Here is a 194,240-nt window from a genome sequence, read left to right as displayed (position 1 = left end):
CGATCCTCGAAGCGTTCAAGGCCAAGACCATCATCGTCAACAAGCGCTCGATGGCCAGTGGCTACGCCGGTCTGGACAACGAACTGTTCTACCTGGACAAAACCATGATGGTGTTCGGCGACGCTAAGAAGGTCATCGAAGACATGGTCAAAGCCGTCGACTAACCCTCTGCGGCACACAGAACGCCCCGACTCGTCGGGGCGTTTTTGTTTGCGCAAATCGTCGGACAAACTATCCTTTTGTTACCGATCCGGTAACGGTGTTTTGCTTGAAAGGCCCGGAATAGACGCCTCGATTGCGACCTTGGTAGCGGGACAGAAGCCGGCGTAATTCACTAGACTGCACGTCCTGCTACCTGTTGCCCGAGATAACAATCCATGTACCGTGACCGTATTCGCCTGCCTTCGTTGTTGGACAAAGTGATGAGCGCCGCCGACGCTGCCGCTCTGATTGAGGACGGCATGACCGTCGGCATGAGTGGCTTTACTCGCGCCGGCGAAGCCAAGGCCGTCCCTCAGGCGCTGGCCGAGCGTGCCAAGGTCACGCCGCTGAAGATCAGCCTGATGACCGGCGCAAGCCTGGGCAACGACCTCGACAAGCAGTTGACCGAAGCCGGTGTGCTGTCGCGACGCATGCCGTTTCAGGTCGACAGCACCCTGCGCAAGGCGATCAATGCCGGTGAAGTCATGTTCATCGACCAGCATTTGTCGGAAACCGTGGAGCAATTGCGCAACCAGCAATTGAAGCTGCCGGACATCGCCGTGATTGAAGCCGTAGCGATCACCGAGCAAGGGCATATCGTGCCAACCACCTCGGTCGGCAACTCGGCCAGCTTCGCGATTTTCGCCAAGCACGTGATCGTCGAGATCAACATGGCGCACAACCCGAATCTCGAAGGTCTGCACGACATCTATATTCCGACCTACCGTCCGACCCGTACGCCGATTCCGCTGGTCAAGGTCGACGATCGCATTGGCAGCACCGCCATCCCGATTCCACCCGAAAAAATCGTCGCCATCGTGGTCACCAACCAGGCTGACTCGCCCTCCACGGTGCTGGCGCCGGACGCCGAGACCCAAGCCATTGCCGACCACCTGATCGACTTCTTCAAACAGGAAGTGGCAGCCGGACGCATGACCAACAAGCTCGGCCCGCTACAAGCCGGTATCGGCACCATCGCCAACTCGGTGATGTGTGGCCTGATCGACTCGCCGTTCGAAGACCTGACGATGTATTCCGAGGTGCTGCAGGACTCGACCTTCGACCTGATCGATGCGGGCAAGCTGAGTTTTGCTTCGGGCAGTTCGATCACCCTGTCGAGCCGGCGCAATGCCGACGTGTTCGGCAATCTGGAGCGCTACAAGGACAAACTGGTCCTGCGCCCACAGGAGATCTCCAACCACCCTGAAGTCGTGCGTCGCCTTGGCATCATCGGCATCAACACGGCACTGGAGTTCGACATCTACGGCAACGTCAACTCCACTCACGTCTGCGGCACGCGGATGATGAACGGCATCGGCGGCTCGGGCGACTTCGCGCGCAACGCACACCTGTCCGTGTTCGTGACCAAGTCGATCGCCAAGGGCGGTGCGATCTCCAGCGTGGTGCCGATGGTCAGCCATGTTGACCACACCGAACATGACGTCGACATACTCGTGACTGAAGTGGGCCTGGCAGACTTGCGCGGCCTCGCGCCCCGGGAGCGCGCCCGGATCATCATCGACAAGTGCGTGCACCCGGATTACCGCCAGGCGCTGAATGATTACTTCACCGCCGCGTGCGCCATCGGTGGGCACACCCCGCACATCCTGCGTGACGCCCTGAGCTGGCACATCAACCTGGAAGAAACCGGGCAAATGCTGAAGAAGTAATTGGTACAGATAGCAGCTGGCGCAAACACAGTTTCGTCAGTTTGCTCTTGCCTCTTCGCAATATGAAAAAAACTGTACTGCTGTACTGGTCATTTCTTAGGGAAAACTCCTACTCCACCGAGTCAAAACAGCATTTTTGCACCTTAATGGTGCTGATAGGTACAGTTGCCTCAATTTAGACCAGTACACCCCCTATAAACAGTTAACTGAGCCCTCACAATACAGATGAACTGTATCTACAGAGACTAGGCAAACGAGAGGATCATGGGCACCAGTTAAACCACTACCTAATCCCGCCATAAGCGGAAGGATGTCAACCATGGAACGTACACTCAGTTCCGAACTGTTCTTCGAAGACACTGCTGCAAAAACCCAGGCTTCCCTGCCTCTGCGCGTTATTGCCAACCTGATGCTGTGGCAGCGCCGCATCACCAGCCGCCATCAACTGGCTCGTCTGGATTCGCGTCTGCTGGCTGACGCCGGGATTAGCGAAGCACAACGCTACGAAGAGCTGAGCAAGCCGTTCTGGCGCTAAGTTAGCGTCGCTGGCTCTGACCTTAAGGTCCACCGCCAGCAACCCGAATTGAACAAACAAAGCCCGTCGTGGGAAACCACGACGGGCTTTGTCGTTTTGACCTGTCAAATCCGCTTTTACAGTAGGGAGCTACGAACACCAGTACAGTTTGCAAAAACTGCCAACTGGACGAGTACAATATCGTCGCGGTGTGTCTGTAGCAGATATTCGACCGGTGTCAGCATGGAGCCCTCCACTTATCAGGACAGGGACCGCGCCATGAATTCTTTACAGGATGTTTCCACCCCATCAGTTCGATCAAGACCTTGCTTGCACCGGGTTAGAGCTCTGCTATCAGGACTCTTCGCTAGTCTGGAAAGGGCGAGAACACGACGCTTACTGGCTCAACTCGATGATCGTCAGCTATCGGATCTTGGCATCAGCCACGCTGAGCGCATCAATGAATTAGATAAACCGTTCTGGCGCTGACGGTCAGTTTGCATGACGGGCTGTTCGAACTGACACACTCAGGCCTAATATCAAGCCAGAACGTGGCGAGCGCCAAGCGCTTGGCGTCTGACTTTGCAGATACTGCGCCATTTTTCAATTGGTTTACCCAAAGGAGTTACCCATGTCCCGTCTCCGTCTGCTCAGCGCTGCAGCCCTGTTTACCGTGGCAGCCAATGCCAGCGCAACCAGCTTCATCGTGACCACTGACGCTGTAGTCAACGCGCTCAAAGCCACATCCGATGCGACCACCGATGTCGTCTCGTCGTCGTTCAAAGATGACAAGATCGTCCTCGCGGCCCGTGACGACGCTGCCAGCTTCGTCGCCAGCGAAGGTTCCATCCGCGGCGTGAAGCTGGAAAGCGCCATCGACCACATCCACCGCCAGGCGCCACAGCTGAACGCAACCGACGCACAACTGGCGCAGGCGATCCTGACGATCTAAGCGACTGTATGGACATGGGGCATGCCTAACGTGCCCCGATGTTTCGGCGCTGGCTCTAGACCGGGCCTTGCGCTAGGCTGGGGACTCACATTCAACTGTCGAGTCTCATGCATTTCCCTTCAAGTTTCTTGATCGTTCCAGTCTTTCTTACTCTTGGTTACTGCGGATCGGCCCACGCTTATGACGCCTTCAACCTGTCCACCCAGGGCATCGTCGCCAGTGGTTACGCCACAAGTTTGGTGACCTCCGCCCCCTTCGACCATAAACTGCTGCTCGCTGCCCATGACGACGCCGCGGCATTCATTGCCAGCGACGGCCAACTGAGAGGCGCACGACTGGAGTCGGCCCTGCGGTATCTGCGCCGAACCCAGGCAAAACTTCATGCCAGCGACCTTGAACTGGCACAGGCAATTCTCGTCCAATAGTTAACCCTGTTTTTCTGGAGTCGTTCCATGCGTAACCCGCTGATTGCTGCCACCTTAGGCCTACTGTTGTTGGCCGATGTGGCCCAGGCACATACTCTGGTTGCCACCAGTAATATGCTGATCCGTGCTACCCAGCGCACACTCGATTTCACCTCCGACACCACCACGTCCATTCGCGATTCGAAAATCGTGCGCGAAGCCCAGGACGACGCCGCCAGTTTCGTTGCCAGCAATGGCGACATTCGTGGCGCTCACTTGGAATCCGCCTTCGATTTGCTGCGCACCCGTGTGCCGGAAGCTCGTGACGCCAGTGACCAGGATCTCGCCGAAGCCATCCTCGCACTGTGAAGCGTCCAGGCGCCTGGCTGCTGGCCTGGGCCCTGTTGCTGCTCGGCAACACGGCCCACGCAGGCCTTCAATTACAGCTCAAGACCGAAGGTCTGACTCCCGCGCAACAGCAAGCCAGCCAGGCGTTGCTCAATGAAGCCATGCAGGCACTGCCGCCACGCTTTATCGAGCAACTCGATCGACGCATCGACGTCGGCTGGACCGATGACATGCCGAGAAATGCCTACGGTCAGGCGTCACTGGTGTCCGAACTCGATCTGAACCGCAACCTGCTGGCCGGTCTCACCGATGGCAGCGCCGCGACCAAGAAGACCCATCGCCCCCACGGCACCGTGCGCCGGGAAATGCTGGCCACGGTGTTGCACGAGTTGACTCACATCTACGATCGCTCACGCCTGTGGCCGGATGCCGAACGCAAGCTGATTCAGCGCTGCACCCAGCGCAACAACAGCTCAGGGCTGGTTGGCATTCCCGACCAATGCCGGGGTCAGTCCGATCGGCGTTTTACCCTCAGTGACGATCCGCGTCTGCTCGACCTCGCCGGCTGGCAGCAATACGTAGGCCGTCGCGGTGAGCGCGAACAGCACAATCGCCAGATTGCTCGCAGCCCGGACATCTACGAGACCAGCAGTCCGAAGGAGTTCGTCGCGGTCAACATGGAGTATTTCCTCCTCGACCCGAGCTACGCCTGCCGCCGTCCCGCGCTGTACCGCTACTACAAGGAACATTTCGGCTGGGCGCCTGCAGCCAAAGACACCTGCAGCAAGACCTTCGCGTTCCTCAATGCCGGCAACGACTTCGCCAAGACACCTTTGGGCCAGGTCGATCCGGAGCGGGTCTATGCCGTTGACTATCTGCTGGCCGAGGCCAACCAGAATCTGTTCAGCCGCTGGGGCCACAGCATGTTGCGCCTGGTGATCTGTGCGCCGGGCCGACCACGCGGACCGGATTGCCGATTGGATCTGGACCAGCATCTGGTGCTGTCGTACCGCGCCTTCGTCGGCGACGTACAGCTGTCGAGCTGGGATGGCCTGGTGGGTAAATACCCGTCACGGCTGTTTATCCTGCCGCTGTCCCAGGTCATCGACGAATACACCAAGACCGAACTGCGCAGCCTGGCCTCTGTGCCCCTGAACCTGTCACGCACTGAGATTGAAGACGTGGTCGGACGTGCCGCAGAGATGCACTGGAGCTACGACGGCAACTACTTCTTCCTGTCGAACAACTGCGCGGTGGAAGAGCTGAAATTACTGCGTGGCGGCACCAATAACCCGCAATTGGTGGGGCTCGACAACATCATGCCCAACGGCTTGTTGGAAGTACTGAAGGGCCGCGGACTGGCGGACACCAGTGTGCTGGACGATCAACGAGAAGCCTTGCGCCTGGGTTATCGTTTCGACTCCTTCCGCGAGCGCTATCAGGCGATGTTCGAAATCCTGAAAAAGCACTTGCCGATCAAGCAGGAAACCGTCGAAGACTGGCTCGACTTGAAAGCCGCGGAACGTCGGCAATGGTTCGAGCAGGCTGACTTGCGCACCAGCGCGGCGTTGTTGCTATTGGAACAGGCCAGCTTCCGTCAGCAGTTGCTGCTGGCGCAGGATGAAGTGAAGCAGCGCTATCTGGGCGCCCGAGAGCTGAAGAATGGCGGCATGGACAAGGCCAACGAAACGCTCAAGGACATTCTCGCCAACAGTGGCTTCCTCAGCCGGCCGGCGGAACTGCTGGGCACCAACGGTTATGGCTTGCCGCAACCAAGCGAGTGGGAGCATCTGGAAGCGGAAACCAGTCAGCGCCAGAAGCAGCTCCTGGCGCTGTCCGGGGATCTGGACAAGGAAGTGAGGGCGCTGCTTGAACCGGGCCGCGCCGCCGAAATGGCCGCCAACGAGGCCAACGTGAAGCAGATTGGTGAACACCTGCGCAAACTGCACAAGGCATCGGGCGGGATAGAGTTGCCTTGATACCGCTCCCACAAGGTTGACAGCGTTTAGTCACGCAGCAAAAAGGGCTTCAGAACGCAGTCCTGAAGCCCTTTTTGCTGTTTAGTCTCTGAATCGGAGCTTTACCTTCAGCTGACGCGGGCCTTACGCACGCCTTCGGCCAATGCCGAGCACAGGCTCAGCACGCCATCCACGGCTTGTTCCGGGGAGGTGGCATTGGCGATGTGATCGATCAACGCCGAGCCCACCACTACACCGTCGGCCAGACGCGCGATGGACGCTGCCTGCTCCGGAGTCCGGATACCGAAACCGATGCTGATCGGCAGGTCGGTATGGCGGCGCAGACGGGCGACCGCTTCCTCGACGTGTTCCAGCGTGGCGGCGCCGGCGCCGGTCACACCGGCCACCGAGACGTAGTAGACGAAGCCGGAGCTGCCGTTAAGTACGGTCGGCAAGCGCACATCGTCGGTGGTTGGCGTGGTCAGGCGAATGAAGTCCAGGCCCGCGGCCTGCGCCGGGTCGCACAGCTCGCCGTTATGCTCAGGCGGCAGGTCGACCACGATCAGACCGTCAACGCCGGCCTCCTTGGCTTCGGCGATGAAGCGCGGTACGCCGTACATGTGAATCGGGTTGAAGTAACCCATCAGCACCAGCGGCGTTTCGTTGTTGTCCTGGCGGAACTCGCGAACCATTTGCAGGGTTTTCGCCAGATTCTGCTTGGCACCCAACGCACGGATGTTGGCGAGCTGGATTGCCGGGCCGTCAGCCATCGGGTCGGTGAAGGGCATGCCCAGCTCGATCACATCGGCACCAGCCGCAGGCAAGCCCTTGAGGATTGCCAGAGAGGTGTCATAGCCCGGGTCGCCGGCGGTCACGAAGGTCACCAGGGCGGCGCGGTTCTGTTCCTTGAGTTCGGCAAAACGCGTTTGCAGGCGGCTCATCAGTGTTTCTCCTGCTTTGATTGTTCCATGTGGTGCATCACGGTCTGCATGTCTTTATCGCCACGGCCGGACAGGTTGACCACCATCAGGTGATCTTTTGGCAGGGTCGGTGCGCGCTTGAATACTTCAGCCAGGGCATGGGCGCTTTCCAGGGCAGGGATGATCCCTTCCAGACGGCAGCACTGGTGGAATGCAGCGAGGGCTTCGTCGTCGGTCACCGAGGTGTACTGAACACGGCCGATGTCATGCAACCATGCGTGTTCCGGGCCGATGCCCGGGTAGTCCAGGCCAGCGGAGATCGAGTGGGCGTCGATGATCTGGCCATCGTCGTCCTGTAGCAGGAAGGTGCGGTTGCCGTGCAATACACCGGGTACGCCGCCGTTCAGGCTGGCCGCATGCTTGCCGGTCTCGATGCCGTAACCGGCGGCTTCAACGCCGATGATCTCGACACTCTTGTCGTCGAGGAACGGGTGGAACAGGCCCATGGCGTTGGAACCACCACCGATGCACGCCACCAGGCTGTCTGGCAGGCGACCTTCCTGGGCTTGCAACTGCTCGCGGGTTTCCTTGCCGATCACGGCCTGGAAGTCGCGAACCATCGCCGGATAAGGATGTGGACCGGCCACGGTGCCGATCAGATAGAAGGTGCTGTCGACGTTGGTCACCCAGTCACGCAGGGCTTCGTTCATCGCGTCTTTCAGCGTGCCGGTACCGGCTACCACCGGGATCACTTCGGCGCCCAGCAGCTTCATGCGGAACACGTTGGCCTGCTGACGCTCGATGTCAGTGGTGCCCATGTAAATCACGCAATCCAGACCGAAACGCGCAGCGACGGTGGCAGTGGCCACACCGTGCATGCCAGCGCCGGTCTCGGCGATGATGCGCTTCTTGCCCATACGCCGCGCCAGCAGGATCTGGCCGATGCAGTTGTTGATCTTGTGCGCGCCGGTGTGGTTCAGCTCTTCACGCTTGAGGTAGATCTTCGCGCCGCCGCAGAACTCGGTCAGACGCTCGGCGAAGTACAGTGGGCTTGGACGTCCGACATAGTCACGCTGGAAGTAGGCCAGTTCCTCCTTGAATGCAGGATCTTCCTTGGCCAACTCATATTCACGGGCCAGGTCGAGGATCAACGGCATCAGGGTTTCGGCAACGTAGCGGCCGCCGAACGCGCCAAACAGGCCGTTGGCATCAGGGCCGTTGCGCAGATTAGTCTGGGTCATGGGGCGCTCCAGTTGAATGCGTGAAGTGATGCATAAAGAGATAGTGGGCTTCACTCTACCCCTGACGCCCCGGCCTGAAAACCGATAAGATCGCCACAACCTGTCAGGAAAACTCACAGATCCAATGAGCCATGACCTTCCTCCGCTGAACGCGCTTCGCGCCTTCGAAGCCACTGCCCGCCTGAACAGCGTCAGTCAGGCGGCCGAACAGCTGCACGTCACCCACGGCGCGGTCAGCCGGCAGCTCAAGGTGCTTGAAGAACACCTCGGCGTAAGCCTGTTCATCAAGGACGGTCGCGGCCTGAAACTCACAGATGCCGGGTTGCGCCTGCGTGACGCCAGCAGCGAAGCCTTCGAGCGTCTGCGCAGCGTATGCGCCGAACTCACACAAAGCACAGCCGATGCGCCATTCGTACTCGGTTGCTCGGGAAGCCTGCTGGCGCGCTGGTTTATCCCGCGACTGGGGCGACTCAATGCCGACCTGCCGGACTTGCGCCTGCACCTGTCGGCCGGAGAAGGCGATCTGGATCCGCGAAGACCGGGGCTCGATGCCTTGCTGGTATTTGCCGAGCCACCCTGGCCGGCGGACATGCAGGTTTTTGAACTCGCCAGCGAACGTATCGGCCCGGTCATGAGCCCTAGGTTCGTCGGCTATGAACGGCTCAAGCAAGCGCCGGAAACCGCGCTGCTGAACGAACCCTTGCTGCACACCACCTCACGCCCGCAAGCCTGGCCGAACTGGGCGCAACCACGCGGGCTCGACCCCAGGGCGCTGAAGTACGGTCAGGGATTTGAACATTTGTATTACTTGCTGGAAGCCGCTGTCGCAGGTCTGGGCGTGGCGATTGCCCCCGAACCCTTGGTGACGGAGGACTTGAAGGCCGGCCGCCTGGTTGCGCCTTGGGGCTTCAGTGAAACCCCGGCGCAACTGGCGTTGTGGCTACCCAAGCGCGCCGCGGACGGGCGCGCCCGGCAGCTGGCGCAGTGGCTCAAGAACGAACTGCGTCGAGCGGATTAATCACGCTTGCACAACAGATAAGCGGCCAGCAGGCCCAATGCGCCCACGGCGACACCAGCTGTTGTCCAGGGGTGGTCCTGGGCGTAGTCCCGGGTGGCAATCCCGGTTTCGCGGGTTTTGACCTTGACCTCTTCATAAGCATCGGCAAGCAGATGGCGCGAGTGCTTCAAGGCATTCTCGGCGTTGCTTTTCAGGGTCTTGAGGGTTTTACGCGACTCGTCCGAGGCGTCGTCCTTCAGGCTTTCCAAAGACTTGAGCAGACTCTCGATCTCGGCTTCCATGCTTTGCAATGAGGCTTTGCGTAACGAGGTGTTGGCCATGGTGGCTCTCCTGCATCGGTGATGAGTGGCGTGTGTTGGTTGGGACTTCATGGGTTCGAGAAAGTGCAGAAAATCTGAACTTCACACTCGGAACGGCCAACAGAAGAAATAGGAAAAATCACTGCTAGTCTGTAATTCACACGCCGAGGAGAACGCCATGTCTGACCATCACACCTACAAGAAAGTCGAGCTGATCGGCTCGTCCACCAGCAGTATCGAAGATGCGATCAATAACGCGCTGGCCGAAGCCAGCAAAAGCATCAAGTACATGGAATGGTTTGAAGTGACCGAGACCCGTGGGCACATCAGGGACGGCAAGGCAGCACACTTTCAGGTGACCTTGAAAGTCGGATTCCGGATTGCCAGCAGCTGACTTTGGGCTAGTCTTCTGAACTTGCACGCCGGTCGAATGCCATAGGGAATGGCAAAGCACTCCATGAGTGCGTCCGGCTGACGGCTGGTTACCCCTATGATCCGACCAGGGAATGCAACCGATGAAGAAGTTTATGTTGGCAGTAGCTTTGTTGAGCCTTGCGGGGAGCGCATTGGCGGGCGGCAAACCATGCGAAGAGCTGAAAGCCGAAATTGCAGCGAAACTTGATGCCAAGGGCGTTTCCGGTTATTCGCTGGAGATTGTCGACAAAGGTGCCGCTGCCGGCGGGAAAGTTGTTGGCAAATGCGAAGAGGGCGCCAAAGTGATCGTCTATAAAAAGTAGACAGATACTCGCCCGAATGAAAAAGCCGACGCCGTGGCGCCGGCTTTTTCATGCCTGTCGTTTGAGCATCAGCCCCGCATGACCTGCGCCAGCAGCTCGTAGGAATGCACGCGATCGGCATGTTCGTACAGGTCACAGGTGAAAATCAGCTCGTCGGCCTGGGTCTGTTCGATCAGGACCTCGAGTTTGGCGCGGATTTTCTGCGGGCTGCCGATCATGGCCAATCCAAGGAAATCGTGCACGGCATCTTTCTCATGGGGCAGCCACAGGCCGTCCATGGTCTTCACCGGCGGACGCTGTACCAGGCTTTGGCCACGCATCAGGGCGAGAATCCGCTGGAACACCGAAGTCGCCAGGTAATCGGCCTGCTCGTCAGTATCGGCTGCCACCAATGGCACGCCGAGCATCACGTAGGGCTTGTCCAAAACGGCTGACGGCTTGAAGTGATTGCGGTAGACCCGAATCGCTTCATGCATGTAGCGCGGTGCGAAATGCGAGGCGAAGGCGTAGGGCAGGCCGCGCTCACCGGCCAATTGCGCACTGAACAGGCTCGATCCCAATAACCAAACCGGCACATTAGTCCCGGTTCCCGGCATGGCGATGATGCGTTGGTCCGGGGTACGTGGCCCGAGGTAGCGCACCAGTTCCGCCACATCTTCCGGGAAGTCGTCGGCGCTGCCGGAGCGTTCGCGGCGCAGCGCGCGTGCGGTCATCTGGTCGGAACCGGGGGCACGCCCCAGTCCCAGATCGATCCGGCCCGGATAAAGGCTTTCCAGGGTGCCGAACTGCTCGGCGATCACCAACGGTGCGTGGTTGGGCAACATCACCCCGCCCGAACCGACTCGAATGGTCGACGTACCACCGGCCAGATAACCGAGCAGCACCGAAGTCGCGGAACTGGCGATGCCATCCATGTTGTGGTGCTCAGCCACCCAGAAGCGGTTGTAACCGAACTTCTCGACGTGCTGCGCCAGGTCAAGCGAGTTGCGTAGCGACTGGGCCGCGCTGCCGTTCTCGCGCACTGGCACCAGATCGAGGGTCGAGAACTTGATATCGGACAGTCGTTTCATAAACCTGCTTCTCCAATTGAGGGCGCAGGTTTGTTCTTGCGAAAGCAAACCTGCCGAATCCAAAAGCGTGTTCATGCAATGAGGGCATATACCCGAGTTTCAATAGCCGGGTAAAAAATCCCGTGAAAAAAGCAGACTGATCTGACGAGATGAACTTTGCCCCGCCGTCTATCCTCACAACCCTGGCAAGCGAAAACCACGAAGGCGCAGTTCGAATAACTCAGCAACAAGGCCAAAGAGGGCTGTCCGGTGTCCAAAGTGCTGAATGCGAAGATCAGCCTGGAGGCAACGTTGGTCGGCTAGATTTTCGTTGAGAACAAAAGATCGCAGCCTTGCGCAATCTGCCGGGATCATTCGGTAAAAGGTGCTCAAGACTACGATCTTTTTTGTGTCGCGACAGACTTGCCAGCTAAAACTGTGGTCGAATAAATGACAGCAGCGAAAACCCACGATTGTGCGTGCTGCCTCAAAGGAGCTTCAACCATGAAACGTTTTGCCTTGGCGGTTATCTGTTGCGCACTGGCCACTTCGGCCTTGGCGGCACCGAAACCCTGCGAAGAACTCAAGGCCGAGATCGAAGCCAAGATTCAGGCCAGCGGCGTCACTTCCTACACGCTTGAAATCGTCACCAACGACGAGGTACACGACCAGAACATGGTCGTTGGCTCGTGCGAAAACGGCACCAGGAAAATCATCTACCAGAAGAACGACCGCTGACACCTCACATCAAGCAGTAAGACTCCCGATCTTCTGCAACGATCTCCCGCTTGGCGTTGTATAGCCTGGCTTCAGGAATGAAGGCAATCGAGCGGCCTTCAAGCACATAACGTTGGCCGGCTTCGAAATGATCGAAGTTGATGGTCAAGTAACATATGCGTTCAGAAGGGCCGCCCATCATGTTCAAGCCCCCGCCACCAGGTACTTCGAAGTCGAAGCGGACGATCAGTTCATGGCTGCCGGGCATAACCTCAAAATAACGCCCGTCGGCCAAGCGTTGTTTATCCAGACGCTCGGCCATCAGCAATTTGTCGTTAGGGAAGGGCGTGGAAAAATCGACCCAGGCCATCTTTGGATTAGCCGTCGGCATCGGGCTCTGACAGCCAGCGACAACGCTGGCAGCCAGTAACAGCATCAACCTGCGCATGATGAATGTCCCAAGGGGTTATGCATTCAGCATAACGCCGATCAGGAGTGTTGACAGCCCGCAGGCGTGCCTTGGCCAATCACTTTTCGCTGTTGATCGTAGAGTTTCGCCCAAGGCCGAAAGCCGATGTTCCCCGCCTGCAGCTGATAACGCTCGCCCGCGTTGAAGTCGTTGAATTTCACGCTCAGTTGGCAATCGCGCCACAACGGCTCGGCGTCGGGGCCGATGTTGGTGGGCTGGACCGTGAATTGGTAGCGGACCGTCAGCTCATGGCTACCGGGCTGGACCTGGAAATAGCGTTTATCGTCGGTGGCCTTGTCATCGACCTCCAGTGCCTGCAGCTTCGTATCTTCTTGCTTCGAGTCCAGGTCGATCCAGGCTTGCGCAGGATCAGGGCGGGGTAGTCCGAAAAAAGCACAGCCGGCCAGCATCAGCAGGCCTCCTGTCAGTATCAACATGCGCATAGCGAGCTCCAGTCAGGCGGGATAGTCTTGCGGAAAGACTCTCCAAGGAAGAATTATTGTGATCAGGCCGCTTCCTAGCCCTGGGTTACTTGATCGCGTTTTTCGCGTTTTGTTTCCGAGCCTGTTGTTTTTGTTGCTCAACGGCTGCACCAGCGCCAGCTATTACAGCCAACTGGCCAGCGGCCAACTGCAGTTGCTGCGGGCCAGGGAGCCGGTTTTCAGCGTGATTGCCGACCCGGCGCGCGATCAAAAACTGCGTACACACCTGGAGCAATCGCAAAAGGCCCGAACTTTCGCCAGCCAGCAATTGCACCTGCCGGATAACCAGAGTTACCGCTTGTACGCGGACATTGGGCGGCCCTTCGTCGTCTGGAATGTATTCGCCACGCCGGAATTCTCCCTCAAGCCCGTAAACCACTGCTTCCCCATCGCCGGTTGCGTGGCCTATCGCGGTTACTACAGCCAGAGCGCAGCCCGCGGCGCAGCGGCTTTGCAACGCTTGCAGGGCATGGACGTGTCGATAGGCGGCGTCGAGGCCTATTCGACACTCGGCTGGTTCAACGACCCGATCATCAGTTCGATGATGGGCTGGGGGGATGAGCGACTGGCCACGCTGATCTTTCACGAGCTGGCCCATCAGCGCTTCTATGTGAAGGACGACACGGAGTTCAACGAATCCTTCGCCACCTTCGTCGAGCAGGAAGGTACTCGCCAATGGCGCGCCTACCGCCACCTGCCACCGGATAACAATGCGCAGGCGCGTCAGCGCGACCAGTTCACTGAGTTGGTGCTCAAGACCCGCACCCGACTGGAACAGCTTTACACCTTGCCGCTGCCAACTGAACAAATGCGCCAGCGCAAGGTGGCCGAGTTCGAGCGCTTGCGCAGCGAATACCGACAATTGCGCGACAGCCAGTGGGCCGCCGACAAACGCTACGACGCCTGGATCTATGCCCCGATGAACAATGCCCGGCTATTGCCGTTTGGCTTGTACGACCAATGGGTGCCGGCTTTTGCCGCGCTGTTCCATCAGGAGAATGGCGACTGGCTCCAATTTTACGCCTCTGTGGAAAAGCTCGGCGCCTTGCCGACAGGCGAGCGCAAGGCTGCGCTCAAAGCGTTGGAAGGGGCCGATCAACCAAAGAACCAGTAGCAAACCCCAATCGCACCCAGCACACCGGCAAGCTCGGCCAGCAATGCACAACCGACGGCATGGCGTGCACGCTGGATGCCCACGGCGCCGAAGTACACCGCCAGAACATAGAACGTCGTTTCGGTACTGCCCTGGACCGTTGCCGCCACCAGCGCCGGGAAGCTGTCCACGCCCGAGGTCTTCATGGTTTCAATCAACATCGCCCGGGCGGCGCTACCGGAGAAGGGTTTGACCATTGCCGTAGGCAGCGCATCGACGAAACGCGTGTCCCAACCGGCCCATTCCACCAGATGGCGAATGCCATCCAGACCAAAGTCCAGCGCCCCGGACGCACGCAGTACGCCTACCGCGCAGAGCATCGCCACCAGGTAGGGCAGCAAGTTCTTGGCGACGTCGAAACCCTCTTTGGCACCTTCAACGAAGGCCTCGTAGACCTTCACTTTGCGCAGCGCGCCGATCACTAAGAACAGCATGATCAGGCCAAACAGCGTCAGGTTGCCGAGGATCGATGACAGGCCGGCCAGCGCAGTCGCCGATAGGGTCGCCAGCAACGCCATGAAAGCACCGAGGGCGAGGGCGCCGGGGATCAGGTAGGCCAGCACTACGGGGTCCCAGATGCGCAGGCGCTGCATGAACGCCACCGACAGGAAGCCGACAATGGTAGAGCAACTGGTCGCCAGCAGGATCGGCAGGAACACCAGTGTCGGGTCCGGCGCACCTTGCTGGGCGCGATACATGAAGATCGTCACCGGCAGCAGGGTCAGCGAGGATGCGTTGAGCACCAGGAACAGGATCTGTGCGTTGCTGGCGACGGTAGCGCTGGGATTGAGCTCTTGCAGCGCTTTCATGGCCTTGAGGCCGATCGGCGTGGCGGCGTTGTCCAGGCCCAGGCCATTGGCGGCGAAGTTCAGGGTGATCAGGCCGATGGCCGGATGACCCGGCGGGACTTCCGGCATCAGGCGCAAGAACAGTGGCCCCAGGGCCTTGGCCAGCCATTCGACGATGCCGGCTTTCTCGGCAATGCGCAGAAAACCCAGCCAGAGGGTGAGGGTGCCGAACAGCAGCACCATGACTTCGACCGACAGCTTGGCCATGGCAAAAATGCTTTCCACCATCGCCGCGAATATCCCGGCGTTGCCGCCAATCAGCCACTGGGCCAGCGCCGATACGGCTGCCACGATGAAGAAGCCAAGCCACAGGCCATTGAGCATCAGTCAAATCCCCCCAAAAGATCCGCGAATGATAGCGGGGTGGCCAGAAACGACAAACCCCGGATTTCTCCGGGGTTTGTCTGGTGCGGTAGATGCTCCCACATGGGGTATTGCATCAGCTCTTGGAAATTTCACCCGCCGGCAGTTTTTCCTTGCTGCGCCAGTGCGGCAGGGAGTTCCAGTAGCGCTGGCCCTTGGCGTCGTCGTACATGCCTTCCCAACGAGCGATAACCAGAACAGCCAGGGCGTTGCCGATCACGTTCAGTGCGGTACGGGCCATGTCCATGACGCGGTCGACACCGGCGATGAACGCCAGGCCTTCCAGAGGGATACCGACGCTGCCCAGGGTGGCCAGCAGTACCACGAAGGACACTCCCGGTACGCCGGCGATGCCTTTGGAGGTGACCATCAACGTCAGTACCAGCAGCAGTTGCTGGCTGATCGACAGGTCGATGCCATACAGCTGGGCAATGAAGATCGCCGCGATGCTTTGGTAGAGGGTCGAACCGTCGAGGTTGAACGAGTAACCGGTCGGCACCACGAAGCTGCAAATGGCTTTCGGCGCGCCGTAGGCTTCCATCTTCTCGATCACGCGCGGCAGCACGGTTTCGGAGCTGGCGGTGGAGTAGGCCAGTACCAGTTCATCTTTAAAGATGCGCATCAGCTTGATCACCGAGAAGCCGAACAGGCGAGCGATCAGGCCCAGGATCACGAAAGCGAAGAAGGCGATGGCGAAGTAAACCAGGATCACCAGTTTGGCCAGCGGAATCAGCGACGCGAAGCCGAAGTTGGCCACAGTCACCGCGATCAGTGCGAACACGCCGATCGGAGCGTAGTTCATGATCATGTGAGTGACCTTGAACATGCTTTCCGATACACCCTGGAACATCTTCACCAGCGGCTCGCGCAGGTCCGCCTGCAGGCTCGACAAACCGAGACCGAACAGTACAGAGAAGAAGATGATCGGCAGCATTTCGCCGCGAACCATGGCCGCAAAGATGTTCGACGGGATCAGGTTGAGGATGGTTTCGATGAACGCGTGTTCATGCTGTACCTCGGCCGCCGTGGCCTGGTACTTGGAAATGTCCACAGTGCCCAGGGTGCTCATGTCGATGCCGGCACCCGGATGGAACAGGTTGGCCAACAGCAGACCGACCACGATGGCAATGGTGGTGACGATTTCGAAGTAGATGATGGTCTTGAAGCCGATGCGCCCCAGCTTCTTGGCGTCTCCGACGCCGGCAATGCCGACGATCAAGGAGGAGATGACGATCGGGATCACGATCATCTTGATCAGACGGATAAAGATATCGCCTGCCGGTTGCAGGACGTTGCTGATCCACCAGGCTTTTTCGGCACTGAAATGGTTGAGCAGCGCACCGATTGCAATCCCCAATACCAGACCGATGAGGATCTGCCAGGCGAGGCTAAGCTTTGCCTTCTTCATATCTTTACCCTTACTTGTTGTTTGACTCAGGGAGATGCGCGAACTGGAACGCTTGTGGCGAAAAAGTCCAGTGCATCTTCCCCCCGTATAAGGTGCCCCGGAGCGCGTGTTTGCGGCTCTCTGGCAGGCGAAAAAAGGCGCAACTATTCCGATGCAAGGAAGCGCCGTCTAATGCCGTAAACGCCTACCCTATGCCGAATCGGCATGAGGTTTTTTTAGCGAAACGCGCGTCCCAACCGGTTCGAATACGACATTTCGGCAGGCATAAGTGCCGTGAACCGGCCATCACAGAGCAGATTGAACATTTTTTGAGCAGTGTCCGAGCGTTGATTTTTCAGCAAAATCCCGCAGGACGAAGGGAAAAATCGCGGCCAAAGAATGGTGATTTTTCTCGATATACGGTCGCAGATGAAACACCGGGAAAAGTATTTTCCGACGCAACAAGGATAAGGACGGGATAACAGTGATGAAATCGAGACGAGCGCTCTATTTCAATGTGTTGCTTGATCAAGCCCTTCGCAAGCCCGTCGAGCCTTGTCGGTCCGGCGAACTTGCGCAGTAGCTTTTCCTGACCCGGCCCTTGCGCAGGCACTCCCTGTACCCGTAGGTCACTGCGCCCCTGAAACAGGCAGAACGTCCCGACCCCTTGGTCATGCGCCGGCCTTCCTCAGGTGGCGCAGGTGGAAAGAGGCGCTGTGGCCTCCTTCGTGTACAAATTCTGTTCTATCAACCAGCCCTGCATGGGGGCCTCAGGCATGTAGGGGCAACGCCAGCCCGCATGCCATGGCACTACCGCCCAACAGCAGGGCGGCTGCCAGTGTCTTGAAAAACCCTCTCATATCAGCCTCGACCACGACGGCCAAAGAAGAAGGAGGCAATGAACATCACCAGGAACACGACAAACAGAATCTTGGCGATACCCGTGGCGGTGCCCGCGATACCACCGAAGCCCAGTACAGCGGCGATGATGGCGATGATCAGGAATGTGATTGCCCAGCTCAACATGGTGATTCTCCTTACGCTTCTGTTTAGAGGTGCTGCGTTTTCCCGGCGCATGGGGTGCGGCGGAAGTTTTGCCTAGAACACCCAACGCTCCTGATGATGTATCTCACCCACAGGCCTGGCCTGGTCGACATCCATCATGCGCATCGGGGTGCTATCGGCCTGACCGCTGCTGACAGCACTGAATTGGGTTTGGGTCGGATGCAGAGTCGACAGGCCTGGCGCTTCCGGCTGCCGGCTCTGCTCCCAGCGTAGAAACTGCTGGCCGCCGATCAGGGTGATCAAAAGCGCCAGAACAGCAAACAGTTCTTGCTGGATATGCACAGGCCAGAGGTGCAGGTGGGCGGCACGTTGACGATTCATCCTGGAACTCCTACCTCTGGGGTCGGTATTCGATAGCGGGCGTTTTTTTAATGCCCTGGTTAACCAGACAATTGCAGAGCGCATGCCAGCCTTGATTCGAATTAATTACCTTTAATATCAATATCTTATGAACATAAAAGAAAGCACTACGCGCGCATCCTGCACGATGCTCCTTGTGCCGTCGTGCGTATTGCACGACTGGTTTGAAGGAAGGCGTAAATTTTTTGAATTGAGAGGAGGGTGCGCAGGTCAGAAATTCACGCTGGCCGCTGGCAGAGACCGGGTATCTATCAAAAGACCCGCAAAATCAGGTGGCTAACCGACACATCGGATGAGAGCTACCCTGCCATGACAGGAATGGCTCAGAATCAATCATGCAACTTGCCCGATTTCTCCGAGACTAACTTAAGATCATTCATTAAGGAGCGCAGGAAAATGGAATCCGCCACTGAGCATCAAGGCCGCATTTTGCTGGTGGATGATGAGTCCGCCATCCTGCGTACCTTCCGTTACTGCCTCGAAGACGAAGGCTACAGCGTGGCCACCGCCACCAGTGCCGCGCAGGCAGAAGCCCTGTTGCAGCGGCAGGTCTTCGACCTGTGCTTCCTCGACTTGCGTCTGGGTGAAGACAACGGCCTCGATGTGCTGGCCCAGATGCGTATCCAGGCGCCCTGGATGCGGGTGGTGATCGTCACTGCCCACTCTGCCGTCGACACGGCGGTGGATGCGATTCAGGCCGGCGCCGCCGACTATCTGGTCAAACCGTGCAGCCCCGATCAATTGCGACTGGCAACCGCCAAGCAGCTGGAAGTCCGGCAACTGTCGGCCCGACTGGAAGCCCTGGAAGGCGAGGTGCGCAAGCCCAAGGATGGTCTGGACTCCCACAGCCCGGCCATGAAAGTGGTACTCGAAACCGCCCGCCAGGTTGCCACGACCGATGCCAATATCCTGCTTCTGGGTGAGTCCGGTACCGGCAAGGGCGAACTGTCCCAAGCCATTCACGGCTGGAGCAAACGCGCGAAGAAATCCTGCGTCACGATCAACTGCCCATCGCTGACTGCCGAGCTCATGGAAAGCGAACTCTTCGGCCACAGCCGCGGCGCCTTCACCGGCGCCAGCGAAAGCACCTTGGGCCGAGTCAACCAGGCTGACGGCGGGACGCTGTTTCTCGACGAGATCGGCGACTTTCCCCTGACATTGCAGCCGAAGTTGCTGCGTTTTATTCAGGACAAGGAATATGAGCGCGTCGGTGATCCGGTGACCCGCCGTGCCGATGTGCGCATCCTTGCGGCCACCAACCTCATCCTTGAGGACATGGTGCGCGACGGTCGCTTCCGTGAAGACCTGCTCTATCGCCTGAACGTCATTACCTTGCACCTGCCACCGCTACGCGAACGCCGCGAAGATATTCTTAACCTGGCCGACCGTTTCCTGGCGCGCTTCGTCAAGGAGTACGCCCGTCCCGCGCGCGCCTTCAGCGACGAGGCCCGGGAAGCACTGCTGGGCTATCGCTGGCCGGGCAACATCCGTGAGCTGCGCAACGTGATCGAGCGGGCGAGCATCATCTGTCCGCAGGAGCGGGTCGAGATCAGTCATCTGGGCATGGCCGAAACCCCGGTCAACAATGTACCGCGCATCGGCGCGGCACTGAGCCTGGATGAGCTGGAAAAGGCCCACATCGGCGCGATCCTCGCCACCGCCGACACCCTGGATCAAGCGGCGAAAACCCTGGGCATCGACGCCTCGACGCTGTACCGCAAACGCAAACAGTACAACTTGTGAGCAATAGCCGATGAAACTGGCGCTGAAATTGCGGACCCGGCTTTTCCTGAGCATCTCCGCACTGATCACCGTCGCGTTGCTCGGGCTCTTGCTCGGGCTGGTCAGCGTGATGCAGATGGCCGGCAGCCAGGAAGCACTGATCCGCAGTAACTTCATCACCCTGGACCTGGGGCTCAAGCTGCGTCAGACCCTGGGTGATCAACTGATCATCATGCTCAGCGAGAAGCCTGACTCCGCCGCTTTCGCCGCCTCGAAGCAGCATTACTTCGAACTGCTGGAGGAAGGCATCGCCCAGGAGCCGGCAGAAACCGCAAGCGACTACGGCTTCAGAAAAGCCAAAGCCGACTACGAGAGTTTTATCCAGGCTTATGAAACGTCCCCGGACCCGTCGAATGTGCTTAGTAGCCACGACAACCTGACGGAAAAATTCAACGCGCTACGCAATGGTCTGATCGCCGAGCACAAGCGCGCGCTGGATAACATCAGCGATACCGAGCGCAAGGCCCGGGAACGGGCACTGCTGATTGCCGGGTTACTTGGCCTGGTGGGTCTGGCGGTGCTGATCATCGGCTTCGTGACCGCGCAGGCCATCGCCCGGCGTTTCGGGGAGCCCATCGAGGCGTTGGCCAAGGCGGCGGACAATATCGGCCAGGGCAATTTCGATGTCACCCTGCCAATTTCTTCGGCGGTGGAACTGAACCAGCTGACCCGGCGTTTCGGGATCATGGCCCAGGCGCTGCGTGAACATCAGGCCACCAACGTCGATGAGCTGCTGGCCGGTCAGCAGCGTTTGCAGGCCGTGCTCGACAGCATCGACGACGGACTGCTGATGATCGACCGTCAGGGTCATCTAGAACACCTTAACCCGGTGGCTCAGCGTCAGCTGGGCTGGGAGTCCGATCGCCTGGGTCAGGGGTTGGGCACGGCGCTGGAGCGCTCCGAGCTCGATGAGCAGCTGCAACTGGTACTGCGCGGCGGCACGCTGGAGCGGGCGCCGGAAGACTTGAGTGTTGAAGTCGATGGCGAGTCGCGACTGCTGACCTACAGCCTGACCCCGGTCAGCCATACCCAGGGTCATATTCTGGGTGCGGTAATGGTGCTGCATGACGTTACGGAACAGCGTGCCTTCGAACGGGTACGCAGCGAATTTGTATTGCGCGCCTCCCATGAATTGCGCACACCGGTCACCGGCATGCACATGGCCTTCGGATTGTTCCGTGAGCGTGCGCACTTTGCCCCGGACTCCCGGGAAGCCGACCTGCTCGATACCGTGAATGAAGAGATGCAGCGGCTGATGCAGTTGATCAATGATCTGCTGAATTTCTCCCGCTACCAGAACGGTTTGCAGAAGCTCACCCTGACACCGTGTTCCATCGAGGCGTTGCTGGAACAGGCTCGGTCCCGCTTTGCCACGGCGGCCGAAGAGAAGGAAATCAATCTGCTGGTGGAAGTGCAGGGACCTTTGCCGCGGTTGCAGGCCGACCAGCCACAACTGGAGCGGGTACTCGACAACTTGCTCGACAACGCCTTGCGTCACACCGGCTCTGGCGGGCGAATACGCTTGCAGGCCCGGCGCCACGGCGACCGGGTCATCATCAGTGTCGAGGACAACGGTGAAGGCATTGCCTACGGTCAGCAGGGGCGGATCTTCGAGCCCTTCGTGCAGGTTGGACGCAAGAAGGGCGGGGCCGGACTCGGCCTGGCCTTGTGCAAGGAAATCGTGCAATTGCATGGCGGGCGGATAGGTGTCTATTCACGGCCGGGGCAGGGTACTCAGTTCTATATGACGCTGACCGTTTAGGTCACCCTCACGCTTCATCATCCAGGCGCCGGCCTCCCCGACGCCGCCCCCGGGTAATCAATTCAGTGAACTGCACTGCGCTCAGCGCGCGGGCGAACAGCCAGCCTTGGCCAAACTTCACGCCTTCACTACACAGGAACGCGGCCTGGGCCTCATGTTCGATGCCCTCGGCAATCACCTTCAGGTGCAGCGACTGGGCCATGTGAATGATGTGCGGGGCCACGCCGCTGCTGGCGGCGTCATGGCCAAGCGCATCAATGAACGCCTTGTCGATTTTCAGGCAATCGACCGGCAGGGTTTGCAAATAGGCGAGGCTGCAATAGCCGGTGCCAAAGTCATCGATCAACACCTGGTGCCCGACATCCCGCAGCGCTTGCAGGTTTTCCCGGGCCACCACCACATCGACCAGCCCGCGCTCGGTGACCTCAAAGGCAATTTGCCGCGCAGCGACGTGGTGCAGGGTCAGCAACCGCGCCATCACCTGGCCAATCCGCGGAACCATCACATCACACGCAGCGAGATTGACCGAGATGTACAGCTGCGGGTTGGCACGTAGCAACTGGCCGAGTTGCTCGAGCAGGCGTTGCAGGACGAAGTCCGTCATCTGGCGAATCTGCCCGGTGTTCTCCGCCATCGGAATGAACAGGTCGGGACTGGTCAGGGTGCCGTCCGGCCTGCGCCAGCGCAGCAGCGCTTCAGCCCCGACACAGTTGCGGCTATCGAGGTCGAAGATCGGTTGATACAGCACCTGCAACTCGCCACGGCGAATCGCGCCGGTCAGTTCGGCGTCCAGCGACTGCCGCTGGCGTACCAGCAGAAACACCAGGAACCCAACGCAGATGCCCAGCGCGAGGCTGGCCGGCAGCAACCACCACCAGACCGCCGGGATATGCATGCCGGTGCGTGGGCTGATCAACACCAATTGATACTCCGGGTTGTCGGTGGGCATCCGGTATATCAGGCGTGTCTGGGTGATCTGCAGCGCATCACGGTTTCTCGGTGGCCAGGCCTCGGCCGGCGGCCAGACCTGAGAAGCGCCGAGCACCGGAATTGCGCGCGCGCCATGGTCCAGGACTACCAGCAGACTGCTGCCCGGCGACAGGTCGACCATATCGGTCAAATGCCCGCGAGAGGTCGCCACCCGGAAATTCCCGCGCCCGAGCATCAGCGCGGCGCGGTTTTCATCGGGTTCGGTGGTGGTGTTGAGCCAATAGCTGTAAGTCGGGCCCTTGATGTCTGGCGATCGACTCAGCGACAGCCCTTCCTGGCGAGGGCGATTGGAGCAGATTCGCGAGGAGTCCATGTAGGCGGCTTCGTAGACGAAGCGATAATTGAACGAAACCTGTTGCAAGGTTGCGATCATTTCAGCATCGCAACCGCGCAACGGTTGCGCTTCAAGATCGTCAAGGCTTTCACGCAGTTGCCCGAAAAGCTGTTCCAGACGGGCGAGGAAGCGTTCGCCCTGAGCATTCATTTCTTCGCTTTCGTTTTGCTCGACCTGGTGTATGGCGACGAACAGGCTTCCGGCCATCAATAACGTTGCGCTCAAGACAGCAGACATCAGCCCCAGGAACCAGGGGCGATGGAACCAACTACGGAAGGTCTCTCGAGCAGCGGTCATTGTGAAATATCCGAAGGATTACCAATGAGTTATAGCTGCTGATTGGAAAAAAGCCCTGACCGTCGGGCGGGCGTCATTATTTTGTCTGATTCAACACCAACAGTAGCGCGGCAGTTTGTGCATCCGGAGTGCCATCGAAGCGCGCCGGACGGAAATGCATCTGAAATGCCGCGATCACATGTCGTGTCGCGACATCGAGCTCGCCGGTTTGTGGCGAGGCATAACCCAGGCGAGCCAACTGCGCCTGAAACCAGCTGATGCTCGGCAACTGCTCGGCGAACAGCATTTGCTGGCGCGCCACCGACTGTTCATTCGGCCAGATGCCCAAGCCTTCGGCGGCCAGACGCTTCCAGGGGAACAGTGGCCCCGGATCCAGCTTGCGCAAGGGTGCAATATCGCTATGGCCAATGATGTCGCGAGGCTTTGTGCCGTGACGTTTGCTGATGTCCTTGAGCAACACGATCAACGACTGGACCTGATCTTCAGTGTAGGGATACCACACGCGTCCGGTCGGGGTGTCCTTGAAGCCCGGGTTGACGATTTCGATACCGATGGAACTGGAGTTCAGCCAGGTCCGGCCATTCCACTCGCTCTCCCCGGCGTGCCAGGCCCGCACATTTTCATCCATCAGCTTGTAGATGGTGGCACCCTTGTCGTCGCCGATCAGGTAATGGCTGCTGACTTCACCGTGGGTCAGCAACTGCAACGAACGCTCCAGCGAGGCATTGGTGTAATGCACCACCACAAACTGTACGCGGCTATCGTAATTGGCCGAAGGGTGGCTGGTGTCGAAACGGGGACCGCTGGCACAGCCGGCAAGCACAATCAGCGATACGATCAGAGCAAAATATTTCATGGCGAAAGGCAGTACACGCAAGACAATAATGCAACAGTGTAACGTAATGCCTTGCGGGTGGACGGCAATCCCATCGAATTAAACAAAATGGAACAAATAACCGTCAGCTCGGTTCCACCCGGTTGCGGCCGGCATTTTTTGCGCGATACAGGGCCTGATCGGCTCTTTTAAGCACCTGATCGCTATGTTCACCCGGCCTGAAGGCCGTCATCCCGATAGACACTGTGATGGTCACCGGCTCTCCCTTGAAGTGGAACGGACAGGCCTCAATGGCGGCCCGCAAGCCTTCCAAGAACTTCAACCCTGCCGCCGGCACCGTGGATGGCATCAACAGCACAAACTCCTCACCGCCAAACCGGGCAATGAAATCCGTCCCGCGCAGCCGCTTGCGCAACACGCTGGCGATTATTTTCAGCACTTTGTCACCGGCCAGGTGCCCGTAGTTATCGTTGATACGCTTGAAATGATCGAGGTCGAGCATGGCCAGCAACAGCGTGTTGCCATGTTGCTGCCATTGTGTGACTTCGAGATCCAGCCGCTCGCTCCAGGCCGCGCGGTTGGGCAGCCCGGTCAACGGGTCGACCAATGCCTTCTGCCGTTGCTCTTCAAGGTGCTCGCGGTAACCCTGGGCCTCCTGCTCCATATGGGCGACCCGTTCGGCCAGGCTGTGCAGGCGCGCAGCGACCTCCTGCTCGCGTTCATCGCGCTGCTTCTGGTGCTGGTCCATGGTGCCCAGCAAGCCTTCGAGATGGTTTTCCAGTACGTGCTTGAGATCTTCCAGGTCCGCGGCTTCCTGCATGCTGCTTTGCAGGCCATCGACCTGTTCGCGGATCTGCGTGTCCATCTGCCGCGCGGCCGAACGATTGTCGGCGTGTCCGGCGGTGGCGGCCTGCAAGTTGCTCTGGAAGGACTCGAGGCGCTCGTTCAGCCGTTGCAGATAGACTTCGAACTCATGCTGGCCGCTGTCGGTAATGGCCAGCATCAAGGTGGCGAAATCGTCGAGGATCGGCAGCAACTCGTACCAGTTCAGACCGTTTTTCAGACGATCGCGCATGGATTCGGCTTGCGGGCGATGGCGCTCGGGCAATGTCAGGTCGTCGAGCAGCCCCAGCAGCGTGTCTTCGATGTGGCTGGCCACCGAGCTATAGGAGGGCTCAGGGGAATCCGGGAGTGCATAGAGGATGTCGTGTTCAGCTGACGCCTGATCGACAGCGGCCACGTCCTCCATGGGCATCGGAGGTAATGACAAGCTATCCGGCGATGTTTGCGCGGTCAGCTCGTCGGGGTTTGTTTCCGACTCGGGAGGCGTCGCGATGGTTTCCGGGGTCGGTTGCTCGGCCGGTCCGGTTTCTGTCGCAGCGGCACTGGCCGGTTGAGGCTCCGCAGGCGGAGGGGCAAAAGCCACGACTGCCGGAGCAGGCGCAGCCACGGTTGGCTCGGTCGGCGCAGACTCGCCTTCAACTCGCTCAGCAGGGGGTCTATCGAAAGTTGCCGCAGGGATCTCGGCTACAGAGGACAGAGCAGGAGAAGTAGCCGCTGATGCCACCATCTCCTCCGCCTCACGACCGCCGAACAACCGCTGCAGCAAGCCCGGGCGGCCGTTCTCCGTCGGGGTCTCCAGTTGGCTCAGGGCCTTGCCCTGCAAGCCACTCAGCTCGCTGAGCAGCAAGGGTATCTCACGTGCCTGACTGACCCGCGCATCCAGTTGCTTGGCGAAACTCTTGAGTGGCCGACTCACATCCCGCGGCAGCGGCAATGTTTGCAGTTGAGTGACCAGCGCAGTCAGGGCGGCACTGGTCTGGTTGACCCGGGTTTCACGACGCTGCTCCGAGTCGAGCACGGCTTTTTCCAGGCGTGGAATCAGCGCGGCCAGACCAGCGTCCATGTCATCGGTGCGCACGACCTCGCGCATTTCCTTCATGCATTGGTCAACGGCGCGGTCAGTACCTTCCGCCGCCAGGGTGCTGCGCACCAGCCCGCGACGCAGCAAGTCGAGCCGCGCGTCCCAGCGACGTTCGAGCTTTTCCTGTTGTTCGATGCTTTTGAGGTATTTCTCTTTCCAGCGCTGTGCTTCGTCGCTCATTCAGGGGTTCCGCGAGGGGCAGGACTCAACGCGGGCAATGCATCGGCCGTGAGCGAACCCGGCAAACGAATCTCTACCGCGACCGGCAGGTGATCGGAAATGGGCTGTGCCAGCACCTCGACCTTTTCCAGGGTCAGGCTCGGGCTCAGCAGGATATGGTCCAGGCAGCGCTGTGGGCGCCAGCTGGGAAACGTCGCTTCCAGTTGCGGCGCGAGCAGGCCGAGATCGCGCAACGGGGAATGTAGCAGCAGGTCACTGGCATGGGTGTTCATGTCGCCCATCAGCACCTGGTGCTTGTAGTCGCCAATCAACTCGCGGATGTAGGCCAGTTGCAGGCTGCGGGCCCGGGCGCCCAACGCCAGGTGCATCATGACCACCACCAGCGCTTCCGGACCTTCGCCGAACCGCACCAGAATGGCTCCGCGACCCTTTGGCCCCGGCAGCGGATGATCCTCAATTGCCCATGGGCGCAATCGGCTGAGCACGCCATTGCTGTGCTGGGCCAGGCGACCGAGATTGCGATTGAGTTGTTGATACCAGTAGGGAAAGGCACCGAGTTGGGCCAGGTGTTCGACCTGATTGACGTAGCCTGATCGCAGGCTGCCGCCATCGGCCTCTTGCAAGGCGACCAGATCGAAGTCGCCCAGCAGGTTGCCGATTTTCTGCAGGTTGTCGGCACGCCCGGTGTGCGGCAGCAGGTGCTGCCAGCCCCGGGTCAGGTAATGCCGGTAGCGCTCGGTACTGATACCGACCTGGATATTGAAGCTGAGCAAGCGCAGACGACTGTCTGCGGGCAGGCCCGTGGACTCCAGATGATGTTCGTTGACCCGCGGATCATGCAGGCCAACGATGCGTTCAGTACCCCATCGGCGCATGGCAGTGACTGCCCTTAGTTGGCGGCAGCCTTGTTAGCCGCTCGCTCTTTGTCGATCAGTTTGTCGGCCAGTTGCAGGGCCTGTTCGGCACCGCCGGCAGAACCCACGTCAAAGCGGTACTTACCGTTGACGATCATGGTTGGAACGCCGGAGATTTCATACTTCTTGGCCAGTTCACGAGCCTTGACGATCTGACCCTTGATAGCGAAAGAGTCGAAAGTCGCGAGGAACTTGTCCTTGTCCACGCCCTGGGTAGCGAGGAAGTCGGCCATGTCGTTCTTGTCGGTCAGTTTCTTGTGTTCTTTCTGAATCGCATTGAACACCGCGGCGTGAACGTTGTGCTCGACACCCATGGCTTCAAGGGTCAGGAACATCTGACCGTGAGCGTCCCACGGGCCACCGAACATGGCTGGAATGCGCACGAAGTTCACGTCCGAAGGCAGCTTTTCGACCCACGGATTAATCACTGGCTCGAAAGCGAAGCAATGCGGGCAGCCGTACCAGAACAGCTCTACCACTTCGATCTTGCCAGGCACGGCGACCGGAACCGGGTTGCTCAGTTCGACATAAGGTGCAGCGGGGGCCTCAGCGGCCTGGGCAGTCATGCCGAACAGGCTGGCAGCGGCAAAAACGGCGCTGATGATCAGATTACGCATGCTTCACTCCTGGACAAATTTTTTCGCCTCGCGCGACCTGTTATCAGACAGGTCCTGGCGGGCTTGAGTTCTGTAGTGTAACGGCAGCGGCCAAAAAAAAGGGCGGCCAAAGCCACCCTTTTTATACTCGTTGCAACGGATTAATCGAGCGTTAACGTTGCAGGTGATAAGCACCCCGTTCAACGCCCGATCCGCCAGCCTTAGTGCAGGCCTTGAATGTAGCTGGACACCGCGGCGATGTCTTCGTCGCTCAGCTTCTTGGCAATGGTCTGCATGGGTTTGGTATCGCCGTCGTTGGTACGGCCGCCTTCTTCCCTGCGGAAATCGGTCAGTTGCTTGCCGACGTATTGAGCGTGCTGGCCACCCAGGTGCGGGAAACCGGCAGCCGCGTTACCTGCGCCATTTGGCGAGTGGCAACCGGTGCAGGATGGCAGGCCCTTGGCCAGGTCACCACCACGGAACAGGGCTTCACCGCGAGCGACGATCTTCGGATCGGCAGCACCGACGCTGCCTTTCTGGCTGGCGAAGTAGGCGGCGATGTCCGCCAGGTCCTGATCGCTCAGGTTGGTCAGCAGGCCGGTCATTTCCAGAACGGTGCGCTTGCCCGACTTGATGTCGTGCAATTGCTTGGTCAGGTAGCGTTCGCCCTGACCTGCCAGTTTTGGAAAGTTTGGCGCCATGCTGTTGCCATCCGGGCCGTGGCAGGCGCCACAGACGGCGGCTTTGGCCTGGCCGGCTTTTGCATCACCCGGTTGTACTGCCTCACCTGCAGCATGGGCCATGCCGGAGATGCCCACGGTCAACAGCAGACTCACGATCAATTTCTTCATCAGCTAATCCAACTACGGCTAAGGGTTAAGAGTTATGGACCGGGCTTACTCGCTCATCCAAAGGATGATGGCTTGGTAATCCTCGGCACTGCAGTCCATGCACAAACCACGCGGCGGCATCGCCTTGAAACCCTGGGTCACGTGTTGCACCAGCGTCTCCATACCTTTCGCCAACCTCGGCGTCCAAGCTTCCTGATCGCCTTTTTTCGGCGCCATGGGGAGTTGGCCGGAATGACAGGCACCACAAACACGGTTGTACACAGCTTCCGGATCCTGTGTAGCCTGAGCGCTGTAAAGCGGCATCAATACACCGGCAGCTAGCAGCCATTTCGTCATAAAACGACCTTTTCAGGGTTGAGAGCGAGCTGCGTTCTAGTGCGCAATCAAGGTCTGTCGCTCTCGTGAACTTCATCCTACGCTGGGACAAAGCGCACACAAAATCTGCGGCATTATATACTGGCGTCACTGAAACGGAAGCGACACTGCTTGCCGCACCCATTCCTGGCGCCGCCCACATCGGAAATCCCATGCAACTCAAGAATCCCATCCTCGGTCTGTGCCAACAGTCCACCTTCATGCTCAGCGCCGCCAAAGTCGACCAATGTCCGGATGACGAGGGCTTCGAAGTCGCCTTCGCCGGGCGTTCCAACGCCGGCAAGTCGAGTGCCTTGAACACCCTGACCCACGCCAGCCTGGCGCGCACCTCGAAAACGCCGGGGCGCACGCAACTGTTGAATTTCTTCAAGCTAGACGATGAACGCCGTCTGGTCGACCTGCCGGGCTACGGTTATGCAAAAGTACCGATCCCGCTCAAGCAACACTGGCAACGTCACCTGGAGGCATATCTGGGTGGTCGCGAGAGTTTGAAAGGTCTGATCCTGATGATGGACATCCGCCATCCGATGACCGATTTCGACTTGCTGATGCTCGACTGGGCCGTTGCTGCCGGCATGCCGATGCACATTCTGCTGACCAAAGCAGACAAGCTGACCTATGGCGCAGCCAAGAACACGCTGCTCAAGGTTCAAGCGGAAATCCGCAAGGGCTGGGGCGATCTCGTGACGATTCAGCTGTTCTCGGCCCCAAAACGCATGGGCCTGGAAGATGCTTACACCGTACTGGCTGGCTGGATGGAACTGGCGGACAAGGGTGCCGAAGCAGAAGCTCAGTAAGTGCCGAGAACTGCCTGCGGCGCACGCAGGCAGTTTTCTTTGGGCAAAAAAAACCCCGGGCTTCATATGGGGAGGGAGAAGTTCCGGGGTTCAAGCTCTAGACCGCTAGGGCGGGGTCCAGATATCTGCCAACACTTAACACAACATAGGAGCATCGAAGGGCTTCACCAGCCATTCAGTAACTCTGAGTGGTGGTGTGCAAGATTAGTTCAGATTTTTTTCAAATAGCTTTGAAATAACTCTGATCGCCCTCCGGACTAAGCTGTTTTTTGCGCCCTTCTGCCGCGGCACTCTGCCGCAGCAGAACACGACAATTTTCTGTAGGAGCGAGCCTGCTCGCGATGGAATTTCAGTCGCAATCGATGTGTCTGACACTCCATCGCGAGCAAGCTCGCTCCTACAAGAAGGCTCAGTGAGCCTCATCCCAGTTGTTTCCAACACCCACTTCGACCAGTAACGGCACATCCAGTTTCGCCGCCTCGCTCATGTGCACGCGAATTTCATCGCGAACCAGGTCGACCAGGTCTTCACGTACCTCGAGCACCAGTTCATCGTGCACCTGCAAAATGACTTTGGCGTCGAGGCCCGACGCGGCCAGCCAGTTATCCACCGCGACCATGGCTTTCTTGATGATGTCCGCGGCAGTGCCTTGCATCGGTGCGTTGATCGCCGTGCGTTCGGCGGCGGCGCGCTCTTGCGGCTTGTTGGAGTTGATGTCCGGCAGGTACAGGCGGCGGCCGAAGAACGTCTCGACATAACCTTGCTCGGCGGCCTGGGCACGCGTGCGGTCCATGTACTGGCGAACGCCGGGATACCGGGCGAAGTAGGTATCGATGTAGGCCTTGGCGGTCTTGGTGTCGACGCCGATGTCCTTGCCGAGCTTCTGCGCACCCATGCCGTAGATCAGGCCGAAGTTGATCGCCTTGGCGCTGCGGCGCTGGTTGGAGGTCACGTCGGCCAGTTCGACCTTGAACACTTCGGCGGCGGTCGCGGTGTGTACGTCCAGATTGTGGCGGAAGGCGTTCATCAGTCCTTCATCCCGGGACAGGTGCGCCATGATCCGCAGTTCGATCTGCGAATAGTCCGCCGCCAGCAGCTTGTAGCCGGTCGGGGCCACGAACGCCTGGCGGATGCGACGCCCTTCGGCGGTACGTACCGGGATGTTCTGCAGGTTCGGATCACTGGAGGACAGCCGCCCGGTGGACGCCACCGCCTGGTGATACGAGGTATGGATCCGCCCGGTACGCGGGTTGATCTGCTCCGGCAGACGGTCGGTATAGGTACTTTTCAGCTTGCTCATGGAGCGGTATTCCATGAGCACTTTCGGCAATCGATAGTCGTCTTCTGCCAGTTTGGCCAGCACTTCTTCGGCGGTGGAGGGCTGGCCCTTGGCGGTTTTCTTCAACACCGGCAGGCCGAGCTTCTCGTAAAGGATCACGCCAAGTTGCTTGGGTGAACCGAGGTTGAATTCCTCACCGGCAATCTCGAAGGCTTCACGCTCCAGCGCCACCATCTTGTCGCCCAGTTCGATGCTTTGCACGCCCAGCAAGGCGGCATCGACGAATGCGCCCTGGCGCTCGATACGCGCCAATACCGGTACCAACGGGATCTCGATGTCGGTCAGCACGCTGGCCAGGCTCGGAATGGCCGAGAGTTTTTCGAACAGGGTCTGGTGCAGACGCAGGGTGATATCCGCATCTTCGGCGGCGTAAGGCCCGGCCTGCTCCAGGGCGATCTGATCGAACGTCAGCTGTTTCACGCCCTTGCCGGCGATGTCCTGGAAACTCACCGTGGTGTGGTCCAGATACTTCTGCGCCAGGCTGTCCATGTCATGGCGGGTGGCCGTGGAGTTCAGTACGTAGGACTCAAGCATGGTGTCGAAGGCGATGCCACGCACGGTAATGCCGTTGTCCTGATCGCCGCCGATGGCGCAATTGGCCAGGATGTTCATGTCGAACTTGGCGTGCTGGCCGACCTTGAGCTTGGCCGGGTCTTCCAGAATCGGCTTGAGCGCGCGCAGGACCGTGTCACGATCCAGCTGCTGCGGCACACCAATGTAGGAATGGGTCAACGGGATGTAGGCCGCTTCGTTAGCCTGAACGGCGAACGACAGGCCCACCAGTTGCGCCTGCTGCGCATCGATGCCGGTTGTTTCGGTGTCGAAGGCAAACAGCTTGGCGTTGTTCAGTTTTTCCAGCCAGGCATCGAACCGCGCCTGATCGAGGATGGTTTCATAGGCGGCTTCAGCAGCGGCGGCCGGTGCTTCGGCCTCTGGTTCGCTGAACAGATCGGCGGCCGGTGCAGGCTCGGCGGCAGCGCTCAGTTCCAGGCGTTTGGCGTCGCGATCAAGGTCGTTCAGCCAGCTCTTGAACTCCAGCAGGGTGTACAGCTCGTAGAGTTTGGCCGGATCTTCCGCGCCCATTTGCAAGTCGTCGAGCCCAACGTCCAGCGGTACATCGACCTTGATGGTCGCCAGTTGATAGGAGAGGAAGGCCATTTCCTTGTGCTCTTCGAGCTTGGCCGGCAGGGTCTTGGCGCCGCGAATCGGCAGGGTCGGCACGATGTCGAGCTGCGCATAGAGTTCGGTCAGACCGCCGTTCACACCGACCAGCAGGCCGGAAGCCGTCTTCGGGCCGATGCCTGGAACACCCGGAATGTTGTCGGAAGAATCGCCCATGAGCGCCAGATAATCGATGATCTGCTCCGGAGCGACGCCGAATTTCTCCTTCACGCCCTCCACGTCCATGCTGCTACCGGTCATGGTGTTGACCAAGGTAATGTGACCGTCGACCAGTTGCGCCATGTCCTTGTCACCGGTGGAAATAATCACCGGACGATCCGCAGCCGCGCTGCTGCGGGCCAGGGTGCCGATCACGTCATCGGCCTCGACGCCCTCGACGCACAGCAGCGGAAAGCCCAGGGCGATCACGCTCTGGTGCAGCGGCTCGATCTGCACGCGCATGTCGTCGGGCATGCTCGGACGGTTGGCCTTGTATTCGGCGTACATGTCATCGCGAAAAGTCCCACCCTTGGCGTCGAACACCACGGCGAACGGACTATCCGGATATTGCTTGCGCAGGCTCTTGAGCATGTTCAAGACGCCCTTGACCGCGCCGGTCGGCAGGCCTTTGGACGTGGTCAGCGGCGGCAGCGCGTGAAAGGCGCGGTACAGGTAAGAAGAACCGTCCACCAGGACGAGGGGGGCTTGGCTCATGAGCAGGATCAACCTTTTCGGCGGGTCCGGCGCTAGAATAGCGGGACCGTTGACGACAAAGGGACAAGGTTATCATGCGCACACTAAATCGCCTGTTGCTGGCTGGCTTGTTTGCTATCACACCTTTGGCCGTCATGGCGGCGGATGACGCCCCTTCGGCAGACCCGGATGTCACGATCCGCACGGAAGGGGACAAGCTCATTCAGGAATACCGCCAAAACGGCTTCCTGTATGCGATCAAAGTCACGCCCAAAGGCGGCAAGCCGTATTTTCTCGTGCGCGCCGATGGGTCGGACGGTAACTTCATTCGCTCGGATTACCCGGATATGCTGATTCCGGCGTGGGAAATTTTTAAGTGGTAAGTCGTCCTTAACTTTAATCGGCGCTGGCTCAACAGCGGCGCCCGTACTGGCAGTTTAAACATGTCTGTGTTCACCCCCCTGGCTCGGCCCGAGCTGGAAGCTTTTCTCGCCCCTTATGGCCTCGGCCGCCTGCTTGATTTCCAGGGGATTGCCGCCGGTAGCGAAAACACCAATTTCTTTATCAGCCTGGAGCAGGGCGAATTTGTCCTGACCCTGATCGAGCGCGGCCCGGTTCAGGAAATGCCGTTCTTCATCGAACTGCTCGACGTGCTGCACGGCGCGAACTTGCCGGTGCCTTACGCCTTGCGCACCACCGACGGCGTGGCCCTGCGCGAACTGGCGGGTAAACCTGCGCTGCTGCAACCGCGTCTGGCCGGCAAGCACATCAAGCAAGCCAACGCGCAACATTGTGCGCAGGTCGGTGAGTTGCTCGGCCATCTGCACCTGGCGACCCAGGCCAACATGATCAAGCGCAAAACCGATCGTGGCCTGGACTGGATGCTGGAAGAGGGCACGCAGTTTTTGTCGCACCTCGGTGCCGAACAGAAAGACCTGCTGCAGCGGGCGCTGGAAGAAATCACCCGGCAGAAAGGAAAAATCCTGGCACTGCCACGGGCGAACATTCACGCCGACCTGTTCCGCGACAACGCGATGTTCGAAGGCACGCACCTGACCGGGCTGATCGACTTCTACAACGCCTGCTCCGGGCCGATGCTCTACGACGTGGCGATTGCCTTGAACGACTGGTGCTCGAACGACGATGGCGTGATCGATGGACCGCGAGCGCGGGCCTTGCTGGGCGCTTACGCGGCCTTGCGACCGTTCACCGCGGCCGAAGCCGAGTTGTGGTCGACCATGCTGCGGGTGGCTTGCGTACGGTTCTGGTTGTCACGCCTGATCGCGGCGGAGTCGTTCGCCGGGCAGGATGTGCTGATTCACGATCCGATGGAGTTCCAGTTGCGCCTGGCGCAGCGGCAGACGGTCAATACGCCATTGCCTTTCGCCCTTTAAAGGCTTTGACCTGTGGGAGCGAGCTTGCTCGCTCCCACAGGGTCTGGTGTCGGTTACAACGACTCCAGGCACCCCGCCAGATCATTCCCCAGCTTCTCCAACACCTGCTCATAGCCCTGAGCAGTCGCCGGCGTGTACCCGCCCAGCGCATCCAGTTCAGCCAGCTTCACCGGCAAGCCCGCCACCAGGGTTTCCGCCAGGCGCGGCCGTAGCGGCGGTTCGCTGAACACGCAAGTCTTGCCGACTTCCTGCAACCGCGCGCGCATTGCCGCGACATGCTGGGCACCGGGCTGCACTTCGGCCGCGACGCTGAACACACCCACGTGCTTGAGGCCGTAGGCGTCTTCGAAGTAGTCGAAGGCTTCGTGGAACACGAAGTAGGGCTTGCCCTGAACATCGGCCAGGCGTTTCTTCAGGCGCGCATCCAACGCATCGAGACGCTCGTCAAAGGCTTTCAGATTGCTCTGATAGCGCGCGGCATTGTCAGGATCGGCGGCACTCAGGTCAGCGGCCATTTTCGTGGCGATGACCCGGGCGTTGACCGGCGACAGCCACAGGTGCGCATCGAGGCTGCCCGGACGGTGATCGTGGTCATGTTCGTCGGCTTCTTCGGCGTGGGAGTGGCTATCTTCGGCAAAGCGGCGCAGTTTCATGCCCGGCAAATCCTGCACGGCGACGTTGGGCAACGTACGACCATTGAGCACCCGTGGCAGGAAGCCTTCCATGTCCGGGCCGATCCAGTACAGAAGGTCCACCGATTGCACCTTGCGTACGTCGGAAGGGCGCAACGCATAGTTATGCGGTGAGGCCCCCGGCGGCAGCAAAACCTCGGGGATCGCCACGCCGTCCTGCACCGCCGCGGCGATCAACTGCAGAGGCTTGATGCTGGTAAGGACCTTGACCTCGGCCTGCGCTGAACCGATCAGCAGAAAACTTGCGATAAATGCGACAAAAACAGAAAAAAGTCGGGACACGATGACCACTCGAAGAGGCGAGAACGGGTAACATAATAACGTCTCTCACAAAACTCGTCGCCGCTCATGCTAAAAACACCGATCGCCAGCCGTCCCCACGACCACTCACATTGCGTTCACAGCGCTTTGTCCGAGGCCGATGTCCTGTGCGCACGTCAAGGCCTGCGCCTGACCGCGTTGCGTCGGCGAGTACTGGAACTGGTGTGGCAAAGCCACAAGCCCTTGGGTGCCTACGACATTCTCGCGGTCCTCAGCGAGCAGGACGGTCGCCGTGCCGCGCCGCCGACAGTGTACCGCGCGCTGGATTTCCTGCTGGAAAACGGCCTGGTCCATCGGATTTCTTCGCTCAACGCCTTCATCGGCTGCAATCACCCGGAACATGCTCACCAGGGTCAGTTCCTGATCTGCCGTATGTGCCACGCCGCGATCGAACTTGAGCAAAGATCCATCAGCGACGCGATCATCGCCAGCGCCAGGGATGTCGGGTTTGTGGTCGAAGGCCAGACTGTCGAAGTGGTCGGTCTCTGCTCGGGTTGTCAGGGGGCTTGATGAGCAACGCGCTGATCCGTCTTGAGCAGGTTGCCGTCACGTTCGCCGGGCAATCGGTGCTGGACAACATCGAGCTGAGCGTCGAGCCGGGGCAGATCGTTACCCTGATCGGCCCCAACGGCGCCGGCAAAACCACCCTGGTGCGTGCCGTGCTCGGCCTGTTGAAACCAGACCGCGGCAGCGTCTGGCGCAAGCCGAAACTGCGGGTCGGTTACATGCCGCAAAAACTTCATGTCGATCCAACCCTCCCGCTGTCGGTCCTGCGTTTCTTGCGCCTGGTGCCGGGCGTGGACCGTGCGATGGCCTTGGCGGCACTCAAGGAAGTCGGTGCCGAACAGGTGATCGACAGCCCGGTGCAAAGCGTTTCCGGTGGCGAAATGCAACGTGTGTTGCTGGCCCGAGCCTTGTTGCGCGAACCGGAACTGCTGGTACTCGACGAACCGGTACAGGGTGTCGACGTGGCCGGCCAGGCTGAGCTGTACAGCCTGATCACCCGCCTGCGTGACCGTCACGGTTGCGGCGTGCTGATGGTCTCCCACGATTTGCACCTGGTGATGAGCACCACCGATCAGGTGGTTTGCCTCAATCGTCACGTCTGCTGTTCCGGCCATCCCGAGCAGGTCAGCGGCGATCCGGCATTCGTCGAGCTGTTCGGAAAAAACGCACAAAGCCTGGCGATTTATCACCACCATCACGACCACGCCCACGACTTGCATGGTTCGGTGGTCAAGGCGCCCGCGTCGGGTCAACCCCATGTTCACGGAGATAGCTGCAAGCATGGCTGATTTTCTGCTCTACGCCCTGCTTGCAGGCCTGGCCCTGGCCGTCGTCGCAGGCCCGCTGGGGTCTTTCGTGGTCTGGCGGCGCATGGCCTATTTCGGCGACACCCTGTCCCACGCGGCATTGCTCGGCGTGGCCCTGGGCTTCCTGCTGGATGTCAGCCCGACCGTTGCCGTCACCGTTGGCTGCTTGCTGTTGGCGGTGATGCTGGTGACCTTGCAACAACGCCAGCCACTGGCATCCGACACGCTTTTGGGAATTCTCGCACCCAGCACGCTCTCTCTGGGCCTGGTGGTACTAAGCTTCATGCACGAAGTGCGGATCGACCTTATGGCTTATCTGTTCGGCGACCTGCTGGCGATCAGCCCGACCGATCTGGCCTGGATCCTCGGCGGTAGCGCTGCGGTACTGCTCTTGCTGGTTGCGTTGTGGCGCCCACTGCTGGCGATCACGGTGCATGAAGAACTGGCCAGGGTCGAAGGCCTGCCGGTGGCGGGATTGCGCCTGGCCCTGATGCTGTTGATCGCCGTAGTGATTGCCGTGGCGATGAAAATTGTCGGGGTATTGCTGATCACTTCGTTGCTGATCATCCCGGCGGCTGCGGCACAACGTCACGCCCGCTCGCCAGAACAGATGGCACTGGGCGCGAGCCTGCTGGGCATACTCGCCGTGTGTGGCGGGCTGGCGCTGTCATGGTTCAAGGACACCCCGGCCGGCCCGTCGATTGTGGTGACGGCCGCCGCGCTATTTCTGCTGAGTTTTGTTCTGCCCCGTCGAGGGGTGTAGACTTGCTCGTTTTTTGCGCAAATAGAGAGTCGCAGGAATGAAGTCGTTCGCCTCCCGTTATCTGCTCCTTGTCGCATTTTCTTTGCTGCTGGGCGCCTGCCAAAGCACGCCATCGGAAGCCACCAAGGCCGCCGATGCACGGGCCACGGCCATCGTGCAGCTGGAACAAAACATCGCCAGCGATGAACTGGCCACCGCCGAGGACCAATTGGCAGCCTTGCAGGCCGAATCGCCCAACGATGCGTCCCTTGAGCAATATCAGCGGCAGTTGGCCGAAGCCTATCTGCGTCGCAGCCAGATCGTGCTGCAAAAGGGTGATGTGGATGCCGCCGCGACCGCCTTGAGCCGTGCCCGCGCGCTGATGCCCAAGGCTCCGGCACTGACCGGCGGAGTCAACGGCTCGATTGCCCAGGCACGCAAGGCCGAGCTGGAAAAAGCCGAAGCCGCCCTCAAGGCTGCCGAAGCCAGGCCAAAAGCCAAGGTTATCGACCTGACGGCTGAAAGCACCACGGTCGTGCTGAATATCAACGATATGGGCAAACTGCGTCGCCAACTGGATGCCATCGCCGCCGATGTGGTGAACTTTCAGTGCGACGTGAGCATTCAGGCTCCGCGTACCAACGATTACCCTTGGCTGGCTAACTTGCTGACCAAACGAGTGAAGAAGCTCGATCCCGAGTTTGATCTGAAGCTGGAGCGGCAGATTTTGCGCAGTGTTCCGGCGCAGATGGTTCTTAGCCCTCGGAAACCCTGAAAAGCTTCGCGGGCTTGCCCGCGAAGGCGTCCTATCTGGCAAAAAAACTCTCAGGCCGGAATCACCTTGGCCTTCGCCTCCCTGTCCCAAAACCGATGCTGCCCACCAGGTCGAAATTGCCTTCGGCTTTGGGCGAGCTTCTTCAGCCGTTCCTTTTTCCTGACCTTTGATCGCGTTATTGCCAAATGACAGGACAAATGCGAAATAAATGCTAAGAACCTCTATACGGACAGGCTAAAATGCGCGCCCGGCTAACCGCTGATCCTTTTCTAACGCGCCCCACAAGGTTCGCTACGTGATCGAGTTTCAAAACGTCCATAAAACCTACCGCGTCGCCGGTAAGGAAATCCCCGCCCTGCATCCGACCAGTCTGACGATTGAGAACGGGCAGGTTTACGGCTTGATCGGTCATTCCGGCGCAGGAAAAAGTACCCTGCTGCGTCTGATCAATCGCCTGGAAAATTCCAGCGGCGGCAAGATCATTGTCGACGGTGAAGAAGTCACCGCTCTCGACGCCAACGGCCTGCGCCGCTTCCGTCAGCAGGTCGGGATGATTTTCCAGCACTTCAACCTGCTGGCCTCCAAGACTGTCGCTGACAACGTGGCGCTGCCGCTGACCCTGGCCGGCGAACTGTCGCGCAGCGAGATCGATTCTCGCGTGGCCGAGTTGCTGGCGCGGGTCGGTTTGTCCGACCACGCCAAGAAATACCCGGCGCAATTGTCTGGCGGACAGAAGCAGCGTGTCGGCATTGCCCGTGCGCTGGCGACCAAGCCGAAAATCCTGCTGTGCGATGAAGCCACCAGCGCCCTCGACCCGCAAACCACCGCATCGGTCTTGCAATTGCTGGCCGAGATCAACCGCGAGCTGAAACTGACCATCGTCTTGATCACCCACGAGATGGACGTGATCCGCCGGGTCTGCGACCAGGTAGCCGTGATGGACGCCGGCGTGATCGTCGAGCAAGGCTCGGTGGCCGAAGTGTTCCTGCATCCGAAGCACCCGACCACCAAGCGCTTCGTGCAGGAAGACGAGCAGATCGACGAAAGCGAACAGCGTGACGACTTCGCTCACGTCCCGGGGCGCATCCTGCGTCTGACCTTCCAGGGCGAAGCGACCTACGCGCCTCTGCTGGGCACTGTCGCCCGGGAAACCGGCGTGGACTACAGCATCCTGGCCGGTCGTATCGACCGCATCAAAGACATCCCTTACGGGCAACTGACCCTGGCCGTGACCGGCGGTGACATGGAAGCGGCCTTTGCCCGCTTCACCGCAGCCGACGTCCACATGGAGGTGCTGCGCTAATGGAAGCCCTGACAAGTTTCTTCGCCAATATCGACTGGTTCGAAATCTGGCTGGCCACCGGCGACACCCTGCTGATGCTCGGCGGTTCGCTGTTGTTCACCGTGCTGCTCGGCTTGCCGCTGGGCGTGCTGCTGTTCCTGTGCAGCCCGCGCCAGTTGCTGGAAGCCAAAGGCGTCTACGCGATGTTGTCGCTGATGGTGAACATCCTGCGTTCGCTGCCGTTCATCATCCTGTTGATCGTGATGATTCCGTTCACCGTGTTGATCACCGGTACGTCCCTGGGTGTCGCCGGTGCGATCCCGCCGCTAGTGGTGGGTGCCACGCCGTTCTTCGCCCGCCTGGTGGAAACCGCCCTGCGTGAAGTGGATCGCGGCATCATCGAAGCGACCCAGGCCATGGGCGCGACCACGCGACAGATCATCACCAATGCCTTGCTGCCGGAGGCTCGCCCGGGCATCTTCGCGGCGATTACGGTGACAGCCATTACACTGGTGTCCTACACGGCGATGGCCGGTGTCGTGGGTGCCGGTGGTCTGGGTGACCTGGCGATCCGCTTCGGCTACCAGCGTTTCCAGACCGATGTGATGGTGGTGACCGTGGTGTTGCTGCTGGTACTGGTCCAGGTACTGCAAACCGTTGGCGACAAATTGGTTGTGCATTTCTCCCGTAAATAAAGACATGAGCCGGCCATTCGCTGGCAGGCGCCGGTAACCGGCGCCGCACAAGGAGTTAGCTGAATGAAAAAACTACTCGTGGCCTTCGCGGCCGTTGCCGCGTTCTCTGCTCACGCTGAAACCCTGACCGTTGCGGCCACTCCAGTGCCACACGCCGAGATCCTCGAATTCGTGAAGCCGACCCTGGCCAAAGAAGGCGTGGACCTGAAGGTCAAGGTATTCACCGACTACATCCAGCCGAACGTGCAGGTCGCGGAAAAACGCCTGGATGCCAACTTCTTCCAGCACCAGCCGTACCTGGATGAGTTCAACAAGGCCAAGGGCACCCACCTGGTTTCCGTAACCGGCGTGCACCTGGAGCCCCTGGGCGCTTACTCCAGCAAGTACAAGACCATTGCCGAACTGCCTGGCGGTGCCAACGTGGTGATCCCGAACGACGCCACCAACGGCGGCCGTGCGCTGCTGCTGATGGCCAAGGCCGGCCTGATCAAGTTGAAGGATTCGAACAACATCCTGTCGACCGTCAAGGACATCACCGAGAACACCAAGGACCTGAAAATCCGCGAACTGGAAGCCGCGACCATCCCGCGCGTGCTGACCCAGGTCGACCTGGCGCTGATCAACACCAACTACGCGCTGGAAGCCAAGCTTGATCCGGCCAAGGACGCGCTGTTCATCGAAGGCAGCGACTCGCCTTACGTGAACATTCTGGTGGCTCGCCCGGACGACAAGGACAGCGAAGCGATGAAGAAACTGGTCGCTGCCCTGCACAGCCCGGAAGTGAAGGCCTTCATTCTCGAGAAGTACAAAGGCGCGGTGGTGCCGGCGTTCTGATCGAACTGCTGCAACGAAAAAAGGGCGCATCGAATGCGCCCTTTTTTTGTGCCTGAAACACAGCCCCCACAGGGTTTGGTGGTGCTTTCAGTTGCGCTTGAGCATCACCGGCAACTGCGCCACCAGCTTCGCATTGTTCAACGGCGCCCGAATGAACCCGCGCTGGGTGCCGTCCGGCCCGATCACCGCAAGGTTACCGCTGTGGTCAACGGTGTAGTTCGGCTTGCTGGTGTCCGCCGGAATGAATGGAATGCTCACCGCGTTGGCGATCGTTTGCAGCTCATCGGTCGACGCCGGGGTCAGGCCAACAAACTGCGGATCGAAATAGCCCAGATACTGCTTGAGCTGCTTGGGCGTATCGCGATTGGGGTCGATACTGACCAGCACGATTTGCAATTTATCCACAGCCTCGGGTGGCAACTCGCTCTTGATCTGCCGCAACTGGGCGAGGGTGGTCGGGCAGATGTCCGGGCAGAAGGTGTAGCCGAAGAACAGCAAGCTCCACTTGCCTTTCAATTCATTGATCGCGACCGGCTGGCCATCCTGGTTGGTCATCATCACGTCCGGCAGATTCCGGCTCTGCGGCAACAAGATGATGCCAGCGTCGATCAGCGCCGTCGGATCGCCCTGGTTTTTCCCGGACAGCACCTTGTTGACGGTCAGGCCCAGGATCAGGGCGACCAGGGCGACGAGTATGAAGACGGTTTTCTGGGTTCGAGTCATAGGTTCAACAGTAGGTAGTGGTCTACGAGCAGGGCGATAAACAGCAGGAACAAGTAGTAAATAGAGTACTTGAACGTGTTGATCGCCGCGTGCGGCCGAGTGCCACGGTACAGCACCACGGCCCATTGCAGAAACCGCGCACCCAGTCCGAGCGCGCAGACCAGGTAGAGCGTGCCGCTCATGTGGATCACATAAGGCATCAGGCTGACGGCAAGCAATGCGAAGGTATAAAGCAGGATGTGAATCTTGGTGTAGTGTTCGCCATGGGTGACCGGCAGCATCGGTATGTCGGCCTTGGCGTATTCCTCCTTGCGATGGATCGCCAGCGCCCAGAAGTGCGGCGGGGTCCAGGCGAATATGATCAGCACCAGCAGCAGTGGCTCGGCGCTGACATGACCGGTGGCGGCGGTCCAGCCGAGCAATGGCGGCGCGGCACCGGCCAGACCACCGATGACGATGTTCTGCGGGGTCGCGCGCTTGAGGAATCCGGTGTAGACCACCGCGTAGCCGAGCAACGAGGCGAGGGTCAGCCATGCAGTCAGCGGGTTGGTGAACGCCAGCAGCATGGCTTGTCCGAGGACCGCCAATACCAGTGCGAACGTCAGCGCGGCGGTTGGCGAAACCCGGCCTTCGGCGAGCGGCCGTTTGTGGGTGCGCGCCATCACCGCGTCGATCCGCCGGTCCACCACATGATTGACCGCCGCCGCACCGCCGGCACACAGGGCGATGCCCAGGTTGCCGAAAATCAGCACCGTCCACGGCACCCCGGCACGGGTCGCGAGGAACATCCCCACCAGTGAAGTGATGAGCATCAGCACCACGACTTTGGGTTTGGTCAGTTCCAGGTAATCACGCCAGATCGCCTGACTGGGACGTTCGCCGATCAGAATCGCCATGGCATCTCTCCTTTTATTGTTATGGGCCCGGCTGAGTGTTTACGCGGGCTGAAGTGCCAGCGCGCTTGCTTGACCCGGACCAGGCTGGTTCGGGCGTGGTAATTGACCAGCACCATGGTCAGCAACAGCGCCGCGCCGCCCGCGTTATGCGCGACGGCCACTGGCAGCGGCAGATGGAACAACACGTTGCTGATGCCCAAAGTGATTTGTGCGCCAAGGGCGATCAGCACCAGGCCTGCCAGGCGCGTCATGCCAACTGCCTTCAGTTGCCACGCCAGACCGAGCAATACCAGGGTGACCAGCAACGCGCCGATGCGGTGAGTCAGGTGAATCGCCGTACGGGCGTCGCTGTCCAGTTGCCCGCCGAGGTAGTTCGGACCGATGTGCTGGGTCAGGTGAAAACCATTGGCGAAGTCCGCCGCTGGCAACCACTGGCCGTGGCAGGTCGGGAAGTCGATACAGGCCACCGCGGCATAGTTGGAACTGACCCAGCCGCCGAGAGCGATTTGCCCGATCACCAGCAACAGCCCCGCCGTCGCCCAGTGCTGCAAACGTCGTGGCACGGTCAGCGCCGGCAGTACGCCGGACAGGCGCAAGGTCAGCAGAAACAATAGGCTCAAGGTCGCGAAGCCGCCCAGCAAATGCCCGGTAACCACCTGCGGCCAGAGCTTGAGCGTTACCGTCCACATGCCGAACGCGGCCTGGCCAAATACCACCGCCAACAGAAACAACGGCAGCTTCACCGGCTGTCCGGGATGGCGGCGATGCATCCACGAACGACCGGCCAACACCGCGATCAACAGCCCCAGCGTGCCGGCGAAGTAGCGGTGGACCATCTCGTTCCAGCCCTTGTGGGCCTCGACCGGAGCGTCCGGGAAATGCAATTCGGCATGGGCCAGCTGGGCTTCGCTTTTCGGCACGCTGATGAAGCCGTAGCAACCGGGCCAGTCCGGGCAGCCGAGGCCGGCGTGGGTGAGGCGGGTGTAGGCGCCGAGCAACACCACAATCAGTGCCAGCAAGGTGGCAAACAACGCGAGGCGAAATCCAGGTTTGGCCATGACGATGCCCTTATCCGATGTTCGACAGTTTCAACAGGTGGCGCAGATCGTTGAGCAGGTCCTTGCCCTTCACCGACGGGTCGTAGCGCAGCACAAGATTGCCGTGGGGGTCGATGATCCACAGGTGCGGCGCGTCATTGCTCTGGGCGCCTTTTGTGTAGGCAGGCAAGTCCAGTGAATAGCGTTGCAACTGCGGGTACTCGCGTTGAAGTTTAGTCTCGTAATCGCTGTTCAGCGTCTGCGCGGCGGCCAATGCATGGCTGGCGCGGGATGCATCGCGGCCCAGGCCGATCTGGATTTGCCGCGCCAGATACACCAGTTGCTGACAATCCACCGCGCAATCCTTAGGCGCGGTCACCAGTAACTGCCAGCGATCTTCCTGGGCCTGCACGCCGATGTCCGCGCGGGTCTGACCGTTGCCGATCAGTTCGCCGTGATAACTGCGGCCCTCGGGCACCCAGAAATTCAGCTTGTACATGCCGGTGGCGAGGATCATCGGACCGATCACCCCGAGCAGGATCAGCAGCAGTTGCATACGGCCCTTGCGCCGGTTCACCGACGGTTTCGCCTCAGACATGCTGGGTGGATTCATGGCCGCTCCCATGGTGTTTCTCCTTTGCGTTGTGCCAGCCGAGATAGAGATAAAGACCGAACAGGGCGATCGCCATGGCGAACCACTGCACGGCATAAGCGATGTGTTTTTCAGGACCCATGGCGACTACCGGCCAGTCGGCCTGATAGGTGGCGGGGCCGGTTTCGGCGCGCAGTTCGTAGGCAAAGCCTTCGCGGCTCAGTGCTGTCCAGAGTTTGTCTGGCTCAACGGCCGTAATCAGCTTCGGCCATGTCAACGTTGTGGGGTCTGCGTGCAATTGGAACGTCGCCCCGGGGGAGACGTAGACCCATGCGTCGAGGCTGACTGCTTCGCCAGGTGTCTTGAATTGCGGTGGTGTGCGGCGCTCCGGCCAAGGCAACCAGCCGCGATTGACCAACAGCCAAAGCCCGCTGGCCTGATCGTGAAATGGCTGCAACAGCTCGACGCCGACCCTGCCGTTGCGTTGACTGTTATCCAGCAGCAGGCTGTGTTCGGCATCGAACCGGCCGTACAGGTGAACCCGACGGAAGGCCGGGTCTGTCGTGTGTTGCAGTTCGGTGCTGGCCATCGGCTCAGCGGCCCGGCGCTCGGCGTAGTTTTGCAGCAGCGCGCTTTTCTCCGCGCCCCGGCTCAATTGCCAGAACCCCAGGGACACCAGCAGCGGCAGCAACAGCGCCACCACCAGCGTTGGCACGATACCCGGCCGAAAGCGTTTCATGGCATCGCCAGAAAGTCGGTCATCGCGATAGCTATACTCAAGTGCATCGCTTATCCCCCCGGAGTCTCACCATGCTCAAAGCAGCCATCGTCCTGATGCTGATTGCCACGGTTGTCAGCCTGTTCAGCGGCCTGTTTTTTCTGGTCAAGGACGACAGCCGCTCAAACCGCCTCGTCATTGCCTTGAGTGTGCGTGTCACTCTGGCCGCCATTACCCTGGGTCTGATCACCTGGGGTTTTTTCAGCGGCCAGCTGGTTTCACATGCCCCCTGGTAACTAAAAGTTCACAGCCTCAGAGCACATAGACGAAAACAAACAGCCCGATCCACACCACATCCACGAAGTGCCAGTACCAGCTCGCCGCTTCGAAACCGAACTGGTGCTCGTTGTCGAAGTGCCCGCGCATGATCCGCACCAGCATCACGAACAGGATGATGGTGCCGATGGTGACGTGGGCGCCGTGGAACCCGGTGAGCATGAAGAAGGTCGCGCCGTAGATACCCGAACCCAGGGTCAGGCCCAGTTCATGGTAGGCGTGCATGTACTCTTCGGCCTGGAAGGTGAGGAACGCACAACCGAGCAATACGGTGAGCGCCAGCCAGAGTTTCAGTGCGCCGCGATGGCCCTTTTTCAAGGCATGGTGGGCGATGGTCACGGTCACGCTGGAACTCACCAGCAACACGGTGTTGAGCAGCGGCAGGCCCCAGGGGCTGATGACTTCCTTGGGCGGCGGAAACAGTTTCGAGTCGGGGTTGCTCAGCAGCGGCCAGGTGAACTGGAAGTTCGGCCACAGCATGTGCGCGATGCCTTTGGCGCCTTCACCGCCGAGCGCCGGCCCGGAGATGTGACGGACATAGAACAGCGCACCAAAAAAGGCGATGAAGAACATCACCTCCGAGAAAATGAACCAGCTCATGCCCCAGCGGAACGAACGATCCATCTGTGCGCTGTACAAGCCGCCGCGACTTTCCTTGATCACCGTACCGAACCAGCCGAACAGCATGTAGGCCACCAACAGCCCGCCGACGAAAAAGATCAGCGGCCCATGGGACTCCGGACGCGCCGCTTTCAGATCGTTGAACCAGGTAGCCAGGCCGTACACGGTGGTGACCATGCCGAGCGTGGCGATGATCGGCCATTTGCTCTGGGCGGGAACGTAATAATGTTCATGAGTTGCCATTTATTGTTCTCCTTATCGGGCACGCTCAGCCGCCAGTGTTTACAGCTACCGGTGGATGTCGGGCGGTGATATCGAACAGCGTATAAGACAGCGTCAGGTGCTTCACATCCTTGGGCATGTCACGGTCAACGATGAAACGTACCGGCATCTCGATCCGTTGACCGGGCTGCAGCACTTGCTGGGTAAAGCAGAAGCATTCGGTCTTGTGGAAGTACGCCGCCGCGGTGCTCGGCGCAATGCTCGGCACGGCCTGGGCACTCATCGGCTTATCGGTGGGGTTGTGAGCGATGAAGATCATTTCGTTCACCGCCCCCGGATGGGCCACCAGTTCCTCGCCCTTGGGATAGAAGTCCCAGGGCATGTCAGCGGTGTTGGTCGACAGAAACTGCACGCGCACCTGCCGCGAGGTGTCGACCGTCTGCTCACCCTCGTACTGCCCGCCAGTCTTGCCATTAATGCCGAAGGCCTTGCACATCACGTCGTAGATCGGCACCAGGGCAAAGCCGAAGACAAACATTGCCACCACCACGGTCAGCAGGCGCGTGACCAGTTTCTTCATTGAAATCGAGTCAGCCATGATTCCAATCCTCAACAAGCCCTGCCAGACATGAACACGGACCTGTGGCGAGGGGGCTTGCCCCCGTTCGGCTGCGAAGCAGCCCCAATATCTGCAATCTGGTTACACCAGGTAGACCGCATGGGCTGGTTTTGCGACTGCTGCGCAGCCGAACGGGGGCAAGCCCCCTCGCCACAAAGGTTTGACTTGTGCTCACAGAAGTGATGTTCATTTCACTTCCGGCGGCGTGGTGAAGGTGTGATACGGCGCCGGCGACGGAATGCTCCACTCCAGACCTTCAGCCCCGTCCCACGGTTTGGCTGGTGCTGGCGGGCCGCCGCGAATGGTCTTGATCACGATGAACAGGAAGAAGATCTGCGTGGCGCCGAACATGAATGCGCCGATCGACGACACCATGTTGAAGTCAGCGAACTGCAGGTTGTAGTCCGGAATCCGTCGCGGCATGCCCGCCAGTCCCACGAAGTGCATAGGGAAGAAGGCCAGGTTCATGCCGATGAACGACAGCCAGAAATGCAGCTTGCCGAGGGTTTCGTCGTACATGTGGCCGGTCCATTTCGGCATCCAGTAGTAGGCCGAGGCGAAGATCCCGAAGATCGCCCCCGGCACCAGCACATAGTGGAAGTGCGCGACCACGAAGTAGGTGTCCTGGTACTGGAAGTCTGCCGGGGCGATGGCCAGCATCAACCCGGAGAAACCGCCGATGGAGAACAGGATCACGAACGCCACGGCAAACAGCATCGGCGTCTCGAACGTCAGCGAGCCCTGCCACATGGTGCTGGCCCAGTTGAACACCTTCACACCGGTAGGCACCGCGATCAGCAGCGTGGCGTACATGAAGAACAGCTCGCCCACCAACGGAATGCCGACCACGAACATGTGGTGCGCCCAGACGATGAACGACAGGAACGCGATACTCGCCGTGGCGTAGACCATCGAGGTGTAGCCGAACAACGGCTTGCGCGAAAAGGCCGGAATGATCGAGCTGACGGCGCCGAACGCCGGCAGGATCATGATGTACACCTCGGGGTGACCGAAGAACCAGAACACATGCTGGAACAGCACCGGGTCTCCGCCACCGGCGGCACTGAAGAAACTGGTGCCGAAGTGGATGTCCATCAGCATCATCGTCACGCAACCGGCCAGTACCGGCATCACCGCGATCAGCAGGAACGCGGTGATCAGCCAAGTCCAGACGAACAACGGCATTTTCATCAGCGTCATGCCGGGGGCGCGCAGGTTGAGGATGGTGGCGATCACGTTGATCGCGCCCATGATCGAACTGATCCCCATCAAGTGGATGGCGAAGATGAAGAAGGTCACGCTTTCCGGGGCGTAGGTGGTCGACAGCGGTGCGTAGAACGTCCAGCCGAAGTTCGGCCCGCCACCGGGGGTGAACAGGGTCGACACCAGCAGCAGGAACGCCGCCGGCAACAGCCAGAAGCTGAAGTTGTTCATGCGCGGCAGGGCCATGTCCGGCGCGCCGATCATCAGTGGGATCATCCAGTTGGCGAGGCCGACGAAGGCCGGCATCACCGCACCGAATACCATCACCAGACCGTGCATGGTGGTCATCTGGTTGAAGAATTCCGGCTGGACGATCTGCAGCCCCGGCTGAAACAGCTCGGCGCGAATCACCATCGCGAACGAACCGCCAAGCAGGAACATGCAGAACGCAAACCACAGGTACAGCGTACCGATGTCCTTGTGGTTGGTGGTCAGCACCCAGCGCATCAGGCCTTTGGCGGGGCCGTGGGCGTGGTCGGTGGCGGTATGAACATGTTCATCGATTACAGCAGTCATGTCCTGTCTCCTGCAAACAGATGGGCTGGGCAGGCCAGGGTGTGTAGCCCCGACCGGTTCCTTACGTGCGCAATAGACCGGGTCATTTGCTTTCCGCCTGTTTCAGCTCCAGCACTTCTTTAGGCGTGACCATGTCGCCCTTGTTGTTGCCCCAGGCGTTACGCTCATAGGTCACGACCGCTGCGATATCGACTTCCGAGAGTTGTTTGCCGAACGCGGCCATGGCGGTGCCAGGCTTGCCGTGGAAGACAATGCTCAGGTGAGCCTCTTTGGGCCCGGTGGCGATCTTCGAGCCCTTGAGCGCCGGGAACATCGGCGGCAGGCCCTGGCCTTCGGCCTGGTGACAGGCCACGCAGGTGGTGTGATAGATCTTGTCGCCGCGATCCTTGAGCTCGTCGAGGGTCCATTCCTTGCTGGTCAGCTCTTTGAGCTGCGCGGCCTCGGTCTTGCGATCGGCCAGCCATTTTTCGTAATCGGCCTTTTCCTTGACCTCGACCACGGTCGGCATGAAGCCGTGATCCTTGCCGCACAACTCGGCACACTGGCCACGGTAGATGCCGGGCTTGTCGACGCGGGTCCAGGCTTCATTGACGAACCCGGGAATCGCATCGCGCTTGACCGCGAAAGCCGGCACCCACCAGGAGTGGATCACGTCGGCGGAGGTCACCAGGAAGCGCACTTTGGCACCGACCGGCAGCACCAATGGCTTGTCGACTTCGAGCAGGTAGTGCTCGCCCTTGGTTTCCTTGTTGTGGATCTGATCCTGTGGGGTGGTCAGGTTGCTGAAGAACTCGACGTCCTGGCCCAGGTATTTGTAGTGCCACTTCCACTGGTAGCCGGTGATCTGGATATCGATTTCCGGCTCGCTGGCGTCGTACATCTTGATCAGGGTCGCGGTAGCGGGAACCGCCATGGCCACCAGGATCAGGAAGGGCACGATGGTCCAGAGGATTTCGACGGTGGTGCTTTCATGAAATTTGGCGGCCACCTGCCCGGTCGAGCGGCGGTGGAGAATCATCGACCAGAACATGGCACCAAATACGATGATGCCGATCACCACACAGATCCAGAAAATGATCATGTGCAGGTCGAATACTGCGTGACTGATTTCAGTCGCTCCAGGTGCCATATTCACAGTCCAGGCCGCTTGCGCCTGACTGAAAATCGACCACAACAGGAGGCCCATCCAGACATGTGGATGTCGCATCATTGCGGGTTCCCCTTATCGTTCTTGTTATCCCGCCGGCTTTCACCTGCGGCAAGGGAGCGGCTGCATCAGACTACGAACTTGAGCACCGGGCCTTGCTGCATATGCAGTCGGGCGTCATCAGCTAACTCCATTCCAACCCGAGTATAGACAGCGACTCCGACCTCGCAATGCGAAGGCGTAAATGATCTGAAACAGCATTAACTTGCTTTGCAGGGCACGAATGGAGAAGGATGCAGACGAGTGGTGGCAAACCGATATAACGGGGCCGTCTCAAGGATGAAATAATTATGACAAATGCGTCTTAGCATTTTTCGTAAGCCAGCTAAGTTATGTCTTCCCTATTTCATTGCCTTGTTTCCTGGAGTTTTCATGAACACCGCCGCATTGCGCGAGCAGATCCAAAAAGCCCAACAACACGAAGCCGAGACTGGCCTGCTGACGCGTCAGCTGGAAAGTAAATTGCCTCATCTGCACCCGGCAATCCAATTGCCGGAGGCCGATACCAACGGTGTACTGACGCGATTCGTCGCCGCTTACATCGAAGAAGTGCCCGATCTGCTGGATGCAGCCAATGATGTCGCCAGGGAAGCGGGCATTGAGTCACAGATCAAACCGGTGCTGACAATCGCCGAACAGTACTTCCTCCAGCCGCCAGCCATCATGGCTGGCCATGTCGGGCTCGACAGCCTGCTGGATGAAGCCTATCTGGCACACCGGTTTGTCGAAGAGGTCAACGACCTGTACATCAAGCATTTCGGCCAGCCACTGATCCCCTTGGACATGACTGTCGCCAACCTGATTGCTCACCAATTGATCGGTGAGTCGTTCGCCAACCAACTGGACGAAGTGGTGCATCACGCCATCGACGAGATGCTCAATGACGAAAGCTTCGCACTGGAGTCGGTAGAAGCCTACCGCGAGAAGCTCAACAGCCCGGACACCGGCGCCGCGTGGAAACGCTGGCCGTGCATGTCCCGTCGTTTGGGCGTAGGCCTGGAACTGGATCAGCCAGCGGCTTGATCCACCGGTAATCACAATCCCCTGTAGGAGCGAGATTGCTCACGATGAGGCCATGTCATTCAACATCAAAGTTGACTGATCCGCCGCCATCGCGAGCAAGCTCGCTCCCACATTGGACCTCAACCAGCCGCACCTATACCTGTGTTCGTCCGCACCCGCCCTTCAAGCCTGCGCTTCAACCCCCGCGATTCAATCAACAGCTTCGAGCCCTTGGCCGCATTCGCCCGGCCCCACTCCTCCAGTAGCTCCAGACACGAGTGATCGATGTAGCTCAGGTTGTTGAGCGGCACATGCACCGTCGCGCCGGGTGGAATACTGCCCAGCACCTGGGTCAGCGCCGGCACTTTGAGGAAGGTCGCCGCGCCCACCAGGCGCAATTCCATTTCCCCTTCCTGGGGCAGGTCGATCAGGCTGATTTTCAACCGCGAAGCTCTCAGCGCCAGTTTCACCAGCGTCAGGCCGAAGCCAATCAACACGCCGGTCAGCAGGTCCGTGAAAACAATGGCGAGCGCGGTTGCCGCATAGGTGAACATCGGCGCCCGACCATACCGGCCCAAACCACGGAAGACCTTGAGATCCACCAGCTTGAAACCGGTGTAAACCAGCACGCCCGCCAGGCTCGCCACCGGAATGCTTTGCAGCACGCGGGACAACAACAGTACAAACGCCAACAACCACAGGCCGTGGAAAATGGTCGAAAACCGCGTGGTTGCGCCGGCCTGAACATTCGCCGAACTGCGTACGATAACGCCGGTCATCGGCAACGCCCCAAGCAGGCCACACAACATGTTGCCGATACCTTGCGCCGACAGTTCCCGGTCGAAGTCCGAGCGCTGACCACTGTGCATGCGATCAACCGCGGCGGCTGAGAGCAAGGTTTCGGCGCTCGCGATGAAGGCCACGGCAAACGCCGCGATCAGCAAGTTCGGATCAGCCAGGTTGAGCAGATCCGCTGGCTTCAGCCAGTCGATGGCCTCCGTCAGGTTGGCCGGAACCTCAACCCGTTTGACCTGCAACGCCAGCACAAGGCTGGCAAGCGTGGCCAGACCGACGCCGAGTAGCGCGCCAGGAATGAAGCGCAGGGATTGCGGACGGAGTTTCTCCCACAGCCACATGACGGCGATCGTCGACAAACCGAGCAAACCGGCTTGCCAGCCAAACGTGGGCAACGCCTGAGCCAGCGCCGCCGGGAAGGCCGCCAGGTTATCCAGGCCCGAGGGTTTGGGCACGGCATCCAGCATCACATGCACCTGAGACAGGATGATCAGCACGCCAATCCCGGCCAGCATGCCGTACACCACCGCCGGTGCCGTCACCCGAAACCAGCAACCCAGCTTCAAACGGCCAGCCACCAGTTGCAGCAATCCCGCCAGCAACAAAATTGGCCCAAGCATGGCAATACCGTGCTGGCGGACCAACTCGAACACCAGAACGGCCAGGCCCGCCGCCGGGCCGCTGACTTGCAGTGGCGAACCGGCCAACCAGCCGACCACCAGACCACCGATGATGCCGGTGATCAGACCCTTGGCCGGCGGCAGCCCCGAGGCAATCGCGATGCCCATGCACAGGGGCAGGGCGACCAGAAACACAACCACCGAAGCCAGCAGCTCCCGTGGCAGAACAGCTTTGAGTCGAACAGCACGCATGGTGAATCTCCCGAAGTTTTCTTCAGTCATGGCAAAGCCAGGCTGCCTGAACGGCAGCCTCGGCTGAACCACACAACGATTTAGGAGGATTTAGAAGCGCGCTTTGGGCGTCGCCACGGGAATTGGCAGGCTGCCATTGAGCGGCAGGAAACAGCCTTGATCGGCGTCGTACGCTTTTATTTCGCTGGTTTCGATGTTGTAGACCCAGCCGTGAATAAACAGCTGACCGTTGGCCATGCGCGAGGCCACCGACGGATGGGTGCGCAGATGCTGCAATTGGGCAATCACATTTTCTTCGGTGAGGATGTGCATGCTTTCACTTTCGCTAGAGCAGTTGCAGTTCTCCTGCACCATGGTTTTGGCCACTTCGGCATGACGCAGCCAGGCTTTGACCGTGGGCATTTTTTCCAGACTGTCCGGGTTGAGCACCGCGCGCATGGCACCGCAGTCGGAATGCCCGCAAATGATGATGTGATGCACCCCCAAAGCCAGTACGGCGTACTCGATGGCCGTAGAAACACCGCCGTTCATTTGCCCGTAGGGCGGCACGACGTTGCCCACGTTACGAGTCACGAACAGGTCGCCGGGGGAACTCTGGGTAATTAACTCGGGAACGATGCGCGAGTCGGCGCAGGCGATGAACATCGCTCGTGGCCGCTGGGCCGTGGCGAGTTTCTTGAAGAGCTCTTCCTGCTGAGGAAAGATCTCATGATGAAAATGCAAAAAGCCGTCAACGATATGCTGCAACGCTGCATCGGCGGTTTCGGCCTCGGGTTGGGCTGAAGCCGACGCAGCCAACGGCTGTTTATCCTTGTCACTCATCAATTCATCCTCATTGGCGGGCTCAGGGAGTCATCCCGTGCGGTCCGGTGTGAAGCCAGTGGCTGGTTAAAAAACATCCAGGTCAAGCATCTCGACCCATCAGTCACTCGATGAACAAGGTAGCGGCCGAATCTTAATTGAAACTGAATAAAACGCTCTAGAATGCGTGTTACAGGTCACAAAAAACGTGACCAGCCTAAGGCGTGAGCGCGGTCTTCAGTACTCAACCATAGGCCAATTGCCCTCAAATCAACGACATTTGGCGACCGGGCGGACAAAAGGCATTGCAGTCCAGGTCAAAGCCTTCCCGGTGATTGAGCCCCAGGCGCTTGATGGTTTTGGCAAAGCGCTGTGCCAGCAGGTCGGCGAAAGGGCCTTCACCGCGCATTCGAGCGCCAAAGCGGCTGTCGTAGAGCTCACCGCCACGGCTCTGGCGAATCAGGCTCAGCACATGCGCCGCCCGTTGCGGATAGTGGGCGCCCAGCCATTCTTCGAACAGTGGCGCCACTTCCAGCGGCAGACGCAACATCATGTAAGCAGCACTTTTCGCCCCGGCCGCATGAGCCTCGGTGAGCAGGCTTTCGAGCTCACTGTCGTTGATCATCGGAATCATCGGTGAACACAGCACGCCCACCGGAATGCCCGCCTCGCGCATGACCCTGATCGCCCGCAACCGGGCCTTGGGCGCCGCAGCGCGGGGTTCAAGGATGCGTTTGAGTTCGTCGTCCAGGGTGGTCAGGCTGATCATTACTGCCACCAGTCTTTGGCTGGCAAGCTCGGTCAGCAGGTCCAGGTCGCGAAGAATCAGTGAGCCCTTGGTGACGATAGTCACGGGGTGTCGGTAACGCAGGAGTACTTCGAGGGTTTGCCGGGTGATCCTGTATTCACGCTCGATCGGCTGATAGGGGTCGGTGTTGGAGCCGAGGTTGATCGGCGCACATTGATACCCACGTTTTGAGAGTTGCTCCTCCAGCACCTGCGCGGCGTTGGTCTTGGCGATGAGTCTGGTTTCGAAATCCAGCCCGGGCGACATGTCCCAATAGGCATGGCTGGGCCTCGCGTAGCAATAGATACAGCCATGCTCGCAACCGCGATAGGGATTGATCGATCGGTCGAAGGGCAAGTCCGGTGACGTGTTGCGGGTAATGATGGTTTTCGCCGTTTCAATGCTCACCTCGGTGCCCTGGGTGAGTGGTACTTCCTGGTACCAGCCGTCGTCCTCAACCACCGAATGGCTGGGGGCAAAGCGATTGTGCGGGTTGGTTGCGGTGCCGCGACCACGGGGAGGCAGAGAGCTAACCATCGGCGGACTCCTTGATCTGTATATCCATACAGTATCCGAAGTGCTGCGAATCGACCAGTACCGCTCAGCCATTCATCTGGCGACAGGGTGCCGTGAGCTGACCTGTTCAACAATGATGAGAAAACTGAGGAAACATATAGTCAGTGGTTAGATCCAATACCCACCCGTATATTCAGTCCGACAAGCAACACCCTCAACAGCCATCAAATAAAGGGATTTATTAATGTCTTTCTTTAATCAGCGCGGTATCTTTCTGCAACTTATGCAACCGAGTCCTTCGGAGCCCAACACACTGGTTTCGCTACAACTGGCTCGAAAAGAGTTAAGTTGGGACGCGGAAAACAATGTTCAAATTGAAAGCCTGGTCGACTCGGAGTTTTACACTGCTGTTTCCACAGACCGTGGTAACTCGTTCAGCATCAGGGCCGTTGGCAAGGATGTCGATGGAGACGGAAACATCGGTGCCGACGACAAAGCCAAGTTACAGGCGCTGGCAAAGGCTTATGCCAGTATCGTCAATCCCTGAGCCCTGACTTTCCAATCACTGGAAAGCACAACTGCCGAATGCATGCGGGCTCCCGCATGCATTCCAGACAGCCACGAGGATAAAAAATGTCCCAGCCCATAAAAACCGGTGCTTATCTACAAAAAATAAAAACGCCAGAAGATGTGCAGGTAGTTATCAAGCTAATAAGGGCAGACGAGTATCCAAACAAAACAATGGAGCAGTTCGCTGATGTTCTCGCAAGCGCTCCCTCCGTGACACTCGCTATAAAAAACGATAGCAAGACTTCAAAGTTCGACTTTGATCCATGGTCCGATATCAATGTCACTCCAGACAATAGCATCGACGAAAAGGACATTGCCGCCCTTACACAGCTTGCACTCGCTTTTTATCATCAACAAGTAATTGCTCCAGAGGGCATAGCGTACCTTTATTGTCTTCCCGCTGAGCTTCGAATAGATGTTGAGGTATTTGACATTGATGAAGAGGATCATCAACTGTATAGCCTCGGTGTGTACGAGACCAAATCTGCGGATTCCGGCTCGCCTTTTGAAGGTCGTGAGCGCAACCCTGAAACTGGACAGGTGTTTGACTATGGGGCCGAACTGAACGGCTTGCTCAAGGCATTCATCAAACTGAAACTATAACCTGAGCGCAGGCTTCACGATTCTTTGACAGTCAGCTCACAGGCCTTTGACCGTACATGGCTAATCCTTGCCACCATCTTCCCGTCCCTTTCTGAACGGTCGCCAAGCATGTCTTTTCCACGTTTTTTATCTGCAATATGCCTGTCGCTGGTTGCACTCGTTAACCTGACTCCGGCACTTGCTGACGACAGTGTGATGCAACGTCCGGCAGACTGGGCTCAACCGGTCGAGAAGCAATACAACCTCTTCCAGATGTCGCCGACGCTCTATCGCAGCGCCTTGCCGGACAAGGACGCGGTTCCGCTGCTGGAGAAACTCAAGGTGGGCACGGTGATCAACTTCCTGCCCGAAGCAGACTCCAGTTGGTTGTCCACGCCAGGCATCACGCAAGTACAGCTGCCTTATCGCACCAACCATGTGGATGACGCCGATGTGCTCAAGGCCTTGCGTGCCATCAAGTCTGCCGAAGCCAAAGGCCCGGTGCTGATGCACTGCAAACACGGTTCCGACCGTACCGGTCTGATGGCGGCCATGTATCGGGTTGTCATCCAGGGCTGGAGCAAGGAAGAGGCCCTGAACGAAATGACCCAGGGCGGCTTTGGTGACAGCACCCACTTCAAGGACGGCATCCGCTACATGATGCAGGCCGACGTCGACAAACTGCGCACGGCCCTGGCCAATGGCGATTGCAGCACCAGCCCGTTCGCCGCGTGCTCGATGAAGAGCTGGTTCAAGTCCGCTCATATCGAATAAGAAAAGCCCCCGTTGCATGGCGTAACGGGGGCTTTTTTTCACTCAGTGCTGTTCGTCCGGCTTTTTCTTCAGTTTTGGGTTCGGGAAGAACTGAACCGCCTGAACCTTGGTGTCGGCTGGTTTGAGTGCGCTGGTATTAACCCGCGTACCCAACTCCTTGGGCACCGACAGCCCTTGCTCATTGAGTGTGTCGGAGTAACCGCAGGCCACGCACTCTCGGTGCGGGACCTGATCTTCGTTCCACATCATCAATTTGTCCGGCTCGCTGCATGCCGGGCAGACCGCCCCGGCGATAAAGCGTTTTTTCGTAATCACAGGTCCCTCACTCATGCTGCCGCGTCCTCACTCAGGCCGCTGTGGCGCAAGAGTGCGTCAATTGATGGCTCACGACCACGGAAGTCGACGAACAGCACCATTGGCTCCTGGGAGCCGCCACGAGCCAGGATTGCTTCGCGGAACGCACGACCGGTGTCGGCGTTGAGCACGCCTTCTTCTTCGAACTTCGAAAACGCATCGGCGGACAGCACTTCAGCCCATTTGTAGCTGTAGTAACCCGCGGCGTAACCGCCAGCGAAGATGTGCGCAAAGCTGTTGGGGAAACGGTTGTAGGCCGGTGGACGCATCACCGAAACCTCGTCGCGCACGCCTTCGAGCACTTGCAGCACGCTGCGGCCGTCGCCGTGGGTGGCGTGCAGTTCGAAGTCGAACAGCGAGAACTCCAGTTGGCGGACCATCATCAGGCCGGACTGGAAATTTTTCGCCGCGAGCATTTTTCCGAGCAAGTCCTGAGGCAGCGGTTCACCGGATTCATAGTGACCGGAAATCAGCGCCAGACCTTCCGGCTCCCAGCACCAGTTTTCCATGAACTGACTTGGCAGTTCGACGGCATCCCAGGCCACGCCGTTGATGCCGGACACGCCAGCATGCTCGACGCGGGTCAGCAGGTGATGCAGGCCGTGACCGAACTCGTGGAACAGGGTGGTGACTTCGTCGTGGGTCAGCAGCGCAGGCTTGCCGCTGTCGGCCGGGGTGAAGTTGCACACCAGGTTCGCCACCGGGCTTTGCAATACACCGCCGGCGGTGCGACGACGGTCGCGGGCGCCATCCATCCAGGCACCGCCGCGCTTGTTGGCGCGGGCGTAAAGGTCAAAGAAGAAGCGGCCGACATGCTGGCCGTTTTCCTTGATTTCAAACAGGCGGACATCCGGGTGCCAGGTGTCGAAGCCTTTGAGTTCGGCAATCTCGATGCCGTACAGACGCTGGACGATGGCGAACAGGCCGCCGAGCACCTTGTCGATCGGGAAGTAGGCGCGCAGGGCTTCCTGGGCCACGCTGTAGCGTTGTTCACGGAGTTTTTCGCCGTAGAAACCGCTGTCCCAGCTTTGCAGGTCCGGGCAGCCCTGTTCGGCGGCATAAGCCTTGAGCTGTTCCAGATCCTGGGCAGCGAACGGCTTGCTGCGCTTGGCCAGATCGCGCAGGAAGCTCAGCACCTGATCGCTGGACTCGGCCATTTTGGTCGCCAGGCTCAGTTCGGAGAAACTGCTGAAACCCAAGAGTTTTGCCAGTTCCTGACGCAGGCCGAGGATTTCTTCCATGATCGGGCCATTGTCGTTCTGGCCGGCATTCGGCCCCTGGTCCGACGCACGGGTGCAGTAGGCCGCGTAGACTTCTTCACGCAGTGCGCGGTCCTGGGCGTAGGTCATCACCGCGTAATAGCTCGGGAATTCCAGGGTGATCAGCCAGCCGTCCAGATCCTTGGCCTGAGCCGCAGCGGCCATTTGCGCCTTGGCCGAGTCGGTCAGGCCGACGAGGGCGGCTTCATCGGTGATGTGCTTGGTCCACGCTTGAGTGGCATCGAGCAACTGGTTGGAGAAACGGCTGCCCAATTCGGACAGCTTGCTCTGCACTTCGGCGTAACGTTTCTGTTCGGCTTCCGGCAGGTCGATACCCGACAGACGGAAGTCACGCAGGGAGTGTTCCAGGATAGTTTTCTGCGCCACGTCGAAACCGGCGGCCTCCGGACTGTTGGCCAGGGCTTCGAAAGCCTGGAACAGTTCGCGGTTCTGACCCATTTCGGTGGAATAGGCGCTCAAGGCCGGCAGGCATGACTCGTAGGCTTCACGCAGCTCGGCGCTGTTGCACACGGCATTGAGGTGGCTGACCGGGCTCCAGGCGGCGCCCAGGCGGTCGTTGAGTTCGTCCATCGCCAGCACCAGGCCAGCCCACGTTGGCTGTTTGACCTGGGTCTTGAGGATCTCGACGATGGCGGCACGGTTGTCAGCCAGGATCTGTTCAATGGCAGGTTGCACGTGCTCGGCGCGGATGGCGGAGAACGGCGGCAGGTCATAGGACTGCAAAAGAGGGTTGTTCACGCTCACGGTTGATACCTTGGCTGGAGAAACATGCAGCCATCTTAATTACAATCGACGTTCACCGCAGCTATCAGCAACAGAGAGAAACCCTATCGTGAACCTTCGCAAGTATCAGAACCACACGCCGCTGCTGGGTAAAGGCGCTTTTGTCGACGGCTCGGCGGTGGTGATCGGCGACGTTGAAATTGGCGAAGACAGCTCGGTCTGGCCGCTGACCGTGATCCGTGGCGACATGCACCGCATCCGCATCGGCGCGCGCACCAGCGTGCAGGATGGCTGCGTGTTGCACATCACCCACGCCGGGCCGTTCAACCCGGATGGCTTTCCGCTGCTGATCGGCGATGACGTGACCATCGCCCACAAGGTCATGCTGCATGGTTGTTCGGTAGGCAGTCGGGTATTGATCGGCATGGGCAGCATCGTCATGGACGGCGCGGTCGTCGACAATGATGTGATCATCGGCGCCGGCAGCCTGGTGCCGCCGGGCAAGCATCTGCAAAGCGGCTTCCTGTATGTTGGCAGCCCGGTAAAGCAGATCCGCCCGCTGACTGACAAGGAACGGGCCTTTTTCACCTACAGCGCGGCGAACTACGTGAAGCTCAAGGACCTGCATCTGGCCGAAGGCTACGACCAGCTTTGACCCGGCCCCCTTATTCAGGATTCGACATGCATTACCAAACCGTTTTGTTTGACCTCGATGGCACCCTCACCGATCCGCGCGAGGGCATCACCCGTTCGATCCAGTTCGCCCTGAGCAAACTGGGTATCGATGAGCCGGACCTGGCCAAGCTCGAACACTTCATCGGCCCACCGCTGTTGCAGGCGTTCATGCAGTTCTACGACTTCGATGAAGTCCGGGCCTGGGAGGCAGTGAATTTCTACCGCGAGCGCTTCAAGGTCACCGGTCTCTACGAAAACCGCGTGTTCGATGGTGTCACGCCGCTGCTGGAAACCCTGGTCGGACAAGGCAGGCAACTGTACATCGCCACTTCGAAACCGTGGGTGTTCGCTCGGGAAATCGCCCGGCATTTCGACTTTGCCAAACACTTCAAGGTGATTTACGGCAGCGAACTGGACGGCACCCGGACCAACAAGATCGAACTGATCGCTCACCTGATGGCCGAAGAAAACCTGGACCCTGCCAACACCTTGATGATCGGCGACCGCAAGCACGACCTGATCGGTGCGCGCAGCAATGGCTTGGACGCGGCGGCGGTGGGTTACGGGTTCGGCAGTCATGAAGAGTTGAGCGCCGAAGCGCCGGCGTATCACTTTGAAACGCTGGCTGAACTGCATCAGGCGTTTTTGCAGCGCTGATGCGGCCTCCACAAATCAACTGTGGGAGCTGGCTTGCTCAAGGTCTTGGCGGTGGGGCGAGTTTCTGCCCTTGCTCAACCGCCCAGCTCACCACCTGCGCGGTCAACTGATCGCTCGCCTGACCGAACCCGACCACCACCGCCGGAACCTGCACATCGCTGAGTGGCTGGCGCACTTCAAAGCGGCGGCTGGCGAGGATGCGCTGGTCGTAGCTGCGCACCAGCAATGCATCCAGACGCATGACCGCGCTGGCATTCGTACCTTGGTATTCAGTCTGGAACGCTTGCAGGCTGCCGCCCAATTCAAGATCGGTCTGGAAAATGCTGTCATCGGTGCTCAACAACGGCACCCGTCCGTCATGCTGGAAACCTTCCAGCAGGCGATTGCGCACCAGCACCGGCGTCGGGTCGCTCCAGCGTGACCCCTTGTAGTGGCTGATCACATCGCCCTGGGGAATCACTGCAATGCTCGGACTGTTCAACGCTTCGCTGGACTGGAGTTTGCTCAGTCGCAACGACCAGCGTTGCGGAGTTCCATGGCTGGCCGATGCGCTCTGGGCCGAAGGCAATCGATAGACCTCGAAGGGCTCTGGCTTGGGCAGGATCGAGCACGAGCTAATCAGCGTGAAGCCAGCGAGGAGGGCAATCCGAATCAGCTTCATGGCGTGAATTCCTTGGTCTTTTCACTGCCCAGCAGGTAACCGCTGGGGTTGGCCTCCAGACGTTTGGTAATGACGCGCAACGAGGACAGGGTTTCGCGCATCTCGCGCACGGCCGGGCCCAGGCCATTGAGGCCTTGCATGCCGCTGTTGAGCGAATCCTGATTGGCTGTGATCAGTTTGTTGAGGGTGGCACTGCTCTCCTGAAACGACTTCATCGCCTGCTCGGCGCTGCCCAGCGCCTCCTTGCCATGATCATTGAGCAGCCCGTTGGCATTGCGCATCAGCGCCGTGGTCTGCTCCAGCATGGTGTTGGCCTGCTTGCCGACCGATGCCAGTTGCTGCATGGCCTGACGGATATCGCCGCGCTGCTCGGCAATGGTCCCGGTGGTTTGCTCCAGGTGCTCCAGGGTATTGCTGATGCGCTCGATGTTTTCCGTGGAGAACATCAGGTTGGCGTTATGCATCAGCGTGCTCACCCCGGCCATCAGGTCTTCGCTGTCATTGAGCAGGCGGGCGATGGGCGAGGGCGAGGCGACGATGGTCGGCAGGTTGCCGTCCTTGCCCTTGAGCGTCGGGCTCTGAGGCGTGCCGCCACTGAGCTGGATGATCGAGGTCCCGGTGACCCCGGTCAGGGCCAGCTTGGCATTGGTGTCTTCCTTGACCGGGGTATCGCCGGCCAGGCGAATTCGCGCCAGCACCCGGCGCGGGTCTTTCGGGTCCAGGCGCAGCGAGATCACGTCGCCGACCTTGATCCCGCTGTACTGCACCGAACTGCCCTTGGACAAACCGCTGACCGCCTCGTTGAACACGACTTCGTAGTCCTTGAACTCGGTGTCGACACTGGACTTGGCCAGCCACAGGCCGAACAGCAGCGCGGCCGTCACCACAATCACGGTGAACAGGCCGATCAATACATGATGGGCTCGGGTTTCCATGTCAGACCTCTTTGAGCTGTTGGGCGGCCGTCAATGCCGCGCGGCCGCGAGGGCCATGGAAGTATTCGTGAATCCACGCGTCGTTGGTTTCCGACACCTTGTCGATGGCGTCTGCCACCAGCACTTTTTTCTGCGCCAGCACCGCCACCCGGTCGGTAATGGTGTAGAGCGTGTCGAGGTCGTGGGTCACAAGGAAAACGCTCAGGCCCAAGGCATCGCGCAGGGTCAGGATCAATTGGTCGAACGCGGCGGCGCCAATCGGATCGAGACCGGCGGTGGGCTCGTCGAGAAACAGGATATCCGGGTCCAGAGCCAATGCCCGGGCCAGCGCAGCACGCTTGATCATGCCGCCGGACAGCGATGAGGGGTACTTCTCCGCCGCCGACAGCGGCAACCCGGCCAGGGCCATTTTCACCGCTGCCAGGTGCTCGGCATCGTTGCGGCTCAAGCCGGCGTGTTCGATCAGCGGCAGGGCGACGTTCTCGGTCACCGTCAGCGAAGAGAACAGCGCGCCTTTCTGGAACAGCACACCAAAACGTCGTTCCACCAGCGAGCGCTCGTGTTCGGACAAAGTAGGAAGGTTCTTGCCGAAGACTTTCACCACGCCTTCGCTGGGCTCGCGCAACCCGACAATGCTGCGCAGCAGCACCGATTTACCGCTGCCGGAACCGCCGACCACGGCCAGGATTTCGCCTTTGTACAAATCCAGGTCGAGGTTCTCGTGCACGCTCTGGCGACCAAAGCGATTGCACAAACCACGTACTTCAATCACCGCCTCGGAGGGCGCTCGGGGGATACGACTCACCAGCCCATCTCCATGAAAAACATCGCGGCTATCGCATCCATCACGATCACCACGAAAATCGACTGCACCACGCTCGACGTGGTGTGTGCGCCCACCGACTCAGCACTGCCGCTGACCTTGAAGCCTTCGAGGCAACCAATCGCCGCGATCAGGAAGGCGAAGACCGGTGCTTTGACGATCCCCACCAGAAAGTGCTGAACGCCGATGTCCGATTGCAGCAGTGATATGAACATTGCCGGCGAGATATCCAGCGCCACTGCGCAAACCACGGCACCGCCGATAATCCCCGACAGCATCGCCAGGAAGGTCAGCATCGGCAGGGCGATCAGCAACGCCAGGACCCGCGGCACCACCAGCAACTCCACGGGATCGAGGCCCAAGGTGCGGATGGCGTCGATTTCCTCGTTGGCCTTCATCGAACCGATTTGCGCCGTGAACGCACTGGCGGTGCGCCCGGCCATCAGGATCGCGGTCAGCAACACACCGAACTCGCGCAGAAAGGCAAATCCCACCAGGTCCACGGTGAAGACAGTGGCGCCGAAAGTGGCCAGCACCGTCGACCCGAGAAACGCCACCACGGCGCCCACCAGAAAGGTCAGCAGGGCAACAATTGGGGCGGCATCGAGGCCGGTCTGTTCGATATGGGCGATCATCGGCGTGACGCGCCAGCGTTTGGGCCGGAACAGGCCGCGGGCGATGGTTTCGATGATCAGGCCAACGAAACCCAGCAGTTGCAGGGTGTCCTGCCAGACGATGTCCACCGCGCGACCAATACGGGTCAGCAACTGAATGGTAACGCTGACTTCCGGCTCCTTGATCGGTACGCAGAAATCGGTCAACGAGCAGTAGACGGTTTGCAGCAACGCGCGATCAGCAGCGGAGAGTGTGCAATCAGGATGTTCGGCGGAGCGGCCGAGGCGCTCGGAGCCGAGCAGCTCTACCAACAGCGAGGCGCCCGCGGTGTCGAGGGCGCCCAGTCCATTGAGGTCAACGGGGGTGTTGGCGTCGTACTGGCCGTGGAGTTTTTCGCTCAACAGCTTGAGGTCAGCGTAATGGGCAAGCGTCCAGTCGCCCGTCACTCGCAACCGCGCAGGGGTAATCGACGTGTCTAATCGGGCGTTGCCGGCCATTGTGCTGCTGATCATAGGCTCCGTGCTTGTTCAGTGATTACGCAGCTCTACGTAATAGCACGAACCGCACTACTTTTCTTTGATCGCTGTGCTGTCCGTGACTTTGAAGCGCAGCACGCCGATGACCTGGCCATCTTCGGTCAGCACCCGAACCTGCCATTTGCCGACCGGGTTGCCCGGGAAATTCTCCTTGTGGGTCCAGGCCCGGTAACCTTCCTTGCGCCCGCCGCGAATATCCAGAGGGATGCGGTCGACCTCTTTACCGTTGAACTGCCAGACGTGATAAATCCGCTCGTCCAGGCCACGCGGGGCGTTGATCGCGGTGTACGCGTAGAGCCCGCCATTGCGGATCTGCTCAGCACTGACTTCGTCGAGGCTGGCGCCAGGCGTGCGGTCCTGCATTTGCGTGCTGATGGCCACGTCGGTCATCCACAGCGTCGCCGGCGGCACCCACGAGCGCAGCTCCCAACCGACGACGCCAATGCCCAGGGTGATACTCAAAATCGCCAACGCACTGCGTACGGTACGAATCGGGAAGATCGACGCCAGGCTCGGGAACGACAACAGCACCGAGATACCCAGTGCCCATTTGAAACTTTGCGCGGTGGTCAGGTGCATGATCACCGGCAACGCGGTGAGCAGCGCGGCGAACAGGGTCAGGGTATGCAGGGCCAGAAACGCCCAGCGCCGGGGAGCCAACCATTTGTAGTAGAGCGGGTCGATGATCGAAATCAGCGCCGCGACGCCCAGCAGCCCGGTGAAAACCAACTGGCCGCTGTTCCACGTCGTGGTGATGAAAAAGAACGGCAGGACAAAGAACAGGCTTTCCTGATGGATCATCTGCGTTGCGTAACGCAGCAAGGGTTCCGGGATTTCTCGCTTGAAGATGCGCGTGAACAGCTTGGTCAGGCTGTTTTCCAGCATCAGCCAGATCCAGCTGATCAGCATGATGGTGGTGATCCAGCTCGCCAGGCCTTGCTGGCGATCGACCAGAATGAAACTGCCCACCCCGGAGATGAAACCACAGAGCGCAATGACCCCAGGGTAGCGCTTCATCAATTCGAGGATGCGCTGTACGAAAAGGGTCAGGTTTTGCATTCGGCGGTTTCACAGTCGTCGTAGGAAAAAACCTCGACAGGGTACCGCTGGCGCGGCCTTGTGGCGAGGGGGCTTGCCCCCGTTCGGCTGCGAAGCAGTCGTGAAGCTGATTACTGCAATGCATCTTTAAGATCGGAGTTGCTGATTTTGGGGCCGCTTCGCGACCCAACGGGGGCAAGCCCCCTCGCCACAGTTAGTCGCTCGCCAGTTGGAATGGTTACTTCCTGCGATGCAAACGCCAGCTCAGCAGGATCAAAACAATCAACCCCAATCCCCCGACCACCAGCCACATCAACTGGTCATAACTGAATAACGGCTTCTCGATCCGCAAATACCCCGGTTGCAGGAGCAATTCACGCACGGCCTTGTTCGCCTCTTCCAGGGTCACCCCTTGCAACTCCCGGGTCGGGTTGGAGAAGCGACCGTCCTCGTAGTCGCCAATGGCGCTCCAGTAGTAGTCGGCCAACGCACTATTGCCTTGTACGGCCCAGGCCTGGCGGGCAATTGCAGCCTGCTTGAGGCGGTTGAAGGTGTCGGCATTGAGGCCGTCCTTGAGCAGCCCGGCCTTCAGATCCTCGAGTACTTGTTCGGCATCGGCCACGTCGTCGCGTTCAAGGTCGGCATTGAGGCTCATGAAACCCACGCCGCCGAACACCTCGCGTTCCGCCCACGGACCGTAGGACAAACCGTGAACCAGGCGTAACTGGCGATAGAGCGCCCAATCCAGATAGTCCTTGAGCAAATCGAAGGTTTCATCGTGCCCATCCTCCAGTACCGGCTCCGGCACCAGCCAGTGCAACTTGGCGCCGTTGCCGACCAGTCCGTGGGTCAAGGTGCGCTCATGGGCGGCGCTGGCCTGGATTTGCGGCAGCGGCGGATGCTCGCCAGGCGTAATCGCTTCCAGCACGCCATACGCCCGCTCCAGATAGGCCGGCAGCAACTTGTCGAGGTCACCTACCACGATCAGGGTCATGTTGTTCGGCGCATACCAATCCTTGCGCACCTGCTCCAGTTGTTCACGGCTCAGGCCACCGACTTGCGCGCGCTCCGGGCATTTGAGGCCCAGCTCCACGGCCAGCTGGTTGCTGGCCGTGTGGCCGAGGTCCTGACGATCGAGCCAGCGTTGCAGGTGCGAGTAGTGGCCGCCGTCTTCACGCTCGACCACTTGCTTGGCCGCGTTGATGGCGTTGTCGTCGAATCGGGTCTGGGTCAGCAGCGCCAGCAACAGGTCGAGCACCTTGCGCTGGTTTTTCGCCGGAGCTTCGATGACGAAGGTCGTATCGGCATTGCTGGTGAACGCGTTCCACTCACCACCCAGGGCCTGCATGCGTTCCTCCAGGCCACCTTCGCCACTGGCGTCGATACCGCTGAACAACAGGTGTTCCAGCAGATGCGGCAGCTCCTTTTCTTCGCACTTGAAATCGTCCAGGCCAACGCCGACCACCAGCCGGATCGCCACATGCCCGCGGTCGGTGCCGGGTTTGAGCAGCAATTGCAAACCGTTGCGCAGGGTGTAGCCCTCGACCTGGAAGCGATCCAGGGCGAATGACGGGAATGAACCAAGCAACAGACAGGCGAACAACAGACAACGCATAACAAGCTTCCGTACGACTAGCGCAAGTTCAACAGACTTCAGGCAACTGTGGACGTTCAGGGTGAATGAGTGATGTCGCTCAAATCGTCGACCACCAGCGCACCGGTGTCCGATGTTTCCAGCACCACGTAGGCACTGCTGCAAAACAGCGAATTCAGACGCTTCATGTCGGCGATCAGCTCCAGGTGCAACGAACTGGTTTCGATACTTTGCACGATTTTACGTTGCAAGCGGCTGACATGAGCGTGGGCCAGGCGCCGTTCCTGTGCGCGGAAACGACGTTTTTCACGCACCAGCTGGCGGGCACTTTCCGGGTCGCCACTGAGAAACACCGACATCCCGAGCCGCAGGTTGGAGATCAACTGAGTTTGCAGCCCGGTCAATTCGTCCAGCCCGACTTCGGAAAACGACCGGCGCTGCGAGGTTTTCTGCTGCTGGACCTTGCGCAGCATGCGTTCGATCAAGTCGCTGGCCAGTTTCAGGTTGATCGCCAGTTCGATGATTTCCGCCCAGCGCCGGCTGTCCTGATCGCTGAGATCTTCCCGGGGCATTTGCGCCAGGTACAACTTGATCGCGCTGTAGAGCGCTTCGACATCGTCGGTCAGACGCCTCATTTCCTGGGTGACGGCGGTCTGTTTGCCGCGCAAAACGTCGAGCATGGCTTCGAGCATGTTGTCGATCAGGTCGCCCATGCGCAGGGTTTCCCGGGCCGCGTTGGCCAGCGCCAGACCGGGGGTGACCAACGCCGTGGGATCAAGGTGCCGGGGCTTGGCCGTACCGTTGGCCAGCGGGTGCTCCGGCAGCACCCAGGCACAAAACCTGGCCATCGGCCCAACGCTGGGCAGCAGGATCAGGCAACGCGCGGTGTTGTAGAGCAGGTGAAAGCCGATGACCATTTCTTGAGGGCTGAAATCCAGGCCATCGAGCCAGTGCACCAGCGGATCGAGCACCGGAATGATCAATAAAAGACCAATCATTTTGTACAGCAGGCTGCCCAGCGCCACTTGGCGCCCGGCGGCGTTCTGCATGCTGGTGCTGAGGAAGGCGAGTACGCCGCTGCCGATATTGGCGCCGATCACCAGCCCGATGGCCACCGGCAGGCTGATCACATTGGCGCCCGCCAGGGTCGCGGTGAGCAAAACAGCGGCCAGGCTGGAATAGGAAATCATCGCGAACAGCGCGCCGACCAAGGCGTCGAGCAGGATGTCGCCAGTGAGCGAGGCGAAAATCACCTTCACCCCTTTGGCATGGGTAATCGGGTGCGCGGCTTCGACAATCAGTTGCAACGCCAGAATGATCAACCCCAAACCAATGGCGACACGACCCATCTGCCCGAGTCTGGTCTGCTTGCGCGACAGAAAGAAAATCACCCCGGCAAAAATCAGCAGGGGCGACAACCACGACAGATCGAACGTCAGCACCCGCGCCATCAGGGCCGTACCGACATCGGCACCGAGCATGGTGACCAACGCTGGCGTAAGCGCCATCAGGCCCTGGCCAACAAAGGAAGTGACCAGCATAGCGGTGGCGTTGCTGCTCTGGACCATCGCCGTCACGGCGATCCCGGAGAGGAAAGCCAGCCAGCGGTTGGACATGTTATGGCTGATGACATGGCGCAAGTTGGTGCCGTAGACCCGCAGGATGCCGGTTCGGACGATGTGCGTGCCCCAGATCAGCAGGGCCACGGCAGAAAGCAAATTGAGCAGGGTGAGCATAATGACCCCCTGTGGTGTAGCGCCCCAAAGGAGCAAGTTGACGGTACCGCGCGACGTTCTACGTTCTGTACTTAAGCTGTAGTTGGCTAACGGTCTGCGCGCCAGCATCGCATAGCCAAAGAAGGGATTGAAACAAAACCGTCATGAAAACAGATTCATGTAACCAGCCAGAAACAAAGTGGGAGCGAGCCTGCTCGCGATGAGGCCATCAGGTTCAACATGGGTGTTGACTGACAGACCGCTATCGCGAGCAAGCTCGCTCCCACAGGTTTTGCGTATTTACCGCTACCGGGTTACTGGCCCGGAATGTCCTTGCGCAGCTTTACCGGATCCTGCTGTTTCTTCTTTTTCGCGATGGCAGTGCGCATCCTGATGTTGATCGCTTCCACCGCCAGCGAGAACGCCATGGCGAAGTAGACGTAGCCTTTTGGCACGTGCACGTCCAGGGATTCGGCAATCAGCACCGTACCGACAATCAACAGGAACGACAGCGCCAGCATCTTCAGCGATGGGTGCTTGTCGATGAACTCACTGATGGTGCCAGATGCCCACATCATCACCAGTACCGCCACGATGATCGCCGCGACCATGACCGGTACGTGGGACACCATGCCGACTGCCGTGATCACCGAGTCCAGGGAGAACACGATGTCGATGATCGCGATCTGGACGATGGTGTAGAGGAAGTTGCCGCCCTTGCCTGAAGGTTCGTCGTTGCTTTCATCTTCACCTTCCAGCGCGTGGTACATCTCTTGCGAGCTTTTCCACAGCAGGAACAGACCACCGAAGAACAGGATCAGGTCGCGTCCGGAAATACCCTGGCCGAATACCACGAACAGGTCCGCCGTCAGGCGCATGACCCAGGTGATCGACAGCAGAAGCAGGATTCGCGTGACCATGGCCAGCGCCAGACCGAATATCCGGGTGCGCGCCTGCATGTGTTTAGGCATGCGGCTGACCAGGATCGAAATCATGATGATGTTATCGATACCCAGGACGATTTCCAGGGCGGTCAGGGTGAAGAAGGCAACCCAGATTTCAGGGTTGGTCAGCCATTCCATGTGTATTCCTTTGAGCGATTGTTAAACCACAACGGGCCCGGGCTTCAAACAGCGAAGCCTGGACCCGAAGTGGTGAGTCTTGGGCTTATAGAGTGCTGAACACCGGGAAAGTCCCCAACAGCAGTGCAGCAATCAGTATGCAGATACAAACCAGCACTGCCCACTTCAGGGTGAAGCGCTGGTGGTCACCGAAATCGATGCCGGCCAGGGCCACCAACAGGTAGGTCGATGGAACCAGCGGGCTCAACAGGTGGACGGGCTGACCGACGATCGAGGCACGTGCCATTTCCACCGCGGTTATACCGTAATGGCTGGCAGCTTCGGCAAGAACCGGTAACACGCCGTAATAAAATGCATCGTTCGACATGAAGAAAGTGAACGGCATGCTTACCAGTGCCGTGATCACCGCCAGGTACGGGCCGAGGAAGTCCGGAATCACCGCCAGCAGGCTTTTCGACATGGCGTCGACCATCCCGGTGCCGGTCAGGATACCGGTGAAGATACCGGCCGCAAAGATCAACCCGACTACCGCCAGCACGCTACCGGCGTGGGCCGCGACGCGATCCTTCTGCTGTTGCAGGCAGGGATAGTTGACGATCATGGCAATACTGAACGCCACCATGAACAGCACCGGCAATGGCAGCAGGCCGGCGATCAGGGTGCCCATCAGAGCCAGGGTCAGGGCGCCGTTGAACCAGATCAGGTTCGGACGACGGGCATCCGGGAACTGCGAAACGCTGATTTCGCTGTGGTCGATTTCATCGCCCACCAGGTGCAGTTCACCCAGGCGAGCACGTTCACGCTTGCCGTAGAAGTAAGCGATGACCAGGATCGCCACCACACCGGCCAGCATCGCAGGAATCATCGGTACGAAGATGTCGGACGGGTCCACATGCAACGCACTGGCAGCGCGAGCGGTCGGGCCGCCCCATGGGGTCATGTTCATCACGCCACCGGCGAGGATGATCAGACCGGCCATGATCCGCGGGCTCATGCCGATACGGCTGTAGAGCGGCAGCATCGCGGCCACGCAGATCATGTAAGTGGTCGCGCCGTCACCATCGAAGGAGACAACGAGCGCCAGAACGGCGGTGCCGACCGAAACTTTCAACGGGTCGCCCTTGACCAGTTTGAGGATCTTGCGCACGGCCGGGTCGAACAGGCCGGAGTCGATCATCAGGGCGAAGTACAAGATAGCGAACATCAGCATCACGCCGGTCGGCGCAAGCTTGGTGATGCCTTCGAGCATCATCGGGCCGATCTTCGGCGAAAAACCGCCGAACAGGGCAAAGATGATTGGAATTATGATCAGGGCGATCAGCGCGGACAGGCGCTTGGTCATGATCAGGAACATGAACGTGATGACCATGGCGAAGCCAAGGAAAGTCAGCATGGGAATACTCCAGGCGTAGCGCGGCTAGGGAATGGGCGGATCGGGCGGGATCAGCGCAGAACGGGAAGCACGAGACGTACGGGCGGAGTTGCAGCGAAGCGGCGGATAGAAGAGGACATCAGAATCACCATTGTTGTTGTTAAATGGGCTGTGCGAGCGATAAAACGCTGGCATTGGCCAACCGGTCTTTTGCCGGTAGTGGCGGCGATCCTAATCGGGGAAGCTTTCAGCCAGCTTTCGCCGATGAAAGCGTTGACCGGAAGTACAACCGGTCGTCGGATTGGGTTTCAAGTCCCTGAACACAGGGCGGGAGGTCGAAGCATGGTCAAACTTCACACCGGCGGCTGCCACTGCGGGCAACTGCGCTATCAATTCAGCGGGCCGCTGCACGATATCGCCCACTGCCATTGTTCGATTTGCCGACGGGTCAGCGGCGGCATCGTGACCACCTGGATCACCGTGCCGGCATCGGCCTTTCAATGGCTGGCCGGGACGCCGTCGCGGTACGATTCTTCATCCACCTGCGCACGATATTTCTGCGGCCACTGTGGGGCGCAACTGGCGCTGGTGACGCACCTGAGCCCGGAAAGCATCGACTTGACCATCGCCACCCTCGACCATCCCGAGCAAGCACCGGCCGAGCGGCACATCTGGACTGACAGCCGTTTGCCATGGCTGCATCTGGACGAACACTTACCCGGTGAGGCTCAAGAAACACTCTGATCAAAAAATAGACAGGTCCAACGGCCGAATAGCGCCCATCCAGATCGCATGCTCGGTGTGGTCAAGCAAATCGTCGCCGGTGTCCGGGTGCAGAAACACCACCAGCCCCTTGCGGTTCAGCGCCAGCCACGGCAGCACGTCGCCCAACACCTGCGGCTCGAACGCCAACTGGCAGCTCCAGTCCGGGTGCGGACCGACCGGCCGCTCGTGCACGCGACCCATTTTCAGTGGAAACAAACGCGCTGCCTGCTCACACAAGGCCCGCGCCTGCCCGATCGTGCTGGCATCGAAATAAACGTGGGCGTGGTAACCCGTGATCTGCTGCATCTGAACCCCTCTGAAAACTGTTCGAACCCTCGCCGGTTCCTGCGGGTCAAACATCATATAGGCGCTGGAAAACAGGAAGCCCAGCCATGAAAAATGCCGAAACCCCCGTCGTGAAAGTGGTGCTTTATGGTGCCATGAGTAGCCTGGGCAGTGCGCTGATGGCTGAAATGCTGCGACGCCAGCATGAAGTGATCGCAATTCTCGATGACCTCAATGCGCTGGCACCCCGCCCGGGGCTGCGCACCAAGACTGGCGACCTGTTCGATGCGCAACGGGTCAAGCAGAGTGTGGCCGGCAGTTCCGTGGTCATCTGCTTACTGGACGCTCCAGGCTTACCCTTCAACAGCGAACACGTAGAAAAAAACATCGTGCCGGGCCCGGTCGAGCAGGTACTGGCAGTGGATGCGCTAATCGATGGCATGCAGGCAGCAAACATCGCCCGATTGTTTCTGGTGGGTGATTTCGACGTGCTGGACGAACCGGAATCCGAGGACAGCTTGCAACGTCACGCCGCCGAGGAAATCCGCGAGGCACTGCAGAGCAGTCCATTGAAGTGGACGCTGGTTAACGAGCCGCGCGGGGTACCTGGGCTGACCATCGAACATTTCGCCAAACCCGGCGGCAACCTCGAGCCGGGGTTGTCCGAACCGCTCGGACGCCTGGCCCGCACCGCCGTGGGCATTGCCGATGAATTGCACTTGAACCTGCACATCCGAGAGCACGTCAACTTCATCGCCACCGACAGCTAAACCGCAATGGACGGCAGCGTCAGGCCGTTGAGCGATTGCGCACTACTGGCCTGTTCGGCCATCAACCAATCCACAAACTGCTGGATCAATGCTCTACGTCTTTTGCGCTGGGGCAACACCACGTAGTAACCCAGCCTCGACATCACCGTTTCACCGATCGGTCGACACAACAGCCCTTGCGCCAGCAAGTTATCCACAAGGTGGCGCCAGCCGATGGCCACGCCCTGGCCGCCAATCGCGGCCTGAATCAACAAAGTGTAATTGTCGAAGCGCAACTGCCCGGGCGCCGGGGGAGAAGTGATGCCCAGCTCGCGGAACACACCACTCCAGTCGAACCAATTACTGCTGTGCTCCCCACGCAGGTGCAGCAACGGAAACTCCAGCAATGCCTGGGCCGGCAAGGGCAGAGTGCGTTCGCTCAACAACTGCGGGCTGCACACCGGAAACACTTCCTCGCTGAACAGCCAGTGGCTTTCACCCTGCTTGAAGCGGCCATCGCCGAACAGCACCGCCACATCGATATCGGTACGTAGCATGTTATGGCTGCGTTCACTGGTGACCAGGCTGACATCCACCTGCGGATTGGCCGCGTGAAAGCGGTGCAAACGCGGCATCAGCCAATAGGCGGCGAAGGCAAAATCCGTGGCCACCTGCAGCACTTCATGCTGTTGCTGTGCGCTGATTGCGCTCAATCCTGCGTCGATATTCTGCAAACCGAGCTGAACCTGCTCAAAAAGTATCTGCCCGGCCTCGGTCAACTCGATACCGCGATAAATACGGTCGAACAGGCGTGTCGCCAGTTGCTCTTCCAGGCGCTTTATCTGCTGGCTGATGGCCGGTTGCGTGGTGCCCAACTCAACCGCCGCGGCGGTAAAACTGCGCTGACGGGCCGCCGCTTCGAAGGCACGAAGCAGATCCAGTGACAGGTCACCAAGGGCGTCATACATAAGCTGTGCTTATCCTAGTCATTGCCGCGCGCGGGCTTTACCGCAAGGTGCGAGGGTTTCATTCTCGAAGCCAGCACTCTCGCATAAACATCCACTATGGAATGCCGCGATCACATGAAGCGCAAGAACATTCTTTTCATCATGGCCGATCAAATGGCCGCGCCAATGTTGCCGTTCTACGGCCCTTCGCCCATCAAACTGCCTCATCTCAGCCGCCTCGCCGCACAAGGCGTGGTGTTCGACTCGGCTTATTGCAACAGCCCCCTGTGCGCGCCGTCGCGTTTCACCCTGGTCAGTGGCCAGTTGCCGAGCAAGATCGGCGCCTACGACAACGCAGCCGATTTCCCCGCCGACGTACCGACCTACGCCCACTACCTGCGCCGCCTCGGATACCGCACTGCCCTGTCGGGCAAGATGCATTTCTGTGGGCCAGACCAGCTGCATGGCTACGAAGAACGCCTGACCAGCGACATCTACCCGGCCGACTACGGCTGGGCTGTGAACTGGGATGAACCGGACGTGCGCCCGACCTGGTATCACAACATGTCGTCGGTGCTGCAAGCCGGCCCGTGCGTGCGCACCAATCAACTGGATTTCGACGAAGAGGTGGTGTTCAAGGCCCAGCAGTACCTGTTCGACCATATCCGCGAGGATGGCGACCAGCCGTTCTGCCTGACCGTTTCCATGACTCACCCACACGACCCGTACACAATTCCCAAGGCTTTCTGGGATTTGTACGACGATGCCGATATCCCGCTGCCTGCAACCCCGGACCCGCAGAACCTCGATCCGCACTCGCAACGTCTGCTCAAGGTCTACGACTTGTGGGACAAGCCACTGCCTGTGGATAAGATCCGCGATGCCCGCCGCGCCTATTTCGGCGCGTGCAGCTATATCGATAGCAACGTCGGCAAACTCCTGCAAACCCTAGAGGATACCGGGCTGATCGATGACACCATCATCGTGTTTTCCGGTGACCACGGTGACATGCTCGGCGAGCGCGGCCTCTGGTACAAAATGCACTGGTATGAAATGGCCGCACGGGTGCCACTGCTGATCAGCGCACCGGGGCAATTCGGCGCCGGCCGGGTCAGCGCCAGTGTTTCCACGGCGGACCTGTTACCAACGTTTGTTGAATTGGCCGGCGGCTCGCTGGAGCCCGGCTTGCCGCTGGACGGCCGCTCGCTGGTCCCTCACCTGCAAGGGCAGGGCGGTCACGACGAGGTATTCGGCGAATACATGGCCGAAGGCACCGTCAGCCCGTTGATGATGATCCGCCGCGGTGCCTACAAATTCATCTACAGCGAAGACGACCCTTGCCTGCTCTTCGACGTAAAGAATGACCCTCGTGAACTGGAAGAACTCAGCCAATCGCCGCAACATCGCCAGCTGTTCGACGATTTTCTCACCGAAGCTCGGGCCAAATGGAACATTCCGGCAATTCATCAGCAGGTGCTCGCCAGCCAGCGGCGCCGGCGTTTCGTAGCCGAGGCGCTGACCCTCGGCAAGCTGAAGAGCTGGGATCACCAGCCGCTGGTGGACGCCAGTCAGCAGTACATGCGCAACCACATCGACCTCGACGATCTGGAGCGTAAAGCACGTTATCCACAACCCTGCCAAAACCAATAATGTTAAGGGGAAGTCCATGCAAAGGTTATCCACAGTACTGACGGTCGGGCTCCTGGCTCTGGGTAGTGCATCGGCGTTTGCCGATCAGAGTTGCGAGACCGTGAAAATGGCCGATCCGGGCTGGAGCGACATTGCCGCGACCAATGCCATCACCGGGTTTCTGCTGGACGGCATGGGCTACAAGGCCAAGGTCGACACCCTCGCGGTGCCGATCACCTTTGGCGGGCTCAAGGATGGCCAGGTCGATGTGTTCCTGGGTAACTGGATGCCGGCGCAGCAGGGCTTCTATGACAAGTTCGTCGCCAACGGCGATGTCACACAGCTGGCGAAGAATCTCGACGGCACCGAATTCACCCTCGCCGTTCCGGACTACGTGTGGGACGCGGGTGTGCATAACTTTGCCGACCTGAACAAATACGCCGACAAGTTCGACCACAAGATCTACGGCATCGGCTCCGGCGCGCCGGCAAACATCTCGCTGCAAGAGATCATCAAGAAAAACGATTTCGACATGGGCCAGTGGAAACTGGTCGAGTCCAGCGAGCAGGCCATGCTGGCGGAAGTGTCCCGCGCGGTGAAAAAACAGAAATTCGTGACCTTCCTCGGCTGGACCCCGCACCCGATGAACGTGCAGCTGAGAATGCACTATCTGAAGGGCGGCGAGAAATACTTCGGTGACACCGGCAGTGTGCATACCCTGACCCGCAAAGGTTATGCACAGGCCTGCCCGAACGTCGGCAAACTGCTGACCAACCTGAGCTTCACCCAGGACATGGAGAACAGCATCATGGCCGAGGTGGTGAACAGGAAAGTCAGCAATGCCGATGCGGCCAAGGCTTGGATCAAGTCCAACCCGGCGGTGCTGGATAAATGGCTCGATGGGGTGAAGACCGTGGATGGCAAGGATGCTTTGCCGGCGGTCAAAGCCAAACTCTGATGATTACCTGTGGCGAGGGAGCTTGCTCCCGCTCGGCTGCGCAGCAGACGCAATCCGGTTACCTCGATGAGTCAGACACATCATGATTACCCTTTTGGGACCGCTACGCGGTCCAGCGGGAGCAAGCTCCCTCGCCACAATGATTGCCTGGGCCTGATACTCTTCCGTAAAACTCCACCCGAGAGGCCCCATGGCCCTGCCAAGCCGCCATTCACTCTTCCCATTCCTCACCTGGCTACCCCGGCAAACCCGCGCCAGTGTCGGTCGTGACCTGATCGTTGGCCTCAGCGGCGCAATTCTCGCGTTGCCGCAATCCATTGCCTACGCACTGATTGCCGGCCTGCCGCCGGAATACGGCCTGTACGCCGCAATCATTCCGGTGCTAATTGCCTGCCTGTGGGGTTCGTCATGGCATCTGATCTGCGGTCCTACGGCGGCCATCTCCATTGTCTTGTACGCCAGCGTCAGTCCTCTGGCCGTTCCAGCGTCGCAGGACTACGTCATGTTGATCCTGTTGCTGACGTTTCTGGCCGGCCTCTTTCAGTGGCTGCTGGGGTTGCTGCGCTTTGGCGCACTGGTGAATTTCGTCTCTCACTCGGTGGTACTCGGCTTCACCCTGGGTGCCGCCGTGGTCATTGCCATCGGTCAATTGCCTAACCTGCTGGGGCTGGACTTGCCCAGCCAGGCCACCGCGCTGGATAATTTCATTACCTTGTTGCGCCATCTCGGCAACATCGACAAACCTTCGCTGGCACTGGGGCTGGCGACGGTGGTGGTGGGCGTGATCCTCAAGCTGCTGCTGCCACGCTGGCCGACGCTCTTGATCACCCTGGTTCTCGGCGGCTTGCTGGTTTGGCTCTGGCCATCCATGTTCGGCCATGTGCAACTGGTCAGCGCCTTTACCGGCAAGCTACCTCCTTTCAGTCCGTTGCCGCTGGACCTCGATCTGATCCTGCGCCTGCTGCCCAGCGCGGTGGCGGTCGGAATGCTCGGTCTGGTGACCAGCCTGTCGATTGCCCGCTCGATCTCCGCACGTTCGCAGCAAATACTCGACGCGAATCAGGAAGTTCGTGCCCAAGGCCTGTCGAACATCGTCGGTGCGTTTTTTTCCGGATCGCTGTCAGCCGGTTCCTTCACTCGCTCAGGCCTGAGCTATGAAGCGGGTGCCTGTTCGCCCCTGGCCGGGATTTTTTCGGCATTGTGGGTGGCGCTGTTTGCGATCTTCGGCGCGAGCCTGATCGCGCACATCCCGATTCCGGCCATGGCGGGCAGCATTCTGTTGATCGCCTGGGGGCTGGTGGACCATCGCGGCATTCGCGCGTTGTTGCGGGTCAGCCGCGCTGAGTTCGTGGTAATGGCGCTGACCTGCGTCGCCACCTTGCTGCTGGAACTGCAAACGGCGATCTACGCCGGCGTGTTGGCCTCGCTTTTTTTCTACCTCAAGCGCACATCGCAACCACGGGTGCAGCATGTGCGAGATGGCGAGGAAGACATTCTGCGGGTCGGCGGCTCGATCTTTTTCGGCGCCAGCCATTACCTGCAAGTGCGCCTGCAACGCATGAACGGCGCGCGCGTGGTGATCGAGGCGCAGCAGATCAACTTCATCGACTATTCCGGGGTGGAAATGCTGCACCAGGAAGCGCGGCGCCTGCTTCGCCAGGACCGCAGCCTGACCTTGCGTCGGGCCCGACCGCAGGTGGTGGAAGAACTGAGAAAGCTGGAAGGGGCGCAGAAGTGCCCGATCCGGTTTGAGGATTAAAGACTTTAAAGGGCCAACTGTCGGCGAAGTTCAGCCAACACCGGCGCCGTCTCCGGACGCACGCCGCGCCACAGGAAAAACGCTTCCGCCGCTTGCTCGGCCAGCATCCCCAAGCCATCCATCGCCACCGCCGCCCCATGTTCGCTGGCCCAGCGGCAGAACGAGGTCGGCTCCTTGCCGTACATCATGTCGTAGCACACCGTTTTGCCCGGTTCGATCAGGCTGGCAGCAATCGGCGGTACATCACCGGTCAGGCTCGCGGAGGTCGCGTTGATGATCAGGTCCACCGACTCCTGCAACCAGTCGTAGCCACTGGCCGAGACCGGCCCCAGATCGCAGAACAGTTCCGCCAGCAACTCGGCCTTTTCCACCGTGCGGTTGGCGATGATCACCGATGCCGGTTGCTCGGCCAGCAACGGCTCCAAAGCACCGCGCACCGCGCCGCCGGCACCGAGCAGCAGGATGCGTTTGCCCTTGAGGCTGAACCCGGCATTGACCGTCAGGTCGCGCACCAGTCCGGCGCCGTCGGTGTTGTCGCCCAGCAGACTGCCATCGGCCAGTTTGCTCAGGGTGTTCACCGCTCCGGCCCTTTGCGCCCGCGCCGTCAGGCTGTTTGCCAGCCGATAGGCTTCTTCCTTGAACGGCACCGTCACATTGGCGCCCCGTCCTTCGAGGAAAAACGTCCGGGCACAGGTGGAAAAGTCGTCCAGTGGCGCCAGTAGCGTGTTGTAGTCCAGCTTTTGCGCGGTCTGCTCGGCGAACAGGCGATGGATCAACGGCGACTTGCTGTGGCCAATCGGGTTACCGAAAACGACATAACGGTCCATCAGTATTCCTCGTTCAGGCTTCGGCCAACCAATCGCGGTCTTGCAGGAAGTACTCGGTCAGGCGCGCTTCTTCGCTGCCGGGCTCGGCCTTCCAGTCGTAGCCCCAGCGCACTTGCGGTGGCAGCGACATCAGGATCGACTCGGTACGCCCACCCGATTGCAGGCCGAACAGCGTGCCGCGGTCGTAGACCAGGTTGAACTCGACATAGCGCCCACGGCGGAACTCCTGGAATTCCCGCTGTTTTTCGGTGAACGCATCGTTCTTGCGGCGCTGCACGATCGGCAGATAGGCGTCGATGTACGCGTCACCGATGGCGCGCATGAAGGCGAAGGTGGTATCGAAGTCCCACTCGTTCAGGTCGTCGAAAAACAACCCGCCGATGCCGCGCGGCTCGTGACGATGCTTGATGTGGAAGTAGCTGTCGCACCAGGCCTTGTAACGCGGGTAGACGTCCGGGCCGAACGGCGCACAGGCCTGCTCGGCGACGCGGTGCCAGTGGATGCAGTCTTCTTCGTTGCCGTAATACGGGGTCAGGTCGAAGCCGCCACCAAACCACCAGACCGGTTCTTCACCTTCTTTTTCAGCGATGAAAAAGCGCACGTTGGCGTGGGAAGTCGGCACGTGCGGGTTGTGCGGGTGAATCACCAACGACACGCCGAGGGCTTCGAAGCCACGGCCGGCCAGTTCCGGTCGATGAGCGCTGGCAGACGGTGGAAGACCGCTGCCGAAGACATGGGAAAAATTGACGCCACCCTTTTCAATCACCGCGCCGTTTTCTATCACACGGGTGCGACCGCCACCGCCCGCCGGCCTGGTCCAGGCATCTTCGACGAATTGCGTGCCACCGTCTTCGGCTTCCAGGACGGCGCAAATACGGTCTTGCAGGTCGAGCAGGTAGGCTTTTACGGCCTCGGTGCGGGTCGTCATGTCATCACCTTGAATCGGGCAAAACAACGCGGCGCTCCATTGGAGCTCAGCCTGCGCAAATGGGCGCGTAGCATACCATCGCAAGTCACCTCGCCGCAGTTGACGAAGATCAAGCTTAGGAGTCCGATAGGGAGCTTGGTAAAACGACCTATGGAGAGTTCTGATGGCAAAGCGTATCCAGTTCCGCGCCCATGGCGGCCCCGAAGTGCTCGAATATGTGGATTACCAGCCTGCCGAGCCAGGTCCGAAGGAAGTACGCGTGACCAACAAGGCCATCGGCCTGAACTTCATCGACACCTATTACCGCAGCGGCCTGTACCCGCCACCGTCCCTGCCGTCGGGTGTCGGCTCAGAAGGTGCAGGCGTGGTCGAGGCGGTGGGCAGCGACGTGACCCGCTTCAAGATCGGCGATCGCGTCGCCTATGGCAGCGGCCCTCTGGGCGCCTACAGCGAAGTTCACGTCTTGCCCGAGGCCAATCTGGTGAAACTGCCGGACGCCATCAGCTTCGAACAGGCCGCCGGCGTGATGCTCAAGGGCCTGACCGTGCAGTACCTGCTGCGTCAGACTTATGAACTCAAAGGTGGCGAAACCATCCTGTTCCATGCGGCGGCCGGTGGGGTCGGTTCCCTGGCCTGCCAATGGGCCAGGGCCTTGGGCGTGAAGCTGATCGGCACCGTCAGCTCGGCGGAGAAAGCCGCGCTGGCCAAGGCCAACGGCGCCTGGGCGACCATCGACTACAGCCATGAAAATGTCGCTCAGCGCGTGCTGGAATTGACCGACGGCAAAAAAGTCCCGGTGGTGTACGACGGTGTTGGCAAGGACACCTGGCTGACTTCACTCGACAGCGTCGCGCCGCGCGGGCTGGTGGTGAGTTTCGGCAATGCGTCCGGCGCGGTCGACGGCGTGAACCTGGGGATCCTGGCGGGGAAAGGCTCGCTGTACGTGACCCGGCCAACCCTGGGCACTTATGCGAACAACGCCGAGAACCTGCAACGCATGGCCGACGAGTTGTTCGAGATGATCATCAGCGGCAAGCTGACCGTGGACATCAGCCAGCGTTATCCACTGGCTGACGCGGCGAAGGCGCAGACCGAGTTGTCGGCGCGGCGCACGACCGGTTCGGTTGTTTTGTTGCCATAACCCTCCGTGGCGAGGGAGCTTGCTCCCGTTGGGCTGTGCAGCAGCCCTGCATTCGGCAACTGTGTAGTTTCAGTTACAACGCGCCTGCAGTTTTTGCGGGCGCTGCGCACCCGAACGGGAGCAAGCTCCCTCGCCACATGTTCATCCAGCTTTAGTCCGGGCGCACAACCCTCCCGGTGGCCAGATCGCGAATCACGCTCGGGTTCTTGCGCCCGCCCAGATTGCCACCCAGCACCAGATCCACCTGGCCACGGAAATACTGTTCGACGCGAATCCGCGTACGTGCCGCCGGGCGCCCCTGCGGGTTGGCCGACGTCGACACCAGTGGCCCGACCAGCGCGCACAAGTCCCGCACCAGTGGGTGATCGCTGACCCGCAACGCCACGGTTTCATGCACGCCGGTAATCCACTCTGGCAGCAGGTTCTGGTGCGGCACCAGCCAGGTGTTCGGACCCGGCCAGGTGCTGGCCATGCGGTCCATCCACAACTCGGGAAAGTCTTCGAAGAGGAAATCGAACTGACGGATGTTGTCGGCGACCAGAATCAGCCCCTTGTCCATAGACCGGCCCTTGATCAGCAGCAGACGTTCCACCGCTTCCTCGTCCCACGGGTCGCAACCCAGGCCCCAGACCGCTTCGGTTGGGTAGGCAATCACCGCCCCGGCGCGAATTGCTTGCGCGGCTTGTTGCACACGCCAACTGTTGACCATGAAAAACACTCCAGACTAAGGCTCTGCGCAGTTTACCGATCTTGTTTATAAAACCTAGCTCACCCGCGCAAACCAGCGCCCGCTTTCGCACACGGCGCGGCCATCCATTTCCAGTTCTGTCAACGCCACCAGCACTTTCGGCAGAGCCCAGCCGCTTGCATCGGCCAGCGCTTCACTGGTGTGAGGCGCGGCATGCAACAACTTCAACAGAGGGTGAGTCGTTGCAGGGGTGCAGGTTTCTGTAGATAACGACAGTCGTTGCCAACCGCGCAAAGCTTCGAGGATATGTTCGATGGTTTCCACCAGCACCGCACCGTCACGGATCAATTGATGGCAACCGCGGGCGCCGGGGTGATGGATCGACCCGGGCATCGCAAACACCTCGCGCCCCTGTTCCGCCGCCAGCCTCGCGGTGATCAGTGAACCGCTGGCGACACTGGCTTCGACCACCAGCACCCCGAGAGACAAACCACTGATGATCCGATTGCGCCGGGGGAAGTTGCCGGCGCTGGGGCCTGCATCCAGTGGAAACTCCGAAAGCACTGCGCTACCTGATGCGATCATGGCGTCCGCCAGGCGTCTATTTCGCTGTGGATAAAACTTTTCGAGCCCCGTACCGAGCACACCGACCGTTTGCCCGCCGACGTCGAGCGCGGCCTGGTGCGCGGCGGCGTCAATGCCCAGGGCCAGGCCGCTGGTAATGACAAAACCGGCACCGGCCAGGCTGCGGGAAAACGCGGCAGCGGTATCCATTCCCGGCCGGGAAGCGCGACGGCTGCCGACCATCGCCAGTTGTGGTTTTTCCAGAATGCCCGGATCGCCCGCGACAAATAACAGCGGCGGTGCATCGCTGATTTGTGCCAGCAGTGCCGGGTAGTCCGGTTGGTCCCACATCAGTAAATGCTGGGCCGGATGCTCCAGCCAGGCCAATGCATGACTGGCGCCATCACGGATCTCAGTGCTACGCCTGGCCTCTGAACAGGCCAGTGGCAAACCCAGCGCGCGCCAGGCACTGGGTGGCGCACTGAGGGCTTTGGATGCCGAGCCGAAGGCTTCGAGCAACTTCTTGAAACGCGCCGGACCGAGTTCCGGCAAACGGTGCAGACGTAAACGAGCTTCCAGTTCCGCAGGGGAAACCGGTGTAACGGCAGACAGCGACATGGATCATCCTTGATCGTTATGAGCACCCATACAAACGGGAATAAGCTGTGGATAACTCTGTTGGTAACTTGTGAAGCACTCTTACGGATTTCGCACCTTGTCCATCACCGACAGCGAGCGCGAAGCGCTGAGCACCAGCCCATAGCTGAGTTTGTCGTAGGTACGGAAAACCATCAGCAGACCGGCGCGCTCATCGGGAATTTTCAACGGCTGACCGGTGATCCGGTCCCGCACCGTTTCGCCTGTCTTCATCACCGCCAGCAGATTGCCTTCGGCCAGGCCGTCGCGCTGCCCCTTGTTCAGCGTAACCACGTCCAACTCGCCGATCTGCGTGACCCCACGCGGCACATCGATGATCAAACCATTGATTTCGTGGCTCGGTGCGCTGGGCGTGAAGGTCGAGTTGATCGCGTGCTCTTCACCGCTGAACAAGCGATCGCCGAGGCGGACCTCCTGGGTCGTGCGTTGCAATTCCAGGGTGGCGACGTCACCTTCAATGGCCACGACCTCACCGCCGCCGATGTCGTCGGCGTTGATCCCCAGTATTTCCTTGCTCTGCGGATCGGTGTAGACCTTGCCTTGGCGGAAGATGCCGTACGCCGGTTGCGCCGGATCGAAATGGCCGCGGGCAAAGATGCGGTCACCCGCGCCGCTGAGCACCCGTTCGGCATCACCGGCGACGACGTAGGGCGCCTTGTCGAAATCCTCGGCCTTGTCGACGATGCGGTTGCTCAGCAGAAAGCTGTTGATCGATTTCAGCGCAATGCTGGGGATAGCCTCGGTTACCGGGCTGCTGCGCACCTGAGGCGACAGCTTTATGGTGGGAATATCTTCCCGAAGTGGCACTTGCCCGTACGCCAGACCGGCCGAGGCCAGGAGCAGCAGGGCGAGTAGTGATTTCCTCATGCGGTGAATCCCTTTATTATGTACGTTCGCGTGAAACGCCAGAGCCCTCAGTGGCTCGCTCCCGGCTTGCTTGTCAACAAAAGGGAGCTACGTTTTACAACGGTAGCCTGCATCTTCGGACCGCCAGACCATCGACCCGACCTTACTTCACACGTGCACTAATCAAGCTTATGGCCATTTTAAACATCCTCGAATTCCCTGATCCGCGTCTGCGCACTATTGCCAAACCAGTGGCCGTAGTGGACGACGAAGTGCGTCAGTTGGTCGACGACATGTTTGAAACAATGTATGAAGCGCCTGGCATCGGCCTCGCCGCTACCCAGGTCAACGTGCACAAACGTATCGTCGTGATGGACCTCTCCGAAGACCGCACCGAACCGCGAGTGTTCATCAACCCCGAGTTCGAACCGCTGACCGACGAGATGGGCCAGTATCAGGAAGGCTGCCTGTCTGTGCCGGGTTTCTACGAAAACGTCGATCGCCCGCAACGGGTCAAGGTCAAGGCCCTGGACCGAGACGGCCAACCTTACGAACTGATCGCCGAAGATTTGCTCGCCGTGTGCATCCAGCACGAATGCGACCACCTCAACGGCAAATTGTTCGTCGATTACCTGTCGACGCTCAAACGCGACCGCATCAAGAAGAAGCTGGAAAAACAGCATCGCCAAAACGCTTGATGCCCTCCTTCAAAGGCTTGCCACGGCAAGCCTTTTTCTTTTCAAGATGCTTTGCAATAGAGAACACCCATGACTGAGCCACTGCGCATCGTCTTTGCCGGCACCCCCGAATTCGCCGCCGAACACCTCAAGGCCCTGCTCGACAGCCCTTACGAGATCGTCGCGGTCTACACCCAACCGGATCGTCCGGCCGGTCGCGGGCAAAAACTGATGCCGAGCCCGGTCAAGCAGCTTGCTCTAGAGAACAGTATCCCGGTGTTGCAACCGCCGACCCTGCGCAACGAAGATGCTCAGGCTGAACTGGCTGCACTGAAGCCGGACTTGATGGTAGTGGTCGCCTACGGCCTGATCCTGCCGCAAGTGGTGCTGGATATTCCGCGCCTGGGTTGCATCAACAGTCACGCCTCGCTGCTGCCGCGCTGGCGTGGCGCGGCGCCGATCCAGCGCGCCGTGGAAGCGGGGGACGCCGAAAGCGGCGTGACCGTGATGCGCATGGAGGCCGGCCTCGACACCGGGCCGATGCTGCTCAAGGTCACCACGCCGATCAGCGCCGAAGACACCGGCGGCAGCCTGCACGATCGTCTGGCCGAAATGGGCCCGCCGGCCGTGGTCAAGGCGATTGCCGGCCTCGCCGCCGCAACGTTGAAGGGCGAAGTGCAGGACGACAGCCTCGCTACCTATGCGCACAAATTGAACAAGGACGAAGCACGCATCGACTGGAGTCGCCCGGCGATTGAGCTGGAGCGTCTGGTGCGTGCCTTCAACCCGTGGCCGATCACCCACAGCACCTTGAACGGTGAAGCCCTGAAAGTGCTGGCCGCGAACCTTGCCGAAGGCAAAGGTGCCCCGGGTGAAGTCCTCAGCGCCAGCAAGGAAGGCCTGATCGTCGCGTGCGGCGAGCAGGCCTTGTGCCTGACCCGTCTGCAATTGCCCGGCGGCAAGGCGCTGAACTTCAGCGACCTGTTCAACAGCCGTCGTGAGAAATTCGCCATCGGCACTGTCCTCGGTCAAGCGGCGGACGCTCAATGAACCCGCGTCTGGCCGCCGCCAAGGCACTCGCTGCCGTCCTGAGCGGAAAAGCCTCGCTCAACAGCTCACTGCCGACTCAACTGGACAAGGTCGAAGACCGTGATCGCGGTTTCACTCAGGACCTGGCGTTCGGCACCGCGCGCTGGCAGCCACGCTTGTCGGCACTGGCGGCCAAGCTGCTGCAGAAACCGTTCAAGGCCGCCGACGCCGATGTCGAGGCGCTGTTGCTGGTCGGGCTTTATCAGTTGCTCTACACCCGCGTCCCGGCCCATGCCGCCATTGGTGAAACCGTAGGTTGCGCCGACAAGTTGAAAAAGCCTTGGGCCAAGGCGTTGCTCAACGCAGTGCTGCGTAATGCTCAGCGCGAAAGCGAAACGATTTTCGCCGAGCTGGAACGTGATCCGGTGGTGCGCACCGCTCACCCGCGCTGGCTGCAAAAATCCCTGAAGGCATTCTGGCCGGAGCAATGGGAAGCCATTTGCGCGGCGAATAATGCGCATCCGCCAATGATCCTGCGAGTCAACCGTCGCCATCACAGCCGTGATGCCTACCTCGGTTTGCTGACTGAGGCGGGTATTGCCGCCACGCCGTGCGTGTACAGCCGCGACGGCATCGTGCTCGACGCCGCCGCCGATGTGCGCAGCCTGCCGGGTTTCGCCGAGGGTTGGATCAGCGTGCAGGACGAAGCCGCGCAACTGGCTGCCGATCTGCTCGACCTCGCGCCGGGCCAACGGGTGCTCGACGCCTGCTGCGCCCCCGGTGGCAAGACCTGCCACATCCTCGAAGCCGAGCCAAAACTGGCCGGCGTCGTGGCGGTAGACCTGGAAGCCAAGCGGCTGGTGCGGGTGCGGGAAAACCTCGAACGCCTGAAACTGAGCGCCGAACTGATTGCCGCCGACGGCCGCGACACTCAGGCGTGGTGGGACGGCAAGCCGTTCCAGCGCATCCTGCTGGACGCGCCATGCTCGGCCACCGGTGTGATTCGTCGTCACCCCGATATCAAGCTGACCCGCCAGCCCGACGACATCGCCGCGCTGGCGCTGCTGCAGGGCGAGTTGCTCGACGCCATGTGGAACACATTGGAGGTCGGCGGCATCCTGCTGTACGCCACCTGTTCCACGCTGCCGACCGAGAACACCGAGGTCATCGAAGCCTTCCTCGCCCGCACGCCGGGTGCTCGTGAACTGGACCTCGCCACGGCGGCCGGCATCAAGCAGCCCCATGGTCGCCAGTTGCTGGCCCAGGAAGGTGGCCACGACGGGTTCTACTACGCCAAGCTGATCAAGATCGCCGCCGCTCGCGGTTAAACGGATTCAATGGAGTGACTGGATGAAAATCATCATCCTCGGAGCAGGGCAGGTCGGCGGTTCGCTGGCGGAACACCTGGCCAGCGAAGCCAACGACATCACCGTGGTCGACACCGATGGCGAACGCCTGCGCGATCTCGGCGACCGCCTGGACATCCGCACCGTACAAGGTCGCGGCTCATTCCCGACCGTGTTGCGCCAGGCCGGAGCGGATGACGCCGACATGCTGGTCGCCGTGACCAACAGCGACGAAACCAACATGGTCGCCTGCCAGGTCGCCCACACCCTGTTCCACACTCCAACCAAGATCGCCCGGGTGCGCGAAGCCGCGTACCTGACCCGCGAAGAGCAATTGTTCCAGAACGAAGCGATTCCGGTGGACGTGCTGATCAGCCCCGAACAAGTGGTTACCAACTACATCAAGCGCCTGATCCAGCATCCCGGCGCCTTGCAGGTAATCGACTTCGCCGAAGGCAAGGCGCAACTGGTGGCAGTGCGGGCTTACTACGGCGGGCCGCTGGTGGGCCAGCAACTGCGGCAATTGCGTGAACACATGCCGAACGTGGAAACCCGCGTCGCGGCGATTTTCCGTCGTGACCGGCCGATCCTGCCCCAGGGCGACACGGTGATCGAGGCCGACGACGAAGTATTTTTCATCGCCGCCAAGGCGAACATTCGCGCGGTGATGAGCGAAATGCGCCGTCTCGATGAGACCTACAAACGCATCGTCATCGCCGGTGGCGGGCAGATCGGCGAGCGCCTGGCCGAGGCCATCGAAAGCCGTTATCAGGTAAAGATCATCGAGATGAATCCGGCACGCTGCCGTCATCTCTCGGACCACCTCGACAGCACCGTGGTGTTGCAAGGCAGCGCCTCGGACCGCGACCTGCTGATGGAAGAGAACATTGCCGACGCCGACCTTTTCCTGGCCCTGACCAACGACGACGAAGCCAACATCATGTCGTCGCTGCTGGCCAAGCGCCTGGGCGCGAAGAAGGTGATGACGATCATCAACAACCCGGCCTATGTCGATCTGATCCAGGGCGGCGACATCGACATCGCCATCAGCCCGCAACTGGCGACCATCGGCACCTTGCTGGCCCACGTGCGCCGAGGCGACATCGTCAGTGTGCACTCACTGCGCCGGGGTGCGGCAGAAGCCATCGAGGCGATTGCCCATGGCGATGCGAAATCGAGCAAGGTGATCGGCAAGGCCATCGAAAACATCGGCCTGCCGCCGGGCACTACCATTGGTGCGATTATCCGCGACGAAGAAGTGATCATCGCCCACGATGACACCGTAATCGAAGCGGGCGACCATGTGATTCTGTTCCTTGTGGATAAAAAACATATTCGCGATGTGGAGAAGCTGTTCCATGTGGGGTTGAGCTTCTTCTGAGGTTTTGCAGCGACTGCACTGGCCCCATCGCGAGCAGGCTCGCTCCTACATTTGGAATGCATTCCCCTGTAGGAGTGAGCCTGCTCGCGATAGCAATTTCACTGGAATCCATCAACCCCTGATTCACCTCTATCAAGGAATCCACTGATGATCGAATCCCTGGAAAAAATGCTCGCCAAGGGTGTGGATAACTCATTGCTGCGCTTCGGCCTGGGCAAGGGCTATCTGGATCTGGGGGAAAACGCCAAGGCTGCGGAGCATTTCCAACGCTGCGTCGAATTCGATCCGAAGTATTCAGCGGCGTGGAAACTACTGGGCAAGGCCCATTTGGCGCTGGCGGACTTTACGGCCGCACGGCAGGCCTGGGAGCAAGGCCTGGAAGCTGCTCGCGGCCATGGCGACAAGCAGGCCGAGAAGGAAATGACGGTGTTCCTGAAGAAGCTTGAGCGTCAGGCTCACTGATCAGAGATAACGCAAACCGATACCCTCGGCATCCACTAGCACCACTTCCATGCGTACCCGCGGCGCGCCTGTGGGTAATTCCTGCACCTGACCGTATACCACCGCCCCCCGGGGCAGCGCCGACAGTTGCGGATGCTTGACGTAAACACCAGTGGTAGACAGGTTGCGCGTCTGCCCCAGGCAATCGCCAAAGCTTTCGTGACTGATCTTGATGCGCAATGACTTGCGGTGTTCGGACATCTTCTGCGCCCTTGAATGAACGGTTGTGGATAACCCCAAGTCCAGGGTTATCCACAGATCATGCCAATTGAATCAATACCAACGCTCTTCACCCGGTGGACGCTTCTTGAAGCGCTTCATGCTCCACATGTACTGGCTCGGATACGCCCGCACATAGCGCTCGACCACTTTACTCATGGCCGCACAGGACTCCGCCGTATCGGTGCTGTACATGGCCTCTGGCGCGGCTTCAAGGATCACTTTGTAGCCTGAACCATCCGGCAGGCGCAGGGCGTGCAGGAACACGCCGACTGCTTTGCCGCCGGCCAGCATGTTGGGCACGAACTTGCTGGTCAGTGCCTGGGTGGCGAAGAACGGCACGAAGATCCCGGCGGATTCGGACGGTTCCGGGTCAGCGGGAATGCCCACTGCACCACCTTTGCGCACTTCCTTGATGACGCTGAGGATGCCTTCCTTGGTGGAAGCGGCGACCTTGTTACCCAACTGCACCCGCTGCTTTTGCAGCAATTCATCCACCGCCTTCAACTTCGGCGGACGATAGAAAATGATCGGTTTGCACTGACTGCAATAGAAGTGGTTCAGCACCTCCCAGTTGCCCAGGTGGCTGGTGATGCCGACCACGCCTTTGCCGGAGGCAAGGGCGTCCTTCAATATGTCGAGGCCCTCGACCTCGCGCACCAGGTCGATGGAGCGCTGGGCCGGCCAGATCCAGGCGCAGGCGCTTTCGGTCAGTGACTTGCCGATGTCCTTAAGGCTCTGTCCGACTAAACGTTCGCGCTCGGCGGGGTCCATGTCCGGAAAGCACTTGGACAGATTGATCCGCACCACGTCGCGGGAACGGTTCGGGGTTTTCCACATGACCCAGCCAATCGCCGAGCCTACGGCCTGCACGGCCCGCCACGGAAGCAGGGCAAACAGCCGCAGAGCGCCTACCAGCAAGGCGCCTTTCAACTTATCCACAGGTCACTCCTGATTTTGTGCTGTGCGCGAGGCGGCCATTCTAACCGCCGTTCGCCAACTGCGCGTAGCGGTCGCAGTCCCGGGTGTGATCCATGACCATGCCCGAGGCCTGCATCAGCGCGTAGCAAATGGTCGGCCCGACGAACGTGAAACCGGCTTTTTTCAAGCCTTTGCTCATTTCCACGGCGGTCGGCGTCACGGCCGGGACTTCGCTGCGATCCTTGAAATGATTGATCACAGGCGTGCCACCGACGAACGACCAGAGAAACGCCACCGGGTCCTCCAGCGCCAGCCAGGCCTGGGCATTGCGCCGGGCCGCATTGAGCTTGAGGCGGTTGCGGATGATGCCGGGATCGAGCATCAACTCGTCGATTTCAGCATCGCTCATCTGCGCCACGCGCTGGACATCAAAACCGAACATCACCTGGCGATAATGCTCGCGTTTGCGCAGCACAGTGATCCAGGAAAGCCCGGCCTGGAACCCTTCGAGCAAAAGCAACTCGAACAAACCCTGCGCATCGCGTAGCGGCGTGCCCCACTCCTGATCGTGATATGCCATGTACAGCGGATCTTCTGAACACCAAAAGCAGCGTGGCATAAGGCTCCAGGGGGCGTGCGCAGCAATGAATCGGGTATACTCCCGCTCTTTAAATCGCAGCCCAAGAAACAGGTGAATTTCGTGAGCCAGCCTACGCCAGCCGTGCGTACCTTCCAAGACTTGATCCTCGCCCTCCAGCAATACTGGGCCGAGCAAGGTTGTGTGGTACTTCAGCCCTACGATATGGAAGTAGGCGCCGGCACTTTCCACACCGCAACGTTCCTGCGCGCCATCGGCCCGGAAACCTGGAACGCTGCCTACGTGCAGCCAAGCCGCCGTCCGACTGACGGCCGCTACGGCGAAAACCCGAACCGTCTGCAGCACTACTACCAGTTCCAGGTGGTCCTGAAGCCGAACCCGGACAACTTCCAGGAACTGTACCTGGGCTCCCTCAAGCATGTCGGCCTGGACCCGCTGGTCCACGACATCCGCTTCGTCGAAGACAACTGGGAATCGCCGACCCTCGGCGCCTGGGGTCTGGGCTGGGAAGTCTGGCTCAACGGCATGGAAGTGACCCAGTTCACCTACTTCCAGCAAGCGGGCGGCATCGAGTGCTATCCAGTGACCGGCGAGATCACCTACGGTCTCGAGCGTCTGGCCATGTACCTGCAAGGCGTGGACTCGGTCTACGACCTGGTCTGGGCTGACGGTCCGTTCGGCAAAGTGACCTACGGCGACGTGTTCCACCAGAACGAAGTGGAGCAGTCCACTTACAACTTCGAACACGCCAACGTCGACAAGCTGTTCGAACTGTTCGATTTCTACGAAAGCGAAGCCAAGCGCCTGATCGAACTCGACCAGCCGCTGCCGTTGCCGAGCTACGAAATGGTGTTGAAGGCTTCCCACACCTTCAACCTGCTGGATGCGCGCCGGGCAATCTCGGTGACCGCGCGTCAGCAATACATCCTGCGTGTACGCACCCTGGCGCGTTCCGTTGCGCAAGCCTACCTGCTGGCTCGCGCCAAGCTGGGCTTCCCGATGGCGACCCCGGACCTGCGTGATGAAGTACTGGCCAAGCTGGAGGCTGCACAATGAGTGCTCTGGATTTTCTGGTTGAACTGGGCACTGAAGAACTGCCACCCAAAGCCCTGAACACCCTGGCCGAGGCGTTCCTCGCCGGTATCGACAAGGGCCTGCAAGCTGCCGGCCTGAACTACGAGAGCAAAACCGTCTACGCCGCGCCGCGCCGCCTGGCCGTGCTGATCACCGCACTGGCCACCCAGCAGCCGGATCGCAGCATCAACCTCGACGGCCCGCCACGCCAGGCCGCGTTCGATGCCGAAGGCAACCCGACCCAAGCGGCACTGGGCTTTGCCAAGAAGTGCGGCGTCGACCTGAGCGAAATCGATCAGAGCGGCCCGAAACTGCGCTACAGCCAGAGCATCGCCGGCAAGGCGACCGCGAGCCTGCTGCCGACCATCGTCGAAGATTCCCTGAACGACCTGCCGATCCCGAAACGCATGCGTTGGGGTGCGCGCAAGGAAGAGTTCGTTCGTCCGACCCAGTGGCTGGTGATGCTGCTCGGTGACCAGGTCATCGACTGCACCATCCTCGCCCAGAAGGCCGGCCGCGACTCCCGTGGCCACCGCTTCCATCACCCGGAAAACGTGCGCATCGGTTCGCCGTCCAGCTACCTGGCCGACCTGCGTGCCGCCTATGTGCTGGCCGACGCCAACGAGCGTCGCGAGATCATCAGCAAGCGCACCGAAGAGCTGGCCACCCGCCAGGAAGGCACGGCAATCGTTCCGCCAGCCCTGCTCGATGAAGTGACCGCGCTGGTCGAATGGCCGGTGCCGCTGGTGTGCTCGTTCGAGGAGCGCTTCCTCGACGTGCCGCAGGAAGCCCTGATCACCACCATGCAGGACAATCAGAAGTATTTCTGCCTGCTGGATGCCGACGGCAAGTTGCTGCCACGTTTCATTACCGTGGCCAACATCGAGAGCAAAGATCCACAGCAGATCATCGCCGGTAACGAGAAAGTGGTTCGCCCACGCCTGACCGACGCCGAGTTCTTCTTCAAGCAAGACAAGAAGCAGAAGCTCGAAGACTTCAACCTGCGCCTGCAGAACGTGGTGTTCCAGGAGAAACTCGGCAGCGTCTACGACAAGGCCGAACGCGTTTCCAAGCTCGCCGCGTTCATCGCTCAGCGCATCGGCGGCAACACTGCGTGGGCAGCCCGTGCGGGCCTGCTGTCGAAGTGCGACCTGTCGACCGAGATGGTCGGCGAGTTCCCGGAGATGCAAGGTGTCGCCGGTTACTACTACGCCCTCAACGACGGCGAGCCGGAAGATGTCGCACTGGCGCTGAACGAGCAGTACATGCCGCGCGGTGCCGGCGCTGAGTTGCCGAGCACCCTGACCGGTGCGGCCGTGGCCATCGCCGACAAGCTCGACACCCTCGTGGGTATCTTCGGTATCGGCATGCTGCCGACCGGCAGCAAAGACCCGTACGCCCTGCGCCGTGCCGCACTGGGTGTGTTGCGTATCCTGATCGAGAAGCAACTGGATCTGGACCTGAACGACGCGGTGGCCTTCGCTGTGAATGCATTCGGGACCAAGGTCAAGGCTGCCGGCCTGAACGAATCGGTGCTGGAGTTCATCTTCGACCGCCTGCGTGCCCGTTACGAAGACGAAGGCGTCGATGTTGCGACCTACCTGTCGGTACGTGCCCTGAAGCCAGGCTCGGCCCTGGACTTCGACCAGCGCGTGCAAGCGGTACAGGCTTTCCGCAAACTGCCGGAAGCTGCCGCCCTGGCCGCCGTGAACAAGCGCGTGTCGAACTTGCTGAGCAAGGTCGAAGGCTCCGTTCCGACAGTCGTGGAAGCCAAGTACTTCGACAACGCCAACGAGTTCTCCCTGTACTCGGCGATCCAGCAGGCTGACCAGGCTGTACAGCCAATGGCCGCCTCGCGTCAGTACAGCGAATCCCTGGCACGCCTGGCTGCACTGCGCGAGCCGGTGGATGCGTTCTTCGAAGCCGTGATGGTCAACGCGGAGGACGCAAAAGTCCGCGCCAACCGTTATGCGTTGCTGGCGCGCCTGCGTGGTTTGTTCCTCGGCGTCGCCGACATTTCGCTGCTGGGTTGAGGGACTGCTGTTGAAACTGCTGATTCTCGATCGGGACGGGGTGATCAATTACGACTCCGACGCTTACATCAAGTCGGTGGAGGAGTGGGTTCCGCTCCCCGGTTCGATCGAAGCCATCGCGCAGTTGAGCAAGGCCGGCTGGACGGTAGCGGTCGCTACCAACCAGTCGGGCATCGCTCGCGGCTATTACGACCTCGCCACCCTGGATGCCATGCACGAGCGCTTGCGCGCGCTGGTGGCGGAGCAGGGCGGTGAAGTCGGGCTGATCGTCTACTGCCCCCACGGGCCGGACGAAGGCTGCGATTGCCGCAAGCCGAAACCCGGGATGTTGAAAACCATCGCCGCTCATTACAACGTGTCGCCGACCAATCTCTGGTTCGTCGGCGACAGCCTTGGTGACCTGGAAGCCGCCAAAGCCGTCGATTCACAGCCAGTTTTAGTAAAGACCGGGAAAGGCGAAAAGACTTTGGGCAAGACCCTACCGGTAGGCACATTGATTTTTGACGATCTGGCGGCGATTGCCGCAGAACTTATCCACAATTAGAGTGCTTCTGAAATTCCTGATAAAGGATCCATCAGGAGTGCGCTTTATACAGGCGGGCAATGCCCGCAACGGTAAACGTCACCATGTCGATATTGCAGGCCATCAGAACCTTCCTCTTTTACCTGCTGCTGGGCACCAGTTCCTTGCTGTGGTGCAGCCTGAGTTTTTTTATCGCGCCGTTTTTGCCTTTCAAGGCGCGTTATCGCTTCATCAACGTGTATTGGTGCCGCTGCGCCCTATGGCTGAGCAAAGTGTTTCTGGGTATCCGTTACGAAGTGAAAGGTGCCGAGAACGTACCTGAACAGCCTTGCGTCATTCAGTCGAACCACCAGAGCACGTGGGAGACGTTCTTTCTCTCTGCTTACTTTTCACCGCTGAGCCAGGTGCTCAAACGTGAATTGCTCTATGTGCCGTTCTTCGGTTGGGCCATGGCCATGCTGCGACCGATCGCCATCGATCGCGACAACCCGAAAGCCGCACTCAAGCATGTTGCGAAGAAGGGCGATGAATTGCTCAAGGACAATGTCTGGGTGCTGATCTTCCCTGAAGGCACCCGCGTTCCTTTCGGCACCGTCGGAAAGTTCTCGCGCGGTGGCAGCGCCTTGGCGGTCAATGCCGAATTGCCGGTGCTGCCGATTGCGCACAACGCAGGCAAGTTCTGGCCGAAAACCGGTTGGGTGAAGAAGCAGGGCGTCATCACTGTGATCATTGGCAAGCCGATGTATGCCGCAGGCACCGGACCGCGAGCCATTGCTGAATTGAACGACCGGGTCCAGGCGTGGAACGAGCAGATGCAACGGGAAATGGGCTCGCTGCCACCGGCTCCGCAAGCGCCGGTTTCAAACGATCAGGTGGCTGTCTGAGATTCTGTGGATAACCTGTGTACCGTTTCATCGAAAAACGTCGTTTATTGCACGTAACTTTATGATTTTTTTATATATTTCTTAGAATGATAAAAACCATAAAAACGTGCATAAGTTTTTTTTGGACGTAAAAAAACCGGCTGATATAGCCGGTTTTTTTATGCCCGGAACAATTGCTGACTTCCGTTATGACGGAGCGACCTGAATCACTCGCGTTCATTCGGCAAGCAGCGGAAATTGCAGCCTGAATCTCGTACCCCGACCCACCTCGCTCTGACACTCGATTCGCCCGCCGTGCCGATCAACCACGGCTTTGACCATCGACAATCCCAACCCCACGCCATCGATACCCTGGGCGGAAGAAAAGCGTCGGTATTGGCTAAACAATTCGGGTAATTCCTCAGCGGCGATGCCTTTGCCCTGATCGATGAGATCACAGATCAGCCAGCCGTCGCGTTGACTGACGCGCAAACGGATACGAGTACCTGAAACACTGTATTTGATGGCATTTTCCAGCAGATTGAACAACGCCCGGGTCAGCAGCGCCTGATCCGCAAGAACCAGACTTTCCTGGGCTTCCTCTTCCACTTGATGAACCAGTTCGATCTGTTTCAGCTGCGCGATGGGCAGCGCCTGGTCGAACACATCCAGCACCAGCATCGCAAACAGGCTCGGCTGAAACTGATAAGCCTCGGACTCGGCCCTCGCCAGTTGTACAAAACCGTCAGTCAGTTCCAGAGCCCGGCGTACCTGTAGCTCGATTTGATCAAAGAGTTGCGCATCACCGCCCACTTGATGACGGTGGACATCGAGCAACGCGAGGATGGCCGAGTGAGGTGCCCGCAGGTCGTGGGACAGGAACCGCAACAGGATCGCGCGCTGTTCCTCCGCCTCGCGCTCAACACTCAAATCAGTCAGGTTCCATAGCCAGCCGACCGGAATATCACCGTCTACCGGCAACAACCCGCCACGCTCCAGACGCAGGCTGCGTTCCCTTAGGTCGCGAAACTCCAGCAGCGGCAGTGTCGATAAAGACGAGCCCGGCCCACGACTCATATCCGGATAACCGAGCTGTTTAAGTCGCCCGAGCACATCATCGCCGACCAGATCCCCGCCAAACAGGTCGCGAGCCTTGCGGTTGCCGAGCAGAATCTGCCCTTGGGGATCGCTGATCAAGGTGGCCACCGGCAAGTACTCCAGACCATCGGCGATGAATCGGTGGGTATCGCGGGTCAGGCTCATGGCTTGTTCCAGCGCCATGATCTGCTTCTGCAAACGGTCGCCACCGGGATACTGGGCACGACGGCGCTCCGGAAACACTTTCGGCTCGCTGTCCAACCGCGCCAATTCCCAACCGAAATAGGTCAGCACCACACTGAGGCGCCGCCAGTTCCAGATCAGATAACCAAACAGCATCCCCAGCACCGCAGGCGTCGGTGACCACCACCAGCGCTTGAACTCCGCAAGGCCGGCGCTGGTCAGCAACGCACAAGCCATCCCCGTGAGCGTCAACCAGAGCGCCAGGCGCGGGCGCCACAGCAACAACCCGAGCACGCACGTCACCAGAACAAGGGAAAGCCCTGCGCTCAGACCTGGGGACGCATCGCCCAGGTTGATTTGCACGCGATAAGACAGCAACGTCGTCAGCGGTAACAGCACAAGACTTATCCACAACCACTCGCGCACCAATTGCCGAAACAATCGCTGTACCTGGCTTGGCTCTCGGATTTCACGGCGGCGTTGGTCAAACATGGCCAACAGGGCAGGACGGGGTAAACGGTTTCATGATTACTACGCCTGAAGTTTCGACTCAAAGAATCATAGCGGACGCCGCGACCAACGGCGGGCCACTTGCTTTCCCTGTTTCGATTGAGCCGCTATGGTCGATAAAGAGCTGCCCAAGCGACAAGGAATCACCCTGTATGCGCGTAGCGATTCTGGACGATGAGCCCGCCGAACTGCGCCGGGTCGAGCAAACCCTGCAACAAATGGCCGAAGCCGGAGAGCAGCCGTGGTCGCTGTACAGCTTCGAACGAGGCGAAGACCTGCTGCGCCAACTGCGTAGGGAGACTTTCGATCTGCTGATACTCGACTGGCAACTGCCCGACCTCACGGGTTTATCATTGCTGCTCTGGACCCGCGAGCACATGGAAGCGCCGCCTGCGGCAATCATGCTCACCAGTCGGGACGGCGAAAGCGATATCGTTCAGGCCCTGAATGCCGGCGCCGATGACTACGTCAGCAAACCCTTCCGCCCCAATGAACTGAAAGCCCGTGTTGGCGCGGTCCTGCGCCGACATGGCCAGCAGCGCGCGGCGGCCGAAGGGTTGAGCTTCAATGATCTGGTTTTCGACGACGCCGAACTGACCATCACCCGCGACGGCAAACCGATTGTCATGACCGAACGCGAATACCGCCTGGCGCATTGCCTGTTCAGCAACCTCGGTCGACCGCTGTCGCGGGATTACCTGTACGAACGACTGTGGCCCCATGAAGAAATGTCGTCGTCCCGGCCGCTGGACACCCACATCTATCGCCTGCGCAACAAGCTTGGCCTGACAGCGGATCGCGGTTGGCAGTTGCTGACGATTTACGGGTATGGGTATCGGTTGGAGAGTGTGGCGCCAGCGAGCGAGTGAAACGCAGGATCGAGTAGGAGGCGGGGTTGCCCCCGCCGTCCTCTCACACCACCGTACGTACGGTTCCGTATACGGCGGTTCCTGCCTACTGACAAACAACGTCAGCGAGCTTGGTTCCGTTGATGTGTCGCCTGCGGTATCTAAGCGCCCAGACCGGCCCTCGGAGCTTCCGGCTCCTACCTCCTAATGGTCTTGACCTCCGCTACGCGGAGTTTCTGCTTTACGCTCCAACAGAGATCACACCCGACTATCCACTCATGGCAGGTTCAGCCCTTCATTACTCCGGTTTCGAGCAACTACTACGGCCTCTGCTGACTTCTGTCGCCCATCCCGTCATCTCGCGACGCCGGTAGCACATGGCAGGCTAAACAGATCTCCCAGGGTAATTCGCGCGACCTTCCTGCTTATGCCTGTCGGATCTACGTCGCAGCGTTCCGTGCAAGTATCGGGCTTTGAAGATATTGGCCTTCTTACCCCGCTGCGCCGCCTCTATCCGCTTCCTGTTCGTCAGGCCAGCATTTTGCCTCGGGCTTCCTTCAGATTCGCAGTCACCCGCGACACCCTTGCCTCTGGCTAACACTTCCCCTTGCCGGGTGTGTAGAGGACTTTCACCTCCAAGTCACCAGCGTGGCCACCACAGCCAAGCTGGTTGCGCTTACGCGCAACGCGCCATGCCTGGCGCACCAATAAAAAAGGCCAACGCAATGCGTTGGCCTTTTCGTTGGCATCGACCGGGATCAGAAGTCCAGGTTGGACACCGCCAGGGCGTTGCTTTCGATGAAGTCACGACGTGGTTCGACCGCATCACCCATCAGGGTGTTGAAGATCTGGTCCGCGCCAATGGCGTCTTCGATGGTCACTTTGAGCATCCGGCGCTGGCTTGGGTCCATGGTGGTTTCCCACAGCTGATCCGGGTTCATTTCGCCCAGACCTTTGTATCGCTGGATGGTGTGACGCTTGGTGCTTTCAGCCATCAGCCATTCAAGGGCTTCCTTGAACTCGGTCACCGGCTTCTTGCGCTCGCCACGCTGGATGTACGCGCCGTCGTCCAGCAGCGTGCTCAGCTGAGCGCCTAGCGAAACGACAGTCTTGTAATCGTTACTGCCGAAGAAGTCGCGGTTGAAGGTGACGTAGTTCGACAGGCCGTGGGAGATCAGTTCGACCTCTGGCAGCCAGACGTTACGTTCACGATCTTCACGCAGGCTGGCTTTGTAAACCAGGCCGGACTTCTCTACGGTGCGCAAGCGAACTTCGTACTGAGCCAGCCAATCCTGCATTGCTGCGTGATCGGACAGTTGCTCCATGCTCACCGCTGGCAGGTAGATGAAGTGCTCGGTCAGTTCCTGCGGGTACAGGCGCGACAGACGCTTGAGGGTCTTCATCACCAGACGGAAATCAGTCACCAGACGCTCAAGCGCTTCACCGGAGATGCCAGGTGCTTCTTCGTTCAGGTGCAGGCTCGCATCTTCCAGGGCCGACTGCGTCATGTACTCTTCCATGGCCTCGTCGTCTTTGATGTATTGCTCTTGCTTGCCTTTCTTGACCTTGTACAGCGGTGGCTGAGCGATGTAGATGTAGCCGCGTTCGATCAGCTCCGGCAACTGACGGAAGAAGAAGGTCAGCAGCAGGGTACGGATGTGCGAACCGTCGACGTCAGCATCGGTCATGATGATGATGTTGTGGTAACGCAGCTTGTCGATGTTGTACTCGTCGCGACCGATGCCGCAGCCCAGCGCGGTGATCAAGGTGCCCACTTCTTGCGAAGAGATCATCTTGTCGAAGCGCGCCTTCTCGACGTTCAGGATCTTGCCCTTCAGCGGCAGGATGGCCTGGGTCCGACGGTTACGCCCCTGCTTGGCGGAACCGCCAGCAGAGTCACCTTCCACGAGATACAGTTCGGAAAGGGCAGGGTCTTTTTCCTGGCAGTCAGCCAGTTTGCCCGGCAGCCCGGCGATATCCAGCGCGCCTTTACGACGGGTCATTTCACGGGCTTTACGCGCCGCTTCACGAGCACGCGCCGCATCGATCATCTTGCCGACGACCAGCTTGGCTTCGTTCGGATTTTCCAGCAGGAAGTCGGAGAAGTACTTGCCCATTTCCTGTTCGACTGCGGTCTTCACTTCGGAAGAAACCAGCTTGTCTTTGGTCTGGGAGCTGAACTTCGGATCCGGTACTTTCACCGAAATGATCGCGGTCAGGCCTTCACGGGCATCGTCACCGGTGGTCGCGACTTTGTGCTTCTTCGCCAGACCTTCGGCTTCGATGTAGGTATTCAGGTTACGCGTCAGTGCGGAACGGAAACCCACCAGGTGAGTACCGCCATCACGCTGTGGAATGTTGTTGGTGAAACACAACAGGTTCTCGTTGAAGCTGTCGTTCCACTGCAGAGCGATTTCCACGCCGATGCCGTCTTCGCGCTGAATGTTGAAGTGAAACACCTGGTTGACCGCAGTCTTGTTGGTGTTCAGGTATTCAACAAACGCTCGCAGGCCGCCTTCGTACTTGAACAACTCTTCCTTGCCGCTGCGTTCATCCTTGAGGACGATGCCGACACCGGAGTTGAGGAAGGACAGTTCACGAATCCGCTTGGCCAGGATGTCCCAGCTGAAGTGGATGTTCTTGAACGTCTCGGCCGATGGCTTGAAGTGAATCTGGGTGCCGGTGGTTTCACTCTCACCAACGATTTTCATTGGCTCTTGTGGAACACCGTGGATGTAAGTCTGTTCCCAGATTTTGCCGCTGCGGCGAACGGTCAGGACCAGTTCTTTGGACAGTGCGTTCACCACCGACACACCTACACCGTGCAGGCCACCGGATACTTTGTAGGAGTTGTCGTCGAACTTACCGCCGGCATGCAGTACGGTCATGATGACCTCGGCTGCCGAAACACCTTCTTCTTTGTGCACGTCTACCGGGATGCCCCGACCGTTGTCACGAACGGTGATGGACTCATCCGGGTGAATGATGATGCTGATGTCGTCGCAGTGGCCGGCGAGAGCTTCGTCGATCGAGTTATCGACCACTTCGAACACCATGTGGTGCAGACCGCTGCCATCGTCGGTGTCACCAATGTACATACCGGGACGTTTGCGTACGGCATCCAGGCCTTTCAGCACTTTAATGCTCGTTGAGTCGTACGTATTTTCTTCGCTCAATGCCTTCACTCCCGATGGTCGTGGGTCTGGGTGATACGGCCCTGTTCCACGTGGAACAGAGCGACTGGCGTTTCCGTCTGCCAGCCTTCCCTCAATAATTCGTGATCTACACAGGTGATAAAGACCTGGCAGCGTAAGTCTTCCAACAAGCGGCAAAGTGCGCGACGGTGGTGCTCGTCCAGCTCGGACGGCAAGTCATCCACCAGATAAATACACTGACCGCGTCGAGCCTGGCTGACCAAGTGACCTTGGGCAATCCGCAACGCGCAAACCACCAACTTCTGCTGGCCACGGGACAAGATGTCCGCGGCGTTATGCGCGCCCAGTCTGAGACGCAAATCAGCACGTTGTGGTCCGGCCTGGGTATGCCCCATTTGCTGGTCCCGCTGAAGAGACCCGGCGAGCACAGCACTCAGTTCACGGTCCTTGTCCCAGCCGCGGTAATAGCTAAGCGTCAAGCCTTCAAGCTCAACCAGATCGCTCAAGGTTTGTTCAAAGACTGGTTTCAAGGCTTTGATATAAGCGCGGCGGTATTCATCTATTTCAGCGCTGGCCTGGCACAGTTCCCTGTCCCAAACCGCTTGCGAAACGGCGTCAAGTGTACCATGCCGCAGCCAAGAGTTTCTCTGGCGCAGGGCCTTCTGCAAGCGCTGCCAGGTTGACATGAAACGCGGTTCCACGTGGAACACACCCCAGTCGAGAAACTGCCGGCGAATCTTCGGCGCACCTTCCAGCAATCGGAAGCTGTCCGGATTGATCAGTTGCAGTGGCAGGATCTCGGCCAGTTGCGCGGCGCTGCGCGCATTCTGCCCATCGATACGGATCTGAAATTCGCCTTGTCGATCCCGAGAAATGCCCAAGGCGCTATGCCCACCCTCCGCCAGTTCAACCTGGCCAAAGACCGTGCACGCCAGTTGTTCGTATTGAATGACCGGCAACAGACGGGTGCTGCGAAACGAACGGGCAAGCCCCAGCAGATGGATGGCTTCCAGAACACTGGTTTTGCCGCTGCCGTTGGCGCCGTAAAGAATATTGATGCGGGAGGAGGGGGAGAAGGTCACCGGGTGCAGATTGCGCACCGCGGTGACCGAGACGCGACTTAAGGACATCTAGCTTCTGCTGAGCATGATTACAGACGCATCGGCATGACAACGTAGGCCGAGTCGTCGTTATCCGATTCCTGCACCAGCGCGCTGCTGTTGGAGTCGGACAGGATCAGACGAACCTGCTCGGTGGTCATCACGCCCAGTACGTCGAGCAGGTAGCTCACGTTGAAGCCGATTTCCAGAGAGCCGCCGTTGTATTCAACGCCCACTTCTTCTTCCGCTTCTTCCTGCTCCGGGTTGTTCGCCTGGATCTTCAGCTGACCGCTGGCCAGTTGCAGACGGATACCACGGTACTTCTCGTTGGACAGAATCGCGGTACGGCTAAACGCTTCGCGCAGAGCCTGGCGATCGCCAAGTACCAGCTTGTCGCCACCTTTAGGCAGCACACGCTCGTAGTCCGGGAATTTGCCGTCGACCAGTTTCGAAGTGAAGGTGAACTCACCGGTGGTGGCGCGGATGTGATGCTGACCCAGCACGATGCTGACATTGCCGTCCGGCTCGGTAAGCAGGCGTGCCAGTTCGAGGATACCTTTGCGCGGCACGATGACCTGGTGACGATCCGGCTGACCGATATCGGCCTGCATCGAGCACATGGCCAGACGGTGACCGTCGGTGGCTACGGCGCGGATCACGCCAGCGGAGACTTCCAGCAGCATGCCGTTGAGGTAGTAACGCACGTCCTGCTGGGCCATGGCGAAGCTGGTGCGCTCGATCAGACGGCGCAGCTTGCTTTGCTCCAGACTGCAGGTCAGCGAACCCGGGCCTTCTTCCACGGTAGGGAAATCGTTGGCCGGCAGTGTCGACAGGGTGAAGCGGCTACGGCCGGCCTTGACCACAAGCTTCTGCTCGTCGACCTTGATGTCGATCAGCGCATCGTTCGGCAGGCTTTTGCAGATGTCCATCAGCTTGCGCGCTGGCACGGTGATGGAACCCGGATCCGCCGGCTCTTCGAGTTGAACACGACCAACCAGCTCGACTTCCAGGTCGGTACCGGTCAGCGACAATTGCTGGCCTTCGACAACCAGCAGCACGTTGGAAAGTACCGGCAAGGTCTGTCGGCGTTCGACGACGCCTGCGACCAGTTGCAGGGGTTTCAACAGGGCTTCGCGTTGAATGGTGAAATGCATGGTCTAGTCCCTTGCCTTAATAAGCTGCGCTGGTGTTCATCAAGTGGTCAGCGTACGCAGCAGGTTCTTGTAGTCCTCGCGGATGTCCGCGTCGGATTCCTTAAGTTCGTTGATCTTGCGGCACGCGTGCAAGACCGTTGTATGGTCGCGACCGCCAAACACATCGCCGATTTCCGGCAGGCTGTGGTTGGTCAGTTCCTTGGACAACGCCATGGCGACCTGACGCGGACGAGCGACCGAACGCGAACGGCGTTTGGACAGCAAGTCGGAGATCTTGATCTTGTAGTACTCGGCGACAGTGCGCTGAATGTTATCCACAGAGACCAGTTTATCCTGCAACGCCAACAAGTCCTTAAGGGATTCGCGAATCAGCTCGATGGTGATATCGCGGCCCATGAAGTGCGAGTGGGCGATCACGCGCTTGAGCGCGCCTTCCAGCTCACGGACGTTGGAGCGAATGCGCTGGGCAATGAAGAACGCGGCGTCGTGAGGCAGTTCGACTTTGGCCTGATCGGCCTTTTTCATCAGGATCGCCACGCGGGTTTCCAGCTCCGGCGGCTCGACCGCTACGGTCAGGCCCCAGCCAAAGCGGGATTTGAGGCGCTCTTCAAGGCCTTCGATTTCCTTCGGGTAGCGGTCACTGGTGAGAATGACCTGCTGGCCACCTTCGAGCAGGGCGTTGAACGTGTGGAAAAACTCTTCCTGGGAACGCTCCTTGCGGGCGAAGAACTGAATGTCATCGATCAGCAACGCATCCACCGAACGGTAGAAGCGTTTGAACTCGTTGATCGCGTTCAGTTGCAGGGCCTTGACCATGTCCGCCACGAAACGCTCGGAATGCAGGTATACGACCTTGGCATTCGGGTTCTTCTTTAATAGATGGTTACCCACAGCGTGCATCAAGTGGGTTTTACCCAGGCCGACGCCACCATAAAGGAAGAGCGGGTTGTAACCGTGCTTGGGGTTGTCAGCCACCTGCCAGGCGGCGGCGCGCGCCAGCTGGTTGGATTTACCTTCAACGAAATTCTCAAAGGTAAAGGTGCGGTTCAGATAACTGGTGTGCTTGAGCGCACCTTCGACCTGCACGGTACGTTGTTCGGCACGAACCGGAGCCTGTTGCGAACTGGCACCGGCCATTGGGTCGAAGCTGTCACGGGAAGGTTCTTCCTCGGTGACCTCAGCCACTTTTTGCGTCGCACGCTTGGTCGACGCTGCAGCAGGTGCCGGCGGCGGACTGGCGGGCGCTTGAGCAGCCTGCGCCTGGGAAGCCGCGGCAGCCAGGGGAGCATTGGGCGCGGCACGGGGTGCCGAACTGCGTTTGCTGCCTATTAATAGGGAAAGCGCAGGCGCCATGCCATTGCCGTGTTCATCGAGCAATTCGAGAACACGCCCCAGGTACTTTTCGTTGACCCAGTCCAGAACAAAACGATTGGGCGCATAGACACGCAACTCGTCGCCTTCGGCTTCGACCTGTAGTGGACGGATCCAAGTGTTGAATTGTTGGGCAGGCAGCTCATCGCGCAGAAGCTCCACGCACTGCTGCCAAAGTTCCACTGACACGGATATCCCCTAAGTTGAAAGCCGGTGAGGCAAAAACAAGCGGCCATTGTAGCGACCAGACGCCGACTTATCCACACGAAGGTGGTTCATCCACCAAGAAGAATCACCCTTTCATACGCAAAAAAGGCGACCAGTGGTCTGTGTATAAGCTCTGTGGATAACCGGGGTTAAGGTCATTGCACAAGTGGGGGCGAAACTCGGTGGATAACCGGCCTGTGGATAAGGTGACCTTTCACACACAGGTTATCCGACAGCGCAGCACAGGCTGAACACTGTTTTCCACTGTAGTTGTCATTCTCTGTACATCAGGTAACACAAGGGCTGAATCGACTTATCCACAGAAGGGTGCGGGCCTAGCTTTTATAAGCTTTACAGAAAAGCTTTAAATACTTTCCTTTCTTATTTTTATATCTACGCAAGGAGCAAACGCTGAAAAGCCTTTGAAGATCTATTTATAAGGAAACGTTGGTTGGAAATTGACCTGAAGGCTTGCTTTCTCTAGAATCCCCGGTCTCTTAAAACGGGGGCCATTCCGGCCCGTTGTGGACGAACCAGGTAACACGACAATGAAACGTACTTTCCAACCAAGCACTATCAAACGCGCTCGTACCCACGGTTTCCGTGCTCGCATGGCTACCAAGAACGGTCGTGCCGTCCTGTCGCGTCGTCGCGCCAAAGGTCGTGCGCGTCTGGCAGTTTGATAATCCGGCGCTGGAGGTGAGTCAGGACTTCAGTCGGGAAAAGCGTCTGCTTACCCCCCGGCAATTCAAGGCAGTCTTTGACTCCCCTACCGGCAAAGTTCCGGGGAAAAATCTCCTGCTCCTTGCGCGCAACAACGATCTTGATCACCCCCGTCTCGGGTTGGTTATCGGGAAAAAGAGCGTAAAGCTCTCCGTCGAGCGCAATCGCCTCAAACGTCTGATGCGCGAATCGTTTCGCCTGAACCAGGATTCTCTGGTCGGTTGGGACATTGTTATCGTCGCGCGCAAAGGTTTGGGCGACGTAGAAAACCCCGAATTGATTCAGCATTTCGGCAAACTCTGGAAACGACTGGCTCGCAGTTCGCCGGTACCAGCAGTCAAAACCGAAACTGTAGGGGTAGACAGTCCAGATGCGTAAACTGGCACTCGTTCCGATCCAGTTTTATCGCTATGCCATTAGTCCCCTGATGGCCAGCCACTGTCGTTTCTACCCCAGTTGTTCCTGCTACGCGTTAGAAGCCATCGAAAATCATGGCCTTCTTCGCGGTGGCTGGCTGACCTTTCGTCGTTTAGGTCGCTGTCATCCGTGGAATCCCGGTGGTTATGACCCGGTTCCACCTATCCCTACCTCCCGTTCTTCTTCGATGGCCGAGTAATCATGGATATCAAACGCACGATCCTGATCGTCGCCCTGGCAATCGTGTCCTACGTTATGGTTCTTAAATGGAACCAGGACTATGGCCAGGCTGCCCTGCCGACTCAGAATGTTGCCACCAATACGACTGCATCGGGCCTGCCGGATACGGCATCTGGCTCCAACGCTTCTGCCAGTGACGACATTCCACGTGCTGCAAGCGACACCAGCGCACCTGCCGAAACGCCGGTGGCTGTGAGCAAGGACCTCATCCAGATCAAAACGGATGTACTGGACCTGGCTGTCGACCCACAAGGTGGCGATGTTGCCCAGCTGACCCTGCCGCTGTATCCGCGTCGTCAGGATCACCCGGAAATTCCGTTCCAGCTGTTTGATAACGGCGGCGAACGTACTTATCTGGCGCAAAGTGGTCTGATCGGCACCAACGGTCCGGATGCAAATCCGGCCGGTCGTCCGGTTTATTCCTCGGAGAAGAAGGTTTATCAGCTGGCTGACGGTCAGGACCAATTGGTCGTGGACCTGAAGTTCAGCAAGGACGGCGTCAACTACATCAAGCGTTTCTCCCTGAAACGCGGCCTGTATGACGTAACCGTTTCCTACCTGATCGACAACCAGAGCGCCCAGCCCTGGACCGGTGCGATGTTCGCCCAGTTGAAGCGCGACGCCAGCGCCGATCCTTCGTCGACCACGGCTACCGGCACCGCGACTTACCTGGGCGCCGCCCTGTGGACAAGTTCCGAGCCGTACAAGAAAGTGTCCATGAAGGACATGGACAAGGCGCCGTTGAAAGAAACCGTCACTGGCGGTTGGGTTGCCTGGTTGCAGCACTACTTCGTGACCGCATGGATTCCGGCCAAGGGCGAAAACAACATCGTCCAGACCCGTAAAGACAGCAAAGGCAACTACATCATCGGCTTCACCGGCCCATCGATGAGTGTTGCACCGGGTGCCAAGGCTGAGACCAGCGCTGTTCTGTACGCAGGTCCGAAAAGCCAGGCTGTGCTCAAAGAGTTGTCCCCAGGTCTGGAACTGACGGTCGACTACGGCATTTTGTGGTTCATCGCCCAACCGATCTTCTGGTTGCTGCAACATATCCACGCCATTGTGGGTAACTGGGGCTGGTCGATCATCTTCCTGACCATGCTGATCAAAGGAATCTTCTTCCCGCTGTCGGCTGCCAGCTACAAATCCATGGCGCGCATGCGTGCAGTGGCACCGAAACTGGCTGCGCTGAAAGAGCAACATGGCGATGACCGGCAGAAAATGTCGCAATCCATGATGGAGCTGTACAAGAAAGAGAAGATCAATCCGCTGGGTGGTTGCTTGCCAATCCTCGTGCAGATGCCGGTTTTCCTCTCGCTGTACTGGGTTCTGCTGGAAAGCGTCGAGATGCGTCAGGCTCCATTCATGCTGTGGATTACTGACCTGTCGATCAAGGATCCGTTCTTCATTCTGCCGATCATCATGGGTGCAACCATGTTCATCCAGCAGCAGCTGAACCCGACTCCTCCAGATCCGATGCAGGCCAAGGTGATGAAGCTGATGCCAATCATCTTCACCTTCTTCTTCCTGTGGTTCCCGGCTGGTCTGGTGCTGTACTGGGTAGTGAACAACTGCCTGTCGATCGCCCAACAGTGGTACATCACACGTAAGATCGAAGCGGCTACCAAAGCAGCTGCCTGATTTACACTGTGAATAACCACTCAAAACGCCCCCTAGTGGGGCGTTTTGCTATCTGTCACTTTTGTCTGGATACCGGTTTATGAGCGTTCCTCGTGAAACCATTGCAGCCGTCGCCACCGCTCAAGGTCGTGGCGGTGTAGGCATCGTGCGTATTTCCGGGCCGTTGGCCAGCGTTGCGGCCAAGGCCTTCAGTGGGCGCGAGCTCAAGCCGCGATTTGCTCACTACGGTCCGTTCTTCAGTGAAAACGACGAGGTGCTGGACCAGGGCATTGCCCTGTATTTCCCCGGCCCAAACTCGTTCACTGGCGAAGATGTGCTGGAGCTGCAAGGCCATGGCGGTCCGATTGTTCTGGATATGCTGCTCAAGCGCTGCCTGGAACTGGGTTGCCGTCTCGCCCGACCGGGGGAATTCAGTGAGCGCGCCTTCCTCAACGACAAACTGGACCTCGCCCAGGCCGAAGCCATTGCCGACCTGATTGAAGCCAGTTCCGCCCAGGCTGCGCGAAACGCATTGCGCTCCCTGCAGGGGGCTTTCTCGTCACGTGTGCATAACCTCACCGAACAGCTGATCGGCCTGCGCATCTATGTCGAAGCGGCCATCGATTTTCCGGAAGAGGAAATCGACTTCCTCGCCGATGGCCACGTCTTGAGCATGCTCGACAAAGTGCGCGACGAGTTATCCACCGTCATCCGCGAAGCCGGGCAGGGTGCGTTACTGCGTGATGGCATGACCGTGGTCATTGCCGGTCGTCCGAATGCCGGCAAATCCAGCCTGCTCAACGCCCTGGCCGGGCGTGAAGCGGCGATCGTGACCGAAATTGCCGGCACCACCCGTGACGTGCTTCGTGAACATATCCACATCGATGGCATGCCGCTGCACGTCGTGGATACCGCTGGTCTGCGCGATACCGATGATCATGTGGAAAAGATCGGCGTCGAGCGTGCCTTGAAAGCCATCGGCGAAGCAGATCGGGTATTGCTGGTGGTCGATGCCACGGCACCGGAAGCCCTCGATCCTTTTGCACTCTGGCCGGAGTTTCTCGAAATCCGTCCCGATCCCGCGAAAGTCACCCTGATTCGCAACAAGGCCGACCTTACGGGCGAAGCCATTGCCCTGGAGGTCAGCGAGGACGGCCATGTCACCATCAGCCTGAGCGCCAAGTCTGGTGGTGTCGGGCTGGACCTGCTGCGTGATCACCTCAAGGCCTGCATGGGCTATGAACAAACGTCCGAAAGCAGCTTCAGCGCTCGCCGGCGACACCTTGAGGCGCTACGTCATGCCGGTGCTGCCCTCGAGCATGGCCGTGCCCAATTGACCCTGGCCGGTGCTGGCGAGTTGCTGGCCGAGGATTTGCGCCAGGCTCAGCAGTCGCTGGGTGAAATCACCGGTGCTTTCAGCTCTGACGATCTGCTGGGGCGAATTTTCTCCAGCTTCTGTATCGGTAAGTAGCCCTCCTGTTGTTCACAGACAGGCCATTTGTGCCTGTCTGCTCCCTCCTTTTCTGAAAAATACCTCCAGTGCCGAGCGGACTTCGTCTGCTTGAGCGGAATTCCTGTGCCCGAATTTCGAGCAAACGGCGCTTTTCTGTGGATTAAGCCCTGTGAATAACCGTAGCTAAGGTCAGTTGATAACAGGGCTCGAAAACTGGACATAACCGCCTCTGTGGATAACCACCACTTTCATCCACAGGCTTACACTGGTTATCCAAGGGCCTCATTGGTACATGAACACAGGGTTTTGAGTCTCTGTACACATTGAAAACAAAGGGCTGTGTAAATCTATCCACAGAAATGAAGGTGCATAGAAATAAACATAAAAACAAAGATTTAATAAATTTCTTTCTTTTTAATTTCTATAACTCCGACTTTTCCACAGCTGGTTAAATTTTGTGCAAAGGGTTCTTTAGGAAGGGCGAAGTCCCTATACTTGTCGACCAGGTCCGAAAACCTGAGCTCAAACTATTCCTGAATTACCTACTTAAGCAGGCACGAGGTGCGTGGTGGATTTCCCTTCCCGTTTTGAAGTGATCGTCATCGGCGGCGGTCATGCCGGTACCGAGGCAGCACTGGCCTCAGCACGTATGGGGGTTAAAACCCTGTTGCTGACGCATAACGTGGAAACCCTCGGTGCCATGAGTTGCAACCCGGCCATTGGCGGGATCGGCAAAAGCCACCTGGTCAAGGAAATCGACGCCCTCGGCGGCGCGATGGCCATGGCTACCGATAAAGGCGGTATCCAGTTTCGCGTGTTGAACAGCCGCAAAGGCCCGGCCGTGCGAGCAACCCGCGCACAGGCAGACCGGGTTCTTTACAAGGCAGCTGTCCGCGAAATCCTGGAGAACCAGCCGAACCTGTGGATATTTCAACAGGCCGCTGACGATCTGATCGTCGAGCAGGAACAAGTCCGTGGTGTTGTCACGCAAATGGGTCTGCGTTTCCTCGCCGATTCCGTGGTGTTGACCACCGGCACGTTCCTCGGTGGACTTATCCACATCGGGTTGCAGAATTTTTCCGGCGGTCGCGCCGGTGATCCGCCATCGATCGCGCTGGCTCACCGGCTGCGTGAACTGCCATTGCGTGTGGGTCGTTTGAAAACCGGTACTCCGCCGCGTATCGACGGCCGGTCTGTGGATTTCTCGGTGATGTCCGAGCAACCAGGTGATACACCGATCCCGGTGATGTCGTTCATGGGGTCCAAAGAGCAGCATCCGAAGCAAGTCAGTTGCTGGATTACCCACACGAATGCGCGCACCCACGAAATCATTGCCGCGAACCTCGATCGTTCGCCGATGTATTCCGCTGCCGGTGAGATCGAAGGCATCGGCCCGCGTTATTGCCCGTCGATCGAAGACAAGATCCATCGCTTCGCCGACAAGGAAAGCCATCAGGTGTTCATCGAACCGGAAGGTTTGACCACCCATGAGCTGTATCCGAATGGGATATCCACAAGCTTGCCGTTCGACGTGCAATTGCAGATCGTTCAATCGATCCGCGGCATGGAAAACGCGCACATCGTGCGTCCTGGCTACGCGATCGAGTACGACTACTTCGATCCACGGGATTTGAAATACAGCCTGGAAACCAAAGTCATCGGCGGCTTGTTCTTCGCCGGGCAAATCAACGGCACAACCGGTTACGAAGAAGCCGGTGCCCAGGGTTTGCTCGCCGGGACCAACGCTGCACTGCGTGCGCAAGGCAAAGACGCCTGGTGCCCGCGTCGCGACGAGGCCTATATCGGCGTTTTGGTCGACGACCTGATTACCCTTGGTACCCAGGAGCCGTACCGGATGTTCACATCCCGCGCCGAATATCGCTTGATCCTGCGTGAAGACAACGCCGACCTGCGCCTGACCGAAAAAGGTCGCGAACTGGGCCTGGTGGATGACGCGCGCTGGGCGGCTTTCTGCAAAAAACGCGAAAGCATCGAACTGGAAGAGCAGCGCCTGAAAAGCACCTGGGTACGCCCGGGCACCGAACAGGGCGATGCCATTGCCGAAAAATTCGGTACGCCACTGACCCACGAATACAACCTGCTGAATCTCTTGAGCCGTCCGGAAATCGACTACGCTGGTCTGATCGCCGTGACCGGTGGGGGCGCAGAAGATCCACAGGTTGCCGAGCAGGTCGAAATCAAGACCAAGTACGCCGGTTACATCGATCGTCAACAGGATGAAATCGCCCGCCTGCGAGCCAGCGAAGACACCAAATTGCCTGTGGATATCGATTACACGAATATTTCCGGACTCTCCAAGGAGATCCAGAGCAAGCTCGGCGCGACCCGTCCCGAAACCTTGGGCCAGGCCTCGCGTATCCCGGGCGTTACGCCGGCAGCCATTTCGCTGTTGATGATTCATTTGAAAAAACGCGGCGCGGGCCGTCAGTTGGAGCAAAGCGCTTGAGTTCGTTGGTCACTTCGCAACACGCAGAAGAGTTATCCACAGGTGCTCGCCAACTCGGTGTCACGCTGACAGAAACCCAGCACGCGCAGCTGCTGGGTTACCTGGCCCTGTTGATCAAATGGAACAAGGCTTACAACCTCACCGCCGTGCGTGATCCGGACGAAATGGTTTCCCGTCACTTGCTCGATAGCCTGAGCGTGATGTCGTTCATCGAAAACGGTCGCTGGCTCGACGTCGGCAGTGGCGGCGGCATGCCTGGCATTCCGATGGCGATCCTGTTTCCCGAGTCCCAGGTGACCTGCCTGGACAGCAACGGAAAGAAAACCCGCTTCCTGACCCAGGTCAAACTCGAACTCAAACTGGATAACCTGCAAGTTATCCACAGTCGCGTCGAAGCGTTCCAGCCTGCCCAACCGTTCAACGGGATCATTTCCCGGGCGTTCAGCAGCATGGAAAACTTCAGCAACTGGACTCGCCACCTCGGCGATAGCGAAACACGCTGGCTGGCAATGAAGGGCGTTCATCCGGCCGATGAGCTGGTAGCATTGCCGGCAGACTTCCACCTCGATAGCGAACACGCCCTGGCCGTACCTGGTTGCCAAGGCCAACGCCATCTGCTGATACTGCGCCGCACGGCATGATTGGGAACACAAGCAAGAATGGCTAAGGTATTCGCGATTGCGAACCAAAAGGGTGGAGTGGGCAAAACCACCACCTGCATCAACCTCGCAGCATCCCTGGTCGCGACCAAGCGCCGGGTGCTGTTGATCGACCTTGATCCACAGGGCAACGCCACCATGGGTAGCGGTGTGGATAAACATGGCCTGGAAAACTCGGTCTACGATCTGCTGATCGGCGAATGTGATCTGGCCCAGGCCATGCACTTCTCCGAACACGGTGGCTACCAGCTGTTGCCGGCCAACCGCGACCTCACCGCGGCCGAAGTGGTTCTGCTGGAAATGCAGATGAAGGAAAGCCGTCTGCGCAGCGCGCTGGCGCCGATCCGGGAAAACTACGATTACATTTTGATCGACTGCCCGCCGTCGCTGTCGATGCTGACCTTGAACGCACTGGTTGCCGCCGACGGGGTAATTATCCCCATGCAGTGCGAGTACTTCGCACTCGAAGGCTTGAGCGACCTTGTGGATAACATCAAGCGTATCTCTGAACTGCTGAACCCGAACCTCAAGGTCGAAGGCCTGCTGCGTACGATGTACGATCCGCGCCTGAGCCTGATGAACGATGTCTCGGCGCAGCTCAAGGAACACTTCGGCGAGCAGCTCTACGACACCGTCATCCCGCGTAACATCCGTCTGGCCGAAGCGCCAAGCTACGGCATGCCGGCGCTGGCGTACGACAAAGCATCGCGAGGCGCCGTTGCCTACCTGGCATTGGCGGGCGAAATGGTTCGTCGTCAACGCAAAAACTCACGCATCGCCGCTGCTCAGGCAACTTAAGGAATCCCCATGGCCGTCAAGAAACGAGGTCTCGGACGTGGACTGGATGCTCTGTTGAGTGGTCCGACTGTCAACTCGCTGGAAGAACAAGCGGCGCAAGCCGATCAGCGAGAGCTGCAGCACCTTCCCCTGGATCTGCTCCAGCGCGGCAAGTACCAGCCGCGTCGTGACATGGATCCGCAGGCGCTCGAAGAGCTGGCGCAGTCGATCAGGGCCCAAGGCGTGATGCAGCCCATCGTGGTTCGCCCGATCGGCAGCGGCCGCTTCGAGATCATTGCCGGTGAACGTCGCTGGCGCGCCAGCCAGCAAGCCGGACAGGAAACCATCCCGGCGATGGTTCGCGATGTACCCGATGAAACCGCGATCGCCATCGCGCTGATCGAGAACATCCAGCGCGAAGACCTGAACCCGATTGAAGAAGCGGTGGCCTTGCAGCGTTTGCAGCAGGAGTTTCAGCTGACCCAGCAACAGGTGGCGGAAGCTGTGGGCAAGTCCCGGGTGACCGTGGCCAACCTGTTGCGCCTGATTTCCTTGCCGGAAGTCATCAAGACCATGTTGTCCCACGGCGACCTGGAAATGGGTCATGCCCGTGCTTTGCTCGGTTTACCGGAAATTCAACAGGTTGAAGGGGCGCGACATGTTGTCGCACGCGGGCTGACCGTGCGCCAAACCGAGGCACTGGTTCGCCAGTGGTTGAGTGGTAAACCGGAGCCTGTTGAAGCGGCAAAACCGGACCCGGATATCGCCCGGCTCGAACAGCGCCTGGCCGAGCGCCTAGGCTCTGCGGTGCAGATCCGCCACGGTAAGAAGGGTAAAGGGCAGTTGGTGATTGGCTACAACTCCCTGGATGAGCTTCAAGGCGTACTTGCACATATCCGCTGAAACATTTCCTCATGTAGCGCGCAGTCGGAAATCACTACCTGACAGTTGAATAGGGGCAGAACCGCCCCTATACTCTGCGCGCATTTTGTCGGCACAAATTATGCCAAGTTAGTGAATTTCGGCAGCCGACCATTGGAGAGTAAAAGTGATGGAAACCCGCACGCCAAACCGCCTGCCCTTCCATCGCCTGGCAGTTTTTCCGGTGTTAATGGCTCAATTTGTCGTGTTGCTGATCGCCGCTTTGGCGCTCTGGTACCGATATGGAGTCGTTGCCGGGTACTCGGGACTCTGCGGAGGCCTGATAGCCTTGCTACCCAATGTTTATTTCGCTCACAGGGCATTTCGGTTTTCCGGCGCCCGAGCAGCCCAGTCCATCGTCCGGTCTTTTTATGCCGGCGAGGCAGGCAAACTGATTTTGACGGCAGTGCTGTTTGCACTGGTGTTTGCAGGTGTGAAGCCACTGGCGCCGATTGCAGTATTCGGTGCCTTCGTGCTGACTCAGTCGGTCAGCTGGTTCGCTCCCCTGCTGATGAGAACAAGACTTTCGAGACCTTAGGGCGTTTGAGGCAACCATGGCAGAAACAACCGCTTCGGGCTATATCCAGCACCACTTGCAGAACCTGACCTTCGGTCAGCTCCCTACCGGCGGCTGGGGCTTTGCCCACACCGCAGCAGAAGCCAAGGAAATGGGATTCTGGGCTTTCCACGTCGATACTCTCGGCTGGTCGGTCGCATTGGGTCTGATTTTCGTTCTCCTTTTCCGCATGGCGGCAAAGAAGGCGACTACCGGTGTTCCTGGTGCTTTGCAGAACTTCGTTGAAGTATTGGTCGAATTCGTCGATGGCAGCGTGAAAGACAGCTTCCATGGCCGTAGCCCAGTGGTTGCACCGCTGGCACTGACCATCTTCGTCTGGGTGTTCATGATGAACGCCGTCGACCTGGTACCGGTCGACTGGATTCCTCAACTGGCCATCCTGATCTCCGGCGACCACCACATCCCGTTCCGTGCCGTGTCGACCACCGACCCGAACGCTACTCTGGCCATGGCCTTCTCGGTGTTCGCGCTGATCATTTTCTACAGCATCAAGATCAAGGGCCTCGGCGGCTTCATCGGTGAGCTGACCCTGCACCCGTTCGGCAGCAAGAACATCTTCCTTCAGGCGCTGCTGATCCCGGTGAACTTCCTGCTGGAATTCGTGACCCTGATCGCCAAGCCGATCTCCCTGGCTCTGCGTCTGTTCGGCAACATGTATGCCGGCGAGCTGGTCTTCATTCTGATTGCTGTGATGTTCGGCAGCGGTCTGCTCTGGCTTAGTGGCCTGGGCGTTGTTCTGCAGTGGGCGTGGGCTGTGTTCCACATCCTGATCATCACCCTGCAGGCGTTCATCTTCATGATGTTGACCATCGTTTACCTGTCGATGGCGCACGAAGAAAACCATTAAGACCAGTCTCGACTAGTCTGATGTCCTTCCCGGTAAAACGGGAAGGGGCTCCTTACGGGGCATCTGAAACGATTTGTTTTACCGCTTTAATCTAAAAAACCTAAACCATACGACGTAAAAGTCGGGAGGAAAGATGGAAACTGTAGTTGGTCTAACCGCTATCGCTGTTGCACTGTTGATCGGCCTGGGCGCACTGGGTACCGCAATTGGTTTCGGCCTGCTGGGCGGCAAGTTCCTGGAAGGCGCAGCGCGTCAGCCAGAAATGGTTCCAATGCTGCAAGTTAAAATGTTCATCGTTGCCGGTCTGCTCGACGCCGTAACCATGATCGGTGTTGGTATCGCTCTGTTCTTCACCTTTGCGAACCCGTTCGTTGGTCAAATCGCTGGCTAATTACTCGGATCTTCCGGGTAATTTGGTGTGATGGACAACGTAACTGCGAGGTGTTGGCGTGAACATTAATGCGACCCTGATTGGCCAGTCCGTTGCGTTCCTGATTTTTGTACTGTTCTGCATGAAGTTCGTATGGCCTCCGGTCATTGCGGCACTGCACGAACGTCAAAAGAAGATCGCTGATGGTCTGGACGCTGCCAGCCGTGCAGCTCGCGACCTGGAGTTGGCCCAAGAGAAAGCGGGTCAGCAACTGCGCGAAGCGAAAGCTCAGGCAGCTGAAATCATCGAGCAAGCCAAGAAACGCGGTAACCAGATTGTCGAAGAGGCTGTTGAAAAAGCCCGTATCGACGCTGACCGTGTGAAGGTTCAGGCTCAGGCCGAGATCGAACAGGAACTGAACAGTGTCAAAGACGCGCTGCGTGCCCAAGTGGGCTTGCTGGCAGTCGGCGGCGCCGAGAAGATCCTGGGTGCCACAATCGATCAAAACGCGCACGCAGAGCTGGTTAACCAACTGGCTGCTGAAATCTAAGCGAGGGCGATCATGGCAGAACTGACCACGTTGGCCCGACCTTACGCTAAGGCGGCCTTCGAGCACGCTCAGGCCCACCAGCAACTGGCCAATTGGTCAGCCATGCTCGGCCTGGCTGCAGCGGTGTCGGAAGACGACACCATGCAGCGCGTGCTCAAGGCCCCGCGACTGACGAGCGCAGAAAAGGCCGCCACGTTCATTGACGTGTGCGGCGACAAGTTTGATGCCAAGGCACAGAACTTCATCCACGTCGTTGCCGAAAACGACCGTCTCCCGCTGTTGCCGGAGATCGCCGCTCTGTTCGACCTGTACAAGGCCGAACAAGAGAAGTCGGTAGACGTTGAAGTGACCAGTGCTTTCGCATTGAACCAAGAACAGCAAGACAAACTCGCCAAGGTTCTCAGTGCACGACTCAACCGGGAAGTGCGCCTGCAAGTTGCGGAGGACGCTGCCCTTATTGGTGGTGTCGTCATCCGCGCCGGCGACCTGGTTATCGATGGCTCGATTCGCGGCAAAATCGCGAAACTTGCCGAAGCATTGAAATCTTGAGTTTGAAGGGGCAGCAGAGCAATGCAGCAACTCAATCCTTCCGAAATAAGTGAAATTATCAAGGGCCGCATCGACAAGCTCGATGTGACCTCCCAAGCCCGTAACGAAGGCACTGTCGTCAGCGTATCTGACGGTATCGTGCGGATTCACGGTCTGGCCGACGTAATGTACGGCGAGATGATCGAGTTTCCGGGCGGCGTCTTCGGTATGGCCCTCAACCTGGAGCAAGACTCCGTAGGTGCCGTTGTATTGGGCGCATACCAGTCTCTGGCTGAAGGCATGAGCGCCAAGTGCACTGGCCGCATCCTGGAAGTTCCGGTTGGTAAGGAACTGCTGGGTCGCGTAGTCGACGCACTGGGTAACCCTGTTGACGGCAAAGGTCCACTGGGCAACACCGAGACCGACGCGGTCGAGAAAGTTGCTCCAGGCGTGATCTGGCGTAAGTCGGTAGACCAGCCTGTACAGACTGGCTACAAGGCTGTCGATGCCATGATCCCTGTCGGCCGTGGCCAGCGTGAGCTGATCATCGGTGACCGTCAGATCGGTAAAACCGCTCTGGCGATCGACGCGATCATCAACCAGAAGAACAGCGGCATTTTCTGCGTCTACGTAGCAATCGGTCAGAAACAATCGACCATCGCCAACGTGGTTCGCAAGCTGGAAGAAAACGGCGCCCTGGCCAACACGATCATCGTGGCTGCCAGTGCTTCGGAATCTCCTGCGCTGCAATTCCTGGCACCGTACTCCGGTTGCACCATGGGTGAATTCTTCCGCGACCGCGGTGAAGACGCGCTGATCGTTTATGACGATCTGTCCAAGCAAGCAGTGGCTTACCGCCAGATTTCCCTGCTGCTGCGCCGTCCACCAGGCCGTGAAGCTTACCCAGGCGACGTGTTCTATCTCCACTCCCGTCTGCTGGAGCGCGCATCCCGCGTTTCGGAAGAATACGTAGAGAAGTTCACCAACGGCGCAGTGACCGGCAAAACCGGTTCCCTGACCGCACTGCCGATCATCGAAACCCAGGCTGGCGACGTTTCCGCGTTCGTTCCGACCAACGTGATTTCCATCACCGACGGTCAGATCTTCCTGGAATCGGCCATGTTCAACTCGGGCATCCGCCCTGCAGTGAACGCCGGTGTTTCGGTATCCCGTGTGGGTGGTGCCGCTCAGACCAAGATCATCAAGAAGCTGTCCGGTGGTATCCGTACCGCTCTGGCTCAGTACCGTGAACTGGCGGCATTCGCCCAGTTCGCTTCTGACCTGGACGAAGCGACCCGTAAGCAACTTGAGCATGGTCAGCGCGTTACCGAGCTGATGAAGCAGAAGCAATACGCACCAATGTCGATCGCTGACATGGCGCTGTCGCTGTATGCCGCTGAGCGTGGGTTCCTGACTGACGTTGAAATCGCCAAGATCGGCAGCTTCGAGCAAGCGCTGATTGCTTTCTTCAACCGCGATCACGCCGATTTGATGGCGAAGATCAACGTGAAAGGTGACTTCAATGACGAGATCGACGCTGGCATGAAAGCCGGTATCGAGAAGTTCAAGGCCACCCAAACCTGGTAAGCCGCAGCGGGAGCCGCAAGGCTCCCGCTTGCTAACCTGATAGGTGTTACATGGCAGGCGCAAAAGAGATTCGCAGTAAGATTGCGAGCATCAAAAGCACGCAAAAGATTACCAGCGCCATGGAAAAAGTGGCGGTCAGCAAAATGCGCAAGGCACAAATGCGCATGGCTGCTAGCCGTCCTTATGCGGAGCGTATCCGCCAGGTAATTGGGCATCTGGCCAACGCCAACCCGGAATACCGCCACCCGTTCATGATCGACCGCGAAATCAAGCGTGTTGGTTATGTCGTAGTGAGCAGTGACCGTGGTCTGTGCGGCGGCTTGAACACCAACCTGTTCAAGGCCCTGGTCAAGGACATGGCGGTAAACCGCGAAAACGGCGTCGAGATCGATCTGTGTGTCGTTGGTAGCAAGGGTGCGGCCTTTTTCCGTAACTTCGGCGGTAACGTCGTTGCAGCTATCAGCCACCTGGGTGAAGAGCCGTCGATCAATGATCTGATCGGCAGCGTCAAGGTGATGCTGGATGCCTACCTGGACGGCCGTATTGACCGCCTGTCCGTGGTGTCCAACAAGTTCATCAACACCATGACGCAACAGCCTACCGTGGAGCAGTTGATTCCACTGGTGGCGACCCCGGATCAAGACCTCAAGCACCACTGGGACTATCTCTACGAACCGGATGCCAAGGAGCTGCTGGACGGCTTGATGGTCCGTTACGTGGAGTCGCAGGTCTACCAGGCGGTGGTCGAGAACAACGCGGCTGAACAAGCTGCGCGGATGATCGCGATGAAGAACGCTACCGACAACGCCGGTGATTTGATCAGCGATTTGCAGCTGGTCTACAACAAGGCGCGTCAGGCTGCGATCACCCAAGAGATCTCGGAAATCGTCGGCGGCGCTGCCGCGGTTTAACGGTTCAAATATTCAGAGGATCCAGCTATGAGTAGCGGACGTATCGTTCAAATCATCGGCGCCGTTATCGACGTGGAATTTCCACGCGACAGCGTACCGAGCATCTACAACGCGCTGACTGTACAAAGCGCGGCCGGGACCACCCTGGAAGTTCAGCAGCAGCTGGGCGACGGCGTGGTTCGTACCATTGCGATGGGTTCTACCGAAGGCTTGAAGCGCGGTCTGGACGTTGTCGACTCTGGCGCAGCCATCTCCGTACCGGTCGGTAAAGCGACTCTGGGCCGGATCATGGACGTTCTGGGCAACCCGATCGACGAAGCTGGTCCTATCGCTACTGAAGAGCGTTGGGGCATTCACCGTCCAGCGCCTTCGTTCGCTGAACAAGCAGGCGGCAACGACCTGCTGGAAACCGGCATCAAGGTTATCGACCTGGTTTGCCCGTTCGCCAAAGGCGGTAAAGTCGGTCTGTTCGGTGGTGCCGGTGTAGGCAAGACCGTAAACATGATGGAACTGATCCGTAACATCGCCATCGAGCACAGCGGTTATTCCGTGTTCGCCGGTGTGGGTGAGCGTACCCGTGAGGGTAACGACTTCTACCACGAGATGAAGGACTCCAACGTTCTGGACAAAGTGGCACTGGTTTACGGTCAGATGAACGAGCCGCCGGGAAACCGTCTGCGCGTAGCACTGACCGGCCTGACCATGGCCGAGAAGTTCCGTGACGAAGGTAACGACGTTCTGCTGTTCGTCGACAACATCTATCGTTACACCTTGGCCGGTACTGAAGTATCCGCACTGCTGGGCCGTATGCCTTCCGCAGTAGGCTACCAGCCGACCCTGGCTGAAGAGATGGGCGTTCTGCAAGAACGTATCACTTCGACCAAGGAAGGTTCGATCACTTCGATCCAAGCGGTATACGTACCTGCGGATGACTTGACCGACCCGTCGCCAGCGACCACCTTCGCCCACTTGGACGCTACCGTCGTTCTGTCCCGTGACATCGCTTCCCTGGGTATCTACCCAGCGGTCGATCCACTCGACTCGACTTCGCGCCAGCTGGACCCGAACGTGATCGGCCAGGACCACTACGACACCGCTCGCGGCGTTCAGTACGTTCTGCAGCGTTACAAAGAACTGAAGGACATCATTGCGATCCTGGGTATGGACGAGCTGTCGGAAGCCGACAAGCAGTTGGTAAACCGTGCTCGTAAGATCCAGCGCTTCTTGTCGCAGCCGTTCTTCGTGGCTGAAGTCTTCACCGGTGCATCGGGTAAATACGTTTCCCTGAAAGACACCATTGCTGGCTTCAAAGGCATCCTCAACGGTGACTACGACCACCTGCCAGAACAAGCGTTCTACATGGTTGGCGGCATCGAAGAAGCGATCGAAAAAGCCAAGAAACTGTAATCCCGGCGCCCGGCAACGGGCGCTAATTTAGGTTGAGGCAATCAGATGGCTATGACAGTCCATTGCGATATCGTCAGCGCGGAAGGAGAAATCTTTTCCGGTCTGGTCGAGATGGTGATTGCGCACGGTGCACTGGGTGATCTTGGTATCGCCCTGGGTCACGCGCCGCTGATCACTAATCTGAAGCCAGGTCCGATCCGCCTGGTCAAGCAGGGCGGGGAAGAGGAGGTGTATTACATCTCCGGTGGTTTCCTCGAGGTTCAGCCGAACATGGTCAAGGTTCTTGCCGACACCGTGCAACGTGCTGCCGACCTGGATGAAGCCTCCGCTCAGGAAGCCGTCAAGGCTGCCGAGAAGGCCCTGCATGAGCGGGGCGCGGAATTCGATTACGGTTCTGCTGCCGCACGTCTGGCCGAGGCTGCAGCTCAGCTGCGCACCGTCCAGCAGATCCGCAAGAAGTTCGGCCACTAAGGCCGTACTTGTTGTGTGATTGATTAAAAAGGGTAGCCTCGGCTACCCTTTTTTCTTTTCCGATGTTTACAACCTGGTCGCAGCCGCTGACCACCCAGGATTGGTAGCCAGTCATGTCTCTTGAAATCGTTATTCTCGCTGCTGGCCAAGGCACGCGCATGCGTTCCGCTTTGCCGAAAGTCTTGCACCCGATTGCCGGCAACTCCATGCTCGGCCATGTTATCCACAGCGCCCGGCAACTTGATCCACAGCGCATCCACGTCGTGATCGGTCACGGTGCCGATGCTGTTCGCGAACGCCTGGCGGCGGATGATCTGAATTTCGTCCTGCAGGATAAACAGTTGGGTACCGGTCACGCCGTTGCTCAAGCCGTGCCGTTCATTCAGGCCGACACCGTACTGGTGCTCTACGGCGATGTGCCGTTGATCGAGGTCGACACCCTGCAGCGCCTGCTTAAAAAGGTGGGACCACAGCAGTTGGGCTTGCTGACCGTCGAACTGGATGATCCGACCGGTTACGGCCGCATCGTTCGTGATGACGCTGGTAAAGTGACGGCCATCGTCGAACAGAAAGATGCCAACGAAGCCGAACGCAAAATCACCGAAGGCAATACCGGCATTCTGGCGCTGCCTTTTGCCCGTCTTGGCGACTGGATGAGTCGACTCTCCAATAACAATGCCCAGGGCGAGTACTACCTGACCGACATCATTGCCATGGCCGTGAGCGACGGTCTGGTGGTGGACACCGAGCAACCGCACGACGCCATGGAAGTGCAGGGTGCCAATGATCGCAAGCAGCTTTCGGAACTGGAAAGGCATTATCAATTGCGCGCCGGTCGCCGTTTGATGGCTCAAGGTGTGACGCTGCGCGACCCGGCACGATTCGATGTACGCGGAGACGTGACCGTAGGCCGTGATGTGCTGATCGATATCAACGTCATCCTCGAAGGCAAAGTGGTCATCGAAGACGACGTGGTGATCGGTCCGAACTGCGTGATCAAGGACAGCACCCTGCGCAAAGGCGTGGTCATCAAGGCCAACAGCCATATCGAAGGTGCCGTTCTGGGTGAAGGCAGCGATGCCGGCCCGTTTGCGCGTCTGCGTCCAGGTACTGTTCTGGAAGCCCGGGCGCATGTGGGTAACTTCGTCGAGTTGAAAAACGCTCACCTTGGCGAAGGCGCCAAGGCCGGTCACCTGACTTATCTGGGCGATGCCGAAGTGGGCGCGCGCACCAACATTGGTGCCGGTACCATTACCTGCAACTATGACGGTGCCAACAAGTGGAAAACCGTGCTGGGTGAAGACGTGTTCATCGGTTCCAACAACTCCTTGGTAGCGCCTGTGGATATCCTGGACGGTGCGACCACGGCGGCCGGTTCGACCATTACCTCGACTGTGGATAAATCCCAGTTGGCTATCGGACGTGGGCGTCAGAAGAACATTGATGGCTGGAAGCGTCCAGAGAAGGTCAAGAAGAGCTGAGTTATCCACATGTGGATGATCGTCTGAAGTTATTCACAGGCTGATCCATTGCATTCGCGGGCAAGCCCGCTCCTACAGGAGTATTCGCCATCCTGTGGGAGCGGGCTTGCCCGCGATGCTTTTATCCACAGCTCTTTTTATCGCATGGCGCTTGACGAAGTTTCGTTGATAGGTTTTGATTGCTTCCGTTATCTTTCGAAACGAAACTTGTCAGCTCATGTCGAAGCGCAACACACCTCAGCGTCGTCACAACATCCTCGCCTTGCTCAATGAGCAGGGCGAAGTCAGTGTGGATGAGTTGGCCAAGCGCTTCGAAACGTCGGAAGTTACGATTCGCAAGGATCTGGCGGCGCTTGAAAGCAATGGCCTGTTGCTGCGTCGTTACGGCGGGGCGATCACCATGCCTCAGGAACTGGTCGCGGACCTTGGTCAGCCGGTTTCCAAGTATAAGCAAGCCATTGCTCGTGCCGCTGTCGGGCGGATTCGCGAGCATGCGCGCATCATTATCGACAGTGGCAGTACCACCGCTTCCATGATCCCGGAACTTGGACAGCAACCCGGCCTGGTGGTGATGACCAACTCGCTACATGTCGCCAATGCCCTGAGCGAACTTGAACACGAACCGGTGCTGTTGATGACCGGTGGTACCTGGGACCCGCATTCCGAGTCCTTTCAGGGGCAGGTTGCCGAGCAGGTACTACGCTCCTACGACTTCGACCAGCTGTTTATCGGCGCCGATGGCATCGATCTGGTTCGAGGTACAACCACCTTCAACGAACTGCTCGGGCTGAGCCGGGTCATGGCCGAAGTCGCCCGCGAAGTAGTCGTGATGGTGGAGGCCGACAAGATCGGCCGCAAGATTCCCAACCTGGAGCTGCCCTGGAGCAGTGTCCATACCCTTATTACCGATGAACGCCTGCCACTTGAGGCTCGCGATCAGATTCAGGCCCGCGGCATCACTTTGATTTGCGCGGCTGTCAGTCAGGAGAAATAGCATGTGTGGAATTGTCGGCGCAGTCGCAGAACGTAACATCACCGCCATCCTCGTCGAAGGCCTGAAGCGCCTCGAATACCGTGGGTATGACAGCGCTGGTGTGGCGGTCTACACCAACGATGAAAAACTCGAGCGCCTGCGTCGTCCGGGCAAGGTCAGTGAGCTGGAGCAGGCACTGACCACCGAGCCGCTGGTCGGTCGTCTGGGCATCGCCCACACGCGCTGGGCCACCCATGGCGCACCGTGCGAGCGCAATGCTCACCCGCATTTCTCCGGTGACTTGGCAGTAGTGCACAACGGCATCATCGAAAACCACGAAGCCCTGCGTGAACAACTCAAGGCTTTGGGCTACGTGTTCACTTCGGACACCGACACTGAAGTCATCGCCCACCTGCTGAACCACAAACTCAAGGATCTGCGCGACCTGACCGTAGCCCTCAAGGCGACCGTTAAAGAGTTGCACGGTGCTTACGGCCTGGCAGTGATCAGCTCGAAGCAACCTGATCGTCTGGTCGCAGCCCGCAGCGGCAGTCCGCTGGTGATCGGCCTGGGCCTGGGGGAAAACTTCCTGGCATCCGACCAGTTGGCCCTGCGTCAGGTCACCGACCGCTTCATGTACCTGGAAGAAGGCGATATCGCCGAAATCCGCCGCGACAGCGTGCAGATCTGGGACGTTGACGGCAAGGCTGTCGAGCGCGAAGCCGTGCAGTATCGCGACGGTGCCGAAGCCGCTGAAAAGGGCGAGTTCCGCCATTTCATGCTCAAGGAAATCCACGAGCAACCATCCGTGGTGCAGCGCACGCTGGAAGGTCGCCTGAGCCAGAACCAGGTCCTGGTACAGGCATTCGGCCCACAGGCGGCCGAACTGTTCGCCAAAGTGCGTAACGTACAGATCGTCGCGTGTGGCACCAGCTACCACGCCGGCATGGTCGCGCGTTACTGGCTCGAAGAGCTGGCCGGCATTCCTTGCCAGGTCGAAGTCGCCAGCGAATTCCGCTACCGCAAGGTGGTGGTGCAGCCGGACACCTTGTTCGTGACCATTTCCCAGTCCGGTGAAACCGCCGACACCCTGGCCGCGTTGCGCAACGCCAAGGAACTGGGCTACCTCGCCAGCCTGGCGATCTGCAACGTTGGCATCAGCTCGCTGGTGCGTGAGTCCGATCTGACCCTGTTGACCCAGGCCGGTCGAGAAATCGGTGTGGCATCGACCAAAGCCTTCACCACGCAATTGGTTGGCCTGTTGTTGCTGACGCTTTCCCTGGGCCAGGTTCGTGGCACCTTGGCCAAAGGTGTCGAAGCGACGCTGGTCGAAGAACTGCGTCGTTTGCCGACCCGTCTGGGCGAAGCGCTGGCCATGGACAGCACCGTGGAAAAAATCTCCGAGCTGTTCGCCGAGAAACACCACACGCTGTTCCTCGGCCGTGGCGCGCAGTTCCCGGTGGCGATGGAAGGGGCGCTCAAGCTCAAGGAAATCTCCTATATCCACGCCGAAGCCTACCCGGCCGGTGAGCTGAAACACGGCCCGTTGGCGCTTGTGGATAACGACATGCCAGTGGTGACCGTGGCGCCGAACAACGAACTGCTGGAGAAGCTGAAGTCCAACCTCCAGGAAGTCCGCGCCCGCGGTGGCCAGTTGATCGTCTTCGCTGACGAGAAGGCCGGCATGACCAACGGTGAAGGCACCCACGTGGTGCACATGCCGCACATCCACGACATCCTGTCGCCGATTCTCTACACCATCCCGCTGCAACTGCTGTCGTACTACGTCGCCGTGCTCAAAGGCACCGACGTTGACCAGCCTCGCAACCTGGCGAAGTCGGTCACTGTGGAATAAGTTATCCACAGATGAAAAACCCCCTTTTCAGGGGGTTTTTCTGTTTCTAGGCGGTCGTAATTCGACGCTGGCGCCGCGTGTCCAGCAGATGGACCATGACGCAGGCGTACAAGGTCACCAGGATGAACAGGCCCATGCGGATGGCGAAGGCGGTGTAGACATCCTTGCCCGCTGCACTGTCCTGCACCGATTGGCCCAGCAGAATGATCAGGGTCGCCAGGCTGTTGAGCCAGAAACTCGGTGGTTGTCGGGTCCGGGCCAGTCCATAGAGTTTTCTGGACGCCAGCAAACCGAACAGCAACATCCACAGAAAGAACATCCACAGGTTGACGAACAGGCTCAGCGCGCACCAGAAAAGAATCGCCATCAGGCCACCGAGCAGAGTCGAGCCGAGCAATTCCTGGCCGGCGGTGCGGGCGCTGGTCGCGCAGCTTTGTTGGCCGAGGCTGACGGCTTTCATGATGATCGGCAGGTAACTGGCCGGGTCGATCATGGCCAGCAGGAACGTCGGCAGCACCACCAGCGTGGCCCGTAGCGCCAGCCAACCGCTTTCGGTTGGAGTAAGGCTCGGGTCGGGTTTGGCCGCGGGGGCACTGGCGGGGTCGGGAAACAGCCAATGGCTGATGGTCAGCGTGGTGACGGCCAGGAACAAGCCTTTGACCAGGGCCACGATCACCTCAAGCGCCAGGTCGAATTCGGCGGTTCCGGCCGAACTGATCAAGGTCAGGCCCACCACCAGGAAAGTCGCTACCAGAGGGTTGCCGCCGCGCAGGCCATAACCGAAGGCCAGGAACAGGCACAGTCCGACCAGCAACACGCCACTGAACGGGTAGTAACGCAGCAGAGGAATGAGCAGCAGGCCGGTCCCGGTGGTCAGCATCAGGATCAGGATCAGACCCAGGCTGGCCTTGAACGGCAAAGGCCGGTTCATCGCTGCCAGCATCATCAGCGCCAGCATCGGCGAGAGGAACGGGATGGGCAGGGCCAGACCAAAGCTCGCCGCCAGGCACAGCGCCGTGCCGAAGCTCAGGCGCAGGGCGCGCTGAACCCGGGGCGGGCGCTCAATACGCATAGGACAGCCAGCTCATCACGCGCAGGAACAGGCGACCCAGGATATTCAGCGGGTTACTTTCACTCGGGAACGCCATGACTTCGGCCTGCCCGCCGGACCGAATGCCTTGCGGGCCGGTCAACTCACCGGGCTCGAATTCGATGATGACCGGAAAGCGCTGGGCAGGGCGTAGCCAATCGCGGCTGTTCTCCACTTTCGGCAGGCTGCCCGGCTGGGTGGTCTGGCCGATATCAACGCCATAGCCAACGCTGCGCACATGGCCTTTGAAAATCTCCCCCGGCAGGGCGTCGAGGACGATGGATACCGGCGTCCCGGGCTGGACACTGCCCAGATTGTTTTCGGTCATGTCGGCGCTGATCCACACATCGTGGATGGCGATCAGAGTCATCACCGGAGCACCAGCGGCGGCGAACTGGCCGACATCGGTGCGCAGATCGGTGATCAGGCCGGCCGAGCGCGCGTGGACCTTCGTATTGCTCAAGTCCAGCTCGGCTTTTTCAAGGTTACTGGCGGCACTGAGCAACTGGGCGTTTTCGCCTTCGTTACCGCCCTGTTGTTCGCGCGCACGTTGCACTTCGGCCTTGGCCGCGGCAACCTGGCTGATGGATTCTGACAGGGTGGCGCGGGATATCTCCAGGCGGCGCAGCGAGATGGTGCCCGGGTCTTCGCTGTACAGGCGTTCAAGCCGCTGGATGTCCTGGCGTGCCTTGAGCTCGTTGGCCTGGGACGCGCGCAGGGACGCTTGTTTGGAATCGACGCCGGCTGTGTTGGCGCCCACCTGGCGACGGGTCGACTCAAGGTCGGCGCGAGCGCGATCGACGGCAATCTGGTACTGCTCCGGATTGACTTCAAACAGCAATTCGCCGGTCTTGACGTCCTGGTTGTTGCGCACATGCACCTTGGTCACCCGACCGGATACCTCGGCGGCCACCGGTACAATGAAGGCCTGCACCCGTGCCTGTTGCGTGTAGGGCGTGTAACGGTCGGCCATCAGGTACCAGACCAGACTCAGGATGATCAGCAGCACCACCCAATTGATCGCTTTTTTCGCAGGGTCGGCGGCGGGTGCCGGGGCTTTCTCGTCGGCCGGTAGTTGGCTGTCAGTCATGGGCACTTTCCTTCGGTTCGTCGAGCAGATCGCCCCAATCGGTCCGTTCTTGCATTTGTTTGCGGGTGGCCGGGTCGACCATCGGCTGGTCGCTGTACCAACCTCCGCCCAAAGCCTTGTAGAGGGCGATCAGGCTGTTGACGGCGGTGCCACGGTTGACCAGGTAGATATCCTGCTGGGCAAACAGGGCCCGCTGGGCATCCAGCACGCGCTGGAAATCCGAATAGCCTTCCCGGTATTGGGCGTTGGCCAGGGTCACCGAACGTTCGGCTGCCACCGATGCATCGCTGAGGATAAGGTCGCGCTCCAGCGCCTTGATCAAGCCGGTCGCGGCATCGTCGGCCTCACGGGCCGCCTGGCGCACACTGTCCTGGTAGATAACGATCAATTGCTGCAAGCGAGCGTCCTGCACGCGAACGTTGTTGGTGATTCGGCCGTGGTCGAAGATGTCCCAGCGCAGACTGGGGCCGGCCACGAAGTCGAGGGTATTGGGCGCAGCGTTGAGCGAGCTGGCGGACCAGACGATGCTGCCCAGCAGGCTGATGGAGGGGTACAGGTCGGACTCGGCCACACCGATCAATGCCGACTGCGCCGCCACTTGCAGTTCGGCAGCACGAACATCGGGGCGCCGTACCAGCAGGTTGGCCGGCACATCCTGCAAGACCGCAGTATCGAGCAGCGGCACTAAGCCGGTGTTGCGATTGAGGTCAGGGATCGAGCCGGGTGGCTGGCCGATCAGGGTGGACAACGCATTGCGCAGGCTCGCCACCTGGCTCTCGAACTCCGGGATGGTGCTCAGGGTACCCAGGTACTGGGTCTTGGCTTGTTGCAGGTCGAGTTCGGCTTCGGCCCCACTGTTGAACAGGCGCTCGGTGATCTCGTAGCTGCGTTTTTGCAATTTTGCGTTACTGCGGGCGATGGCCAGGCGCGCCTCGGCGGTGCGCAAGGCGTAGTAGTTTTGCGCCAGTTGCGCGTGCAACAGCACCAAGGCATTTTCATAGTTGGCCTGGGCGGCAAACCAGGAGGCGTCGGCCGACTCGATGGCACGACTGAAACGCCCCCAGAAATCCAGCTCCCAGCCGATATCGAAGCCGACGCTGTGTTGCCAGAAATGCGTGTCCTGAGGGTTGGCGCCGCCCGACTGCCGACGGTTCAGGTACAGGCTGTCGGCGCTGGCCTGCTGCAATTGCGGGTAGCGGCCGGCCAGTGCGATGCCCAATTGTGCGCGGGATTCCATGACCCGCAGGCCTGCGACGTGCAGGTCGGGGTTGTGGGCATCGGCTTCGGCCATCAAATGGTCCAGCACCGGGTCGTTGAACACGCGCCACCATTGGCGGCTGTCAGGTTGCGCGTGTTGTTGGCCGGCGATCTCCAGGGCCGGGCTGTTCCAGTGGTCGACCCAGGGCTGGGCCGGCGACTGGAAATCCGGGCCCAATTGCACGCAGCCCCCCAGGACGACGGTGCCACAGAGCAGAAGCCGGCTGATGCGAGCAGGGCGTGGCATCAAGCGCAAACTCCTCAAACAGGACGCTGGTCGTTCATTGCCTCTGTCTTCGGTGTCTCGTTCAACGCCTCGATCTCGGGTGTCTCGTTCATTGCCTCGACAGTCGGTTGGTCCTGGACCCACTGCCAGAACAGCTGGTAGCCCACCGCCAGCGCAACCGGCCCGATGAACAAACCGATGAAGCCGCCGCTTACCATGCCGCCGAGGGCGCCAATCAGAATCACCGGCATGGGTACATCGACGCCACGACCCAGCATCAACGGCTTGAGGACGTTGTCGGCCATCCCGGCGATCAGGCTGTAGATGCCAAACACGACAGTGCCCAAGGTGGTGCCGTCGGTGGCGAAGACATAGGCGATCACCGGGATGGTCACCAGAAGTACCGGCAATTGCATGATCCCCATCAGCAGCGCCACCATGGCCAGCAGCCCGGCACCGGGGACGCCCATGAGCACGAAGCCCACGCCAACCAGCAACATCTGAATGAACGCGATGCCCACCACGCCCTGGGCGACCGCGCGGATGGTTGCAGTGCAGAGTTCGGTAATGCGAGGGCCACGCTCTGGACCGGAAAGGCGTGAGGTGATGGCCATGGCGCTTCTTTCGCCGTTTTCGCCATAGGCCATGAGCACGCCGGCAATGATCAGGGCGCCGATGAACAACAGAAAGCCCACGCCAACGTCGGCCATTTTGCCCAACAAGGTCAGGCCGACAGACTTGATATAGGGCATCACCTTCATCACCACGCTGCTCATGTCGGTGGCAGCCTGCATCCAGTAGCCGTAGAGCGGTTTGCCAATGAGCGGCAGGGAAGCGATTTTTTCGCTGGGGAGCGGAATCTGCATCGTATCGGACTTGAGGATCGCCAGGGTGCCCTGGACCGATTCACTGATCGAGGTGCCCAGCAGGTAGATCGGCACCATCAGCAAAGCCAGGGCGACCACCACGATCAGGGTGGCGGCACGACCGTCCTTGTTGACCAGTTTGCGCTTGATGAGCCCATGCAGCGGATACAGGGTGATGGCCAGAATCATTGCCCAGAGCATGAGGTTGAGGAACGGGTGGAAGATCTGGAAGCAGAACAGTACCAGCACCGTAATCAACCCGGCACGAATCAGCACGTCGAGCAAACCACCGGACAGTGCTCTAGCAGAAATGTTAGTGCGCAACATTGTCGAACTCCTTGCTGTGTCACACAGGTTAGCCAGGCCGTTGAAGTTCAACTCTCCCCTACTTAGTGAATCCATAAAGCAAATCGACGGACAGCCGTCAAAGCGTTAAAAACCCATAACGCCTTACTTTAAGTAGAGAAAACTTCAACGAGGTACCTACCAAAAACCCAATAGGTAACAGGGTGGTTTGTAGTATAGGAGCAGTCGTATATTCCGCCTGTTTATACCGGCTGGAATTCTGCTGCAGTTGATGGAGTCCGCTGCAAGCCATTGCCTGAAGCGGTTTGGAATCTGAACCAATGGCTCTCTTTTCTCTACCGGGCATTAGCCGTTGCAGCGGGCTGATCAGGATAATTGCCAACTGTCGCACCCGTCGCAAGAAAATAATCCTCATTAATTATCAATAATTAAGGTTTGTGACACGCTTGGTTTTTACGGTGCAGACGCTAGAGTGCAGTAGCCCATTGATCTACCTGATGGTCGCGCGCCCAACTATGGTGTTTAACATTTGCGATTAAATTTTCGCTCTTCGGTTGCGATTTATCTATCTGAAATGAGGACAGTCCCATGGACCGCTTCCAGGAAATGCAGGTCTTCGCTGCTGTCGCCAAGGAGCAGGGTTTTTCGGCGGCGGCGCGAGGTTTGGGTCTGTCGGCGGCCAGCGTTACCCGGGCGGTAGCGGCGCTTGAGAAGCGAATTGGCACACAACTGCTAACGCGTACCACGCGCAGCGTGTATTTGAGTGAGGCCGGCCAGCGATATCTGGAGGACTGTCGGAGAATTCTCGCCGAGGTGCAGGAAGCCGAGGACTCTGCTGCGGGCAGCCATATCTATCCCCGTGGGCAACTGACCATCACCGCACCGGTCTTGTTTGGCGAGCTGTTTGTCACGCCGTTGATGGTGAATTATCTGACGCAATTCCCCGAGGTCTGCATCAATGCGCTGCTGGTGGACCGGGTGGTGAGCGTGGTCGAGGAGGGCGTCGATGTGGCCATCCGCATCGGCGAACTCCCCGACAGCAACCAGCATGCGATCCGCGTGGGCGAGGTGCGGCGGGTGATCTGCGCCTCGCCACAGTTTCTGGCCAGCCATGGTCGGCCCAGGCATCCCCGGGAACTGGCCCAGGCGCCGATTATCGCGACCTCGGCTATCGGCCAACTCAGGAGTTGGCCATTCATTGAAGACGGCGAAACCCTGAGTGTCCGGGCTGAACCGCGACTGGTGGTGACGGCCAATCAGGCGGCCATCACGGCAGCCAGTCTGGGGTTGGGATTCACGCGAGTACTGTCTTATCAAGTGGCGAGCAAGGTGGCCGCCGGCGAGCTGGAAATCATTCTGGCCGACTTCGAGCTGCCGCCGTTGCCTATCCATGTGGTCTATCAGGGCGGGCGCAAAGCGCCGGCTCGGGTGCGCAGTTTTGTCGATTTCGCGGTGAAGACCCTGCGCGAGCATCCGGCGCTCAAGCGTTGAATTATTTCAGTCACTGAAATAATGGATTGCGTTGGCTGGTGATTCTGTTGGTTTTGATGTGAGTAGAAGATACGACCACCTTTCTCCTGAACAGCAGCACTCACCCGAGGTCTCGACCATGCACGCGATCAAACTCTACAACTTCCCACGTTCCGGCCACGCCCATCGTGTCGAGTTGATGCTGGCCCTGCTGAAACTGCCGACCGAATTGATCTTCGTTGACCTCGCCAAGGGCGAACACAAGCAACCGGCGTTCCTCGCGCTCAATGCGTTCGGTCAGGTGCCGGTGATTGATGACCAGAGCGTGGTGTTGGCCGACTCCAACGCGATTCTGGTTTACCTGGCGCAAAAGTACGGCAACGGTCGCTGGCTGCCGGCTGATCCGGTAGGGGCCGCCAAGGTCCAGCGCTGGTTGTCGGCGGCTGCCGGTCCGATTGCCTTCGGCCCTGCCCGGGCAAGATTGATCACCGTGTTTGGCGCGTCTTACAACGCTGCGGAAGTGATTGCCTATGCCCATACCGTGCTCAAAGTGATCGATCACGAACTGGCCGATACGCCGTATCTGGCCGGCACTGAACCGACGATTGCCGACGTCGCCGCCTACAGCTACATCGCCCATGCGCCTGAGGGCAATGTGTCGCTGGACGAGTACGCCAACATTCGCGCCTGGCTGGCCCGCATCGAAGCCTTGCCAGGTTTTGTCGGCATGCCGCGCACCGTCGCCGGTCTGCAAAAAACTGCCTGATGCTGGTGGCCCGGTGTTGTCGGGCCACCCCGTACTGCGCCAGTGGCGCAAGGGAGAAACCGTATGGACCGTTCACCCTGGCATGCCGGCGAGAAACAACTGCAGGCACATGTGGGCGTTGCCGAACGAATGGAGGCGTTCGGTCGTAAGGTGATTCGCAGCGAGATGCCGGACCAGCACCGCACCTTCTATCAGCAATTGCCGTTCATGCTGTACGCAGCGGTGGATGCCGACGATCATCCCTGGGCCAGCATCCTTGAAGGTCAGCCCGGTTTCGCACACTCGCCAGAACCTGGCTTGCTGCAATTTCGCAGCCTGCCGGCCTTTGATGATCCCGCGCAGTTGAGCGATGGCTCGGCCATTGGCCTGTTGGGCATCGAGTTGCATACCCGCCGCCGCAACCGCATCAATGGGCATGTCCGTGCCATGACCGCGGGCGGTTTCGCGGTGACGGTGGACCAGTCCTTCGGCAATTGCCCGCAGTACATTCAGTTGCGCCAGTTTCGCTCGGTGCCGCTGGCCGATCCCTCGACGCGTGTCTCCCAGCATTTCAACGAACTGGATGACGCGGCCAAAGCCATGATCGCCGAGTCGGACACGTTCTTCGTTGCCAGTTATGTGGATGTCGATGGCAAGCGTTCGGTGGATGTTTCTCACCGTGGCGGTCAGGCCGGTTTCGTACAGGTGGAAGGCAATCGCCTGACCATTCCGGATTTCGCCGGCAACCTGCATTTCAACACCCTAGGCAACCTGCTGCTCAATCCCCGGGCCGGGTTGTTGTTCATCGATTTCAATACCGGTGATTTGCTGCAGCTCCGTGGGCGCACCGAAATCATCCTTGATGGTCCTCAGGTCGAGGCGTTCCAGGGAGCCGAGCGCCTGTGGACAATCGATGTCGAGCAGGTGGTCCGTCGCCCGGCTGCCCTGTCGTTGCGCTGGCGCTTCGACGGTGTTTCACCTACCAGCTTGCTCACCGGCACATGGGAGCAGGCCAAGGCGCGTTTGCAGGCCAAGGCCTTGGGCGATCAATGGCGGCCGTTGCGGGTGACGCGGATTGAAGCGCAAAGCCACAGCATTCGCTCGATTTACCTGGAGCCTGCCGATGAAGCAGGGTTGCCACTGTTCCAGGCCGGGCAGCATCTACCCCTGCGCTTCAACATTGACGGCGATGTGCACATCCGCACGTACAGTTTGTCGAGTGCACCGTCCGATGATTTTTTCCGCATCAGCGTGAAGCGTGACGGAAGGGTGTCTACGCATTTGCATGAGCAGATTCGTGTCGGCGACTTATTGGAAGCGCGGGCGCCGCAAGGGCATTTCACCGTGGCGCCCCATGAGCGTCGGCCATTGGTGTTGCTGGCGGCCGGAGTCGGCATCACGCCGTTGTTGTCGATGCTGCGGGAGGTGGTTTACCAGGGATTGCGCACCCGCCGTATCCGGCCGACATGGTTCATCCAGAGTTCGCGCACGCTGGCCGAGCAGCCGTTTCACCGGGAGCTGGATCGCTTGCTTGAGGATGCCGGGGACGCGGTGCGGGTGGTGCGTTTGCTCAGTCAACCGGAAGCCGAGGCGATACAAGGAGAGGACTTCGACCTCAGTGGACGGATCGACGTCGCGCTGCTCAAGAATCTGCTGACAGTCGAGGACTACGATCAGCTGGATTTTGTCGTCTGTGGTCCCGGGAGTTTTACCCAGGCGCTGTACGACGGCTTGCGCGAGTTGGACATTCGCGATTCGCGGATTCACGCCGAAACCTTCGGCCCGTCCACCTTGCGCCGGCGACCGGACCCCGATGCGGTGGTGATCGAGCAACCGCCAGCCGCAACCACGTCCGTGCCCGTAGTGTTCCAGCGTTCGGCCAAGGAAGCGCGCTGGCAGCCAGACGGCGGCAGCTTGCTGGAGTTGGCGGAAAGCCGTGGCCTGCGCCCGGAATTCAGTTGTCGTGGCGGCTCCTGCGGCACCTGCAAGACGCGCTTGATCAGCGGTCAGGTGCATTACCCACTGCCGCCAGCCGAGGTGCCGGATGACGGACAGGTGCTGATTTGCTGTGCGATTCCGGCGCAGGGGGCACAGCCGTTGGTACTCGATATCTGAAGATCATTGCAGGCGAACATTGCCCGTCGGTCGATGGCTGGGTAGGGTAGTGAGCAGAACGAAAAAGGGCCGCAGAGGCCCTTTCTGCATTTCAGGAACAGGCGTTTCAATGGTTTTTTTCACTCGCTCGATGGTCTTGCTGATGGCGCTGGTGCTCACCACCGGTTGCGAAAGACAGGATGCACCGCCGCTGGATCAACAGCTTTACGTCTGGCAGCGGCAGTGGACGCCGGCCCACGACGCAGCCCTCCGGGACAGCCGCACCGATTTTTCGACGTTGCGGGTGCTGGCCTTGCAGGCTTTCCCCAACGCCGGCTGGAGTCGGGCGCGGATTGACCCGGCACTGCTCAAGCGTGATGGCCGGCCGGTGATTGCGGTGATTCGCCTGGATGGGCAGCTCAAGGCGCTGGATCAGGATGAGGTTACGGCGCAAATCCGGCAGGTGATCAGCGATTGGCAGGGAAAGGAGGTGAACCTCGCCGGTGTGGAAATCGACCACGACGCCGGTAACGCCCGGCTACCGGCGTATCGCCAATTTCTCGCGCATTTGCGTAAAGCACTACCGGCTTCGCTGCCCCTGAGTATTACCGCATTGCCGTCCTGGCTCGACAGTCGTGAACTGCCGGCGCTGTTATCAACAGTCGACAGCAGTGTGTTGCAGGTGCACGCGGTGAGCGATCCGCGTCGCGGCTTGTTTGATGCCGATCAGGCTCGGCAATGGGCGAAGGCCTGGAGCCGCGTCACGACTAAACCTTTCTATCTGGCGCTGCCGGCTTATGGCGTGGCGTTGCTGCCGTCGGCGGGCGGCGCGCCTGTTGTGGAAAGCGAAGTGACGCTGGAGCGCGAAGGCTTGCGCCGGGAATTACTTGCCGATCCGTCGTCGTTGCGCACCCTCGGCACCGAGTTGCGGGCCGATCCACCGAAACATCTGGCGGGCCTGATCTGGTTTCGCCTGCCATTGGCCAACGACCGTCGGGCCTGGAGCTTGACCACCTTGCGCGCCGTGGCGCGTGGTGATGTCCTCGACAGTCAATTGAAACTGAAACTCTCGGCCGACAATGGCCTCTATGACATCGGCATCAGCAACCAGGGCAACCTCGACCGCGCCTGGCCCGAACACCTGACACTGGCGGTCAGCGGTTGTGAGGGGGCTGATGCCTTGGCCGGTTATGCGTTGCAACAGCGTCCGGATCTGCTTACCTTCACCCGCCTGCGCGATGGCCGAATACCGGCCGGCGGACAGCGTGCCATTGGTTGGGCTCGCTGCGCACACATTGATCAAGGAGGTTCGAATGTTCACCCGTAACTGGCCGCGTCATTTGCTTTGCCTGAGCCTCAGCCTGCCGCTGGGTTCGGCGCTGGCCTGCGGCCCGGACTTCCCCATGCGCCTGCTGGATAACCGAGGCCAGTCGCTGGCGGAACTGCCGGAAGGCAACTTCAGCTTTGAAATCAGCCGCCTCGGCCACGCCATCAACGGGTTGAAGAACGTTACTGCTGGCGCCGACAACAGCGATGAACCTGACCTTGTAGCGCTGCGCGATCAAGCCGAGCAGGTGGGGCTTTCCGCCGAGCAACAGCTGTTGGTGAAACACCTGCGCAGCCTGACGGATCCCCGTCAGGTTGAAACCGAAGGGGCGCAACTGCCGCTTGAGCACAGGCTGTATCTGGCGGGTGCCGTGGCATTTGGCGCGGGTGATCCTGCCTTGGCCGCCGGGTATTTCAAGAAAGTGCTGGCCCTACCCGCCGAGCAACGGGCTTCGCGCAGCACCTGGGCGGCTTACTCGTTGGGTCGCGCATTGTTCGCCATGAGCGCCGAAGCCGATGCGGCTCCGGATCTGCTCGAACAATCCGCCAAGGCCTTCGAGCAAGCCCGGCAACTGAGCATCGACGGCTTCAGCGATCCACTGGAACTGGGTGTCGCCAGCCTCGGTGAAGAAGCCCGGGTGGTGCGCACCGCCGGCGACTGGAACCGCGCCATCGAGTTGTACGCCACGCAAAATCTGCACGGCTCCGCGGTGGGGTACGAATCGCTGAAGCTGTTGATGGCGGACCTGATGACGCTGCCGGATGATCAAGTGGCCGAGTTGCTCAAGGGCCAGCCAGTGCAGCAACTGGTGACCGCATCGCTGATCAGCCGGTTGGGTTGGTCGTTCGGCGATCAACCGCCCAACGAACAAAAAATGATCAAGCTGCTGCAAAACAGTACCCGTGGCAGTCTCGAAAACGCCGACCGCCTGGCGGCGATGAATTATCAACAGGGTGATTACGCCAGCGCCAAGGCTTTCCTCGAGCATGCTGGCGATGGCGGTTTGGCCTGGTGGTTGCGGGCAAAACTGGCGGTGCGCGAGGGCGATAAGAGTGCGGCCGCCGCAGCCTATGCCAAAGCGGCCCAGGCCTTCCCGCAGAATGAGTCCTGGGGCGAGCGCCGAACCCCGGACTATGATTACGAAACGCTCCAGCCCAAATGCCGGGTCGAGGGTGAAAGCGCGATCCTGGCCCTGCAACGCGGGGATTACCTGCAAGCCTTCGATCAGCTGTATCGCAGCCAAAGCATTTACTGGTTCGACGCCGCCACCGTTGCCGAGCGCGTGTTGACCCTCGAAGAACTCAAGCACTACGTCGACACTCAAGTACCGGCACCGCCGCCGCTCAGTCAGCTGGACCGCGACAACTACGTGCCCTTGCCGGTGGCGGCGAGCCTGCGCAATCTGCTGGGTCGGCGTTTGTTGCGCGAGGGGCATTACGAGCAAGCGCCGGCATACTTCGACAATGACGGCTTGCGGCACAAGGCGAGATTGTATGGCGAGCAACGTCTGGCGGCTGATTCAGCCTGGTGGCCGACCCGTCGCGCCGCTGCGCTGTTCAATGCGGCCTGGACGGCCCGCGAGTGGGGTATGGACATTCTGGGCTACGAGATGGCGCCGGACTACGCCACCTTCGGCGGTAACTTCACCCTGGCAAACGACGAACTCAAGGTCGGTCCATTGGTGGCCGAGGACGAAGTGAAGCGCCAGCAGGCCAGCGCTGCCCAGCCAGATCAGCGTTATCACTATCGTTTTGTGGCCACGGCGCTGGCGAGCAAGGCGGCGGATAACTTGCCTCACACCAGTCAGGCGTTTGCGGCGGTGCTGTGCGAGGCCTCGGGGTGGAACAGCAGCCTCGAGGAGCAAAGTGCGATTTATCAGCGTTATGTCAAAGAAGGGCCTTACGTGGAATGGGCCGCCGATTTCGGCCACCAGTGCCCGTACCCCGACTTCGAGAACGCCGACAAACGCTACGTGACCCAAGTCACCGATGCTGCGCGTTCGGCTTTGCGACCGTACAAGACGCCGTTACAGATCGGTAGCGTAGTGGTGTTCGCGGCAGCCGCGCTATTGATGTTCAAACGTCGCAGCCGCAAGGCGCAGTGAGGTTCAAGCCTGTTGCACAAAGGTCAGCCGCACGGCGAAACCGATCAACAGGCTGCCGAACAACCATTGTTGCAGGCGCTGGGCTGAGGGGCTGCGTTGCAGCCAACGGCCGAGTGCCGCGCCGATCAAAGCGTAGGCGCTGTCGAACAGCAAACCGACGCCGACCAGCACCACGCCCAACGTCGCAAATTGCCCGAGCACCGGCCCGGCCTGTGGGTTGATGAATTGCGGCAGCAGCACCGAGCAGAACAGCAGTGCCTTGGGGTTGAGCAGGTTGGTCAGCAGTCCGCGTCGGATGGCTGTACCCCAGCGCGTTTTTTCGCCGGTTGCGTCGGCGCTGGTGAGGCTTGGCAGCATCGTAGTTCGCAGGCACTGAATGCCGATCCACAGCAGATACGCGGCGCCGGCCAGGCGCACCACGTCGAAGGTCCAGGGCGCCGCCTTGAACAGTGCCGCCAGCCCCAGCGCCGCCAATGCCACATGACAACCCCGGGCGATGCCCAGGCCCACGGCCGTGGCCAGCGCGGCGCTTTTGCCTTGGCGGGCACCGGTCTGCAACAGCAGGATCATGTCGGGCCCCGGCAACAGGTAGACCACTGCCAGTGCCATGAAAAACAGCCAGAGACCTTGCATGTTGCACCCCGTTCGTTGTCGATTTGGTCGTACCAGTCTAGGGCTGGAGGGCGGGGCAGGTGCTTGCGTTGTCAGCTTCTATCGGGTCGTGTATTGGCATAATCTGCCACTTAATCAAGATTGAACCATCAGGATCTGCCAAACCATGAAACTCGACGCCTACGACCGCAAGATTCTCGCCGCGCTGCAACGGGATGGCCGCCTGAGCAACGTGCAACTGGCAGACGAGATCGGCCTGTCGGCATCGCCATGCTTGCGTCGGGTTCGGATGCTTGAAGAGGCGGGGGTGATTCGCGGCTACCAGGCCAATCTTGATCGCGATGAAGTGGGATTGGGGCTGACGGTGTTTGTCGGGGTCAAGGTCGAGCGTCATAACGATGAACAAGCCGAAGCCTTTCGCCTGGCGGTAACGGCATTGCCCGAGGTGATTTCGGCGTTTCTGGTGTCAGGGGAGTCGGATTTTCTGCTGCAGGTGGTGGTGCCGGACTTGCGCGCCTATGACCGGTTTCTCACCGGGCGATTGCTGAAGCTGCCGGGGGTGAGTGACATCCGCAGCAACTTTGCGATTCACACGGTGAAGGCCCCGGGGGTGTTGCCGCTGGAGCATTTACCGCTCTAGACCGAGTCGTCTGCATCGCGAGCAGGCTCGCTCCCACAGGTACAGCGCAAACCTTGTGGGAGCGAGCCTGCTCGCGAATGCGATAGATCTGTCACTCCAAGTCCTTCGGGTCTTACATCTGCGTCGCCATCCCCTCCACATTCATCGCCGCCTGGCGCAAGGCCTCGGAGCGGGTCGGGTGTGGGTGGCAGGTCAGGGCGATGTCTTCGGCCGAGGCGCTGAACTCCATGGCCACGCAGTATTCGCCAATCATTTCACTGACGCTCGGGCCGACCAGATGCACGCCGAGGACTTCGTCCGTGCGCTCATCGGCCAGCACTTTGGCGAAGCCTTCGGTTTCGTGGTTGATCTTCGCCCGGCTGTTGGCGGTGAAGGGAAACTTGCCGACCTTGTACGCCCGGCCTTCCGCCTTGAGTTGCTCTTCGGTCTTGCCGACGCTGGCCAGTTCCGGTTTGGTGTAGACGACACTGGGAATCAGGTTGTAATTGACCTCGCCCGCCTTGCCGACGATCTGCTCGACGCAGGCCATGGCTTCGTCCTCGGCCTTGTGGGCGAGCATGGGACCTGAGGTTACGTCTCCAATCACCCAGACCCCGGCGGCTTCGGTGCGATGTCCTTTATTGGCGAGCATGCCGCGCTTGTCGGTGGCGAGGCCGACGTTCTCCAGGCCCAGGCCCTGTGTATAAGGTCGGCGCCCGATGGCCACCAGCACATAATCGGCTTCCAGCAACTCTGCGGCACCACCAGCGGCAGGCTCGATGCTGAGCTGAACGCCATTGGCGGAGCTGGTGGCGCTGGTCACTTTGGAACTCAATTTGAAACTCAAGCCTTGCTTGCTCAGTGACCGTTGCAGGGTTTTGCCGGCTTCGATGTCCACGCCGGGGCAGATCCGGTCGAGAAACTCGACCACCGTGACCTGCGCCCCAAGGCGTCGCCAGACCGAACCCAGTTCCAAGCCGATCACGCCAGCGCCGATCACCACCAGATGCTTGGGCACCTCGGTCAGTGCCAGGGCGCCGGTGGAGTCGAGGATGCGTTTGTTATCGATGTCTACACCGGGCAGGGGCGTGGGCTCGGAACCGGTGGCGATGATGATGTCCCTGGCGCTCAACTCGGTCATGCCGCCGGCGCTATCGGTCACCGTGACTTTGCCCGGCCCGTCGATATGGCCCCAGCCTTTGATCCAGTCGACCTTGTTCTTGCGGAAAAGAAACTCGATGCCTTTGGTCAGCCCGGTAACGCTTTCATTCTTTTGCTTCATCATCTGGGCGAGGTTGAGGCTGGGTTTGACGTCGATCCCCAGGTTGGCGAATTCCGCACCCATGGCGGCGTCGTACAGTTCGGAGGCATGCAGCAACGCCTTGGAAGGCATGCAGCCAACGTTCAGGCAGGTGCCGCCGAGTGTGGCGCGTCCTTCTACGCAGGCAGCTTTCAGACCCAGTTGTCCGGCGCGGATCGCCGCGTTGTAACCACCGGGGCCTCCGCCGAGTATCACGACGTCATAAGTGCTCATGGATGTACTCCTGGATCGAAAGGGGAAAGGATGGGTAAAAGTAGTTCCTGGATAAAATTACGAACGTAATATGTGCATTGTGCCTCATTTCGGTCAAGGCTTCAGGTAAGCGACAGGATGGGCATCTTTAGATAGCGCGCTTGAATACGGAAATTTCACCATTTTCGTTATATCGTAACGAATTGTCCTGTAAGCGAAGACACTCTGGGGTGGTATGCAAGTCGATCTCGATGTTGATGAAACGCCGTTAGCCGGGTTGCCGCGCTTTCAGCAGGCGTTCATTCAAGGGCGGCGTTTGCGCCAGTTCGCCATCGGCGCGGGCGTATTCGCGACGGTGGGTGTGCTGCTGGCGTTTTTTGCCGGACTGTTTTCGTCGCAAACACTGTGGCCAGCGTTGTTGCTGAACCTGAGCGCGGCGTCTGTGGTGTTGATGGCGGGTTCGCAATCGGCCTGGTGGGTAGCCCAGTGGCGTGCCCGCGCCATGAATCCCGAAGTCCCGGTGGTTGTTGTCGACGAATCTGTCGTGCCTTCGGGGTGGTATGAACGCTTGCTGGACCGGATCGGCCGGCAATCGCAGCACTTGCTCGGGCAAATCGGCGCGCCGACGTTGTGGCTTGGCGGCTGGGCATTATTGGCGGTATTGGGCGTGGAACAGGCCTGGAACCTCACGTTGCCCCCGGCAGCGTTGGGCCTGTCGGCCACTGTCGGGGCAGCGTGCTTCTTGCTGCTGGCGTTCGGCCTGTTGGTGATGGAGCGCCATCTGGCGCAGGAGAACACCACGCAATGGCCCGAAGCCGCTACGTTGGCGCAATTGATCCGTGTGGCGATCATCAGCTTGGTGCTCGGTGCTTTTTGTCTGTTGTTTGCCGATGAAACCTCGGTATGGCCCGTACGCCTGGCGGTGTTGATCGGACTGCTGCCGGGGCTGGTGGCGGCAGAACTGTTACTACGCGCGGTGTTGTCATTGTTCAGCCCGCGCCGCGACCGCCTTGAGCCAGAGCTGTTGGCGCGCAGCTTTATTGCTGACATGCTGCGCTGGCCACCACAGCCATTGCTGGCGTTGCAGCACGAATTGCATAACCGCTTCGGCATCGATCTGCGGCAGATCTGGGCTTTCACTTACATGCGTCGGGCGTTCCTGCCGGTGCTGGCGGTGGTGTCGCTCGTTGGCTGGTCGCTGACCGGCATTCACGAAATTGCCCTGCAAGGGCGTGGCATCTACGAACGATTCGGTAAGCCAGTGGAGGTGTTCGGCCCAGGTTTGCATATGGGTTTGCCTTGGCCTTTGGGCCGGGTGTTGAGTGTCGAGAATGGCGTGGTTCACGAGTTGGCCACCAGTGTTGGCGAAACCACAGCCCCCATTCAGGCCGACCCCGCCGAAGGCCCGGCCCCGGCAATTGCCAATCGCCTGTGGGACGCCAGCCATGTGAACGACAAATCCCAGGTGATCGCCAGCAGCCGAGCCGACAGGCAGAGCTTTCAGATCGTCAACATGGACGTGCGCTTCGTCTATCGCATCGGCCTGAGCGATGAGGCAGCGTTGGCTGCGACCTATAACAGTGCCGATGTGCCGATGTTGATTCGCAGCACCGCCAGCCGAATCCTGGTTCACGACTTCGCCTCGCGTACCCTCGACGGATTGCTTGGCGAGGACAGGGTAGGGCTGGCCGAAGAAATCGGCCGCGCCGTCCAGGCTGACTTGAAAAAACTCGACAGCGGCGTAGAGATTCTCGCCACGGTGGTCGAGGCGATTCACCCGCCGGCTGGTGCAGCCAATGCCTATCACGGCGTGCAAGCGGCGCAGATTGGCGCGCAAGCCTTGATCGCCCGTGAACGCGGCGCCGCCGCCGAGGCCACCAACCAGGCGCAGTTGCAGGCCAGCATCGCCCGCGATCAGGCGACGGCCAGTGCCCGTGAAATAAACGCTGGCGCCCAGGCCGCAGACCTGAAATTCAACGCCGAGCGGAAAGCCTATGCCAGCGCTGGCCAGGCCTTCGTGCTGGAGCAGTATTTCAGTCAGTTGTCCCAGGGTTTGGCCAACGCCAGATTGCTGGTGCTCGATCATCGTCTGGGCGGCAGCAGCAATGCGCCGACCATCGACCTCCGTACTTTCACGCTGCCGGTTGACCCTGCGCCGTCGCGTAAAACCGCTCAGCCAGGAGCTGCCAATTGAGCCAGTCCCATTCCCACGATCACGATGACCACGCCGGCCACGATCACGGCCATGGCGGGCATCACCACCACGGCCATCACCATCATCACGGCGATCCGCAGGAGGCCGGTCCATTCCCATGGCGTCGGATGGGGTGGGCGGCATTGCTGGTGGCATTTGCGGTCGCTGCCGCAAGCCTGGTGCAGGTGCGCTCAGGTGAAGCCACAGTGATCACGCGCTTCGGCAATCCATCGCGAGTCTTGCTGGAGCCGGGACTGGGTTGGCGCTGGCCGGCACCGTTCGAGGCGGCGATCCCGGTGGACCTGCGACTGCGCACCACGTCCAGCGGTTTGCAGGATGTGGGCACGCGGGACGGTTTGCGCATCATCGTTCAGGCCTACGTGGCGTGGCAGGTGCAGGGCGATCCGGACAATGTGCAACGTTTCATGCGCGCGGTGCAGAACCAGCCCGATGAAGCCGCGCGGCAGATTCGCACCTTTGTCGGCTCCGCACTGGAAACCACCGCCAGCAGTTTTGATCTGGCGAGCCTGGTCAATACCGATGCCAGCCAGGTGCGCATTGCCGATTTCGAAGCACAACTGCGCAAGCAAATCGATCAGCAGCTGCTCACCACTTATGGCGTGCGCGTGTTGCAAGTCGGTATCGAACGATTGACGCTGCCTTCGGTGACGCTCACGGCGACGGTCGACCGGATGCGCGCCGAGCGTGAAACCATCGCCACTGAGCGCACGGCCATCGGCAAGCGTGAAGCCGCGCAAATTCGTTCCGCCGCCGAGCGTGATGCGCGAATTGTGCAGGCCGATGCCACGGTGAAAGCGGCGGATATCGAAGCGCAATCGCGCGTGGAAGCAGCGCAGATTTACGGTCGCGCCTACGCGGGATCGCCGCAGCTTTACAACCTGCTGCGCTCGCTCGACACCTTGGGCACGGTGGTAACGCCAGGGACCAAGCTGATTCTGCGCACCGATGCCGCACCGTTCCGGGTGTTGGTTGACGGTCCGCCGAGCCTCGACAACAAATCCGGATCGCAGCCATGAGTTTGGTTCCACGTGGAACAAATGAGTTGAGCAGCCCCTGGATTCAGGCCGGGCGCTTGGCATTTCTGGCCTTGTACGCGGTGACGGTGTTGGCGGCATTGGCGTGGGCGTTTTCCAATGTGCGGCAGATCGATCCGCAGAATCGTGCGGTGGTTTTGCATTTCGGTGCGCTGGATCGCATTCAGAATGCCGGGCTGTTATTGGCCTGGCCGCAACCGTTCGAACAGGTGATTTTGTTGCCGGCGGCGGATCGGGTGATCGAGCGACGAGTGGAAGGTTTGTTGCGCAGTGGTGCCGCAATCCAGGCAGATCGCGTGGCCAGTTTTGCGACACCAATCAGTGATGCATTGGCAGGCTCAGGGTATCTGCTGACCGGTGATGCCGGTGTGGTGCAACTGGATGTGCGGGTTTTCTACAAAGTCACCGAGCCCTATGCGTTCGTGCTTCAAGGCGAACATGTGTTGCCGGCACTGGATCGATTGGTCACCCGCAGCGCTGTGGCACTCACCGCCGCACGGGATTTGGACACCATCCTGGTCGCCCGGCCAGAGCTGATCGGCGCTGACAGTCAGGCGGCTGAAAGACGCGAACGCTTGCGTGGCGATCTGGTGCAGGGCATCAACCAGCGTCTTGCCGAACTCACGGCGACGGGGCAGGGATTGGGGATCGAGGTGGCGCGGGTCGATGTGCAATCAAGTCTGCCAAGCCCGGCGGTCAATGCCTTCAATGCGGTCCTGACAGCCAGTCAGCAGGCCGACAAAGCCGTGGCCAATGCGCGTACCGAAGCCGAAAAGCTGACGCAAACTGCCAACGAGCAAGCCGACAGAACACTACAAGTTGCCCATGCTCAGGCCAGTGAACGACTGGCCAAAGCATCCACCGACACGGCCACTGTGTTGAGCCTGGCCAAGGCACAGCAGCAAGGTACTGACCCGCAAATGCTGCTGCGCATTTATCGCGAGCGGATACCGAAAATCCTCGGCCAGGCCGGCTCCGTCACGACGGTCGACCCCAAAGACGATTCCCGCCTGATCATTCAGGGAGCTGCACAATGACCGCTCAAACCGCCGTCGCACCGAGCCTGTTGTCTTCGGCCGAACAGCTCCGCGCCGCGCGCCAGTTGACCCTGGCCATGCTCGCATTGGGCCTGCTCGCGCTGGGACTGATCTGGCGTTGGCTGGCGCCAGAGCAAACCGGTGTCAGTCAGCTACTGCTGGGCTTTGCCTCGCTGCTGGTTGCCATACCGGTCATGCGCTCGGCCTGGTACAGCCTGCGCTATCCAAGCCTGCACGGCATCACCGATCAATTGATTGCCCTGGCCATGCTGGGTGCCTGGGCCACCGGGGATCTGCTGACGGCGGCCCTGTTGCCGATCATCATGATCTTCGGTCACGTGCTGGAGGAGCGCAGCGTGATCGGTTCCCAGGAGGCGATTCATGCCCTCGGCAAACTGACCCGCAGCCATGCACGCAAGGTTCAGGCGGACGGCTCGATCATCGAAGTCGACAACGGCACGCTCAAGGCTGGCGACTTTGTCGAGGTGCGGGCGGGGGACCGGGTGCCGGCGGATGGTCGGGTGTTATCCGGCCAGGCCAGCCTGGACACCGCCTCCATTACCGGCGAATCGGTACCGATGGAGGCGGGCGTCGGTATGTCGGTGTTTGGTGGCGCGATCAACCTCGACGGTCTGCTGCGAATCGAAGTGACCCGCACCGGCCAGGAATCGACCCTCGGCAAAGTCATCGCCCTGATGCAAAACGCCGAGCGCTCGAAACCGCCGATCACTCGTTTGCTTGAGCGTTACGCGGGCAGCTATATGGTGCTGGTGTTGCTGCTGGCCGCCGTGACCTGGTTCATCACCAACAACGCTCAAGCGATGCTCGCGGTGTTGGTGGCGGCCTGTCCTTGTGCGTTGGTGTTGTCGGCACCGGCCACGGCGATTGCCGGGGTAGCGGTAGCGGCACGCCACGGGATATTGATCCGCAGTTCTGCGTTCCTTGAAGAGTTGGCGGACCTTACTTCGCTGGTGGTCGACAAGACCGGGACGCTGACCTTCGGCACCTTGCGCCTGCAATCCATCGACAGTCCGTTGGAGGATCGCAGCCATGTCCTGAAGCTCGCCGCCAGCCTCGGCTCGGCCAGCAGTCACCCGGTCAGCCGTGCGCTTGCGGGGTTGGTGACCCAGGAGCATTTCCTGCTGCTTTCTGACATTCATGAGCGCCAGGGTTTGGGCGTGGTGGCAATGACCGAGCAGGGCGAAGCGGCGCTCGGCCGGCCGGAGTTGTTTGCGCAACTGGGCATCAGTACAACGGAGGTTCCCGATCATGACGGCCCTATTGCAGGGCTGGCGCTCAACGGTGAATTCCTCGCCTGGTTGTTGTTGGCCGACAGCGTCAAACCCGAGGCGCAATTTGCCTTGGGTGAGTTGCGCGACCTCGGATTGGGTCGCCAGTTGTTGCTCACCGGTGACCGGCACAGCGTTGCGCAAACGCTCGCTCGGGATGTCGGAATCAGTTACGTCGAAGCGCAAGCCCTGCCCGAAGACAAGCTGAACCGTGTGCTCAAGGAAATCGACAGCGGCTTCCGGCCAATGGTGGTCGGCGATGGCATCAACGACTCCCTGGCCCTCAAGGCTGGCGTGGTCGGTGTGGCCATGGGCGCGGGCGGTGCGGACATCGCCCTGGCATCTGCAGACATCGTGCTGATCGGCAGTGATCTGCGCCGCCTCGGCACCTGCGTGCGCCTGAGTCGTCAGTGCCGCCAGACGTTGCAGGTCAATGTGATTATCGGATTGGGCTGGACCTTGGCGATCGTGGCCTTCGCCGCGTTCGGCTGGCTTGGCGCTGCCGGGGCGATGATTGCGGCGCTGCTGCATAATCTCAGCACCTTGTTGGTGTTGGGCAATGCCGGTCGTTTGCTGCGGTTCCAGGAACCGTTGCTCAAGCTCAAGGACGAAACCTGAAGGCGAATGCTCTAAATCGGGTAATCACGGGGCTTAAACTTTTTAGAACTGTGCGCCCGGTTCGTAGTCATTGGAGATGAGGGCACATCATTTTGTGCGTTCGCGGCGGCAGGTGTAGGCGTCGCGAATCATTGAAATCGGCTATTAATTCGATAGCCAGCTATTTTTCAAAGATGGTCTACCCTCTGTTTAGACGTCTGAAACAAGGGGGCTTCTCCATGCTCGCGCATCTTCCACCGGCCTTACAGAATCTGCAATTACCGCTTCGCCTGAGGCTCTGGGATGGTCATGAGCTCAATCTGGGACCGGCGCCCAGCGTCACTATTGTGGTCAAGGACCCACAAATGGTCACCCAGTTTACCCATCCAAGCCTGGACGCCCTCGGTGCTGCTTTTGTCGAAGGCAAACTGGAACTCGAAGGCTCCATCAGCGAAGTGATCCGTGTCTGCGATGAATGGAGCCAGGCGTTGCTGGACGAAAACGACGACAATCAGCCGGTTCGTAGCGCCCACGACAAAGAGACAGACGCCAAGGCGATTTCCTACCACTACGACCTTTCCAACGCTTTCTATCAACTGTGGCTCGACAGCGACATGGCGTATTCCTGCGCTTACTTCGAGACCGGCAGCGAAAGCCTCGAGCAGGCCCAGCAAGCCAAGTTCCGTCATCTGTGCCGCAAGCTGCGCCTGCAGCCCGGCGAATATTTGCTGGATGTGGGTTGCGGGTGGGGCGGATTGGCGCGTTTTGCGGCGCGGGAATTTGGCGCGAGAGTGTTCGGTATCACCCTCAGCAAGGAGCAGTTGGCCCTGGCCCGGGAACGCGTGAAAGCGGAGGGCCTGGAGGACCTGGTAGAACTGCAACTGCTCGACTATCGCGATCTGCCGCAGGATGGCCGTTTCGACAAAGTGGTCAGCGTCGGCATGTTTGAACACGTTGGCCACGCCAACCTGGCCGAATACTGCAATACCTTGTTCGGCGCGGTGAAAGAGGGTGGCCTGGTGATGAACCACGGGATCACCGCCAAATACACTGATGGCCGTCCGGTAGGACGTGGTGCCGGAGATTTCATCGGGAAATATGTGTTCCCCAATGGCGAGCTGCCGCACCTGTCGATGATCTCTGCCGAGATCAGTGAGGCGGGGCTTGAAATCGTCGACGTGGAGAGCTTGCGCCTGCACTACGCTCGCACGCTCGATCACTGGAGCGAACGCCTGGAAGACAACCTCGAAGCGGCCTCCAGACTCGTACCGGAACAAGTCCTGCGCATCTGGCGGCTGTACCTGGCCGGTTGCGCCTACGCGTTCGCCCGGGGCTGGATCAACCTGCACCAGATTCTCGCGGTGAAGGCCCACGCCGATGGCAGTCATGAACTGCCATGGACTCGTGACGATATCTACCTCTAGAGAATCGGCGAAATAAGCCGTGCGACCCGCATGCCGACCTGCTGCAGGCGGTGGGTCTCCCGGCCTTCTCCTTTGGCGATTTCGTGGGCGTTGGCGAAGTCATCGTTGAGCATCTGTTCCACCTCGGTGGCAAAGGCGCTGTCGACGGTCAGCAACATCACTTCGAAATTCAGCCGGAACGAACGGTTGTCCAGGTTGGCGCTGCCGATGGCGCTGATTTCACGGTCGATCAACACCACTTTCTGGTGCAGGAATCCGGGCTCGTAACGGAACACCCGCACACCGGCGCGCACGGCTTCGAAAGCGTAGAGGCTGGAGGCGGCGTAGACGATTCGATGGTCGGGCCGAGACGGCAACAGCAGGCGCACATCCACACCGCGCAGTACCGCCAGGCGCAACGCTGCGAACACGGCTTCATCGGGGATGAAGTACGGGCTGGTGATCCAGACCCGTTCCGTTGCCGCATGGATCGCTTCGACAAAGAACAGAGAACAGGTTTCGTAGGGGTCTGCCGGCCCGCTGGCGAGCAACTGGCACAGCACGCCGTCTTCCGGATAAACCTCGGGCAGGATCAGTGGCGGCAGGGCATGAGCCACCCAGAACCAGTCTTCAGCGAAAGATTCCTGCATGCACGCCACCACTGGTCCGCGCACTTGCACGTGGGTATCGCGCCAAGGGGCCAGGGGCGGTTTCTCGCCCATGTATTCATCACCGACGTTGTGCCCGCCGACGAAGCCGAGAATGCCGTCCACCACCACTATCTTGCGATGGTTGCGGAAGTTCACCTGAAAGCGATTGAACCAGCCACTACGGGGGCCAAAAGCCTTGACCTCGACCCCGCCATCACGCAAGGACTGCACATAGCCGTTGGGCAGGGAGTGGCTGCCGATGCGGTCATACAACAGGTAGATCGCCACGCCTTCGGCGGCTTTCTTCAACAGCAAAGTCTGCAGCCGTTGGCCGAGGCGGTCGTCGTGGACGATGAAAAACTGGATCAGCACGGCTTCTTTCGCCTGGCTGATGGCATCGAAAATGGCGTCGAATGTCGATTGGCCGTTGATCAACAGCCGCGTCTGGTTATTGGCCAGGCAGGGCATGTGTCCAAGCTTGGGCATCGCTCTGAGTGAGGCGTAGGCAGAAGAAGCGCGGGCGGTGAGGGCTTCTTCTACCCAGGGTCGCCAGTTGAGTTCGGAAACAGCCTTGCGCATCTCCTCGTTGGCCTGCCGCCGGGCCTTGATGTAGCCATCAAAGGTGCTGCGGCCGAACATCAAGTACGGAATCAGCGTGAAGTAAGGGATAAAAAACAGCGACAGGGCCCAGGCGATCGAGCCTTGGGCGGTACGGACGGTCAACACGGCGTGTATGGCCGCGATCAAGCCCAGCGAGTGCAACAGGGCGATGGTATAACCGAAAATATGCGGTCCGAAATAATCCATGGGGGCTGCCTTGCTCCTGAAGATTCAGTGCTTAACAGACCATGTTCCGTGCAGAATGTCGCTAATTAATTCGCCCATGAACCGAAGCCAGCGGCTGACGTCTAACGGCCACTACTGATCAGGAGTTACTCGATGAACGTTCGTCTGCTGGGTTTGGCCATGGCACTGGGTTTGGCGCTTCCTGTGGCGGCTCACGCGCAAATGCTGCAACCAGGATTGTGGGAGCTGACCACGAGCAACATGAAGGTCGACGAGCAGAATATGCCGGACCTGCAATTGATCCTCGGTCAACTCCAGAGCCAGATGACCCCTGAGCAGCGTGCATTGCTGGAAAAACAGGGCATCACCGTGGGGGGTAAAGGGATCCGGGCGTGCCTGACCCCGGAACAGGTCAAGACCGACAACATTCCGCTGACCGATCCGCAGTCGGGCTGCAAACAGGAAATTACCGACCGCTCCGGCAATCAGTGGAAATTCCGCTTCAGTTGCCCGAGAGCCCAGGGTGCCGGCGTGGCGACGTTCCTCAGTGATCGCGAGTTCACCACCAAGGTCAACGGGACGTTCAACGCCACCGGCCTTCAGCAGAAGGGCAGCCTTGAATCCCGCGCCGTCTGGCTGGGGCAGGATTGCGGCACTGTGAAGCCAAGAGCTTAAAAAAGCTTCGCGAGCAGGCTCGCTCCCACATTGGTTTTGTGAACACCACAGATCCAGTGTGGGAGCGGGCTTGTTCGCGAAGGCGTCCTTCCAGCCTCCCTAGATCATCCCCGGCCGACTCAACCACTCACACGCAGCCTCGACAGCCATCCGGCCAAAATCCTCCCCCGTGCGACTGCGCACACTGACGAACCCCCCAGCCTGTTCTTTTTCACCAACCACAACCAGGTACGGCACGGTCTGGCTGTGCTGGCGAATCTTGTAGCGGACTTTTTCGTTTCGCAGGTCGGCCTTGGCGCGCACGCCTTTTTGGCGCAAGGATTCGGTCACCGCTTGTGCATAAGTCGCCTGGCGGTCATCCATGCTCACGACAACCACGTGAGGTGGAACGCGCCAGTGTTGCAGTTCCTGATGGCTGGACCAGCAGGTGCCATAGATCCGTTGTTGCACCGTGCCGCTGATGTGATCAAGGGCAAACGCCTGCAAGACTTTTGTGGTGGGGACGTGCGGTCCATGGCTCTGGTACTCGGTGTCCCCCAGACGGTACAGCGGCACTGCTTCGCGCACCGGCCGTCGACGGATCGAGTGATTGGTCGCTGCCAGTGACTGCATGCGCGCTTCGATGAGAGGCAGGTCTGCCGGGGTCAGCGGTTGCTCGACTGTAAACTCGTAAAAGAAACCGTCACCCAATTCCTTTCCCGCACGCATTTGTGCATGAGGGTGGAGTTGCTTGACCGCCATGGCCAGCATCAATGCACAGGAGCGGCGCAGGATCTCCAGGCCGTCCGGCTCCCGGGGGGTGACAATGCTGACCCGGGAATCCGCCTCGATCATGTATTCGCAGTCCACCAGTACACCATTGACTCGGCCCGCTACGGCCGCACTGGCCAGTTCGGCGCCGATACTGGCGGCCACCTCGTGCACGGACAGTGGCTGATCGTATTCACGCAATGAACCATCGGGCAGGGTGATCTGGATCATGGTCGGCGTACTCACGTGCTTCTAACGAGCGTTATCGCATAAACCGTAGGGGCAAACATTAAGACGTTTGTCGTGCCAGGCAATTTGTCCTGACACGATGGCTGTTTTTGGCCACCCGCTTCAGAACTCGTTTTGCAGGGCTTTGTAGCCGCGCACCAGGTCGACGTTGGTGCGCGCCACGTCTTCGGAAAACTCCGAGGCACTGACGCTCACCGGCGGGTATTGCGAGAGGTCGGTGTTGGGGCCGATCCGCGTGGTGGAGGGCACGTAGAAGGCCTCAGGCAGGTCACGACCGTCGACCACAGAGTTGTGCCGCACCACGCAACCGTCACCGACCGCGCAGTTGAACAGCACGCTGTTGAAGCCAATGAACACTCGATTGCCCACGGTGCAGGGGCCATGCACGATCGAGCGGTGGGCGATGGAACTGAACTCGCCAATGGTCACCGCCGCACCGGATTTGGAGTGGATCACCACGCCGTCCTGGATGTTCGAGTTGGCGCCGATGGTGATCGGCTGCATGTCGCCCGAGTCATCGACTTCGTCAGCACGGATCACGGCATAGGGCCCGATGAACACGTTCTCGCCGATCACCACTTTGCCGCAAATGATCGCCGTCTTGTCGACGTAGGCCGACTCGGCAATCAGCGGTAAATCTCCGGAAGGATTCTTGCGGATCATGGCTTGCTCAACGCGTTGTACAGGGTGTTGAGGTTGTACTCGAACAACCCGGTGAAGGTACTGGCCGGACCACTCGCCGCCAAGGCATCGGAGTACAGGGTGCCGCCAATCTGCGCGCCGCTTTCATCCGCGATCTGCTTGAGCAGGCGGGCGTCCTTGATGTTTTCCATGAACACCGCCTTGACCTTGGCCTGACGAATCTGGGTGATCAGTGCAGCCACTTCGGCGGCTGAAGGTTCGCGCTCGGTGGACAGGCCTTGAGGCGCCATGAACTCGATGCCGTAGGCTTGGCCGAGATAACCGAAGGCGTCATGGGAGGTCACGATCTTGCGGTTGCCCGGTGGCAGTGAACCGAGTTTGGCCTTGGCTTCGGCGAGCAAGGCATAGACCTGTTTCAGATACGCCTGGCTGTTGCGCTTATAGTCGGCGGTATTCGCCGGGTCAGCGGCGATCAGCGCCTTGGTGATGTTGGCGATGTACAGCTCGGTGTTCGCCAGGTTATGCCAGGCATGCGGGTCGGGAACGGTTTCGCCGTCTTCATCCAGGCTGCGCGGGATGACGCCGTGGCTCGCGCTGATGACCGGCGCCTTGGTCTCGGTACTCGTCACCAGGCGATCCAGCCAGGGCTCGAAACCCAGGCCGTTCTTAATGATGAGCCTGGCCTTGAGCAGCGCTTTAGCGTCGTCCGGTGTCGGCTCGTAGGTATGGGCATCCGCGTCCGGGCCGACCATGTTGGTGATCTGGATATGATCCTTGCCGACCTGTCGGGTCATGTCGGCAAGGATGCTGAAGCTGGTGACCACCTGAAGTTTTTCGGCGGCAGACAGTGACATCGACACCATCAAGCTGAACAGTACGAGTAAAGCGCGCATCGGGTAACACCTCATTAGGATGTGAGCAAAGGCGGGCGGCGCAGCAAGCCGTGCACCGGCCCGAACACCACGGACAGCAGATACCCACCGCCGGCCACCAGCACGATTGCCGGGCCACTGGGCAGCGAGTAATAGAACGAGATGAGTAAACCGAGCCACACCGAGAGGCTGCCGAGCAGGGCGGCGACGACGATCAGCACCGGCAGGCGGCGACTCCAGAAACGCGCCGCGGCGGCAGGCAACATCATCAGGCCGACCACCATCAACGCGCCGATCGCCTGGAAACCGATGACCAGATTCAACACCACCAGCGTCAGGAACACGCCGTGGGCCAGTGGGCCGAGTCGGCTGACGGTTTGCAGAAAAAGCGGGTCGAGGGTGTCGAGCAGCAGTGGCTTGTAGATCAGCACCATGGCAATCAGGCTCAGGCCCGAGACCCAAAGCATGCCGGTCAAGGTCGGTCCGTCGACCGCCAGCGCCGAGCCAAACAGCAGGTGCAACAGGTCCAGGCGTTTGCCGGCGATGCCGAGAATCAGCACGCCACCGGCCAGGGAAATCGGGTAGATCGCCGCGAGGCTGGCGTCCTCTCGCAGACCGGTGCGTCGCGTAACCCAGGCTGCAAGGCCGGCCATGCTCAGGCCGGCACCGAGGCCACCGATGGTCAGCGCAGGGAGGCTCAACCCGGCAAACCAGAAACCCAGGGCCGCACCGGGAAGGATGCCGTGCGCGACCGCATCGCCGATCAGGCTCATGCGTCTGAGGATCAGAAACACCCCAAGGGGCGCCGTACTGCACGCCAGGAGCAAACCACCGAGCAGCGCCCGACGCATGAAGACGAACTCGTGGAACGGTTGCCAAAGATGCGCGGCAGCGATCATTAGGCCACCTGCGCTTGTGGTGGTTGGCCGATCAGTTCGGCGCTAGGGCCGAATGCGCAACCACTGCTTTTGATCAGCAACGTGTGTGGGATGTGCTCGCGGACAGCGGCGAGGTCATGGCACACGACCACCTGTGTCCGGCCTTCGAGGTGCCAATCGTGTATGTGCTTCCAGAGCAATGCCTGGCCGAGTTCATCGAGGGCCGCGTGGGGTTCGTCGAGCAACAGCAAGGGGGCATCGGTCAGGCTCAATCGGGCGAGCAGGGCGCGTTGCAATTCGCCGCCGGAGAGGGCCATCAAGGGTCGATCTTCCAGGCCGTTCAGGCACCAGTTTTCGAGGACGGTGTTCAGTCGTTGGCTACGGATCTGCGGTGACTGTTTGTTGCCCCAGAAGCCGGCGGCCACCAATGCCTGAAGGCTGATCGGAAATTGCCTGTCCAGGTGTTGTTGCTGGGGCAGGAACGACACACCGCCCTTGAGAGGAACACCCAGTCGCACCTTTCCGGCCAACGGTTTTTGCAAGCCGGCGATGACCTTCAACAAGCTGCTTTTCCCGGAACCGTTCGCACCGATGATGGCGGTCAGGCTGCCCTTCGACAGTTCGAAGTCCAGCGCGGGCGTGAGTGGCTGCCCCGGTGCGCCCCAGCGCAAAGCGTGGCAAGCAATCATGCGGCCTCCCAGTTGAAACGGCTTTCGGCTACGGCGTCGTGGGCGTGCAGGCTTTCGGCGTGAGTGACTCGAATGTGGAAGGCGTTGATGCCTGTGGAGCGCTTGAGGGCCAAATTCAAACGGCGTGCGGCGTCTTCGCAGAACATCAGGTTCTGACCATTGGCCAGGGCGAAGGCCTGTTCGTCGGCGCGTTTTACCGCTGTTTGTACGGCGGTGCCGAGTGCGGCTTCGGCGTCGTTTATGACGGCGATCAGAGGTAACTCGTCCAAAAAATCAGCCAGCCGTACACGCAACTTTGCACTGCTGCGTTGGCTGTGAGGTGTAGCGACTATGCCGTTCGTGGAGCCGAGCCAGGCTAAAACGTCGGCGTGTTGCAGGGGCTTGTTGGCGAAGTCATCGACGAACTGCTGCTGAATCAACTGTCGAGAAAGGGCCGCGGAACACGGGCAAGTTGAGGAATAAGGCACGTCTATTTTTAGTTCCACGTGGAACATTGCGTTTTTCAAACGCGCTTCGATGCGGACTGGATAGCTTTTCCAGCCGGCCAGTGGACTGATCAGCGCCGGCCTTTTCAGCAACAAATCGGCATGAATGGTTAGGTGTGCGCTGCTGGATAGCCCTTCATGACTCTCAAGAAAGCGCTGCAAAACCCGCCGCAATAAAACCGGTGAAAGGCTTTCCTGCTCCAGCAATTCAAGCGCCAGATAGAGCCGTGACATGTGAATGCCGCGCGCGTTGCCATCGTCGAGGCTCACGCCGGCATCGGCCTTTGCATTCAGTCGTTGGCCATCAAACAAAACGGGAAGAGCAATGCCGCACATGCCCACCCACTCCAGTGGCAGGGCTTGGCGTGAGGCCTGCGCGGCGATATCCGGCAGAGTCAGCGCATTCATGAGCAGGTCCATCGTGGGAGTTAATTTGTCATGTTATAGTATAACAACAAACTCGACGATGCCTTTTTCATGAACAGGCCTTCATCATGCACAGACGCCAATTGCTCAACCTGATTCTGGCCAGCGCGGCCTTCGCTTTACCCTTCGGCGCGGCGGCTACGCAAATTCGTAATGCACGGCTCTGGCGCTCGGACGGGAAGCTCAGGCTGGTGTTCGATCTGAGCGGACCCGTGCAGTACAAGACCTTCTCATTGAGTGCCCCGGAGCGGCTGATCATCGACCTCAGTGGCGCCGGCCTCGGCGGCGATTTCAGTCAGCTGGCCCTGGGCGATGGCGTGATCCGTTCGATTCGATCCGGGCATTTCGGCAGGGGCGATACGCGGATCGTCCTCGACCTCCGTGAGCCGGTACTGCTCAACAGCTTCCTGTTGCCGCCCCAGGATGGGCAGGGACACCGGCTGGTGCTAGATCTGAAAACCAGCGCGCCGTTGCCATCGCCGTCTCCTGTAGCGCCAGCAGTGGCCACGGCCAAGGCCCATCCCATGCGCGACATCATCGTGGTGGTCGATCCCGGCCATGGTGGCAAGGATCCAGGGGCGATCGGGGCCAAGGGCGAGCGTGAGAAAGACGTGGTGCTGTCCATCGCTCAGTTGCTGGCCAAACGTCTGAAACGCGAAAAAGGCTTCGACGTGAAACTGGTGCGCAATGACGATTTCTTCGTGCCGTTGCGCAAGCGCGTGGACATCGCCCGCAAGCACAATGCCGACATGTTCATCTCGGTGCATGCCGATGCGGCACCGCGTCTCACGGCATCAGGCGCGTCGGTGTACTGCCTGTCCGAAGGTGGGGCGACCTCCGCCACTGCGCGCTTCATGGCGCAACGAGAGAACGGCGCGGACTTGCTGGGCGCGACGAGCCTGCTCAATCTCAAGGACAAGGATCCGATGCTCGCCGGTGTCATTCTCGATATGTCGATGAACGCCACCCTCGCCGCCAGCCTGGCGCTGGGCAATACCGTGCTCGGTAGCCTAGCGGGCATCACCACCTTGCATCAGAAGCGTGTAGAGCAGGCCGGATTCGCGGTGTTGAAGTCGCCGGATGTGCCGTCGATCCTGGTGGAAACCGGCTTCATCTCCAATGCCCGCGACAGTCAGCGGCTGGTGACCGCACGCCATCAGCAGGCGGTGGCTGACGGCTTGTTCGAAGGGTTACAGCGCTACTTTCAGAAAAATCCGCCAATCAACAGCTACCTCGCCTGGCAGCAGGAGCAGAAAAACAAGCCGGCCTAACAGCCAGCGATCCGGCTGCAGGTGAACCTGGCGCTGCTTCCGCCGGAGCTGGAAAACCGGTTGATCGTGGTCCAGCCGACGCGCCGGTTGTAGCCGACCCAGGCCTCGCCATCGGAAGCGATACCGGTGAAAAACGTTAGCTGGCCGTAGCGACTGTTGGTCTGCGCCCAATAGCGTTTTCCGGCCGTTTCGAAACCCCGCAGATAGAGGGTGCTACCGGCGGTGTTGACGCTGTAGGCGTTGCCATCTGCATCCACGCAGGCCAGCAGATTGGCGCTGCGGGTGCATTTGGCCAGGCTCGGGATCTGGGCCGCCGCGTTGGCCGCCATCAGCAGGGAAAGCATGATCAATGCAGGTTTAAGGGCGTTGCGCATGGGCTTTCTCACGAGGGGAGCGGTGTTCAGCATCCTGTCCTTTTCCCTGCCGGGCAAGAGGGGATGGTTTATTTGTGTTGTTACAGTATAACATTGTGTAGGCCCGACACAGCGACCGGGCATCCCTGTGAGGAATATGCAGATGTCCAATCGACTCCCCGTGACCGTTCTCTCCGGCTTTCTAGGCGCCGGAAAGAGTACACTTCTTAATTACATACTACGTAATCGTGATGGGTTGCGAGTTGCAGTCATCGTCAACGATATGAGCGAAATCAACGTCGATGGCACCGAAGTCCAGCGTGATGTCAGCCTTAATCGCGCTGAAGAACGGTTGGTGGAGATGAGTAACGGGTGTATTTGCTGTACGTTACGTGAAGACTTGCTGGAGGAGGTGAGTCAACTCGCCAGGGACGGTCGCTTCGACTATCTGCTGATCGAGTCCACCGGTATTTCCGAACCGCTGCCGGTGGCGGAAACCTTCACTTTCCGCGATGAAGACGGCCAGAGCCTCAACGACATCGCCCGTCTCGACACCATGGTCACGGTGGTCGATGGCATGAACTTCCTGCTCGATTACCAGGCTGCCGAAAGCCTGGCTTCCCGAGGAGAAACCCTTGGGGAGGAAGACGAACGTTCGATTACCGATCTGTTGATCGAGCAGGTCGAGTTCGCCGATGTGATTTTGCTCAGCAAGATCGACTTGATCAGCAAACACCAGCGCGAAGAATTGATCGCCATTCTTGAGCGGCTCAACGCCCGGGCGGAAATCATTCCGATGGCGATGGGAGAAATCCCCTTGAACAAGATTCTCAACACCGGTCGTTTTGACTTCGAAAAGGCTGCCCAGGCGCCGGGATGGTTGCAGGAGTTGCGCGGCGAACACGTGCCGGAAACCGAAGAATACGGAATCGCTTCCAGTGCTTACCGGGCTCGCCGGCCGTTCCATCCACAGCGTTTCTTCAACTTCATCGACGGTCCTTGGGACAACGGCAAGCTGCTGCGCTCCAAGGGCTTCTTCTGGCTGGCGAGCAAGCACATGGACGCCGGCAGCTGGTCTCAGGCCGGTGGATTGATGCGCTATGGCTTTGCCGGGCGCTGGTGGCGTTTCGTACCGAAAAACCAATGGCCCCAGGACGAAGAAAGTACCACCGGGATCATGAAAAACTGGACCGCTGACAGCGGGGACTGTCGCCAGGAACTGGTGTTCATCGGCCAGAACATCGACTTCACGCAACTCACGGCCGAGCTGGACGCATGCCTGCTGACCGATGAGGAAATGGCGCTGGGGGTAGAGGGCTGGCGTTTGCTGCCTGATCCATTCGGCCCTTGGTATGAAGAGGCTGCCTGATCCACTATTGGCGCTTCAAGGCTTGAGCCAGGTGCCCTGGCTCTGGGCCTCGCAGTACGGCTGCAAATACGCCGCGTCGGTGGCAACGCCGTAATAGTGAATATCCTGTCGGTAGGGCATATTGGCAACTTGGGCGTTGCTGCAGATACCAAATGCGCCGCCGGGACATTGATCGACATACTGCACATCGACTTTCTGCCCCGCCAGTTTCGGTTGGCAGAAACCATCGGCGAAGAGTTTTGGCGGGATGTTGCGGTTCTGCTGGCAAACCTGGACATCAAGTCGCTCGCCCTGGCTGTGAACCACACAAGCCTGGGCCAGCGCCTCGCCTGAAACGAGTGCCAGGAGCAACGACAAGCCGATCAACCGCATCCACCACCTCCTCAGAAATCATCAACCATGCTGCAGAATATCCCCACTCATGTCATTGCCGGCCCCTTGGGCGCCGGCAAGACCAGCCTGATCAAGCACCTGCTGGCCCAGCGCCCGGCTGGCGAGCGGTGGGCGGTGTTGATCAACGAGTTTGGCCAGATCGGTCTCGACGCTGCACTACTGACCCGGGACGCCGATGGTATCGCACTGGGGGAAGTGGCCGGGGGCTGCTTGTGTTGCGTCAACGGTGCGCCGTTTCAGATTGGTCTTGGGCGCTTATTGCGCAAGGCGCAACCGGATCGATTGTTCATCGAGCCCTCCGGGTTGGGGCATCCGGCGCAGTTGCTCAGACAATTGAGCGAAGCACCGTGGCAAGGTGTGTTGGCTGTCCAGCCTTGTGTGCTGGTGTTGGATGCCCAGTCGCTCGCCGCTGGCAAACCGCTGCCGGATGTTCAACAGCAAGCGCTGGGCCATGCGGGACTGCTGCTGTTGAACAAGTCTGAAGGTCTCGACGAAGACAGTCGCCAGCGGATCGCCGGGCAATTGCCGCCGCTCCCCCTGTGCTGGACGCAACAGGCGGCTTTACCCTTGAGCGAGCTGCCGGGGCTGAATGCCAAAGCGCGGGCAGGTGTGGATAACTTCATCTTGCCCAAGGGATTGGCGCAGCTGCCGGCGGTCTGGAGCGATCCCGCATTGCCCATTTGCTTGAGTCAGGAACAGGACGGAGGCTGGAGCATCGGATGGCGTTGGCACCCAAGCCAGGTGTTTGATGCCACTCTGGTTGGCCGGTGGCTTGAATGCCTTGCCTGGAGGCGGGCAAAGCTGGTTATCCACAGTACCCACGGCTGGATCTCGGCGAACGCGGTGGATAACTCGGCGCTGGACTGGCAGCCCAGTGAATGGCGGCAGGATTCGCGTATCGAGCTGATTTTCAGTGAGGCGCAGAATGCAGAACGGCTGCAGCGTGAGCTGGCAGCGTGCCGATCCGGATCGGGTTAACGGCTCAAGGCCGCCACTTGGTATGGTCCTGACGCCACTGGCTCAGCTCGATCACTTCCGCACGAGGCTTCGCCACGTCGACCACCGGTTCGGTTTCGTCGAACGGGACCGGGTAGGGCGCCAGCTCAATCTGTGCGCTGTGAGCGCCGAACTGGGTGATGGTGCCGTTGTGGCGGGTTTCGCCGGTCACGGTGAATTCGAAGTTATACACACGGGCCAGGCGTCGCCGACCACTGGCATCCTTGATGAACGCGATTCTTTTCAAGGCCACGTTGCCGTCGAGCAATTCGATCCCGAGCTTGCCGCAATGCTGTTTTACCCGCTCCAGCGCGCGCTCGCGCAAGCCGTGGTTGTGCCATAGCCATGCGCCGGCAGTGGCGAACAGCATCAGCACGAATATATTTCCAAGGGTCAGCATCAACAGGGTGCTCCAACAAGATAGTGTCAGCTTAACTGCGTCGCTGGTCTGTCGTACAGGCTGTGTTTAGTCGCATACTGCGCGGCTAGAATTTCAATCGTTTTACGGAAATCCACCGCATGAAACGTACACCGCATTTGCTCGCTATCCAGTCCCACGTGGTATTCGGTCACGCCGGCAACAGTGCCGCGGTTTTCCCGATGCAACGGGTCGGGGTGAATGTCTGGCCGCTCAACACTGTGCAGTTCTCCAATCACACCCAGTACGGCCAGTGGGCCGGTGAAGTGCTGGCGCCGCACCAGATCCCCGACCTGGTCGAAGGCATTGCGGCGATTGGCGAACTGGGCAACTGCGATGCGGTGCTCTCCGGTTACCTCGGCAGTGCGGCCCAGGGCCGGGCGATCCTGACGGGTGTGGCGCGGATCAAGTCGATGAATCCCAAGGCGCTGTACCTGTGTGACCCGGTCATGGGGCATCCGGAGAAGGGCTGCAGTGTTCCGGCGGAAGTCAGTGATTTTCTGTTGGAAGAGGCCGCCGCCGTGGCGGACTTCATGTGCCCGAACCAGCTGGAGCTGGACAGCTTCTCCGGGCGCAAGCCGCAATCGCTGTTCGATTGCCTGGCAATGGCGCGTGCATTGCTGGTGCGTGGCCCGAAAGCAGTACTGGTCAAGCACCTGGACTACCCAGGCAAGTCGGCAGAGGTCTTCGAGATGCTGCTGGTGACGGCCGAAGGCAGCTGGCATTTGCAGCGCCCGTTGCTGGCGTTCCCGCGTCAGCCGGTAGGCGTGGGCGATCTGACGTCCGGCCTGTTCCTGGCCCGTGTGCTGTTGGGCGACAGCCTGGTGGCCGCGTTCGAGTTCACGGCGTCGGCGGTGCATGAGGTGCTGCTGGAAACCCAGGCCTGTGCCAGCTACGAGTTGGAACTGGTACGGGCTCAGGACCGGATTGCTCATCCGCGGGTGCGGTTCGAAGCGACCTCGATCAGTCTCTGATTGAGCGTTGAACCCATTCGCGAGCAAGCCCGCTCCCACACTGGATCTATGCAACACCAAAGATCAAATGTGGGAGCGGGCTTGCTCCGGGCGGTGATCCGACGAAGGCTATCTAGAGAACACCATCAACCTGCCTGAACGACTCAGACGTCGCCCTTGATCTCCTGATAGCGCTTTTCCGACTCCTGACGAATCTGCCGGCGCTGCTGGGCCTGCATGTAACGACGCTTGTCTTCGCTATTCTGCGGTTGCAGCGGTGGTACGGAGGCAGGTTTGCGCTGGTCATCCACCGCGACCATGGTGAAGAAACAACTGTTGGTGTGACGCACCGAGCGTTCGCGGATGTTCTCGGTCACTACTTTGATGCCCACCTCCATGGAGGTATTGCCGGTGTAGTTGACCGAGGCGAGAAAGGTCACCAGTTCGCCGACATGGATCGGCTCACGGAAAATGACCTGGTCCACCGACAGGGTCACCACATAGCGGCCGGCATAACGGCTGGCGCAGGCGTAGGCCACTTCGTCGAGGTATTTGAGCAGGGTGCCACCGTGGACATTGCCAGAGAAGTTGGCCATGTCGGGGGTCATCAATACCGTCATCGACAGCTGGGCGTTTCCGGGTTCCATAGCATTCTCACGGGTCAAGGCCAGGTTTGAGGGATGCACCTCTGCGGGTGCCTCGGCGGTTTTTTCAAACCAACAGTTATCGGGACGCCGGGTATAGGGTCGCCGTCACGCCGGATCGATCTGTTTCCATATATTGCACCGCCTTTCTGCCAGAAGTCGCGGTGTTACCCTGCAAAAAGCCCTGCCTCAAGGGCATTTCCTACGTGCAATTCCGATTTTTGTTCTGCTCGATCTGACTTTTCCTGCGTTCGGGGATCGAGCAATGCCACAAAGGGAGTCTCACGCCATGCATGCCATCAGTTTCATTCAGGATCTGGCAGTGATCATGTTGATCGCAGGTGTGGTCACCGTGGTTTTCCATCGCCTGAAACAACCGGTGGTGCTGGGGTACATCGTCGCCGGATTCATCATTGGTCCGCACACCCCGCCATTCGGCCTGATCCATGACGAAGAAACCATCAAGACCCTGGCCGAACTCGGTGTGATATTCCTGATGTTCTGCCTGGGCCTGGAATTCAGCCTGCGCAAGTTGTTCAAGGTCGGTGCCACGGCATTCATCGCGGCATTCCTGGAAATCGTGCTGATGATTTGGATCGGCTACGAGATTGGTCGCTGGTTCGACTGGAACACCATGGATTCTCTGTTCCTCGGCGCGATCCTGGCGATTTCCTCGACCACCATCATCGTCAAGGCGCTCAATGATCTGAAGCTGAAGAACGAGCGATTTGCCCAGTTGATTTTCGGAGTGCTGATCGTCGAGGACATTCTGGGCATCGGCATCATCGCGCTGCTGTCCAGCATCGCGGTCAGCGGTACGGTCAGCTCCGGCGAAGTGTTTTCCACGGTCGGCAAACTGTCGCTGTTCATGATCGTCGCGTTGGTCATCGGCATCCTGATGGTGCCGCGGCTGCTGGCCTACGTCGCCAGATTCGAAAGCAACGAAATGCTGCTGATCACGGTGCTGGGCCTGTGTTTTGGTTTCTGCCTGCTGGTAGTCAAGCTTGAATACAGCATGGTCCTCGGGGCATTCCTGATCGGCGCGATCATGGCTGAATCCCGGCAACTGCTGAAAATTGAACGACTGATTGAACCGGTTCGCGATCTTTTCAGCGCGATTTTCTTTGTGGCCATCGGGCTGATGCTCGATCCGGCGATCCTGCTTCAGTACGCCTGGCCAATCGCCGTAATCACCGTAGCCGTGGTGCTCGGCAAGATGTTGTCCTGCGGCCTTGGTGCATTTATCGCCGGCAATGACGGACGCACCTCGCTGCGGGTCGGGATGGGTCTTTCACAGATTGGCGAATTCTCTTTCATCATCGCGGCACTGGGAATGACGTTGCAGGTCACCAGCAACTTTCTGTACCCCGTGGCTGTGGCGGTTTCGGTGATCACGACCTTGCTGACGCCGTATCTGATTCGCGCGGCCGATCCATTGTCGATCAAGCTCGCCGGCGCCATGCCAGAACGCTTGGGACGGGTGTTGGGGATGTACGGCGAATGGTTGCGCAGCATCCAGCCTCAGGGTGAAGGCGCGTTGCTGGCATCCATGATTCGGCGGATCTTGCTGCAGGTGGGAGTCAATCTGGCGCTCGTGATCGCGATCTTCTTCTTGGGCGCGTACTTCGCCGAACGCATGTCGACTTACCTGCAAGGCTGGATCAGCGATCCGAGTTGGCAAAAGGCGTTGATCTGGGGTGGGGCGCTGTTGTTGTCGCTGCCTTTTTTGATTGCGGCGTACCGCAAGCTAAAGGCACTGTCGATGTTGCTGGCGGAAATGGGTGTGAAGCCGGAGATGGCTGGGCGCCACACGCAGCGAGTGCGCCGGGTGATCGCCGAAGTGATCCCGATCCTGTCACTGCTGGTGATCTTTTTGCTGTTGGCAGCCTTGTCGGCCAGTATTCTGCCGACCAACAAGTTGCTGGTGCTGATCGCCGTGGTCGCGGCCGCCGTGGCGGCGCTGCTGTGGCGTTGGTTCATTCGTGTGCATACGCGGATGCAGGTGGCGTTGCTGGAAACCCTCGACAATCACAAGGAGTCGTCCGGGCATTGACCACCCAGCGGCGTTGACTGGATCAGCTTTCCAGCCAGACGTCCCGCGCCCAGTGCCACACCGACTCCCAGGTCTCTTCGGCGATCAGTTCTTCTTCGGCCTGCCAAAGCACCACGGTGCCGTCTTCTTCGACGCAATAGTAGTCATCACCGTCCTGGCAGATCGGGATCAGGCTGCGATCGACGCCGGCGTCCCAGGCGTTGGCGGCAACGTCGGGCAGGTAGGTGTGGGATTGCGGGTCGGTCACGGTGACCGGTTCCAGGCTGCCGTAGACCACGTCGCTGACGGTCAGCAGAAACTCTCTGAATACGAATGGAATGTCGATGAACAGTTGTTCTTCGATTTCGACCAGAAGGTCTTCGTCGGGCAGTTCCAAGGGGACCGGTACCGGTTCGTTGGCTTCACGCAGTTGTTCGATGATTTCTTCCACGTCCGGGATCCTCTTGCTTGTATGGCGCGGTTTATATGGGGCGGTTTATACAGTAGCTTGCTATAGATGCAACCGCGAAATAGAAAACCCCGGCCGAAGCCGGGGTTTTGTTTACTGCAAGTGAAGTTCTGTCCGGAACGTGCCTGCGCGTCGATCATACGGCGTTAAAAACAGGCTCGGCACCTTCCGAATAGAACTACGCGGGATCAGCCGTTCTGGCGGATACCAGCTACCAGCCAAGGCTGGTTTTCGCCCTGTGCACGTTCCATGTTCCAGCTTTCGCTGAAGACTTCGCCCTGGTCGAAACGCGAGGTTTTCGACACGCCAGTGAACGTCAGGGTGGCGATGGTCTTGTCGGCGCGATCGTCCACACCGTCCAGCTGTACATTGAGGTTATCAATGTAGGTGGACTGGAAACCGTCGCCCAGGTCAGCACGCTCACGCTTGAGGAACTCCAGCATTTGCGGGGTCACGAACTCGGCGATCTTGTCCATTTCGTTGGCGTCCCAGTGCTGTTGCAGGGACTGGAAGTGATTGCGCGCCGCTTCGACGAAGTTTGTTTCGTTGAACCAGGCTGGCGCGTTGATCACCGGGCGAGCGGCAACAGGCGCTGCCGAGCCACCGAAGATCGAACCGCCGGCAGGCTTTTGTTCGAACCCCTCACGTTGCATCGGCGCGTGGCCGGCCGGAGCGTAATGCTCCTGCTGTTTGCGACGACGGGCGGCGATAAAGCGGAAGACCAGGAACGCAATGACGGCCATGATCAGGATGTCGAAGAACTGCATGCCCTGGAAGCCATCACCCATGAACATGGAGGCAAGCAGGCCACCGGCCGCGATACCGGCCAGAGGGCCGAGCCAGCGCGAAGCGCCACCGGCCTTGGCAGCGGCGCCAGCGGCACCGGCAGCACCAGCGGTCGCCGCAGCGCCGCCCATGCCTGGAGAAGAGGGAGCCATCTGGCTGGTCTGGTGAGTCGGCGCAGCGCCTGCGCTTTTGCCACCACCGAAGCGCTTGGCGGCATTGACATCGAGACTCATCGTCAGGCCGATGCACAACGCCATGGCGATGCTAAGAAAACGTTTCATAAAGGGAATTCCCATTTGTGGAAGGCACGCGCGCCATGTTGCACAGCTGAAGTGTTACTGGCTAGCGGCAGAGTGTTTCGGGCTTTTGCCTGACAGGTCATGTTCAGCTCCAGTCAGTGCAAGAGGGCCTTTTGACTTTGATCTGTCAGATGAGTGGACAGGGCTTGTAGGATGCTTGCCTAGCGTCGGAGGGCAAGCATGACCACCCCGGCCGTGATCAGGCCGATTCCGCCCCATTGGCGCAGGTCGAGTTTTTCGCCCAGCAGGACAACGCCAAGAACAGCCACCAGCACCACGCTGAGTTTGTCCACTGGGGCAACCAGTGACGCCGGGCCGACCTTGAGTGCGCGGAAATAGCAGATCCACGATGCACCGGTGGCAAGGCCCGATAACAGCAGGAACAGGTAGCTCTTCGCAGAGATCGATCCCAATGACTGATATTGGCCCGTGGCGTACAAAATCAAGGCCAGGCTGACCAACACCACTATCGTACGTAGCAGGGTGGCGAAGTCGGAATTGACGTTTTCGATGCCGACTTTCGCGAAAATGGCGGTCATTGCCGCGAATGCCGCCGATAACAGGGCCCAGAATGTCCAGGAGGAAAAGAAGCCTGAGCCCATCACATCGCACCTTTATATTCAGATATCGGCCTGGGGCCTGTGGGAGTGAGCTTGCTCCGGGCGGCGCTCCGACGATGACGGACTGACAGCCAGAAACAATGTCGACTGATTTACCGCTATCGCGAGCAAGCTCGCTCCCACAGAAAAGCTAGATTGCTTCCAGCTTCGCATACCCCAGCATCAGCCACTTACTGCCTTCGCTGAAGTTCACCTGCACCCGGGCCTGAGCCCCGGCACCTTCGAAGTTGAGGATCACGCCGTCACCGAAGATCGAGTGGCGCACAGTCTGGCCCAGGCTGAAGCCGGTTTCCGGAATCTCGCTGCCGCTGAACAGGTTGCTGCCACTCATCGACTGGTTGCCACCGAACGGACGGCTGACGCTATTGGATAGCCGAACCTCCTGAATCAGGCCTTTCGGAACTTCGCGTACGAAGCGCGAGACCTTATTGTAGGTCTCGCTGCCATAAAGGCGTCGGGTTTCAGCGTAGGTCATCACCAGGTTCTGCATGGCCCGGGTGATGCCTACGTAGGCCAGACGACGTTCTTCCTCAAGGCGACCGGGTTCTTCCAGGCTCATCTTGTGCGGGAACAGGCCTTCTTCCATGCCCACCAGGAACACGTAAGGGAATTCCAGGCCCTTGGCGCTGTGCAGGGTCATCAGTTGAATGCTGTCTTCGTGCTCGTCGGCCTGAGTGTCGCCGGCTTCCAGCGATGCGTGACCGAGGAACGCTGCCAATGGCGTCAGGTCTTCGTCCTCTTCGCTGTTTTCGAAGTTGCGCGCGGCGCTGACCAGTTCCTCAAGGTTTTCTACCCGGGCCTGGCCTTTCTCGCCTTTTTCCGCTTCGTGATAGGCGATCAGCCCCGACTGCTCGATGACAGTCTGGGTCATCAGGTGCAGTGGCATTTCCATGCACTTGGCGGCGAGGTTCTCGATCAGCTCGATAAATGCGCCAAGGGCGCCGGCCGCACGACCGGTCAGGCCTTTGTTGGCCACCAGTTGGCGCATCGCTTCCCACATCGACACATCGCTGTGGCGCGCGTGGTCGCGGATCGCTTCGACGGTTTTCTCGCCGATGCCACGGGCCGGCACGTTGATCACCCGCTCGAGCGCGGCATCGTTACCGCGGCCTTCGAGCAAGCGCAGGTAAGCCATGGCGTTCTTGATTTCAGCACGTTCGAAGAAGCGCTGACCGCCATAGATGCGGTAGGGAATGCGCTCGCGCAGCAAGGCTTCTTCCAAAACCCGCGATTGGGCGTTGGAGCGGTACAGAATCGCGATATCGCTACGTGACAAGCCGGTTTTCAGCGCACTTTCGATGGTTTCGACAACGTAGCGTGCTTCGTCGTGCTCGTTGAAGGCGGCGTACAGGTTGATCGCTTCGCCTTCGCCGCCGTCTGTCCACAGCTCTTTGCCCAGGCGCCCGGTGTTATTGGCGATCAAGGCGTTGGCAGCCTTCAGGATGCCGGCGGTGGAGCGATAGTTTTGCTCCAGGCGAATGGTTTCGGCGTCCGGGAAGTCTTCGGAATACTGGTAGATGTTCTCGATTTTCGCGCCGCGCCAGCCGTAGATCGACTGGTCATCGTCGCCTACGACCATCAGGCTGTCGCCACCCTTGGCCAGCAGGCGCAACCAGGCGTATTGCACGGCGTTGGTGTCCTGGAACTCGTCCACCAGGATGTGCCGGAAGCGCTTTTGATAGTGAGCGAGCAGGCCTGGGTGATCGCGCCACAGATCGAGGGCGCGCAGCAGCAATTCGGAGAAATCGATGACGCCCGCACGCAGGCAGGCAGCCTCGTAGGCTTCATAGATGCCGCGCATGGTCGCCAGGAACAGGTCGCCGCTGGCCTGGATGTGTTGCGGGCGCAGGCCTTCGTCTTTCTGGCCGTTGATGAACCATTGGGCCTGACGGGCCGGCCAGCGCTGTTCGTCCAGGCCGAGCTCGCGGATCACCCGCTTGACCAACCGCTGCTGGTCATCGCTGTCGAGAATCTGGAAGGTCTGGCTCAGGCCCGCTTCCTGCCAGTGTGCCCGCAACAAGCGGTGCGCCAGGCCGTGGAAGGTGCCGACCCACATGCCGGCCGGGTTGATACCCATCAACTGCTCGATGCGCTGGCGCATCTCGGCAGCAGCCTTGTTGGTGAAGGTCACCGACAGGATGGAGTGGGGAGACGCGTTTTCGACCTGGATCAACCAGGCGATACGGTGCACCAGCACTCGGGTTTTACCGGAACCAGCACCGGCCAGGACCAACTGACGACCCACGGGGGCTGCTACGGCCTGGCGTTGGGCATCGTTGAGGGAGTTCAGCAGAAGGGAGAGATCATCGCGCATCGGGGCATTCTAGGGGGCCGCGACACACCGGGCAAACCCCGCTTCGCTTTAACCGATGAAAGTTATGCGAAGGACGACCGGTCAGTCATCGGCTGCAGGCGTTGGCGGAGCGTGACTTCAGCATTTTCAGTGGCGTCGGCGGCCGAAAAATTTGGCGATTTATTGATCAGCAACAGTTTGGTCCGGGCAATTGCTTGTGTATGCTCCGAGCAGTTTCGGGCACATGCTCATCATTATAAGAACAAGAACATCGCCTATGACCCTCAGCTTCGACCTGTCGGGCCCCACTGTGGAGCCCCGGGTGATCCGTAAACAGTACGCCATGGAAATGGCGGTCGAACGCACTCGCCTGTTGTATCAAGGCTCGCTGCTGCCCACGTTATTCATGCTGATCAATGGCCTGGTCTGTGCCGGTTTGCTCTGGAGCCCGCAGCGCTATTTCCTGGTCAGTGTCTGGCTGGTGTGGTTGTTGTCTTTGGTGGCATTGCGGGTGATTCAGGTCGCAGCCTTCGATTCGGCCATTCCCAACCGTCAGGCCCATCCCATTTGGCGACGGATGTTTTTGCTGGGCTCCGGTCTCACCGGTCTGACCCTGGCCGGTGCCGGCATCGCCCTGGTTCCCGCCGATAACTTCATTCAGCAAGCCTGGGTTTTCGGTCTCATCGGTGCTGCGGCGCTCTCGGCCAGCGTGGCTTATGCGGTCAGCTTGCCGGCCTTTCTGTCATTCACCTTGCCCTGCCTGTTGCCAGCCATCGCCTATATGTTTTGGGGAGCTGACGAACAGCAGCACGGTTGGGGCTGGTTCGGGTTGATTCTGCTCGGTGCATTGAGCGTGGTTGCCTGGCAGGTCAATCGATTGATCGATCGGGGCTTGATGCGGCGCTTTCAGAACCAGGCACTGATCGAGCATCTGCAGCAGGCGCAAAGCTGCAGTGATCAGCTCAATCAGAAACTGGCCAAGGAGATAGAACAGCGTCGACGTGCCGAGGACGAGTTGCGAGAGATCCAGGTCGACCTGGAAAACCGTGTCGCTCAGCGCAGCCTGGAGCTGGACGCCGCCAACCAGGCGTTGAGCAAGAGTGAGGCGCGTCTGGCGCTGGCATTGAAGGCCAGCGAGTTGGGGTTGTGGGACTGGAACCTGCAAACCGACGAAGTCCATCACACGCAGATTCAGGAACTGTTCGGCCTGGAACCGGAGCAGGTCACGGCAATACTGCGTCACCTCAAGCCGCGCCTTCATCCCGAGGATCTTCCTGCGCTGAAAAGGGCGCTGGTCGAGCATTTGAAGGGCCGCACCGAGGACTATCAAATCGAGTATCGCGTACGGCATGGCGACGGCCACTGGGTCTGGATCGAAGACCGCGGGCGGGCGGTCGAGCGTACCGAAAACGGCCGGGTGATTCGCATGGTCGGCACTCGCCGCGACATCAGCGTCAGCAAAGGCCTGGAAGAGCAGCAACAACTGGCGGCGACCGTGTTCGAGGCGGCCAGCGAAGGGATCGTGATTTTCGATCCGAACTATGCCCTGATCGCGATCAATCAAGCCTTCAGTCGGGTGACCGGCTATGACATCGAGGACATGATCGGGCGCAATGTCATTGAGTTGCCATGCAGTCGCGATGCGCGTCGGCATTACGCCGCAATACATCAGGCGCTGGAGCAGCAAGGAAGCTGGCAGGGCGAATTGGTGGAAACCCGCAAGAACGGCGAGATGTATCCGCAATGGCTGCAACTGAATGCTGTGCGCGATACCCGGGGAAATGTGAGCCATATTGTGGGCTTCTTCGCCGATCTCTCAGCCCGTCGAGAATCCGAAGAGCGCATGCGCTATCTGACCCATTACGACGAACTTACCGGTCTGGCCAACCGCGCGATGTTCCGCGAACGACTCAGCGAGGCTCATCAACGAGTGCGACAGGGCGGTTATCGCAGCCTGGCGTTGCTGCACATCAATCTCGATCGGTTCAAGCAACTCAACGACAGCCTGGGACATGAAGTCGCCGACCAGTTGTTGCAGAAAATGGCCCGGCGACTGGTGAATGCGTTACCTGAAGCAGACACCATCGCGCGCCTTTCTGGTGATGAGTTTGCCGTGCTGTTCAATTCCTACGGCAACCTTTCGAGCCTGGCCCGGGTGGCGACTCGTCTGGCGAACAAATTACGTTTGCCGGTGACCATTGACGGGCATGAGCTGGTGGTCAGCGCGTCGATGGGCATCAGCCTGTTGCCGGACAGCGCGCGGGAAATATCGGCATTGGTCAATCAGTCGAACATGGCGATGCAGCACGCCAAACACCTGGGTGGCGATAATTTCCAGTTTTACACCGACAGTTTGCAAGCCAGCACGCTGGAGCGTTTGCAACTGGAAAACCACCTGCGCAAAGCCATCGAAGACAAACAGTTGAAGGTGTTTTACCAACCGAAACTGTGCCTTGCCACTGGCAGGTTGAATGCCGCCGAAGCCTTGGTGCGTTGGGATCATCCGACCATGGGCCGCGTGCCGCCGGGGGATTTCATCGGCCTGGCCGAAGAAACCGGATTGATCGGCCCGATCGGTGAGTTCGTGTTGCGGCAGGCCTGCTGGCAAGCCTGTGAGTGGCAACGGCAGGGGCTCGAAGCGATTCGGGTGTCGGTCAATCTCTCGGTGCATCAATTGCGCCAGGGCAAGCTGGTCAGTCTAGTGCGCCAAGTCCTGGAGGAAACCGGGCTGGCACCGCACTATCTGGAGTTGGAGCTCACCGAAAGCCAGTTGTTGGACAGCGTCGAGCACATCATCGCGACGTTCCAGCAGTTGCGTGATCTCGGGGTGAAACTGGCCATTGACGATTTTGGCACCGGTTATTCATCGCTGAGCTATCTCAAGCGGATCCCGGTGGATTACGTGAAGATTGATCAGGCGTTTATCCGTGGCTTGGGTGAAGGCAGTGAAGACGCGGCGATTACCCGGGCAATCATTGCCATGGCTCACGGCTTGAAGCTGAAGGTCGTGGCGGAAGGAGTGGAGCGCGCAGAACAGCTTGAGTTCCTGAAAACCGAGCGCTGCGATGAAGTACAGGGCTATTTGATCAGCCGCCCGGTCGAGGCCGAGACGTTGGCCGGCTTGCTGCACGCGCAAGCCGCAAGCTGACGAGGATACATAAGGCGCTTTTGTCCATTAAAACGCGCACTCGGCGCACCAGGACGGGCGCCATGGCTGCTACATGAAGCGCGGGCACCTGAAATCGAGGGATTCGGTAACGCATTGAGCAGGCAAAAAGCCAATTCATGTAGTATAACTACAAGCGTGCTACATCCCCGGCACCTGCCAATAACAAAGAGTCCAGCCCTTTGAACCTGCTGCAACACATCGCCCAGTCTCGCCACCTGTTACGCAAGTCGGAGCTCAAGGTCGCCGACCATGTGCTGCTTGATCCTGCGGCCGTGATGCACAGCTCCATGGCCGACCTGGCCCACAGCGTGGGCATCAGTGAACCGACCATCGTGCGTTTTTGCCGTGCCATCGGTTGTTCCGGCTTTCAGGACCTGAAGCTGAAGCTGGCCCAGAGCCTGGCGGCAGGTGCGAGTTTTGGTCAGTTTGCGATCCATGAGGATGACTCGGTCGCCGACTACAGCCTGAAAATTTTCGACACCACCCTGCACACGCTGATGGAGGTTCGCGAGAAGCTCGATCCGCTGGAACTGCAGCGGGCGGTGACGCTGATGTCCCAAGCCCAGCGTGTCGAGTTCTACGGCTTCGGCGCCTCCGGTGCGGTAGCGGCGGACGCCCAGCACAAGTTCTTCCGCTTGCTGCTCACCGCTGCGGCGTATTCCGACCCGCACATGCAGGCGATGTCGGCCGTGACACTCAAGCCAACCGACGTGGCGATCTGCATTTCCCAGTCCGGGCGTTCCAAGGACCTGCTGATCACCGCCAACCTGGTGCGCGAAAGTGGTGCCTCGTTGATCACCCTGTGCCCGAGCCAGACGCCGTTGGCCGAGTTGTCTACGGTCAATCTGGCGATCGATGTGCATGAAGACACTGAAATATATACGCCGCTGACTTCGCGTATCGCCCACCTGGTGGTGATCGACGTGCTGGCGATGGGCGTGGCCATGGCCCGTGGCCCGAGCCTGGTCAACCACCTCAAGAGCGTCAAGCGCAGCCTGCGCAGCTTGCGCTTGTCGCCCAAGTCGGTGAAGGCGTTGGACGATTGATTTCAAGGCTGGCACCGACCCTGTGGCGAGGGAGCTTGCTCCCGCTCGGCTGCGCAGCAGTCGCAAAATCCTAGGGTCGCTTCGCAACCCAGCGGGAGCAAGCTCCCTCGCCACGGCACCCAACAAACTTTCATCAGTCTGTAACGCCCAAGCCGCCAAACCGTCATCCCCCGCGCCTAGATTGAAACTCCCGTACTCGCCTTGGGAGACTCGAAATGGCCATGCCCTACGAAGAACGCAACAGCGCTGTCAAAACCCGCCGTCAGCAAGAAGATCAGCGCCGCATGGAATTCCGCCGCGCCATCGAAGATCGCTGCGAACGCCGTCAGCTACTGGCCGAAATTGGCGATTTTCCGGAGTTGGAACTCAATTTCTGGCAGGCATCTCCCTCGGCGTCCCGTCGAAACGCTCAACCAGCGCGCTGATCTGAATCCGTTCGCTGCGGATAAACGCCAGGAAGGCGTGAGCCACCGGTGACAGGCGTTTCGCCTTGGCCTGCACCAGGCACCAACTGCGAAACAGTGGAAGCTCTTCGACCGGTAGCTCGATCAGTCCACCGGTAGCCAGCTCAAGGCTCAGGGCGTGGCGCGTCAACAGCGCAACGCCCAGGCCTGCCAGCACACATTCACGCTGTGCTTCGGCAGACGAGACCTCCTGGGTCTGGTTGAAGTGCACGCGCTTCTCTTTGAAGTATTCTTCGCACGCCAGCCGCGTCCCGGAGCCCTGCTCACGCAGCAGCAGTGTGTAGGGCTCGAGATCCTGCAGGCGCAGCGGCCCCATATGACACAACGGGTGATCCGGTGGCGCCACGGCGACGATCGGGTTGTTCAGGAACGGCAGGAATTCCAGGCCCATGTCCTGAGGCACCATGGACATGATCACCAGGTCATCGCGGTTGTCCGACAGACGCCGAATGACCTGACCGCGATTGACCACCGTCAGTTGCAGGTTCACTTCCGGGTGCTGGCGTTTGAATGCGGCAAACAGATGCGGCACGAAATATTTGGCGCTGGATTCAATCGCCAGTTTCAGTTGCCCCTGCAACGAGCCCTGCATGTCCGACAGCTGCATGTCGAGGTTTTCCAGGCGCCCGAAAATATCCCGACTGGCCCGCTGTAACGCTTCAGCGGCTTCGGTCATGTAGAGTTTCTTGCCGACGTAATCGAACAAAGGCTGGCCAATCAGCTCTTCAAGTTGACGAATCTGTAGGCTGACGGCAGGTTGTGTGAGCGACATTTCCTCGGCCGCGCGGCTGTAGGACCGCAAATCACAGACCTCGTTGAAGATCTGCAATTGCCGCAAAGTCATACGCATCAATGACTTACGCATTATCTGGTCGCTCTCGTCGCTGGCTGGTGAATCAACTATAAGTCTTTACTTATGCACGACCCAATTTTTATTCATTTTTGTTAATCCCTTGTGGGCGCTAGTGTGGACCTGCGACCAAATTGAAACATTTGGTCACGCGTCGACCTGGGTCTAGCAGGTCGTGGGTACCACCGGCTCAAGGGAAACTCCAAGTGATAACAAAGATCCTGATCGCCAACCGTGGTGAGATTGCCGTACGAATCGTACGTGCCTGCGCCGAAATGGGCATTCGCTCGGTCGCGATCTACTCCGATGCCGACCGTCATGCCTTGCACGTCAAGCGTGCGGACGAGGCCCACAGCATTGGTGCCGAACCGCTGGCCGGTTACCTGAACCCGCGCAAGCTGGTGAACCTGGCGGTGGAAACCGGTTGCGATGCACTGCACCCCGGCTATGGCTTCCTTTCGGAAAACGCCGAGCTGGCGGAGATCTGCGCCGAACGCGGGATCAAATTCATTGGCCCGTCGGCTGAAGTCATTCGCCGCATGGGCGACAAGACCGAAGCCCGCCGCAGCATGATCAAGGCCGGCGTACCGGTGACCCCAGGCACCGAAGGCAACGTGTCGGGCATCGAAGAAGCCCTGACCGAAGGCGATCGCATCGGTTACCCGGTGATGCTCAAGGCTACTTCCGGTGGTGGCGGCCGCGGCATTCGTCGCTGCAACAGTCGTGAAGAACTCGAACAGGCTTTCCCGCGGGTCATTTCCGAAGCCACCAAGGCGTTCGGTTCGGCGGAAGTGTTCCTGGAAAAATGCATCGTCAATCCAAAGCACATCGAAGCACAGATTCTTGGCGACAGCTTCGGCAACGTGGTGCACCTGTTCGAGCGTGACTGCTCGATCCAGCGCCGTAACCAGAAGCTGATCGAGATTGCCCCGAGCCCGCAACTGACCCCTGAACAGCGCGCCTATATCGGCGACCTGTCGGTGCGCGCAGCCAAGGCCGTGGGCTACGAGAACGCCGGCACCGTGGAGTTCCTGCTCGCCGAGGGCGAGGTGTACTTCATGGAGATGAACACCCGGGTGCAGGTGGAACACACCATCACCGAAGAAATCACGGGCATCGACATTGTCCGCGAGCAGATTCGCATTGCGTCCGGCCTGCCGCTTTCGGTGAAACAGGAAGACATCCAGCACCGTGGTTTCGCCCTGCAATTCCGGATCAACGCCGAAGACCCGAAGAACAACTTCCTGCCGAGCTTCGGCAAGATCACCCGTTATTACGCACCCGGCGGTCCCGGCGTACGTACCGACACGGCGATCTATACCGGCTACACCATCCCGCCGTACTACGACTCCATGTGCCTGAAACTGGTGGTGTGGGCGCTGACCTGGGAAGAGGCGATGGACCGTGGCTTGCGCGCCCTCGACGACATGCGTCTGCAAGGGGTCAAGACCACCGCCGCGTACTACCAGGAAATCCTGCGTAACCCGGAATTCCGTAGCGGCCAGTTCAACACCAGCTTCGTTGAAAGCCACCCTGAACTGACCAACTACTCGATCAAGCGCAAACCCGAAGAGCTGGCCCTGGCCATCGCCGCCGCCATCGCCGCCCACGCAGGCCTGTGAGGAATAGAACAATGAGCAAGCAAATCCACGTTACCGACACGATCCTGCGCGACGCCCACCAATCGCTGCTCGCGACCCGCATGCGCACCGAAGACATGCTGCCGATCTGCGACAAGCTCGACAAAGTCGGCTACTGGTCGCTGGAGTGCTGGGGCGGCGCGACGTTCGACGCCTGCGTACGCTTCCTGAAAGAAGATCCGTGGGAGCGTCTGCGCCAACTGCGTGCCGCGCTGCCTAACACTCGCCTGCAAATGCTGTTGCGCGGTCAGAACCTGCTGGGCTACCGCCACTACAGCGACGACGTGGTCAAGGCCTTCGTCGCCAAGGCAGCGGTCAACGGCATCGACGTGTTCCGCATCTTCGACGCCATGAACGACGTGCGTAACCTGCGCGTGGCCATCGAAGCGGTGAAAGCCGCCGGCAAACATGCCCAGGGCACCATCGCCTACACCACCAGCCCGGTGCACACCATTGAGGCCTTCGTGAACCAGGCCAAGCAAATGGAAGCCATGGGTTGCGACTCGGTGGCGATCAAGGACATGGCTGGCCTGCTGACCCCGTACGCCACCGGCGAACTGGTCAAGGCTCTGAAAGCCGAGCAATCGCTGCCAGTGTTCATTCACTCCCACGACACCGCTGGCCTGGCTGCGATGTGCCAAATGAAGGCCATCGAAAACGGTGCCGATCACATCGACACCGCGATCTCCAGCTTCGCCTGGGGCACCAGCCACCCGGGCACCGAGTCGATGGTCGCCGCCCTTAAAGGCAGCGAGTTCGACACCGGCCTGAACCTGGAACTGCTGCAAGAGATCGGTCTGTACTTCTACGCCGTGCGCAAGAAGTACCATCAGTTCGAAAGCGAATTCACCGCCGTCGACACCCGTGTTCAAGTCAACCAGGTACCGGGCGGGATGATTTCCAACCTGGCCAACCAATTGAAAGAGCAGGGCGCACTCAATCGCATGAGCGAAGTGCTGGCCGAAATCCCGCGGGTTCGTGAAGACCTCGGCTTCCCGCCGCTGGTGACCCCGACTTCGCAGATCGTCGGCACCCAGGCGTTCTTCAACGTGCTGGCCGGCGAGCGCTACAAGACCATCACCAATGAAGTGAAGCTGTACCTGCAAGGTGGCTACGGCAAGGCGCCGGGCACCGTGAATGAACAACTGCGCCGCCAGGCCATCGGCAGCGAAGAAGTGATCGACGTTCGCCCGGCCGATCTGCTCAAGCCGGAAATGGCCAAGCTGCGTGCCGACATCGGCGCATTGGCCAAGTCTGAAGAAGACGTGCTGACCTTCGCCATGTTCCCGGACATCGGTCGCAAGTTCCTCGAAGAGCGTGCTGCGGGCACCCTGACGCCGGAAGTGCTGTTGCCGATTCCTGACGCCGGCGGCGTCGCCTCGGCTGGCGGCGAAGGCGTGCCAACCGAATTCGTCATCGACGTTCACGGCGAAACCTACCGCGTCGACATCACCGGTGTCGGCGTCAAGGCCGAAGGCAAGCGTCACTTCTACCTGTCCATCGACGGCATGCCGGAAGAGGTGGTGTTCGAGCCGCTCAACGAATTCGTCGGCGGCGGCGGCAGCAAGCGCAAGCAAGCCACTGCACCGGGTCACGTCAGCACCACCATGCCGGGCAACATCGTCGACGTGCTGGTCAAGGAAGGCGACACCGTAAAGGCCGGCCAGGCCGTGTTGATCACCGAAGCGATGAAGATGGAAACCGAAGTCCAGGCAGCCATCGCCGGTAAAGTCACCGCCATTCATGTGGCCAAGGGCGACCGGGTGAACCCGGGCGAGATCCTGATCGAGATCGAAGGCTGAGTTAACAGCCTCGATACAACGCTTTATACCTCGGGGGAGCATGTGCTCCCCTTTTTTTCGCCCGAAATTCAAATCGCAGTCTTCGCCGAAGGCTGCGGTTTTCTGGATTCAGGACTGTTGCGTTCTGCACTCCACCAACCCTTTAACCTGACCCGAGACGGTCTGGTTCTCATCGCTCAGCCACTTCTCGAACCCGGCGCCAATCACCGGCCATTCCGAGTCCAGGATCGAGTACCACGCGGTGTCCCGATTTTGCCCTTTGACCACCATGTGCTGGCGGAACACTCCCTCAAAACTGAAGCCCAGGCGCTCGGCCGCGTATTTGGAGCGGGCGTTGGCGTTGTTGCATTTCCATTCCAGGCGGCGGTAGCCCAGGGCAAAGGATTCCTTGGCCAACAGGTAAACCGCCTCGGTGCTTTTCGGCGAGCGCTGCATCGGCGCGCCGAAGGTGACGTGGCCGATTTCGATGCGGCCCTGGGCCGGGACGATGGACATCAGGCTGAGAAGGCCCTGGACCTCGCCGCTGGCGCGGTCGATCACGCTGAAGAAATACGGGTCGCTGCTGGCCGCGTGGTTGTTCAGCCAGTCGTTGAAGACGCTGCGCTCCGGGAAGGGGCCGTAAGGCAGGTAGTCCCAGAGTTTCGGGTCGGCACCGGGGCCTTGCAGGGCGTTGAACAGGTCGTCGCCGTGGCGCGCCGGGTCGAGTTTTTCCAGGCGGATGTAACGCCCTTCGATCAGTTGGGTCGTGGGGGCCGGGACGCCTTTCCAGTCGGCGAGTGAAATCGACATGCTGTTCTCCTTGAACCTAGATGGCTTTGCGAAACTGGATGAAACCCGGGCGTTCAGCGATGCGCTCGTAGAGCTGGATCGCGGTGGCGTTGGTTTCGTGGGTCAGCCAGTGGACCTTGTTGCAACCGTCGGCCTTGGCCGTGGCGTAGACGAACTCGATCAACTGGCGGCCGACGCCGGTGCCACGGGTTTCCGGGACCACCAGCAAGTCTTGCAGATAGCAGGAGTTTTCGATGGCCCAGTTCGAACGATGGTAGATGAAATGCACCATACCCACCGCTTTGCCGTCGGCCCAGGCGAGGGCGGCGTGGGTTGGCTCGCTCGGGTCAAGCATGCGCTGCCAGGTGTTATGGGTAACGGCCTCCGGCAATTCGGTTTTGTAGAAGCGCAGGTAGGCCTGCCACAGCGGCAACCAGGCCGCGTGATCACCGGCGGTGACTTGGCGAATGTCGATTTGACTCATGGTGACTTCCTTAGCGCATCAATTGGGCGAGGGTTTGGTCGTTGAAGTCGGGGCTGGCGGCCAGGCCTTCGCGCACGCCGGCGATATCGGCGGGGCTGCGGTTCTGGCTGAGCTTGCGCTTGCCTTCCAGTCGGTCGATGGGAATGGCGAAACCGACAATGGCCTTGAGCATGCCGTCGATGTAATCGGCGGGGGCATCGGCCACTGACCACGGTTGGGCGCGGCCAGCTTCATGGCGATCGGTGAGGGTGCTGACGATGTCGAGCAGCCGCCCGCCATCGCTGAAGGTTTCGGCTCGGCCATAGGCGTGTACGGCGACGTAGTTCCAGGTTGGCACGACTTTGCCGTGTTCGGCCTTGCTCGGGTAGAAACCAGGGCTGACGTAGGCGTCGGCACCGGCAAAAATCAGCAGGGCTTCGGCGCCGTCGCGCAGGTCTTTCCACTGTGGATTGGCTTTGGCCAGATGCCCGTACAACGTGCCGTTCGAGCCTTGTTCGCAATGCAGCAGCACCGGTACATGGCTGGCTTGCAGGCCGCTTTCACCGTGGGTCACCAATATGGCGAGACGGGTGGCGAGGATCAGTTCATGCAGTTGGGACAACTCGTCGATGGCAAAAGCACGTGGCGTGTACATGGAGATATTTTCCTTGGCGAATGCCTGCATCCTAGGCAGGCTATTGGTCTGTTGTAAGAGCCATTAATGACAAATTTCATGGGTCCATTGCGATGACTAGCGAACCACTGTCCCTGACCTTCAACCCCGCAGGTATCGAACTTGATCGTCGCCAGGGGCTGAGTCGTCAGCTCTACCAGGCATTGCGCACGCGTGTGTTGGACGGGCGACTGACCAGCGGTACGCGTCTGCCTGCCAGTCGTGATCTGGCAGCAGCGTTGGCAATTTCCCGTAACAGCGTGGTGCGCGCCTACGATCAGTTGTACGCCGAAGGGTTTATCGAAGGGCGAGTAGGCGACGGGACTTATGTCGCGCAATTGCCCCAGGCAACCGTGCCGGCAAAAAAACTATCCACAAAAGTGTCCACAGGGTTTTCAACAGGGTTACCCACAGCCTTATCCACAAATTGGCTCGATTTACCTGTGGATTCATCCAGTAAAGTTATCCACAACGACCCGTTGACCCGGGTCAAAAACAACCATTTGGCCACACCGCCGAGCGGTCCGCCCCGGGCATTTCGGGTCGGTGTTCCGGCGTTCGATCTGTTTCCATTCGAGGTCTGGGCCAAGCTGAATGCGGCTTTCTGGCGCAAACCGGATTTTCAACAGTTGTGCTACGGCGACCCGGCCGGCGATGCACGCTTGCGCGGGATGATCGCCGCGTATTTGCGCAGCTCCCGTGGCATGCAGTGCACAGCTGAACAAATTCTGATCACCAGTGGCGCGCAGCAGGGAATCAGCCTTTGTGCACAGTTGCTGGTGGAGCCCGGTGACGGGGTGGCGATTGAAAATCCGGGGTATCGGGCGGCCGGCCATGCCTTCGCCGTGGCGGGCGCTCGGCTGCACGGGGTAACGGTGGACAGCGAGGGCATCAATTGCAGCGAACTGTCAGCACTCGATGATTGTCGGCTGGCCTACGTCACGCCGTCCCACCAGTATCCCACCGGCGTGGTCATGAGCCTGGCGCGACGCTTGGAGCTGCTGGCCTGGGCCGAGCGCACCCAAGGCTGGATCGTCGAGGATGACTACGATGGCGAGTACCGCTACAGCGGCGCGCCACTGGCGCCTTTGGCTGCGCTCGATCGTCACGGGCGGGTGTTGTATGTCGGCACGTTCGGCAAGGTCGCGTTTCCGGCGTTGCGTCTTGGTTATCTGGTGCTGCCGCCGGGGCTGGTGCAGGCCTTTGCGCAGCGACGTGCGGTGGACGTGCGGCACTCCGAAGTCAGCACCCAAGCGGTGATGGCCGAGTTCATGGCGGCTGGGCATTTTCAGCGGCACATAAGGCGCATGCGGCGTGCGGCGCTGAGTCGGCGCAACACCTTGCTCAATGGTTGGCCGCAGGATATTCCAGGCGTCGGCAAGCTGCCCACCGTTGCCGCGGGACTGCACATGACCGTGCCGGTCGACAGCGTGGCCCGTGAACGCGAGCTGATCGAGTTGGCGAGCAGTGTCGATGTCGAGGTCAACGGCTTGAGCAGTTATTGGCTGCCGGAGTCCGCAACCCCGATGGATCAACGCGCCGGTCTGGTGCTGGGTTTTGCCGCAGTGCCCGAAAAGGCCATTGAGGCGGCGCTGCAACGGTTGCGGGCGGTGTGGCGTGCCGGCTGAAGCGCGCGGATTGGCGGTCCACGCGCTTATGGGCTTCCCGGTGTTGAACCAGGAGGCCAATTGGCGCTCCCGGGTTTACGAGAAGAACAGCGCACGAGCCAGTTGCGGGCTGATCTGGCTGCGATAGATGGCGATCACTTGTGGGTTGGTGGTGGCCGAGCGAGGGTCGTATGTGCCGGTCAGCAGTCGCTGATCCCGCAGTTTCAGATGTGCAGCGGTGAAGGCGTCGACCGGTGCGTCATGGCTGGCATAGTGGAAATGCGCATACCACAGCACTTGCTGGTTTCGACGCTCGCGAATTTCATATTCCTGCATGTAATCCTTGCGTAGGCCTTTGAGTCGGCGTCGATCACCGCTGCGCACAATGTAGACTTCATTTTTGCTTCGCAGCCACTGGACGCGGGTGGCCGTGGGTGGTTGCTGTTTGGTCATATCGATGCGTATCCGTTGACCCTCGGCGTACAGTCGATCATGTGCCTGGTTCAACTCCGCAGCCAGCTCTGTCGCGGCAACTTCGGGTTCATCGGTGCTGTTGGAGCTGATCAGGGATTGCTCCAGGGTCCTGGCACTCTGGTCGAAATGGTCGGCTTTTTGCTGGAACAGTTCCTCGACTTCAACCGGGATGCGACCGGGCTTTTTGGCACTCGCTTCGTTTTGCTGGATAAAGCTTTCCAGACCATCGAGCAGTGTCCGGCCATGGGCAATTTGAGTGTCGAGTGCCGGTGCTGGAATCGTCGGACGGCGACGTCTGGCCGGAACCCGTTCAAGCCAGACCCCGGGTGTTTTTTCGTGAAAGGTGGCGATGACTTTGCCGGTCATGGGCGCGCGCACATCAAGCAGAATCGGCTCTCCCGGTGCAGCGGAACGTACTTCGCCCACGACTGTGCCATTGAAGCGTGTTTTCACCACTCGTTTGCGCGATGCAGGTACAGGCCTGGAGGGTCCGGGGCGGGGTTCCTTGGGTGGTTCCTCTCGTAGCAACTGTGCCAGGTAGCCCTCGGTGTCCTGCTGGAATTCGCTGACCCGTTTGCGCAAGTGCTTGAGCGGTTGTTCCTGTACTGCATCCTTGTGGTTGACGGTGAAGTCTTCGAAGGACTGATCGATGGCCTCGAACTGTTCAAGCATGCCGCTGAGGGCCTCGATGCGTTCACCTGCCACCCAGGTGCTTTCTTGCAGCATCAGCTCTTGCGAGGTCTGGATAACCAGATTGGTCGTGTCGAGCAGGCGTGCGAATTCGTTTCGGGCTTCGGTCAACGCAACGCTGTCACCTTCTTTGAGGCATACCTCGCGGGCTAGCGAAACCTGAAGCGCCTTGAGATCGTTCAAGCTGTAAGTCGGCAGTTTGGCTCTGTAGGTGCTGACCATTTCCGCAGCACTTCTACCCAGTCGACCCATCTCTTGGAATCGTGATTGAGCAAACTCGATTTTGCCGATCATGCCCTCGGTCAGGTCGATCATTTTTTGATAGGTCGCATGGTCGCCAGCCCCGCCTGCCGTTTCTTCAGCTTCCAGCAGCGCCAGGGTCTCCTGCAGGGTTTGGGTGAAGACTGGACTTTTTTGATCGAGCCATGTCTGGTTGAAATACAGCTGGGTGCCGAGCATCTCGACCATATCGGTGCGGAAACTGGAAACCGTATCGAGCAGGTTCAGCGATTTCAATTGTTCAATGGGGGCCGCGTATTGGTCGGTGCGCCGATCGAGTTTCTCGAGGAACTGCTGTTGAATGGCAGGCCGCGTCTCGTCGCTGGCGGCCTTCATTTGGTTGTAGGCATCCGTCAGTTCTGTGCGTGCGCTTTCGCGCTCGTTTTTGAATTCTGCCAACTGTTGTTTGAGCTCGGTGACGCGCTGGCGATTCTGTTGTTTCAATGCCTTGCGTCGACTCGACAAACCACCGCCCCGCAGACGCAGGCGTGTATCGACGAACCAATCACCCCGCTGATTGCTGATCAATGCAGGGCCGCTGCGTAGAGGCTGTTGCCGTGAGTCGATAATCGATACCTCACCGGTTTCCTCAACCGCCACTTCGAACCAGCGCTCACCGACCGGGGCGTAGTACCTGGTCCCGTGGCGATAGAGGTGGCGGTAGACACCGTTGTTGCTGTCGGGTGGGGTGAGTGGTTCGGGTCTGGTGATGTTGAAGCGGTCCAGGGTTTTCGCCAGGCTCAGGGCGGCACCTGTCAGCACGGATATTCGATGCTGTGAAGAAGCAGCTTCGCCGACGATATCGGGCACCTGAACAACGACAACAGGGGGGGATGCCGGTTTTTCCTCAACCTCGGTCGCTACCGTTGGCGAGGGCCTTTCCTCGATTCTGCGGGCAGTCGCATGGTGCGTACTGGCGTGATGGGCGAGCACCATGGCCAGGGTCAACAGCAGGTCGGTCATCGCTGTTTTCTGCTGTTGTCGGTCACCGTTCTCGCCGGTGTCCACGGTTTGTTGCAGGTCATCCAGTACCTGCCAGATCCAGGCGGCCGTGCCGACGGTGCGGCCGAGAAAGGGCAGCGCCGCGTTTAGAATCATCCACGCCGCTTGCTTGAAAGTCGCCCAGCGATTCTGCGCATTGGACACCGATTGCCGTTGCGCCAGTTCGACCAGCGCGTTGACGTTGGCCTTGAACAAGTTGGCCAGGTAATCAGACGCGACGACTCCGGTCCCCAGGGAAAGCGTGCCGCCCATCTGCAGCGGGGTCAGTGGGTCAGCCAGGAGTTGCGAGAGGGACCAGACCGAAGGCCGGTCACCGGTGAACACATAGTTCGCGTAGTTGGCGCGTACGCCATCCGGCAACCAGGCGAGCACCGATTGACGCAGTGTCGGCGTGTGTTTGATGGCATAGATCAGGTTGGCCGCTGTCGGGTACTGGCTCAATGGCTGGTCGAGCAGTGGTCGGTAGAGCAGGCAAGGGCCTTTGTCCATCTGCCGTGGGCCGATCACGAACATGTTGGTCACTTCGTCTGCAGAGGCATTGAGGCGCCAGCCGGGATTGAACGCCAGTGGGCGAATGACAACTTCCTGGCCATCCACCCAGCGGTTGGCATCAAGCACTTGGACCACGGCCGCGACATAACGGTAACCCCGTTCATCAATCCCGCCCTGTGCGCGAATCTTTTGCTGCAATGCCAGAAGCGGTAGCTCGACTCGTAAGTGGCTGGTGAACAGATTCTGGCGCCGCAGGCTCTCAAGTTGGTCGTCGAGCAGCTTGTTTTTGATCAGAGTCGGGTAGGTCTGGCCGATGTCGACGCTGGTGATCAACGCCTCCAGGTAACTCACCGTCAACCATGCCGGCAGTGCTGTGGCGCTGGTGCTGCGCACGGTTTTGTTGCCCAGCGGCAGGGCAATCAGGTTTTGCAGTGCCAGGTCGACCAGGCTCAGCGTGGTGCGCTCGGGCTCGACCAGCGGCACGAAGGCGCCCCAGACCACCACGCTATCGACCACGATCTCGATGTCCGCCAGATTCAGCTGTGCGGCATCGGCGTGCTCTTTGAGCATGGCATCGCGCAGCTGATCCAGGGCGAACTCGCGGATTGGCTTGATCCCGTCCTGAAACGACTGACCAGCGTTCTGATTCTGTACTTGTGCCAGATCCATCAGGTGACGGCTGTAAGCGGTGAGATCGCTGGACGAAGCGCTGGCCATCCAGTCCGGCAATGCTTGCTCAACCCGATTGAATCGAGAGGGTTTTTGTTTGTCCTTTGGGTCGAGTTCGTTCGTTGAGCGACTGATGTGCGGTGCCAGGTCGGGATTCACTGCAGCGGTATCGTTCGCCAGGGCGCCAATCGAGTCCGCCTGCAGGGCAATCAGGTTGCACGCCAGATGGTCAAAGTAATTGCCCTCCGGCTCGATCAGGCGCCATTGCAGGGCGCTTCGGGGTGCCGGTCCATCGGTGTACGTCAGCAAGGATTCGCCCAGTTCCTGCAACGAGTCGTATGTCTGAAATCCGTGGGTAATGGTGTGAGTAATGATGAGGTTGTGGGTGCTTTGGGTTCCGATCAGTACCGCCATGTCGAGGATGTTGAGGTGAGTCGAGACGCCGCCGCTCAAGCCGTCGAGGTCTATCAGGCATGCCCGCGAATGATAGGGGTCGTGAGGCCCGCGCGTGCTTTTGTCCGGGTCAGCGAACAGGTTGCGGGCCATAGCGTAACGGTCAGTGTCCCAGTTCGTGTTCGATTCGATGTTCCACAGTTCGCGCAGTGAGTTGGACAAGCTTTTCCACCGTGGCGCGGACGCTCGGGTGTACTGGTTCCAGTAGTCGACCTGTTGCTCTTGAAACGCGACAAACAGCAGCGGCGCCAACTCGTTGAGCAGCCGTCCGATGGCATCGATTCTGACGGGCAGTTGCGCCGGAGTCGGTTTCAGCGGTTGCAGCGTCAGGTAGTGCTCGCCATCGAGGTAGACCACGGGGGTGGCCTCTACACCATGGCGTACCAGCGCGTCGGTCAACGATTCAAAGCGGCGTGGTCCTGGGACGACACGCTGGTCATGAAAGCTCCAGGTCGGGGTAACCACCATGGCCAGGCGCGGGTCGATGTGCAGGTCCGGGTAGAGCGCTCTCAGGGCCGGTTGCAATGCATGGGTGGCGACCTCCCTGATCGAGGGGCCTGCCACCAATTGGGTAAGCAAGGCGTCCTGATCGGCTGAGAGATCGGGTGCGGAAGGAGAGGTGGAAGTATCGGGCATGGGTCACATCCTTTGTGGGGGCTGGCACTGTTGAGCGTTCGGTGTGCGATCCCCTGCAAGGTAGTGACGGGCAGGACGGCGTTGGCGGTAAATAAATATTGTGGGCAAAAAAAGACGTGCGCAAACGCAGGTCTTGATAACGACGGGGGCCGCGGATCGCCAGGTCGATCAATTCCGTGGCGTCCTTGTTCGGGTTCGGGTTCGGGTAACCCACTACGTCGTGGCCAGACGTACATAGTTAAACGTCGAAGTTGTGGTTGTGGTTGTGGTTGTGGTTGTAGTTGTAACAAAGTTATATGAAACACTTTCAGGATTGACCGGGCGCATCAATGCGCATAAATAATTATTGCGTAACGGAGGAAGTACTTGCGCTAGCGAAATCGATAATTGCTGTCGTATCTCCTTGTTGCCGTTTTTTAAGTTTATTTATCATTCGACCCTATGAAGTCATGACCTGAATTCTGGCGTTTTTTTGCTTGGGCTCATCAAGGAATATTTCTATGAAACATTTACACGCAAAGTGCCTGAAAGCAGCACTGGAAGCAACGAGGTGCCAGGGCCTGCGGCAGGTAACGGGCGACCACTTTACTGCAACGATTGATGGTGCTGCCTTTAACGCCGACGACGTTCAAGGTTTTATCAGTTTTGGTGTAAAGATTGTGGTGGGAGTCATTAATGAGGGAAATAATCGGCGATATATATCCGTGGCGGCGGATGAAGATCTTGGTGACGGAGAGCATGATGTAAGTCTCGATGGAAAAGTCACCATCGGCTATATGATAGAAAATGCCGGGGAGCCGACTCTGGAATATCCTGCGGAGTCTGGTCGAGCTCATATTTGTTGTGAAGGTAATCGGCAGGAATTCTCTGGCTCTTTCAATGTAACATTGATTGACGAATCGCCTTACAAAGAAATTGAAGCAACTTTCAAAGTGACCAATTTGCATCGCCTGGCCTGAGTTTGAACAATAAAACCTCCTGCCAGCAACGGCAGGAGGTTTTTCTGATCTCAAGTCCCGGACTTGATCTTGGTCCAGGCCCGGGTCCGCGCACGTTCGGCATCGCGCGGCAGCGGTTGCAGGGTGTAGAGCGTGCCCATCGCCGCATCGGTCGGGTACAGGTTGGGATTGTTGCGAATCGCCGGGTCGACCAGTTCCGTGGCGTCCTTGTTCGGGTTCGGGTAGCCGACGAAGTCACTGACCGGCGCAATCACCTGCGGCTGCAGCAGGTAGTTGATGAAGGTGTAGGCGTCTTCGGGATTTTTCGCCCCCTTCGGAATCGCCAGCATGTCGAACCAGATCGGCGCGCCTTCCTTCGGCAAACGCATGTCGACGACTACACCGTTCTTGGCTTCCTTGGCGCGGTTGGCGGCTTGCGAGAAGCTGCCGGAATAACCGACTGCGACACAGATGTCGCCGTTGGCAATGTCGGCCATGTACTTGGACGAGTGGAAGTAGGTGATATACGGACGAATCTTCATCAGCAGTGCTTCAGCCTTGTCGTAGTCCGCAGGCTTCTTGCTGTTGGGGTCCAGGCCGAGGTGTTGCAGGGCCAGCGGCAAGATCTCCGAGGGAGAGTCGAGCAGGGCGACGCCGCACTGCTTGAGCTTGCTGATGTTCTCTTCCTTGAAGATCAGGTCCCAGCTGTCTACGGGGGCGTCGGCGCCCAAGGCGGCCTTGACCTTGTCCGGGTTGAAGCCGATGAGGATGGTCCCGTACATGTACGGCACGGCGAACTTGTTGCCCGGGTCGTTGGCCTCGATCAGCTTCATCAGCTTGGGATCGAGGTGGTTCCAGTTCGGCAGCTTGCTGCGGTCCAGGGGCTGGAATACCCCGGCTTCGATTTGCTTGGCGAGGAACACGTTGGACGGCACCACCACGTCGTAGCCGGAGTTGCCGGTCAGCAGCTTGGCCTCCAGCGCTTCGTTGGTGTCGAAGATGTCGTAGACCAGTTTGGACTGGGCGTTCTGGGCCTTGAAGTCTTCCAGGGCCTTGGGCGTGATGTAGTCGAACCAGTTGTAGACGCGCAAGGTTCGCTCTTCAGCGTGTGCAGTGCCACTGATTAGCGTGGCGCACAGGGCTGGAAAAATAAAACGCTTAAGATTTTTCATTCTTCTACTTCCTCATTAAGCGCTTTCAAAACCTTCGAGAACGTTCACGGCATTGATGCCGATTTCTTCCACGGCATAGCCGCCTTCCATGACGAACAGCGTGGGTTTGCCGAGCGCCGCGATGCGCTTGCCCATGGCCAGGTAATCCGGGCTGTCGAGTTTGAATTGCGAGATCGGATCGTCCTTGAAGGTATCGACGCCCAGGGACACCACGATGATGTCGGCGCCGTAGCTTTCGATCTCTTTGCAGGCTTGTTCCAGCGCTGCGCTCCAGGTGTCCCAGCCTGAACCGGCGGCCAGCGGATAGTTGAAGTTGAACCCTTCGCCAGCGCCTTCGCCGCGTTCATCTTCATAGCCGAGGAAGAACGGGAACTCGGCTTCCGGGTGACCGTGGATCGAGGTGAACAGCACGTCGCCGCGCTCGTAGAAAATCGACTGGGTGCCGTTGCCGTGGTGGTAGTCGACGTCGAGGATCGCGACTTTTTTGTGGCCCTGATCGAGGAACGCCTGGGCGGCGATGGCGGCGTTGTTGAGGTAGCAATAACCACCCATCAAATCGCTGGCGGCGTGGTGTCCCGGTGGACGGCACAGGGCGAAAGCAGAACGGGCGCCGCGCTGGATTTCCGCTTGGGCGGTGAGGGCAACTTGTGCTGCGCTGTACGCCGCTTGCCAGGTGCCGGCAGTGATCGGGGCGCCGCCGTCGAAGCTGTAATAACCGAGCTGGCCGTGCAGGCTGGTGGGTTTGACCTGGCGTAAGGTGCGGGACGGCCAGGTGTAGGGCAGCAGGTCACCGTCGGTGTTGAATTCGGTCCAGCGTGTCCAGGCACCCTTGAAGAAATCGAGGTAGTCGCGACTGTGAATGCGCGCGATGGGCTCCAGGCCGAAATTCTTTGGCGCTTCGACTGGACCAAGGTTCTGGTTCTGCACGCGTTGCAGCACATGATCGGCGCGCGATGGCATCTCGAAGCACGGCTTGAGCTGGCCGTCGATGAGTTCGCAGCGGCCATGGTGCAGGTGGTGATCGTCAGAGTAGATCGTCAGCATTTCTTGTTCTCCGCAGGGCTGATTCGGTTGCCCCCAGTGTTGCGGCGCACGGCGAATCGGAGAACGGCAGGAAAGGCCAAAAGGGGATCGATATGGCCAAAACATTTGACCGAAATTCGCCCCTTGCTCCCGCAGGATTATCCGTGTGGCCGAAACTGGCTGGGCGCCACACCACTCCAGCGCACAAACGCATGGCGAAAACTCGCGGTCTCGCTGAAGCCCAACGCCTCGGCAATCTGATAGATCGGCAATTGATCTTCGCAAAGCATTTGCTTGGCCTGCTCGAAGCGCAGTTCGTCGAGCAGTTCCTGATAGCTGCAACCCATGTCCTTGAGATGCCGGCGCAAGGTCCGCGCCGAACAGTTCATTTGCTCGGCCAGCCCCTCTAGCCCGGGCGCGGCATTCAATTGCGCGCTGAGCAATTGGCGGATCCGTCCCAGCCAGGCTTGGCGTCCGGTGAACTCGATATTCTGTTTGCGGCAGCGTTCGGCCATGGCTTGATGGGTGATGACATCGGCCAGTGGCAGTGGCTGGTCGAGCCAGCGCTTGTCGAAGGCGAAGGCGTTGTTCCTCGCGCTGAAGTGCACTGGGCAGTTGAAGTGTTCGGCGTAGGTCGCTTCGTAGTCGGGCGCGGCATGTTCGAAGCGTGCGCCGAGCAAGGGCAGGGAATGGCCGAGCAGATCGTCGCAGGTGACTTTCAGCGACACCAGGCAGAACTCGGCGTTGAACACCGCCATGGCCGGGCTCTCGCGGTAATCGGCGGCGGCGAACCAGATGCGCTCGCCATCGTCTTCCAGGCTCAGTTCGAAAAGTGTTCCCAGCAGCGCCGGATAGCGCATTGCCAGACGCAAAGCGTCACCGAAGGTGGCACTGGTGAGCAGGGCGTAACCGAGCATGCCGTAGCAGGAAACGTGCATCCGCCGACCCAGTTCCAGGCCGATGTCACGCTTGAGGGCAACGGCGTTGGCACAGACCTGCATTTCCTGATTGGTGGTGATGCGCGTGTCGGCACGGTTCAGATCCGCCGCACTGATGCCGCTACCGGCCAGCAGCGCTTCGCTGGACAAGCCTTGTGCCTTGAAGGCATCGAGCACCAGGGAGACCGCGTTGAGCGTGGTGAGGTGGGAGTGGAGCATGAGGACTTCCAGCCTTGGGATGGCTGGAGCGCAGCAAGTTGTATGCCGGGTGATGCCCCCTGTGGGAGCGAGCCTGCTCGCGATAGCGATCTACCATTCACATTGATGTGACTGATCCACCGTTATCGCGAGCAGGCTCGCTCCTACAAGTGTGGTGTGGTGTCAGCTCAGTTCGCCGCACAGGTCGAGTTCGACAAGCCGACGGACTTCGCCCGTTTCAAGCCCCGCACCCAACAACCCATGCAATTTGCCGAACGCCGCTTCACGGGTCATGCCGCCACCGGACAACACGCCCACACCGCGCAAGCGACTGCCGGCTTCATAGACGTCCAGTTCAACCCCGCCTTCGTGGCATTGCGTGACGGCTGCCACGACCACGCCGTTGTCCCGCGCACGTGCGAGGCTGGCGAGAAACCCGGGGTTGTCGCTCGGGCCGGTGCCGCTGCCGTAGCACTCCAGCACCAGGCCCTGAATGCCGCTGTCGAGCAAACCATCCAGCACCTCGGCGCTGATGCCGGGAAACAGCGGCAGCACCGCGACGTTCGCCAATTGTTTGGGCTGGTTGTAATTCAGCTGCGACGGAACCGAAGTCGCCTTCACTCCGCCGCCATGACGCTCCAGGCGCTTGAACGGATGCCGACCAAAACTGCGCACTTTGGCGCAACGGGTCGGGTCCAGCAGTTCGCCGTGGAAGTACAGATGCACGCCCGGCGCCAGGCCCTGGCCCAGTGCAACCAGCGCACCGCCGAGGTTTTCCCAGGCGTCGCTGTCAGTGACGCCGGCCGGCAGCATCGAGCCGGTGAAGCACACGCGGGCATGCAGGCCGAGCAACTGGAAACTCATGGCGGCCGCGCTGTAGGCCAGGGTGTCGGTGCCATGCAGGATCAGCACGCTGTCGCAGCCCTGAACATCCACCGCATCGACCACTGCTTCACGCAACTGCTGCCAGTACGTCGGCGTCATGTTGGCGCTGTCGATAAGCGGCGACATCTCGCGAAAGCGCCATTGCGGCACCACCAGTTCAGGCTGGCTGTGCAGATAGTCGCGCATTCGCGCTTCGAAGCCCGACGCCGGAGCCAGGCCGTTGGCACTGGCCTGCATGCCGATGGTGCCGCCGGTGTAGAGCACCATCACGTGCTGGGCGGCAGGGTAGGTCGACGAATTCATGAGGATTCTCCGAAAGGAAGAGTTCCTGTGGGAGCGAGCAAGCTCGCTCCCACAGTTTTTCGAACTTTAACTGACGGGCGCTGGGGGCGCGCCTGTCATTTCACCTGTCAGCGTTGCGCTGCGGGTACACCTTGCGGCTCAACTTCAGCCTTGCCGACTGCGGCAGGCGGGTTGGCCGGCCACGCCTGGCGATCCAGGTCCAGATCCGGGAACTTGGCGGAGTCGAACACCGGAGTCTTGATGCCAGCGGCGCGCTGGTCATCGTAGTCACGCAGGATGCGCATGCCGACCTTGAACAGCAGGAACAGCGCGATCAGGTTGACGAACGCGAGCATGGTCATGGTGATGTCGGCGAAGGCAAATACGGTGCCGAGGTTTTCGATGGCGCCCCAAAAAATCAGCACCAGTACCAGCGCGCGATAGCCCATCAGTGCCTTGCGGTTTTCACCGATCAAAAAGCGCAGGTTGCTCTCGCCCAGGTAGTAGTTGTAGAGGATCGAGGTGAACACGAACAACGCCAGGGCCACGGAGATGAACATCCGGCCCCAGTCACCGACTACGGCGGCCAGCGAGTTCTGGGTCAGGGCAATGCCGTCGCCTTCGAAGCCCGGGGTGTAGAAGCCGGAGAGCAGGATCAGCAGCGCGGTGCAGGTGCAGATCACGAAGGTATCGAGGAACACGCTGAACGCCTGAACCACACCTTGTGCCACCGGGTGCTCGACCGCCGCGACAGCCGCCACGTTCGGCGCACTGCCCAGGCCTGCTTCGTTGGCGAACACACCACGCTTCACGCCCATGACGATGGCGCTGCCGATCAGGCCGCCGAAGGCCTGATCCAGACCGAAGGCGCTCTTGACGATGGTCATCAGCATGCCCGGCACATGGTCGAACTGCAGCACGATCACGTAGAGGGTCACGCCGATGTACACCAGGGTTTTCACCGGCACCAACAGGTCGGCGACCTTGGCGATGCGCTTGATCCCGCCGATGAACACCAGACCCAAAAGCACAGCCAGACCGATGCCGGTGTAAGTGGTGTCGAGGCCGAACGCGTTGTTCAACGAGTGCGTCACGGCGTGGGCTTGCAGGCCGTTGAAGGCGAAGCCGAACGTCACCAGCAACAGGAACGCCATCAGCATGCCCAACCAGCGTTTTTGCAAACCATGCTGGATGTAATAGGACGGGCCGCCACGGAACTGGCCTTCGGAATCGCAACGCTTGTAGAGCTGGCCGAGGGAGCATTCGAAGAAGCTGCTGGACATGCCGACCAGCGCGGTCACCCACATCCAGAACACAGCACCCGGGCCACCGAGGGTCACGGCAATGCCGACCCCGGCGATGTTGCCCGCACCGACGCGGCCGGCGAGGCTGAGCATCAGGGCCTGGAACGAACTGAGTTGCCCGGCGCTGCTTTTGAGGCTGTCGCGGAACACCGCGAACATGTGGAAGAAGTGACGCAATTGAACGAAACGCGAGCGGATCGTGAAGTAGCTACCGAGCCCGACAATGAGCACGATCAGTACTTTCCCTGAGAGGAAGTCGTTAATGACTTCGAGCATGGATTATTCCTCGCTGTTTTTTGTGTAGGCAAATGCTCGCCGGGCAGACACATCGAGTTACACCCCTTGGCGCACGGCACAATGGGCGGTTCGACGTTCGTCCCGGTTTCATATCGCGGGTTTGTTATTAGTTCGGGTTTCGCATGGGTTGTGGCCTCGCTACCGACGACCGCTCATGCGAAGAGGGGCGGCACTATACCGATGACAGTGCCGTTCGTCTGCACGGTTGTGGTGCATTCGGTGAAGCGAAGCCTTTGAAACACCTGACATTTTTTTGTCAGGCTCTTGTGGGAGCGAGCCTGCGCGCGATGCGGTCACCACGGTTTACAGCTACACCGCGTAATCGTTCATCGCGAGCAGGCTCGCGCCCACAGAAGACGTTTGTCCTTTTAAACAGTTAAAAAAAAGGGCCTGGAGACTAATCTCCAAGCCCTCAAAAGGTGAGAGGTGTCTAGTCCCTCGACCTGGTGAGCGGTGCTACAGGTAACGCGTCGGGTTATGCCTTCAAAGGCACCAGACGCGGAGCAATCATGTTTTCCGGGCGCAGGATGTCGGCGAGCATGGCTTCGTCGAGCAAACCTTCTTCGCGCACCAGTTCCAGCACGCCGCGGCCGCTTTCAAGGGCAAGGCCGGCGATGCGGGTGGCGTTTTTGTAGCCGATGTACGGGTTCAGTGCGGTGACCAGGCCGATCGAGTGCTCGACCAGTTCACGGCAGCGTGCTTCGTTGGCGGTGATGCCGACGATGCAGTGCTCGCGCAGCATGTCCATGGCGCGTTGCAGCAGGCGGATCGAGTCGAAGATCTTGAAAGCGATCAGCGGCTCCATCACGTTCAGTTGCAGCTGGCCGCCTTCGGCCGCGATGGTCAGGGCCAGGTCGTTACCGATGATCTGGAACGCCACCTGGTTGACCGCTTCCGGAATAACCGGGTTGACCTTGCCTGGCATGATCGAACTGCCTGGCTGACGTGCCGGCAGGTTGATCTCGTTGATGCCGGTGCGTGGGCCGCTGGACAGCAGGCGCAGGTCGTTGCAGATCTTCGACAGCTTGACCGCGGTACGCTTGAGCATGCCGGAGAACAGCACGAAGGCGCCCATGTCGGAGGTGGCTTCGATCAGGTCGGCGGCCGGTACCAGCGGTTGACCGCTGATCACTGCCAGACGCTGAACGGCCAGGTGCTGGTAACGCGGGTCGGCGTTGATGCCGGTACCGATCGCGGTGCCGCCCAGGTTCACTTCGGTCAGCACTTCCGGAGCCAGGGTTTTCAGGCGTGCCAGGTCTTCGCCCAGGGTGGTGGCGAACGCACGGAATTCCTGACCCAGGGTCATCGGAACGGCGTCTTGCAGCTGGGTACGCCCCATCTTCAGGACGTGGTTGAATTCTTCACCCTTGGCCGCGAATGCCTGAATCAGGCTGTCGAGGCTGGCCAGCAGGGCGTCGTGACCCAGCAACAGACCCAGGCGGATAGCCGTTGGGTAGGCGTCGTTGGTCGACTGCGCCATGTTGACGTCGTCGTTCGGGTGCAGGTACTGGTATTCGCCTTTCTGGTGGCCCATGGCCTCCAGAGCGATGTTGGCGATGACTTCGTTGGCATTCATGTTGGTCGAAGTGCCAGCGCCGCCTTGAATCATGTCCACCACGAACTCTTCGTGGAAGTCGCCGCGGATCAAACGTGCACAGGCTTCGCTGATGGCGGCGTGCTTGGCTTCGCTCAGGTGACCCAACTCACGGTTGGCGTCTGCGGCGGCCTGTTTAACCATGGCCAGACCGACAACCAGTTTCGGGTAGTGCGAAATCGGAACGCCCGAAAGGCGGAAGTTATTCACCGCTCGCAGGGTCTGGATACCGTAATACGCTTGAGCCGGTACTTCGAGGGCGCCAAGCAGGTCATTTTCTGTGCGGAATGATGCAGCGGAGGACATGATAGAAATCATCTCAATATGGACCCGGTCTGTGCCGGAACGCTGCGAATGCTAGGCCTGTGGAGAATTTTGGGCCAATGCTGTTAAACACTAGGCTATGCATATTCGGCATAATGCCCGTGTGACGCCGGCTTGACGGCGAACGTGTGACCTAAATTGGTGCGTGTCCGGGAGGGCGTGATGAATCTGGAAAGCAAATGGCTGGAGGACTTCAGTGCCCTGGCCGCCACCCGCAGTTTCTCCCAGGCCGCCGAGCGGCGCTTCGTGACGCAGCCGGCGTTCAGTCGGCGAATCCGCAGCCTGGAGGCGGCGCTGGGACTAACC

At 59.6% G+C, this 194,240-nt stretch carries 183 protein-coding genes and 1 pseudogene (1 of these 184 only partly in view); 95 read left to right on the top strand and 89 right to left on the bottom strand.

What is annotated here, in order from left to right; translation table 11 throughout:
• The 8 genes from KGA96_RS03265 to KGA96_RS03230 all read left to right on the top strand — a co-directional run.
• Window positions 1-164, top strand: a 164-nt coding sequence (locus KGA96_RS03265; protein WP_223465356.1) for an NAD(P)(+) transhydrogenase (Re/Si-specific) subunit beta, incomplete at its 5' end; no start/stop codon positions are given.
• A 213-nt stretch (window positions 165-377) separates the two neighbouring features.
• Window positions 378-1,871 carry an acetyl-CoA hydrolase/transferase family protein gene (locus KGA96_RS03260; protein WP_046042648.1) on the top strand — a complete coding sequence of 498 codons (1,494 nt, stop codon included), beginning with the start codon at window positions 378-380 and terminating at the stop codon, window positions 1,869-1,871.
• A gap of 319 nt (window positions 1,872-2,190) precedes the next feature.
• Window positions 2,191-2,406, top strand: a complete 216-nt coding sequence (locus KGA96_RS03255; protein ID WP_008018491.1) for a DUF1127 domain-containing protein — start codon at window positions 2,191-2,193, stop codon at window positions 2,404-2,406.
• A gap of 258 nt (window positions 2,407-2,664) precedes the next feature.
• Window positions 2,665-2,874 carry a DUF1127 domain-containing protein gene (locus tag KGA96_RS03250; protein ID WP_080925372.1) on the top strand — a complete coding sequence of 70 codons (210 nt, stop codon included), beginning with the start codon at window positions 2,665-2,667 and terminating at the stop codon, window positions 2,872-2,874.
• Between the two features lie 142 nt (window positions 2,875-3,016).
• Window positions 3,017-3,337, top strand: coding sequence for a DUF2388 domain-containing protein (locus KGA96_RS03245; protein ID WP_223465126.1), 321 nt, complete (start codon window positions 3,017-3,019; stop codon window positions 3,335-3,337).
• Window positions 3,338-3,444: 107 nt separating this feature from the next.
• Entirely contained in the window at window positions 3,445-3,762 is a 318-nt protein-coding gene (locus KGA96_RS03240) for a DUF2388 domain-containing protein (RefSeq protein WP_046042650.1), read from the top strand.
• Between the two features lie 27 nt (window positions 3,763-3,789).
• A complete protein-coding gene (locus KGA96_RS03235) occupies window positions 3,790-4,110 on the top strand; it encodes a DUF2388 domain-containing protein (protein ID WP_008002141.1) in 321 nt (106 codons plus the stop codon).
• Entirely contained in the window at window positions 4,107-6,068 is a 1,962-nt protein-coding gene (locus tag KGA96_RS03230; RefSeq protein WP_223511562.1) for a DUF4105 domain-containing protein, read from the top strand. Before KGA96_RS03235 ends, KGA96_RS03230 begins: the two co-directional genes overlap by 4 nt.
• Window positions 6,069-6,175: 107 nt before the next feature.
• On the opposite strand, the gene trpA is transcribed toward KGA96_RS03230, so the two are convergent.
• Window positions 6,176-6,988, bottom strand: a complete 813-nt coding sequence (gene trpA, locus KGA96_RS03225; protein ID WP_015092933.1) for a tryptophan synthase subunit alpha — start codon at window positions 6,986-6,988, stop codon at window positions 6,176-6,178.
• Complete coding sequence (gene trpB, locus KGA96_RS03220) at window positions 6,988-8,208, bottom strand: tryptophan synthase subunit beta (RefSeq protein ID WP_008002146.1); 1,221 nt, start codon at window positions 8,206-8,208, stop codon at window positions 6,988-6,990. Before trpB ends, trpA begins: the two co-directional genes overlap by 1 nt.
• A gap of 124 nt (window positions 8,209-8,332) precedes the next feature.
• Between trpB and KGA96_RS03215 the strand changes: the two genes are divergently transcribed.
• A complete protein-coding gene (locus KGA96_RS03215) occupies window positions 8,333-9,226 on the top strand; it encodes a LysR family transcriptional regulator (RefSeq protein ID WP_046042652.1) in 894 nt (297 codons plus the stop codon).
• Here the strand turns inward: KGA96_RS03215 and KGA96_RS03210 are convergent.
• Window positions 9,223-9,546, bottom strand: coding sequence for a YqjD family protein (locus tag KGA96_RS03210; RefSeq protein ID WP_046042653.1), 324 nt, complete (start codon window positions 9,544-9,546; stop codon window positions 9,223-9,225). The genes KGA96_RS03215 and KGA96_RS03210 overlap by 4 nt on opposite strands.
• Before the next feature lie 157 nt (window positions 9,547-9,703).
• Here KGA96_RS03210 and KGA96_RS03205 point away from each other — a divergent pair, with 157 nt between their 5' ends.
• Window positions 9,704-9,919 carry a dodecin gene (locus tag KGA96_RS03205; RefSeq protein WP_008045871.1) on the top strand — a complete coding sequence of 72 codons (216 nt, stop codon included), beginning with the start codon at window positions 9,704-9,706 and terminating at the stop codon, window positions 9,917-9,919.
• A 121-nt stretch (window positions 9,920-10,040) separates the two neighbouring features.
• Window positions 10,041-10,262 carry a DUF1161 domain-containing protein gene (locus KGA96_RS03200; RefSeq protein WP_046042655.1) on the top strand — a complete coding sequence of 74 codons (222 nt, stop codon included), beginning with the start codon at window positions 10,041-10,043 and terminating at the stop codon, window positions 10,260-10,262.
• A 68-nt stretch (window positions 10,263-10,330) separates the two neighbouring features.
• Here the strand turns inward: KGA96_RS03200 and KGA96_RS03195 are convergent, their stop codons facing one another.
• Window positions 10,331-11,332 carry an LLM class flavin-dependent oxidoreductase gene (locus tag KGA96_RS03195; RefSeq protein ID WP_008045867.1) on the bottom strand — a complete coding sequence of 334 codons (1,002 nt, stop codon included), beginning with the start codon at window positions 11,330-11,332 and terminating at the stop codon, window positions 10,331-10,333.
• Window positions 11,333-11,551: 219 nt separating this feature from the next.
• Here KGA96_RS03195 and KGA96_RS03190 point away from each other — a divergent pair.
• Window positions 11,552-11,635, top strand: a pseudogene (locus KGA96_RS03190) (OsmC family peroxiredoxin); the annotation flags it as partial.
• A 180-nt stretch (window positions 11,636-11,815) separates the two neighbouring features.
• The gene (locus KGA96_RS03185; RefSeq protein WP_046042657.1) at window positions 11,816-12,049 is read left to right on the top strand and encodes a DUF1161 domain-containing protein; all 234 of its coding nucleotides are present in this window, start codon (window positions 11,816-11,818) and stop codon (window positions 12,047-12,049) included.
• Between the two features lie 4 nt (window positions 12,050-12,053).
• Here the strand turns inward: KGA96_RS03185 and KGA96_RS03180 are convergent, their stop codons facing one another.
• Both KGA96_RS03180 and KGA96_RS03175 read right to left on the bottom strand, forming a co-directional pair.
• On the bottom strand, window positions 12,054-12,476 hold the full coding sequence (locus tag KGA96_RS03180) for a hypothetical protein (RefSeq protein ID WP_046042658.1): 423 nt from the start codon (window positions 12,474-12,476) through the stop codon (window positions 12,054-12,056).
• A 41-nt stretch (window positions 12,477-12,517) separates the two neighbouring features.
• Entirely contained in the window at window positions 12,518-12,940 is a 423-nt protein-coding gene (locus KGA96_RS03175; RefSeq protein ID WP_046042659.1) for a hypothetical protein, read from the bottom strand.
• 58 nt (window positions 12,941-12,998) lie between these two features.
• Between KGA96_RS03175 and KGA96_RS03170 the strand changes: the two genes are divergently transcribed.
• Complete coding sequence (locus KGA96_RS03170; protein WP_223511560.1) at window positions 12,999-14,093, top strand: aminopeptidase; 1,095 nt, start codon at window positions 12,999-13,001, stop codon at window positions 14,091-14,093.
• Here KGA96_RS03170 and KGA96_RS03165 read toward each other — a convergent pair.
• From KGA96_RS03165 to KGA96_RS03150, 4 genes are all read right to left on the bottom strand, one after another.
• Window positions 14,075-15,304, bottom strand: a complete 1,230-nt coding sequence (locus tag KGA96_RS03165; RefSeq protein WP_046042661.1) for a nucleoside recognition domain-containing protein — start codon at window positions 15,302-15,304, stop codon at window positions 14,075-14,077. The genes KGA96_RS03170 and KGA96_RS03165 overlap by 19 nt on opposite strands.
• Before the next feature lie 115 nt (window positions 15,305-15,419).
• Window positions 15,420-16,751: a glutamate/aspartate:proton symporter GltP gene (gene gltP, locus KGA96_RS03160; RefSeq protein ID WP_046042662.1), complete on the bottom strand. Its 1,332-nt coding sequence runs from the start codon at window positions 16,749-16,751 to the stop codon at window positions 15,420-15,422.
• A gap of 840 nt (window positions 16,752-17,591) precedes the next feature.
• Window positions 17,592-17,756 (bottom strand): DUF1328 domain-containing protein, encoded by a 165-nt coding sequence (locus tag KGA96_RS03155; protein WP_003177151.1) that lies wholly within the window; start codon window positions 17,754-17,756, stop codon window positions 17,592-17,594.
• 72 nt (window positions 17,757-17,828) lie between these two features.
• Window positions 17,829-18,116, bottom strand: coding sequence for a hypothetical protein (locus KGA96_RS03150; RefSeq protein ID WP_046042663.1), 288 nt, complete (start codon window positions 18,114-18,116; stop codon window positions 17,829-17,831).
• A 435-nt stretch (window positions 18,117-18,551) separates the two neighbouring features.
• On the opposite strand from KGA96_RS03150, the gene algB reads away from it, so the two are divergent.
• Together algB and KGA96_RS03140 are read left to right on the top strand one after the other, a co-directional pair.
• Entirely contained in the window at window positions 18,552-19,898 is a 1,347-nt protein-coding gene (gene algB, locus KGA96_RS03145; protein WP_046042664.1) for a sigma-54-dependent response regulator transcription factor AlgB, read from the top strand.
• A gap of 10 nt (window positions 19,899-19,908) precedes the next feature.
• Window positions 19,909-21,699 carry an ATP-binding protein gene (locus KGA96_RS03140; protein ID WP_223511558.1) on the top strand — a complete coding sequence of 597 codons (1,791 nt, stop codon included), beginning with the start codon at window positions 19,909-19,911 and terminating at the stop codon, window positions 21,697-21,699.
• 7 nt (window positions 21,700-21,706) lie between these two features.
• Here the strand turns inward: KGA96_RS03140 and KGA96_RS03135 are convergent, their stop codons facing one another.
• From KGA96_RS03135 to KGA96_RS03105, 7 genes are all read right to left on the bottom strand, one after another.
• Window positions 21,707-23,320 (bottom strand): EAL domain-containing protein, encoded by a 1,614-nt coding sequence (locus KGA96_RS03135; RefSeq protein ID WP_046042666.1) that lies wholly within the window; start codon window positions 23,318-23,320, stop codon window positions 21,707-21,709.
• Between the two features lie 76 nt (window positions 23,321-23,396).
• Complete coding sequence (locus KGA96_RS03130; protein ID WP_046042737.1) at window positions 23,397-24,176, bottom strand: N-acetylmuramoyl-L-alanine amidase; 780 nt, start codon at window positions 24,174-24,176, stop codon at window positions 23,397-23,399.
• Window positions 24,177-24,279: 103 nt separating this feature from the next.
• Window positions 24,280-26,259, bottom strand: coding sequence for a GGDEF domain-containing protein (locus tag KGA96_RS03125; protein ID WP_223511556.1), 1,980 nt, complete (start codon window positions 26,257-26,259; stop codon window positions 24,280-24,282).
• Window positions 26,256-27,134, bottom strand: a complete 879-nt coding sequence (locus tag KGA96_RS03120) for an endonuclease/exonuclease/phosphatase family protein (RefSeq protein ID WP_046042668.1) — start codon at window positions 27,132-27,134, stop codon at window positions 26,256-26,258. Before KGA96_RS03120 ends, KGA96_RS03125 begins: the two co-directional genes overlap by 4 nt.
• 14 nt (window positions 27,135-27,148) lie before the next feature.
• The gene (locus KGA96_RS03115) at window positions 27,149-27,790 is read right to left on the bottom strand and encodes a thiol:disulfide interchange protein DsbA/DsbL (RefSeq protein ID WP_046042669.1); all 642 of its coding nucleotides are present in this window, start codon (window positions 27,788-27,790) and stop codon (window positions 27,149-27,151) included.
• A 200-nt stretch (window positions 27,791-27,990) separates the two neighbouring features.
• Window positions 27,991-28,620 (bottom strand): c-type cytochrome, encoded by a 630-nt coding sequence (locus KGA96_RS03110; RefSeq protein ID WP_046042670.1) that lies wholly within the window; start codon window positions 28,618-28,620, stop codon window positions 27,991-27,993.
• 45 nt (window positions 28,621-28,665) lie between these two features.
• Window positions 28,666-28,956: a c-type cytochrome gene (locus tag KGA96_RS03105; protein ID WP_008002190.1), complete on the bottom strand. Its 291-nt coding sequence runs from the start codon at window positions 28,954-28,956 to the stop codon at window positions 28,666-28,668.
• 191 nt (window positions 28,957-29,147) lie between these two features.
• On the opposite strand from KGA96_RS03105, the gene yihA reads away from it, so the two are divergent.
• A complete protein-coding gene (gene yihA, locus KGA96_RS03100) occupies window positions 29,148-29,792 on the top strand; it encodes a ribosome biogenesis GTP-binding protein YihA/YsxC (protein ID WP_046042671.1) in 645 nt (214 codons plus the stop codon).
• Window positions 29,793-30,201: 409 nt separating this feature from the next.
• On the opposite strand, the gene polA is transcribed toward yihA, so the two are convergent.
• Window positions 30,202-33,006, bottom strand: a complete 2,805-nt coding sequence (polA, locus tag KGA96_RS03095) for a DNA polymerase I (RefSeq protein WP_046042672.1) — start codon at window positions 33,004-33,006, stop codon at window positions 30,202-30,204.
• Between the two features lie 74 nt (window positions 33,007-33,080).
• On the opposite strand from polA, the gene KGA96_RS03090 reads away from it, so the two are divergent.
• Both KGA96_RS03090 and KGA96_RS03085 read left to right on the top strand, forming a co-directional pair.
• Entirely contained in the window at window positions 33,081-33,368 is a 288-nt protein-coding gene (locus KGA96_RS03090) for a DUF2782 domain-containing protein (RefSeq protein ID WP_046042673.1), read from the top strand.
• 60 nt (window positions 33,369-33,428) lie between these two features.
• On the top strand, window positions 33,429-34,379 hold the full coding sequence (locus KGA96_RS03085; protein ID WP_046042674.1) for a homoserine kinase: 951 nt from the start codon (window positions 33,429-33,431) through the stop codon (window positions 34,377-34,379).
• A 53-nt stretch (window positions 34,380-34,432) separates the two neighbouring features.
• On the opposite strand, the gene znuA is transcribed toward KGA96_RS03085, so the two are convergent.
• Complete coding sequence (gene znuA / locus KGA96_RS03080) at window positions 34,433-35,353, bottom strand: zinc ABC transporter substrate-binding protein ZnuA (protein ID WP_185754837.1); 921 nt, start codon at window positions 35,351-35,353, stop codon at window positions 34,433-34,435.
• 66 nt (window positions 35,354-35,419) lie between these two features.
• Here znuA and zur point away from each other — a divergent pair, with 66 nt between their 5' ends.
• From zur to KGA96_RS03045, 7 genes are all read left to right on the top strand, one after another.
• Window positions 35,420-35,902, top strand: a complete 483-nt coding sequence (gene zur, locus KGA96_RS03075) for a zinc uptake transcriptional repressor Zur (RefSeq protein WP_046042677.1) — start codon at window positions 35,420-35,422, stop codon at window positions 35,900-35,902.
• Complete coding sequence (gene znuC, locus KGA96_RS03070; protein ID WP_046042678.1) at window positions 35,902-36,687, top strand: zinc ABC transporter ATP-binding protein ZnuC; 786 nt, start codon at window positions 35,902-35,904, stop codon at window positions 36,685-36,687. The genes zur and znuC overlap by 1 nt, the downstream gene beginning before the upstream one ends.
• Window positions 36,680-37,468, top strand: a complete 789-nt coding sequence (gene znuB / locus KGA96_RS03065) for a zinc ABC transporter permease subunit ZnuB (RefSeq protein WP_046042679.1) — start codon at window positions 36,680-36,682, stop codon at window positions 37,466-37,468. The genes znuC and znuB overlap by 8 nt, the downstream gene beginning before the upstream one ends.
• Window positions 37,469-37,505: 37 nt before the next feature.
• On the top strand, window positions 37,506-38,222 hold the full coding sequence (locus KGA96_RS03060) for a PA5502 family lipoprotein (RefSeq protein WP_046042680.1): 717 nt from the start codon (window positions 37,506-37,508) through the stop codon (window positions 38,220-38,222).
• A 295-nt stretch (window positions 38,223-38,517) separates the two neighbouring features.
• Window positions 38,518-39,525: a methionine ABC transporter ATP-binding protein gene (locus KGA96_RS03055; RefSeq protein ID WP_046042681.1), complete on the top strand. Its 1,008-nt coding sequence runs from the start codon at window positions 38,518-38,520 to the stop codon at window positions 39,523-39,525.
• Window positions 39,525-40,199 (top strand): methionine ABC transporter permease, encoded by a 675-nt coding sequence (locus KGA96_RS03050; protein ID WP_046042682.1) that lies wholly within the window; start codon window positions 39,525-39,527, stop codon window positions 40,197-40,199. The genes KGA96_RS03055 and KGA96_RS03050 overlap by 1 nt, the downstream gene beginning before the upstream one ends.
• A 63-nt stretch (window positions 40,200-40,262) precedes the next feature.
• Complete coding sequence (locus KGA96_RS03045; RefSeq protein ID WP_046042683.1) at window positions 40,263-41,033, top strand: MetQ/NlpA family ABC transporter substrate-binding protein; 771 nt, start codon at window positions 40,263-40,265, stop codon at window positions 41,031-41,033.
• Window positions 41,034-41,120: 87 nt separating this feature from the next.
• Here the strand turns inward: KGA96_RS03045 and KGA96_RS03040 are convergent, their stop codons facing one another.
• From KGA96_RS03040 to KGA96_RS03020, 5 genes are read right to left on the bottom strand one after another with little or no spacing between them, the layout of a single operon-like run.
• Window positions 41,121-41,756 (bottom strand): SCO family protein, encoded by a 636-nt coding sequence (locus KGA96_RS03040; protein WP_046042684.1) that lies wholly within the window; start codon window positions 41,754-41,756, stop codon window positions 41,121-41,123.
• Window positions 41,753-42,652 (bottom strand): heme o synthase, encoded by a 900-nt coding sequence (cyoE, locus tag KGA96_RS03035; protein ID WP_008045805.1) that lies wholly within the window; start codon window positions 42,650-42,652, stop codon window positions 41,753-41,755. The genes KGA96_RS03040 and cyoE overlap by 4 nt, the downstream gene beginning before the upstream one ends.
• Window positions 42,640-43,710: a COX15/CtaA family protein gene (locus KGA96_RS03030; RefSeq protein WP_046042685.1), complete on the bottom strand. Its 1,071-nt coding sequence runs from the start codon at window positions 43,708-43,710 to the stop codon at window positions 42,640-42,642. The genes cyoE and KGA96_RS03030 overlap by 13 nt, the downstream gene beginning before the upstream one ends.
• A gap of 10 nt (window positions 43,711-43,720) precedes the next feature.
• Window positions 43,721-44,314: a hypothetical protein gene (locus tag KGA96_RS03025; protein ID WP_046042686.1), complete on the bottom strand. Its 594-nt coding sequence runs from the start codon at window positions 44,312-44,314 to the stop codon at window positions 43,721-43,723.
• On the bottom strand, window positions 44,280-45,020 hold the full coding sequence (locus tag KGA96_RS03020; RefSeq protein WP_046042687.1) for an SURF1 family protein: 741 nt from the start codon (window positions 45,018-45,020) through the stop codon (window positions 44,280-44,282). The genes KGA96_RS03025 and KGA96_RS03020 overlap by 35 nt, the downstream gene beginning before the upstream one ends.
• A gap of 71 nt (window positions 45,021-45,091) precedes the next feature.
• Between KGA96_RS03020 and KGA96_RS03015 the strand changes: the two genes are divergently transcribed.
• On the top strand, window positions 45,092-45,295 hold the full coding sequence (locus tag KGA96_RS03015; RefSeq protein WP_007969817.1) for a twin transmembrane helix small protein: 204 nt from the start codon (window positions 45,092-45,094) through the stop codon (window positions 45,293-45,295).
• A gap of 16 nt (window positions 45,296-45,311) precedes the next feature.
• Here the strand turns inward: KGA96_RS03015 and KGA96_RS03010 are convergent, their stop codons facing one another.
• The 4 genes from KGA96_RS03010 to coxB form a co-directional block, all read right to left on the bottom strand.
• Window positions 45,312-46,199, bottom strand: a complete 888-nt coding sequence (locus KGA96_RS03010; RefSeq protein WP_046042688.1) for a cytochrome c oxidase subunit 3 — start codon at window positions 46,197-46,199, stop codon at window positions 45,312-45,314.
• Between the two features lie 25 nt (window positions 46,200-46,224).
• The gene (locus KGA96_RS03005) at window positions 46,225-46,776 is read right to left on the bottom strand and encodes a cytochrome c oxidase assembly protein (RefSeq protein ID WP_046042689.1); all 552 of its coding nucleotides are present in this window, start codon (window positions 46,774-46,776) and stop codon (window positions 46,225-46,227) included.
• A gap of 207 nt (window positions 46,777-46,983) precedes the next feature.
• Window positions 46,984-48,576 (bottom strand): cytochrome c oxidase subunit I, encoded by a 1,593-nt coding sequence (gene ctaD, locus KGA96_RS03000; RefSeq protein WP_046042690.1) that lies wholly within the window; start codon window positions 48,574-48,576, stop codon window positions 46,984-46,986.
• An 82-nt stretch (window positions 48,577-48,658) separates the two neighbouring features.
• Window positions 48,659-49,786 (bottom strand): cytochrome c oxidase subunit II, encoded by a 1,128-nt coding sequence (gene coxB / locus KGA96_RS02995; protein WP_046042691.1) that lies wholly within the window; start codon window positions 49,784-49,786, stop codon window positions 48,659-48,661.
• Between the two features lie 369 nt (window positions 49,787-50,155).
• Here coxB and KGA96_RS02990 point away from each other — a divergent pair, with 369 nt between their 5' ends.
• Window positions 50,156-50,806 (top strand): hypothetical protein, encoded by a 651-nt coding sequence (locus KGA96_RS02990; protein WP_223465134.1) that lies wholly within the window; start codon window positions 50,156-50,158, stop codon window positions 50,804-50,806.
• Between the two features lie 119 nt (window positions 50,807-50,925).
• Here KGA96_RS02990 and KGA96_RS02985 read toward each other — a convergent pair whose 3' ends face one another.
• The 3 genes from KGA96_RS02985 to KGA96_RS02975 all read right to left on the bottom strand — a co-directional run bounded on the left by KGA96_RS02985 (window position 50,926) and on the right by KGA96_RS02975 (window position 54,577).
• Entirely contained in the window at window positions 50,926-52,452 is a 1,527-nt protein-coding gene (locus KGA96_RS02985; protein ID WP_223511546.1) for a SulP family inorganic anion transporter, read from the bottom strand.
• Window positions 52,453-52,542: 90 nt separating this feature from the next.
• Window positions 52,543-53,274: a carbonic anhydrase gene (locus KGA96_RS02980; protein ID WP_008045785.1), complete on the bottom strand. Its 732-nt coding sequence runs from the start codon at window positions 53,272-53,274 to the stop codon at window positions 52,543-52,545.
• 244 nt (window positions 53,275-53,518) lie between these two features.
• Window positions 53,519-54,577: a PA0069 family radical SAM protein gene (locus KGA96_RS02975; protein ID WP_223511544.1), complete on the bottom strand. Its 1,059-nt coding sequence runs from the start codon at window positions 54,575-54,577 to the stop codon at window positions 53,519-53,521.
• Between the two features lie 223 nt (window positions 54,578-54,800).
• On the opposite strand from KGA96_RS02975, the gene KGA96_RS02970 reads away from it, so the two are divergent.
• The 3 genes from KGA96_RS02970 to KGA96_RS02960 all read left to right on the top strand — a co-directional run bounded on the left by KGA96_RS02970 (window position 54,801) and on the right by KGA96_RS02960 (window position 56,482).
• Window positions 54,801-55,103: a hypothetical protein gene (locus tag KGA96_RS02970; RefSeq protein WP_046042696.1), complete on the top strand. Its 303-nt coding sequence runs from the start codon at window positions 54,801-54,803 to the stop codon at window positions 55,101-55,103.
• A gap of 86 nt (window positions 55,104-55,189) precedes the next feature.
• Window positions 55,190-55,729: a hypothetical protein gene (locus KGA96_RS02965; protein ID WP_223465138.1), complete on the top strand. Its 540-nt coding sequence runs from the start codon at window positions 55,190-55,192 to the stop codon at window positions 55,727-55,729.
• A gap of 108 nt (window positions 55,730-55,837) precedes the next feature.
• Complete coding sequence (locus KGA96_RS02960; protein ID WP_223465141.1) at window positions 55,838-56,482, top strand: dual specificity protein phosphatase family protein; 645 nt, start codon at window positions 55,838-55,840, stop codon at window positions 56,480-56,482.
• A gap of 42 nt (window positions 56,483-56,524) precedes the next feature.
• Here KGA96_RS02960 and KGA96_RS02955 read toward each other — a convergent pair whose 3' ends face one another.
• Complete coding sequence (locus KGA96_RS02955; protein WP_008018424.1) at window positions 56,525-56,812, bottom strand: YheV family putative zinc ribbon protein; 288 nt, start codon at window positions 56,810-56,812, stop codon at window positions 56,525-56,527.
• Window positions 56,809-58,860, bottom strand: a complete 2,052-nt coding sequence (gene prlC, locus KGA96_RS02950; RefSeq protein WP_223511542.1) for an oligopeptidase A — start codon at window positions 58,858-58,860, stop codon at window positions 56,809-56,811. Before prlC ends, KGA96_RS02955 begins: the two co-directional genes overlap by 4 nt.
• A gap of 88 nt (window positions 58,861-58,948) precedes the next feature.
• Between prlC and KGA96_RS02945 the strand changes: the two genes are divergently transcribed.
• Together KGA96_RS02945 and KGA96_RS02940 are read left to right on the top strand one after the other, a co-directional pair.
• Complete coding sequence (locus KGA96_RS02945) at window positions 58,949-59,494, top strand: gamma carbonic anhydrase family protein (protein ID WP_046042700.1); 546 nt, start codon at window positions 58,949-58,951, stop codon at window positions 59,492-59,494.
• A 26-nt stretch (window positions 59,495-59,520) separates the two neighbouring features.
• On the top strand, window positions 59,521-60,171 hold the full coding sequence (locus tag KGA96_RS02940) for an HAD family hydrolase (protein ID WP_046042701.1): 651 nt from the start codon (window positions 59,521-59,523) through the stop codon (window positions 60,169-60,171).
• A gap of 37 nt (window positions 60,172-60,208) precedes the next feature.
• On the opposite strand, the gene KGA96_RS02935 is transcribed toward KGA96_RS02940, so the two are convergent.
• The 9 genes from KGA96_RS02935 to KGA96_RS02895 all read right to left on the bottom strand — a co-directional run bounded on the left by KGA96_RS02935 (window position 60,209) and on the right by KGA96_RS02895 (window position 70,563).
• The gene (locus tag KGA96_RS02935) at window positions 60,209-60,832 is read right to left on the bottom strand and encodes an ABC-type transport auxiliary lipoprotein family protein (protein ID WP_223511533.1); all 624 of its coding nucleotides are present in this window, start codon (window positions 60,830-60,832) and stop codon (window positions 60,209-60,211) included.
• Window positions 60,829-61,767, bottom strand: a complete 939-nt coding sequence (locus tag KGA96_RS02930) for an MlaD family protein (protein WP_223511529.1) — start codon at window positions 61,765-61,767, stop codon at window positions 60,829-60,831. Before KGA96_RS02930 ends, KGA96_RS02935 begins: the two co-directional genes overlap by 4 nt.
• 1 nt (window position 61,768) lies before the next feature.
• Window positions 61,769-62,572, bottom strand: coding sequence for an ABC transporter ATP-binding protein (locus KGA96_RS02925; protein WP_046042704.1), 804 nt, complete (start codon window positions 62,570-62,572; stop codon window positions 61,769-61,771).
• Entirely contained in the window at window positions 62,569-63,717 is a 1,149-nt protein-coding gene (locus KGA96_RS02920) for an ABC transporter permease (protein WP_046042705.1), read from the bottom strand. The genes KGA96_RS02925 and KGA96_RS02920 overlap by 4 nt, the downstream gene beginning before the upstream one ends.
• Window positions 63,718-63,771: 54 nt before the next feature.
• The gene (locus KGA96_RS02915; RefSeq protein WP_046042706.1) at window positions 63,772-64,800 is read right to left on the bottom strand and encodes a DUF5924 family protein; all 1,029 of its coding nucleotides are present in this window, start codon (window positions 64,798-64,800) and stop codon (window positions 63,772-63,774) included.
• A 217-nt stretch (window positions 64,801-65,017) separates the two neighbouring features.
• Window positions 65,018-66,394 (bottom strand): M16 family metallopeptidase, encoded by a 1,377-nt coding sequence (locus KGA96_RS02910; RefSeq protein ID WP_223511520.1) that lies wholly within the window; start codon window positions 66,392-66,394, stop codon window positions 65,018-65,020.
• Between the two features lie 56 nt (window positions 66,395-66,450).
• Entirely contained in the window at window positions 66,451-68,109 is a 1,659-nt protein-coding gene (locus tag KGA96_RS02905; protein ID WP_046042708.1) for a Na/Pi cotransporter family protein, read from the bottom strand.
• A 293-nt stretch (window positions 68,110-68,402) separates the two neighbouring features.
• On the bottom strand, window positions 68,403-69,170 hold the full coding sequence (locus KGA96_RS02900) for a TerC family protein (protein ID WP_046042709.1): 768 nt from the start codon (window positions 69,168-69,170) through the stop codon (window positions 68,403-68,405).
• An 85-nt stretch (window positions 69,171-69,255) separates the two neighbouring features.
• Window positions 69,256-70,563: a CitMHS family transporter gene (locus KGA96_RS02895; protein WP_223511518.1), complete on the bottom strand. Its 1,308-nt coding sequence runs from the start codon at window positions 70,561-70,563 to the stop codon at window positions 69,256-69,258.
• Between the two features lie 321 nt (window positions 70,564-70,884).
• Between KGA96_RS02895 and KGA96_RS02890 the strand changes: the two genes are divergently transcribed.
• Window positions 70,885-71,286 (top strand): GFA family protein, encoded by a 402-nt coding sequence (locus KGA96_RS02890; protein ID WP_046042711.1) that lies wholly within the window; start codon window positions 70,885-70,887, stop codon window positions 71,284-71,286.
• Here KGA96_RS02890 and KGA96_RS02885 read toward each other — a convergent pair whose 3' ends face one another.
• Window positions 71,287-71,613: a DOPA 4,5-dioxygenase family protein gene (locus KGA96_RS02885; protein WP_046042712.1), complete on the bottom strand. Its 327-nt coding sequence runs from the start codon at window positions 71,611-71,613 to the stop codon at window positions 71,287-71,289.
• 86 nt (window positions 71,614-71,699) lie between these two features.
• On the opposite strand from KGA96_RS02885, the gene KGA96_RS02880 reads away from it, so the two are divergent.
• Complete coding sequence (locus KGA96_RS02880) at window positions 71,700-72,362, top strand: NAD(P)-dependent oxidoreductase (protein ID WP_046042713.1); 663 nt, start codon at window positions 71,700-71,702, stop codon at window positions 72,360-72,362.
• Here KGA96_RS02880 and KGA96_RS02875 read toward each other — a convergent pair.
• The gene (locus tag KGA96_RS02875; protein ID WP_046042714.1) at window positions 72,359-73,309 is read right to left on the bottom strand and encodes a choline sulfate utilization transcriptional regulator; all 951 of its coding nucleotides are present in this window, start codon (window positions 73,307-73,309) and stop codon (window positions 72,359-72,361) included. The two genes, KGA96_RS02880 and KGA96_RS02875, sit on opposite strands and share 4 nt — an antisense overlap.
• A 114-nt stretch (window positions 73,310-73,423) precedes the next feature.
• On the opposite strand from KGA96_RS02875, the gene betC reads away from it, so the two are divergent.
• From betC to KGA96_RS02860, 3 genes are all read left to right on the top strand, one after another.
• Complete coding sequence (gene betC / locus KGA96_RS02870; protein ID WP_223465149.1) at window positions 73,424-74,938, top strand: choline-sulfatase; 1,515 nt, start codon at window positions 73,424-73,426, stop codon at window positions 74,936-74,938.
• Between the two features lie 16 nt (window positions 74,939-74,954).
• Window positions 74,955-75,875, top strand: a complete 921-nt coding sequence (choX, locus tag KGA96_RS02865) for a choline ABC transporter substrate-binding protein (protein WP_223465158.1) — start codon at window positions 74,955-74,957, stop codon at window positions 75,873-75,875.
• A gap of 190 nt (window positions 75,876-76,065) precedes the next feature.
• Window positions 76,066-77,634: a SulP family inorganic anion transporter gene (locus tag KGA96_RS02860; RefSeq protein WP_223465160.1), complete on the top strand. Its 1,569-nt coding sequence runs from the start codon at window positions 76,066-76,068 to the stop codon at window positions 77,632-77,634.
• Between the two features lie 5 nt (window positions 77,635-77,639).
• Here KGA96_RS02860 and aroE read toward each other — a convergent pair whose 3' ends face one another.
• Window positions 77,640-78,461, bottom strand: a complete 822-nt coding sequence (gene aroE, locus KGA96_RS02855) for a shikimate dehydrogenase (RefSeq protein WP_046042719.1) — start codon at window positions 78,459-78,461, stop codon at window positions 77,640-77,642.
• Window positions 78,462-78,474: 13 nt separating this feature from the next.
• A complete protein-coding gene (gene hemF / locus KGA96_RS02850) occupies window positions 78,475-79,389 on the bottom strand; it encodes an oxygen-dependent coproporphyrinogen oxidase (protein WP_046042738.1) in 915 nt (304 codons plus the stop codon).
• Between the two features lie 163 nt (window positions 79,390-79,552).
• On the opposite strand from hemF, the gene KGA96_RS02845 reads away from it, so the two are divergent.
• Window positions 79,553-80,530: an NADPH:quinone reductase gene (locus KGA96_RS02845; protein ID WP_223465162.1), complete on the top strand. Its 978-nt coding sequence runs from the start codon at window positions 79,553-79,555 to the stop codon at window positions 80,528-80,530.
• 151 nt (window positions 80,531-80,681) lie between these two features.
• Here the strand turns inward: KGA96_RS02845 and KGA96_RS02840 are convergent, their stop codons facing one another.
• From KGA96_RS02840 to KGA96_RS02830, 3 genes are all read right to left on the bottom strand, one after another.
• Window positions 80,682-81,239, bottom strand: a complete 558-nt coding sequence (locus tag KGA96_RS02840) for an L-threonylcarbamoyladenylate synthase (RefSeq protein WP_046042720.1) — start codon at window positions 81,237-81,239, stop codon at window positions 80,682-80,684.
• Between the two features lie 54 nt (window positions 81,240-81,293).
• Entirely contained in the window at window positions 81,294-82,400 is a 1,107-nt protein-coding gene (gene dprA, locus KGA96_RS02835) for a DNA-processing protein DprA (protein ID WP_046042721.1), read from the bottom strand.
• 81 nt (window positions 82,401-82,481) lie between these two features.
• Complete coding sequence (locus KGA96_RS02830; RefSeq protein ID WP_046042722.1) at window positions 82,482-83,306, bottom strand: hypothetical protein; 825 nt, start codon at window positions 83,304-83,306, stop codon at window positions 82,482-82,484.
• A gap of 170 nt (window positions 83,307-83,476) precedes the next feature.
• Between KGA96_RS02830 and def the strand changes: the two genes are divergently transcribed.
• The 5 genes from def to KGA96_RS02805 all read left to right on the top strand — a co-directional run bounded on the left by def (window position 83,477) and on the right by KGA96_RS02805 (window position 88,180).
• The gene (gene def, locus KGA96_RS02825; RefSeq protein WP_046042723.1) at window positions 83,477-83,983 is read left to right on the top strand and encodes a peptide deformylase; all 507 of its coding nucleotides are present in this window, start codon (window positions 83,477-83,479) and stop codon (window positions 83,981-83,983) included.
• Between the two features lie 69 nt (window positions 83,984-84,052).
• A complete protein-coding gene (gene fmt, locus KGA96_RS02820; protein WP_046042724.1) occupies window positions 84,053-85,012 on the top strand; it encodes a methionyl-tRNA formyltransferase in 960 nt (319 codons plus the stop codon).
• The gene (rsmB, locus tag KGA96_RS02815; RefSeq protein WP_046042725.1) at window positions 85,009-86,319 is read left to right on the top strand and encodes a 16S rRNA (cytosine(967)-C(5))-methyltransferase RsmB; all 1,311 of its coding nucleotides are present in this window, start codon (window positions 85,009-85,011) and stop codon (window positions 86,317-86,319) included. The genes fmt and rsmB overlap by 4 nt, the downstream gene beginning before the upstream one ends.
• Window positions 86,320-86,341: 22 nt before the next feature.
• A complete protein-coding gene (gene trkA / locus KGA96_RS02810) occupies window positions 86,342-87,718 on the top strand; it encodes a Trk system potassium transporter TrkA (protein WP_046042728.1) in 1,377 nt (458 codons plus the stop codon).
• A gap of 144 nt (window positions 87,719-87,862) precedes the next feature.
• A complete protein-coding gene (locus tag KGA96_RS02805) occupies window positions 87,863-88,180 on the top strand; it encodes a tetratricopeptide repeat protein (RefSeq protein ID WP_185754838.1) in 318 nt (105 codons plus the stop codon).
• Here KGA96_RS02805 and KGA96_RS02800 read toward each other — a convergent pair whose 3' ends face one another.
• The 3 genes from KGA96_RS02800 to KGA96_RS02790 all read right to left on the bottom strand — a co-directional run bounded on the left by KGA96_RS02800 (window position 88,181) and on the right by KGA96_RS02790 (window position 89,978).
• Window positions 88,181-88,420, bottom strand: a complete 240-nt coding sequence (locus KGA96_RS02800; RefSeq protein ID WP_046042730.1) for a pilus assembly protein PilZ — start codon at window positions 88,418-88,420, stop codon at window positions 88,181-88,183. It lies immediately after the preceding gene.
• A gap of 72 nt (window positions 88,421-88,492) precedes the next feature.
• On the bottom strand, window positions 88,493-89,380 hold the full coding sequence (locus tag KGA96_RS02795; protein ID WP_223511516.1) for a lysophospholipid acyltransferase: 888 nt from the start codon (window positions 89,378-89,380) through the stop codon (window positions 88,493-88,495).
• A 40-nt stretch (window positions 89,381-89,420) separates the two neighbouring features.
• Entirely contained in the window at window positions 89,421-89,978 is a 558-nt protein-coding gene (locus tag KGA96_RS02790; protein WP_007985082.1) for a DNA-3-methyladenine glycosylase I, read from the bottom strand.
• A gap of 81 nt (window positions 89,979-90,059) precedes the next feature.
• Between KGA96_RS02790 and glyQ the strand changes: the two genes are divergently transcribed.
• The 4 genes from glyQ (at window position 90,060) to KGA96_RS02770 (ending at window position 94,471) form a co-directional block, all read left to right on the top strand.
• Window positions 90,060-91,013, top strand: a complete 954-nt coding sequence (glyQ, locus tag KGA96_RS02785) for a glycine--tRNA ligase subunit alpha (protein ID WP_003187265.1) — start codon at window positions 90,060-90,062, stop codon at window positions 91,011-91,013.
• On the top strand, window positions 91,010-93,064 hold the full coding sequence (glyS, locus tag KGA96_RS02780) for a glycine--tRNA ligase subunit beta (protein ID WP_046042733.1): 2,055 nt from the start codon (window positions 91,010-91,012) through the stop codon (window positions 93,062-93,064). Before glyQ ends, glyS begins: the two co-directional genes overlap by 4 nt.
• 4 nt (window positions 93,065-93,068) lie before the next feature.
• Complete coding sequence (gene gmhB, locus KGA96_RS02775) at window positions 93,069-93,608, top strand: D-glycero-beta-D-manno-heptose 1,7-bisphosphate 7-phosphatase (protein ID WP_185754839.1); 540 nt, start codon at window positions 93,069-93,071, stop codon at window positions 93,606-93,608.
• Between the two features lie 83 nt (window positions 93,609-93,691).
• Window positions 93,692-94,471, top strand: a complete 780-nt coding sequence (locus KGA96_RS02770; protein WP_046042739.1) for a lysophospholipid acyltransferase family protein — start codon at window positions 93,692-93,694, stop codon at window positions 94,469-94,471.
• Window positions 94,472-94,687: 216 nt separating this feature from the next.
• Here KGA96_RS02770 and KGA96_RS02765 read toward each other — a convergent pair whose 3' ends face one another.
• On the bottom strand, window positions 94,688-96,223 hold the full coding sequence (locus KGA96_RS02765; protein WP_046042735.1) for a sensor histidine kinase: 1,536 nt from the start codon (window positions 96,221-96,223) through the stop codon (window positions 94,688-94,690).
• Between the two features lie 170 nt (window positions 96,224-96,393).
• On the opposite strand from KGA96_RS02765, the gene KGA96_RS02760 reads away from it, so the two are divergent.
• Window positions 96,394-97,110, top strand: coding sequence for a response regulator transcription factor (locus KGA96_RS02760; protein WP_223511513.1), 717 nt, complete (start codon window positions 96,394-96,396; stop codon window positions 97,108-97,110).
• A gap of 737 nt (window positions 97,111-97,847) precedes the next feature.
• On the opposite strand, the gene gyrB is transcribed toward KGA96_RS02760, so the two are convergent.
• The 4 genes from gyrB to dnaA are packed head-to-tail and all read right to left on the bottom strand — an operon-like array spanning window position 97,848 to window position 104,058.
• A complete protein-coding gene (gyrB, locus tag KGA96_RS02755; RefSeq protein WP_046039531.1) occupies window positions 97,848-100,265 on the bottom strand; it encodes a DNA topoisomerase (ATP-hydrolyzing) subunit B in 2,418 nt (805 codons plus the stop codon).
• A 5-nt stretch (window positions 100,266-100,270) separates the two neighbouring features.
• Window positions 100,271-101,374 (bottom strand): DNA replication/repair protein RecF, encoded by a 1,104-nt coding sequence (recF, locus tag KGA96_RS02750; RefSeq protein WP_046038769.1) that lies wholly within the window; start codon window positions 101,372-101,374, stop codon window positions 100,271-100,273.
• A 20-nt stretch (window positions 101,375-101,394) separates the two neighbouring features.
• Window positions 101,395-102,498: a DNA polymerase III subunit beta gene (dnaN, locus tag KGA96_RS02745; protein ID WP_007969885.1), complete on the bottom strand. Its 1,104-nt coding sequence runs from the start codon at window positions 102,496-102,498 to the stop codon at window positions 101,395-101,397.
• Between the two features lie 39 nt (window positions 102,499-102,537).
• On the bottom strand, window positions 102,538-104,058 hold the full coding sequence (gene dnaA / locus KGA96_RS02740) for a chromosomal replication initiator protein DnaA (protein WP_046038773.1): 1,521 nt from the start codon (window positions 104,056-104,058) through the stop codon (window positions 102,538-102,540).
• 566 nt (window positions 104,059-104,624) lie between these two features.
• Here dnaA and rpmH point away from each other — a divergent pair.
• From rpmH to glmS, 21 genes are all read left to right on the top strand, one after another.
• On the top strand, window positions 104,625-104,759 hold the full coding sequence (gene rpmH / locus KGA96_RS02735) for a 50S ribosomal protein L34 (protein ID WP_003213577.1): 135 nt from the start codon (window positions 104,625-104,627) through the stop codon (window positions 104,757-104,759).
• A gap of 16 nt (window positions 104,760-104,775) precedes the next feature.
• On the top strand, window positions 104,776-105,177 hold the full coding sequence (gene rnpA, locus KGA96_RS02730; RefSeq protein WP_056727027.1) for a ribonuclease P protein component: 402 nt from the start codon (window positions 104,776-104,778) through the stop codon (window positions 105,175-105,177).
• Entirely contained in the window at window positions 105,170-105,415 is a 246-nt protein-coding gene (yidD, locus tag KGA96_RS02725) for a membrane protein insertion efficiency factor YidD (protein WP_010207715.1), read from the top strand. Before rnpA ends, yidD begins: the two co-directional genes overlap by 8 nt.
• 2 nt (window positions 105,416-105,417) lie before the next feature.
• Entirely contained in the window at window positions 105,418-107,097 is a 1,680-nt protein-coding gene (gene yidC, locus KGA96_RS02720; RefSeq protein ID WP_046038776.1) for a membrane protein insertase YidC, read from the top strand.
• A gap of 79 nt (window positions 107,098-107,176) precedes the next feature.
• Window positions 107,177-108,547 (top strand): tRNA uridine-5-carboxymethylaminomethyl(34) synthesis GTPase MnmE, encoded by a 1,371-nt coding sequence (mnmE, locus tag KGA96_RS02715; protein WP_223511511.1) that lies wholly within the window; start codon window positions 107,177-107,179, stop codon window positions 108,545-108,547.
• Window positions 108,548-109,097: 550 nt separating this feature from the next.
• Window positions 109,098-110,996, top strand: a complete 1,899-nt coding sequence (gene mnmG, locus KGA96_RS02710; RefSeq protein WP_046038780.1) for a tRNA uridine-5-carboxymethylaminomethyl(34) synthesis enzyme MnmG — start codon at window positions 109,098-109,100, stop codon at window positions 110,994-110,996.
• Entirely contained in the window at window positions 110,993-111,637 is a 645-nt protein-coding gene (rsmG, locus tag KGA96_RS02705; RefSeq protein ID WP_223465165.1) for a 16S rRNA (guanine(527)-N(7))-methyltransferase RsmG, read from the top strand. Before mnmG ends, rsmG begins: the two co-directional genes overlap by 4 nt.
• A gap of 18 nt (window positions 111,638-111,655) precedes the next feature.
• The gene (locus tag KGA96_RS02700; protein ID WP_046038783.1) at window positions 111,656-112,453 is read left to right on the top strand and encodes a ParA family protein; all 798 of its coding nucleotides are present in this window, start codon (window positions 111,656-111,658) and stop codon (window positions 112,451-112,453) included.
• Between the two features lie 9 nt (window positions 112,454-112,462).
• Window positions 112,463-113,335 carry a ParB/RepB/Spo0J family partition protein gene (locus KGA96_RS02695; RefSeq protein ID WP_223511509.1) on the top strand — a complete coding sequence of 291 codons (873 nt, stop codon included), beginning with the start codon at window positions 112,463-112,465 and terminating at the stop codon, window positions 113,333-113,335.
• Window positions 113,336-113,483: 148 nt separating this feature from the next.
• The gene (locus KGA96_RS02690; RefSeq protein ID WP_008045685.1) at window positions 113,484-113,891 is read left to right on the top strand and encodes a F0F1 ATP synthase subunit I; all 408 of its coding nucleotides are present in this window, start codon (window positions 113,484-113,486) and stop codon (window positions 113,889-113,891) included.
• A gap of 16 nt (window positions 113,892-113,907) precedes the next feature.
• Window positions 113,908-114,777 carry a F0F1 ATP synthase subunit A gene (atpB, locus tag KGA96_RS02685; RefSeq protein WP_046038787.1) on the top strand — a complete coding sequence of 290 codons (870 nt, stop codon included), beginning with the start codon at window positions 113,908-113,910 and terminating at the stop codon, window positions 114,775-114,777.
• Between the two features lie 133 nt (window positions 114,778-114,910).
• The gene (atpE, locus tag KGA96_RS02680) at window positions 114,911-115,168 is read left to right on the top strand and encodes a F0F1 ATP synthase subunit C (protein WP_003097235.1); all 258 of its coding nucleotides are present in this window, start codon (window positions 114,911-114,913) and stop codon (window positions 115,166-115,168) included.
• Between the two features lie 58 nt (window positions 115,169-115,226).
• Window positions 115,227-115,697, top strand: coding sequence for a F0F1 ATP synthase subunit B (locus KGA96_RS02675; protein WP_008064601.1), 471 nt, complete (start codon window positions 115,227-115,229; stop codon window positions 115,695-115,697).
• A gap of 12 nt (window positions 115,698-115,709) precedes the next feature.
• Window positions 115,710-116,246 (top strand): F0F1 ATP synthase subunit delta, encoded by a 537-nt coding sequence (locus tag KGA96_RS02670; RefSeq protein WP_008045680.1) that lies wholly within the window; start codon window positions 115,710-115,712, stop codon window positions 116,244-116,246.
• Between the two features lie 21 nt (window positions 116,247-116,267).
• Window positions 116,268-117,812, top strand: a complete 1,545-nt coding sequence (gene atpA / locus KGA96_RS02665; protein WP_030132553.1) for a F0F1 ATP synthase subunit alpha — start codon at window positions 116,268-116,270, stop codon at window positions 117,810-117,812.
• 50 nt (window positions 117,813-117,862) lie between these two features.
• The gene (gene atpG, locus KGA96_RS02660; RefSeq protein ID WP_008045673.1) at window positions 117,863-118,723 is read left to right on the top strand and encodes a F0F1 ATP synthase subunit gamma; all 861 of its coding nucleotides are present in this window, start codon (window positions 117,863-117,865) and stop codon (window positions 118,721-118,723) included.
• A gap of 27 nt (window positions 118,724-118,750) precedes the next feature.
• Complete coding sequence (atpD, locus tag KGA96_RS02655) at window positions 118,751-120,130, top strand: F0F1 ATP synthase subunit beta (RefSeq protein WP_008045671.1); 1,380 nt, start codon at window positions 118,751-118,753, stop codon at window positions 120,128-120,130.
• A 45-nt stretch (window positions 120,131-120,175) separates the two neighbouring features.
• Window positions 120,176-120,601 carry a F0F1 ATP synthase subunit epsilon gene (locus KGA96_RS02650; RefSeq protein ID WP_007969909.1) on the top strand — a complete coding sequence of 142 codons (426 nt, stop codon included), beginning with the start codon at window positions 120,176-120,178 and terminating at the stop codon, window positions 120,599-120,601.
• Window positions 120,602-120,714: 113 nt separating this feature from the next.
• Window positions 120,715-122,082, top strand: coding sequence for a bifunctional UDP-N-acetylglucosamine diphosphorylase/glucosamine-1-phosphate N-acetyltransferase GlmU (gene glmU, locus KGA96_RS02645; protein ID WP_223465167.1), 1,368 nt, complete (start codon window positions 120,715-120,717; stop codon window positions 122,080-122,082).
• A gap of 217 nt (window positions 122,083-122,299) precedes the next feature.
• Window positions 122,300-123,076 (top strand): DeoR/GlpR family DNA-binding transcription regulator, encoded by a 777-nt coding sequence (locus KGA96_RS02640; protein WP_046038798.1) that lies wholly within the window; start codon window positions 122,300-122,302, stop codon window positions 123,074-123,076.
• Between the two features lies 1 nt (window position 123,077).
• Window positions 123,078-124,910, top strand: coding sequence for a glutamine--fructose-6-phosphate transaminase (isomerizing) (glmS, locus tag KGA96_RS02635; protein WP_046038800.1), 1,833 nt, complete (start codon window positions 123,078-123,080; stop codon window positions 124,908-124,910).
• Window positions 124,911-124,956: 46 nt separating this feature from the next.
• On the opposite strand, the gene KGA96_RS02630 is transcribed toward glmS, so the two are convergent.
• Genes KGA96_RS02630 through KGA96_RS02615 form a run of 4 tightly spaced genes read right to left on the bottom strand, consistent with a single transcriptional unit; the run spans window position 124,957 to window position 129,766 of the window.
• The gene (locus KGA96_RS02630) at window positions 124,957-125,982 is read right to left on the bottom strand and encodes a DUF2955 domain-containing protein (protein ID WP_046038802.1); all 1,026 of its coding nucleotides are present in this window, start codon (window positions 125,980-125,982) and stop codon (window positions 124,957-124,959) included.
• Window positions 125,972-127,090, bottom strand: a complete 1,119-nt coding sequence (locus tag KGA96_RS02625; protein ID WP_223465168.1) for an HlyD family secretion protein — start codon at window positions 127,088-127,090, stop codon at window positions 125,972-125,974. Before KGA96_RS02625 ends, KGA96_RS02630 begins: the two co-directional genes overlap by 11 nt.
• A complete protein-coding gene (locus KGA96_RS02620; RefSeq protein ID WP_223465169.1) occupies window positions 127,083-128,594 on the bottom strand; it encodes an efflux transporter outer membrane subunit in 1,512 nt (503 codons plus the stop codon). Before KGA96_RS02620 ends, KGA96_RS02625 begins: the two co-directional genes overlap by 8 nt.
• A 14-nt stretch (window positions 128,595-128,608) precedes the next feature.
• Window positions 128,609-129,766, bottom strand: coding sequence for an AI-2E family transporter (locus KGA96_RS02615; protein ID WP_046038806.1), 1,158 nt, complete (start codon window positions 129,764-129,766; stop codon window positions 128,609-128,611).
• Between the two features lie 567 nt (window positions 129,767-130,333).
• Between KGA96_RS02615 and KGA96_RS02610 the strand changes: the two genes are divergently transcribed.
• The 5 genes from KGA96_RS02610 (at window position 130,334) to KGA96_RS02590 (ending at window position 137,485) form a co-directional block, all read left to right on the top strand.
• Entirely contained in the window at window positions 130,334-131,236 is a 903-nt protein-coding gene (locus tag KGA96_RS02610) for a LysR family transcriptional regulator (protein ID WP_223511506.1), read from the top strand.
• A 118-nt stretch (window positions 131,237-131,354) separates the two neighbouring features.
• Window positions 131,355-131,981 (top strand): glutathione S-transferase family protein, encoded by a 627-nt coding sequence (locus KGA96_RS02605; protein WP_223511504.1) that lies wholly within the window; start codon window positions 131,355-131,357, stop codon window positions 131,979-131,981.
• Window positions 131,982-132,044: 63 nt separating this feature from the next.
• Window positions 132,045-134,075 carry a pyridoxamine 5'-phosphate oxidase family protein gene (locus tag KGA96_RS02600; protein WP_046038811.1) on the top strand — a complete coding sequence of 677 codons (2,031 nt, stop codon included), beginning with the start codon at window positions 132,045-132,047 and terminating at the stop codon, window positions 134,073-134,075.
• Window positions 134,076-134,184: 109 nt separating this feature from the next.
• Window positions 134,185-135,381: a DUF3142 domain-containing protein gene (locus tag KGA96_RS02595; RefSeq protein WP_046038813.1), complete on the top strand. Its 1,197-nt coding sequence runs from the start codon at window positions 134,185-134,187 to the stop codon at window positions 135,379-135,381.
• Window positions 135,368-137,485, top strand: a complete 2,118-nt coding sequence (locus KGA96_RS02590) for a hypothetical protein (RefSeq protein WP_223465175.1) — start codon at window positions 135,368-135,370, stop codon at window positions 137,483-137,485. Before KGA96_RS02595 ends, KGA96_RS02590 begins: the two co-directional genes overlap by 14 nt.
• A 3-nt stretch (window positions 137,486-137,488) precedes the next feature.
• On the opposite strand, the gene KGA96_RS02585 is transcribed toward KGA96_RS02590, so the two are convergent.
• Window positions 137,489-138,118 carry a LysE family translocator gene (locus tag KGA96_RS02585; RefSeq protein ID WP_046038815.1) on the bottom strand — a complete coding sequence of 210 codons (630 nt, stop codon included), beginning with the start codon at window positions 138,116-138,118 and terminating at the stop codon, window positions 137,489-137,491.
• Window positions 138,119-138,263: 145 nt separating this feature from the next.
• Between KGA96_RS02585 and KGA96_RS02580 the strand changes: the two genes are divergently transcribed.
• Window positions 138,264-138,737 (top strand): Lrp/AsnC family transcriptional regulator, encoded by a 474-nt coding sequence (locus KGA96_RS02580; RefSeq protein ID WP_057712676.1) that lies wholly within the window; start codon window positions 138,264-138,266, stop codon window positions 138,735-138,737.
• Between the two features lie 112 nt (window positions 138,738-138,849).
• Here the strand turns inward: KGA96_RS02580 and lpdA are convergent, their stop codons facing one another.
• A complete protein-coding gene (lpdA, locus tag KGA96_RS02575) occupies window positions 138,850-140,250 on the bottom strand; it encodes a dihydrolipoyl dehydrogenase (RefSeq protein ID WP_223465177.1) in 1,401 nt (466 codons plus the stop codon).
• Between the two features lie 214 nt (window positions 140,251-140,464).
• On the opposite strand from lpdA, the gene hflK (KGA96_RS02570) reads away from it, so the two are divergent.
• From hflK (KGA96_RS02570) to cfaB, 5 genes are all read left to right on the top strand, one after another.
• A complete protein-coding gene (gene hflK, locus KGA96_RS02570) occupies window positions 140,465-142,423 on the top strand; it encodes a protease modulator HflK (protein WP_223465178.1) in 1,959 nt (652 codons plus the stop codon).
• Window positions 142,420-143,460 carry a protease modulator HflC gene (gene hflC, locus KGA96_RS02565; RefSeq protein WP_046038821.1) on the top strand — a complete coding sequence of 347 codons (1,041 nt, stop codon included), beginning with the start codon at window positions 142,420-142,422 and terminating at the stop codon, window positions 143,458-143,460. The genes hflK (KGA96_RS02570) and hflC overlap by 4 nt, the downstream gene beginning before the upstream one ends.
• Window positions 143,457-144,515, top strand: a complete 1,059-nt coding sequence (gene hflK / locus KGA96_RS02560) for a protease modulator HflK (RefSeq protein ID WP_223511502.1) — start codon at window positions 143,457-143,459, stop codon at window positions 144,513-144,515. Before hflC ends, hflK (KGA96_RS02560) begins: the two co-directional genes overlap by 4 nt.
• Window positions 144,512-146,422, top strand: coding sequence for a heavy metal translocating P-type ATPase (locus KGA96_RS02555; RefSeq protein ID WP_223511500.1), 1,911 nt, complete (start codon window positions 144,512-144,514; stop codon window positions 146,420-146,422). Before hflK (KGA96_RS02560) ends, KGA96_RS02555 begins: the two co-directional genes overlap by 4 nt.
• Before the next feature lie 218 nt (window positions 146,423-146,640).
• Complete coding sequence (gene cfaB, locus KGA96_RS02550) at window positions 146,641-147,825, top strand: C17 cyclopropane fatty acid synthase CfaB (RefSeq protein ID WP_223455211.1); 1,185 nt, start codon at window positions 146,641-146,643, stop codon at window positions 147,823-147,825.
• On the opposite strand, the gene cls is transcribed toward cfaB, so the two are convergent.
• Entirely contained in the window at window positions 147,822-149,261 is a 1,440-nt protein-coding gene (gene cls, locus KGA96_RS02545; protein ID WP_223511498.1) for a cardiolipin synthase, read from the bottom strand. The genes cfaB and cls overlap by 4 nt on opposite strands.
• Before the next feature lie 132 nt (window positions 149,262-149,393).
• Here cls and KGA96_RS02540 point away from each other — a divergent pair, with 132 nt between their 5' ends.
• Window positions 149,394-149,915: a DUF3617 domain-containing protein gene (locus KGA96_RS02540; RefSeq protein WP_046038829.1), complete on the top strand. Its 522-nt coding sequence runs from the start codon at window positions 149,394-149,396 to the stop codon at window positions 149,913-149,915.
• Window positions 149,916-150,014: 99 nt separating this feature from the next.
• On the opposite strand, the gene KGA96_RS02535 is transcribed toward KGA96_RS02540, so the two are convergent.
• The 6 genes from KGA96_RS02535 to folE2 all read right to left on the bottom strand — a co-directional run bounded on the left by KGA96_RS02535 (window position 150,015) and on the right by folE2 (window position 154,888).
• Window positions 150,015-150,896 (bottom strand): His/Gly/Thr/Pro-type tRNA ligase C-terminal domain-containing protein, encoded by an 882-nt coding sequence (locus KGA96_RS02535; RefSeq protein WP_046038831.1) that lies wholly within the window; start codon window positions 150,894-150,896, stop codon window positions 150,015-150,017.
• 120 nt (window positions 150,897-151,016) lie between these two features.
• Window positions 151,017-151,577, bottom strand: coding sequence for a DapH/DapD/GlmU-related protein (locus tag KGA96_RS02530; RefSeq protein ID WP_046038833.1), 561 nt, complete (start codon window positions 151,575-151,577; stop codon window positions 151,017-151,019).
• Entirely contained in the window at window positions 151,574-152,449 is an 876-nt protein-coding gene (locus KGA96_RS02525; RefSeq protein ID WP_046038835.1) for a metal ABC transporter substrate-binding protein, read from the bottom strand. The genes KGA96_RS02530 and KGA96_RS02525 overlap by 4 nt, the downstream gene beginning before the upstream one ends.
• A 14-nt stretch (window positions 152,450-152,463) precedes the next feature.
• On the bottom strand, window positions 152,464-153,327 hold the full coding sequence (locus KGA96_RS02520) for a metal ABC transporter permease (RefSeq protein ID WP_223465182.1): 864 nt from the start codon (window positions 153,325-153,327) through the stop codon (window positions 152,464-152,466).
• Window positions 153,327-153,995, bottom strand: a complete 669-nt coding sequence (locus KGA96_RS02515) for a metal ABC transporter ATP-binding protein (RefSeq protein WP_046038838.1) — start codon at window positions 153,993-153,995, stop codon at window positions 153,327-153,329. The genes KGA96_RS02520 and KGA96_RS02515 overlap by 1 nt, the downstream gene beginning before the upstream one ends.
• Window positions 153,992-154,888, bottom strand: coding sequence for a GTP cyclohydrolase FolE2 (gene folE2 / locus KGA96_RS02510; protein ID WP_046038840.1), 897 nt, complete (start codon window positions 154,886-154,888; stop codon window positions 153,992-153,994). The genes KGA96_RS02515 and folE2 overlap by 4 nt, the downstream gene beginning before the upstream one ends.
• A gap of 86 nt (window positions 154,889-154,974) precedes the next feature.
• On the opposite strand from folE2, the gene KGA96_RS02505 reads away from it, so the two are divergent.
• Complete coding sequence (locus KGA96_RS02505) at window positions 154,975-156,177, top strand: N-acetylmuramoyl-L-alanine amidase (protein WP_223511496.1); 1,203 nt, start codon at window positions 154,975-154,977, stop codon at window positions 156,175-156,177.
• Here the strand turns inward: KGA96_RS02505 and KGA96_RS02500 are convergent.
• Window positions 156,174-156,551 carry a glutamine synthetase gene (locus KGA96_RS02500; protein ID WP_223511494.1) on the bottom strand — a complete coding sequence of 126 codons (378 nt, stop codon included), beginning with the start codon at window positions 156,549-156,551 and terminating at the stop codon, window positions 156,174-156,176. The genes KGA96_RS02505 and KGA96_RS02500 overlap by 4 nt on opposite strands.
• 142 nt (window positions 156,552-156,693) lie before the next feature.
• On the opposite strand from KGA96_RS02500, the gene zigA reads away from it, so the two are divergent.
• Window positions 156,694-157,899, top strand: coding sequence for a zinc metallochaperone GTPase ZigA (zigA, locus tag KGA96_RS02495; protein ID WP_046038846.1), 1,206 nt, complete (start codon window positions 156,694-156,696; stop codon window positions 157,897-157,899).
• A 15-nt stretch (window positions 157,900-157,914) separates the two neighbouring features.
• Here the strand turns inward: zigA and KGA96_RS02490 are convergent, their stop codons facing one another.
• Window positions 157,915-158,271 carry a hypothetical protein gene (locus KGA96_RS02490; RefSeq protein ID WP_046038848.1) on the bottom strand — a complete coding sequence of 119 codons (357 nt, stop codon included), beginning with the start codon at window positions 158,269-158,271 and terminating at the stop codon, window positions 157,915-157,917.
• 27 nt (window positions 158,272-158,298) lie between these two features.
• Here KGA96_RS02490 and KGA96_RS02485 point away from each other — a divergent pair, with 27 nt between their 5' ends.
• Complete coding sequence (locus KGA96_RS02485) at window positions 158,299-159,270, top strand: CobW family GTP-binding protein (protein ID WP_046038850.1); 972 nt, start codon at window positions 158,299-158,301, stop codon at window positions 159,268-159,270.
• A gap of 4 nt (window positions 159,271-159,274) precedes the next feature.
• Here the strand turns inward: KGA96_RS02485 and KGA96_RS02480 are convergent, their stop codons facing one another.
• Window positions 159,275-159,688, bottom strand: a complete 414-nt coding sequence (locus KGA96_RS02480; RefSeq protein ID WP_046038851.1) for a DUF3301 domain-containing protein — start codon at window positions 159,686-159,688, stop codon at window positions 159,275-159,277.
• A gap of 119 nt (window positions 159,689-159,807) precedes the next feature.
• Between KGA96_RS02480 and pdxY the strand changes: the two genes are divergently transcribed.
• Window positions 159,808-160,680: a pyridoxal kinase PdxY gene (pdxY, locus tag KGA96_RS02475; RefSeq protein ID WP_046038853.1), complete on the top strand. Its 873-nt coding sequence runs from the start codon at window positions 159,808-159,810 to the stop codon at window positions 160,678-160,680.
• 143 nt (window positions 160,681-160,823) lie between these two features.
• On the opposite strand, the gene KGA96_RS02470 is transcribed toward pdxY, so the two are convergent.
• Complete coding sequence (locus tag KGA96_RS02470; protein ID WP_046038855.1) at window positions 160,824-161,306, bottom strand: acyl-CoA thioesterase; 483 nt, start codon at window positions 161,304-161,306, stop codon at window positions 160,824-160,826.
• A gap of 286 nt (window positions 161,307-161,592) precedes the next feature.
• On the opposite strand from KGA96_RS02470, the gene KGA96_RS02465 reads away from it, so the two are divergent.
• Complete coding sequence (locus KGA96_RS02465) at window positions 161,593-163,356, top strand: cation:proton antiporter (RefSeq protein ID WP_046038857.1); 1,764 nt, start codon at window positions 161,593-161,595, stop codon at window positions 163,354-163,356.
• A 22-nt stretch (window positions 163,357-163,378) separates the two neighbouring features.
• Here KGA96_RS02465 and KGA96_RS02460 read toward each other — a convergent pair whose 3' ends face one another.
• The 4 genes from KGA96_RS02460 to uvrD form a co-directional block, all read right to left on the bottom strand.
• Window positions 163,379-163,786, bottom strand: a complete 408-nt coding sequence (locus KGA96_RS02460; RefSeq protein ID WP_003187120.1) for an SMI1/KNR4 family protein — start codon at window positions 163,784-163,786, stop codon at window positions 163,379-163,381.
• 206 nt (window positions 163,787-163,992) lie between these two features.
• A complete protein-coding gene (locus KGA96_RS02455) occupies window positions 163,993-164,871 on the bottom strand; it encodes a Tim44 domain-containing protein (RefSeq protein ID WP_046038859.1) in 879 nt (292 codons plus the stop codon).
• 179 nt (window positions 164,872-165,050) lie between these two features.
• Window positions 165,051-165,491 carry an EamA family transporter gene (locus KGA96_RS02450; RefSeq protein ID WP_007971691.1) on the bottom strand — a complete coding sequence of 147 codons (441 nt, stop codon included), beginning with the start codon at window positions 165,489-165,491 and terminating at the stop codon, window positions 165,051-165,053.
• Between the two features lie 148 nt (window positions 165,492-165,639).
• Window positions 165,640-167,823 (bottom strand): DNA helicase II, encoded by a 2,184-nt coding sequence (gene uvrD / locus KGA96_RS02445; RefSeq protein ID WP_046038860.1) that lies wholly within the window; start codon window positions 167,821-167,823, stop codon window positions 165,640-165,642.
• 256 nt (window positions 167,824-168,079) lie between these two features.
• Here uvrD and KGA96_RS02440 point away from each other — a divergent pair, with 256 nt between their 5' ends.
• The 3 genes from KGA96_RS02440 (at window position 168,080) to KGA96_RS02430 (ending at window position 172,442) form a co-directional block, all read left to right on the top strand.
• Window positions 168,080-170,950 carry an EAL domain-containing protein gene (locus KGA96_RS02440; RefSeq protein ID WP_046038862.1) on the top strand — a complete coding sequence of 957 codons (2,871 nt, stop codon included), beginning with the start codon at window positions 168,080-168,082 and terminating at the stop codon, window positions 170,948-170,950.
• Window positions 170,951-171,150: 200 nt separating this feature from the next.
• The gene (gene hexR, locus KGA96_RS02435; RefSeq protein ID WP_007954250.1) at window positions 171,151-172,017 is read left to right on the top strand and encodes a transcriptional regulator HexR; all 867 of its coding nucleotides are present in this window, start codon (window positions 171,151-171,153) and stop codon (window positions 172,015-172,017) included.
• Window positions 172,018-172,232: 215 nt separating this feature from the next.
• Complete coding sequence (locus KGA96_RS02430; protein ID WP_046038865.1) at window positions 172,233-172,442, top strand: PA3496 family putative envelope integrity protein; 210 nt, start codon at window positions 172,233-172,235, stop codon at window positions 172,440-172,442.
• Here KGA96_RS02430 and KGA96_RS02425 read toward each other — a convergent pair.
• Window positions 172,384-173,346, bottom strand: a complete 963-nt coding sequence (locus tag KGA96_RS02425; RefSeq protein WP_046038866.1) for a LysR family transcriptional regulator — start codon at window positions 173,344-173,346, stop codon at window positions 172,384-172,386. The genes KGA96_RS02430 and KGA96_RS02425 overlap by 59 nt on opposite strands.
• Window positions 173,347-173,537: 191 nt before the next feature.
• Here KGA96_RS02425 and KGA96_RS02420 point away from each other — a divergent pair, with 191 nt between their 5' ends.
• Together KGA96_RS02420 and oadA are read left to right on the top strand one after the other, a co-directional pair.
• Entirely contained in the window at window positions 173,538-174,953 is a 1,416-nt protein-coding gene (locus tag KGA96_RS02420) for an acetyl-CoA carboxylase biotin carboxylase subunit (protein ID WP_046038868.1), read from the top strand.
• Window positions 174,954-174,964: 11 nt separating this feature from the next.
• Complete coding sequence (gene oadA / locus KGA96_RS02415) at window positions 174,965-176,773, top strand: sodium-extruding oxaloacetate decarboxylase subunit alpha (protein ID WP_046038870.1); 1,809 nt, start codon at window positions 174,965-174,967, stop codon at window positions 176,771-176,773.
• Between the two features lie 108 nt (window positions 176,774-176,881).
• On the opposite strand, the gene KGA96_RS02410 is transcribed toward oadA, so the two are convergent.
• From KGA96_RS02410 to KGA96_RS02400, 3 genes are read right to left on the bottom strand one after another with little or no spacing between them, the layout of a single operon-like run.
• The gene (locus KGA96_RS02410) at window positions 176,882-177,562 is read right to left on the bottom strand and encodes a GNAT family N-acetyltransferase (protein ID WP_046038872.1); all 681 of its coding nucleotides are present in this window, start codon (window positions 177,560-177,562) and stop codon (window positions 176,882-176,884) included.
• Between the two features lie 16 nt (window positions 177,563-177,578).
• Window positions 177,579-178,025, bottom strand: coding sequence for a GNAT family N-acetyltransferase (locus tag KGA96_RS02405; RefSeq protein WP_046038874.1), 447 nt, complete (start codon window positions 178,023-178,025; stop codon window positions 177,579-177,581).
• Between the two features lie 10 nt (window positions 178,026-178,035).
• On the bottom strand, window positions 178,036-178,659 hold the full coding sequence (locus tag KGA96_RS02400) for an FMN-binding negative transcriptional regulator (protein WP_046038875.1): 624 nt from the start codon (window positions 178,657-178,659) through the stop codon (window positions 178,036-178,038).
• A 92-nt stretch (window positions 178,660-178,751) separates the two neighbouring features.
• On the opposite strand from KGA96_RS02400, the gene KGA96_RS02395 reads away from it, so the two are divergent.
• A complete protein-coding gene (locus KGA96_RS02395) occupies window positions 178,752-180,305 on the top strand; it encodes a PLP-dependent aminotransferase family protein (RefSeq protein WP_046038877.1) in 1,554 nt (517 codons plus the stop codon).
• Window positions 180,306-180,380: 75 nt separating this feature from the next.
• Here KGA96_RS02395 and KGA96_RS02390 read toward each other — a convergent pair whose 3' ends face one another.
• Window positions 180,381-184,979 carry a DUF6543 domain-containing protein gene (locus KGA96_RS02390; protein WP_223511492.1) on the bottom strand — a complete coding sequence of 1,533 codons (4,599 nt, stop codon included), beginning with the start codon at window positions 184,977-184,979 and terminating at the stop codon, window positions 180,381-180,383.
• Window positions 184,980-185,479: 500 nt separating this feature from the next.
• On the opposite strand from KGA96_RS02390, the gene KGA96_RS02385 reads away from it, so the two are divergent.
• Entirely contained in the window at window positions 185,480-185,938 is a 459-nt protein-coding gene (locus tag KGA96_RS02385) for a hypothetical protein (protein WP_185754755.1), read from the top strand.
• A gap of 50 nt (window positions 185,939-185,988) precedes the next feature.
• On the opposite strand, the gene KGA96_RS02380 is transcribed toward KGA96_RS02385, so the two are convergent.
• The 6 genes from KGA96_RS02380 to KGA96_RS02355 form a co-directional block, all read right to left on the bottom strand.
• Window positions 185,989-187,089 (bottom strand): polyamine ABC transporter substrate-binding protein, encoded by a 1,101-nt coding sequence (locus tag KGA96_RS02380; RefSeq protein ID WP_046038883.1) that lies wholly within the window; start codon window positions 187,087-187,089, stop codon window positions 185,989-185,991.
• A gap of 15 nt (window positions 187,090-187,104) precedes the next feature.
• On the bottom strand, window positions 187,105-188,133 hold the full coding sequence (locus KGA96_RS02375) for a histone deacetylase family protein (RefSeq protein WP_046038884.1): 1,029 nt from the start codon (window positions 188,131-188,133) through the stop codon (window positions 187,105-187,107).
• A gap of 137 nt (window positions 188,134-188,270) precedes the next feature.
• Entirely contained in the window at window positions 188,271-189,269 is a 999-nt protein-coding gene (locus tag KGA96_RS02370; RefSeq protein ID WP_046038886.1) for an AraC family transcriptional regulator, read from the bottom strand.
• 162 nt (window positions 189,270-189,431) lie between these two features.
• Entirely contained in the window at window positions 189,432-190,436 is a 1,005-nt protein-coding gene (locus KGA96_RS02365; RefSeq protein ID WP_046038889.1) for an asparaginase, read from the bottom strand.
• A gap of 107 nt (window positions 190,437-190,543) precedes the next feature.
• Complete coding sequence (locus tag KGA96_RS02360; protein WP_046038890.1) at window positions 190,544-191,995, bottom strand: alanine/glycine:cation symporter family protein; 1,452 nt, start codon at window positions 191,993-191,995, stop codon at window positions 190,544-190,546.
• Between the two features lie 496 nt (window positions 191,996-192,491).
• The gene (locus KGA96_RS02355; RefSeq protein ID WP_046038891.1) at window positions 192,492-193,916 is read right to left on the bottom strand and encodes an aspartate ammonia-lyase; all 1,425 of its coding nucleotides are present in this window, start codon (window positions 193,914-193,916) and stop codon (window positions 192,492-192,494) included.
• Window positions 193,917-194,096: 180 nt separating this feature from the next.
• Here KGA96_RS02355 and KGA96_RS02350 point away from each other — a divergent pair, with 180 nt between their 5' ends.
• On the top strand, window positions 194,097-194,240 hold the 5' end (the start) of the coding sequence (locus tag KGA96_RS02350) for a LysR substrate-binding domain-containing protein (protein ID WP_046038892.1). 759 nt of this gene lie beyond the right edge of the window; the window shows 144 of its 903 coding nt (coding positions 1-144); its start codon is at window positions 194,097-194,099; the stop codon falls past the right edge of the window.

The sequence above is a fragment of the Pseudomonas sp. GL-R-26 genome (assembly GCF_019947365.1).
Lineage (GTDB): Bacteria > Pseudomonadota > Gammaproteobacteria > Pseudomonadales > Pseudomonadaceae > Aquipseudomonas.
Note: the sequence above shows the minus strand (reverse complement) of the source record. Positions and strands in the feature narration are given on the sequence as shown.

Excerpts from the sequence above, each read along its gene's own strand:
- glyS (WP_046042733.1), top strand. The coding sequence starts at position 91,010 with ATGAGTGCTCTGGATTTTCTGGTTGAACTGGGCACTGAAGAACTGCCA.
- KGA96_RS02615 (WP_046038806.1), bottom strand. The coding sequence starts at position 129,766 with ATGTTGCGCACTAACATTTCTGCTAGAGCACTGTCCGGTGGTTTGCTC.
- pdxY (WP_046038853.1), top strand. The coding sequence starts at position 159,808 with ATGAAACGTACACCGCATTTGCTCGCTATCCAGTCCCACGTGGTATTC.
- algB (WP_046042664.1), top strand. The coding sequence starts at position 18,552 with ATGGAATCCGCCACTGAGCATCAAGGCCGCATTTTGCTGGTGGATGAT.
- KGA96_RS02625 (WP_223465168.1), bottom strand. The coding sequence starts at position 127,090 with ATGACTGACAGCCAACTACCGGCCGACGAGAAAGCCCCGGCACCCGCC.
- KGA96_RS02860 (WP_223465160.1), top strand. The coding sequence starts at position 76,066 with ATGGCCCTGCCAAGCCGCCATTCACTCTTCCCATTCCTCACCTGGCTA.
- KGA96_RS02965 (WP_223465138.1), top strand. The coding sequence starts at position 55,190 with ATGTCCCAGCCCATAAAAACCGGTGCTTATCTACAAAAAATAAAAACG.
- KGA96_RS03150 (WP_046042663.1), bottom strand. The coding sequence starts at position 18,116 with ATGAATCGTCAACGTGCCGCCCACCTGCACCTCTGGCCTGTGCATATC.
- KGA96_RS02480 (WP_046038851.1), bottom strand. The coding sequence starts at position 159,688 with ATGCTGACCCTTGGAAATATATTCGTGCTGATGCTGTTCGCCACTGCC.
- KGA96_RS03090 (WP_046042673.1), top strand. The coding sequence starts at position 33,081 with ATGCGCACACTAAATCGCCTGTTGCTGGCTGGCTTGTTTGCTATCACA.
- KGA96_RS02695 (WP_223511509.1), top strand. The coding sequence starts at position 112,463 with ATGGCCGTCAAGAAACGAGGTCTCGGACGTGGACTGGATGCTCTGTTG.
- KGA96_RS02830 (WP_046042722.1), bottom strand. The coding sequence starts at position 83,306 with ATGAGGAAATCACTACTCGCCCTGCTGCTCCTGGCCTCGGCCGGTCTG.
- KGA96_RS03205 (WP_008045871.1), top strand. The coding sequence starts at position 9,704 with ATGTCTGACCATCACACCTACAAGAAAGTCGAGCTGATCGGCTCGTCC.
- KGA96_RS03040 (WP_046042684.1), bottom strand. The coding sequence starts at position 41,756 with ATGACTCGAACCCAGAAAACCGTCTTCATACTCGTCGCCCTGGTCGCC.
- KGA96_RS02760 (WP_223511513.1), top strand. The coding sequence starts at position 96,394 with ATGCGCGTAGCGATTCTGGACGATGAGCCCGCCGAACTGCGCCGGGTC.
- dprA (WP_046042721.1), bottom strand. The coding sequence starts at position 82,400 with ATGTCGCTGTCTGCCGTTACACCGGTTTCCCCTGCGGAACTGGAAGCT.
- KGA96_RS02490 (WP_046038848.1), bottom strand. The coding sequence starts at position 158,271 with ATGCGGTTGATCGGCTTGTCGTTGCTCCTGGCACTCGTTTCAGGCGAG.
- def (WP_046042723.1), top strand. The coding sequence starts at position 83,477 with ATGGCCATTTTAAACATCCTCGAATTCCCTGATCCGCGTCTGCGCACT.
- KGA96_RS03025 (WP_046042686.1), bottom strand. The coding sequence starts at position 44,314 with ATGGGAGCGGCCATGAATCCACCCAGCATGTCTGAGGCGAAACCGTCG.
- KGA96_RS02985 (WP_223511546.1), bottom strand. The coding sequence starts at position 52,452 with ATGCGTGCTGTTCGACTCAAAGCTGTTCTGCCACGGGAGCTGCTGGCT.
- KGA96_RS03020 (WP_046042687.1), bottom strand. The coding sequence starts at position 45,020 with ATGAAACGCTTTCGGCCGGGTATCGTGCCAACGCTGGTGGTGGCGCTG.
- KGA96_RS02390 (WP_223511492.1), bottom strand. The coding sequence starts at position 184,979 with ATGCCCGATACTTCCACCTCTCCTTCCGCACCCGATCTCTCAGCCGAT.
- KGA96_RS03085 (WP_046042674.1), top strand. The coding sequence starts at position 33,429 with ATGTCTGTGTTCACCCCCCTGGCTCGGCCCGAGCTGGAAGCTTTTCTC.
- betC (WP_223465149.1), top strand. The coding sequence starts at position 73,424 with ATGAAGCGCAAGAACATTCTTTTCATCATGGCCGATCAAATGGCCGCG.
- fmt (WP_046042724.1), top strand. The coding sequence starts at position 84,053 with ATGACTGAGCCACTGCGCATCGTCTTTGCCGGCACCCCCGAATTCGCC.
- KGA96_RS03240 (WP_046042650.1), top strand. The coding sequence starts at position 3,445 with ATGCATTTCCCTTCAAGTTTCTTGATCGTTCCAGTCTTTCTTACTCTT.
- KGA96_RS02880 (WP_046042713.1), top strand. The coding sequence starts at position 71,700 with ATGAAAAATGCCGAAACCCCCGTCGTGAAAGTGGTGCTTTATGGTGCC.
- rpmH (WP_003213577.1), top strand. The coding sequence starts at position 104,625 with ATGAAACGTACTTTCCAACCAAGCACTATCAAACGCGCTCGTACCCAC.
- KGA96_RS02400 (WP_046038875.1), bottom strand. The coding sequence starts at position 178,659 with ATGTACACGCCACGTGCTTTTGCCATCGACGAGTTGTCCCAACTGCAT.
- KGA96_RS02580 (WP_057712676.1), top strand. The coding sequence starts at position 138,264 with ATGAAACTCGACGCCTACGACCGCAAGATTCTCGCCGCGCTGCAACGG.
- KGA96_RS02500 (WP_223511494.1), bottom strand. The coding sequence starts at position 156,551 with ATGCGCAACGCCCTTAAACCTGCATTGATCATGCTTTCCCTGCTGATG.
- KGA96_RS03195 (WP_008045867.1), bottom strand. The coding sequence starts at position 11,332 with ATGAAACGACTGTCCGATATCAAGTTCTCGACCCTCGATCTGGTGCCA.
- glmS (WP_046038800.1), top strand. The coding sequence starts at position 123,078 with ATGTGTGGAATTGTCGGCGCAGTCGCAGAACGTAACATCACCGCCATC.
- KGA96_RS03120 (WP_046042668.1), bottom strand. The coding sequence starts at position 27,134 with ATGCGCCGATGGGGTACTGAACGCATCGTTGGCCTGCATGATCCGCGG.
- hflK (WP_223465178.1), top strand. The coding sequence starts at position 140,465 with ATGCAAGTCGATCTCGATGTTGATGAAACGCCGTTAGCCGGGTTGCCG.
- yidC (WP_046038776.1), top strand. The coding sequence starts at position 105,418 with ATGGATATCAAACGCACGATCCTGATCGTCGCCCTGGCAATCGTGTCC.
- trkA (WP_046042728.1), top strand. The coding sequence starts at position 86,342 with ATGAAAATCATCATCCTCGGAGCAGGGCAGGTCGGCGGTTCGCTGGCG.
- KGA96_RS02905 (WP_046042708.1), bottom strand. The coding sequence starts at position 68,109 with ATGCTCACCCTGCTCAATTTGCTTTCTGCCGTGGCCCTGCTGATCTGG.
- KGA96_RS03130 (WP_046042737.1), bottom strand. The coding sequence starts at position 24,176 with ATGAAATATTTTGCTCTGATCGTATCGCTGATTGTGCTTGCCGGCTGT.
- KGA96_RS03060 (WP_046042680.1), top strand. The coding sequence starts at position 37,506 with ATGAAGTCGTTCGCCTCCCGTTATCTGCTCCTTGTCGCATTTTCTTTG.
- atpE (WP_003097235.1), top strand. The coding sequence starts at position 114,911 with ATGGAAACTGTAGTTGGTCTAACCGCTATCGCTGTTGCACTGTTGATC.
- lpdA (WP_223465177.1), bottom strand. The coding sequence starts at position 140,250 with ATGAGCACTTATGACGTCGTGATACTCGGCGGAGGCCCCGGTGGTTAC.
- KGA96_RS03250 (WP_080925372.1), top strand. The coding sequence starts at position 2,665 with ATGAATTCTTTACAGGATGTTTCCACCCCATCAGTTCGATCAAGACCT.
- trpB (WP_008002146.1), bottom strand. The coding sequence starts at position 8,208 with ATGACCCAGACTAATCTGCGCAACGGCCCTGATGCCAACGGCCTGTTT.
- KGA96_RS02595 (WP_046038813.1), top strand. The coding sequence starts at position 134,185 with ATGGTTTTTTTCACTCGCTCGATGGTCTTGCTGATGGCGCTGGTGCTC.
- glmU (WP_223465167.1), top strand. The coding sequence starts at position 120,715 with ATGTCTCTTGAAATCGTTATTCTCGCTGCTGGCCAAGGCACGCGCATG.
- KGA96_RS03005 (WP_046042689.1), bottom strand. The coding sequence starts at position 46,776 with ATGGCTGACTCGATTTCAATGAAGAAACTGGTCACGCGCCTGCTGACC.
- KGA96_RS02630 (WP_046038802.1), bottom strand. The coding sequence starts at position 125,982 with ATGCGTATTGAGCGCCCGCCCCGGGTTCAGCGCGCCCTGCGCCTGAGC.
- KGA96_RS02920 (WP_046042705.1), bottom strand. The coding sequence starts at position 63,717 with ATGATCAGCAGCACAATGGCCGGCAACGCCCGATTAGACACGTCGATT.
- KGA96_RS02395 (WP_046038877.1), top strand. The coding sequence starts at position 178,752 with ATGACTAGCGAACCACTGTCCCTGACCTTCAACCCCGCAGGTATCGAA.
- KGA96_RS02360 (WP_046038890.1), bottom strand. The coding sequence starts at position 191,995 with ATGCTCGAAGTCATTAACGACTTCCTCTCAGGGAAAGTACTGATCGTG.
- KGA96_RS02690 (WP_008045685.1), top strand. The coding sequence starts at position 113,484 with ATGGAAACCCGCACGCCAAACCGCCTGCCCTTCCATCGCCTGGCAGTT.
- KGA96_RS02970 (WP_046042696.1), top strand. The coding sequence starts at position 54,801 with ATGTCTTTCTTTAATCAGCGCGGTATCTTTCTGCAACTTATGCAACCG.
- KGA96_RS03115 (WP_046042669.1), bottom strand. The coding sequence starts at position 27,790 with ATGCGTAATCTGATCATCAGCGCCGTTTTTGCCGCTGCCAGCCTGTTC.
- KGA96_RS02485 (WP_046038850.1), top strand. The coding sequence starts at position 158,299 with ATGCTGCAGAATATCCCCACTCATGTCATTGCCGGCCCCTTGGGCGCC.
- KGA96_RS03045 (WP_046042683.1), top strand. The coding sequence starts at position 40,263 with ATGAAAAAACTACTCGTGGCCTTCGCGGCCGTTGCCGCGTTCTCTGCT.
- hemF (WP_046042738.1), bottom strand. The coding sequence starts at position 79,389 with ATGACGACCCGCACCGAGGCCGTAAAAGCCTACCTGCTCGACCTGCAA.
- KGA96_RS03255 (WP_008018491.1), top strand. The coding sequence starts at position 2,191 with ATGGAACGTACACTCAGTTCCGAACTGTTCTTCGAAGACACTGCTGCA.
- hflK (WP_223511502.1), top strand. The coding sequence starts at position 143,457 with ATGAGTTTGGTTCCACGTGGAACAAATGAGTTGAGCAGCCCCTGGATT.
- KGA96_RS03110 (WP_046042670.1), bottom strand. The coding sequence starts at position 28,620 with ATGAAGAAATTGATCGTGAGTCTGCTGTTGACCGTGGGCATCTCCGGC.
- KGA96_RS02895 (WP_223511518.1), bottom strand. The coding sequence starts at position 70,563 with ATGCTGACTTTCCTTGGCTTCGCCATGGTCATCACGTTCATGTTCCTG.
- KGA96_RS02980 (WP_008045785.1), bottom strand. The coding sequence starts at position 53,274 with ATGAGTGACAAGGATAAACAGCCGTTGGCTGCGTCGGCTTCAGCCCAA.
- KGA96_RS02585 (WP_046038815.1), bottom strand. The coding sequence starts at position 138,118 with ATGCAAGGTCTCTGGCTGTTTTTCATGGCACTGGCAGTGGTCTACCTG.
- KGA96_RS03030 (WP_046042685.1), bottom strand. The coding sequence starts at position 43,710 with ATGGCCAAACCTGGATTTCGCCTCGCGTTGTTTGCCACCTTGCTGGCA.
- KGA96_RS02540 (WP_046038829.1), top strand. The coding sequence starts at position 149,394 with ATGAACGTTCGTCTGCTGGGTTTGGCCATGGCACTGGGTTTGGCGCTT.
- KGA96_RS02465 (WP_046038857.1), top strand. The coding sequence starts at position 161,593 with ATGCATGCCATCAGTTTCATTCAGGATCTGGCAGTGATCATGTTGATC.
- KGA96_RS02605 (WP_223511504.1), top strand. The coding sequence starts at position 131,355 with ATGCACGCGATCAAACTCTACAACTTCCCACGTTCCGGCCACGCCCAT.
- KGA96_RS02930 (WP_223511529.1), bottom strand. The coding sequence starts at position 61,767 with ATGGAAACCCGAGCCCATCATGTATTGATCGGCCTGTTCACCGTGATT.
- KGA96_RS02425 (WP_046038866.1), bottom strand. The coding sequence starts at position 173,346 with ATGCGTAAGTCATTGATGCGTATGACTTTGCGGCAATTGCAGATCTTC.
- KGA96_RS02840 (WP_046042720.1), bottom strand. The coding sequence starts at position 81,239 with ATGGTCAACAGTTGGCGTGTGCAACAAGCCGCGCAAGCAATTCGCGCC.
- atpB (WP_046038787.1), top strand. The coding sequence starts at position 113,908 with ATGGCAGAAACAACCGCTTCGGGCTATATCCAGCACCACTTGCAGAAC.
- KGA96_RS03050 (WP_046042682.1), top strand. The coding sequence starts at position 39,525 with ATGGAAGCCCTGACAAGTTTCTTCGCCAATATCGACTGGTTCGAAATC.
- uvrD (WP_046038860.1), bottom strand. The coding sequence starts at position 167,823 with ATGCGCGATGATCTCTCCCTTCTGCTGAACTCCCTCAACGATGCCCAA.
- atpD (WP_008045671.1), top strand. The coding sequence starts at position 118,751 with ATGAGTAGCGGACGTATCGTTCAAATCATCGGCGCCGTTATCGACGTG.
- KGA96_RS02470 (WP_046038855.1), bottom strand. The coding sequence starts at position 161,306 with ATGGAACCCGGAAACGCCCAGCTGTCGATGACGGTATTGATGACCCCC.
- KGA96_RS02535 (WP_046038831.1), bottom strand. The coding sequence starts at position 150,896 with ATGATCCAGATCACCCTGCCCGATGGTTCATTGCGTGAATACGATCAG.
- KGA96_RS02915 (WP_046042706.1), bottom strand. The coding sequence starts at position 64,800 with ATGCAAAACCTGACCCTTTTCGTACAGCGCATCCTCGAATTGATGAAG.
- oadA (WP_046038870.1), top strand. The coding sequence starts at position 174,965 with ATGAGCAAGCAAATCCACGTTACCGACACGATCCTGCGCGACGCCCAC.
- KGA96_RS02555 (WP_223511500.1), top strand. The coding sequence starts at position 144,512 with ATGACCGCTCAAACCGCCGTCGCACCGAGCCTGTTGTCTTCGGCCGAA.
- KGA96_RS02935 (WP_223511533.1), bottom strand. The coding sequence starts at position 60,832 with ATGAAGCTGATTCGGATTGCCCTCCTCGCTGGCTTCACGCTGATTAGC.
- recF (WP_046038769.1), bottom strand. The coding sequence starts at position 101,374 with ATGTCCTTAAGTCGCGTCTCGGTCACCGCGGTGCGCAATCTGCACCCG.
- yihA (WP_046042671.1), top strand. The coding sequence starts at position 29,148 with ATGCAACTCAAGAATCCCATCCTCGGTCTGTGCCAACAGTCCACCTTC.
- aroE (WP_046042719.1), bottom strand. The coding sequence starts at position 78,461 with ATGGACCGTTATGTCGTTTTCGGTAACCCGATTGGCCACAGCAAGTCG.
- KGA96_RS03185 (WP_046042657.1), top strand. The coding sequence starts at position 11,816 with ATGAAACGTTTTGCCTTGGCGGTTATCTGTTGCGCACTGGCCACTTCG.
- KGA96_RS02450 (WP_007971691.1), bottom strand. The coding sequence starts at position 165,491 with ATGGGCTCAGGCTTCTTTTCCTCCTGGACATTCTGGGCCCTGTTATCG.
- znuB (WP_046042679.1), top strand. The coding sequence starts at position 36,680 with ATGGCTGATTTTCTGCTCTACGCCCTGCTTGCAGGCCTGGCCCTGGCC.
- KGA96_RS02385 (WP_185754755.1), top strand. The coding sequence starts at position 185,480 with ATGAAACATTTACACGCAAAGTGCCTGAAAGCAGCACTGGAAGCAACG.
- KGA96_RS02375 (WP_046038884.1), bottom strand. The coding sequence starts at position 188,133 with ATGCTGACGATCTACTCTGACGATCACCACCTGCACCATGGCCGCTGC.
- KGA96_RS03215 (WP_046042652.1), top strand. The coding sequence starts at position 8,333 with ATGAGCCATGACCTTCCTCCGCTGAACGCGCTTCGCGCCTTCGAAGCC.
- atpA (WP_030132553.1), top strand. The coding sequence starts at position 116,268 with ATGCAGCAACTCAATCCTTCCGAAATAAGTGAAATTATCAAGGGCCGC.
- KGA96_RS02515 (WP_046038838.1), bottom strand. The coding sequence starts at position 153,995 with ATGATTGCTTGCCACGCTTTGCGCTGGGGCGCACCGGGGCAGCCACTC.
- zigA (WP_046038846.1), top strand. The coding sequence starts at position 156,694 with ATGTCCAATCGACTCCCCGTGACCGTTCTCTCCGGCTTTCTAGGCGCC.
- KGA96_RS02530 (WP_046038833.1), bottom strand. The coding sequence starts at position 151,577 with ATGATCCGCAAGAATCCTTCCGGAGATTTACCGCTGATTGCCGAGTCG.
- KGA96_RS02455 (WP_046038859.1), bottom strand. The coding sequence starts at position 164,871 with ATGAAACGTTTTCTTAGCATCGCCATGGCGTTGTGCATCGGCCTGACG.
- zur (WP_046042677.1), top strand. The coding sequence starts at position 35,420 with ATGCTAAAAACACCGATCGCCAGCCGTCCCCACGACCACTCACATTGC.
- KGA96_RS02365 (WP_046038889.1), bottom strand. The coding sequence starts at position 190,436 with ATGAATTCGTCGACCTACCCTGCCGCCCAGCACGTGATGGTGCTCTAC.
- KGA96_RS03175 (WP_046042659.1), bottom strand. The coding sequence starts at position 12,940 with ATGCGCATGTTGATACTGACAGGAGGCCTGCTGATGCTGGCCGGCTGT.
- KGA96_RS02600 (WP_046038811.1), top strand. The coding sequence starts at position 132,045 with ATGGACCGTTCACCCTGGCATGCCGGCGAGAAACAACTGCAGGCACAT.
- KGA96_RS03210 (WP_046042653.1), bottom strand. The coding sequence starts at position 9,546 with ATGGCCAACACCTCGTTACGCAAAGCCTCATTGCAAAGCATGGAAGCC.
- KGA96_RS02670 (WP_008045680.1), top strand. The coding sequence starts at position 115,710 with ATGGCAGAACTGACCACGTTGGCCCGACCTTACGCTAAGGCGGCCTTC.
- KGA96_RS02620 (WP_223465169.1), bottom strand. The coding sequence starts at position 128,594 with ATGCCACGCCCTGCTCGCATCAGCCGGCTTCTGCTCTGTGGCACCGTC.
- KGA96_RS02430 (WP_046038865.1), top strand. The coding sequence starts at position 172,233 with ATGGCCATGCCCTACGAAGAACGCAACAGCGCTGTCAAAACCCGCCGT.
- KGA96_RS03155 (WP_003177151.1), bottom strand. The coding sequence starts at position 17,756 with ATGTTGAGCTGGGCAATCACATTCCTGATCATCGCCATCATCGCCGCT.
- KGA96_RS02900 (WP_046042709.1), bottom strand. The coding sequence starts at position 69,170 with ATGGAATGGCTGACCAACCCTGAAATCTGGGTTGCCTTCTTCACCCTG.
- KGA96_RS03105 (WP_008002190.1), bottom strand. The coding sequence starts at position 28,956 with ATGACGAAATGGCTGCTAGCTGCCGGTGTATTGATGCCGCTTTACAGC.
- KGA96_RS03125 (WP_223511556.1), bottom strand. The coding sequence starts at position 26,259 with ATGAGCGACGAAGCACAGCGCTGGAAAGAGAAATACCTCAAAAGCATC.
- KGA96_RS02440 (WP_046038862.1), top strand. The coding sequence starts at position 168,080 with ATGACCCTCAGCTTCGACCTGTCGGGCCCCACTGTGGAGCCCCGGGTG.
- KGA96_RS03165 (WP_046042661.1), bottom strand. The coding sequence starts at position 15,304 with ATGCTCAATGGCCTGTGGCTTGGCTTCTTCATCGTGGCAGCCGTATCG.
- znuC (WP_046042678.1), top strand. The coding sequence starts at position 35,902 with ATGAGCAACGCGCTGATCCGTCTTGAGCAGGTTGCCGTCACGTTCGCC.
- KGA96_RS03180 (WP_046042658.1), bottom strand. The coding sequence starts at position 12,476 with ATGCGCAGGTTGATGCTGTTACTGGCTGCCAGCGTTGTCGCTGGCTGT.
- choX (WP_223465158.1), top strand. The coding sequence starts at position 74,955 with ATGCAAAGGTTATCCACAGTACTGACGGTCGGGCTCCTGGCTCTGGGT.
- KGA96_RS02845 (WP_223465162.1), top strand. The coding sequence starts at position 79,553 with ATGGCAAAGCGTATCCAGTTCCGCGCCCATGGCGGCCCCGAAGTGCTC.
- gltP (WP_046042662.1), bottom strand. The coding sequence starts at position 16,751 with ATGAAGAAGGCAAAGCTTAGCCTCGCCTGGCAGATCCTCATCGGTCTG.
- KGA96_RS02890 (WP_046042711.1), top strand. The coding sequence starts at position 70,885 with ATGGTCAAACTTCACACCGGCGGCTGCCACTGCGGGCAACTGCGCTAT.
- atpG (WP_008045673.1), top strand. The coding sequence starts at position 117,863 with ATGGCAGGCGCAAAAGAGATTCGCAGTAAGATTGCGAGCATCAAAAGC.
- KGA96_RS03135 (WP_046042666.1), bottom strand. The coding sequence starts at position 23,320 with ATGACCGCTGCTCGAGAGACCTTCCGTAGTTGGTTCCATCGCCCCTGG.
- folE2 (WP_046038840.1), bottom strand. The coding sequence starts at position 154,888 with ATGAATGCGCTGACTCTGCCGGATATCGCCGCGCAGGCCTCACGCCAA.
- cls (WP_223511498.1), bottom strand. The coding sequence starts at position 149,261 with ATGGATTATTTCGGACCGCATATTTTCGGTTATACCATCGCCCTGTTG.
- KGA96_RS03260 (WP_046042648.1), top strand. The coding sequence starts at position 378 with ATGTACCGTGACCGTATTCGCCTGCCTTCGTTGTTGGACAAAGTGATG.
- KGA96_RS02610 (WP_223511506.1), top strand. The coding sequence starts at position 130,334 with ATGGACCGCTTCCAGGAAATGCAGGTCTTCGCTGCTGTCGCCAAGGAG.
- KGA96_RS02410 (WP_046038872.1), bottom strand. The coding sequence starts at position 177,562 with ATGTCGATTTCACTCGCCGACTGGAAAGGCGTCCCGGCCCCCACGACC.
- KGA96_RS02765 (WP_046042735.1), bottom strand. The coding sequence starts at position 96,223 with ATGTTTGACCAACGCCGCCGTGAAATCCGAGAGCCAAGCCAGGTACAG.
- KGA96_RS02405 (WP_046038874.1), bottom strand. The coding sequence starts at position 178,025 with ATGAGTCAAATCGACATTCGCCAAGTCACCGCCGGTGATCACGCGGCC.
- trpA (WP_015092933.1), bottom strand. The coding sequence starts at position 6,988 with ATGAGCCGCCTGCAAACGCGTTTTGCCGAACTCAAGGAACAGAACCGC.
- KGA96_RS02940 (WP_046042701.1), top strand. The coding sequence starts at position 59,521 with ATGCATTACCAAACCGTTTTGTTTGACCTCGATGGCACCCTCACCGAT.
- KGA96_RS02955 (WP_008018424.1), bottom strand. The coding sequence starts at position 56,812 with ATGAGTGAGGGACCTGTGATTACGAAAAAACGCTTTATCGCCGGGGCG.
- polA (WP_046042672.1), bottom strand. The coding sequence starts at position 33,006 with ATGAGCCAAGCCCCCCTCGTCCTGGTGGACGGTTCTTCTTACCTGTAC.
- KGA96_RS02790 (WP_007985082.1), bottom strand. The coding sequence starts at position 89,978 with ATGCCACGCTGCTTTTGGTGTTCAGAAGATCCGCTGTACATGGCATAT.
- KGA96_RS02650 (WP_007969909.1), top strand. The coding sequence starts at position 120,176 with ATGGCTATGACAGTCCATTGCGATATCGTCAGCGCGGAAGGAGAAATC.
- KGA96_RS02875 (WP_046042714.1), bottom strand. The coding sequence starts at position 73,309 with ATGTATGACGCCCTTGGTGACCTGTCACTGGATCTGCTTCGTGCCTTC.
- cfaB (WP_223455211.1), top strand. The coding sequence starts at position 146,641 with ATGCTCGCGCATCTTCCACCGGCCTTACAGAATCTGCAATTACCGCTT.
- KGA96_RS02520 (WP_223465182.1), bottom strand. The coding sequence starts at position 153,327 with ATGATCGCTGCCGCGCATCTTTGGCAACCGTTCCACGAGTTCGTCTTC.
- KGA96_RS02590 (WP_223465175.1), top strand. The coding sequence starts at position 135,368 with ATGTTCACCCGTAACTGGCCGCGTCATTTGCTTTGCCTGAGCCTCAGC.
- KGA96_RS03010 (WP_046042688.1), bottom strand. The coding sequence starts at position 46,199 with ATGGCAACTCATGAACATTATTACGTTCCCGCCCAGAGCAAATGGCCG.
- KGA96_RS03200 (WP_046042655.1), top strand. The coding sequence starts at position 10,041 with ATGAAGAAGTTTATGTTGGCAGTAGCTTTGTTGAGCCTTGCGGGGAGC.
- KGA96_RS02910 (WP_223511520.1), bottom strand. The coding sequence starts at position 66,394 with ATGCGTTGTCTGTTGTTCGCCTGTCTGTTGCTTGGTTCATTCCCGTCA.
- KGA96_RS02355 (WP_046038891.1), bottom strand. The coding sequence starts at position 193,916 with ATGTCCTCCGCTGCATCATTCCGCACAGAAAATGACCTGCTTGGCGCC.
- KGA96_RS02640 (WP_046038798.1), top strand. The coding sequence starts at position 122,300 with ATGTCGAAGCGCAACACACCTCAGCGTCGTCACAACATCCTCGCCTTG.
- KGA96_RS02525 (WP_046038835.1), bottom strand. The coding sequence starts at position 152,449 with ATGCGCGCTTTACTCGTACTGTTCAGCTTGATGGTGTCGATGTCACTG.
- KGA96_RS02370 (WP_046038886.1), bottom strand. The coding sequence starts at position 189,269 with ATGCTCCACTCCCACCTCACCACGCTCAACGCGGTCTCCCTGGTGCTC.
- KGA96_RS02700 (WP_046038783.1), top strand. The coding sequence starts at position 111,656 with ATGGCTAAGGTATTCGCGATTGCGAACCAAAAGGGTGGAGTGGGCAAA.
- yidD (WP_010207715.1), top strand. The coding sequence starts at position 105,170 with ATGCGTAAACTGGCACTCGTTCCGATCCAGTTTTATCGCTATGCCATT.
- rsmB (WP_046042725.1), top strand. The coding sequence starts at position 85,009 with ATGAACCCGCGTCTGGCCGCCGCCAAGGCACTCGCTGCCGTCCTGAGC.
- KGA96_RS03015 (WP_007969817.1), top strand. The coding sequence starts at position 45,092 with ATGCTCAAAGCAGCCATCGTCCTGATGCTGATTGCCACGGTTGTCAGC.
- cyoE (WP_008045805.1), bottom strand. The coding sequence starts at position 42,652 with ATGGCGATTCTGATCGGCGAACGTCCCAGTCAGGCGATCTGGCGTGAT.
- KGA96_RS03245 (WP_223465126.1), top strand. The coding sequence starts at position 3,017 with ATGTCCCGTCTCCGTCTGCTCAGCGCTGCAGCCCTGTTTACCGTGGCA.
- KGA96_RS02885 (WP_046042712.1), bottom strand. The coding sequence starts at position 71,613 with ATGCAGCAGATCACGGGTTACCACGCCCACGTTTATTTCGATGCCAGC.
- mnmE (WP_223511511.1), top strand. The coding sequence starts at position 107,177 with ATGAGCGTTCCTCGTGAAACCATTGCAGCCGTCGCCACCGCTCAAGGT.
- KGA96_RS02975 (WP_223511544.1), bottom strand. The coding sequence starts at position 54,577 with ATGGTTAGCTCTCTGCCTCCCCGTGGTCGCGGCACCGCAACCAACCCG.
- KGA96_RS02505 (WP_223511496.1), top strand. The coding sequence starts at position 154,975 with ATGCACAGACGCCAATTGCTCAACCTGATTCTGGCCAGCGCGGCCTTC.
- KGA96_RS02800 (WP_046042730.1), bottom strand. The coding sequence starts at position 88,420 with ATGTCCGAACACCGCAAGTCATTGCGCATCAAGATCAGTCACGAAAGC.
- coxB (WP_046042691.1), bottom strand. The coding sequence starts at position 49,786 with ATGATGCGACATCCACATGTCTGGATGGGCCTCCTGTTGTGGTCGATT.
- KGA96_RS03140 (WP_223511558.1), top strand. The coding sequence starts at position 19,909 with ATGAAACTGGCGCTGAAATTGCGGACCCGGCTTTTCCTGAGCATCTCC.
- KGA96_RS02990 (WP_223465134.1), top strand. The coding sequence starts at position 50,156 with ATGAACACCGCCGCATTGCGCGAGCAGATCCAAAAAGCCCAACAACAC.
- KGA96_RS02770 (WP_046042739.1), top strand. The coding sequence starts at position 93,692 with ATGTCGATATTGCAGGCCATCAGAACCTTCCTCTTTTACCTGCTGCTG.
- dnaN (WP_007969885.1), bottom strand. The coding sequence starts at position 102,498 with ATGCATTTCACCATTCAACGCGAAGCCCTGTTGAAACCCCTGCAACTG.
- KGA96_RS02960 (WP_223465141.1), top strand. The coding sequence starts at position 55,838 with ATGTCTTTTCCACGTTTTTTATCTGCAATATGCCTGTCGCTGGTTGCA.
- KGA96_RS02380 (WP_046038883.1), bottom strand. The coding sequence starts at position 187,089 with ATGAAAAATCTTAAGCGTTTTATTTTTCCAGCCCTGTGCGCCACGCTA.
- KGA96_RS03235 (WP_008002141.1), top strand. The coding sequence starts at position 3,790 with ATGCGTAACCCGCTGATTGCTGCCACCTTAGGCCTACTGTTGTTGGCC.
- ctaD (WP_046042690.1), bottom strand. The coding sequence starts at position 48,576 with ATGACTGCTGTAATCGATGAACATGTTCATACCGCCACCGACCACGCC.